204 protein-coding genes, 2 tRNA genes and 3 other RNA genes (2 of these 209 only partly in view) are annotated in these 226,511 nt (G+C 69.3%); 105 read left to right on the top strand and 104 right to left on the bottom strand.

The features are described from left to right. Positions 1-383 carry the 5' portion of an acetoacetyl-CoA reductase gene (gene phbB / locus AB7M35_RS07640; protein ID WP_453958571.1) on the bottom strand. The gene continues 346 nt to the left of window position 1, outside the view, so the window shows 383 of its 729 coding nt (coding positions 1-383); its start codon is at positions 381-383; its stop codon lies off the left edge, out of view. A gap of 695 nt (positions 384-1,078) precedes the next feature. After that, complete coding sequence (locus AB7M35_RS07635; RefSeq protein ID WP_453958569.1) at positions 1,079-1,531, bottom strand: Lrp/AsnC family transcriptional regulator; 453 nt, start codon at positions 1,529-1,531, stop codon at positions 1,079-1,081. Positions 1,532-1,674: 143 nt separating this feature from the next. On the opposite strand from AB7M35_RS07635, the gene AB7M35_RS07630 reads away from it, so the two are divergent. Beyond that, positions 1,675-2,664 (top strand): nucleoside recognition domain-containing protein, encoded by a 990-nt coding sequence (locus tag AB7M35_RS07630; protein WP_453958568.1) that lies wholly within the window; start codon positions 1,675-1,677, stop codon positions 2,662-2,664. Between the two features lie 77 nt (positions 2,665-2,741). On the opposite strand, the gene AB7M35_RS07625 is transcribed toward AB7M35_RS07630, so the two are convergent. Next, the gene (locus AB7M35_RS07625) at positions 2,742-3,923 is read right to left on the bottom strand and encodes an acetyl-CoA C-acetyltransferase (RefSeq protein WP_453958567.1); all 1,182 of its coding nucleotides are present in this window, start codon (positions 3,921-3,923) and stop codon (positions 2,742-2,744) included. Between the two features lie 313 nt (positions 3,924-4,236). Between AB7M35_RS07625 and phaR the strand changes: the two genes are divergently transcribed. Together phaR and AB7M35_RS07615 are read left to right on the top strand one after the other, a co-directional pair. Continuing rightward, positions 4,237-4,911, top strand: coding sequence for a polyhydroxyalkanoate synthesis repressor PhaR (gene phaR, locus AB7M35_RS07620; RefSeq protein WP_453958566.1), 675 nt, complete (start codon positions 4,237-4,239; stop codon positions 4,909-4,911). A gap of 59 nt (positions 4,912-4,970) precedes the next feature. Continuing rightward, entirely contained in the window at positions 4,971-5,402 is a 432-nt protein-coding gene (locus AB7M35_RS07615) for a GlcG/HbpS family heme-binding protein (protein ID WP_453958565.1), read from the top strand. A 201-nt stretch (positions 5,403-5,603) separates the two neighbouring features. Here the strand turns inward: AB7M35_RS07615 and AB7M35_RS07610 are convergent, their stop codons facing one another. The 4 genes from AB7M35_RS07610 to AB7M35_RS07595 form a co-directional block, all read right to left on the bottom strand. After that, on the bottom strand, positions 5,604-5,843 hold the full coding sequence (locus tag AB7M35_RS07610) for a YdcH family protein (protein WP_453958562.1): 240 nt from the start codon (positions 5,841-5,843) through the stop codon (positions 5,604-5,606). A gap of 50 nt (positions 5,844-5,893) precedes the next feature. Further along, entirely contained in the window at positions 5,894-6,313 is a 420-nt protein-coding gene (locus AB7M35_RS07605) for a hypothetical protein (RefSeq protein ID WP_453958560.1), read from the bottom strand. A gap of 147 nt (positions 6,314-6,460) precedes the next feature. Continuing rightward, positions 6,461-6,646 (bottom strand): 50S ribosomal protein L32, encoded by a 186-nt coding sequence (gene rpmF / locus AB7M35_RS07600; RefSeq protein ID WP_453960665.1) that lies wholly within the window; start codon positions 6,644-6,646, stop codon positions 6,461-6,463. Between the two features lie 216 nt (positions 6,647-6,862). Continuing rightward, positions 6,863-7,534 (bottom strand): transglycosylase domain-containing protein, encoded by a 672-nt coding sequence (locus tag AB7M35_RS07595; RefSeq protein ID WP_453958559.1) that lies wholly within the window; start codon positions 7,532-7,534, stop codon positions 6,863-6,865. Between the two features lie 250 nt (positions 7,535-7,784). On the opposite strand from AB7M35_RS07595, the gene AB7M35_RS07590 reads away from it, so the two are divergent. After that, complete coding sequence (locus AB7M35_RS07590) at positions 7,785-8,678, top strand: polyprenyl synthetase family protein (protein ID WP_453958557.1); 894 nt, start codon at positions 7,785-7,787, stop codon at positions 8,676-8,678. Between the two features lie 54 nt (positions 8,679-8,732). Here AB7M35_RS07590 and AB7M35_RS07585 read toward each other — a convergent pair whose 3' ends face one another. Next, the gene (locus tag AB7M35_RS07585; protein WP_453958556.1) at positions 8,733-9,185 is read right to left on the bottom strand and encodes a GNAT family N-acetyltransferase; all 453 of its coding nucleotides are present in this window, start codon (positions 9,183-9,185) and stop codon (positions 8,733-8,735) included. Positions 9,186-9,541: 356 nt separating this feature from the next. Between AB7M35_RS07585 and AB7M35_RS07580 the strand changes: the two genes are divergently transcribed. After that, complete coding sequence (locus AB7M35_RS07580) at positions 9,542-9,877, top strand: hypothetical protein (protein WP_453958554.1); 336 nt, start codon at positions 9,542-9,544, stop codon at positions 9,875-9,877. Between the two features lie 159 nt (positions 9,878-10,036). Here AB7M35_RS07580 and AB7M35_RS07575 read toward each other — a convergent pair whose 3' ends face one another. Continuing rightward, positions 10,037-10,552, bottom strand: a complete 516-nt coding sequence (locus AB7M35_RS07575; RefSeq protein ID WP_453958552.1) for a DUF1697 domain-containing protein — start codon at positions 10,550-10,552, stop codon at positions 10,037-10,039. 176 nt (positions 10,553-10,728) lie between these two features. Here AB7M35_RS07575 and AB7M35_RS07570 point away from each other — a divergent pair, with 176 nt between their 5' ends. Then, on the top strand, positions 10,729-11,094 hold the full coding sequence (locus AB7M35_RS07570; RefSeq protein ID WP_453958550.1) for a hypothetical protein: 366 nt from the start codon (positions 10,729-10,731) through the stop codon (positions 11,092-11,094). A gap of 109 nt (positions 11,095-11,203) precedes the next feature. Here AB7M35_RS07570 and leuC read toward each other — a convergent pair whose 3' ends face one another. From leuC to lptB, 5 genes are all read right to left on the bottom strand, one after another. Then, positions 11,204-12,616, bottom strand: coding sequence for a 3-isopropylmalate dehydratase large subunit (gene leuC, locus AB7M35_RS07565; protein ID WP_453958549.1), 1,413 nt, complete (start codon positions 12,614-12,616; stop codon positions 11,204-11,206). A 91-nt stretch (positions 12,617-12,707) separates the two neighbouring features. After that, positions 12,708-13,169, bottom strand: coding sequence for a PTS IIA-like nitrogen regulatory protein PtsN (gene ptsN / locus AB7M35_RS07560; RefSeq protein WP_453958547.1), 462 nt, complete (start codon positions 13,167-13,169; stop codon positions 12,708-12,710). A gap of 88 nt (positions 13,170-13,257) precedes the next feature. After that, positions 13,258-13,839 carry a ribosome hibernation-promoting factor, HPF/YfiA family gene (hpf, locus tag AB7M35_RS07555; RefSeq protein WP_453958545.1) on the bottom strand — a complete coding sequence of 194 codons (582 nt, stop codon included), beginning with the start codon at positions 13,837-13,839 and terminating at the stop codon, positions 13,258-13,260. A gap of 215 nt (positions 13,840-14,054) precedes the next feature. After that, complete coding sequence (rpoN, locus tag AB7M35_RS07550; protein WP_453958544.1) at positions 14,055-15,599, bottom strand: RNA polymerase factor sigma-54; 1,545 nt, start codon at positions 15,597-15,599, stop codon at positions 14,055-14,057. Between the two features lie 78 nt (positions 15,600-15,677). Next, the gene (lptB, locus tag AB7M35_RS07545; protein ID WP_453960663.1) at positions 15,678-16,523 is read right to left on the bottom strand and encodes an LPS export ABC transporter ATP-binding protein; all 846 of its coding nucleotides are present in this window, start codon (positions 16,521-16,523) and stop codon (positions 15,678-15,680) included. Between the two features lie 339 nt (positions 16,524-16,862). Between lptB and AB7M35_RS07540 the strand changes: the two genes are divergently transcribed. Continuing rightward, positions 16,863-17,486, top strand: a complete 624-nt coding sequence (locus tag AB7M35_RS07540) for a septation protein A (protein WP_453958543.1) — start codon at positions 16,863-16,865, stop codon at positions 17,484-17,486. Positions 17,487-17,490: 4 nt separating this feature from the next. On the opposite strand, the gene AB7M35_RS07535 is transcribed toward AB7M35_RS07540, so the two are convergent. After that, complete coding sequence (locus AB7M35_RS07535; RefSeq protein WP_453958541.1) at positions 17,491-18,210, bottom strand: M15 family metallopeptidase; 720 nt, start codon at positions 18,208-18,210, stop codon at positions 17,491-17,493. Between the two features lie 113 nt (positions 18,211-18,323). Continuing rightward, a complete protein-coding gene (acs, locus tag AB7M35_RS07530; RefSeq protein WP_453958539.1) occupies positions 18,324-20,270 on the bottom strand; it encodes an acetate--CoA ligase in 1,947 nt (648 codons plus the stop codon). Between the two features lie 859 nt (positions 20,271-21,129). Here acs and gltB point away from each other — a divergent pair. Continuing rightward, positions 21,130-25,845, top strand: a complete 4,716-nt coding sequence (gltB, locus tag AB7M35_RS07525; RefSeq protein WP_453958538.1) for a glutamate synthase large subunit — start codon at positions 21,130-21,132, stop codon at positions 25,843-25,845. A gap of 212 nt (positions 25,846-26,057) precedes the next feature. After that, positions 26,058-27,482 carry a glutamate synthase subunit beta gene (locus AB7M35_RS07520; protein ID WP_453958536.1) on the top strand — a complete coding sequence of 475 codons (1,425 nt, stop codon included), beginning with the start codon at positions 26,058-26,060 and terminating at the stop codon, positions 27,480-27,482. A gap of 137 nt (positions 27,483-27,619) precedes the next feature. Here AB7M35_RS07520 and AB7M35_RS07515 read toward each other — a convergent pair whose 3' ends face one another. Next, positions 27,620-28,429: an SDR family NAD(P)-dependent oxidoreductase gene (locus AB7M35_RS07515; RefSeq protein WP_453958534.1), complete on the bottom strand. Its 810-nt coding sequence runs from the start codon at positions 28,427-28,429 to the stop codon at positions 27,620-27,622. A gap of 44 nt (positions 28,430-28,473) precedes the next feature. On the opposite strand from AB7M35_RS07515, the gene AB7M35_RS07510 reads away from it, so the two are divergent. Then, positions 28,474-28,869, top strand: coding sequence for a winged helix-turn-helix transcriptional regulator (locus AB7M35_RS07510; protein WP_453958532.1), 396 nt, complete (start codon positions 28,474-28,476; stop codon positions 28,867-28,869). Between the two features lie 9 nt (positions 28,870-28,878). Here the strand turns inward: AB7M35_RS07510 and AB7M35_RS07505 are convergent, their stop codons facing one another. After that, positions 28,879-30,561, bottom strand: coding sequence for an acyl-CoA dehydrogenase family protein (locus tag AB7M35_RS07505; RefSeq protein WP_453958531.1), 1,683 nt, complete (start codon positions 30,559-30,561; stop codon positions 28,879-28,881). A gap of 117 nt (positions 30,562-30,678) precedes the next feature. Between AB7M35_RS07505 and AB7M35_RS07500 the strand changes: the two genes are divergently transcribed. Beyond that, on the top strand, positions 30,679-31,596 hold the full coding sequence (locus tag AB7M35_RS07500; protein ID WP_453958530.1) for a YihY/virulence factor BrkB family protein: 918 nt from the start codon (positions 30,679-30,681) through the stop codon (positions 31,594-31,596). A 9-nt stretch (positions 31,597-31,605) separates the two neighbouring features. Here the strand turns inward: AB7M35_RS07500 and AB7M35_RS07495 are convergent, their stop codons facing one another. After that, positions 31,606-32,514, bottom strand: a complete 909-nt coding sequence (locus AB7M35_RS07495) for a DMT family transporter (protein ID WP_453958529.1) — start codon at positions 32,512-32,514, stop codon at positions 31,606-31,608. A 272-nt stretch (positions 32,515-32,786) separates the two neighbouring features. Between AB7M35_RS07495 and AB7M35_RS07490 the strand changes: the two genes are divergently transcribed. Further along, positions 32,787-33,518 carry a L,D-transpeptidase gene (locus AB7M35_RS07490; RefSeq protein ID WP_453958528.1) on the top strand — a complete coding sequence of 244 codons (732 nt, stop codon included), beginning with the start codon at positions 32,787-32,789 and terminating at the stop codon, positions 33,516-33,518. A gap of 3 nt (positions 33,519-33,521) precedes the next feature. Here the strand turns inward: AB7M35_RS07490 and AB7M35_RS07485 are convergent, their stop codons facing one another. From AB7M35_RS07485 to tsaD, 8 genes are all read right to left on the bottom strand, one after another. Next, positions 33,522-34,259 carry a DUF429 domain-containing protein gene (locus AB7M35_RS07485; protein WP_453958526.1) on the bottom strand — a complete coding sequence of 246 codons (738 nt, stop codon included), beginning with the start codon at positions 34,257-34,259 and terminating at the stop codon, positions 33,522-33,524. Next, entirely contained in the window at positions 34,256-35,119 is an 864-nt protein-coding gene (pdxY, locus tag AB7M35_RS07480) for a pyridoxal kinase PdxY (protein ID WP_453958525.1), read from the bottom strand. Before pdxY ends, AB7M35_RS07485 begins: the two co-directional genes overlap by 4 nt. Positions 35,120-35,341: 222 nt before the next feature. After that, entirely contained in the window at positions 35,342-36,328 is a 987-nt protein-coding gene (locus AB7M35_RS07475; RefSeq protein ID WP_453958524.1) for a L,D-transpeptidase, read from the bottom strand. Positions 36,329-36,439: 111 nt separating this feature from the next. Beyond that, positions 36,440-37,129, bottom strand: a complete 690-nt coding sequence (locus AB7M35_RS07470) for a class I SAM-dependent methyltransferase (protein WP_453960660.1) — start codon at positions 37,127-37,129, stop codon at positions 36,440-36,442. Further along, complete coding sequence (locus tag AB7M35_RS07465) at positions 37,126-37,545, bottom strand: EVE domain-containing protein (protein WP_453958522.1); 420 nt, start codon at positions 37,543-37,545, stop codon at positions 37,126-37,128. Before AB7M35_RS07465 ends, AB7M35_RS07470 begins: the two co-directional genes overlap by 4 nt. 4 nt (positions 37,546-37,549) lie before the next feature. Further along, complete coding sequence (locus AB7M35_RS07460; protein ID WP_453958520.1) at positions 37,550-37,843, bottom strand: YciI family protein; 294 nt, start codon at positions 37,841-37,843, stop codon at positions 37,550-37,552. 110 nt (positions 37,844-37,953) lie between these two features. Next, positions 37,954-38,952, bottom strand: coding sequence for an NAD(P)H-dependent glycerol-3-phosphate dehydrogenase (locus AB7M35_RS07455; RefSeq protein ID WP_453958518.1), 999 nt, complete (start codon positions 38,950-38,952; stop codon positions 37,954-37,956). A 2-nt stretch (positions 38,953-38,954) separates the two neighbouring features. Further along, positions 38,955-40,031 (bottom strand): tRNA (adenosine(37)-N6)-threonylcarbamoyltransferase complex transferase subunit TsaD, encoded by a 1,077-nt coding sequence (gene tsaD, locus AB7M35_RS07450; protein ID WP_453958516.1) that lies wholly within the window; start codon positions 40,029-40,031, stop codon positions 38,955-38,957. A 111-nt stretch (positions 40,032-40,142) separates the two neighbouring features. Between tsaD and hemC the strand changes: the two genes are divergently transcribed. The 6 genes from hemC to bfr all read left to right on the top strand — a co-directional run bounded on the left by hemC (position 40,143) and on the right by bfr (position 47,171). Further along, positions 40,143-41,066 (top strand): hydroxymethylbilane synthase, encoded by a 924-nt coding sequence (hemC, locus tag AB7M35_RS07445; protein ID WP_453958514.1) that lies wholly within the window; start codon positions 40,143-40,145, stop codon positions 41,064-41,066. Between the two features lie 2 nt (positions 41,067-41,068). Then, positions 41,069-41,782: a uroporphyrinogen-III synthase gene (locus AB7M35_RS07440; protein WP_453958512.1), complete on the top strand. Its 714-nt coding sequence runs from the start codon at positions 41,069-41,071 to the stop codon at positions 41,780-41,782. Positions 41,783-41,913: 131 nt separating this feature from the next. Continuing rightward, entirely contained in the window at positions 41,914-43,767 is a 1,854-nt protein-coding gene (locus tag AB7M35_RS07435) for a hypothetical protein (protein ID WP_453958511.1), read from the top strand. A gap of 18 nt (positions 43,768-43,785) precedes the next feature. Continuing rightward, entirely contained in the window at positions 43,786-45,570 is a 1,785-nt protein-coding gene (locus AB7M35_RS07430) for a heme biosynthesis HemY N-terminal domain-containing protein (protein WP_453958509.1), read from the top strand. A gap of 324 nt (positions 45,571-45,894) precedes the next feature. Beyond that, positions 45,895-46,524 (top strand): class I SAM-dependent DNA methyltransferase, encoded by a 630-nt coding sequence (locus tag AB7M35_RS07425; RefSeq protein ID WP_453958508.1) that lies wholly within the window; start codon positions 45,895-45,897, stop codon positions 46,522-46,524. Between the two features lie 161 nt (positions 46,525-46,685). Beyond that, positions 46,686-47,171: a bacterioferritin gene (gene bfr, locus AB7M35_RS07420; RefSeq protein ID WP_453958506.1), complete on the top strand. Its 486-nt coding sequence runs from the start codon at positions 46,686-46,688 to the stop codon at positions 47,169-47,171. Between the two features lie 61 nt (positions 47,172-47,232). Here the strand turns inward: bfr and AB7M35_RS07415 are convergent, their stop codons facing one another. Genes AB7M35_RS07415 through AB7M35_RS07405 form a run of 3 tightly spaced genes read right to left on the bottom strand, consistent with a single transcriptional unit; the run spans position 47,233 to position 50,797 of the window. Next, positions 47,233-47,874 (bottom strand): ATP-binding cassette domain-containing protein, encoded by a 642-nt coding sequence (locus AB7M35_RS07415; protein ID WP_453958504.1) that lies wholly within the window; start codon positions 47,872-47,874, stop codon positions 47,233-47,235. Beyond that, positions 47,871-49,556: an ABC transporter permease gene (locus AB7M35_RS07410; RefSeq protein WP_453958502.1), complete on the bottom strand. Its 1,686-nt coding sequence runs from the start codon at positions 49,554-49,556 to the stop codon at positions 47,871-47,873. The genes AB7M35_RS07415 and AB7M35_RS07410 overlap by 4 nt, the downstream gene beginning before the upstream one ends. A 23-nt stretch (positions 49,557-49,579) precedes the next feature. Next, positions 49,580-50,797, bottom strand: coding sequence for an ABC transporter substrate-binding protein (locus tag AB7M35_RS07405; RefSeq protein ID WP_453958501.1), 1,218 nt, complete (start codon positions 50,795-50,797; stop codon positions 49,580-49,582). A 95-nt stretch (positions 50,798-50,892) separates the two neighbouring features. Here AB7M35_RS07405 and hrpB point away from each other — a divergent pair, with 95 nt between their 5' ends. The 3 genes from hrpB (at position 50,893) to AB7M35_RS07390 (ending at position 55,451) form a co-directional block, all read left to right on the top strand. After that, entirely contained in the window at positions 50,893-53,364 is a 2,472-nt protein-coding gene (hrpB, locus tag AB7M35_RS07400; protein ID WP_453958500.1) for an ATP-dependent helicase HrpB, read from the top strand. Positions 53,365-53,465: 101 nt separating this feature from the next. Further along, positions 53,466-54,200, top strand: coding sequence for a metallophosphoesterase family protein (locus tag AB7M35_RS07395; protein ID WP_453958499.1), 735 nt, complete (start codon positions 53,466-53,468; stop codon positions 54,198-54,200). 6 nt (positions 54,201-54,206) lie between these two features. Next, positions 54,207-55,451 (top strand): adenylate/guanylate cyclase domain-containing protein, encoded by a 1,245-nt coding sequence (locus tag AB7M35_RS07390; RefSeq protein WP_453958497.1) that lies wholly within the window; start codon positions 54,207-54,209, stop codon positions 55,449-55,451. A 52-nt stretch (positions 55,452-55,503) separates the two neighbouring features. Here the strand turns inward: AB7M35_RS07390 and AB7M35_RS07385 are convergent, their stop codons facing one another. Then, the gene (locus AB7M35_RS07385; RefSeq protein ID WP_453958495.1) at positions 55,504-57,672 is read right to left on the bottom strand and encodes a protein-disulfide reductase DsbD family protein; all 2,169 of its coding nucleotides are present in this window, start codon (positions 57,670-57,672) and stop codon (positions 55,504-55,506) included. Positions 57,673-57,917: 245 nt separating this feature from the next. On the opposite strand from AB7M35_RS07385, the gene AB7M35_RS07380 reads away from it, so the two are divergent. From AB7M35_RS07380 to AB7M35_RS07370, 3 genes are all read left to right on the top strand, one after another. Continuing rightward, complete coding sequence (locus AB7M35_RS07380) at positions 57,918-58,436, top strand: Dps family protein (RefSeq protein ID WP_453958493.1); 519 nt, start codon at positions 57,918-57,920, stop codon at positions 58,434-58,436. A 315-nt stretch (positions 58,437-58,751) separates the two neighbouring features. Further along, a complete protein-coding gene (locus AB7M35_RS07375; protein ID WP_453958491.1) occupies positions 58,752-59,771 on the top strand; it encodes a diguanylate cyclase in 1,020 nt (339 codons plus the stop codon). Between the two features lie 45 nt (positions 59,772-59,816). Further along, positions 59,817-60,194 (top strand): MAPEG family protein, encoded by a 378-nt coding sequence (locus AB7M35_RS07370; protein ID WP_453958489.1) that lies wholly within the window; start codon positions 59,817-59,819, stop codon positions 60,192-60,194. 71 nt (positions 60,195-60,265) lie between these two features. Here AB7M35_RS07370 and AB7M35_RS07365 read toward each other — a convergent pair whose 3' ends face one another. From AB7M35_RS07365 to AB7M35_RS07340, 6 genes are all read right to left on the bottom strand, one after another. After that, positions 60,266-61,045 (bottom strand): succinate dehydrogenase iron-sulfur subunit, encoded by a 780-nt coding sequence (locus AB7M35_RS07365; protein ID WP_453958487.1) that lies wholly within the window; start codon positions 61,043-61,045, stop codon positions 60,266-60,268. A 12-nt stretch (positions 61,046-61,057) separates the two neighbouring features. Further along, a complete protein-coding gene (locus AB7M35_RS07360; RefSeq protein WP_453958485.1) occupies positions 61,058-61,939 on the bottom strand; it encodes an FkbM family methyltransferase in 882 nt (293 codons plus the stop codon). 13 nt (positions 61,940-61,952) lie between these two features. Continuing rightward, positions 61,953-63,815: a succinate dehydrogenase flavoprotein subunit gene (gene sdhA, locus AB7M35_RS07355; protein ID WP_453958484.1), complete on the bottom strand. Its 1,863-nt coding sequence runs from the start codon at positions 63,813-63,815 to the stop codon at positions 61,953-61,955. A gap of 4 nt (positions 63,816-63,819) precedes the next feature. Beyond that, a complete protein-coding gene (gene sdhD / locus AB7M35_RS07350) occupies positions 63,820-64,203 on the bottom strand; it encodes a succinate dehydrogenase, hydrophobic membrane anchor protein (protein ID WP_453958482.1) in 384 nt (127 codons plus the stop codon). 9 nt (positions 64,204-64,212) lie between these two features. After that, positions 64,213-64,611, bottom strand: a complete 399-nt coding sequence (gene sdhC, locus AB7M35_RS07345; RefSeq protein WP_453958480.1) for a succinate dehydrogenase, cytochrome b556 subunit — start codon at positions 64,609-64,611, stop codon at positions 64,213-64,215. A gap of 229 nt (positions 64,612-64,840) precedes the next feature. After that, entirely contained in the window at positions 64,841-65,518 is a 678-nt protein-coding gene (locus AB7M35_RS07340; protein ID WP_453958478.1) for a sulfate transporter family protein, read from the bottom strand. Positions 65,519-65,818: 300 nt separating this feature from the next. On the opposite strand from AB7M35_RS07340, the gene AB7M35_RS07335 reads away from it, so the two are divergent. Beyond that, entirely contained in the window at positions 65,819-66,820 is a 1,002-nt protein-coding gene (locus AB7M35_RS07335; protein ID WP_453958476.1) for an adenosine kinase, read from the top strand. Between the two features lie 327 nt (positions 66,821-67,147). Here the strand turns inward: AB7M35_RS07335 and recR are convergent, their stop codons facing one another. The 4 genes from recR to ffs all read right to left on the bottom strand — a co-directional run bounded on the left by recR (position 67,148) and on the right by ffs (position 70,126). Beyond that, the gene (recR, locus tag AB7M35_RS07330; RefSeq protein WP_453958474.1) at positions 67,148-67,750 is read right to left on the bottom strand and encodes a recombination mediator RecR; all 603 of its coding nucleotides are present in this window, start codon (positions 67,748-67,750) and stop codon (positions 67,148-67,150) included. Between the two features lie 160 nt (positions 67,751-67,910). Further along, the gene (locus AB7M35_RS07325) at positions 67,911-68,231 is read right to left on the bottom strand and encodes a YbaB/EbfC family nucleoid-associated protein (RefSeq protein WP_453958472.1); all 321 of its coding nucleotides are present in this window, start codon (positions 68,229-68,231) and stop codon (positions 67,911-67,913) included. A gap of 3 nt (positions 68,232-68,234) precedes the next feature. Beyond that, a complete protein-coding gene (locus AB7M35_RS07320; RefSeq protein ID WP_453958470.1) occupies positions 68,235-69,995 on the bottom strand; it encodes a DNA polymerase III subunit gamma/tau in 1,761 nt (586 codons plus the stop codon). A 34-nt stretch (positions 69,996-70,029) separates the two neighbouring features. Next, positions 70,030-70,126, bottom strand: an RNA gene (gene ffs / locus AB7M35_RS07315) — signal recognition particle sRNA small type. A 129-nt stretch (positions 70,127-70,255) separates the two neighbouring features. Here ffs and AB7M35_RS07310 point away from each other — a divergent pair. Both AB7M35_RS07310 and nudC read left to right on the top strand, forming a co-directional pair. Beyond that, positions 70,256-70,672, top strand: coding sequence for an HIT domain-containing protein (locus AB7M35_RS07310; protein WP_453958468.1), 417 nt, complete (start codon positions 70,256-70,258; stop codon positions 70,670-70,672). A gap of 99 nt (positions 70,673-70,771) precedes the next feature. Next, entirely contained in the window at positions 70,772-71,722 is a 951-nt protein-coding gene (nudC, locus tag AB7M35_RS07305; RefSeq protein WP_453958466.1) for an NAD(+) diphosphatase, read from the top strand. A gap of 42 nt (positions 71,723-71,764) precedes the next feature. Here the strand turns inward: nudC and AB7M35_RS07300 are convergent, their stop codons facing one another. Beyond that, positions 71,765-72,655, bottom strand: a complete 891-nt coding sequence (locus tag AB7M35_RS07300; RefSeq protein ID WP_453958465.1) for a prephenate dehydratase — start codon at positions 72,653-72,655, stop codon at positions 71,765-71,767. A gap of 32 nt (positions 72,656-72,687) precedes the next feature. Then, positions 72,688-73,419 carry a 3-deoxy-manno-octulosonate cytidylyltransferase gene (locus tag AB7M35_RS07295; protein WP_453958463.1) on the bottom strand — a complete coding sequence of 244 codons (732 nt, stop codon included), beginning with the start codon at positions 73,417-73,419 and terminating at the stop codon, positions 72,688-72,690. Between the two features lie 248 nt (positions 73,420-73,667). Between AB7M35_RS07295 and AB7M35_RS07290 the strand changes: the two genes are divergently transcribed. The 9 genes from AB7M35_RS07290 to AB7M35_RS07250 all read left to right on the top strand — a co-directional run bounded on the left by AB7M35_RS07290 (position 73,668) and on the right by AB7M35_RS07250 (position 85,247). After that, positions 73,668-74,678 carry a c-type cytochrome gene (locus AB7M35_RS07290; protein ID WP_453958461.1) on the top strand — a complete coding sequence of 337 codons (1,011 nt, stop codon included), beginning with the start codon at positions 73,668-73,670 and terminating at the stop codon, positions 74,676-74,678. 209 nt (positions 74,679-74,887) lie between these two features. Next, complete coding sequence (locus AB7M35_RS07285) at positions 74,888-76,735, top strand: extracellular solute-binding protein (RefSeq protein WP_453958460.1); 1,848 nt, start codon at positions 74,888-74,890, stop codon at positions 76,733-76,735. Continuing rightward, positions 76,732-78,639, top strand: coding sequence for an extracellular solute-binding protein (locus AB7M35_RS07280; protein ID WP_453958458.1), 1,908 nt, complete (start codon positions 76,732-76,734; stop codon positions 78,637-78,639). Before AB7M35_RS07285 ends, AB7M35_RS07280 begins: the two co-directional genes overlap by 4 nt. Positions 78,640-78,651: 12 nt before the next feature. Next, complete coding sequence (locus tag AB7M35_RS07275; protein ID WP_453958456.1) at positions 78,652-79,806, top strand: microcin C ABC transporter permease YejB; 1,155 nt, start codon at positions 78,652-78,654, stop codon at positions 79,804-79,806. A 73-nt stretch (positions 79,807-79,879) separates the two neighbouring features. Beyond that, entirely contained in the window at positions 79,880-80,977 is a 1,098-nt protein-coding gene (locus AB7M35_RS07270; RefSeq protein ID WP_453960658.1) for an ABC transporter permease, read from the top strand. Between the two features lie 8 nt (positions 80,978-80,985). Continuing rightward, positions 80,986-82,626, top strand: a complete 1,641-nt coding sequence (locus tag AB7M35_RS07265) for an ABC transporter ATP-binding protein (protein ID WP_453958455.1) — start codon at positions 80,986-80,988, stop codon at positions 82,624-82,626. 208 nt (positions 82,627-82,834) lie between these two features. Next, entirely contained in the window at positions 82,835-83,284 is a 450-nt protein-coding gene (locus AB7M35_RS07260) for a DUF2852 domain-containing protein (RefSeq protein WP_453958453.1), read from the top strand. Positions 83,285-83,472: 188 nt separating this feature from the next. Further along, a complete protein-coding gene (locus AB7M35_RS07255) occupies positions 83,473-84,195 on the top strand; it encodes a M48 family metallopeptidase (protein ID WP_453958452.1) in 723 nt (240 codons plus the stop codon). 92 nt (positions 84,196-84,287) lie between these two features. After that, positions 84,288-85,247: an AEC family transporter gene (locus AB7M35_RS07250; RefSeq protein WP_453958450.1), complete on the top strand. Its 960-nt coding sequence runs from the start codon at positions 84,288-84,290 to the stop codon at positions 85,245-85,247. Positions 85,248-85,275: 28 nt separating this feature from the next. Here the strand turns inward: AB7M35_RS07250 and AB7M35_RS07245 are convergent, their stop codons facing one another. Then, positions 85,276-85,932, bottom strand: a complete 657-nt coding sequence (locus AB7M35_RS07245) for a DUF2927 domain-containing protein (protein WP_453958448.1) — start codon at positions 85,930-85,932, stop codon at positions 85,276-85,278. Between the two features lie 336 nt (positions 85,933-86,268). On the opposite strand from AB7M35_RS07245, the gene AB7M35_RS07240 reads away from it, so the two are divergent. Continuing rightward, positions 86,269-86,913 carry a DNA-3-methyladenine glycosylase I gene (locus AB7M35_RS07240; protein WP_453958446.1) on the top strand — a complete coding sequence of 215 codons (645 nt, stop codon included), beginning with the start codon at positions 86,269-86,271 and terminating at the stop codon, positions 86,911-86,913. A 252-nt stretch (positions 86,914-87,165) separates the two neighbouring features. On the opposite strand, the gene hisG is transcribed toward AB7M35_RS07240, so the two are convergent. Genes hisG through hisS form a run of 3 tightly spaced genes read right to left on the bottom strand, consistent with a single transcriptional unit; the run spans position 87,166 to position 90,823 of the window. After that, positions 87,166-88,152, bottom strand: coding sequence for an ATP phosphoribosyltransferase (gene hisG / locus AB7M35_RS07235; RefSeq protein WP_453958445.1), 987 nt, complete (start codon positions 88,150-88,152; stop codon positions 87,166-87,168). Next, positions 88,149-89,285, bottom strand: a complete 1,137-nt coding sequence (locus AB7M35_RS07230; protein ID WP_453958443.1) for an ATP phosphoribosyltransferase regulatory subunit — start codon at positions 89,283-89,285, stop codon at positions 88,149-88,151. The genes hisG and AB7M35_RS07230 overlap by 4 nt, the downstream gene beginning before the upstream one ends. 8 nt (positions 89,286-89,293) lie before the next feature. After that, positions 89,294-90,823, bottom strand: a complete 1,530-nt coding sequence (hisS, locus tag AB7M35_RS07225; RefSeq protein ID WP_453958441.1) for a histidine--tRNA ligase — start codon at positions 90,821-90,823, stop codon at positions 89,294-89,296. A 219-nt stretch (positions 90,824-91,042) separates the two neighbouring features. On the opposite strand from hisS, the gene AB7M35_RS07220 reads away from it, so the two are divergent. Beyond that, a complete protein-coding gene (locus tag AB7M35_RS07220) occupies positions 91,043-92,122 on the top strand; it encodes an NAD(P)-dependent alcohol dehydrogenase (RefSeq protein ID WP_453958440.1) in 1,080 nt (359 codons plus the stop codon). 121 nt (positions 92,123-92,243) lie between these two features. Here AB7M35_RS07220 and AB7M35_RS07215 read toward each other — a convergent pair whose 3' ends face one another. The 6 genes from AB7M35_RS07215 to AB7M35_RS07190 all read right to left on the bottom strand — a co-directional run bounded on the left by AB7M35_RS07215 (position 92,244) and on the right by AB7M35_RS07190 (position 97,751). Then, positions 92,244-92,765, bottom strand: coding sequence for a DUF934 domain-containing protein (locus AB7M35_RS07215; RefSeq protein WP_453958438.1), 522 nt, complete (start codon positions 92,763-92,765; stop codon positions 92,244-92,246). Between the two features lie 27 nt (positions 92,766-92,792). Continuing rightward, positions 92,793-93,533 carry a phosphoadenylyl-sulfate reductase gene (locus AB7M35_RS07210; RefSeq protein ID WP_453958436.1) on the bottom strand — a complete coding sequence of 247 codons (741 nt, stop codon included), beginning with the start codon at positions 93,531-93,533 and terminating at the stop codon, positions 92,793-92,795. Further along, positions 93,508-95,169, bottom strand: a complete 1,662-nt coding sequence (locus AB7M35_RS07205; protein WP_453958434.1) for a nitrite/sulfite reductase — start codon at positions 95,167-95,169, stop codon at positions 93,508-93,510. Before AB7M35_RS07205 ends, AB7M35_RS07210 begins: the two co-directional genes overlap by 26 nt. A 35-nt stretch (positions 95,170-95,204) precedes the next feature. Continuing rightward, positions 95,205-95,519, bottom strand: coding sequence for a DUF2849 domain-containing protein (locus AB7M35_RS07200; RefSeq protein WP_453958433.1), 315 nt, complete (start codon positions 95,517-95,519; stop codon positions 95,205-95,207). 11 nt (positions 95,520-95,530) lie between these two features. Then, positions 95,531-96,970 carry a siroheme synthase CysG gene (gene cysG / locus AB7M35_RS07195; RefSeq protein WP_453958431.1) on the bottom strand — a complete coding sequence of 480 codons (1,440 nt, stop codon included), beginning with the start codon at positions 96,968-96,970 and terminating at the stop codon, positions 95,531-95,533. 259 nt (positions 96,971-97,229) lie between these two features. Further along, complete coding sequence (locus tag AB7M35_RS07190) at positions 97,230-97,751, bottom strand: NUDIX domain-containing protein (protein ID WP_453958430.1); 522 nt, start codon at positions 97,749-97,751, stop codon at positions 97,230-97,232. A gap of 241 nt (positions 97,752-97,992) precedes the next feature. On the opposite strand from AB7M35_RS07190, the gene AB7M35_RS07185 reads away from it, so the two are divergent. Next, on the top strand, positions 97,993-100,347 hold the full coding sequence (locus tag AB7M35_RS07185; RefSeq protein WP_453958428.1) for a DUF3141 domain-containing protein: 2,355 nt from the start codon (positions 97,993-97,995) through the stop codon (positions 100,345-100,347). A gap of 114 nt (positions 100,348-100,461) precedes the next feature. Further along, positions 100,462-101,823: a malonyl-CoA decarboxylase gene (locus tag AB7M35_RS07180; RefSeq protein WP_453958426.1), complete on the top strand. Its 1,362-nt coding sequence runs from the start codon at positions 100,462-100,464 to the stop codon at positions 101,821-101,823. Between the two features lie 27 nt (positions 101,824-101,850). Here AB7M35_RS07180 and AB7M35_RS07175 read toward each other — a convergent pair whose 3' ends face one another. From AB7M35_RS07175 to AB7M35_RS07160, 4 genes are read right to left on the bottom strand one after another with little or no spacing between them, the layout of a single operon-like run. Next, positions 101,851-103,299, bottom strand: a complete 1,449-nt coding sequence (locus tag AB7M35_RS07175; protein ID WP_453958425.1) for a peptide MFS transporter — start codon at positions 103,297-103,299, stop codon at positions 101,851-101,853. Positions 103,300-103,333: 34 nt separating this feature from the next. After that, positions 103,334-104,653, bottom strand: a complete 1,320-nt coding sequence (locus AB7M35_RS07170; RefSeq protein WP_453958423.1) for an NAD(P)/FAD-dependent oxidoreductase — start codon at positions 104,651-104,653, stop codon at positions 103,334-103,336. Continuing rightward, positions 104,650-106,053 (bottom strand): aspartate aminotransferase family protein, encoded by a 1,404-nt coding sequence (locus AB7M35_RS07165; protein ID WP_453958421.1) that lies wholly within the window; start codon positions 106,051-106,053, stop codon positions 104,650-104,652. Before AB7M35_RS07165 ends, AB7M35_RS07170 begins: the two co-directional genes overlap by 4 nt. Beyond that, positions 106,046-107,443 (bottom strand): glutamine synthetase family protein, encoded by a 1,398-nt coding sequence (locus tag AB7M35_RS07160; RefSeq protein ID WP_453958420.1) that lies wholly within the window; start codon positions 107,441-107,443, stop codon positions 106,046-106,048. Before AB7M35_RS07160 ends, AB7M35_RS07165 begins: the two co-directional genes overlap by 8 nt. A gap of 397 nt (positions 107,444-107,840) precedes the next feature. On the opposite strand from AB7M35_RS07160, the gene AB7M35_RS07155 reads away from it, so the two are divergent. From AB7M35_RS07155 to AB7M35_RS07135, 5 genes are all read left to right on the top strand, one after another. Beyond that, positions 107,841-109,220, top strand: coding sequence for a glutamine synthetase family protein (locus tag AB7M35_RS07155; RefSeq protein WP_453958418.1), 1,380 nt, complete (start codon positions 107,841-107,843; stop codon positions 109,218-109,220). 234 nt (positions 109,221-109,454) lie between these two features. Next, entirely contained in the window at positions 109,455-110,510 is a 1,056-nt protein-coding gene (locus AB7M35_RS07150; protein WP_453960655.1) for a polyamine ABC transporter substrate-binding protein, read from the top strand. Between the two features lie 156 nt (positions 110,511-110,666). Further along, a complete protein-coding gene (locus AB7M35_RS07145) occupies positions 110,667-111,815 on the top strand; it encodes an ABC transporter ATP-binding protein (protein ID WP_453958417.1) in 1,149 nt (382 codons plus the stop codon). 97 nt (positions 111,816-111,912) lie between these two features. After that, positions 111,913-112,911 carry an ABC transporter permease subunit gene (locus tag AB7M35_RS07140; RefSeq protein WP_453958415.1) on the top strand — a complete coding sequence of 333 codons (999 nt, stop codon included), beginning with the start codon at positions 111,913-111,915 and terminating at the stop codon, positions 112,909-112,911. Next, entirely contained in the window at positions 112,908-113,738 is an 831-nt protein-coding gene (locus tag AB7M35_RS07135) for an ABC transporter permease (RefSeq protein WP_453958413.1), read from the top strand. The genes AB7M35_RS07140 and AB7M35_RS07135 overlap by 4 nt, the downstream gene beginning before the upstream one ends. Positions 113,739-113,787: 49 nt before the next feature. Here the strand turns inward: AB7M35_RS07135 and AB7M35_RS07130 are convergent, their stop codons facing one another. The 4 genes from AB7M35_RS07130 to groES form a co-directional block, all read right to left on the bottom strand. Next, on the bottom strand, positions 113,788-115,335 hold the full coding sequence (locus AB7M35_RS07130; protein ID WP_453958411.1) for a phytoene desaturase family protein: 1,548 nt from the start codon (positions 115,333-115,335) through the stop codon (positions 113,788-113,790). Next, entirely contained in the window at positions 115,332-116,231 is a 900-nt protein-coding gene (locus AB7M35_RS07125) for a mechanosensitive ion channel family protein (protein WP_453958409.1), read from the bottom strand. Before AB7M35_RS07125 ends, AB7M35_RS07130 begins: the two co-directional genes overlap by 4 nt. A 259-nt stretch (positions 116,232-116,490) precedes the next feature. Then, positions 116,491-118,134, bottom strand: a complete 1,644-nt coding sequence (groL, locus tag AB7M35_RS07120) for a chaperonin GroEL (protein ID WP_453958407.1) — start codon at positions 118,132-118,134, stop codon at positions 116,491-116,493. Positions 118,135-118,193: 59 nt separating this feature from the next. After that, entirely contained in the window at positions 118,194-118,481 is a 288-nt protein-coding gene (gene groES, locus AB7M35_RS07115; RefSeq protein WP_453958406.1) for a co-chaperone GroES, read from the bottom strand. A 337-nt stretch (positions 118,482-118,818) separates the two neighbouring features. Between groES and wrbA the strand changes: the two genes are divergently transcribed. Then, entirely contained in the window at positions 118,819-119,418 is a 600-nt protein-coding gene (gene wrbA, locus AB7M35_RS07110; RefSeq protein ID WP_453958404.1) for an NAD(P)H:quinone oxidoreductase, read from the top strand. Positions 119,419-119,425: 7 nt separating this feature from the next. Here wrbA and AB7M35_RS07105 read toward each other — a convergent pair whose 3' ends face one another. Together AB7M35_RS07105 and AB7M35_RS07100 are read right to left on the bottom strand one after the other, a co-directional pair. Continuing rightward, positions 119,426-120,346, bottom strand: a complete 921-nt coding sequence (locus AB7M35_RS07105; protein WP_453958403.1) for a DMT family transporter — start codon at positions 120,344-120,346, stop codon at positions 119,426-119,428. Next, on the bottom strand, positions 120,346-120,852 hold the full coding sequence (locus AB7M35_RS07100; protein WP_453958402.1) for a GNAT family N-acetyltransferase: 507 nt from the start codon (positions 120,850-120,852) through the stop codon (positions 120,346-120,348). Before AB7M35_RS07100 ends, AB7M35_RS07105 begins: the two co-directional genes overlap by 1 nt. 161 nt (positions 120,853-121,013) lie before the next feature. Here AB7M35_RS07100 and AB7M35_RS07095 point away from each other — a divergent pair, with 161 nt between their 5' ends. Next, positions 121,014-121,808: a hydroxypyruvate isomerase family protein gene (locus tag AB7M35_RS07095; RefSeq protein ID WP_453958401.1), complete on the top strand. Its 795-nt coding sequence runs from the start codon at positions 121,014-121,016 to the stop codon at positions 121,806-121,808. Between the two features lie 157 nt (positions 121,809-121,965). Here AB7M35_RS07095 and AB7M35_RS07090 read toward each other — a convergent pair whose 3' ends face one another. Continuing rightward, positions 121,966-122,409, bottom strand: coding sequence for a helix-turn-helix domain-containing protein (locus tag AB7M35_RS07090; RefSeq protein WP_453958400.1), 444 nt, complete (start codon positions 122,407-122,409; stop codon positions 121,966-121,968). Between the two features lie 742 nt (positions 122,410-123,151). Here AB7M35_RS07090 and AB7M35_RS07085 point away from each other — a divergent pair. Next, positions 123,152-124,147, top strand: coding sequence for a flavin reductase (locus AB7M35_RS07085; protein ID WP_453958398.1), 996 nt, complete (start codon positions 123,152-123,154; stop codon positions 124,145-124,147). Between the two features lie 60 nt (positions 124,148-124,207). On the opposite strand, the gene AB7M35_RS07080 is transcribed toward AB7M35_RS07085, so the two are convergent. After that, positions 124,208-126,037, bottom strand: coding sequence for a putative bifunctional diguanylate cyclase/phosphodiesterase (locus AB7M35_RS07080; protein WP_453958397.1), 1,830 nt, complete (start codon positions 126,035-126,037; stop codon positions 124,208-124,210). 83 nt (positions 126,038-126,120) lie between these two features. On the opposite strand from AB7M35_RS07080, the gene AB7M35_RS07075 reads away from it, so the two are divergent. Further along, positions 126,121-127,032, top strand: coding sequence for a GGDEF domain-containing protein (locus AB7M35_RS07075; protein WP_453958395.1), 912 nt, complete (start codon positions 126,121-126,123; stop codon positions 127,030-127,032). 100 nt (positions 127,033-127,132) lie between these two features. Here AB7M35_RS07075 and AB7M35_RS07070 read toward each other — a convergent pair. Then, positions 127,133-127,207 (bottom strand) — tRNA-Thr (locus AB7M35_RS07070). Positions 127,208-127,473: 266 nt separating this feature from the next. On the opposite strand from AB7M35_RS07070, the gene AB7M35_RS07065 reads away from it, so the two are divergent. Next, on the top strand, positions 127,474-127,662 hold the full coding sequence (locus AB7M35_RS07065) for a hypothetical protein (RefSeq protein WP_453958393.1): 189 nt from the start codon (positions 127,474-127,476) through the stop codon (positions 127,660-127,662). Continuing rightward, positions 127,655-128,551 (top strand): 50S ribosomal protein L11 methyltransferase, encoded by an 897-nt coding sequence (locus AB7M35_RS07060; protein WP_453958392.1) that lies wholly within the window; start codon positions 127,655-127,657, stop codon positions 128,549-128,551. The genes AB7M35_RS07065 and AB7M35_RS07060 overlap by 8 nt, the downstream gene beginning before the upstream one ends. Before the next feature lie 206 nt (positions 128,552-128,757). Here AB7M35_RS07060 and AB7M35_RS07055 read toward each other — a convergent pair whose 3' ends face one another. Next, positions 128,758-128,982, bottom strand: a complete 225-nt coding sequence (locus AB7M35_RS07055) for a hypothetical protein (protein ID WP_453958391.1) — start codon at positions 128,980-128,982, stop codon at positions 128,758-128,760. A 296-nt stretch (positions 128,983-129,278) separates the two neighbouring features. On the opposite strand from AB7M35_RS07055, the gene AB7M35_RS07050 reads away from it, so the two are divergent. Then, on the top strand, positions 129,279-131,099 hold the full coding sequence (locus AB7M35_RS07050) for an aminopeptidase P family protein (RefSeq protein WP_453958390.1): 1,821 nt from the start codon (positions 129,279-129,281) through the stop codon (positions 131,097-131,099). Between the two features lie 99 nt (positions 131,100-131,198). Here the strand turns inward: AB7M35_RS07050 and AB7M35_RS07045 are convergent, their stop codons facing one another. Genes AB7M35_RS07045 through AB7M35_RS07035 form a run of 3 tightly spaced genes read right to left on the bottom strand, consistent with a single transcriptional unit; the run spans position 131,199 to position 133,113 of the window. Beyond that, positions 131,199-131,501, bottom strand: a complete 303-nt coding sequence (locus tag AB7M35_RS07045; RefSeq protein WP_453958388.1) for an AzlD family protein — start codon at positions 131,499-131,501, stop codon at positions 131,199-131,201. Further along, positions 131,498-132,211, bottom strand: a complete 714-nt coding sequence (locus AB7M35_RS07040; RefSeq protein ID WP_453958386.1) for an AzlC family ABC transporter permease — start codon at positions 132,209-132,211, stop codon at positions 131,498-131,500. The genes AB7M35_RS07045 and AB7M35_RS07040 overlap by 4 nt, the downstream gene beginning before the upstream one ends. Positions 132,212-132,258: 47 nt before the next feature. Further along, positions 132,259-133,113 carry an AraC family ligand binding domain-containing protein gene (locus AB7M35_RS07035; RefSeq protein ID WP_453958385.1) on the bottom strand — a complete coding sequence of 285 codons (855 nt, stop codon included), beginning with the start codon at positions 133,111-133,113 and terminating at the stop codon, positions 132,259-132,261. Between the two features lie 182 nt (positions 133,114-133,295). Here AB7M35_RS07035 and AB7M35_RS07030 point away from each other — a divergent pair, with 182 nt between their 5' ends. Then, entirely contained in the window at positions 133,296-135,104 is a 1,809-nt protein-coding gene (locus tag AB7M35_RS07030; protein ID WP_453958383.1) for a chloride channel protein, read from the top strand. Between the two features lie 40 nt (positions 135,105-135,144). Here the strand turns inward: AB7M35_RS07030 and AB7M35_RS07025 are convergent, their stop codons facing one another. Continuing rightward, positions 135,145-136,551 carry a chloride channel protein gene (locus AB7M35_RS07025; RefSeq protein WP_453958382.1) on the bottom strand — a complete coding sequence of 469 codons (1,407 nt, stop codon included), beginning with the start codon at positions 136,549-136,551 and terminating at the stop codon, positions 135,145-135,147. 185 nt (positions 136,552-136,736) lie between these two features. Next, positions 136,737-137,231, bottom strand: coding sequence for a thioesterase family protein (locus AB7M35_RS07020; protein ID WP_453958380.1), 495 nt, complete (start codon positions 137,229-137,231; stop codon positions 136,737-136,739). 138 nt (positions 137,232-137,369) lie between these two features. Between AB7M35_RS07020 and AB7M35_RS07015 the strand changes: the two genes are divergently transcribed. Continuing rightward, a complete protein-coding gene (locus AB7M35_RS07015; protein WP_453958378.1) occupies positions 137,370-138,791 on the top strand; it encodes an FAD-binding oxidoreductase in 1,422 nt (473 codons plus the stop codon). A gap of 40 nt (positions 138,792-138,831) precedes the next feature. Next, positions 138,832-142,695 carry an AsmA family protein gene (locus AB7M35_RS07010; RefSeq protein ID WP_453960652.1) on the top strand — a complete coding sequence of 1,288 codons (3,864 nt, stop codon included), beginning with the start codon at positions 138,832-138,834 and terminating at the stop codon, positions 142,693-142,695. A gap of 13 nt (positions 142,696-142,708) precedes the next feature. Here the strand turns inward: AB7M35_RS07010 and AB7M35_RS07005 are convergent, their stop codons facing one another. The 3 genes from AB7M35_RS07005 to fumC form a co-directional block, all read right to left on the bottom strand. Continuing rightward, the gene (locus AB7M35_RS07005; protein WP_453958376.1) at positions 142,709-142,921 is read right to left on the bottom strand and encodes a ribbon-helix-helix domain-containing protein; all 213 of its coding nucleotides are present in this window, start codon (positions 142,919-142,921) and stop codon (positions 142,709-142,711) included. A gap of 139 nt (positions 142,922-143,060) precedes the next feature. Further along, positions 143,061-143,243 (bottom strand): DUF4169 family protein, encoded by a 183-nt coding sequence (locus AB7M35_RS07000; protein WP_453958375.1) that lies wholly within the window; start codon positions 143,241-143,243, stop codon positions 143,061-143,063. Positions 143,244-143,254: 11 nt separating this feature from the next. Further along, positions 143,255-144,646 (bottom strand): class II fumarate hydratase, encoded by a 1,392-nt coding sequence (gene fumC, locus AB7M35_RS06995; protein ID WP_453958374.1) that lies wholly within the window; start codon positions 144,644-144,646, stop codon positions 143,255-143,257. Between the two features lie 166 nt (positions 144,647-144,812). Here fumC and AB7M35_RS06990 point away from each other — a divergent pair, with 166 nt between their 5' ends. Beyond that, positions 144,813-145,652, top strand: coding sequence for a CBS domain-containing protein (locus tag AB7M35_RS06990; RefSeq protein ID WP_453958372.1), 840 nt, complete (start codon positions 144,813-144,815; stop codon positions 145,650-145,652). Positions 145,653-145,706: 54 nt separating this feature from the next. Here AB7M35_RS06990 and AB7M35_RS06985 read toward each other — a convergent pair whose 3' ends face one another. The 4 genes from AB7M35_RS06985 to ssrA form a co-directional block, all read right to left on the bottom strand. Continuing rightward, complete coding sequence (locus AB7M35_RS06985; protein WP_453958370.1) at positions 145,707-146,624, bottom strand: MBL fold metallo-hydrolase; 918 nt, start codon at positions 146,622-146,624, stop codon at positions 145,707-145,709. A gap of 65 nt (positions 146,625-146,689) precedes the next feature. Beyond that, positions 146,690-147,286 (bottom strand): glutathione S-transferase family protein, encoded by a 597-nt coding sequence (locus tag AB7M35_RS06980; RefSeq protein WP_453958369.1) that lies wholly within the window; start codon positions 147,284-147,286, stop codon positions 146,690-146,692. A gap of 37 nt (positions 147,287-147,323) precedes the next feature. Beyond that, positions 147,324-147,854, bottom strand: coding sequence for an SspB family protein (locus tag AB7M35_RS06975; RefSeq protein ID WP_453958368.1), 531 nt, complete (start codon positions 147,852-147,854; stop codon positions 147,324-147,326). A 79-nt stretch (positions 147,855-147,933) separates the two neighbouring features. Further along, positions 147,934-148,294: a transfer-messenger RNA gene (gene ssrA / locus AB7M35_RS06970) on the bottom strand. Positions 148,295-148,431: 137 nt separating this feature from the next. Between ssrA and AB7M35_RS06965 the strand changes: the two genes are divergently transcribed. The 9 genes from AB7M35_RS06965 (at position 148,432) to AB7M35_RS06925 (ending at position 156,536) form a co-directional block, all read left to right on the top strand. After that, on the top strand, positions 148,432-149,229 hold the full coding sequence (locus AB7M35_RS06965) for a thymidylate synthase (RefSeq protein WP_453958366.1): 798 nt from the start codon (positions 148,432-148,434) through the stop codon (positions 149,227-149,229). A gap of 58 nt (positions 149,230-149,287) precedes the next feature. After that, positions 149,288-149,617, top strand: a complete 330-nt coding sequence (locus AB7M35_RS06960) for a DMT family transporter (protein ID WP_453958364.1) — start codon at positions 149,288-149,290, stop codon at positions 149,615-149,617. 66 nt (positions 149,618-149,683) lie between these two features. Then, entirely contained in the window at positions 149,684-150,169 is a 486-nt protein-coding gene (locus AB7M35_RS06955; RefSeq protein ID WP_453960649.1) for an N-acetyltransferase family protein, read from the top strand. Continuing rightward, positions 150,166-150,711, top strand: a complete 546-nt coding sequence (locus AB7M35_RS06950; protein WP_453958362.1) for a dihydrofolate reductase — start codon at positions 150,166-150,168, stop codon at positions 150,709-150,711. The genes AB7M35_RS06955 and AB7M35_RS06950 overlap by 4 nt, the downstream gene beginning before the upstream one ends. After that, the gene (locus AB7M35_RS06945; RefSeq protein WP_453958360.1) at positions 150,708-151,970 is read left to right on the top strand and encodes a flavin monoamine oxidase family protein; all 1,263 of its coding nucleotides are present in this window, start codon (positions 150,708-150,710) and stop codon (positions 151,968-151,970) included. The genes AB7M35_RS06950 and AB7M35_RS06945 overlap by 4 nt, the downstream gene beginning before the upstream one ends. Positions 151,971-152,208: 238 nt before the next feature. Continuing rightward, on the top strand, positions 152,209-153,423 hold the full coding sequence (gene hflK, locus AB7M35_RS06940) for an FtsH protease activity modulator HflK (protein WP_453958358.1): 1,215 nt from the start codon (positions 152,209-152,211) through the stop codon (positions 153,421-153,423). Beyond that, positions 153,423-154,613: a protease modulator HflC gene (gene hflC / locus AB7M35_RS06935; RefSeq protein WP_453958356.1), complete on the top strand. Its 1,191-nt coding sequence runs from the start codon at positions 153,423-153,425 to the stop codon at positions 154,611-154,613. Before hflK ends, hflC begins: the two co-directional genes overlap by 1 nt. Then, positions 154,610-154,795, top strand: coding sequence for a DUF2065 domain-containing protein (locus AB7M35_RS06930; RefSeq protein WP_453958354.1), 186 nt, complete (start codon positions 154,610-154,612; stop codon positions 154,793-154,795). The genes hflC and AB7M35_RS06930 overlap by 4 nt, the downstream gene beginning before the upstream one ends. Before the next feature lie 244 nt (positions 154,796-155,039). Next, positions 155,040-156,536: a DegQ family serine endoprotease gene (locus AB7M35_RS06925; RefSeq protein WP_453958353.1), complete on the top strand. Its 1,497-nt coding sequence runs from the start codon at positions 155,040-155,042 to the stop codon at positions 156,534-156,536. Between the two features lie 68 nt (positions 156,537-156,604). Here the strand turns inward: AB7M35_RS06925 and AB7M35_RS06920 are convergent, their stop codons facing one another. Next, a complete protein-coding gene (locus AB7M35_RS06920; protein WP_453958352.1) occupies positions 156,605-158,005 on the bottom strand; it encodes an extensin family protein in 1,401 nt (466 codons plus the stop codon). A gap of 3 nt (positions 158,006-158,008) precedes the next feature. Here AB7M35_RS06920 and AB7M35_RS06915 point away from each other — a divergent pair, with 3 nt between their 5' ends. Continuing rightward, positions 158,009-158,629: a LysE family translocator gene (locus AB7M35_RS06915; protein WP_453958351.1), complete on the top strand. Its 621-nt coding sequence runs from the start codon at positions 158,009-158,011 to the stop codon at positions 158,627-158,629. 9 nt (positions 158,630-158,638) lie between these two features. On the opposite strand, the gene AB7M35_RS06910 is transcribed toward AB7M35_RS06915, so the two are convergent. After that, on the bottom strand, positions 158,639-159,622 hold the full coding sequence (locus AB7M35_RS06910; protein ID WP_453958349.1) for a zinc-dependent alcohol dehydrogenase family protein: 984 nt from the start codon (positions 159,620-159,622) through the stop codon (positions 158,639-158,641). 100 nt (positions 159,623-159,722) lie between these two features. Here AB7M35_RS06910 and AB7M35_RS06905 point away from each other — a divergent pair, with 100 nt between their 5' ends. Next, on the top strand, positions 159,723-160,229 hold the full coding sequence (locus AB7M35_RS06905; RefSeq protein ID WP_453958348.1) for a hypothetical protein: 507 nt from the start codon (positions 159,723-159,725) through the stop codon (positions 160,227-160,229). Between the two features lie 83 nt (positions 160,230-160,312). Here the strand turns inward: AB7M35_RS06905 and AB7M35_RS06900 are convergent, their stop codons facing one another. Next, the gene (locus AB7M35_RS06900) at positions 160,313-161,191 is read right to left on the bottom strand and encodes a D-alanyl-D-alanine carboxypeptidase family protein (protein ID WP_453958346.1); all 879 of its coding nucleotides are present in this window, start codon (positions 161,189-161,191) and stop codon (positions 160,313-160,315) included. Between the two features lie 14 nt (positions 161,192-161,205). Further along, entirely contained in the window at positions 161,206-162,072 is an 867-nt protein-coding gene (locus AB7M35_RS06895; protein ID WP_453958345.1) for an acyl-CoA thioesterase, read from the bottom strand. Between the two features lie 72 nt (positions 162,073-162,144). Here AB7M35_RS06895 and AB7M35_RS06890 point away from each other — a divergent pair, with 72 nt between their 5' ends. From AB7M35_RS06890 to AB7M35_RS06875, 4 genes are all read left to right on the top strand, one after another. Further along, positions 162,145-162,585: a secondary thiamine-phosphate synthase enzyme YjbQ gene (locus AB7M35_RS06890; protein ID WP_453958342.1), complete on the top strand. Its 441-nt coding sequence runs from the start codon at positions 162,145-162,147 to the stop codon at positions 162,583-162,585. A gap of 118 nt (positions 162,586-162,703) precedes the next feature. Further along, on the top strand, positions 162,704-163,024 hold the full coding sequence (locus AB7M35_RS06885) for a hypothetical protein (protein ID WP_453958341.1): 321 nt from the start codon (positions 162,704-162,706) through the stop codon (positions 163,022-163,024). Positions 163,025-163,194: 170 nt separating this feature from the next. Continuing rightward, the gene (locus tag AB7M35_RS06880; RefSeq protein WP_453958338.1) at positions 163,195-164,331 is read left to right on the top strand and encodes a two-component system sensor histidine kinase NtrB; all 1,137 of its coding nucleotides are present in this window, start codon (positions 163,195-163,197) and stop codon (positions 164,329-164,331) included. Continuing rightward, the gene (locus AB7M35_RS06875) at positions 164,328-164,957 is read left to right on the top strand and encodes a response regulator transcription factor (protein WP_453958336.1); all 630 of its coding nucleotides are present in this window, start codon (positions 164,328-164,330) and stop codon (positions 164,955-164,957) included. The genes AB7M35_RS06880 and AB7M35_RS06875 overlap by 4 nt, the downstream gene beginning before the upstream one ends. A gap of 72 nt (positions 164,958-165,029) precedes the next feature. Here AB7M35_RS06875 and AB7M35_RS06870 read toward each other — a convergent pair whose 3' ends face one another. Continuing rightward, positions 165,030-165,653, bottom strand: a complete 624-nt coding sequence (locus tag AB7M35_RS06870) for a class I SAM-dependent DNA methyltransferase (RefSeq protein WP_453958335.1) — start codon at positions 165,651-165,653, stop codon at positions 165,030-165,032. 257 nt (positions 165,654-165,910) lie between these two features. On the opposite strand from AB7M35_RS06870, the gene AB7M35_RS06865 reads away from it, so the two are divergent. From AB7M35_RS06865 to ftsZ, 18 genes are all read left to right on the top strand, one after another. After that, entirely contained in the window at positions 165,911-166,285 is a 375-nt protein-coding gene (locus AB7M35_RS06865; protein ID WP_453958333.1) for a response regulator, read from the top strand. 202 nt (positions 166,286-166,487) lie between these two features. Next, positions 166,488-167,201, top strand: coding sequence for a Crp/Fnr family transcriptional regulator (locus tag AB7M35_RS06860; protein WP_453958331.1), 714 nt, complete (start codon positions 166,488-166,490; stop codon positions 167,199-167,201). A gap of 107 nt (positions 167,202-167,308) precedes the next feature. Next, positions 167,309-167,710: RNase P RNA component class A (gene rnpB, locus AB7M35_RS06855), an RNA gene on the top strand. A gap of 529 nt (positions 167,711-168,239) precedes the next feature. Then, positions 168,240-168,701 (top strand): division/cell wall cluster transcriptional repressor MraZ, encoded by a 462-nt coding sequence (locus tag AB7M35_RS06850; RefSeq protein ID WP_453958328.1) that lies wholly within the window; start codon positions 168,240-168,242, stop codon positions 168,699-168,701. After that, on the top strand, positions 168,698-169,714 hold the full coding sequence (gene rsmH / locus AB7M35_RS06845; protein WP_453958326.1) for a 16S rRNA (cytosine(1402)-N(4))-methyltransferase RsmH: 1,017 nt from the start codon (positions 168,698-168,700) through the stop codon (positions 169,712-169,714). The genes AB7M35_RS06850 and rsmH overlap by 4 nt, the downstream gene beginning before the upstream one ends. Continuing rightward, positions 169,711-170,064: a cell division protein FtsL gene (ftsL, locus tag AB7M35_RS06840; RefSeq protein ID WP_453958323.1), complete on the top strand. Its 354-nt coding sequence runs from the start codon at positions 169,711-169,713 to the stop codon at positions 170,062-170,064. The genes rsmH and ftsL overlap by 4 nt, the downstream gene beginning before the upstream one ends. Before the next feature lie 9 nt (positions 170,065-170,073). Beyond that, positions 170,074-171,789: a peptidoglycan D,D-transpeptidase FtsI family protein gene (locus tag AB7M35_RS06835; RefSeq protein WP_453958320.1), complete on the top strand. Its 1,716-nt coding sequence runs from the start codon at positions 170,074-170,076 to the stop codon at positions 171,787-171,789. A gap of 192 nt (positions 171,790-171,981) precedes the next feature. Further along, positions 171,982-174,858, top strand: a complete 2,877-nt coding sequence (locus AB7M35_RS06830) for a UDP-N-acetylmuramoyl-L-alanyl-D-glutamate--2,6-diaminopimelate ligase (protein WP_453958317.1) — start codon at positions 171,982-171,984, stop codon at positions 174,856-174,858. Between the two features lie 8 nt (positions 174,859-174,866). Beyond that, complete coding sequence (mraY, locus tag AB7M35_RS06825) at positions 174,867-175,952, top strand: phospho-N-acetylmuramoyl-pentapeptide-transferase (RefSeq protein WP_453958314.1); 1,086 nt, start codon at positions 174,867-174,869, stop codon at positions 175,950-175,952. Positions 175,953-176,015: 63 nt separating this feature from the next. Further along, positions 176,016-177,407, top strand: a complete 1,392-nt coding sequence (gene murD, locus AB7M35_RS06820; protein ID WP_453958312.1) for a UDP-N-acetylmuramoyl-L-alanine--D-glutamate ligase — start codon at positions 176,016-176,018, stop codon at positions 177,405-177,407. Then, on the top strand, positions 177,407-178,567 hold the full coding sequence (gene ftsW, locus AB7M35_RS06815) for a putative lipid II flippase FtsW (RefSeq protein ID WP_453958309.1): 1,161 nt from the start codon (positions 177,407-177,409) through the stop codon (positions 178,565-178,567). The genes murD and ftsW overlap by 1 nt, the downstream gene beginning before the upstream one ends. A 23-nt stretch (positions 178,568-178,590) precedes the next feature. Then, positions 178,591-179,721, top strand: a complete 1,131-nt coding sequence (gene murG / locus AB7M35_RS06810; RefSeq protein ID WP_453958306.1) for an undecaprenyldiphospho-muramoylpentapeptide beta-N-acetylglucosaminyltransferase — start codon at positions 178,591-178,593, stop codon at positions 179,719-179,721. After that, the gene (murC, locus tag AB7M35_RS06805; RefSeq protein WP_453958305.1) at positions 179,718-181,136 is read left to right on the top strand and encodes a UDP-N-acetylmuramate--L-alanine ligase; all 1,419 of its coding nucleotides are present in this window, start codon (positions 179,718-179,720) and stop codon (positions 181,134-181,136) included. Before murG ends, murC begins: the two co-directional genes overlap by 4 nt. After that, positions 181,133-182,095 carry a UDP-N-acetylmuramate dehydrogenase gene (gene murB, locus AB7M35_RS06800; RefSeq protein WP_453958304.1) on the top strand — a complete coding sequence of 321 codons (963 nt, stop codon included), beginning with the start codon at positions 181,133-181,135 and terminating at the stop codon, positions 182,093-182,095. The genes murC and murB overlap by 4 nt, the downstream gene beginning before the upstream one ends. 2 nt (positions 182,096-182,097) lie before the next feature. Beyond that, complete coding sequence (locus AB7M35_RS06795; protein ID WP_453958302.1) at positions 182,098-183,018, top strand: D-alanine--D-alanine ligase; 921 nt, start codon at positions 182,098-182,100, stop codon at positions 183,016-183,018. Further along, entirely contained in the window at positions 183,015-183,854 is an 840-nt protein-coding gene (locus AB7M35_RS06790; RefSeq protein ID WP_453958300.1) for a cell division protein FtsQ/DivIB, read from the top strand. The genes AB7M35_RS06795 and AB7M35_RS06790 overlap by 4 nt, the downstream gene beginning before the upstream one ends. After that, a complete protein-coding gene (gene ftsA, locus AB7M35_RS06785) occupies positions 183,851-185,176 on the top strand; it encodes a cell division protein FtsA (protein ID WP_453958299.1) in 1,326 nt (441 codons plus the stop codon). The genes AB7M35_RS06790 and ftsA overlap by 4 nt, the downstream gene beginning before the upstream one ends. A gap of 98 nt (positions 185,177-185,274) precedes the next feature. Beyond that, positions 185,275-187,092, top strand: coding sequence for a cell division protein FtsZ (ftsZ, locus tag AB7M35_RS06780; RefSeq protein ID WP_453960647.1), 1,818 nt, complete (start codon positions 185,275-185,277; stop codon positions 187,090-187,092). A gap of 217 nt (positions 187,093-187,309) precedes the next feature. On the opposite strand, the gene arsH is transcribed toward ftsZ, so the two are convergent. From arsH to AB7M35_RS06765, 3 genes are read right to left on the bottom strand one after another with little or no spacing between them, the layout of a single operon-like run. Beyond that, a complete protein-coding gene (gene arsH / locus AB7M35_RS06775) occupies positions 187,310-188,020 on the bottom strand; it encodes an arsenical resistance protein ArsH (protein ID WP_453958298.1) in 711 nt (236 codons plus the stop codon). Then, a complete protein-coding gene (locus tag AB7M35_RS06770; RefSeq protein ID WP_453958296.1) occupies positions 188,017-189,066 on the bottom strand; it encodes a permease in 1,050 nt (349 codons plus the stop codon). Before AB7M35_RS06770 ends, arsH begins: the two co-directional genes overlap by 4 nt. A 54-nt stretch (positions 189,067-189,120) precedes the next feature. Beyond that, positions 189,121-189,435: an ArsR/SmtB family transcription factor gene (locus tag AB7M35_RS06765; RefSeq protein WP_453958294.1), complete on the bottom strand. Its 315-nt coding sequence runs from the start codon at positions 189,433-189,435 to the stop codon at positions 189,121-189,123. A gap of 247 nt (positions 189,436-189,682) precedes the next feature. Between AB7M35_RS06765 and lpxC the strand changes: the two genes are divergently transcribed. The 3 genes from lpxC to recN all read left to right on the top strand — a co-directional run bounded on the left by lpxC (position 189,683) and on the right by recN (position 193,551). Next, complete coding sequence (gene lpxC, locus AB7M35_RS06760; protein ID WP_453958293.1) at positions 189,683-190,606, top strand: UDP-3-O-acyl-N-acetylglucosamine deacetylase; 924 nt, start codon at positions 189,683-189,685, stop codon at positions 190,604-190,606. A gap of 279 nt (positions 190,607-190,885) precedes the next feature. After that, a complete protein-coding gene (locus AB7M35_RS06755) occupies positions 190,886-191,698 on the top strand; it encodes an outer membrane protein assembly factor BamD (RefSeq protein ID WP_453958291.1) in 813 nt (270 codons plus the stop codon). A 185-nt stretch (positions 191,699-191,883) separates the two neighbouring features. Next, positions 191,884-193,551: a DNA repair protein RecN gene (recN, locus tag AB7M35_RS06750; RefSeq protein ID WP_453958289.1), complete on the top strand. Its 1,668-nt coding sequence runs from the start codon at positions 191,884-191,886 to the stop codon at positions 193,549-193,551. A gap of 52 nt (positions 193,552-193,603) precedes the next feature. Here the strand turns inward: recN and AB7M35_RS06745 are convergent, their stop codons facing one another. Together AB7M35_RS06745 and AB7M35_RS06740 are read right to left on the bottom strand one after the other, a co-directional pair. Next, complete coding sequence (locus AB7M35_RS06745; protein ID WP_453958286.1) at positions 193,604-194,176, bottom strand: cytochrome b; 573 nt, start codon at positions 194,174-194,176, stop codon at positions 193,604-193,606. Between the two features lie 130 nt (positions 194,177-194,306). Continuing rightward, positions 194,307-194,882, bottom strand: a complete 576-nt coding sequence (locus AB7M35_RS06740; protein WP_453958284.1) for a YceI family protein — start codon at positions 194,880-194,882, stop codon at positions 194,307-194,309. A gap of 149 nt (positions 194,883-195,031) precedes the next feature. Here AB7M35_RS06740 and ligA point away from each other — a divergent pair, with 149 nt between their 5' ends. Together ligA and cysQ are read left to right on the top strand one after the other, a co-directional pair. Continuing rightward, positions 195,032-197,188: an NAD-dependent DNA ligase LigA gene (gene ligA / locus AB7M35_RS06735; RefSeq protein WP_453958282.1), complete on the top strand. Its 2,157-nt coding sequence runs from the start codon at positions 195,032-195,034 to the stop codon at positions 197,186-197,188. A gap of 43 nt (positions 197,189-197,231) precedes the next feature. Beyond that, positions 197,232-198,044, top strand: coding sequence for a 3'(2'),5'-bisphosphate nucleotidase CysQ (cysQ, locus tag AB7M35_RS06730; RefSeq protein ID WP_453958280.1), 813 nt, complete (start codon positions 197,232-197,234; stop codon positions 198,042-198,044). 440 nt (positions 198,045-198,484) lie between these two features. Here cysQ and AB7M35_RS06725 read toward each other — a convergent pair whose 3' ends face one another. After that, a complete protein-coding gene (locus tag AB7M35_RS06725; RefSeq protein WP_453958278.1) occupies positions 198,485-200,017 on the bottom strand; it encodes an acyl-CoA carboxylase subunit beta in 1,533 nt (510 codons plus the stop codon). Between the two features lie 194 nt (positions 200,018-200,211). Here AB7M35_RS06725 and AB7M35_RS06720 point away from each other — a divergent pair, with 194 nt between their 5' ends. Then, positions 200,212-201,411 (top strand): MFS transporter, encoded by a 1,200-nt coding sequence (locus tag AB7M35_RS06720; RefSeq protein WP_453958275.1) that lies wholly within the window; start codon positions 200,212-200,214, stop codon positions 201,409-201,411. Between the two features lie 25 nt (positions 201,412-201,436). On the opposite strand, the gene AB7M35_RS06715 is transcribed toward AB7M35_RS06720, so the two are convergent. Beyond that, positions 201,437-202,987, bottom strand: a complete 1,551-nt coding sequence (locus AB7M35_RS06715) for a bifunctional aminoglycoside phosphotransferase/ATP-binding protein (protein WP_453958273.1) — start codon at positions 202,985-202,987, stop codon at positions 201,437-201,439. Positions 202,988-203,315: 328 nt separating this feature from the next. Between AB7M35_RS06715 and AB7M35_RS06710 the strand changes: the two genes are divergently transcribed. Beyond that, positions 203,316-203,693 carry a hypothetical protein gene (locus AB7M35_RS06710; RefSeq protein WP_453958272.1) on the top strand — a complete coding sequence of 126 codons (378 nt, stop codon included), beginning with the start codon at positions 203,316-203,318 and terminating at the stop codon, positions 203,691-203,693. A gap of 99 nt (positions 203,694-203,792) precedes the next feature. Here the strand turns inward: AB7M35_RS06710 and AB7M35_RS06705 are convergent, their stop codons facing one another. The 4 genes from AB7M35_RS06705 to AB7M35_RS06690 form a co-directional block, all read right to left on the bottom strand. Then, entirely contained in the window at positions 203,793-204,593 is an 801-nt protein-coding gene (locus AB7M35_RS06705) for an FAD binding domain-containing protein (protein WP_453958270.1), read from the bottom strand. Positions 204,594-204,613: 20 nt separating this feature from the next. After that, positions 204,614-206,983, bottom strand: coding sequence for a xanthine dehydrogenase family protein molybdopterin-binding subunit (locus AB7M35_RS06700; protein ID WP_453958267.1), 2,370 nt, complete (start codon positions 206,981-206,983; stop codon positions 204,614-204,616). 53 nt (positions 206,984-207,036) lie between these two features. Next, positions 207,037-207,522, bottom strand: a complete 486-nt coding sequence (locus AB7M35_RS06695; RefSeq protein WP_453958265.1) for a (2Fe-2S)-binding protein — start codon at positions 207,520-207,522, stop codon at positions 207,037-207,039. Positions 207,523-207,608: 86 nt separating this feature from the next. Then, positions 207,609-208,367: an SRPBCC family protein gene (locus AB7M35_RS06690; protein ID WP_453958263.1), complete on the bottom strand. Its 759-nt coding sequence runs from the start codon at positions 208,365-208,367 to the stop codon at positions 207,609-207,611. A gap of 199 nt (positions 208,368-208,566) precedes the next feature. Here AB7M35_RS06690 and AB7M35_RS06685 point away from each other — a divergent pair, with 199 nt between their 5' ends. Both AB7M35_RS06685 and AB7M35_RS06680 read left to right on the top strand, forming a co-directional pair. Next, positions 208,567-209,517 (top strand): class I SAM-dependent methyltransferase, encoded by a 951-nt coding sequence (locus AB7M35_RS06685; protein ID WP_453958261.1) that lies wholly within the window; start codon positions 208,567-208,569, stop codon positions 209,515-209,517. Further along, the gene (locus tag AB7M35_RS06680; RefSeq protein WP_453958258.1) at positions 209,517-210,347 is read left to right on the top strand and encodes a TrmH family RNA methyltransferase; all 831 of its coding nucleotides are present in this window, start codon (positions 209,517-209,519) and stop codon (positions 210,345-210,347) included. The genes AB7M35_RS06685 and AB7M35_RS06680 overlap by 1 nt, the downstream gene beginning before the upstream one ends. 77 nt (positions 210,348-210,424) lie before the next feature. Here the strand turns inward: AB7M35_RS06680 and AB7M35_RS06675 are convergent, their stop codons facing one another. The 3 genes from AB7M35_RS06675 to AB7M35_RS06665 form a co-directional block, all read right to left on the bottom strand. Further along, the gene (locus AB7M35_RS06675) at positions 210,425-211,279 is read right to left on the bottom strand and encodes a GNAT family N-acetyltransferase (RefSeq protein ID WP_453958256.1); all 855 of its coding nucleotides are present in this window, start codon (positions 211,277-211,279) and stop codon (positions 210,425-210,427) included. A 300-nt stretch (positions 211,280-211,579) separates the two neighbouring features. Next, on the bottom strand, positions 211,580-212,077 hold the full coding sequence (locus AB7M35_RS06670) for a CinA family protein (RefSeq protein ID WP_453958253.1): 498 nt from the start codon (positions 212,075-212,077) through the stop codon (positions 211,580-211,582). Then, positions 212,074-213,315, bottom strand: a complete 1,242-nt coding sequence (locus tag AB7M35_RS06665) for a bifunctional 2-C-methyl-D-erythritol 4-phosphate cytidylyltransferase/2-C-methyl-D-erythritol 2,4-cyclodiphosphate synthase (protein WP_453958251.1) — start codon at positions 213,313-213,315, stop codon at positions 212,074-212,076. Before AB7M35_RS06665 ends, AB7M35_RS06670 begins: the two co-directional genes overlap by 4 nt. Positions 213,316-213,460: 145 nt before the next feature. Between AB7M35_RS06665 and dusB the strand changes: the two genes are divergently transcribed. From dusB to ntrC, 3 genes are read left to right on the top strand one after another with little or no spacing between them, the layout of a single operon-like run. After that, positions 213,461-214,486, top strand: a complete 1,026-nt coding sequence (gene dusB, locus AB7M35_RS06660) for a tRNA dihydrouridine synthase DusB (RefSeq protein WP_453958250.1) — start codon at positions 213,461-213,463, stop codon at positions 214,484-214,486. Continuing rightward, entirely contained in the window at positions 214,483-215,601 is a 1,119-nt protein-coding gene (locus AB7M35_RS06655; RefSeq protein ID WP_453958247.1) for a two-component system sensor histidine kinase NtrB, read from the top strand. The genes dusB and AB7M35_RS06655 overlap by 4 nt, the downstream gene beginning before the upstream one ends. Then, positions 215,601-217,055, top strand: coding sequence for a nitrogen regulation protein NR(I) (ntrC, locus tag AB7M35_RS06650; protein WP_453958244.1), 1,455 nt, complete (start codon positions 215,601-215,603; stop codon positions 217,053-217,055). Before AB7M35_RS06655 ends, ntrC begins: the two co-directional genes overlap by 1 nt. A 16-nt stretch (positions 217,056-217,071) precedes the next feature. On the opposite strand, the gene AB7M35_RS06645 is transcribed toward ntrC, so the two are convergent. Both AB7M35_RS06645 and AB7M35_RS06640 read right to left on the bottom strand, forming a co-directional pair. After that, on the bottom strand, positions 217,072-217,266 hold the full coding sequence (locus tag AB7M35_RS06645) for a sugar transporter (RefSeq protein ID WP_453958242.1): 195 nt from the start codon (positions 217,264-217,266) through the stop codon (positions 217,072-217,074). Between the two features lie 247 nt (positions 217,267-217,513). Next, entirely contained in the window at positions 217,514-217,714 is a 201-nt protein-coding gene (locus tag AB7M35_RS06640; RefSeq protein ID WP_453958241.1) for a hypothetical protein, read from the bottom strand. A gap of 337 nt (positions 217,715-218,051) precedes the next feature. On the opposite strand from AB7M35_RS06640, the gene cysS reads away from it, so the two are divergent. Together cysS and cimA are read left to right on the top strand one after the other, a co-directional pair. Then, positions 218,052-219,512 carry a cysteine--tRNA ligase gene (cysS, locus tag AB7M35_RS06635; RefSeq protein ID WP_453958238.1) on the top strand — a complete coding sequence of 487 codons (1,461 nt, stop codon included), beginning with the start codon at positions 218,052-218,054 and terminating at the stop codon, positions 219,510-219,512. Then, a complete protein-coding gene (cimA, locus tag AB7M35_RS06630) occupies positions 219,509-221,128 on the top strand; it encodes a citramalate synthase (protein WP_453958236.1) in 1,620 nt (539 codons plus the stop codon). Before cysS ends, cimA begins: the two co-directional genes overlap by 4 nt. A gap of 21 nt (positions 221,129-221,149) precedes the next feature. On the opposite strand, the gene AB7M35_RS06625 is transcribed toward cimA, so the two are convergent. Next, complete coding sequence (locus AB7M35_RS06625; protein WP_453960644.1) at positions 221,150-221,749, bottom strand: LOG family protein; 600 nt, start codon at positions 221,747-221,749, stop codon at positions 221,150-221,152. 253 nt (positions 221,750-222,002) lie between these two features. Between AB7M35_RS06625 and AB7M35_RS06620 the strand changes: the two genes are divergently transcribed. Then, positions 222,003-223,652 (top strand): LysM peptidoglycan-binding domain-containing protein, encoded by a 1,650-nt coding sequence (locus AB7M35_RS06620; RefSeq protein WP_453958233.1) that lies wholly within the window; start codon positions 222,003-222,005, stop codon positions 223,650-223,652. Between the two features lie 106 nt (positions 223,653-223,758). On the opposite strand, the gene AB7M35_RS06615 is transcribed toward AB7M35_RS06620, so the two are convergent. The 3 genes from AB7M35_RS06615 to AB7M35_RS06605 form a co-directional block, all read right to left on the bottom strand. Then, positions 223,759-223,832 (bottom strand) — tRNA-Cys (locus tag AB7M35_RS06615). A 141-nt stretch (positions 223,833-223,973) separates the two neighbouring features. After that, the gene (locus AB7M35_RS06610) at positions 223,974-224,798 is read right to left on the bottom strand and encodes a hypothetical protein (protein WP_453958231.1); all 825 of its coding nucleotides are present in this window, start codon (positions 224,796-224,798) and stop codon (positions 223,974-223,976) included. Positions 224,799-225,102: 304 nt separating this feature from the next. Beyond that, on the bottom strand, positions 225,103-225,819 hold the full coding sequence (locus tag AB7M35_RS06605) for a FadR/GntR family transcriptional regulator (protein WP_453958228.1): 717 nt from the start codon (positions 225,817-225,819) through the stop codon (positions 225,103-225,105). 290 nt (positions 225,820-226,109) lie between these two features. On the opposite strand from AB7M35_RS06605, the gene AB7M35_RS06600 reads away from it, so the two are divergent. Next, positions 226,110-226,511: the 5' end (the start) of an NAD(P)-dependent oxidoreductase gene (locus tag AB7M35_RS06600; protein WP_453958226.1), read on the top strand. It continues 558 nt past the right edge of the window; 402 of the gene's 960 nt are visible here — the first part of the coding sequence; the start codon lies at positions 226,110-226,112; its stop codon lies off the right edge, out of view.

The raw sequence follows: 226,511 nt of genomic DNA, 5'->3' as shown, positions 1-226,511 counted from the left end.
CGCCCGTAGCCGCGGTCGCGCATGCCGTTGATGACCGGACGGGTCATGCAGAACATGGAGTTGAGGTTGGTGTGGATCACCTCCGACCACTGCTCCCAGCTCATCTTGTGCAGCGTCGCGTCGCGGGTGATGCCGGCGTTGTTGACCAGCACCTCGATCGGCCCCAGCGCGGCCTCGACCTTTGCGGCGCCCGCCGCGGCGGCTTCGTGGTCGCCCACGTCGAACTTGAACACCTCGATGCCCGTCTCGGCCTTGAAGGCTTCGGCCTTCTCGACGTTGCCGGCGAAATTGGCTGCGACGGTGTAGCCCGCGTCTTTCAGCCCCTTGGAGATGGCGGCTCCGATGCCTCGGGTTCCCCCGGTGACCAGTGCGACCTTGCTCATGTTTCCTCCCTTTTCTCGGTAAATGGCCGGCGGCGGCAGGTGCCGCCGATGGCGTCGGTCATGTCCGGCCCGTGTGCCGGGCCGGCGCGGGCCGGTCCGGAGCCGCCGTCACCTGTCTGGCGTTTCCAGGCCGGTCGACGGGCAGCTCGTCGGACGCGTGAGGTGGCGTCCGGCCGCTTGCGACCGGACCGATCAAACGCGGAATGCTCTAACCCGAGTCCGTGACAATCCAATGCCGAATTTGCGGGCGATCGTGCCTTAACTTCATGATCGGAAGACAGTTTTTAGACCGTCTCCGAGCAGTCGCCGCGATCCGTCGAGCGGAAACGCCTCCGGAGCGGCTGCTCGGGCCACGTTCCCCTCGGTCGGATCGGCTCGATCTGGACGGCCCCGCGCGTCGCGGTCGGACCATTGGCCGCATCGCGCACGCCGCCACGGCGCGGCCGCGCGGGCCCCGCCGTCTCCTCTGCTTATCCTCCCTCTGGCCGCGGCGGTTTGACCGCCGTCAACTCTGGTGCCCCGGGGCGCTGTGCCATGCCGGCACGCGCCCGTCTCGTTGGCGGGTAGCGGATGCGTCCGATCCCGCCTTTCACTGGACCGTAGCCGATATTGGTGGCGCGTAAAGCCGACGACGCCCGAAAACCTGTCCGGATCGGATGCCCTGGCCGACAAGCGCAGGTTTAGTAGGGCCGGCCTCACACCGGAATGGCGGTTTCGTCCTTGGCGGTGCGGATGACCACCAGCGTGTAGAAGCGGGCGACGTTGGTGCGGTCGCGGAACAGCCGCTCGCAGAGCGCGTCGAACTCCTCCATGTCGACGAGCCGCATCACCAGCACCACGTCCACCGAGCCGGTCACCGCATAGGCCTGGCTCACCGCCGGTTCCGCCGAGGCGAGCTCGAGGAACCGGCGCATCTGCTGCTCGCCGTGTTCCTTCAGCTCCACCGTCACGATCGCCCGCAGCCCGCGCCCCGCCTTCGCCGGGCTTAGGATCGCCACGATGCGGTCGATCACGCCGGAGGCGCGCAGGCGGCGGACGCGCCGGAGACAGCTCGACGGCGACAGGCCGACCGCGTCGGCGAGGCTGGCGTTGGTGCGCCCGGCGTCGCGCTGCATCAGCGTCAAAAGCTTCCTGTCGATCCGGTCCATCGCCCGTCTCCGTCGTGTCCGTCCACCGGTCGCTACCGCCCTGGTTCGCTCGCGCAATATTATTGCACGAAGACGCTCATTTTGACCAAAACTGCGATCCGCCTCGGGGTAATCACGATGGGTCGCAAGAGGAAACGGGCCCCATGTCGCCGCTCGACTATCTCGTCCGCTGCACCGCCGAGATGCTGCGCATCTACTGGATGCTGGTCCGCATCATCGTGCCGGTGACGGTCGTCACCCATCTCCTGGCGGAGCTGGGCGCCATCGACGCGCTCGCGCCCGGACTGGCGCCTCTGATGGGCCTCTACGGCCTGCAGCCGGAATATGCCCTGGGCGTGCTGACGGGGGCGCTGGTCGGGATCTGGGGCGGGCTCGCGGTCCTGTTCACGCTGGTGCCGGCCTCGGCCATCAGCGGCGCCGACATCACCATCTTCAGCGCCATGCTGCTGTTCATGCACGGCCTGCCCATCGAACAGCGCATCGTGCAGAAGGCCGGCCCCTCCTTCACCGTCACCACCGGACTGCGGATCGTGGGCGGCCTTGCCTACGCGGCGATCCTGCACGCCGTCTTCGCCGCCACCGGCTGGCTGTCGGAGCCGATCGATCCGGCCTGGATCCCGATGAACGAGGCGGCCGGCTGGGGCGCGTTCCTCATCGATCTCGGCTGGGCCATGGTGCTGATGCTGGTCATCCTGCTGGCCCTGTCGTGGGCCGTGGAGATCCTGCGCCTCGTCGGCGCGATGGATGTCGTCAACCGGGCGCTCGGGCCGCTGTTCCGGCTGGCCGGCCTCTCCGCCGAGGCCACGCACATCACCGCCGTCGGGCTGGTGCTGGGGCTGGCGTTCGGCGGCGGGCTGCTGATCGCCGAGGCGCGGTCCGGCCGCGTGCCGCCGCGCCAGGTGTTCCTCGCCTGCGTGTTCATGGGGTTCGCCCACGGCCTCATCGAGGACACGCTGGTGGTCCTGGCGGTGGGCGCCGATCTGACCAGCGTACTGGTCGGCCGTCTCGCCTTCGCGGTCGCCGCCACCGCGCTGATCGCGCTGGTGGTCGCCGCCGTCTCCGACCGGACGTTCAGCCGCTGGCTGTACCGTCCGCATGCGCCGGCCCCGCGCGCCGCGACGGCCGAGGCCTGAGCGGGGAGGGCGGCAACGAAAAAGGGCTGCGACCGGTCCCGGTCGCAGCCCTTCTCGTGTCAGTCAGGCGGGCTGGCTCAGACGAGCTCGACGCACATGGCAACGCCCATGCCGCCGCCGATGCACAGCGTGGTCAGGCCCTTCTTGGCGCCGCGGCGCTTCATCTCGTGGATGAGCGTGACGAGGACGCGGTTTCCGGACGCGCCGATCGGGTGGCCGATGGCGATGGCGCCGCCGTTCACGTTCACGATCGAGGTGTCCCAGCCCATGTCCTTGTTGACGGCGCAGGCCTGGGCGGCGAAGGCCTCGTTGGCCTCGACCAGTTCGAGGTCCTCCGGCTTCCAGCCGGCCTTCTCCAGCGCCTTGCGCGAGGCCGGGATCGGGCCGGTGCCCATGATCGACGGATCGACGCCGGCGGTGGCCCAGGAGACGATGCGCACCAGCGGCTCGATGCCGCGCTTCTCGGCGTCGGAGGCGCGCATGAGCACGACCGCCGAGGCGCCGTCGTTGATGCCCGAGGCGTTGCCGGCGGTGACCGTGCCTTCCTTGTCGAAGGCCGGGCGCAGCTTGGCGACGGAGTCGAGCGTCGCGCCGTGGCGGATGTACTCGTCCTCCTCGACGACCGTGTCGCCCTTGCGGCCCTTGATGGTGACCGGGACGATCTCGTCCTTGAACTTGCCGGCCTTCTGGGCGGCCTCGGCCTTGTTCTGGGACGCGACGGCGAACTCGTCCTGCATCTCGCGGGTGATCTGCCACTGGCGGGCGACGTTCTCGGCCGTGCCGCCCATGTGGTAGCCGTTGAAGACGTCCCAGAGGCCGTCCTTGATCATGGTGTCGACCATCTTCAGGTCGCCCATCTTGTGGCCGGCCCGAAGGTGCGCGGCGTGCGGGGAGAGCGTCATGTTCTCCTGGCCGCCGGCGACGATGATGCTGGCGTCGCCGGTGGCGATCTGCTGCATGCCGATGCAGACGGCGCGCAGGCCGGAGCCGCAGACCTGGTTCAGTGACCAGGCGGTCTTTTCCTTCGGAATGCCGGCGCCCATGGCGGCCTGGCGGGCGGGGTTCATGCCCTGGGCCGCGGTCAGCACCTGGCCGAGGATGACCTCGTCGACCTCGTCGGCGCTGATGCCGGCGCGTTCGATGGCGCCGGTGATCGCGACGGTGCCGAGGTCGGAGGCCGGGGTGTTGGCGAACGCGCCGTTGAAGGAGCCGACCGGCGTGCGTGCGCCGCTGGCGATGACGATGGAGTCCTGGCTCATCGGAGTCCTCCGAATGTTGGATGGGACGGATTTGCCGGCCGCGGACCCGCGACCGCTCTCGTCCTCATATATGGGGAAGAAGACGGACTTCTAACCGCGAATGGTCGTTGCCGGCCGATAGAGACCCGCCAAAGCGGCGCTGTCAACGTTGGAACGCGCCTGCGTCGCCCGTCGCGGCCCGCGCAAAAATGCGGTGCGGAAAAAGGAGTGTGGCATCGCGGCAAACGAACCCCTATCGTACCCGGAAACCGGGCCAACCGGATCCGAGATCCGTCAGTCCCGGGCGGGCGCTAAGGGAGGTCGACGCACCATCATGGCGAAGACAGACAATCCGACCGTCATCAAGAAGTACGCCAACAGGCGCCTCTACAACACCGGCACGAGCACCTACGTGACGCTCGAGGACCTCGCCGAGATGGTCAAGGCGGAGGAGGACTTCGTGGTCTTCGACGCCAAGAGCGGCGACGAGATCACCCGCTCGGTGCTGACCCAGATCATCTTCGAGCAGGAGAACAAGGGGCAGAACCTGCTGCCCATCGCGTTCCTGCGGCAGCTGATCGGCTTCTACGGCGATTCCATGCAGAACATCGTGCCGTCCTACCTGGAGTACTCGCTCCAGTCGTTCGCGCGCGACCAGGAGAAGCTGCGCAAGCAGATGGCCTCGAGCTTCGGCGTCAGCCCGTTCGACACCCTCGACGAGCAGGTGCGGCGCAACACCGAGATGTTCGAGAAGGCCATGCGGATGTTCATTCCGTTCGGCGCCGCGGGCGAGGCGGCCTCCGACGCCCAGGCCGGCGACGACGAGGCGGCCGAGCAGCCGTCCGCCGGCGGCGGCGCCAGCGAGCTCGAAGAGATGAAGCGCCAGATGGCCGACATGCAGAAGACGCTGAACGCGCTGGCCGGCTTCGCCGCGCCCGGCCGTCCCGGCAAGGGGGGCAAGGGCGGCAAGGGTGGCGGCGGCGAGGGCGGCTCGACCCCGTCAGACTGACCGCCGGCCCCGGCACCTTCTCACCCGACCTGATCCAAGACGCGCCCCGGAGGCAGCAGATGACCGACCTCACCCTCGACCATGCCCGCACCATCATCGACACCGCGCTCGCCAAGGGCGCCGAACTGGGCATGAACCCGCTCGGCGTGGTGGTGCTGGATGCCGGCGGCCACCCGGTCGCGCTCGTCCGCCAGGACGGCTCCTCGATGCTCCGCACCGACGTGGCACAGGGCAAGGCCTACGGGGCGCTGGCGATGGGGCGCGGCAGCCGCTTCCTGCACAACGCCGCGCTGGAGCGGCCGCACTTCGTCCAGTCGCTGTCGGGCATCGCCGGCGGCAAGCTGGTGCCGGTGCCGGGCGGCGTGGTGATCAAGGACGGGGAGGGCAGGACGGTCGGCGCCGTCGGCATCTCCGGCGACACCTCCGACAACGACGAGATCTGCGCCGTGGCGGGCATCGAGGCGGCGGGATTCAAGGCGCTGGTCGACTGATCCTGGACGGGGTCTGCGCGCGCGCAGAAAAGCGCGGAAACGCGCATAATCGCGCACGTTGCGGCGTGCGCGTTCGCGCGCATCCCGCGCGCGGCGGATAGGCTCAAAAAAGGCTGGCGGATGGGGTCGGCCGGGATGGTCCGGACGGCGGGTGACGTGCGAAATCGTCCCGCCGGCCGGGCTTGTCGGGCGGTGCGGCCGCTACTTGGCCGTCAGGATCCCGTAGATCTCGTCCTTCAGCGCCAGGCGGCGCTTGCGCATGTCTTCCATATGCGCGTCGTCGGTCGGCTCGAGATCGGTTTCGGCACGATGGATCGCCCGGTTGATCTCGTGATACTCGTCGGCAAGCTTCGCGAAATGGGCGTCTTCGCCCTTCAGCCGATGCATCGCATCGGCGTGCTCCGGAAACTCCTCGGCCAGTTCGTGCGGTGTGTTCGACATCGACGGGCTCCGTGCCGCTGAGAGGGGGGCTGATCTAGTGAGGGGCTGATCTAGTGATCGGCGGAGTGCGTGGACGCGACACGCTTCGTCGCGCCCAGCGAAATGGCCACGCCGGACATTACGTCCACCACCGCGATCACCGTCAGCAGGAAGAAGATCGAGGTCGCCGCGGCGCCCACCGCCAGAAACTCGACGATGTAGACGATCATCACCACGGTGGAGACGATGTGATCGAGCACCAGGCGCCGGTGGAAGCGGGCGGCCTTGATGATCTCCGCGCCGAGCAGGCAGACGGCGACGGCCTGGATCAGGTCGGCGAGCGTCGGCGTCCACGGCTGTCCGGAGACCAGCGTCAGCGTGAACAGGCTGCTCTGCCAGATCGGCGAGGTGGCCTCGCCGGCGGCAAACACGAACGCGATCACGTTGTAGAGGATCAGCGGGACGATGGTCAGCGGTATCGCGGAAATCATCCGAGCCTCCGAATCGGCGCCGTCGGATGAGGCTGCCGATATGTACAGACTGCCCGGACATCGTCGATGCCGGGCAGGTCCGGTTTGTGCGGGCGGGTCTGCGCGAGTCGGGGCTCAGCGCGAACGCGCGCCCGAATCGGGAGACGCTTACGCGTCGCCCTTCACCTCGAGAACCTGACGCCCGCGATACTTGCCGGTCTTCAGGTCGATGTGGTGCGGCCGGCGCAGCTCGCCGGACTCCTTGTCTTCCATGTAGCTCGGCTGCGCGAGCGCATCAGCCGAACGGCGATTGCCCCGCTTCATGCGCGAAGTCTTGCGCTTCGGAACTGCCATCGTCGTCTCCTTCGCGGACAGTGCGGACCAATTAGCTCCGATGCCCCAGACCGAGCCTGGGGTTTGGCAACCGTCCATGCACTTGGATGTTGAGCCGGTGTATATACAAACTGTGCCGCCCGTTGCAAAGCCGGTCGCAAGAAAAATCGCGCGGAACGCTGCGGAATCCGTCGAATGGCCCGCCGCGGTGCGTTTCATGCCCGCAAACCGCGCCAATCAGGGGCGCACGCGGGGCTCCAGGCAGTAGAAAACCCAGTCCGAGCGGCCGACTTCCCGGCTCACCCGGCTGGCGAGCTGCCGGTGCCCGGACGACGGCTTGCCCGGGTTGCGTCCGTCGGGGTCGGGCAGGGTGGTGGCCATCAGCGCCGCCTCGGCCGGGCTGATGCGGGCCGCCGGCTTGCCGAAGGCGCGCTGCGCGCCCGCCTCGACACCGAACACGCCCGGCCCGAACTCGGCGATGTTCAGGTAGATCTCCAGCAGGCGGTCCTTGGAGAGGATGAGGTCCAGCCACAGGGCGATCGGAATTTCCAGCGCCTTGCGCAGGTAGGACCGGCCCGGCCAGAGAAAGAGGTTCTTCGCGGTCTGCATGGAGATCGTGCTGGCGCCGCGCGTCTCCTCGCCCGCCATGAAGTCCTCGACCACCGACGAAAACTGCGCGGTGTCGACGCCCCAGTGCATGCAGAAGCGCGCGTCCTCCGACACCACAACCGCCCGGATGAGCGGCGGCGAGACGTCTTCCAGTGGCACCCAGGCGCGGGTGACCGTCTGCCCGGTCAGCCAGCGGCCGATCATCAGGGTGGAGACGGGGTTGATGACGGAATAGAGGACCGAGAGCACGAACGGCAGCGCCGCCACCACCAGCAGGGCCAGGCCGATGCGCCGCAGCACGCGGAGGGATCGCCGTCTCGATCGTGTCGTCCGCGCTGCCACGGTGTCCGTCTCTGTCAAGGTGCCCATCCGTTCGGGAAGTTCGCCGTCGATGTGACCGCAACCATACGCGGGGTCAACTCAACAACGCCCCGGAAGGTCCCGCGCACCCTTGACGGAGCCGCCCGGCGGTCGCAAACGGAACGGGTGCCGAGAGTTCAGGCTGCCCCGGCCCGCCGCTGCCGGATCCGCCAGGCCAGAAGGAATTTCAATGACCCCGTTCGAGGCACGCCTCGCGGACGCCGCTGCCGCCACCGAACGCACGCTCGACGAGTTGCTTCCCACCCGCGACCAGGTGCCCGCGCGGATCGCCGAGGCGGTCCGCTATGCCGCGCTTGGCGGCGGCAAGCGGTTCCGCCCGTTCCTGGTCATCGAATCGGCGCGGCTCCTGGGCGGCGACATCCGCACGGCCCACGCGGTCGCGGCGGCGATCGAGTGCGTCCACTGCTACAGCCTCGTCCACGACGACCTGCCGGCCATGGACGACGACGACCTGCGGCGCGGCCGGCCGACGGTCCACAAGGCCTACGACGAGGCGACGGCAATACTCGCCGGCGATGCGCTGCTGACGGTCGCCTTCGAGATCCTGGGATCGGAGCGGACGCATCCGGACCCGGCGATCCGGGCCGACCTCGTCGTCTGCCTGGCCCGCGCCGCCGGCAGCGCCGGCATGGTCGGGGGGCAGATGCTGGATCTGGAGGCGGAAGCCGCCACGGAGACGCAGAGCGAGGCCGCCATCGGCCGCCTGCAGGCCATGAAGACCGGCGCGCTGATCGCCGCCTCCTGCCAGGCGGGGGCGATCCTCGCCCATGCCGAAGAGATGCACCGCGCACGCCTCCAGCGATTCGGTGAGGTGCTCGGCGCGGCGTTCCAGTTGGCCGACGATCTTCTCGACGTCGACGGCAGCGAGGCCGACGTCGGCAAGCGAACCGGCAAGGACGCCGCCCGGGGCAAGGCGACGCTGGTCTCGCTCAAGGGCGCCGACTGGGCCCGCCACCGGCTGCGGCAGCTGGTCGACGAGGCGAGCGACACGCTCGACATGTACGGCGGAGCCAAGGACGTGCTCGTCCAGGCCGCCCGCTTCGTCGCCGACAGGAAGGCCTGACGGGCTGGTAGCCGGATTGCCTTCCGCGCCCCGCAGGCAGGGCGCGGAGCTGGCTCAGCGTCGGTCCTGGATCTTGATGACGTAGCTCTTCCACGGGGCGGGCTCGGCGACGCGCTCGTAGAGGCCGATGGCGACCGTGTTGGTCGTCGGCACCAGCCAGCGCAGGTGCGCCCATTCGCGCGTCTTGCCGATCTGCTCCAGCGCCTCGATCATCTTGCGGGCCACGCCGTGGTCGCGCGCCTCGGGTGTGACGTAGAGATCGTCGAGCTGGCCGGCCCGGTGGCCGGTGATCGTCTCCGGAAGGTCGAAGAAGATCGCGAAGCCGACGAGCTGGCCATCCAGCCGGGCACCCAGGAGCTCGGCCGTCGGGTCGGCCAGAAGCAGCTCCGCGTAGTACTCGTCCGGGCGGCGCGGGGCGCCCCGGCGCATTTCCTGGGCGTAGGCAGCGATCAACGGCGCGAGCTGGTGGGCCGATTCCTGACCGATGATGCCGATCTGAAGGTCCATGAGTGTCCTTTCGAGTGGCGGCCGCAGAAGCCTGCGACACGCAATCGTCGTTCTTTTCGAACTGGCGCCGGTCTGCGGGACAAGGCGTCGCAGAACGGCTTCAAGCCCCTGTCGTGGTGCGCTTCCCTGAGGCGAACCGGTCTCCCGATTGCCGGAAAGCGTTTAGTCGGATTGCACACATCCACCGGTGATGGCCAGCCCCAAATGGGAACGGAACCCCGTGTGCGGCGTCAGCTGGCGCTGTGTCCAACCTGAACCGGACCTAAAGGACCGGCTCAGTTCGCGTTCAGCGGCCGGTCGCTAGCTTCCCCCTTGTGAGCGGCGGGATGACAGCCGCGAACGACAGGAGAAGAGACATGTTTCGCAAGTCCATCATCGCACTGGCCACCGTCGCGACGCTCGGTGCGGCTTCCCTCGTTCCCGCCGCCGCCGGCCCCATGCACGGCAACGACGCCCGGCAGTCGCAGACGACCGTCAGGGTCTACGACACCCGCAACGACCGCCATGACGTCCGCAAAGACACGCGCCACGATCGGGCGCAGCAGCACCGGTCCTACCAGAAGCACGCGAGGGCGGCGCAGCAGGTCTGCAGCGCTCACAAGGTGCGGACGGTGCAGTGGACCAACCACGGCAAGGTGGTTCGTTACGTGCCGAAGATGGAGTGCCATTACGTCAGCTATCGTCCGCGCTGACCGTCGGCGACGACCGATCCCCAGACAAGCCGCTCCGAGATGCCTCGGGGCGGCTTTTCGCGTTGCTGAGCACGACGAGCCGCGCTGACGGCCGACCCCTTGATAAGGAGGCTGCTGTTGCGCCGGAAAGGCCCCGCAGAGCCGACGGGGATGGATCGGTCAGCTTCCGGTCGTGGCCATCTCGGCCAGCCGGGCCACCGTGTTCAGGTTGCGGGCGGTGCCGAACTCCATGACGGGAACGCGAAGCCGCGATCGTCCCATGCCGGACGGGTAGTGGATGTAGACCTCCCGGTCCCCCACCGCGATCTCCTCGTCGGCCTGTCCCTTTGCCGTCTGCCGCAGGTCCGGCGGCGGCGCCTCGTTGAGAAACAGCACCGCGACCCGGTTCGGTGCCGCGCTGCGAAACGGATTGCGGGCGAGCACGTCGCGCATGGCCTCGGCATCCCGCAGCATGACGCCGACCGATTTGCCCAGCCATTCGGAGACCCGCCGTTCGAGGGCCTCCCTCGCGGCATCGGCGGTCGCCTCGGTCCGGAACACGACATTGCCGGACTGGATGTAGGTGCGGACGTCGTCGAACCCGATCGCCGCGCACAGGGCGCACAGGTCGGCCATGGCCAGCTTGCCGGTGCCCCCGACGTTCACGGCTCGGAGGAGGGCGATGAAGACGGTCATGCGGGGCTCCGTGGCCGTGAGGTCTGTCCACTCGGGCGGGCGGATCCGGCCGGCGGGCGTGCTTCTGGAACATGAACCTCTCCTAAACGTCTGGCTCAGATTGGGTTCAGCCCGGCTCCTCTACCTTCATGAACGTCGGCGGCAAGCAAGGCCGTCGCGCTCAGAGGAGAAGAGAGATGTTTCGCAAGACCGTCATCGCCGTTGTCACCGTGGCCGCCATGAGCGCCGGATCGCTCGTTCCCGCCGTCGCGGCGGGTGCGAACCTCGCCGGCGGAGCCGCCGCGGCCCAGGCCGATACGTCGCCGGTCGTCCAGGTGCGCGACCGCTACGATCGCGGCGACCGCTACGATCACGACCGCGGCCGGGACTATCGCAATCGCGGCAACCACCACCGCGGTCATGGCTATCAGCGCGGCCACCGTCGCGGCCAGATCTGCCAGATCCGCCCGACCCGGGTCGTCCAGTGGACGCCGCGCGGCAAGATCGTCCGCGTCATCCCGCAGCAGGTCTGCTTCTTCCCCGGCGGCCGTCACTGGCGCTAGCGGTTTCGTCCGATGACGGAGCCGAAACGGAAAGAGCCGCATCGCGGTGCTCGCGATGCGGCTCTCTTGTTGTCAGGCGCAGACCGGGGACCCGGTCGGTCGCATTCGATCAGCCGCGGCGGAACTCGCGGATGTCCACGAAGCGGCCGGCGATCGCGGCGGCCGCGGCCATGGCCGGCGACACCAGGTGGGTGCGCCCACGGAAGCCCTGGCGGCCTTCGAAGTTGCGGTTCGAGGTGGACGCGCAGCGCTCGCCCGGCTGCAGCCGGTCGGCGTTCATGGCCAGGCACATGGAGCAGCCCGGCTCGCGCCATTCGAAGCCGGCGGCCAGGAAGATCTTGTCCAGACCCTCGGCTTCCGCCTGCTCCTTCACCAGACCCGACCCCGGCACGATCAGCGCGCCGACGCTCTCGTGGACCTTGTGGCCCTCGACGACCTTGGCGACTTCCCGCAGGTCCTCGATGCGGCCGTTGGTGCAGGAGCCGATGAACGCCTTGTCGATGGTGATGTCGGTGATCTTGGTCCCCGGCACCAGGCCCATGTAGTCGAGCGCGCGCTCCATGGCGCGGCGCTTGCCCTCGTTGGGCGCATCGGCCGGATCCGGCACCACGCCCTCGATGGTCGCCACCGCGTCCGGGGAGGTGCCCCAGGTGACGATGGGCGGAAGGTTGGCGACGTCGAGACGGATCTCGCTGTCGAAGTGGGCGCCCTCGTCGCTCGGGAGCGATTCCCAGTAGGCGCGGGCGCTGTCGAAGGTCGCATCCTTCGGCGCGCGGCGACGGTCGCGGATGTAGGCGTAGGTCGTCTCGTCCGGCGCGATCATGCCGGCGCGGGCGCCGCCCTCGATCGACATGTTGCAGACCGTCATCCGGCCTTCCATGGACAGCGCGCGGATCGCCTCGCCGGCATACTCGATCACGTGGCCGGTGCCGCCGGCGGTGCCGATGGTGCCGATGATCGTCAGGATGATGTCCTTGGCGGTCACGTCGGCCGGCAGCTTGCCGTCGACGGTGACGCGCATGTTCTTCGCCTTGCGCTGCAGCAGCGTCTGCGTGGCGAGCACGTGCTCGACCTCGCTGGTGCCGATGCCGTGCGCCAGCGCGCCGAAGGCCCCGTGGGTCGAGGTGTGGCTGTCGCCGCAGACGATGGTCATGCCCGGCAGGGTGAAGCCCTGCTCGGGGCCGACGATGTGCACGATGCCCTGGCGCGGATCGAGCTCGTTGTAATACTCGATGCCGAATTCCGAGGCGTTCTCGCCGAGCGTCGCGACCTGCAGCGCCGACTCCGGATCCTCGATGCCGTGGGACCGGTCGGTCGTCGGCACGTTGTGATCGACGACGGCGAGCGTGCGCGACGGCGCGCGCACCTTGCGGCCGGTGAGGCGGAGGCCCTCGAAGGCCTGCGGGCTGGTGACTTCGTGGACCAGGTGCCGGTCGATGTAGAGGAGGGTGGTGCCATCCTCCTGCCGATCGACCACATGGTCGTCCCAGATCTTGTCGTAGAGTGTGCGGGGCTTCGTCATGGCACTTACTTCGGTCGGTTGACGCGGAAAGGCAAGTTCAGGATCCGGCTGGAGCGCGAAAAAAGATGCACATGCATGGGTCGCATGGGCGTCATTCGACGCTCGCCGACGGATGGGTGAGAAGCGCGTAGAGGGCGGCCGGATCGCGCGAGGCGCGGAGTTTCGCGGCGGTTTCGCCGTCGCGCAAGACCCTTGCGATGCGCGCCAGCGCCTTCAGATGGTCCGCGCCCGCGCCTTCCGGCGCCAGCAGCAGGAACACCAGGTCGACGGGTTCGTCGTCCAGCGCGTCGAAGTCGACGGGACGGTCGAGGCGGGCGAACACGCCGACGATCTTGTTGAGCGGCACGAGCTTGCCGTGCGGGATCGCGATGCCGTCGCCGATTCCCGTCGAGCCGAGGCGCTCCCGGTGCAGGAGCGTGTCGAAGATCTCGCGTTCGGGATGCCCGGTGAGCGAAGCGGCCTTGGCGGCGAGCTCCTGCAGAACCTGCTTCTTGCTCTGGGCCCTCAAGGCGGGGACGACTCCCTCAAGGCTCAGGAGGTCGTTGAGTTCCATGACGAATTCCCGTTCGGGTCCGTAGCGGAGGCGCTCAGGCTTGGTGGCTTGGCTGCGGCTGCTACGAGGCCGGGCTCGTTCCGAGGGTCTAGTTTCCCTTGGCTCCGGCCTGGAAGGCCGGGTCGATCCAGCCGATGTTCCCGTCGGCACGCCGGTAGACGACGTTGATGGCGCCATTGGCGGCGCTCTTGAACACCACGACGGGGGCTTCGGTCAGGTCGAGATCGAGGACGGCCATGCCGACCGTCATCGTGCGGATGTGGGTGGCGGTTTCGGCGACGACGACCGGCGCGTAGTCGACCGGCACTTCCTCTTCGTCGTCCGGGGTCTCGAGAACGAAGGCGGACGCCTGGAACGCTTCTTCCGCGCCCGGCTGGGGCTGGTGCGACTTCAGGCGGCGCTTGTAGCGGCGCAGGCGCTTCTCGACCCGCTCGGCGGCCTGGTCGAAGCTGGCGGTGGCGTCGGAGGCCTGCGCGGAGGTCTTCAGCACGACGCCGGTGTCGAGGTGGACCGAGCAGTCGGTCTTGAAGCCGTGGCCCTCGGGCTCGACGACGATCTGACCGCTGTAACCGCCATCGAAGTATTTCCGCACCGCTTCGTCGACACGCTCTTGGATGCGTTCGCGCAGCGCGGTGCCGATATCCATGTTCTTGCCGGAAATTTTCAACATGTTGGGTATCGGTCGCAGGATTGAGGACGGGCTCGGTGGACCCCTATTTGGTCGCAGTCTGACCGGTGCGGCAAGGGGTAAGGCGCGCCCGGCCCGGCGAGGCCACCCGGAAGGCGACGCTCGGAAAGCCGCGCGGTTCTACGAGTGCGCCGGAACGCTGTCAACGCCGCAGCCGCCGCGGCGGCACGCCTAGGGCGCCCCGCACCCCTCGCCGATCAACCGGAACGCGCCGTCCTGAGCGCGTGCTGCTTCTCCCGCCGGCGCTGGACGGACGAGGGAATGTGCATGGCCTCGCGGTACTTGGCGACCGTGCGGCGGGCGATCTCGACGCCGTCCTCGTTGAGCTGCTTCACGATCGCGTCGTCGGACAGCACCGTCTCCGCGCACTCCGCATCGATCATCCGCCGGATGCGGTGGCGCACCGAGGCGGCCGAGTGGGCCTCCGCCCCGTAGGTCGCCGCGATGGCCGCGGAGAAGAACGTCTTCAGCTCGAACAGGCCGCGCGGACAGGCGAGATACTTGTTGGAAGTAACCCGGCTGACCGTCGATTCGTGGATGCCGATCTCGTCGGCGACCATCTTCAGCGTCATCGGCTTCAGGTGCGAGACGCCGTGCTCCATGAAGCCGCGCTGCTGTTCGACGATGACGGCCGCGACCTTGAGGATCGTGCTGGCGCGCTGGTCGAGGCTCTTCACCAGCCAGTTGGCGGCCTGCAGGCGCTCGTTGAGGTAGGTCTTGTCGCCGGGGTTGCGCGACGCCTTCACGGCGGTGGTGTAGATGCCGCGATTGACGAGGACGCGGGGCAGGGTGTCGCTGTTGAGCTCGACGCGGAACCCGCCCTCGACATCAGGCGTGACCAGCACGTCGGGCACCACGGCGCGCACCGGCTCCACGTCGAAGCGCAGCCCGGGCCTCGGGTCGAGGGCCTTCAGGCCGGTCAGCATGTCGGCGAGCCGGTCGGAGGAGACCCCGCAGGCCCGCTCCAGCGCCGGAAAGTCGCGCCGCGCCACCAGTTCCAGGTTGGCGAGCAGCCGGCTCATCGCCGGGTCGAGGTCGCCGGCCTCGGCAAGCTGCAACGACAGGCACTCGGTGAGATCGCGGGCGAACACGCCGGCCGGGTCCAGGGCCTGGCAGCGCGAGATCACGTCGTCGAGCAGGGCGGCGGTGATGCCGAGCCGGCGGCAGAGGTCGGCGCGGTCGTCGCGCAGGTAGCCGGCGGGGTCGAGGCAGTCGACGAGGTAGAGCGCCACGACGCGGGCCGGTCCCGGATCGAAGCACAGCGAGATCTGCTCGATCAGGTGGTCGCGCAGCGTGGCGGTGTGGCCGTCGGAGGCCTCGAAGGGTTCGTCCGGCCGGTTGCCGCCGGCGCCGACCGAGCGCCAGGGGTCGGTGGCGTAGGCATCGGGGGAGGCGTCGGCGACCGACGGCGCATCGGGATCCAGCGCGCTCGGCGGCGCGTCGAGGTCGCCGTGGTCGGCCAGGTCGCGGTCGGAGGGGATGAGGTCGTCGGGACCGCCGTCGTCCGGCTGCGGGTCGGAATGGCGATCGGCGTGGACCGCGTCGGCGCGCGCGAGATCGGGGCCGTCGTCGTCGGTCTCAGCGCGTTCGAGAAGCGGATTTTCCTCGATTTCCTTGTCGATGACCGCCGACAGCTCGAGATTGGTCAACTGCAGCAGCTTGATGGCCTGCATCAGCTGCGGGGTCATGATCAGGGTCTGCGTTGGCCGCAGATCAAGGCGTGGCGCGAGACTGATCGGCACGGGTGGCCGCCATTGTTGGGTGTTGGTCCAATTCTTGCGTAGGCTCACCCGATAGGGGTAACGCCTCGCCGCGCCGAATCAAAGGGTAAATTGCTCGCCGAGATAGAGTCGGCGCACGTCGGGGTGCGCGACGACTTCGGCGGGGCTGCCCTGGGTGAGCATTTCGCCGGAAGCGATGATGTAGGCCCGGTCGATCAGGCCGAGGGTCTCGCGGACGTTGTGATCGGTGATCAGCACGCCGATGCCGCGCTTGGTCAGGTGGCGGACGAGATCCTGGATGTCGCCGACCGCGATCGGGTCGATGCCGGCGAACGGTTCGTCGAGGAGCATGAACGACGGCCGGCTGGCCAGCGCCCGGGCGATCTCGCAGCGCCGCCGCTCGCCGCCCGACAGGGCGGTGGCGGGCGCGTCGCGCAGATGGGTGATGCCGAACTCCGACAGCAGGCTTTCCAGCTCCGCCCGCCGCTTCTTGCGGTCGCTCTCCACCACCTCCAGCACCGACATGATGTTGTGGGCCACCGTCAGCCCGCGAAAGATCGAGGCTTCCTGGGGCAGGTAGCCGATGCCCAGGCGGGCGCGGCGGTACATCGGCAGTTCGGTGATGTCGAAGCCGTCCAGGCTGATCTTGCCCGCATCGGGACGGATCAGGCCGGTGATCATGTAGAACACGGTGGTCTTGCCCGCGCCGTTGGGGCCGAGCAGGCCGACGGCCTCGCCGCGATTGACCGAAATCGAGATCCCGTGTGCGACGGTGCGCCGCCGGTAGGCCTTGGCGATGCCGTGCACGGCCAGGACGCCGTCCTGGGGCCGGGTGTCCGGATGATGGTCGGCGGGCGAGGGAGCGCCGGCCGGCCGGGCCCGGCGCGGCCGGACGGGGCGCCGCTCGGGCGCCGCATCGTCCTGCGCCCGCGGATCCGTGGTGATCGGCCGCGCGGGTCGGGGACGACGGGGCGGCTCCTGACGATTCACGTGGCGGGCTCCAAGTCTGATCTCATTCCAATCCTGTTAGTTCATCCCGCGCCGCAATGAAAACACCCAATAGTGTTTCCTCTCTCGACCCGAACGTTTTGGTGCGCCGATCCCTGACGCCGCGCGATGCCGAAAAGGCTCGGGCTCGGCCCAATATGGGTTTCGGGCGACCGGTCGCCCACCCCCTTTTGACGCCGCAGGGCAGGGGTGGGTGTCGTCCCGTTCTACGGCGAAAGCGCGACGGCGGTTCGATTTTCGACTTGATCGGCAGCGCGCCGGTTGGCAGATGAGGGCATGGTGGACCCCAAACCGATCAATCCGATGCTGAAGCTCGCGCTCGAGCTCGGCCCTCTCGTCATCTTTTTCGCGGTCAACGCGCGCGTCGATCTCCTGTCGGCGACGGCGGCGTTCATGGTCGCGACGCTGACGGCGCTGGCGGTGTCTTACGTCCTGCAGAAGCGCCTGCCGCTGATGCCGCTGGTGACCGGCGTCGTGGTGCTCGTGTTCGGCGGGCTGACGCTGTTCCTCCACGACGACACCTTCATCAAGCTGAAGCCGACCATCGTGAACACCCTGTTCGCGGTGGTGCTGTTTTCCGGGCTCATCTTCTGGAAGCGCCCGCTGTTGGGGCTGGTGCTCGATTCGGTCATCTCGATGGACGACGAGGGGTGGCGCAAGCTGACGCTCCGCTGGGCGTTCTTCTTCGTCTTCCTGGCGGTCCTCAACGAGATCGTCTGGCGCAACTTCTCCAGCGACTTCTGGGTGTCGTTCAAGGTGTTCGGGATCATGCCGATCACGCTGGTGTTTGCGCTGGCGCAGATCCGCCTGATCGAGGCGCACAAGCTTCCGGAGCACGACGCACCGGAGCCCGACGTCGTGGAACCGGCCAAGGGCGCCACCCAGGCGAACGACCGCTGACGGCCTATTCGACGTCGAATTCGAAGTAGGTGTCGGGAAACGGCTCGTCCCGCAGCGTGTAGTGCCACCATTCCTCGGCGAGGTTGCGGAACCCCGCCGCCGTCATCGCCTCCAGGAGGATCCTGCGGTTCGCCTGCGCCTCGGCGGACACCTCGGTCGACGCCGTCGCCGAGAGCGGCGAGAAGCAGTCGTAGTCCGTCCCGAGTTCGATCACCGTGGAGCTGGCCGAGCTTGCGTCGCAGCGCTCCGGACGGGCAGGCGGCGCCTTATCCGGCATGGTCAGGGGCACGATGGCGAGGTCGACGGTGCTGCCTCGCGAGTGGCCGGAGCGGTCGGCGATGTAGCCGTCCGGGATGAGCCGCGCCTTGTCGATCTCCGGGTAGAAATAGCGATCGCCGGGTGCGTCGGACTGCGTCCAGTCGACGAAGGCCGCCACCGCCCGCGCGGGGCGGTAACAGTCGTACACGATCAGCGAGTAGCCCTTCGGCTTGAGGCCCGCCTGGACGCGGGAAAGGCCTTCGGCGGCCGGCCGGGTCAGGATGCAGGCCGGCGCCTCGTAGCCCGGCACCGGCGCTCCGATGAAGTTGTCCGGCCCGGCGTACCGCATCTCCTGCCGCACCGTGGGTGCCACGTCGGCCAGATGGACGAAGCCGTCCGGCAGGTCGGAGGCCATGGCCGGGGCGGCAAGAGCAAGGAAGAGAAGGGCGCAGGTCCATCCACGCATGGCGGGGGTCCCCGAACGGCTGCCTTGGAGCGGTGGGCTTGGTGCGGTTCCGGATCGTGGCCCGCGGCGACCCGGTCGGGCCGCCGCAGGCTTTCGTCTCGCGTCGGCGCCGGTCAGCCGGCGCTGCGGTTCATGCGATTTTCCACCAGGCTGTCGACCACCGACGGATCGGCCAGCGTCGACGTGTCGCCGAGATTCTCGAAGGAATCCTCGGCGATCTTGCGAAGGATGCGGCGCATGATCTTGCCCGAGCGGGTCTTCGGCAGGCCGGGCGCGAACTGGATCAGGTCCGGCGAGGCGATCGGCCCGATCTCCTTGCGCACCCACTGGACGAGCTCCTTGCGCAGCTCCTCCGTCGGCTCCTCGCCGCCCATCAGCGTCACGTAGGCGTAGATGCCCTGTCCCTTCAGGTCGTGGGGGAACCCGACGACGGCGGCCTCGGCCACCTTGTCGTGGGCGACCAGCGCCGATTCGATTTCCGCCGTCCCCATCCGGTGGCCCGAGACGTTGATGACGTCGTCGACCCGGCCGGTGATCCAGTAGTAGCCGTCGGCGTCGCGCCGGCAGCCGTCACCGGAGAAGTAGTTGCCCGGGTAGGCGGAGAAGTAGGTCTGCATGAAGCGGTCGTGATCGCCGTAGATCGTCCGCATCTGGCCGGGCCACGAGTCGACGATGATCAGGTTCCCCTCGGTGGCGCCTTCGAGCACCGTTCCGGAGGCGTCGACGACGGCCGGCTGGATGCCGAAGAACGGCTTCGTCGCCGAGCCGGGCTTGAGGTCGGTGGCGCCCGGCAGCGGCGTGATCAGGATGCCGCCGGTCTCCGTCTGCCACCAGGTGTCGACGATCGGGCAGCGGCCGTCGCCGACGACGTTGTAGTACCAGAGCCAGGCGGCCGCGTTGATCGGCTCGCCGACCGATCCGAGGATCCTGAGCGAGGCGCGCGAGGTCTTCTTCACGTGCTCGTCGCCGGCGCCCATCAGGGCGCGGATGGCGGTCGGCGCGGTGTAGTAGATGGCGACCTTGTGCTTGTCGATGACCTCCCAGTGCCGCGAGGCGCTCGGGTAGGTCGGGACGCCCTCGAACATGACGGTGGTCGCGCCGTTCGCGAGCGGGCCGTAGACGATGTAGGAGTGGCCGGTCACCCAGCCGACGTCGGCGGTGCACCAGTAGACCTCGTCCGGCTTGTAGTCGAACACGTACTGGTGGGTGAGCGAGGCGTAGACCAAGTAGCCGCCGGAGGTGTGCAGCACGCCCTTCGGGCTGCCGGTCGAGCCGGAGGTGTAGAGGATGAACAGCGGGTCCTCGGCGCCCATCTCCACCGGCGGGCAGCTCGACGAGACGTTGTCGGCGACGTCGTGGTACCAGACGTCACGGCCCTCCTTCATGCTGACGGAACCGCCGGTGCGCTTGACAACCAGCACCGTCTCGACGCTCGGCGACTTGTCGCAGGCGGCGTCGGTGTTGGCCTTCAGCGGGATGGTGCGGCCGCCGCGAAGGCCCTCGTCGGCGGTGATCACCAGGCGCGAATCGCAGTCCTGGATGCGGCCGGCCAGCGAATCGGGCGAGAAGCCGGCGAACACGACCGAATGGATCGCGCCGATGCGCGCGCAGGCGAGCATCGCGTAGGCGGCTTCCGGGATCATCGGCAGATAGATCGTCACCCGGTCGCCGCGGCCGACGCCGTGCGCCTTCAGCACGTTGGCGAACCGGCTCACGTGCTCCTTGAGCTCGCGGTAGGTGATGATCTTCTGCTCGTTCGGGTCGTCGCCCTCCCAGATGATCGCCGTCTTGTCCGGCGTCTTCTCGGCGTGCCGGTCGACGCAGTTGTAGGAGACGTTGAGGGTGCCGTCCTCGAACCACTTGATCGACACCTTGTGGGGGTCGAAGCTGGTGTTTTTGACCTTGGTGAACGGCTTGATCCAGTCGATGCGCTTCGCCTGCTCGGCCCAGAAGGAGGCCGGATCCTCGATCGAGCGCCGGTACATGTCCTCGTAGCCAGCAGCATCGACAAGGGCGTCCCTCGCGACGGCCTGCGAAACGGGGATGATGGTCTCCGACATGCATGTCCTCCCTTGGAACCGGTGGACCGGATTCGGTCCGGCGCGGTGCACGGCCCGCACTTTGCGTTTGGCGCGCATTATGCGAAGGGCTCCCGCCCGCGTCTACACGACCTGACTGGATGCACGCGCAAGTCGCGTCAACCAGCAAAATGCCGCGGAGACGGTCGGTTTCGGCGCGCGGAAGACGAGGGATGGGGACGGGGTCGAGCACACATCTTGCGGGAGAGGCGTTCTTCTGGCAATTTCTGACAAGTGATTAGGACAGGATTGCTGTCGTAAAATACACCGGGCCAGGCGACGGGGCTGGAAATCCGGGCCGTCCGGTAAGATGATGGCGACCACTGGCCGACGGGCGGGTGTCGGGGCGATCGGGAGGATCGAGCCCCATGACCGGAACCGTCAGGAAGACGCGCGCGCAGGCGACTTCCGGACCTGGGCCAGACCGACATTGCGCGGTGCACCGGTGACGATCGCCTGCCCGATCGAGCTGCAGCCTCCCGCGCGGAGGCGCGACCCGATCCGGCGAGGTCCGCCGGTCGCCAGCCATCGGAGCGATCGGGGTTGCGGGAGTTGCCCCAACCGCCCGCTCCGGCTCTATGCGAGTTTCAGCGCCGTACGCGCGGGGAGGAAACCCTCCCGTGAGCACGGCGGCTGCGCCATCCGGCGTTCGCAGGAACGCAGCCTGGGTGGGGCAGGGTATCGAGATCGGTCGACGTCCCCGCGGACTGCTTGCGGGAATGCTCGGCCGGGGAGCGCACCGGCCCGGCGACGGGTCGACGCTTCACACGAGTGGACGCGATCGCGCTGCGGGCGGGTGGTATCATCCGGCGGCAGGCGATCCAGACGAGGCATGCGGACGATGAACCAGATCACGGGTGGACCGATGAGCGTCGTGGCCCCGGCGAAGGCCGGCAAGGGCTCGCAGGATCGCGGCACCGCCGCGCGCGCCGCACGGACCCGCGCCGCGACCTCCGGCCTCTATCGTCCGGGCGCCGAGCACGACGCCTGCGGCGTCGGCTTCGTCTGCGACCTGCACGGCCGCAAGTCGCACCGGATCGTCCAGCAGGGGCTGGAGATCCTCGTCAACCTGACCCACCGCGGCGCGGTGGGTGCCGATCCGCTGGTCGGCGACGGCGCCGGCCTGCTCTGCCAGATCCCGCACGGCCTCTACGTGGAGGAGTGCAACCGGCTGGGCTTCGAGCTGCCGGAGCCCGGCGCCTATGCCGTGGGCATGGTGTTCATGCCCCGCGAGGACGCGCTGCGCGCCCACTGCGAGGACATCATCGCCGCGGCGATCGAGGCGGAGGGCCACGTGCTGCTCGGCTGGCGCGAAGTGCCGGTCGACAACTCCGGCCTGTCGTCGCTGGTCACCGACGTCGAGCCGGTGCACATGCAGGTGTTCATCGGCCGCGGCGCCGACGAGGTCGACGAGGACAGCTTCGAGCGGCGCCTCTACGTGCTGCGCAAGGTCATCTCCAACACGATCTACCGGGAGACCGAGGGCGAGAAGTCGGAGTTCTACGTCGTCTCGATGAGCTGCCGGACCATGGTCTACAAGGGCATGTTCCTGGCCAACCAGCTCGGGCCCTATTATCGCGACCTGACCGACGAGCGCTTCGAATCGGCGCTGGCGCTGGTGCATCAGCGCTTCTCCACCAACACCTTCCCGTCGTGGCGGCTGGCGCATCCCTACCGGATGGTCGCCCACAACGGCGAGATCAACACGCTGCGCGGCAACGTCAACTGGATGGCGGCCCGCCAGGCGAGCGCCGAGTCCGAACACTTCGGCGCCGACATCCAGAAGCTCTGGCCGATCTCCTACGAGGGCCAGTCGGACACGGCGTGCTTCGACAACGCGCTCGAGTTCCTGGTGCAGGGCGGCTACTCGCTGTCCCACGCGGTGATGATGCTGATCCCGGAAGCCTGGGCCGGCAACCCGCTGATGGACGACGACCGGAAGGCCTTCTACGAGTACCACGCCGCCCTGATGGAGCCTTGGGACGGGCCGGCGGCGGTCGCCTTCACCGACGGCCGCCAGATCGGCGCGACGCTCGACCGCAACGGCCTGCGCCCGGCGCGCTACGTCGTTACCGAGGACGGCCTCGTGGTGATGGCGTCGGAGGCCGGCGTGCTGCCGATCCCGGACGAGAAGATCGTCTCCAAGTGGCGGCTGCAGCCGGGCCGCATGCTGCTGATCGACACCGAGGAGGGCCGCATCATCTCCGACGAGGAGGTGAAGCGTCAGCTCTCCACGGCCAACCCGTATCGCGAGTGGCTCGCCCGCACCCAGATGGTGCTGGAGGACCTGGTGCCGGTACGCGGCCGCACGCCGACCACCAACGAGAGCCTTCTCGATCGCCAGCAGGCGTTCGGCTACACCCAGGAGGACCTGAAGTTCCTGCTGGCGCCGATGGCGACCATCGGCCAGGAGGCGATCGGCTCGATGGGCACGGACACGCCGCTGTCGGTGCTCTCCGACCGGCCGAAGCTGCTCTACACCTACTTCAAGCAGAACTTCGCCCAGGTGACGAACCCGCCGATCGATCCGATCCGCGAGGAACTCGTGATGAGCCTGGTGTCGTTCATCGGCCCGCGGCCGAACCTGTTCGACCTGAAGGGCCAGTCGACGCGCAAGCGGCTCGAGGTGCGCCAGCCGATCCTGACCAACCACGATCTGGAGAAGATCCGGGAAATCGGCGACATCGCCGACAACCAGTTCCAGACGATCACGCTCGACTGCACCTATTCCGCCGAGAACGGCGCCGCCGGCATGTCGGCGGCGATCGAGCGGCTGTGCAACCGGGCGGAAAAGGCGGTCGCCGACGGCTTCAACATCATCATCCTTTCGGACCGGCTGGTCAGCCGCCAGCGCATCGCGATTCCCGCGCTGCTGGCGACCGCCGGCGTCCACCATCACCTGATCCGCAAGGGCCTCCGGACGGCGGTGGGCCTGGTGGTGGAATCCGGCGAGCCGCGCGAGATCCATCATTTCTGCGTGCTGGCCGGCTACGGCGCCGAGGCGATCAACCCCTATCTCGCGTTCGAGACGCTGGCGGAGATGAAGTCCGGCTTCCCGGAGGAGGTCGACGACCAGGAGGTCGTGCACCGCTACATCAAGTCCATCGACAAGGGCATCCTGAAGGTGATGTCCAAGATGGGCATCTCCACCTACCAGTCGTACTGCGGCGCGCAGATCTTCGATTCGGTCGGCCTGTCGGACGACCTCGTCGAGCAGTTCTTCTTCGGCACGGCGACGACCATCAGCGGCATCGGCCTGCAGGAAATCGCCGAGGAGACGGTGCGCCGTCACGTGTCGGCGTTCGGCAACGACCCGGTGCTGGTGCGCAGCCTGGAGGTCGGCGGCGAGTACGCGTACCGGACCCGCGGCGAGAGCCACATGTGGGGCCCGGACGTCATCGCCCACCTGCAGCACGCGGTCCGCACCAACCAGCCGGAAGAGTATCTCGCCTACAGCCGCCTGGTGAACGAGGAGGCGGGGCGCTACACGATCCGCGGCATGTTCCGGCTCAAGTCGGCCGAGGAGCTCGGCCGCGCGCCGGTGCCGCTCGACGAGGTCGAGCCGGCGGTGGACATCGTCAAGCGGTTCGCCACCGGCGCCATGTCGTTCGGCGCGATCTCCAAGGAGAGCCACGAGGCGCTCGCCATCGCCATGAACCGGATCGGCGGCAAGTCGAACACCGGCGAGGGCGGCGAGGAGGCGGAACGCTTCCTGCCGATGCCGAACGGCGATTCCAAGCGCTCGGCCATCAAGCAGGTCGCCTCGGGCCGCTTCGGCGTGACCACCGACTATCTGGTCAACGCCGACCAGATCCAGATCAAGATGGCCCAGGGTGCCAAGCCCGGCGAGGGCGGCCAGCTGCCCGGCCACAAGGTCGACGCGATCATCGCAAAGGTGCGCCACTCCACCCCGGGCGTCGGGCTGATCTCGCCGCCGCCGCACCATGACATCTACTCGATCGAGGATCTGGCCCAGCTGATCTTCGACCTGAAGAACGTCAACCCGGCCGCCGACATCTCGGTGAAGCTGGTGTCGGAGGTGGGCGTCGGCACGGTCGCGGCGGGCGTCGCCAAGGCGCGCGCCGACCACATCACCATCGCCGGTTTCGAGGGCGGCACCGGCGCCTCGCCGCTGACCTCCATCAAGCACGCGGGTTCGCCGTGGGAGATGGGGCTGGCCGAGGCGCACCAGACGCTGGTGCTGAACGGCCTGCGCTCGCGCGTCGCGCTGCAGGTCGACGGCGGCATGCGGACGGGCCGCGACGTGGTCATCGGGGCGATCCTCGGCGCCGACGAGTTCGGCTTCGCCACCGCGCCGCTGATCGCCACCGGCTGCCTGATGATGCGCAAGTGCCACCTGAACACCTGCCCGGTCGGCATCGCCACCCAGGATCCGGTGCTGCGTAAGCGCTTCAAGGGCACGCCCGAGGACGTGATCAACTTCTTCTTCTTCGTGGCGGAAGAGGTGCGCGGCATCATGGCCGAGCTGGGCGTGCGGACGATCAACGAGCTGGTCGGCCAGTCGCACATCCTCGACCAGAGCAAGCTCGTCGACCACTTCAAGGCGAAGAGCCTGAACTTCGACAAGGTGTTCTTCCAGGCGGAAGGCGCGCCGGAGGACATCTATCACACGGCCCGCCAGAACCACCCGATCGACGACGTGCTCGACCGGACGCTCATCGCCAAGGCGATGTCGGCCATCGAGACCCGCACGCCCGTGGAGATCGAGACGCGGATCAGCAACGTCGACCGTTCGGCCGGCGCCATGCTGTCGGGCGAGGTCGCCCGCCATCATGGCAACGACGGACTGCCCGACGACACCATCCGCATCAAGCTGAAGGGCACCGCCGGCCAGTCGTTCGGTGCGTGGCTGATGAAGGGCGTGACGCTCGACCTCGTCGGCGACGCCAACGACTACGTCGGCAAGGGCCTGTCGGGCGGCAAGATCATCGTCCGGCCGCCGGAGAACGTGCAGTTCGAGCCCGAGCACTCGATGATCGTCGGCAACACCGTGCTCTACGGCGCGGTCGAGGGCGAGTGCTACTTCCGCGGCGTCGCGGGCGAGCGCTTCGCGGTGCGCAACTCTGGCGCCATCGCGGTGGTCGAGGGTGCGGGCGACCACGGCTGCGAGTACATGACCGGTGGCGTGGTGGTGGTGCTCGGCCAGACCGGGCGCAACTTCGCGGCCGGCATGTCCGGCGGCGTCGCCTACGTGCTCGACGAGGCGGGCGACTTCCCGTCGCGCTGCAACCTGGCGATGGTCGACTTGGAGCCGGTGGCCGAGGAGGACGACCTCCTGGAGAAGCTGCATCACCACGGCGGCGACGTGGAGACCAAGGGCCGGGTGGACGTGTCCTCGGACATGACCCACCACGACGACGAACGGCTGCGCACGCTGATCATGGCGCACGTGAGCCACACGGGCTCCACCCGCGGCCAGACGATCCTCGACAACTGGGAGACCTACCGTCCCAAGTTCGTCAAGGTGATGCCGGTCGAGTACCGACGCGCGCTCCGCGAAATGGAGCGGGCGCGGGTCGGCATGGCGGCGGAATGAGCGGAACGGGGGGCTGGCCGGCGCCGCTGCGCCGGACCCGCCAGCGGCGAAAACCGGGCCGGAAGGATACCTCCGGCTCGACCCTTCACTGAAACGCCTCTAAGAGGCTCGGGTAAGGGACCGACCGGCCGCCGCTTCGATGCGGCGCGCAGGCCGGCGCACGCGACTGAGCCGAAAAGAGACAACCGACGACGCAAGGCAGGATTGGCCGAATGGGCAAGGTGACAGGGTTTCTGGAGATCGATCGGCAGGAGCAGAAGTATCAGCCTGCTTCCGATCGCGTGCGCCATTTTCGTGAGTTCACCCTGCCGCTGACCGAACCGGAGGTGCAGCGCCAGGCTGCCCGTTGCATGGACTGCGGCGTGCCCTACTGCCAGGGCCCGACCGGCTGTCCGGTCGACAACCAGATCCCCGACTGGAACGATCTGGTCTACAGCGACGACTGGCAGGCCGCCGCCCACGACCTGCACTCCACCAACAACTTCCCCGAATTCACCGGCCGGGTCTGCCCCGCGCCGTGCGAGGAGGCGTGCACCCTCAACCTCGAGGACGTGCCGGTCTCCATCAAGACCATCGAGCAGGCGATCGCCGACAAGGCGTGGGCGAACGGCTGGATCCGGCCGCAGCCGGCCAACTTCCAGACCGGCAAGACGGTGGCGATCATCGGCGCCGGCTCGGCCGGCATGGCCGCCGCACAGCAGCTCGCCCGGGTCGGCCACGCCGTCCACGTCTACGAGCGCGAGCCGAAGGCCGGCGGCCTGCTGCGCTACGGCATCCCCGACTTCAAGATGGAGAAGCATCACATCGACCGGCGCGTCCGGCAGCTGGAAGCCGAGGGCGTCACCTTCCACTACGGCGTCGAGATCGGCGTCAACGCGACGTTCCAGGAGCTGATCGACGGCCACGACGCGGTGCTGCTCGCCTGCGGTGCCGAGAAGCCGCGCGATCCCGGCCTGCCGGGCATGGATCTGGAAGGCGTCCACTACGCGATGCCGTTCCTGGTGCAGCAGAACCGCCGCGTCGGTGGCGAGCCGATCGACGAGGCGCCGATCCTGGCCGGCGGCAAGCACATCGTCGTCATCGGCGGTGGCGACACGGCGTCGGACTGCATCGGCACGTCGTTCCGCCAGGGCGCGCTGACCGTCACCCAGCTCGACATCCGCCCGATGCCGCCGCTGCACGAGGACAAGCTCGCCGTGTGGCCGTACTGGCCGACCAAGTTCCGCACCTCGTCCAGCCAGGCCGAGGGCGCCGAGCGCGAGTTCTCCGCCGCGACGCTCGGCATCGTCGGCAAGAACGGCCGCGTGACCCACGTCCAGTGCTCGCGCGTCGACGAGAAGCGCCAGCCGATCGCCGGCACCGAGTTCCTGGTGCGCGCCGACCTGGTGCTGATCGCCATCGGCTTCTCCGGTCCGAAGGAAGGCACCTACCTTGAGGAGATGTCGACCATGGAGCGGGACCGGCGCGGCAACGTGCTCGCCGACACCGAGGCCTACCAGACCAACCTCAAGAAGGTCTTCGCCGCCGGCGACGTGCGGCGCGGCCAGTCGCTGATCGTCTGGGCGATCCGCGAAGGCCGCCAGGCGGCCCGTTCCATCGACCAGTTCCTCACCGGCTCGACGACCCTGCCGCGGTAGCAGCGGGTCGCGGGAAAGGCGCGGCGCTCAGCATCCTCGCGGTCGGACGAGGCCGGTCTCGTCCGTTCCGCATGCGAAGCGGATGCCGTGGATCCTCTTCCCGTGCTACGGGTCAATCCAGCCGCCCCAGGGTGGCTCTAGAGTCCTGGCCACATGCCGCCGTCGAGCCGCAGATTCGCTCCGGTTATGTAGCTCGCGCGGGGACTGGCCAGGAATGCGATCGCATCGGCAATCTCGTCGAGCGTACCGACGCGACCCATCGGAACCTGGGCAAAGACCGGTAGCACGGCTTGCTCGATCTCCGGCCAGGGTGCGTCTCGCTGGAGGCCTTTCTCTACCGCCACCTTTCTGAAAGCCTGGTCCAGGCTCACGCTGTGGATCGTGCCGGGCGATACCGTGTTCGCCGTGATGCCATCTGCCGCGACGGCTTTCGCTAGGGAGGCCGTCATGGCGATCATGGCAGCCTTTGCAGCCCCGTAGTCCGGCCGGTGCGGGGGCGGCATCAGTGCGGCAAGGCTGGAAATGTTGATGATCCTTCCCCATCCCGCGGCCTGCATGTCCGGTAGGAGCAAGGTCGTTATCCTGACGGCAGCGAGGACATTCCGGTCGTAGCTGGCCACCCATGTCCGGGCGCGCGTCGTCGTCCAGTCCTCCGTCTCCCCGGACCCGCCCGCGTTGTTGACCAGGATCCCGACAGGCCCGGCGAACGACTTGGCTTCGGTAACGAGCCTGGCGACCTCATTTTCGTCGGTGAGGTCGCCAGTGACGGCATGGGCCCGGCCGCCCTGGGCGACGATGTCGCGAGCGACATCATCCGCTTTCGATCTGTTGCGACCGTGGACGAGGACGACCGCGCCCTCCCGGGCAAGACCTCTGGCGACGCCTTCGCCGATCCCCTTGCTGCTGCCCGTTACCAGCGCAACTCTGTCTTCGAGTTGTAGATTCACCGCACGCCTCCTGTTTGCGTAGGCGGCGATACGAGGAGACTTCGATGGAAGAGGCAATTAGGCACTTAAAAGTGCCTGTCGAGGAGGACGACAGGGCTGACTGCCTCGGAGCGGACGGCTCGGTGTTCCATGTGACGAGAGTGCTGCGCATGATCAGCGGTCGATGGAAGCTTCCTATCCTGTTCCGTTTGTTCGCCGAACCGTCAATGCGGACTTTCCAGTTGCTGCGCGACATTCCCGGTGTCTCCCAGAAGATGTTGACGCAGCATCTGAGGGAGCTGGAGGCGGACGGGCTGGTGGCGAAGCGGGACTTCGACGAGCAGCCGCCACATGTGGAATATCGGCTTACCGGCGCAGGCCGCGACCTGATGCCGATCCTGATGGCGGCGCGGGAGTTTTCCCGACGACATCAGGGTGATGTGTGCGAAGGAGCGAAGTGAAGCTCTCGCTCAGTTGCTTCCATCCAGCAGCCGTCGCGCAATCACCTGGGCCTGGATCTCGCCGGCGCCCTCGAAGATGTTGAGGATGCGGGCGTCGCAGAGCACCCGGGAGATCGGGTATTCCAGCGCGAAGCCGTTGCCGCCGTGGATCTGCAGCGCGTTGTCGGCGGCCGCCCACGCGACGCGGGCGGCCAGCAGCTTGGCCATTCCCGCTTCCAGGTCGCAGCGCCGGCCGGAGTCCTTCTGGCGCGCCGAGAAGTAGGTCAGCTGGCGGGCGATCGTGACCTCCACCGCCATCATCACCAGCTTGTCGGCGACCCGCGGGAACGCGAAGATCGGCTTGCCGAACTGCACCCGCTCGCGGGCATAGCGCAGGCCGAGTTCGAGGGCCGCTTGGGCGACGCCGATGGCGCGCGCGGCGGTCTGGATGCGAGCGGACTCGAAGGTCTGCATGAGCTGCTTGAAGCCCTGGCCCTCGACGCCGCCGAGCAGCGCGTCCGCGGCCACTTCGAAGCCGTCGAAGGCGATCTCGTATTCCTTCATGCCCCGGTAGCCGAGCACCTCGATCTCGCCGCCCGACATGCCTTCGGCCGGGAACGGGTCCGCGTCCGAGCCGCGCGGCTTTTCCGCCAGCAGCATCGACAGGCCGCGATAGCCGCTCTCGGCCGGGTTGGTGCGCACCATGAGGGTCATCAGGTCGGCGCGGACCGGATGGGTGATCCAGGTCTTGTTGCCGCTCACCCGGTAGACGTCGCCCTCCTTCGTCGCCCGCGTCTTCAGCGAGGCGAGGTCGGAGCCGGTGTTGGGCTCGGTGAAGACGGCGGTGGGCAGCACCTCGCCGGAGGCGATCTTCGGCAGCCAGTGCTCCTTCTGGGCCTCGGTGCCGCCGCCGAGGATCAGCTCGGCGGCGATCTCGGAGCGGGTGCCGAGCGAGCCGACGCCGATATAGGCGCGCGACAGCTCCTCGGAGACCACGCACATGGCCTCCTTGCCGAGCTCCAGCCCGCCGTAGGCCTCCGGGATCGTCAGCCCGAAGACGCCGAGCTCGGACATCTTCGCCACCACGTCCATGGGGATGTAGTCGTTCTTCAGGTGCCATTCGTGGGCGAACGGCGAGACCTCGGCCTCGGCGAAGCGGTGGATCTCGACGCGCATCGCCTCGATCGTCTCGTCGAGGCCGAGCGCGCCCACCGGCGAGCCGATGTCGTGGATCTCCAAGAGGGCGGCGAGTTCGGCGCGGGTGGCGCGGGTGTTGCCCTCGTCGATGAACCACAGCACCGCGTCGGTGCGGGCCGGCGCCACGTCGGCGTCGGCGAGGCCGAGGTCGCGCAGCCGCACAGTCTCGCCCTGGTTCATCGGCACGCCGGCGAAGATCTGGGTCAGGTACTCGCCGAAGCCGATGCGGAGGATCAGCGCTTCCGCCGCGCCGAGGGCGTTTTCGCCGGCCAGACGCTCGGCGTAGTCGGCGAGCTGGCGCAGCGCCTCCACGTAGGTGGAGAGCCAGGCGAGGCCGTGGACGCCGTGCTGGTCGGCCTCCAGCCGCGCCGCATCGATCCGCCCGTCGACCATCAGCGCATCGCGGACGCTGGCGCGCGCGCGCGCCGCCAGTCCGTCCACCGCCGCGACCGCTTCCTGGGCGCGCGCGATCAGTGCTTCCTGCGACACCTCGGATGAGACAACATCGGCGAGCATGGCAACCTCCCTGGCAAGACCCGGGGAAGACGATATAGACAGGTCGGGTAGCTCGGCAAATGAAGTTGTGCGTTGCGGCATGTCGCCGGCTGCGTGTTGAGGGTGTTGTCGCCTGTCATGGCCTTTTCCGTCGACCACCGCTACTACACCGACCGGCTGCGCCGGGTGGCGCGGAAGCTGCCGTGGATCGGTCCGACGTGGCGGGTGGTGTCCAGCGCGCTGGTCCGCTTCGACGGTGACGACGGGTGGGCGATCGCCAGCCACGTAGCGCTGTCGATGCTGCTGTCGCTGTTCCCGTTCCTGATCATCCTCGGCACGCTGGCCAGCCTGTTCGGCTCGCAGGAACTCGCCACCGAGGCGACGCAGCTGATCTTCTCCACCTGGCCGAGCGGGGTGGCCGACCCGATCGCCAACGAGGTGAGCGCGGTGCTGAAGCGCCCCCACGGCGGCCTCCTGACGGTCAGCTTCGTGGCGTCGATCTGGGTCGCCTCCAACGGCATCGAGGCGCTGCGGCTGGCGCTCAACCGCGCCTACCGGTCGAGCGAGGACCGCGGCCTGGTGTTCCGCCGGCTGCAGAGTCTGGGCTTCGTGGTGTTCGGCTCGGTGACCATGCTGGCGGTCGGCGTGCTCCTGGTGCTCGGGCCGATCGGCTGGGGCAGCGCCGTCGTCTTCGCGCCGTGGCTCGGCGCCTTCACCGGCATCTTCCACCTGGCGCGCTTCTTCCTGGCGGCGATGATCATCGTGGTCGCGCTGGTGGCGGCCCACGTCTGGCTGCCGGCGGGCAGGCGGCGCTTCGCCGACCTGATGCCGGGCATCGTCGCCACGCTGGTCCTGTGGATGATCGGGGCCGCCGGCTTCGGCTACTATCTCAAGGATTTCGCCAACTACGCGGCCACCTATGCCGGGCTCGCCGGCATCATGACCGCCATCGTGTTCCTGTACATCTCCGCCGGGCTCCTGATCCTCGGCGCCGAGATCAACTCCGCGCTGCTGCGCTACCGCTCCCAGCGCGCGCTGACGCCCGAGCCCGACTGAGCGTCCGCCTCACGCCGGCTTGCTCCGGCCGGCCAGCGCCACGGCGGCGGAGGCCAGAACCATGCCGAAGATCTGCAGCGGCAAAAGGTTCTCGCCGAAGAACAGGAAGCCCATCAGCGCGGTCGTCGCCGGCACCAGATAGAACAGCGTGGCGAGCTTCGAGACGGCGCCGGCGCGGATCAGGATCATGAACAGCGTCACCGCGCCCACCGACAGCACCAGCACCAGCCAGGCGAGGGTGGCGATGAAGGTGGGCGTCCACTGCACCACCATCGTCTCGGTGAGGAGCGCCATCGGCAGCGCCACGATCAGGCCGCCGGTGTACTGCAGCAGCCCGCCGATCCACAGGTTCGTGTCGGTGGCGAAGCGCTTCTGGTAGACGGTCGCGCCGGAGATCGCGATCACCGCCACGACGACGGCGGCGATGGTGGCGGGCGTGATGCCGCCGGAGACCAGCGTGAAGCGGGGCCCGAGCACCAGCCCGACGCCGATCAGCCCCACCGCCAGCGCGCCGAGGGTGCGCGGCGACAGCTTCTCGCCGAGGGCAAGCGCCGCGGCGATCGCCGTCATCAGCGGCTGCAGGCCGACGATCAGCGCCGCCACGCCGGCCGGCATCCCGTGGGCGATCGCGAAGAACACGCCGCCCAGGTAGATCCCGTGCATCAGCATGCCAATGACGACGGAGTGGCGGATGCGGCCGCGCCCGGTGGGGAAGCGCGCCCCGGTGATCAGGATGGCGGCGCCCATCACCGCCATCACCAGCACGAAGCGCAGGGCGAGAAAGGTGAACGGCTCGGCGTAGGGCGCGCCGAACTTGGAGCCGATGTAGCCGGTCGACCACAGCACGACGAAGAGCGACGGGACCGCCCATTCGACGAGGAGGCGGGGCGGTCCGGCCGGCCGGGGTTGGTCGGTCATCGAGCCGACCGGGGCGCCGAGGCGGCGGGCGTGGGCACGCGGGTCTCTCCTGGAAACGGTCCCGGGGGGCGGTCGTGCCGCCCGCGCCCGGGTGGGGCAGAAGTGATTCTGGTCGCCCCGACCAAAGCACCGTCTTGGCCGGGCGGCAATCCAGGCGTGTCCCGGTTGCGGGCCGTTAACCGGATGCTAACCATGTTGGCGCGATCGTTGGCGCCAAGGAACGGCCAGGGGGGCGTTCCGCCGGATCGCCCAACAGCCTGACGGAACCTGCCATGAAGCGTCTGCGAACCCTTGCCGTCTCCGCCGCCATCCTGGCGTTCGCCGCCGGGGCGGCCACGGCCGGCCAGACCGTGCGCGTCTGGGATCCCCAGAACCAGCGGTGGATCGACTACCGGCCGATCGGCTCCAAGCCCAAGGCCGAGCCGCGGCCCACCTACCGCTTCTACGATCCGACCTCGGGCAAGTGGAAGACCTACCAGGCGTCGCGCGAGGAAATGGCGGCGATCCACGAGGCGCAGTACCGGCGCCGGGTCGTGCCGTTCCGGACCAACGAGCCGGTGGGCACGGTGATCATCGACACCGCCACCCGCTACCTCTACCTCGTCGAGCCCAACGGCCAGGCGATCCGCTACGGCATCGGCGTCGGCCGCGATGGTTTCACCTGGAACGGCGTCGAGCACATCAGCCGCAAGGCGGAGTGGCCGGACTGGCGGCCGCCGGCCGACATGCTCGCGCGCCAGCCGAACCTGCCGGACTTCATGCCCGGCGGGCCGGAGAACCCGCTCGGTGCCCGCGCGCTCTATCTCGGGTCCACGCTCTACCGCATCCACGGCACCAACCAGGCCTGGACCATCGGCTACGCCGTCTCGTCGGGCTGCATCCGCCTGAAGAACGAGGACGTCGCCGACCTCTACGACCGGGTGCCCGTTGGCGCCAAGGTGATCGTGCTCGGTCCCGACAGCGACCGCCGCGTGGTCACCGCCGCGCTCGAAACGGCGGGCTGACCCTCACACCCAGATGGCGATCGGCAGGCCGTGGGCGTCGTGCTCCAGCGGCGCCGGAAACGGTTCCGCCTCGCCATCGGCGATGCGGCAGGCGATCAGCACGTTGGCCGCCGCGTCGAGCAGGTCGTCCGCGCCGACGCCGGGCAGGCGCGGCGCGTCGAACAGCGCCGCCGGCAGGCCGCACGCCTCCAGCAGCGCGCGGCGCTCCACGAGCCCCTCCTGCGCCAGCGTGCTTTTCACCTTCTTCGGCTTCTCCATCGCCCGCCCGCCGTTGAGGCGCCAGAAGGCGACCTCCGGATGCGTCTCGTAGAGGCGCGGGATCAGCTCCGGGCGCGCGATGAGCAGCGCGTCGATCTCGCGGATCTTGTCGAACAAGAAGAAGCATTGCTTGGACACCGCGCGCGGTGGGTCGGAGGTCTCGCGGGCGATGCGGCAGGCCTCCGGATAATCCGCGGCATGGACGGCGGCGCGCGACGGCACCGAGAACACCGACGACTGGCGCATGCCGAGCAGGGGGCGCACCGCGCGCTCCGGCCCGCGTCCGCCGGGACCGGTGCGCTCGCGCAGGCCGATCGGCATGTCGACGGCCAGGACGGCGCTCTCCGGCAGGTCCTCGACCAGGTCGGCGATCCGGGCGTAGGTGCGCGCCTTCGGGGCTTCGGGCCGGTCGCGGTCGAGGATGACGGCGACCCAGCCGCCGCGGCAGCCGTCGACGCCGGCGACGATGCGGGTTCCGGTCATGCCCGGGCTTCGGCGATCCGGCGCATCTGCACCATGGCCATAGGCCGCGCCAGCCGGCCCTGCTCGGCGACCACCATCAGCTCGTCCGAGCCGGCCTTCGCCGAGCGCGCGACGATCTCGTAGGCGCCGGCCGCGGTGCGCTCCAGCGCGGCCGGTCCCGGATGGCCGGCGAGCACCTGGTCGATGAGGAGGGCGCTCGAGAGATCGCCGGGGCCGTGCGGCGGGTGCGCCACCAGCGGGTGTTCGGCGACCCATGCGCCGCGCGGCGTGGTGTAGAGCATGGCGACGGAGTTGCGCATCAGGGCCGGGGCGGAGGTGACCAGCACGCGCTGCGGCCCCAGCGCCCGGGCGGCGTCCAGGGTCTCGTTGATGGTCTCGATGGAGCGGCCGGTCATCCAGGCAAGCTCGAACCGGTTGGGGGTGGCTATGTCGGCGAGCGGCAGCAGCTCCGAGCGGATCGCCTCGGCGGTGGCGTCGGGGACGTAGAGCCCGCCGTCGTCGGCCGAGACCGGATCGCAGAGGTAGCGAATGTCGGGCTTGCGCTCCTTCACGCGCCGCACGAACCGGGCGACCGCGGGCGCCTGCTCGGCGCTGCCGAGATAGCCGGAGATCACCGCGCCGACCTCGTCCAGCCAGGCGGTCTCGGCAAGGTCCGCCAGCGCGGCCTCGAAGTCGGCGACGGGCGGCACGATGCGGGTGGAGGGCCCATGCCCCGGGTGCCAGGGCAGGAACACCGTGGGTACCGACCACACCTGGTGGCCGAGGCGTTCCAGCGCGAAGCCGGCGGCGCGCAGGCCGATCCCGCCGCGCGCGACGAGCGAGGAAATGACGACGACTGCGGCGGGCGAAGCGGTGGTCATGGGGTCCTGTCCGATGCCTGCATCGCGCGAGCGGCGCGGGTACCATGCGCCGTCCTTGAGCGAGCGATCAACGTTTCAGCGGCCGTGTGCCGGTCTGGTTGCCGTTGATCTACCCGATCCGCGGCCGGCAGGAAATCACGCGATCGCGAGAGCGGGCCTGCGGCGCTTGATGCGGTCTGGTCTCATAGACCCTATACCGACACGCCGCCCCTCTGCCGTCGGTCAGACCATGTCGTGGGTGGCGACGACGAAGCCGGGATCCGAGCGGGTGCCCGGATGCGCCGGATCTTCGGTGACGAGCAGGGTGGAGCCCGCAACGAACAGCGAGGCCAGACGCTGGCGCACGTTCGCATCGGCGGAGATCCGGTGGAGCGGATCGCTGCTCGGGGCCTCGGGCGTTTGTGAACCGGCCGCCGTCTCGTAGCGGACGGCGACCCAGGCCGGCGGTCCGTCGGTGCCTTGGGCCTTCATCACATAGAGCGTGTTGCCGATGGGAGGGCCGTCGGCGACCGTGATCGGCCCGTCGAAGGTGAGGGTGCCGTTCTCCATGACATAGATCCGGCCATCGGCGGCGGAGGCGATGACCGCCGCGGGTGTGGCGGTCGATGCGCCGGCGGGCACGGCGGCGGTGTCGCCGTCGGTCATGATCGTCTCGGCCACCGCCTCGCTTTCGGCGTCTGCCGGCAACAGCAGGCCGGGATGCAGCACGTCGGCCGGACCCGAGTGGCTGTCGGCGATGATGACCGGCGTGCCGAGAGGGGTGATGCCGAACAGGTCCTTGGCAAATGCCAGCGGCAGGTGAACGCACCCGTGCGAGGTCGGATAGCCGGGCAGGTTCCCGGCATGCAGCGCGACACCGGACCAGGTGAGCCGCTCGGTGAAGGGCATCGATGCGTTGTTGTAGATGCTCGAGTGGTGGTCCTTGTCCTTCTGCAGGATCGTGAACACCCCGGTGGGCGTCTCGTGGCCCGGCTTGCCGGTCGAGGTCGTGGAGACAGCGACCAGCTCGCCGGCTCGGTACACGTACAGCCGCTGCGCCGGCAGCGAGACGATGATGACCATCGGGCCGGCCGGGGCGCGGTCGAGGTCCCAGAAGAACTCGCCGGGCTTCATCGCCGCGATGTCGAGGGCATGGCCGCGCGAAACGAGTCCGAGGCCCGCCGCACCGAAGATGACAAGACCATTGAGAAAGAGACGGCGATCGATCACGGCGAATCCTCGCAGGGCGCGGGCCGCACCGATCGGCGGCCTCAGCGGGGCAGGCGCGCGGACGAATTCCGCCGCCGGCGCATGATCTCACCGGTTATGGTTAACGGCGGGTTAGCGCTTCTTCTGAAGCCGCCAGACGGTGGTATGCTTGACCTCGCTGTCCTCCAGCGCGCGGGTGACCTCGACGTGGTACTCGGCGACGCGCGCGAGACGGTCGCGGGGCAGGTAGGAGCGGCCGGGATCGCCGATCAGTACCTCGGTGCCGGCCGACCGCGCGCGGTCGAGCCAGGCGAGCGCCGCTTCCGCCATGGGTCGTTCGTAGAAGATGTCGCCGGCGAGCAGCAGGTCGACGTCGGGCGGCGGCGCCGCAAGGACGTTGCCCAGATGCGCGACGACCGACACCCCGTTCAGATCGGCGTTCATGGCGATCGCCTCGATGGCGAAGGCATCGATCTCGCTGGCGACGACGCTGCGCGCGCCGCTGCGCGCGGCGGCGATGGCGACCAGCCCGGAGCCGCTGGCGAAGTCGTGGACGCTCTGGCCGGCCACCAGGCCGGGGTGGTCGAGAAGGTAGCGCGACAGGGCCTGCCCGCCGGCCCAGGCGAAGGCCCAGAAGGGCGGCGGCACGCCCAGCGCGCCGAGCTCCTCTTCGGTCTTTTCCCAAAGGTCCGTTGCCTCGTCGGCGAGGTGCAGGACGATCTCGGGCACATGGGGTGGCGCCCACACCCGCGTATGGTCGCGGATGAACGCGCGGCGGCGCGCGGACGCAGGATCCTCGCCGGTGGGCGGGGTCGCGGTCAGGCTGTCACGCCGCCCATCTTGCACACGAGCTTCCACTCGTCGTCGGTGACCGGCTGCACCGAGAGACGCGAGTTCTTCACCAGCATCATGTCGGCGAGCTCCGGCGTCTTCTTGACGGTCTCCAGCGTGACGGGCTCTTTCAGCGGCTTCACCGCCGCGATGTCGACGCAGTGCCAGGTGCCCGTTCCGTCGGTGGAATCCGGGTGGGCTTCGGCCACCACCTTCACGATGCCGACGATCTGCTTCTCGTTGACCGAGTGGTAGAAGAAGCCGAGATCGCCGATCTTCATCGCCTGCATCTGGTTCTTGGCGAGGTGGTTGCGCACCCCGTTCCACTCTTCGCCCTCCTTGCCCTTCTTCACCTGGTCGTCCCACGACCAGGTGTTCGGCTCGGACTTGAACAGCCAGTACGCCACGATCTCAGAGCTCCGTTCCGAGCACGTAGCGCCAGGGCATGATCTCGGTGCTCTCGAACAGGCCGGCATGGGCGTACGGGTCGTCGGCCAGGTAGGCGCGGACCTCGTCCAGGCTCTCACCCTCGACGATCAGCATGGAGCCCTTCGGCGTCACGCCGTCGTCGGCGAGAAACGGTCCGCCGAGCTTGATGTTCTTGCCGGTGCGCTGGAGCCAGGCGACGTGGTCGGGGCGGGTGTCGGCGCGCAGCTGGGTGGCACCGGGCTTGTCGCGGCAGATGGCGAGGAACAGCATGGGCATCCTTTCCTTCTCGTTGAAACCGTCGGTCTGCAAACGGCGTGTCTTCGGGTAGCGCAGTCCGCCGCCCGACACCAGAAGAAGCGGCGGCGGATCCTCCATATGGCGAGGGATCAGCCGTCCTCGCGCTTCAGCGGTCGGCTCAGCAGCGCGTCGATCGCCTCGTCGATGGTCAGGCGGTCGTCGAGGACGGCGGCGACGGCCTCCATGATCGGCGTGTCCACCTCCAGCCGCCGCGCCCGCGTCAGCGCGATCGGCGCGGTGGCGACGCCTTCCACCAGCGGGCCGGACCGCAGGGCGCCGGCGACGGTGGCCGTGCCGCGCCCCAGCGCCTCGCCGAACGCGAAGTTGCGCGACTGGGGGTTGGTGGCCGTCAGCAGGAGGTCGCCCAGCCCCGACAGGCCGGTGAGCGTCTCGCGGCGGCCGCCGTCGGCGGTGCCGACCCGGATCAGCTCCGCCAGCGCGCGGGTGGTGAGGGCGGCATGGGCGCTCGCCCCCAGCTCGCGGCCCTTGACGATGCCGGCGGCGATCGCGAGCACGTTCTTGAGCGCGCCGCCGATCTGCACGCCGCGCACGTCATCGGAGGCGTAGGGGCGGAAGCCCGGCGCCGCGAACACCTCGGCGAGAAGCGGCGCCAGCGCGTGCTCGACAGTGGCGATGGTGACGGCGGTCGGCAGGCCGCGCGCCACCTCTCCGGCGAAGCCCGGACCGGACAGCACCGCGAGCCGGGCCTGGGGAACCGTCTCCGAGACCACCTCCGACAAGAGCCGGCCGGTGGCGCGTTCGATGCCCTTGGCGGTGATGACGATGGGCGTGCCGTCGGCGATCGACACGGTCGCGGCGGAGGTGACCTCGCGGGTCGTCTGGGCCGGCGTGGCCAGCACGACGATGTCGGCGCCGGCCGCCTCGGCGAGATCACCGGTGGCCTCGATGGCGGGGTCGAGCTCGACGGCGGCCAGATGCGGCGACCGGCGATCGGCGTTGATGGCGTGGACGGTGTCGGCGGAGCGGCCCCAAAGGATGACGCGGTTGCCGGCTCGCGCGGACACCTGGGCAAGCGCCGTGCCCCAGGCGCCGGCGCCGAGAATGCCGATGGTGCGGGGGCCCGCCATCCTCAGACCTTCACCCCGAGCCGGCCGTAGCCGACCAGCGGGGCGGCATCGGCGTCGAGCGGCCAGCGCGGCCGGGCGGTCAGGGCCGGATCGTCGTCGAGGCCGGCGGCGGCGCGCTCGGCGGCCGCCCAGGCGATCATCACGCCGTTGTCGGTGCACAAGCGCGGCGGCGGCACGACGAGCCGCCCGCCGGCCGCCCGCGCGGCGCCGTCGAGGGCGGTGCGCACCGCGGAATTCGAGGCGACGCCGCCCGCCGCCACGAGGGCGGGGCTGTCGGAGCCGGTCTCGGCGCGGAAGCGCGCCAGCGCGCGGGCGGACTTGATCGCCAGCACGTCGGCGACGGCCGCCTGGAAGCCGGCGCAGATGTCGGCGATCGCCTGGTCGTCCAGCGGATCGGTGCGCTCCGCGGCGAGCCGCACGGCGGTCTTCAGGCCGGCGAACGACAGCGCCAGGTCGGGCCGGTCGGCGAGCGGGCGCGGGAACGTGAAGCGCTTCGGATCGCCGGCAAGCGCACGCTTCTCCACCTCCGGGCCGCCCGGATAGGGCAGCGCCAGCAGCTTGGCGGTCTTGTCGAACGCCTCGCCAAGCGCGTCGTCGATGGTGGTGCCCCAGCGGCTGTAGCGGCCGACGCCCTCGACCAGGATGAACTGGCTGTGGCCGCCGGACACCAGCAGCAGCAGGTAGGGGAAGTCGAGGCCGTCGGTGAGGCGCGCGGTGAGCGCATGCGCCTCCAGGTGGTTGATGCCCCGGAACGGCAGGCCGGCGGCGCTCGCCACCGCCTTGCCGGTGGTGAGCCCGACCAGCAGCCCGCCGATCAGGCCCGGCCCGGCGGTGGCGGCGACGAGATCGAGGTCGGAAAAGCCGAGGCCGGCGTCGGCCATCGCCTTTTCCACCACGGCGTCGACCACCTCGACGTGGGCGCGCGCGGCGATTTCCGGCACCACGCCGCCATAGGCCCGGTGGGCCTCCACCTGGCCGCGGATGACGTCGGACAGAATCCGGCCTCTGCCCGGGCCATCCGAATGGATGATGCCCGCGGCCGTTTCGTCGCAGCTTGTCTCGATGCCGAGTACGATCATGGGATCCGCTGGCGCCAAGCGGCTTGGCCACCGGGGGGCGCGTCGTTATGGTCCGTGCTTCGTCCCATGCGGTAGCATCGGAAGCGCACTTCTTGCAATTGGACTTGAGCATTGGAACGGATACGCATCGGCACCCGGGGCAGCCCGCTCGCGCTCGCCCAGGCCCATGAGGTCCGCGGCGGTCTCGTCGCGTCGACCGGGCTTTCGCCCGAGGACATCGAGGTGGTCGTCATCAAGACGACCGGCGACAAGGTCCTCGACCGGCCGCTGTCCGAGCTCGGCGGCAAGGGGCTGTTCACCAAGGAGATCGAGGAGGGGCTGCTCGACGGCTCGCTCGACCTGGCCGTGCATTCGGCCAAGGACGTGCCCACCCAGCTGCCCGACGGGCTGGCGCTCGCCGGCTACCTGCCGCGCGAGGACGTGCGCGACGCCTTCATCTCGCTCACCTCGAAAAGCTTCGACGACCTGCCCCGGGGCGCGGTTGTCGGCACCGCGAGCCTGAGGCGCGGGGCGCTCGCCAGGCGGCTCAGGCCGGACCTGCAGGTGGTCAACTTCCGCGGCAACGTGCAGACGCGGCTGAAGAAGCTGGCGGCCGGCGACGTCGACGCGACCCTCCTGGCGATGGCCGGGCTGAAGCGGCTCGGCCGGCCGGAGATCGCCACCTCGATCCTCGAGATGGACCGGTTTCCGCCGGCGCTGGGGCAGGGGGCGATCGCCATCGAGACCCGGGCCGACGACATCCGCGTGCTGGAGGCGCTGGCGCCGCTGCTCGACGTGACCACCGGCACGGCGCTGGCCGCCGAGCGCGCCTTCCTGGAGGTGCTCGACGGCTCGTGCCGGACGCCGATCGCGGGGCTCGCGACCGTCACCGGCGATGCCGTCAGCCTGCACGGCCTGATCGCCACCCCCGACGGCGTCCGTGTCGAGGAGATGGTGCTCGACGGGGCGGCCGCCGATGCGGTGGAGATCGGCCGCGAGGTCGGTCGCCGCCTCAGGGAGCGCGCCGGCCCGGACTTCTTCGCGGACTGGGTCTGATCATGCGACTGCTCGTCACGCGGCCGCACCCCCAGGCCGAAGAGACGGCGGCAGAGCTGCGCGCCCTCGGCCACGAGGTCCTGATGGCGCCGCTCTTGGAGATCGTCACCGACCCGGACGTTTCCCTCGAGCCGGACGGCGCCGACCTGGTTGTGCTGACCAGCCGGGGCGCCGTTCGGGCGCTCAAGGGACATCCGGGGCTGCCGGGCATCGCGGCGATGCCGGTGCTGGCGGTGGGCGAGGCGACGGCCGAGGCGGCGCGCGCGGCGGGCTTTTCCGACGTGCGGGCGGCCGGCGGCGACCTTTTGTCGGTGGCGAGGGCCATCGAGACGGATCCAAATCTCCCCCGGACCGTTCTCCATATTGCGGGCCGCGATCGCAGTGGCGATCTCGGGGCGCTGCTGGGCGCGGCCGCGGTCTCGGTCGTCACCCGCGTATGCTACCGGGCGGAGCCGGCGACCGCGCTGCCGGCCGACGCTGCGGCGGCGCTGCGGGAGGGGGCGATCGACGGGGTGTTGTCCTTTTCGCCGCGCTCGGCGGCAACGCTGGTCGCGCTTGCCGAGGCGGCAGGGCTCGGACCGGCGCTGGCCGAGGTGCGTCACTTCTGCCTGTCGCATGCAGTGGCCGAGGTGCTCTCCGGCGCCGGCGCTGGCCGAGTCGAGGTGGCGGCAACGCCCGACCAGGCGGCGCTGCTGGAGCTGATCGGAAGCGCGTAGGGCGCGCGCGAACGAGGGGTGGGGATGGTGCGTCCGGGTGGATCCGGGGCGCGGGTTCCGACATTTGGTGTATAACCGGACCCGAGGCGACGATAGTGTCTCTCGGGGTCGAAGCGAGGACGGGGACGACGATGGCGGGGACGAATGATCCGGGCGATCCGACGGGCGGAAAGGGACGGCGACATCCGCAGGTCCTCGATCTGTCGGCCTCGGAAGTCGAGCCGCGCAAGACCGGCGCAGCCAATGAAGCCACCGGCGCGAAGCCTTCCGACGGCGTGAAGGCGGCGGACAAGGCACCGCAGGGCGGCGCCAAGGCGGCTGAGGGGTCCGCGTCGTCCGACGCGAAGACGACCGATGCGCCGGATGGCCCCGTGAAGGCCGGCAAGGCAGCGGACACGAAGACCTCCGAAGCCAAGCCGTCCGACCCGAAGGACCCCGCCAAGGAAACCAAGCCTACGGCAGAGGCCAAGGGCCCCGCTGCCACGGCCGCCAAGCCGGCCGGTGACGACAAGACCACCGCCGCGAAGGCCGGTGAGGCCTCCAAGAGCGCCGAGACGCCGAAGCCGGGCGACGCCGCCAAGGCGGGCGCAGCAGCGTCCGCTGCCCGCGCGACCGCGGTTCCGAGCGTCGGCGCCAAGGACGAGCCGGCGAAACCGTCCACGGACAAGGATGCCAGGTCCGGCGCGACGGCCGCCCCTGCGGCGGCGTCATCCGCCAAGCCGGGCGAGACGCCGGCCAAGTCGGACGCTGCCAAGCCGGACGCTGCAACGCCGAAAGAGACCCCGACTTCCCCATCCGGCACCCCGCCGCCGGCGTCATCGTCGCGCAGCGGGGTCGGCTTCGGCGGCCTGCTGCTCGCCGCCGTGGTGGGCGGCGCCGTTGTCCTGGGCGGCGGCTATCTCGCGCTCAATTCCGGCGCGATCCAGCTGCCGGCGGGACCGCCCCAGCAGGGTGCTCCCGCAACGGGCGGCGACGTGCAGGCTCGGCTTGCGGCGCTGGAGAACAGGGTCGACACGGCCGCCTCGGCCGCAGGCACCGCCGCCTCCGACGAGGTCGACGGCCTGAAGTCCGACGTCGCGGCACTGAAATCCCAGATCGGCTCGGTCGACGGCGGGCTGCCCGACAAGGTCGCCGCGCTCGAAACCCGGGTCGAGGATCTCGCCAACGCCGAACCGGCGGTGACGCCGGACCAGATCGAGACCCTGCGTGGCGACATCTCGCGGGCGTCGGACGCGGCGGCGCAGGCGGCGACTGCCGCCGGCAACGCCGCCACAACGGCGGGCAATGCCACTGCCGCCATCGGCCCGCTCCAGCAGTCGGTCCAGGCGCTGCAGTCCGGCGAGGCCGAGCTGAAGGCCACCGTCACCGACATGACGGGCCGGGTGGCCGAACTTGAGAAGATCGTTGGCGGCACCGGTCCGCGCGAAGTGGCAGCCCTCGCCCTGTCCACGGCGGTGCTCGACAGCGCGCTGCGCAACGGCCAGCCCTATGGCCCGGCGCTGGCTGCGGTGAAGACCCGGCTCGAGGATCCCGCCATGGTGGCGCCGCTCGAGCCCTATGCCGAGACGGGCCTTCCGACCCGGCGCGAGCTGATCGCCGCCTATCCGGAGGTCGAGGCCTCCGTGCGCCGCACGCTCCGCGGCAACGCCCAGAACGAGGGCTTCGTCGCCGGGCTGCTGGCCAACGCGGAATCGCTGGTGAAGGTGCGCCGCACCGACGCACCGGACGACGGCGGCGTCTACGCCACCCTCGACACGATCCGCGCCGACCTTGCGAAGGGCGACCTGGCCGCCGCATCGACCGCGTGGACCAATCTCCCGGGACCCGCCCAGGAGGCGTCGCAGGCGTGGCACGACCAGCTCGCGGCCCGCGTCGCCGCCGAGCAGCTGGTCGACAAGGTCACCAAGGACGTGCTCGCCAGCCTCGCCGACACCCCGACCGGGCAGCAGGTTGCGCCGGCCGGCTCCACCACGCCCGGGAACTGATCGAGCGGAAGCAAAGCCATGATTCGCCTTCTTGTGTTCCTGGTCCTGGTCTTCGTGCTGGCGCTTGCCGGTGCGTGGATGGCCGATCGCCCCGGTGCGGTGGAGATCGACTGGCTCGGCTATCAGATCCAGACCTCCACCACCGTCGCGGTGGTCGCCCTGGTCGCCGTGGTGGCCGCGGCGATCATCCTGTGGTCGCTGTTCCGCGCCATCGTGCGCTCGCCCGGCAAGATGTCGCGCTTCCTCAGCCGCCGGAAGAAGGACAAGGGCTACCAGGCGCTCTCCAACGGCCTGATCGCCGTCGGCTCGGGCGACTACCGTCTGGCCCGCCGCTATTCCGTCGAGGCGCGGCGCACGCTTCCCAACGAGCCCGCCGTAGCGCTGCTGGAGGCCCAGACGGCCCAGCTCGGCGGCGACCGTGGGCAGGCGCGCACTGTCTTCCAGGGCATGCTGGATGACCGCGACACCCGCCTGCTCGGACTGCGCGGCCTCTACATCGAGGCGAGCCGCGAGGGCGAGGCCGAGGCCGCGCGCCATTATGCCAACGAAGCCGCGGAAGTGGCGCCGAGCCTGCCGTGGGCCGCGACCGCACAGTTTGAGCACGCCGCCGCGGACCGCGATTGGGAGGAGGCGACCCGCATCCTCGACCGCAACGCCCACAACAGGCTGGTGGACAAGGCCGAGGCGCGCCGGCTCAAGGCGGTGCTGCTGACGGCGCGGGCCAACGAGATCGAGATGGGCGAGCCGGAGAAGTGCCGCGCGCTCGCGCTGGAGGCCCACAGCCTGGCCCAGGACCTGGTGCCCGCCGCCGCCGTCGCCGGCCGGGTGCTGGCGCGCCTCGGCGACGTTCGCCGGGCCAGCAAGATCATCGAGCAGACCTGGAAGCGGACCCCGCATCCCGATCTCGCCGAGGCCTACAGCCACATCCGCCAGGGCGACGCCGCCCGCGACCGGCTGAAGCGGGTGAAGGCCCTGGCCGCCCTGCGGCCGGCGAGCGACGAGGGCGCCTTCGCGGTGGCCGCCGCCGCCATCGACGCGCGCGAGTTCGACGAGGCGCGCGCCGCCATGCGTCCGGTGCTGAACAACCATCCGACCCAGCGGGCCTGCCTGCTGATGGCGGAGCTGGAAGAGGCCGAGACCAACGACCAGGGCCGCGTCCGCGAGTGGCTGTCGCGCGCCGTCCGGGCGCCGAAGGATCCGGCGTGGACCGCCGACGGGATCGTGTCGGAGACCTGGGCGCCGGTGTCGCCGGTGACGGGCCGTCTCGACGCGTTCGAGTGGCGCGTTCCCTACGAGGCGCTGGGCGCCGCCATCGAGCCGCCGATCGACGAGGCGATGTTCGAAGCCGCTCCGCCGCTTCTGAAGACGGTGCCGTCGACGGCGCCGGCCTCGGCGGAGGCCGCGGTGGTGGCGATTTCCACCGAACCCGTCGCCGCACCGCCGCCGGCTCCGACACCCGCGCCCGAACCGGAAAAGAAGGCCGAGCCGGTGGTGGAAAAGGCCGCCGAGCCAGTGGCGGCCAAGCCGGTCGCGGTCGAACCCGAGATCGTCCCGCCGCCGGGTCTCAGGACCGGCTCGCCGATCCCTGAGGAGAACGTCACCGACGTGAAGCCGGTACCGGTCGCCGCGGAGGGCGAGACCCCTCCGGCGAAGGACACCGCGCCCGCCGGCGTCAACGGCAGCAGCCGCCCGGAAACCGTGCGCTTTCCGCTGGAAACGGCGCCGGACGACCCCGGCACGGGAGAGGACGAGCCCGACGAGGGCCTGCCCGACCCCAAGCGCCGGATGCGTTTCTTCAACTGAGCGCGCAGGCCTGTCAACCGCCCGCTTCGGGTCCTCCCGGGCGGGCGGATTTGGCCATTTCCCTCCCGCCGCCTATAGTGCGGCCCGCAAGCACATGCGGGACCGCGTGCCCTCGGGGCCCTTTTCGATCGTCGGTGCTCTCACCGGATCGGAAACCGATGTCGCGCGGCGCGTCCCTGGTCGGAGAAGGCTCCGGCCGGACCCCGTGCCGATTGCGCGGTCTGACCGCGACGGATCGTGCCTGCCAGCGAAAACCCGACCCGTTGTCTCCTCCATCAGGTGCGCCTGCCAGACCGGAGGCAGCGCCGGCCAAAGGAGACATGCATGACCGATTCCGCCACCGACAGGCTCGCCCAGGTATATGGGGCGAAGTCCGATCAGGAACGGCGGTCCGCCTACGCGGCCTGGGCAAACGAATACGAGCGCGACCTCGCGCAATGCGGCTACCTGCTGCCGGGCGTGGCGGCGGCGATGGCGGCCCGCCATGTCGGCACCGGTGACGGCACCGTTCTCGATGCCGGCTGCGGCACCGGCCTCGTCGGCCAGCTTCTGTCGCTCGTCGGCTACGCGCCGCTGGTCGGCATCGACCTGACCGACGAGATGCTGGCGGAGGCCGGCAAGAAGGGCGTCTACGACGAGCTGCGGGCCATGCGGCTCGGCGACCGGCTCGATTTTCCCGACGACGGCTTCGCCGCCATCCTGTGCATCGGCACCCTGACGCCCGGTCACGCCGGTCCGGAGGCGTTCGAGGAGCTGCTGCGGATCCTCCGCCCCGGCGGACGCATCATCTTCTCGCTGCGCGCCGACGAGGGAATCGACCCGGCCTATGGCGAGACGATCGAGCACTACCAGTTCGACGGGCGCTGGCGGCATGTGGAATCGAGCCCGCCGTTCCCTGGCATGCCGGGGGAATCGGTGGAAATTCTCCACCGCATCCACGTCTATTCCAAGTAGAGGGGAAGGGGCCCCGCTGATGGCGCTTGCGCGCCGCCGCAAATCCTGACTGGAATTCACCGATTTTTTGCGTGCGCGTGGCGAAAGGGTCTGGACGGATCGTCGGCACCGCGATATTTGAATAATTCCAATCTGTAACGCAAAGAACGGAGCCAGCCGGCATGAAGGGCGATCCCGAGGTCATCGACTATCTCAACCGTGGCCTGAAGAGCGAGCTGACGGCGGTCAACCAGTACTGGATGCACTACCGCCTGCTGGACGACTGGGGCTTCACGCTCCTGGCGAAGAAGGAGCGCGAGGAGTCCATCGAGGAGATGCACCACGCGGATTCGTTCGTCACGCGCATCATCTTCCTCGAAGGCTTCCCGAACATGCAGACGCTGGAGCCGCTCCGCATCGGCCAGAACGTCAAGGAAGTCCTGGAGTGCGACCTGGCCGCGGAGCAGTCCGCGCGCGAGCTCTACAAGGAAGGGCGCAAGCTCTGCCACCAGAAGGAAGACTTCGTGTCGATGGCGCTCTTCGAGAAGCTGCTGTCCGACGAGGAAAGCCACATCGACTTCATCGAGACGCAGCTCCAGCTTCTGGAGTCGATCGGCCTCGAGCGCTACTGCCTGCTGCAGGCGGCGCCGGCCAACGAAGCCGAATAAGTCCTTTCGGACCTTCGATCCGACGGAAGGCGGGTGCTGCGGCGCCCGCCTTTTTTCGTGGTCAGGACAGCCGCGTGACCGGCCCGCCCGCCGCCTCGGCGTCGGCGGGGTCGTGGGTGACCAGCAGCACCGGCAGCCGCCGGTCCGCCGCTGTCTGGAACACCAGCGCCCGGATCTGGTCCTTCAGCGCCGCGTCGAGCTTGGAGAAGGGCTCGTCGAGGAGCAGCGCCCCCGGCCGCGCCGCCATCACCCGCGCCAGCGCGACGCGCGCCTGCTCGCCACCCGACAGCGTCACCGGATCGCGCGCGCCGAAGCCGGCCAGGCCGACCTCGGCGAGCGCCCGCTCGACCGTCTCCGCCCGCGCCCGGCCGCGCACCTCGGCCGGTACGGCGAAGCGGACGTTGCCGCCCACCGAGAGATGCGGGAACAGCAGCGGATCCTGGAACAGCAGCCCGAGCCGCCGACCCGCCGGCGGCAGCGCGCCGAGGTCGACGCCGTCGAGCGCCAGCCGCCCCGCGCCGGAAAACGGCGGGCGCAGGAACCCGGCGATGTAGGCGAGCAGGGTCGACTTGCCGCTGCCTGAGGGGCCCATCACCGAGTGGACGGTGCCCGGGGGAATGCGCGCCGACAGCGCCAGCAGCGGCGTACCGGCCCTGGCGATCGCGACGCCGTCGAGGACGAGGCCGTCTGTGGGCGCCGTCATGTCCGCATCCCCCTCAGGCCGCGGCGGTTGCGGAACAGGAGCGCCGGCACCGCCAGCGCCACCGAGAAGGCGAGGAACGGCAGCAGCATCTGCAGCACCGAGGCGACGCCGATCAGCCGCCGCGAGCCCCCCGCCGACAGGGCGATGGCCTCCGTCGTCACCGTCATGACGCGGCCGGCGCCGATCAGCGCCGTCGGCAGGTAGAGCCCGACGGACACGGCGAAGCCGACGGCCGCGGCGGTGAGCACGGCCGGCAGCAGCATCGGCAGCCGCACCGCCACGAAGATCCGCGCGTCGGAGGCGCCGAGGGCGGCCGCGACCTCGCCGTAGCGCGGGTCGAGGGCGCGCCACGCATCGCCGAGCGACAGCAGCACGTAGGGCAGCACGAAGATCAGGTGCGCGAACGCGACCGCCCCCAGCGACGGCCCGAAGCCAACGCTGAGCATCAGCACCTGCAGGCCGAACAGGAACGACACCTGCGGCACGACGATCGGCAGATAGAGCAGCGACAGCACCCGCGCGCCCGGCGCGTGGTCCATGCGGCTCTCGTTCTCCAGGCAGGCGAGCGTGATCGCCGTGGCGACCAGCGTCGCCGCCAGTGCCACCAGCACGGTGACGACAAGCAGCGCGCGGGTGCCCGCCCAGTTGGCGGTCCAGGCGTCGAGGGAGACGCGCGTGGGCAGCGCGTCGGGAAAGCGCCAGACATCGGCGACCGACCAGATGGCGAGGCCGAGGAGGCCGAGCCCGACCACGGCGGCGCAGGTCAGCGCCAGGCCCGCGCCCAGCGCCCGCGCGATCCCGTCCCGCGTTCGCCGCCGGCCCGAGGCAACGAGCCCGCGTCCGAGGAGGCCGACGCATGTCTCCAGGCCGAGCCAGGCGAGCATGGCCGCGCCCGTGACGCCCACCTGCAAGAGCGCGCCGGCGGAGGCGGAGAAGCGGCGGCCGAGGTCGGGGTCGCCCATCCAGCCGACAAGCCGCACCGCCAGCGGCGCCGGCGTGGTGGGGCCGAGCACCAGCGCCACCTCGACGGTGGCCGTGGCAAACGCGATCACCGCGAAGATCGGCAGCCGCAGCTGCGGATAGAGGCGCGGCAGCACCGCGAAGGCGAAGCCGGCGACGCGGCCGTAGCCGAGGCCGGTGGCCACCCGCGTCAGCCGCTCGGCATCGGTCTGCGGCAGCGCCGCCAGCGCCATCAGAAGCAGGAACGGCACCTCCTTGGCGACGAGCGCGGCGATCATCGCGAGGCCCGCCGGATCGTGGACGATCAGGAGGTCCGGCGGACGGTCGAGGCCGGTCGCCCACGGCGAGGCGAGGCGCACGAGCCAGCCCGACGGGCTGATCAGGAAGGCGAGGCCGAGGGCGGCGGCTGCGTGCGGCACCGAGAGCAGTGGCGACAGGGTGCGCCGCATCCATGCGAAGGCGCGCGTGTGCGACCAGCCCGCCACGAACAGCAGCGTGATCGCGGTGGCAATCAGCGCCGAGGCGCACCCCGTCCACAGGCTGAGGCCCACCGAGGTGGCAAGCCCCGGTTCGGCCAGGAGCCGCCGCCACGGGTCGAGGGACAGGGCGGTCCCGCCCAGCGCCGGAAAATAGCCGAAGGCGGGCAGCGCCACGCCGGCGAGACCGGCCACGACCGGGCCGATCAGGAGCGCGAGGGCCGCCGCCGGGGCGAGGCGCAGCATGGCGCGGGTCCGGCTCCGGCCGCTCAGCGGGCTCCGTAGCGGGCGGTCCATGCCTGTTCCAGGCGCTCCGTCCAACTCGGGTCCGGCTCGCGCAGGGTCGGCCGCATCTCCGCCGGCGGTAGGATCGCCGGGTCTTCCGCCAGCGTGTCGAAGCGCGCGCGATCGGCCTCGGGCAGCCGTTCCACGTTCAGCACCGTCGGGTCGCCCCAGATCGCCGGGTCCGCCTTGCGCGCCTGCGCCTCGGGCGACATCAGGAAGTTGGCGGTCACCAGCGCGCCCGCCTTGGCGCTGGCGTTGTAGGGGATCGCCACGAAATGGCTGTTGCCGATGGTGCCGCCAGCCAGCACGTAGGGCCGCACCGTGTCGGGCAGCTCGCCGTCGGCGATCGCCGCGCTCGCGTCGGCCGGATTGAAGGTGAAGGCGAGGTCGGTCTCGCGGTCGGCGAACAGCTGGCGGAGCTGCGAGACGTTGGCCGGGTAGGCCGCGCCCTTGCGCCAGAGATGCGGGGTGATCGCGTCGAGGTAGGCGAACACCGGCGCCACCTGACGGTCGAAGTTTTCGTCGGTGGCCGGCCGGTCGAGGGCCAGCCGGTCAGGGGCGAGCGTCACCAGCAGCTGCTTCAGGAAGGTCGTGCCCAGGAAATCCGGCGGCTGCGGATAGGTGAACCGGCCGGGATGGTCGATCACGTAGGCCTTCAGCGCGTCGAGGTCGCGCGGCGGGTCGGGCAGCGTCGCCATGTCGTGCAGGAACACCAGCTGCGCCATGCCCCACGGCGCCTCCAGCCCGTCGACGCGCACCGTGGCGTCGGTGAGCACGGTGGGCTTGCCGTCCACGTCGACGTGCGTCCAGTTGGGCAGGAGCGTCGCCCAGCCGGGCGCCATCAGCAGGTCGTGCTTGCGCATGGCGGCGAAGTTCTCGCCGTTGATCCAGACGAGGTCGACGCTGCCGCCGGTGTCGCGCCCAGCCGTCTTCTCCGCCAGCACCTGGGAGACGACGTTGGCGGTGTCGCTCACCTTGACGTGGATCAGGTCGATGCCGTAGCGCGCCTTCAGCTCGCCGCCCGCCCAGGCGATATAGGCGTTGATGCGCGGTTCGCCGCCCCAGGCGTTGAAATAGACCGTCTGGCCGGTTGCCTCCGCCGTCACGGCGGTCCAGTCCTGCGGGTTGGGATCGTCGGCGATGGCAGGCCCGGCGGCGAAGGCAGCGATGGCGAGGACGATGAGAGCCTTGAGATGGGTCACGGACGGCAAACCTGCGATGGGTCGGGGACGATGATCACAGACCCTAGTCGGGTGGCTGGCGGGTGCCAACAGGCGCGCCCCGGGAACACGCGACCGTGACGCTTCTCCCCGTCGAGGCCGCCCTGCCGGAGCTCAGCGCCGCGCTCGCGGCGCACGCCGCGGCTGTGCTGGTGGCGCCGCCCGGCGCCGGCAAGTCGACGCGCGTGCCGCTGGCGCTGCTCGACGAAGCCTGGCGCGGCGATGGTCGGATCCTCGTTCTCGAACCGCGCCGGCTGGCGGCCCGCGCCGCGGCCCGGCGGATGGCCGACACGCTCGGCGAGCCGGTCGGCCGCACCGTCGGCTACCGGGTGCGCATGGACGCGAAGGTGTCGGCGGCGACCCGCGTCGAGGTGGTGACGTCCGGCGTGTTCGTGCGGATGATCGCCGACGATCCGGAGCTCGCCGGCGTGGCGGCGGTGTTGTTCGACGAGGTGCACGAGCGGGCGCTCGACACCGATCTCGGCCTGGCGCTCGCCCTCGACAGCCAGGGCGCGCTGCGGCCGGACCTGAAGATCCTGGCGATGTCGGCGACCGCCGATGCGGCCCGCATCTCGGCGCTCTTGGGCGGCGCGCCGGTGGTGACCAGCACCGGCCGCAGCTTTCCCGTGGAAACTCGCCACGCCCCGCCTGCGCCGCGCACCCGCACCGAGGATGCCGTCGCCGAGACGGTGCGCCGCGCGCTTCGCGACGAGACCGGGTCGGTGCTCGCCTTCCTGCCCAGCCGCGCCGAGATCGAGCGCACGGCCGAACGCCTCGCCGACGGGCTCCCGCCGAACGTCGATGTGGTGCCGCTGCACGGCGGCCTCGATGGACGCGCCCAGGACGCGGCGATCCGGCCGGCGGCGGCCGGCCGCCGCAAGGTGGTGCTGGCGACGCCGATTGCCGAGACCTCCATCACCATCGAGGGCGTGCGGGTGGTCGTCGACGCGGGCTACGTCCGCCGGCCGCGCTTCGAGCCGGCGATGGGACTGACGCGGCTGGTGACGGAAAAGGTCTCGCGCGCGGCCGCCGACCAGCGGCGGGGGCGGGCCGGCCGCACCGAGCCGGGCGTCTGCGTGCGGCTGTGGGCCGAGGCGCAGACCGCCGCCCTGCTGCCGTTCGATCCGCCGGAAATCCTCGACGCCGATCTGGCGAGCCTCGCCCTCGATCTCGCCGAGTGGGGCGTCGACGACCCGCGCAAGCTCGCCTGGCTCGATCCGCCGCCCGAGGCGGCGTTCCGGGAGGCGCGCGCGCTGCTGGAAGGCCTCGGCGCCATCGACGCGGCGGGGCGCATCACGGCGGACGGCCGCGCGCTCAGGGCGCTGCCGCTTCCGCCGCGCCTCGCGCACATGGTCCACAAGGCGGCCGAAACCGGGGAGGCAGGCCTCGCCGCCGAGATTGCCCTCGTGCTCACCGAGCAGGGGCTCGGCGGACGCGACGTGAACGTGGCGCACCGGCGGGACGCGTTGGCGCGCGACCGCTCGGAGCGTGCCCGGGCCGGACGCGACGCCGCGCGGCGCTGGGCGAAGCTCGCCGGTGGCGATGGCGGCGGCGGCCGGGCGGACCCGCTTCGCGTCGGGCGGCTGGTGGCGCTCGCCTTTCCCGACCGGATCGCCCAGGCGCGCGGGCAGGCGGGCGCCTACCGCACCGCCGCCGGCCGGGGCGGCCTGCTCGATCCCGCCGTCGCGCTGGCGCGCGAGCCCTGGCTGGCGGTCGCCGAACTGCAGGGCGCGGCACAGAACGCGCGAATCCTGCTCGCCGCGCCGCTCGACCTTGCGACGATCGAGGAGAATTTCGCCGGCCGCATCGTCGAGGAGGAGGTCTCCGCCTTCGATCCGGAGGTCGAGGGTGTGCGCACGACGCGGGTCCGGCGCCTCGGCGCCCTGGTGCTGGCGGAGCGCCGCAGCATTCCGAAGCCCGGCGCGGAGACCCTGGCGGCGCTTCTGGAGGGTGTCGCAGGTCTCGGGCTCGACCGGCTGCCGTGGACGGCGGAGACCCGCCATCTGCGCGCGCGCGCCGGCTTCCTCCACCGCACCGTCGGGTCCCCGTGGCCGGACGTCTCCGACGCGGCACTCCTGCCGACGCTTGCCGACTGGCTCGGGCCCTACGTGCCGGGGGCGGTGGCGCTGGCCGACATCTCGCGGGCGTCGCTCGCCGCCGCCCTCGACGGGCTGCTTTCCGGCGCCGGCCGGCCCGGCGACCTCGAGCGGCTGGCGCCCTCGCGGCTGGCGACCCCATCGGGGCGGAGCGCCGAGATCGACTATGCCGGCGATCGGCCGACGGTCTCTGTCCGCGTGCAGGACCTCTACGGCCTTGCGACCCACCCGACGGTGGCCGGCGGCGCGCTGCCGCTGGTGGTGCATCTCCTGTCGCCGGCCGACCGGCCGATCCAGGTGACCACCGACCTCCCGGGCTTCTGGCGCGGGAGCTGGTCCGACGTCCGCAGCGACCTGCGCGGGCGCTATCCGAAGCACGCCTGGCCCGAGGATCCCGCCACCGCCCCGCCGGTCCGCCTCAACAAGCATGTGAGGTCCGGCAACAGCGGATAGGGTGGCGCCGAGGCTGCCTCATTTTCAACGTCCCGATTCCCTACCGGCCTCGCTTCCGCTACCTCATCTGCAATCGGCCCGAACAACTGGACGGCGCACCCATGTCCTATCCCGACACCGCCCCCCGCATCCCCGAGGGCACCCGCATCTACGCGATCGGCGACGTGCACGGCCGTGCCGACCTGCTGGAGCTGCTGCTGTCGGAGATCGACCGCGACCTCTACCGCCATCCGTGCGACGACATCGTCGAGGTCTTCGTCGGCGACTATGTCGATCGCGGCCCGCAGACGAAGAAGGTGCTGGAGGTCCTGCGGGACGATCCCCATCACGACGGCGAGCGGGTCTGCCTGAAGGGCAACCACGAGGACATGCTGCTCGACTTCCTGGAGGATCCCGAACTGCTGATTCTCTGGCTGCAGAACGGCGGCCAGCCGACGCTCGCCTCCTACGGCATCACCCCGCCGGCCGAGGTCGGCCGGGCCTCGATGACCCAGATCCGCGACGAGCTGGCCGAGGCGATGGGCGACGATGTCGGCTTCCTCTCCGGCCTGCCGCTGACCCATGTGGAGGGCGATTACCTGTTCGTGCACGCGGGCATCCGGCCGGGCGTGCCGCTGGAGGCCCAGGATCCGGAAGACCTGCTCTGGATCCGCGAGCCGTTCCTCTCCCACATGGCGCCGTTTCCCCACTGCGTGGTCCACGGTCACACCCCGGTCGAGCAGCCGGACGTGCGGCCGTTCCGCATCGACATCGACACCGGCGCGGTGGCGTCCGGCGTGCTCACCTGCCTCGTGCTGGAGACCGAAACCCGCCGTTTCCTGAGAACGAAGGCCTGACCTCCCATGACGACGGCGGACGGATTTGCGGCGCGCGCGCTGAAGGCGGCGGAAGACGCCGGCCTCAGGATCGCGCTGGCGGTGCAGATGGCGGTGGCCCTGCTCGCGGGCGCCTGGCTGGCGTTCGCCTATCCGCCCGCGTCGGTGCCCGTACCGCTCGGCGGCGCGCTGGCGGTGCTGGCGATCGGCGCCGCCCTCTACTGGACCGCCGGCACGCGCTTCGACCGGGCGTGGTTCCGCCATGCGGCCTTCGCTGTCGATGCGGTCGCCCTGGTCGTGCTGGTGGTGTTCGGGCCGCTCTCCTACGGGGACGGGACGAGCGTGAGCCTGGTGCTCGGCACCTACGGCGCGCTGATCGTGCTGCTGCTGATGCCGGTGGCGGCCCTGACGCTGCAGCCGGGGCTGGTGATCTGGACCGGTGTCGCCTCGGTGCTGGCCTGGTGGGGGGCGTTCATGGTCGTCATCGCCGACGTGCCGTGGACGCCGTCGTGGGCCACGCTGCCGCTGATGCCGGCCGCCGTGATGCTGGCGACCGCCGGCCTCCTGGCGCTGGCGCTCGTTCGGGCCCGCCGGGTCGTCGTGGCGCGCGCCCAGGCCGAGGAGGCGAAGGCGCTTGCCGATGATGCGCGGGCCCGCCTGCGCGTCGCGTTCGGCCGCTACGTGCCCGACGGCGTGATCGACGATCTGGTCGGCCGGCCCGGCGCTCTGGCGCCGGCGGTGCGGGACGCGTCGGTCCTCTACGTCGACATCGCCGGCTTCACGGCCGCCGCGGAGGATCGGTCTCCCGCCGAGGCGCTGGCCATTCTCGACGCCTTCTTCCTGCGGGCGCGCGACGTCGTCGCCGACGGCGGCGGCATGATCGTCGAGGTGCGCGGCGACGCCTTCCTGGCGATCTTCAACCTGCCGCTGGAGGTGAACGACTATCCGGACCGCGCGCTCTGGACGGCCCGCGCGCTGCTCCACGTGGTGCGCAAGGAAAGCTTCGAGGGCGTCCGGCTGGCGCTCGGGATCGGCATCGCCACCGGCCCCGTGACGGCCGGGATGATCGACGGCGAGCGGCAGGCGTTCGCGGTCTACGGCGACCCGGTCTCCCGCGCCGAGCGGCTGCAGAGCCAGAACAAGCAGCTGCAGTCGCGCATCCTGCTCGATTCCGACACGGCCAGCGGGCTGTCGGCGGAGACCGACCTTCAGAAGATCGGCGCGGTGGAGCTGCGCGGCCGCGAGGCCTCGGTGGCGATCTTCGGGGTCTGACGCCTGTTGCGGTCCGGCCGGGTGCAGACTCGATCGCAGGTGCGGCTAGCCGCTAGCCGCTGCGGCCGGCAGCCGCGTCGAGGGCGCGCACGACGATGTCCTCGGTGAGGATCTGCGGTAGCACCGCCGCCGGCCCGTCGCCCTCCGGGAACACCAGGTAGAGCGGCACGCCGGCGCGCCCGTAGCGCTCCAGGTAGGCGGTGATCGCCGGATCGCGGCGGGTCCAGTCGGCGGTCATGTAGGTGACGCCGTCGCGGACCAGCGCCTCGCGGAAGCCGCTGCGGAAAGCCACCTTCTCGTTGACCTTGCAGGTGATGCACCAGGCGGCCGTGATGTTCAGGAACACCGGCTTGCCGTCGGCCCGCAAGGCGTCCAGGCGCGCCGGGGTGAACGGTTCCGCGCCGTAGTCGTCGGCGGACGCCGAGATGATCGCTCCTTGGGAGGGGCCGTCCGCCAGGGACGGAGAGAGCAGCGCCACCGCGCCCACCAGTCCGACCACCGCCGCCAGCGCCGCGGCCCAGCGGCCGCGCTGCATCCCGCCCTGGCGCAGCCCCGTCATCCACGCCGCGAAGGCGAGCAGCACGCAGCCGACGAGCACCGCGAACATGGCGTCGACGCCCGCCTGCTGGGTCAGCACCCAGATCAGCCAGGCGGCGGTCGCGTAGAGCGGGAAGGCGAGCACCTGCCTGAGCCGGACCATCCACATGCCCGGCTTCGGCAACAGCCGCCCGATCGCCGGCACCAGCGAGATGAGCAGGAACGGCAGGGCCAGTCCGAGCCCGAGGGCGGTGAAGACGGCCAGCGTGACGCCGGTGCCCTGGGTGAGCGCGTAGCCGATCGCCACCGCCATGAACGGCGCCGTGCAGGGCGTCGCCACCACGGCGGCCAGCACGCCGGTCAGGAACGATCCGCCGACGCCGCTGCTGCCGTGGACGAGCCCGCCGGCGCGCGTCAGGCCGAGGCCGATCTCGTACAGCCCGGACAGGTTCAGCCCGATCAGCACCAGCACGTAGACGAGCACCGCGACCACCAGCGGCTGCTGCAGCTGGAAGCCCCAGCCGACCGCCATGCCGCCGGCCTTGAGCGCGATGAGGGTGCCGGCGAGCAGCAGGAAACTCACCAGGATGCCGGCGGTGTAGGCGGCGCCCTGGCCGATCCGATCCCGGGCGGAGGCATGGCCGTGGCCGGCGAAGGCGACGGCCTTGAGCGCCAGCACCGGGAACACGCACGGCATCAGGTTCAGGATCAGCCCGCCGATCAGCGCGAACACCACCGCCCGTAGGAAGCCGGTGCCGGTCGGGGCGGGGATCGCCGTGGCGGTCGTGGAGGCCGTCTCGGAGGCGGCGGGCGTGCCGCCGCCGGGGCCGCTTTGTGCCGCGCCGGCGGAGGCCGCGACCGGCGCCGGGATCTCTCTCTCCGGCCCGTCGGCGGTGAGGGCGTAGCCCTTGCGCTGCCCGGACGTGTCGGTCAGCACCAGGAGGCCGTCGACCGGTGCGGGCGGCGTCGGTCCGTGCGGCCGCAGCGCCAGCGCCAGCGTCTGCCCCTGGACGTCGAAGGTCTGCTCGGCGGCGTTGTCGATCAGGTCGGGGTCGAGGGGAAAGTAGAAGGCTTGGGAGAGCTTCGCGAGATCGACGCCGGTCGGCTCGACCTCCAGCGTCAGGTGCCCGTCGGGCATGCCGCTCAGCTTCGCCGGCCACGTCACCGGGGCGGGCATCTCCCGCCGCGCCTGAACGAAGGTGAAGCCCACCGCGGAGTCCAGCTCGCTGGTGGTGCCGGTCGGGATCTCGAACGTGGCCGAACCGCTCTCGGGAATGCAGATGTCGGCGCACACCAGCCAGTCGATGGTCAGGTCCACGGGCAGCGGATCGCCGGCGGGCCAGTCGGCCGGCACGGTCAGGGTGGCGAGGTAGGTGGTCTTGCCGGAGTAGCCGAAGTTGACCAGCGGCGGGTAGGGGAGGCGCTCCGGCGTCGGCCACTGGATCGTCGCGTCCGCCGGGCCGGAGGGCAGAGCCCAGCCGAACAGCGTCGGCGCGCCGGAATCCCCCGGGTTCTCCCAGTAGGTGTGCCAGCCGTCCTCGACGGTTTGCGTGATCGCGATCTCCACCGTGTCGCCAGGCGCGACGCTGGAGCTGCCCACGACGATCCGGGTGGCGATGTGATCGGTGTCGATGCTGGCCCCCGCCGCGGCCGCCGGCTGGGCCAGGATCGCCAGCGCGAGCACGGCTGCGACGCTCCGCCACAGTGAACCAAGGGTCGCTGTGCAACGTTTAGTCAGAGTGGCGCACGTCATGGCTGAGGGGGCTTTCCGCATGGATATGAGCGTCTAGCGCTTTGTGAGCCGCTACGCCAAATCGCCAAGTGTCACATCTTCGAGATGACCGGCGGCGAGGGGCGTGTGCAAGGCCTCCGCGCGCCAATCCGCGCCGACGGCCCTCCGACCGAAACACGACTGAACAGGAGAACGAGATGCGAAACGACAAGGCGATGTCCGAAGCGGAATGCAAGACCATTGCGAAGGGGCTGGCCCGCGTCCTGGCTGACACCCACGGCCTCTACGTGAAGACCCACGGCTTCCACTGGAACGTCGAGGGCTCGAAGTTCCGCACCTACCACCTTCTGTTCGAGGAGCAGTACACCGATCTGTGGAACGCCCTCGACGAGCTCGCCGAGCGCATCCGCGCGCTGGGCCACTACGCCCCGACCAGCTACTCCGATTTCGCCGAGCTCACCTCGGTGAAGGAAGAGCGCGGCGTCCCCGGCCCGACGGAGATGCTGAAGAAGCTGGTGCACGACAACGAACTGGTGGTCCGCACCATGCGCGAGATCCGTCCGGCCGTCGACGACGCCGACGACAACGCCACGGCCAATCTCCTCGACGACCGCCTCGTCCAGCACGAGAAGCAGATCTGGATGATGAAGAGCATGCTGAAGGACGTCGACGGCAAGGCCGAGGTCACCGCATCGGTGCTCGACGCGCTCGGCTGACCGTCGGCGCGCCGACACTCCTCCACCGACCGTTCGCTGCAACCGCGGTGGCGCCTTCCGGCGCCGCCGCGGTTTCGTTTTGGGGCGGAGCCGGCATCAGGTGTTGCCTCTCCGCGCTGCCGCGAGGTGGACTCGCGGTCTGATCCGACCCATCTTCGGTGCCGTAACGACTGCAAGGGCGCACATCGCGCATGAGCCCCCGGATGGCAGACGGCCCGCGCGCAGGAGAAGCAGTCACCGCAGCAGGATGCACGCCGGACAGACCGTGACCGGCCAGCCTCCGCCGCACCGTGCCACGAACCCAGAAAGCAGATGATGTCCGCAGATCACGCCGAACGCCCGATCCCGCTTAGCGCGGCCGAACGTGCACAGAAGCGGCGAAAGGAGATCGAGGACTTCGGGGCTCTGGACGACGACCTCGTCGAAGTCCTCGACCGGATCAGCCGGATCGCCTCGGCGGCGCTGCGGATGCCCATCACCCACGTCAGCTTTCTCGACGACGACCGGCAGTGGGTGCGCGCCGCCGTCGGTCTCGACCGGATGGACCTGCCGCTCGAGGACAGTCTCTGCATCCACGTCATCGACGCCGGCGAGTTGCTGGTGGTCGAGGATCCCGAGAACGACGACCGCTTCCGAAACAACCGCTACGTGGTCGGCGCCCCGGGCGTCCGCTTCTACGCCGGCGCGCCGCTGATCACCGACAACGACGTCCCGATCGGGACCCTGTGCGCCATCGACAGCAACCGGCGGAACTTCAGCCCCGAGGAGCGGGCGATCCTCTCCGACCTCGCCGAACTCACCATGCACATGCTCGAACTCGGCCGGGCGGTGCTGGTCGACGGGCTCACCGGCAGCTGGAACCGGCGCATGCTGGCGCGCGTCGTCGCGGCGGAGTTTCACCGCTCCTCCCGCACCGGCCGGACGTTCTCGATCGCGATGCTCGACCTCGATCACTTCAAGCAGCTGAACGACACCTACGGCCACGGGGCCGGCGACGACGTGCTGGTGCGCTTCACCGACCTGATCCGCGAGCGCCTGCGGCCGGAGGACTGGCTGTTCCGGCTGGGCGGCGAGGAGTTCGGGGTGCTGATCGTTCACGCGGGGGTGCAGGAGGCGAGCACGGTCATCGACCGGGTGCGCGCGGCGCTCGCCGCCGAGGGGCCGGTCGCGCAGACCAAGGCGCTGACCTTCAGTGCAGGGATTGCGGAACACCGGCCGGGGACGTCTTCATCCGATACGCTGAAGTCGATGCTCGATCGCGCCGACAAGGCGCTCTACCGGGCAAAGGAATCCGGGCGCGACCGGACCATTTGCGAGCCGTCCTACCGGCACTGACGGGATGTCCGGGCCGCATCGGCCCGCCACGGAGAAAGGGGACCCATGTCGATTGCATTCTGGTGCGTGCTCGTCGCGAGCATCCTGCCCATTCTGGCCGCCTATCCCGCCAAGGCCGACCCGGAGCTCGACAACCGGGACCCGCGGGCCCGCCACGCGACGCAGACCGGCCTGCGGCGCCGCGCCTATGCCGCCCACCAGAATTCCTGGGAAGCGCTGATCGTCTTCGCCATCGCGGTGATCGCCGCGGAGATGAACGGCGCGCCGCAGGACGCCGTCAACGCGCTGGCGATCGTCTTCATCGTCGTGCGGATCGCCTACATCGCCGCCTATCTGAAGGGCGTCGGCTTCATCCGCTCCGGGCTGTGGACCGCCGGCTGGATCCTGTCGATGGCGATCTTCACCAGCCCGGTCTGGGGCTGACCGCCACAAGAAAAGGCCCGCCCCCGGGGAAGGGGCGGGCCTTTCGATAAAGACCGGACGTGTGGTCCGAATCAGACCTGTCGTTCGACCATCAGCTTCTTGATCTCCGCGATCGCCTTGGCCGGGTTCAGGCCCTTCGGGCAGGCGTTGGCGCAGTTCATGATGGTGTGGCAGCGATACAGGCGGAACGGATCCTCCAGGTCGTCGAGCCGCTCGCCCGTCGCCTCGTCGCGGGAATCGTGGATCCAGCGATAGGCCTGCAGCAGCACGGCCGGGCCCAGATAGCGGTCGGAGTTCCACCAGTAGCTCGGGCACGAGGTCTGGCAGCAGGCGCAGAGGATGCACTCGTAGAGGCCGTCGAGCTTCACCCGGTCCTCGTGGCTCTGGCGCCACTCGCGCTGCGGGGTCGGCGTCACCGTCTTCAGCCACGGCTCCACCGAGCGCAGCTGCGCGTAGAAGTTGGTGAGGTCGGGGACCAGGTCCTTCACCACCGGCATGTGCGGCAGCGGATAGAGCGTTACCGGCCCGGTCACCTCGTCCATGCCGCTGGTGCAGGCCAGGTGGTTGATGCCGTTGATGTTCATCGCGCACGAGCCGCAGATGCCCTCGCGGCAGGACCGGCGGAAGGTCAGCGTCGGGTCGACCTTGTTCTTGATCCAGATCAGCCCGTCGAGGATCATCGGCCCGCAGTCGTCGGTGTCGACGTAGTAGGTGTCGATCCGCGGCGTGCGCCCGTCATCCGGGTTCCAACGGTAGATCTTGAATTCCCGAAGGTTGTCGACGCCCTTGGGCTTGTCCCAGGTCTTGCCCTTGGAGACCTTCGAGTTCTTCGGAAGCGTGAGCTCGACCATCGTCGTCTTTCCTCAACGTGGCTCAAACGAAGGGGCGGCAGCCGCCCCGGACAAGATGAGCATGGCGTTCTCGGCATTCTCGTCGGCCACGGCATAGCCGTAGGCCTTGAGCGCCTTCAACAGATCCTCCTGCCAGAGCGAGGCGTGCGTCGTCTCCACGACGATCGCGCGCGGCCAGCGCGAGGCAGGGGCGGAAGCGAAATAGGGCAGGAGGGCGCGGTCTTCGTAGCCCTCGATGTCGATCTTCAGGACACCCACGGGGGCGTCGTAGGCGGCAAGCCGGTCGGCGAGGCGAACGATCTCCACGTCGTAGCCGAGCGACCGGTCGCCCTCGAAGGCGTGCAGCGAGGCGCGGCCCTGGTTGCCCGAGGCGTTCGCCCACAGGGTCGCCGTGGAAGGTTCGGCGCCGACCGCGAACGGCTCGATGGTCACCCGGTCGGAGACGCCGTTGGCGGCGACGTTGTAGGCGAGACGGCCGCGGGAGACCGGATGCGGCTCGAACGCCACCACATGGGTGCCGGTCGGCGCGCGCGCCGCCGTGGAGATGGCGTAGACGCCAAGATTGGCGCCGATGTCGACGAACAGGTCGCCCGGCCGAAGCTGGGCGAGCACGAAGGCCCGCTCGTCGGCCTCGGGAAGCCGGCCCTTCGCCGCCAGGTCGAAGCCGTCCTTGTTGTCGCGGGGCGAGACCCGGAACGCCAGGCCCTCGACCTCGATGTCCAGCTCGTCGTCGGGCAGCAGGTGACGCACCCGCCGCCGGACCCAGCTGCGCGGTCCCGGGGCGAGCCCCTGGGCCCGGGCGAGCGCGAGCATCGCCCGCATCGCCGCGCCGGGCCTGAGGCTGCCGAACGGGGCCGCCGTCACCGGGGCCGACATCTGGGTTATCGTCGCCACGCGCCGCCGGTCCTCAGTAGACCCGCTTGGCCGGCTCGATGTAGGCGATGTCGTTCGACAGCGTGTACGAATGCACCGGCCGCGTATCGAGCACGACTTCCCGCGTCTCGGTGTTGCAGAACGACAGCGTGTGCTTCATCCACTCGGCGTCGTCGCGATCCGGGAAGTCCTCGCGGGCATGGGCGCCGCGCGATTCCTTGCGGTTGCGGGCGGAGTCCATCGTCACGACCGCCTGGCAGATCAGGTTGTCGAACTCCAGCGTCTCGATCAGGTCGCTGTTCCAGACCAGCGAGCGGTCGGTCACCTTCACGTCGTCGGCACTCGACCACACGTCGTGGATCAGCTTGTGGCCTTCCTCCAGCACCTCGCCGGTGCGGAACACGGCGCAGTTGGACTGCATCGTGCGCTGCATCTCGTCGCGCAGCTCCGCGGTGGAAGTGCCGCCCGAGGCGTAGCGGAAGCGATCGAGGCGGGCGATGGCCGGCTCGCCGGCGTTCTTCGGCAGCTCGGCGTGGCTCTCGTTCGGGCCGATCGTCTCGGCGCAGCGGTGCGCCGCGGCGCGGCCGAACACCACCAGGTCGATGAGCGAGTTCGAGCCCAGCCGGTTGGCGCCGTGCACCGACACGCAGGCCGCCTCGCCGATGGCCATCAGGCCCGGCACGACCGCGTCCGGGTCGCCGTCGACCTTGGTCAGGACCTCGCCGTGGAAGTTCGTCGGGATGCCGCCCATGTTGTAGTGGACGGTCGGCAGCACCGGGATCGGCTCCTTGGTCACGTCGACACCGGCGAAGATGCGCGCCGATTCGGAGATGCCCGGCAGCCGCTCGTGCAGGATCGCCGGGTCCAGGTGGTCGAGGTGCAGGAAGATGTGGTCCTTCAGCTTGCCCACGCCGCGGCCCTCGCGGATCTCCATGGTCATCGACCGGGAGACCACGTCGCGGGACGCCAGGTCCTTCGCCGACGGGGCATAGCGCTCCATGAAGCGCTCACCCTCGGAGTTGGTCAGGTAGCCGCCTTCGCCGCGCGAACCCTCGGTGATCAGGCAGCCGGCGCCGTAGATGCCGGTCGGATGGAACTGCACGAACTCCATGTCCTGGAGCGGCAGGCCGGCGCGCAGCACCATGGCGTTGCCGTCGCCGGTGCAGGTGTGCGCCGAGGTGCAGGAGAAGTAGGCGCGGCCATAGCCGCCGGTCGCCAGGATCACCTTGTGGGCGCGGAACCGGTGGATCGAGCCGTCGTCCATGCACATGGCCATGACGCCGCGGCAGACGCCGTCGTCCATGATCAGGTCGAGCGCGAAATACTCGATGTAGAACTCGGCCGAATGGCGCAGCGACTGGCCGTACAGCGTGTGCAGGATCGCGTGGCCGGTGCGGTCGGCGGCGGCGCAGGTGCGCTGGGCGGTGCCCTTGCCGAAGTGGGTGGTCATGCCGCCGAACGGGCGCTGGTAGATGCGGCCGTCCTCGGTGCGCGAGAAGGGCACGCCCCAGTGCTCGAGCTCGTAGACGGCGGCCGGCGCGTTGCGCACCAGATACTCGATGGAATCCTGGTCGCCCAGCCAGTCCGACCCCTTGACGGTGTCGTACATGTGCCAGCGCCAGTCGTCCTCGCCCATGTTGCCGAGCGAGGCGGCGACGCCGCCCTGGGCGGCGACGGTGTGGGAGCGGGTCGGGAAGACCTTGGTGATGCAGGCGGTCTTCAGGCCGGCCTCGGCCGCGCCGACCACCGCCCGCAGACCGGCGCCGCCGGCGCCGACCACCACCACGTCGAAGATGTGATCGACGACCGGATACGCCTCGCCCATCAGGGCCGGGCCGCTTCCGTTGCGACCGTTGGAGCCCGCACCGTTCGAGCCGGTGCCGTTGCTGCCAGCCATGGCGTTAGCCTCCGAAGCTGATTTTCAAGATCGCGAAGATCGAGGCCGAGGCCACGATCAGCGAAAAGAACGTGTTGGCGATCAGCAGCAGCACGCGCTGCGGCTCGCCGTGAACATAGTCCTCGATGACGACCTGCATGCCGAGACGCATGTGATAGGCCACCGAGATCATCGTCAGGATGAACAGGATGGCGACCCACGGCGACGCCAGCCGGTCCAGCACGACTGGATACGTTTCTCCGGCCATCGAGATCACCATGATCACGAAAAAGATCATCAGCGGGACGTTGGCGAGCGCCGTGACGCGCTGGTGCCAGAAGTGCTGCGTCCCGGAGCGGGCGGACCCGAGTCCGCGCACGCGCTTCAGCGGTGTGGTCATGTCAGCCATGGTCGCTTCCTAGATCACGATCAGCGCGACGATCCACAGCAGGATCGTCAGCGAAACGGAGCCGATGATGGTGGCCCAGGCGAGCATCTCGCGGGTCTTCTCGTCGAAGCCCGCGCCGGTGTCCCAGATGAAGTGGCGCATGCCGCCGATCATGTGGTGCAGGAGCGCCCAGGTGAAGCCGAACAGGATGATCATCCCGAAGATCGAGCCGAAGAAACCGTTCGCGACCGCGAAGGCGTCCGGGCCGCTCGCGGCGGCGACGAGCCACCACACGATGAGAATCGTGCCGAAGAACAGCGCGCAGCCGGTGATGCGATGCATGATCGACATCACCATGGTGATGATCGGCCGGTAGATGGAAAGATGGGGCGAAAGTGGTCGGTTTGCCTTGGCGTCGACCTGCGACATTACGCGTTCTCCGGGATGGGCCGCCTGGCGGTTTCTGGCATCGTTCTAGCCTGCGGTCCGCCCCCCGTCAAAGTCGGGCGGCATGTTTCCACTCTGCGGCTTTTTGCAGCGCCGTGATAGCAGCAAGCGGGGCGGCCGCCCAACCCGTCTTGAGCGGGACGGTGGGTTGCTCTCCCGGCATGCCGGTCGGCGCGGGCGGTGGGCCGAAGAGCACCGGTGCGGCGCGGGATCAGCGCGGCGCCAGCCGTTCGCGCGCCGCGATTCGCTTGTGCAGGTGGACCATGAAGGCGGTGGCGAACATCGGCGTCACCAGGTTCAGGAGCGGCACCGCCAGCACCGCCGCGATCACCAGCCCGGCCAGGAAGATGGTCAGCCCGTTGCGGCTGCGCATCGCCTTGGTCTCCGCCTCGGAGTGGAAGCGCATGGCCGCCGCCTCGAAATATTCCCGCCCCAGCAGGTAGCCGTTGACCACGAAGAAGGCGGCGATGTTGACCACCGGCACCAAGAGCAGGAGCAGCGCCAGGATGTTGCCGAGGATCACCACGCCGGTGAACTTCACCGTGTGCCAGAGGCCGCGCATGAGCGGCACGTCGCGGCCGGGCGTCTCGCCGGGATAGTCGAGGCGCTCCACGGTGCCGGCGATCTCGTCCTGGAAGATGCCGGCGACGGCGGCCGACACCGGGGCGGCGATGAAGGCGAGCGCGAAGATCATGCCGATGCCGGTGACGATGGAGACCACCGTCTCCAGCCATCCGTAGGGCAGCTCGACCCAGTGCGTCAGCGCCGCCTCGACGGCGATCCACGCGACGACGAGGAGCGCGACGGTGATTCCGAGCGTCTTCAGGAACACCGGCCGCAGCTGCGGCGAGAAGATTTCAGAGAAGGCGCGGGAGGCGCTCGCGAGCATGAAGCGGGGCCGTTGTCCGGAGGGATGACGCAAGCGAGATAGGGGTTTCCGGCGGGCCGCTCAAGATGCCCCCCGCGGGGCCGGAAACCGGGGCGGGGTGGAAATCCGGCGCGATCTCTGTAAGGTTCGCCGCACTTCACGGTCCCAATTCGCTCGCTGCGGCCCCGCTGGCCGTTCGAGCCGATGCGATGCCGGACCAGCCAACGCACCAGATCGAGATCCGGTCGGTCGAGCGCGTCGCCGCGCCGCCGGCTGGCGATCTCCGACCCACCGGATGCCCCCAAGGAGGACCGACCAGATATGGCCGCGCCGCGCTACGACGTACTCGGAATCGGGAATGCGATCTTCGACATTCTCGCCCATGTCGACGATGACTTCATCGTCCGCGAGAAGCTTGCCAAGGGATCGATGCGCCTCGTCGACGGCGACGAGATCGCGCGCCTCTACAGCGACCTCGGCCAGGTGGTCCGCATCTCCGGCGGCTCGGGCGGCAACACCATCGCCGGCGTCGCCTCCCTCACCGGCAAGGCGGCCTATATCGGCAAGGTGGCCGACGACGAGTTCGGCGCCGCCTACCGCCACGACATGCGCGGCGTCGGCGTCGCCTTCGACACCGAGCCGCTCGCCGGTGGCGCGCCGACGGCAAGCTGCCTCGTGCTGGTGACGCCGGACGGCGAGCGCACCATGAGCACCTTCCTCGGCGCCTGCCAGAACCTGACGCCCGACGACGTCGATCCGGCGCTCGTCGCCGATGCCGAGATCACCTTCCTGGAGGGCTATCTCTGGGATCCGCCGCAGGCCAAGGAAGCCTTCCGCAAGGCCGCCGAGATCGCCCACCAGAACGGGCGCAAGGTCGCGCTGACGCTGTCCGACACCTTCTGCGTCGACCGCTTCCGCGCCGAGTTCCTGGACCTCATCAAGTCCGGCACCGTCGACATCGTGTTCGCCAACGAGCACGAGCTGCGCTCGCTCTACGAGACGTCCGACTTCGACACCGCCGTCAAGGCGCTGCGCGAGGACGCCACGCTCGCGGCCGTGACCATGGGCGCCGAGGGCTCGCTGACGATCACCCGCGGCGAGACCCACCACGTCAAGGCCGCGTCGGTCGACAGGATCGTCGACCTCACGGGCGCTGGCGATCTCTACGCGGGCGGCTTCCTGTTCGGCCTGGCCCGCGGCATGTCGCTGCCCGACTGCGCCACCATCGGCGGCCTCGCCGCCGGCGAGGTGATCCAGCATCTGGGTGCCCGTCCGGAAGTGAAGCTCGTCGACCTGGTCCGCCAGGAAGGCTTCGAGATCTGAGGGGAGGGTCTTTTTGTCTCGCGGCAGCTCGCTTCGCTCGCGCCTCCGACGGGGCGCGCTGACCGCGCGGCGCCCGGTCGGGCTTGCGAACCCTTTGGGTTCGAAGGTGCTTCGTTCGGGGGCGGAATCTGCCTGACGACAGCGGCCCGCCTAACCGGCGGGCCGTTTTGTTTGGTTTCCACCTGCGGAGGGTGGGGCTGGCACCAGAGGCTAATATCCTCCGTCTCGCCGGATCGCACCCACCAGCGCGCGACCGCGCGCCGCCCGGTCAGGGCGCCCACCCGGAGCCGGTGAGCGAAGCGAACTCGGCGTGAGGGGTCAAAAACCCTAGAAAGGCCGCCTCTGCCGCATCGCGGCGGACAGCGTGCCTTCGTCGAGATAATCGAGCTCGCCGCCGATGGGCACGCCCGAGGCCAGCCGGCTGACGGTGACACCCAGCCCGTCGAGCTGTTCCATCAGATAGTGGGCGGTGGTCTGGCCCTCGACGGTGGCGTTCACCGCCAGGATCACCTCGCGCACCTCGCCGGAGTGGGCGCGCTCGATCAGCTTGGGGATCTGCAGCGCGTCCGGCCCGACGCCGTCGAGCGCCGACAGGGTGCCGCCCAGCACGTGGTACTGGGCCGACACGGCGGCGGCGCGCTCCAGCGCCCACAGGTCGGCCACGTCCTCCACCACCACGATCAGCGAGCGGTCGCGGCGCGGGTCGGTGCAGATCGAGCACGGATCGGCGGTGTCGATGTTGCCGCAGGTCGAGCAGACCCGCACCGCGTCGGCGACCTCGGTGAGGGCGGCCGCCAGCGGCACCAGCAGCATCTCGCGCTTCTTGACGAGCGCCAGCGCTGCCCGGCGCGCCGAGCGCGGTCCGAGGCCGGGCAGCTTCGCCAGAAGCTGGATCAGTCGCTCGATTTCGGGTCCGGTTGTGGCGGCCATGTCGGTTCGGGCTGGAGCGGGTCGTGGCCGTGTCTCCCGGTCCGGCGGTTGGCCGGGGGACCTGGCGGGAACGGAACGCGGCCGCGAATCGGTGTCGCGGCCGCGGCAAGACTAGAAGATTTCGGCGGCGGGGAGGACGGTGCCGCCGCTGCCGGCCGGCCTACATCGGCGGCATCATGCCCGGCGGCAGGCCGAGGCCCGACATCAGTTCCTGGGTCTTCGCCTGCACGGCGGCATCGACCTTGGTCTTGGCGTCGGCGTGGGCGGCGACCACCAGGTCCTCGACGATCTCGCCCTCTTCCGGCTTCAGGAGCGACGGGTCGATGCGCACGCTCAGGAGCTGCTGGGCGCCGTTGACGCGCACGGTGACGAGGCCGCCGCCGGAGGTACCCTCGGCTTCCACCAGGGTCATCTGCTCCTGAAGGTCCCCCATCTTCGACTGGAGTTCCTTCGCCTGCTTCATCATCTTCAGAAAGTCCATGACCTACTCCTCCTCAGGCTCGTCGTCGGGCGGCGGGGCCTCGAGCGTCGGCTCCTCGGTTTCCATGATGCGGACGTCGACGATCTCGGCGCCCGGGAACTTGTTCAGCACGGCCGCCACGATCGGGTCGGCGGCGGCGTCGGCCAGCCGCTCCTCGGCGGTGCGCAGCCGCGCCTCGTGGATCGTCTCGTCGCCGTGTTCCGACGACACCACGACGATCCAGCGCCGGCCGGTCCATTCGGTGAGCCGCTGCCCGAGTTCGCCGGCGACCGTGATCGGCGCGTTCGGCATCATCGCGACTTCGATGCGGCCGGGCTCGAAGCGGACGTGGCGCATCTCCCGCTCGACCGCGAACTTCAGCTTCGGCGCGCGCATCTGGGCGGCCAGCGCCGCCACGTCCTCCAGCGAGGAGAGGGCGATCTCTGGCGTCGCGTCGGGCGCGGCGGAGGCGACCGGCTGGCGCGCGGGCTGGGTGGCGAAGGGCGGGCCGGCGCTCTCGCCCACGGCGCGCGCCCGGGCCTCGGGCTGCGGCGCGGGCGATCCTCCGCCAGTCGGCGCGGCGGGGGAGGGGCGTCCGCCGCCCTGGTCGGCGCCGCCGAAGGCCTTCAGCAGCGCGTCCGGCGTCGGCAGGTCGGCGGAATGGGCCAGGCGCACCAGCACCATTTCGGCGGCCGCCAGTGGCTTGGCGGCGGTCTGCACCTCCGGCAGGCCCTTCAGCAGGATCTGCCAGGCGCGCGACAGCACCGGGATCGACAGCTTCTCGGCGAACTCCGAGCCGCGCTGCTTCTCGTCCTCGGTGACGGTGCCGTCGGCGGCGACGTCCGGGACCACGCGGAAGCGGGTGACGAGATGCACGAAGGCGGCGAGGTCCGACAGCACGGTCGCCGGGTCGGCGCCGGCCGCGTACTGGTCGTCCAGCTCGCCGATCGCGCCGGCGACGTCGCCGCGCATGACCATGTCGAAGAGGTCGACCACGCGCGCCCGGTCGACGAGGCCGAGCATGTCCTTCACCGAGCCGGCGGTGATGGCGCCGGCGCCGTGGGCGATCGCCTGGTCCATCAGGGACAGCGCGTCGCGCACCGAGCCCTCGGCGGCGCGCGCGATCAGCCGGAACGCCTCGTCCTCGGCGTTGACCTCCTCGGCCTCGGCGATGCGGGCGAGGTGGGCGACCAGCGGTCCGGCCTCGACGCGGCGCAGGTCGAAGCGCTGGCAGCGCGACAGCACGGTGACGGGGACCTTGCGGATCTCGGTCGTGGCGAACACGAACTTCACGTGCTCCGGCGGCTCCTCCAGCGTCTTCAGCAGGCCGTTGAATGCCGCCGTCGACAGCATGTGGACCTCGTCGATCACGTAGACCTTGTAGCGCGCGCTCACCGGCTTGTAGCGCGCCGCGTCGGTGATCTCGCGGATGTCGTTGATGGAGGTGTGGGAGGCGGCGTCCATCTCGATCACGTCGACATGGCGGCCTTCCATGATGGCGGCGCAATGCTCGCCGAGTTCCGGCATGTCGATGGTGGGCTGGTCGACGCTGGCGGTTTCGTAGTTGAGGGCGCGCGCCAGGATGCGGGCGGTCGTCGTCTTGCCGACGCCGCGCACGCCGGTCAGCATCCAGGCCTGCGGAATCCGCCCGGTCTCGAACGCGTTCTTCAGCGTTCGCACCATCGGATCCTGGCCGATCAGGTCCTTGAAGGTTCGCGGACGGTATTTGCGAGCCAGGACGCGATACGGCGCAGCCGAGGCATCGCGGGGGGATGTGTCGTCCATGACCCGGCGCCGGTGCCTCTCGATAAGAACGGAGGTGGGAGGCTGGCACGGCGACCCGTGCCTGGCTCGTTAGGGCTGCTTCCTTCCGGACCTGACCCGGTTGGCGAGTGACCCGTCCACCGCCAACCTCCCGACTTCTCTATATCAAAGGTGGCCCCCCCTTTGGCAAGGAGGGGCAGACATGCAATTTTCGCCTTCCCACCGGATAACGGTCCGACCGGCCGTCTCCCGTCCCTTTCCCGACTGCGCGGAGCCTCCTCATGTCCACCGGGTTCGCCCTCGATCCGCAGCTTGCGGCCGACACGACGCAGGTCATCGAGCTGCCGCTCTGCTCCGTCCGGCTCAGCGGCGACCGCACCTATCCGTGGCTGATCCTGGTGCCGCGACGCGCCGGCTGCGTCGAAATCATCGATCTCGGCCCCGACGACCGCGCCGTGCTGATGGAGGAGATCGCCACCGCCTCGAAGGTGCTGAAGGCGCTGACCGATGCCCACAAGCTCAACGTCGCCGCGCTGGGGAATTCCGTGGCGCAGCTTCACGTCCACGTGATCGCCCGCTTCCCCGACGATCCGGCCTGGCCCGGTCCCATCTGGGGGAAAGTGCCGCCGCTGCCGTGGGACCGGCTGGAGCTCGCCGATTTCACCGCCCGGCTGGAACGCGCGTTCCACGAGAGCTGAGGCGCGCCATGCAAGGGTATCGCGCGGCGAATCATGGTTTTATGGCTCCGCGGGCGCGCCGGTGGCGCGGGCTGCGGGTTTCAGGCCGGTGTGGGTGAGATGGGTCGTACGTCGTTTCCGAACTTTCCCCCGATCGACGCCTCCGACCGCACCGGCTTCGCCGGCAACCGCCTCGACCGCATCGCCGAGGCGCGGACGGGCCTGTCGGCGGGCGATATCGGCCAACGCGCCGATGCCGGCTTCTATCTCTTCAGCGGCGACCAGGCCGTGCTCTCCGGCGCGGCGGAGGCGCCCGTGGCGCTGCATGGCCGCGACACGGCGCTCAAGCTCGACGCCGATCTCGACAGCGCGGTGCTGCTCGGCTTCGACAAGGGGGCGCCGCGCCTGGCGGCGCGCGTCCGCCTCGCCATGGACGACGAGGCGTCGTCCTTCTGGGCGAGCGACCTGCGCTCGCTGGCGGTGGAGGGCCGGCTCGCCCAGCACGACCTCGGCGCCATCGCCCAGGCGCGCAGCCTCGTCTCCTGGCACGAGCGTCACGGCTTTTGCGCCAACTGCGGCCAGCCGACGCGGCCCAGCCAGGCCGGCTACCGGCGCGACTGCCCGTCCTGCGGCACCCAGCATTTCCCGCGCACCGATCCGGTCGTCATCATGCTGGCGATCGATGGCGACCGCTGCGTGCTCGGCCGCCAGTACCGGTTCGCGCCGGGGGTGTTCTCCTGCCTCGCCGGCTTCGTGGAGCCGGGCGAGACGCTGGAGGACGCGGTGCGCCGCGAGCTCTACGAGGAGGCCGGCATCCGCACCGGCGCCGTCGCCTACCACGCCTCCCAGCCGTGGCCGTTCCCGTCCAGCCTGATGATCGGCTGCTTCGCCCAGGCGACCAGCTTCGAGCTGGTGCGCGAGGTCGAAGAGCTGGAGGACGTGCGCTGGTTCGAGCGCAAGGAGCTTGGCGCCATGCTCGATCGCACCCATCCCGACGGGCTGATGGTGCCGCCGGCGATGGCGATCGCCCACCACCTCATCAAGGCCTACGCCGACGGCGGCGTCGTCTAGGCCCGTTCCGCCCGGCGTGGACGCCGGGCGGTCGACGGCGCCTCAGCGGTGTGGGCGGAGCGCCCGGTTTTCCTCCGGCTCGCGGATGTTCGCGCGGAACTCCGCCGCCGGATAGACGCCCATGATGTGCAGCTCGGTGGAGAAGAAGGCCAGCTCCTCGAACGCCAGCGCGACGTTCGGATCCTCCGGATGGCCTTCCACCTCGGCATAGAACTGGCTGGCGAAGAACTCGCCCTCGAGCTGGTAGGATTCCAGCTTGGTCAGGTTGACGCCGTTGGTCGCGAACCCGCCGAGTGCCTTGTAGAGCGAGGCCGGCACGTTGCGCACCCGGTAGATGACCGAGGTGACGACCGGGCCGGCGTCGCGCGGCGCCCACTTCTCCTCCGGCGACAGGATCACGAAGCGCGTGGTGTTGTGGGCGGCGTCCTCGACGTCCTCCAGCAGGATCTCCAGGCCGTAGATCTCGGCGGCCAGCCGCGAGGCGAGGGCGGCGACCGACGGGTCGCCCGCCTCGGCGATCTGGCGGGCCGACCCGGCGGTGTCGGCGCCGACGACGGCGCGATAGCCGTGCTCCTGCAGCACCTTGCGGCACTGGCCGAGCGCCTGGACGTGGCTCTGCACCGTCTTGATGTCGGTGAGCTTGGTGCCGGGCAGCGCCATCAGCTGGTGGTGGATCGGCTGGAAGTACTCGCCGATGATGTGCAGCCCCGAGCCCGGCAGCAGATGGTGGATGTCCGCCACGCGCCCGTTCTGGGAGTTCTCGATCGGGATCATCCCCAGGTCCGCCACGCCCGCCTTCAGCGCCACGAAGCAGTCCTCGAAGGTGTGGCACGGAATGGCCTCGCCCTCGGGAAACACCGTGTGGGTGGCGATGTGGGAGTTCGCGCCGGGCTCCCCCTGGAACACGATGCGCTGGCTGTCGGACTTGGTCATGCTCTCATTCGATCGGCGCGCCGGAATCGGAGTCAGGAAAGGAGCGCGCGGGCCCTTTCGAGATCGGCGGGGGTATCGACCCCCAGCGGAACGGCGTCAACCACGGCGACGTCGATGCGCATGCCGGCCTCCAGCGCGCGGAGTTGTTCCAGCCGCTCGCGCCGCTCCAGCGTGGAGGGGGGCAGGGCGACGAAGCGCGTCAGCGCGTCGCGGCGGAAGGCGTAGAGGCCGATGTGGTGATAGAGCGGCCCGTCGCCGTGCGGCGCGGTGGCGCGGGTGAAATAGAGCGCCCGCAGCCGCCGCTCGGAAACCGGGCTGCCGACCACCTTCACCACGTTCGGATTGGTGCGCTCCTCCTCCACGGTGATGACGGCGGCGAGCGTCGCGATGTCGACGGCCGGATCGGCCAGCGGATCGAGCGCCGCGCGGATCGTGGCGGGCTCCACCGTCGGCAGGTCGCCCTGCACGTTGACCACCACCGACACCGCGCCGTCCGGGTCGAGCCGGCACAGCGCCTCGTGGATGCGGTCGGATCCGGAGGGGTGGTCGGCGGCCGTCATCACCGCCTCGCCGCCGGCGTCGCGCACCGCCGCCGCGATCTCCGGATCGTCGCAGGCGACGACGACGCGGCCGATGTCCGCCTCCCGCGCCCGCCGCCAGACCTGCACGATCATCGGCACGTCGCCGATCATCGCGAGCGGCTTGTCCGGCAGCCGCGTGGCGCTGCGCCGGGCGGGGATCAGAACGAGTGCGTGGTCCGGCATGGAACCTCTCTCATGGCCCGCCCGTTGGCCGGGGCGCGTCAATAGCGCGCGGCAACGAACGGATTGTGTCTTGTGCGCGGCGCTTTATACGGATGGACATAGAATTATTATAGCGGGTAGTGTCCACGCGATTTCCGCTCCGCGAGACGGCCGGAACCTGGGCCTCCGCGACGAGGATGAGGACAAGGATGGATTCGTTCGAGACTAACAAGGTCGTAGGCGCCGTACTCGGGACGTGCCTTTTTGCGATGGCCGTCGGGGTTCTGTCCGATGCGATCTTTGCGAACCATCCCCCCGAGACGCCCGGCTACGCGATCGCGATTCCCGACGCCGAGCATCCGGAGGACGGCGGCACCGCTGCGCCTGCGGCCGTGCCGCTTCCGGTGCTGCTGGCCAGCGCCAACGTCTCCGACGGCGAGGGCGCGACCCGGGCGTGCCAGGCCTGCCACTCCTTCGACAAGGGCGGCGCCAACAAGGTCGGCCCGAACCTGTGGAACGTGGTCGGCGGCCCGGTGCTGAGCCACCCGGACTTCAACTACTCCTCCGGCATGAAGGAGTGGGGCGCGGACAAGACCTGGACCTTTGAGAACCTCGATGAGTTCCTGGCCAACCCGCGCGGCACGGTGAAGGGCACGGCGATGAGCTTCGCCGGCATCAAGAACGACCAGCAGCGCGCCGACGTGATCGTCTACCTGCGCTCGCTCGCCGACACGCCGGTGCCGCTGCCGGAGGTCGAGAAGACCGCCGCGGCCGACACCGGCACCGCCACCGACGCCGCTCCGGCGGGGGCCGCGGCTCCGGCCGGCGACGCCCAGAAGGACGCGGCTGCGGCCGGCACCACCCAGACGGCGGCCGCCGATGCCACCGCTCCGGCCGCCAGCGGCGACGGTGACGCCTTCGTGCAGATGGTCGCCGCGGCGAACCCGGACGACGGCAAGCGCGGCGTGCGGGCCTGCCAGGCCTGCCATTCCTTCGAGCAGGGCGGCCCCACCAAGGTCGGTCCGAACCTGTGGAACGTCGTCGACAAGCCGATCATCCACGGCGACTACGCCTACTCCAAGGCGATGCAGGAGTTCGGCGCCGACAAGACGTGGACCTACGACCTTCTCAACACCTACCTGACCGCGCCGACGAAGCTGGTCCCGGGGACGAAGATGGCCTTCGCGGGCGTCAAGAAGGAAGAGGATCGCGCGGCGATCGTGGCCTACCTGCGCACGCTGTCGGACAGCCCGGCGCCGCTGCCGGGCGCCGCCCAGTAGCCAGCCCACACGACGGCGGGCGCCTTCGCCCGTCCGTCCGACCGACCTGATCCAGCGGGGCGGAATCGCGAAAGCGGTCCGCCCCGTTCGGCTGTCCGGCCGCCCGCTCGGCATTAAATTTTGGTCATAGTGGCCGTCGGCGGTGTCGCCGGGCGCCGAGGCTCCCTAGAATGGAGCCGAGATCAACTGACCGGATGCCGTGATCGATGATGCGCACCCTCTCCCTCGGTTTCGCCGCCGTCCTCGCCTCGCTCGTCGCGGCGCCGGCGGTCGCGCAGGAGCCCGTCTGGCACACGTCGGCGGCGCTCACCGGCGAACCGAAATACAAGGAGGGCTTCGCGCACTTCGATTACGTGAACCCGGAGGCGCCGAAGGGCGGTACCGTCCGGCTGCACAGCGTCGGCTCCTTCGACAACCTGAACTTCGTGCCGCGCCGCGGCGAGCCGGCGCTCGGCCTCGGCTTCGTCTACGACACGCTGATGACGCCGGCCTACGACGAGCTCGACATCTCCGCCGACTACGGCCTGCTGGCCGAGGCGGTGCAGTGGCCCGACGATCACTCCTGGGTGAAGTACCGGCTGCGCGACGGCGCCCGATGGCACGACGGCCAGCCGGTGACGCCGGATGACGTGGTCTGGTCGTTCCAGGTGCTCACCGAGAACAACCCCGGCCAGGCCTTCTACTACCGCCACGTGAAGTCCGCCGAGGTGACCGGCGAGCGCGAGGTGACGTTCACCTTCGACCAGGCCGGCAACCGCGAGCTGCCGAAGATCGTCGGCCAGCTGATCGTGCTGCCGAAGCACTACTGGACCAGCGAGGGCCGCGACATCACCGGCTCCACGGTGGTCCCGCCGCTCGGCTCCGGGCCCTACCGCATCAAGTCGGTGGTGCCGGGCCGCTCCATCACCTACGAGCGGGTTCCCGACTACTGGGGCAAGGACCTGCCGGTGAACGTCGGCACCAACAATTTCGACGAGATCCGCTACGAATATTACCGCGACGAGGACATCGCGCGCGAGGCGTTCAAGGCCGACGAGTACGACTGGTACCAGGAGCTGTCGGCCAACCGCTGGGCCACCCAGTACAATTTCCCCGCCATCGAGAAGGGCTGGGTGAAGAAGCTCGAGGTGCCCGACGTCGGCTCCGGGCGGATGCAGGGCTACGCCTTCAACCTGCGCCGCGAGAAGTTCCAGGACCCGCGGGTGCGGCGCGCCTTCAATCTCGCCTACGACTTCGAGACCTCCAACGAGCTGCTCTCCTACGGGCTCAACGAGCGAATCGGCTCCTATTTCGCCGGCACCGATCTCGCCGCCACCGGCCTGCCGGAAGGCAAGGAGCTGGAGATCCTGAAGAGCGTCGAGGAGGAAGTCGACGGCGAGGGGATGCCGCAGACGGTGTTCACCGAGCCCTACGACCTGCCGGTCGGCGGCTCGCCGCAGGCGCTGCGCACGAACCTGCGCGAGGCCTCGCGGCTGCTCAAGGAGGCCGGCTACGAGATCAAGAGCGGCAAGCTGATCAACACGAAGACGGGCCAGCCGCTGGAGGTCGAGATCCTGCTGTCGTCGCCGGGCGCCGAGCGCGGCGCGCTCGCCTACAAGAAGGATCTGGAGCGCCTCGGCATCCAGGTGGCGCTGCGCACGGTGGATTCCTCCCAGTACGTGCGGCGGGTCCGGGCGCGCGACTTCGACATCGCGATCTTCGTCTGGGGCCAGAGCCTGTCGCCGGGCAACGAGCAGAACGAGTACTGGGGCTCCGACGCGGCCGACCGTGAGGGCTCGCAGAACTACGTGGGCATCAAGAACCCGGCCGTGGACGCGATCATCCAGCGCATCGTCTACGCCAAGGACCGCGAGACGCTGGTCGCCGCCACCAAGGCACTGGACCGGGTGCTGCTCCACAACGAGTACGTGGTGCCGCAGTTCCGCGCCCCGAACGACCGCATCGTCTACTGGGACCGGATCGACCACACCGATCTGCCGAAGTTCACCACCGGCTTCCCGATGACTTGGTGGTACGACGAGCAGAAGGCCGAAGACATCGCGAGGGCGAAGAAGTGAGCCCTCGGCGCTCGCTCCCCGTCACCCGGCGCGCGGCGCTGCGGTTCGGCGCGCTCGGCTTCGCCGGGGCCGCCTTCGGCTCCCTCGGCGTCCGCGGCGCCTTCGCGCAGCAGGCGGGCGCCGCATCCGGTGCCGCGGCCGGCGCGCCGCGGCATGGCCTGTCGGTGTTCGGCGACCTCATGCTGCCGGCCGACTTCACCCATTTCCCCTACGTGAACCCGGACGCCCCGAAGGGCGGGGCCTTCCGGTTCGTGCCGTCCCAGTGGGGCTTCAACCAGAACCCCCAGACCTTCAACACCTTCAACACCTTCATCCTCGCCGGCGACGCGCCGCCGCTGATGGAAACCTGCTTCGACACCCTGATGGTGCGGCAGCTCGAGGAGCCCGACGCCGTCTACGGCCTCGTCGCCGGATCGGTCTCGGTCTCCGACGACGAGAAGACCTTCGCCTTCCATCTGCGGCCCGAGGCACGGTTCCACGACGGCTCGCCGCTCACCGCCGACGACGTGGCGTTCTCGCTCGAAACCCTCCGGACCAAGGGCCATCCCCAGCTCCGGCAGATCCTGAGCTGGGTCGAGAGCGTCACCGTGGAAGACCCGCAGACCCTCGTCGTCGTCATGAAGGCGGGGGCCAGCAACCGCCTGCCGCCGACGGTCGCCACCATGCCGATCCTGTCGAAGGCCTATTACGAGGCCCACGACTTCCAGCGGTCCTCCATGGACATCCCGCTGTCCTCTGGCGCCTACAAGGTGGGGCGCTTCGAGACCGGCCGGTTCGTGGAATACGACCGGGTGAAGGACTGGTGGGGCAGGGACCTCCCGGTCTCGCGCGGGCAGGGCAATTTCGACGTCGTCCGGGTGGAGTTCTTCCGCGACCGCCAGATCGCCTTCCAGGCGCTGACCAAGGGCACGCTGAACTACCGCGAGGAGTTCACCTCCAAGACCTGGGCGACCGAGTACAACTTCCCGGCCGTCCAGGACGGACGCGTCATCAAGGCGGAGTTCCCGGACAACCTGCCGGCGGGCGCCCAGGGCTGGTTCCTCAACTTGCGCCGGGAAAAGTTCGCCGATCCGCGCACCCGCCAGGCGCTCGACCTCGCCTTCGACTTCCAGTGGACCAACACGAACCTGTTCTACGGCGCCTACCAGCGCACCTCGTCCTACTTCGAGAACTCCGAGATGAAGGCCGAGGGGATGCCGAGCGCCGGTGAGCTGGCGTTGCTGGAGCCGCTGCGCGACAAGCTGCCGGAAGGCGTGTTCGGCGAAGCGTGGACGCCGCCGGTGTCCGATGGCTCCGGCGCCGACCGCAAGCTCCTGCGCCAGGCGAACGACCTGCTGCTCGCCGCTGGCTGGAAACGGCAGGGCAGCAGCCTCGTCGACGCGAACGGCGTGCCGTTCACCATCGAGTTCCTCGACAACAGCCCGGCGTTCGAGCGCGTCGTGCAGCCGTACGCCCGCAATCTCGAACGCCTCGGCATCGAGCTGACGTTTCGGCTGGTCGACCCGGCCCAGTACCAGGCCCGGCGCAGCGGCTTCGACTTCGACATGACCGGCCAGCGCTATTCGCTGTCGCCGACGCCGGGCGAGGCGGTGCGCGATTTCTGGACCTCCCAGGCGGCGAAGACGGACGGCTCGTACAATCTCGCCGGCATCTCCGATCCGGCCGTCGATACCCTCGTGGAGGCGCTGATCAACGCGCCGACGCGCGAGGAGATGGTCACCGCCGCGCGCGCCTTGGACCGCGTCCTCAGGCTTGGCTACTACTGGGTGCCGAACTGGTTCAAGCCGATCCACACGGTCGCCTACTGGGACGAGTTCGGGTTCCCGGACAAGCCTCCCCACTACGGGTTCCCGGTGGCCGAGACGTGGTGGCACGCCGACGCCGCCGCGAACAAGAACGGATAGGGCCGCGCGCCGATGGCATCCTACCTCCTGCGTCGCCTGCTGCTGATCATCCCGACGCTGTTCGGGATCATGCTGATCTCGTTTCTCGTCGTTCAGTTCGCCCCCGGAGGGCCCGTCGAGCGGGTGATCGCCCAGCTCTCGGGCATGGACGTTTCCGCGACGGCCCGCATTTCCGGCGGCGGTGGCGATTTCGCCTCGGGCGCGGAGCCCGGCACGTCCAGCGCCGGCTCCAGCGACGTGGCCTCGAAATACCGGGGCGCCCAGGGCCTTGATCCGGAATTCATCAAGGAGCTGGAGGCCCAGTTCGGCTTCGACAAGCCGCCCGTCGAGCGCTTCGGGCTGATGCTGTGGAACTACCTGCGCTTCGATTTCGGCCAGAGCTATTTCCGCGACATCGGCGTCCTCAAGCTGATCGGCGAGAAGCTGCCGGTGTCGATCTCGCTCGGCCTGTGGATGACGCTGATCTCCTACGGCATCTCCATCCCGCTCGGCATCTCCAAGGCGGTGCGCGACGGATCGCGCTTCGACATCTGGACGTCGGCGGTCGTCATCATCGGCTACGCCATCCCGGGCTTCCTGTTCGCCGTGCTGCTGATCGTGCTGTTCGCCGGCGGATCGTTCTGGGACTGGTTCCCGCTGCGAGGATTGCTGTCGGAGGGCATACGCGGCGCCACGTGCGCGCCCTGGAGCAGCGCCTTCGAACTGAAGCGCTGCGTCACGGTGGTGGTGCCCGACTACTTCTGGCACCTGACGCTGCCGATCATCGCCATGTCGCTGTCGGCGTTCGCCACCACCACGCTGCTCACCAAGAATTCCTTCCTGGAGGAGATCCGCAAGCAGTACGTGATGACGGCCCGCATGAAGGGGCTGACCGACCGGCAGGTGCTCTATGGCCACGTCTTCCGCAACGCCATGCTGATCATCATCGCTGGTTTTCCGGGCGCCTTCATCTCGGCCTTCTTCACCGGCGCGCTGCTGATCGAGACCATCTTCTCGCTCGACGGGCTGGGCCTGCTCGGCTTCGAATCCATCATCAACCGCGACTACGCGGTGGTGTTCGCGACCCTCTACATCTTCTCGCTCGTCGGCCTCGTGGTGAACCTGATCACCGACGTCACCTACATGTGGGTCGATCCGCGCATCGATTTCGAGAGCCGGGAGGTCTGAGGTGGAAGCCCGTCTCGAACCGTCCCACGAGGAGCTCTCACCGGTCGCCTCCGAGCCCTCCGTCGGCAAGGGGCTGATCACCCTGTCTCCGATCAACCGGCGGCGCTGGCGCAACTTCAGGGGCCACAAGCGGGGCTTCTGGTCGCTGTGGATCTTCCTGATCCTGTTCGTGCTGACGCTGTTCGCCGAATTCCTGGCCAACGACCGTCCGCTGCTCGTCTCCTACAACGGCGAGCTGCTGTCGCCGGTGTTCGTCGACTATCCGGAGGAGAAGTTCGGCGGCTTCCTGGCGGTCACCGACTACCGAGATCCGTTCATCCAGGACGAGATCCAGGCCAACGGCTGGATGATCTGGCCGCCCATCCGCTACTCCTATTCGACGGTGAACAACGAGCTGCCGGTGCCGGCGCCGTCGCCGCCGACCTGGATGCTCGACAAGGACCAGCGCTGCCAGTCCTACGCCGAGGGCGCCGCCGATCCGAACTGCTCGAGGTGGAACTGGAACTGGCTCGGCACCGACGACCAGGGCCGCGACGTGGCGGCGCGCCTGATCTACGGCTTCCGCATCTCCGTCCTGTTCGGTCTGGTCCTGACGATCCTGTCCTCCATCGTCGGCGTCACCGCCGGCGCGGTGCAGGGCTACTTCGGCGGCTGGACGGACCTCATCTTCCAGCGCGTCATCGAGGTCTGGACCTCGATCCCCGCCCTCTACCTGCTGCTGATCATCTCCGCCGTGCTGGCGCCGAGCTTCTGGGTGCTGCTCGGCATCCTGCTCCTGTTCTCCTGGGTGGCGCTGGTCGGCGTCGTGCGGGCGGAGTTCCTGCGGGCGCGCAACTTCGAGTACGTGACCGCCGCCAAGGCGTTGGGCGTCGGCAACCGCACGATCATGTGGCGCCACCTCCTGCCCAACGCCATGGTGGCGACGCTCACCTTCATGCCGTTCATCCTGAACGGCTCGATCACCACGCTGACGTCGCTCGACTTCCTGGGCTTCGGCCTGCCGCCCGGCTCGCCGTCGCTGGGCGAACTCTTGGCGCAGGGCAAGAACAACCTGCAGGCGCCGTGGCTCGGCATCACCGGCTTCCTGGTGATCTCGATCATGCTGTCGCTGCTGATCTTCATCGGCGAGGCGGTGCGCGACGCCTTCGATCCGCGCAAGACGTTCGTGTGAGGGGATCGATGACCGACACCAGCCAAGAGCTTCTGAGGATCGACAACCTCTCCGTCTCCTTCCGCCAGGAGGAGGGGCCGCCGGTCGAGGCGCTGAAGGGCGTCTCGCTGTCGGTGAAGAAGGGCGAGACGCTGGCCATCGTCGGCGAATCCGGCTCCGGCAAGTCGATCACCGCGCTGTCGGTGGTGCGGCTGCTTCCCTATCCCGCCGCCTTCCACCCCTCCGGCGAGATCCTGTTCCGCGGACAGGACCTCCTGAAGGCGTCCGAGCGCGAGATGCGGGGGCTGCGCGGCAACGACATCGCCATGGTGTTCCAGGAGCCGATGACCTCGCTCAACCCGCTGCACGAGGTCGGGCGGCAGGTGGGCGAGGTGCTGAGGGTCCACCGGGGCATGTCGGAATCCGCCGGTCGCGCGCGCACGCTGGAGCTGCTGCACGCCGTCGGCATTCCCGATCCTGAAACCCGCCTGAAGAGCTATCCGCACCAGCTCTCCGGCGGCCAGCGACAGCGCGTGATGCTGGCGATGGCGCTCGCCAACGAGCCCGAGCTGCTGATCGCCGACGAGCCGACGACGGCCCTCGACGTGACGGTCGCGGCGCAGATCCTGGAGCTCCTGAAGGAGCTCCAGCAGCGGCTCGGCATGGCCATGCTGTTCATCACCCACGACCTCAACACGGTGCGGCGCATCGCCGACCGCGTCGCCGTCATGACCAAGGGCGAGCTGGTCGAGGAGGGGCCCGTCATGGAGGTGCTCGACCGGCCGCAGCACCCCTACACCCGGCACCTGATGGAGGCGGAGCCAAAGGGCGATCCGACGAAGACGGACCGCTCGGCGGCGCGCATCGTCGAGGCGACCGACCTCAAGGTCTGGTTCCCCATCAAACGTGGCCTGCTGCGGCGGACCGTCGGCTACGTGAAGGCCGTCGACGGGGTCGACATCGAGGTGCGCTCCGGCCAGACGCTGGGCGTCGTCGGCGAATCCGGGTCCGGCAAGACGACCCTCGGCTTCGCGCTGCTGCGCCTGATCTCGTCGAAGGGCCGGATCGTCTTTCTGGGCTCCGAAATCGACGCCTTCTCCTGGAAGGAGATGCGGCCGCTCAGGCGCGACATGCAGATCGTCTTCCAGGACCCGTACGGCTCGCTGAGCCCGCGCATGTCCATCGGCGCGATCATCGAGGAAGGCCTCAAGATCCACTTCCCCGACCTCTCCGCCCGCGAGCGCGAGCAGAAGGTCGCCGACGTGCTGGTGGAGGTGGGTCTCGACCCGTCCACTCAGCACCGCTATCCGCACGAGTTCTCCGGCGGCCAGCGTCAGCGCATCGCCATCGCCCGGGCCCTCGTGCTCGAGCCGAAGTTCCTGATGCTCGACGAGCCGACCTCGGCCCTCGACATGAGCGTCCAGGCGCAGGTGGTCGACCTGCTACGGACGCTGCAGCAGCGCTACGACCTGGCCTACCTGTTCATCTCCCACGACCTGAAGGTCGTCCGGGCCCTCGCCAACGACGTGATCGTGATGCGGGACGGCAAGGTGGTCGAGGCCGGGCCGGCCGAACGCATCTTCGACGATCCCCAGACCGACTACACCAAGGCCCTGATGGCGGCGGCGTTCCGGCTGGAGGCGATCGGAGCGGATTCCGTCTCGCAGTAAAGGGGCCGCGCGCACCGTCCGCGCGCAGAAACGCGCAATATCGCGCACGAACGCGCACGAACGCGCAAGCATCCGCGCGCGTTCGACTTGCCGCGTTCAGGTCTCCGGCCGCCCTCCAAGCTTTCGGGCGGGCCATGTCCGATTTCTCTTGAAGCGGCCGATGGGCGTCCCCACCTCCCTTGCATCGGTGGATTGGATGGAACGGACGATGACCAACACTCTCACTCTTCGCCCGGCGTGGACGCCGCTCACGACCTTCCTGATGATTCTCGGCTTCATCGTTTTCTGGCCGCTCGGCCTGGCGATGCTCGCCTACATCCTGTGGGGTCACAATTTTCACCGCGTTGCGGAAGACGCGCGCGGCCATTTTCGGGGATGCTCGATGCGCAGTATGCGGAAGATGAAAGACGCCGCGTTCGCGGGTGGATCTCGCACCGGCAACGTCGCCTTCGACGAGTACCGTGACCGCGAACTCGCGCGCCTCGAGGAGGAGCGCCGCCGGATCGACGCCATGCGCGCCGAGTTCGACGACTTCCTGCACAACCTTCGCCGCGCGAAGGACCAGGAGGAGTTCGACCGCTTCATGTCGGCCCGCCACAACGGCGCCGACGCGGCTCCCCGCGACGAGCCGCAGGGCGGTCAGCCCTACCCGGCCTGACGACTTCGGAAGGGGACGCGTTCCCCTTCCTCCCTGGCTTCCAAGCCCCTGACCTCCCCTTATGGGCCGCCTCGCGCGGCCCCTTTTTTTGCCGCCGGGGCCGGCGTTGTGGCATGGATTGGCCGTGGGCGGCGGTTTGAGAATCGGACATGCTGAAGCGTCTTTTCAAGGCAAGGGACCAACGATCCTTGGCGGCTGAGCCCCTCACCGGAATCGCGCTCGATCTGCAGGGCCGCGCGGTCACCGTCGCGGTGAAGCGGTCGGCGCGCGCCCGCCGCGCGACGCTGCGCATTCCCTCCGGCGGGGCGCCGGTGGTCACCGCGCCGATGACCATGTCGGACGTGGTCATCGACCGCTTCGTGCGCGGCCACACCGGATGGCTCGCAGACCGTCTGGCGCGCCAGGCCCCGGCGCTGGCCTTCGCCGACGGCGTGGTGTTTCCGCTCCGCGGCGTCGACCATCGCATCCGCCACACCCCGGGCCGCCGCGGCACGGTGTGGATCGAGGAGGAGGGCGGCGAAAAGTTCTTCTGCGTCACCGGCCACGAGAAGTACCTGGTCCGCCGGGTGACCGACGGGCTCAAGCGGATGGCGCGCAGCGACCTGGAGGAAGCCTCGCTCCGCCATGCGGCAACGGTCGGCCGCAAGGTCACGTCGGTGCGCGTGCGCGACACCCGCAGCCAGTGGGGCTCCTGCACGCGCAAGGGGGCGCTCTCCTACTCCTGGCGGCTGATCCTCGCGCCGCCGTTCGTGCTCGACTACGTCGCCGCCCATGAGGTCGCGCACCTGGTGGAACACAACCATTCCGACCGCTTTTGGCGGCTCGCGGAGCGCCTGGCGCCGCGCACCCAGGAAGCGCGCCGCTGGCTGCGGCGGGAAGGACCGGGGCTGTTCGCGATCGGCGCCGACTGAGCCGTCGGCGCGGACGCATGCCATTCGGGCGGGGGAGGGTCCCGCCCCGGGGCCTTCGCAGCGGCGCGATTGTGCGCTAGCAGAAAAGCAGCATGTCCACCCAAGCGCTGCTCGGCGTCATCCTCCCTGTCTTTGGCCTCATCGGGATCGGCTACTTCGTCGTCGGCGTCGGGCTTATCGGCGATCGCATCGGCGATGCGCTGGCCGAGTTCGTATTCACCATCAGCCTGCCGCTGCTCCTGTTCCGCACGCTGGCGACCGCCGGCTGGCCCGACGTCTCGCCGTGGCCCTTCTGGCTCACCTATTTCACCGGTGTCGCGATCGTCTGGTTCCTGGCGACGCTGATCACCCGCAGGGTGTTCGGCCGCGACGCGCGGGCCGGCATGGTGGCGGGCATATCCGCCGGTTACTCCAATCTCGTCCTTCTCGGCATCCCTGTCATCAACCAGGCCTTCGGCCAGGAGGGGCTGGTCATCATCCTGATGCTGGTCTCCATCCACCTCGCGGTGATGATGACCGCGAGCGCGATCCATATCGAGATCGCCGCCCAGCGGGACGGGCTGAACGACGAAGCCCTCAATCTCGTCACCGTCGCCAAGCGCGTCATCGTCTCGCTGCTGAAGAACCCGATCATCATCGGCACGCTGTCGGGCGTCGCCTACAACGCCACCGGCCTGCCGCTGGACGGGATCCCGCGCATCCTCATCGACAAGGTGGCCGACATCGCCATTCCCTGCGCGCTGCTGGCGCTCGGCATGGCGCTGAAGCGCTACGGCGTGCGCGGGTCGATCCTGCCGGCGGCGGCGATCACGGTGCTGAAGGTCGTCGTCCTGCCGGTGATCGTCTACTTCATCGCCCGTTATGTAGCGCACATGCCGCCGCTCTACGTGGCGGTGGCCACCATCGGCGCCACGTGCCCGACAGGCGTGAACGCCTATCTGATCGCCACCCGCATCGGCACCGGCCACGCCCTGTCGGCGACGGTCATCACGCTGAGCACCGCCGCCTCGCTGCTGATGATGGGATTCTGGCTGACCGTGCTCGGCCACTGAGGCGCGGAGCCGCCCCGCCGGCGGCGCGTCAGCGGTAGTAGCCGAGATCCGCAAACACCTGGGGCAGCAGCTGATGCACCTCGCTGCCCGTCATGCCCGGGCGGATCGCCGGGTGGTAGAGCATGCGCATGAGCCCCAGATCGAAGCTGGTGAAGTCGGTGTGGCGCGAGGAATCGTTGAAGACGCTGTCCGTCAGCGTCGCGTTGTCGTTCATCGGCCCGAGCCCCTGCAGGATCTCCTCCACCATGCACCGGTGGAACAGGTAGGGGTCGTCGGCGACGATCACTGCGGTCGACGACAGGATCCGCCCGTTGCGGGTGCGCACGCCGACCAGGCAGCGGGCGTTCATGGCGACCGCGTCGGCGCGCAGCTCTCGCGAGACGGTTTCGGCGAAATCCTGCCGGTCGACCAGGAAGATGGTGAAGTTGGCCGACTGGCGGTCGTTCACCAGCGTCGCGCGCATGCCCCCGACCTTGCCGGGCAGCGTCGACACGAAGGTCTTCACGGTGGCCGTGCGGTCGACTTTCCCCAGATTGATCACGTGGAAGCGGATCGGGTCGGCATACTTCTTCACGCGCTGGGAGTCGCCGTGGCCGCGGCCGTATTCGAGGCCGAAGACGACCTTGAAGAAACCGTCGCGCAGGCGCTCGGGCGTGGGAGACCCGGCGGCCGAGCCCGTCGTCATCGCGATCAGGCACAGCCCCGCGGCCAGGATGGTCGAACGAACAGGGTGCGCAGTCGCAGGCCGTCTTCCCAACACTGGCCGATCCCCCGAGCGACGTCTGGTCGAGAAATCATCGCAGATGTTCCGCGACGGACGCAAGCGGCGCCGGTTTCCAAACGGGTGGGCATGCGCGGCCCGGTCGCGTAGAGCACGACGGGTCCGGGCGGGACGATCCGAAGCCAGCGCACGGGGGTGCCCTCCGAACGCAGGCGCCGGTCGGGGGTGCAGATCCGGTATCGCTCGCTCCTCATCGCGCTCTAGGATGGCCCGCAAACACGCACGAATCGGGAGAATGACATGGCCGATCACGGCAGAGACGGTCTGATCGAGGGAACGGATGGCTGCCTGCGCTGCTTCTGGCAGGGCAATCTTCCCGACTATCAGGCCTATCACGACCAGGAATGGGGTCGGCCGGTCGGCGACGACCGCCGGCTGTTCGAGAAAATCGTGCTGGAAGGCTTTCAATCCGGCCTGTCGTGGCTGACGATCCTGCGCAAGCGCGAGAATTTCCGGTCGGCGTTCGCCGACTTCGACTTCGAGAAGATTGCCAAGTTTACCGAGACGGACGTGGAGCGGCTGCTGCTGGACACCGGGATCGTGCGGCATCGCCGCAAGATTGAATCCGCGATCAACAATGCACGGCGCGCCTGCGAGCTGGTCGAGGGAACCGGCTCGCTGGCCGGGTTCCTCTGGAGCTTCGAGCCGGACCCGTCGGAGCGGCCCGAGGGCTTCGACTGGGAAACCCTTCGCCAAGTCACCAAGACGCGCCATTCCGAGGCTCTCGCGAAAGAGCTCCGTCGCCGGGGCTGGAGCTTTGTGGGACCGACCACGCTCTACGCGTTCATGCAGGCCGTCGGCATGGTCAACGACCACATTGAAGGCTGCTGCTTGCGCGACGCTGTCACCGCCGAGCGGGCGGTCTTCGTCCGGCCTGCCGCCTGAGCACGGTCGATCGACATCGCTCCGGGACCATGGGCGAGGACGGTTCTATCCGGGGGTGCCGCTTCGAACGAAGCGCGACGATTCCGGTGATCCGGAGAACGCGTCGCGACGTAGATAGGATCAGCCGTGGTTCGTGGCCGGCTCTTGTTCGAGTGCCCACCCGGCCGGCCGCCCACCGTGGTTGAGGCCGCCTGCTTACCCCCCCGGCAGGCGGCCTCTTTAATGTTCCGGCCTTAAGGTTGGCACCATCCGCTAGTCGACGAAACGGTCTGCCATGGCCTCGTCGAATGCCTCGAGCAGAGGGTTCGAGGGTTCGAACACGTCGTCGAGCCGGGAGATCGTGACCGTCTCGGCGCTCTGCGACTTCAGCCACTGGGCGCAGCGGTAGGCCTCCTTCGCCGGGCAATGCAGCGTCAGCGGCACGGCCTGGGCGCCGAAAGGCGCGACGGTTCCGAACAGGTTGGCGGCTTCCGAGGAAAGCCGTTCGGCGTTTCCGACGACCGCCCGGATCTCGCGGATCTCGCGGGCCCGCAACTCCGCGGCAATGCGGTCGAGCACCGTCACTGCCGCCGCGCGCGCGGCCGGCGTCCAGTCGGCCCCACGGGCCGCCACCAGGTGCGCCTCAGACGCCAGGATCAGCCCGCCATCGAGCACCTTCAACGCATTGGCGGCAAGCGTCGAGCCGGTCGTCGTGATGTCGACGATGATCTCCGCCGACCCGGCCGCGGGCGCGCCCTCGGTGGCGCCGAGGCTTTCAACGATCCGGTAGTCGACGATGCCGGCATCGGCGAAGTGGCGACGGGTCAGGTTCACGAACTTGGTCGCGACCCGCAGTCGACGGCCCCGGCGCGCGCGGAAGTCCTCGACCACCTCGGCGAGGTCGTCGATCGTCTCCACGTCGATCCACACGGAAGGCACGGCCACGACGACATCGGCGTGGCCGAAGCCCAGCGGCGTCACCAGGTGCAGCGCCTCGGCCCGCTCGGCGGGATCGGAGAGGGTCTCCTGGACGAGGTCGAGGCCGGTGACCCCGAAGTGCACGCTGCCGGCGACGATCTCCCGGGCGATCTCCGAGGCCGACAGGAACGCGATCTCCACGCCCTCCACGCCGGAGACGCCAGCCCGGTAGCGGCGCGAGCCGCTGGCGCGGCGGATCGGCAGGCCGGCGCGGTCGAAGAACTGGCTGACGTTTTCTTCCAGCCGGCCCTTGGAGGGGATGCCGATGATGAGGTCGCTCATGACCAGTCGCCTCCGATGCCGCTCTCGATGCCGAAGCGGTCCAGCCAGACCGAGAACCCGACGGCCGGAACCGGCTTCGGCGCGCCGAGCAGCGACAGCAGCCGGTCGTAGCGGCCGCCGCCGATGGTCTGGGCGCCCTCCGGCTGGGCCGGGTCGTAGAGCTCGAACACCAGGCCGGTGTAGTAGTCGAGCCGGCGCCCGAAGTCGGCGGCGAACGTGGTGTCGGCAAGCGGCACCCCGGCCTCCTCGAACAGCCGCACCCGGCGCTCGAAGCGGGAGAGGGCGTCGGACAGGTCGATGCCCTCGGCCTTCGCGAACGCGGCGACCGCGGCGGCGGCCTCCGACAGCGGGGCACTGATCTTCAGATAGCGTTCCAGCACGCGGGCAGCGCCCTGGGCCTGTCCGTCGCCGGCCTGCAGAGTGGCCGTATCGCGCAGCCGGTCGGCGATCTCGCCGGACGTGCGGCCGCCGACGAGCGTCAGGCCGGCGACGCCGAGCATGTCGGAGACGATGTTGTGGGCCTCCTCGGGATCGACGCCGGCCAGCGCGCGCGACAGCCCGGCCGGACCCTTGCCGATGCTTAGCGGCTGTCCGCCGGCGAGCTTGGCGATCGCCCCGCCGAGCCGTTCCGGTTCGCCGAACCACGCGACCAGGCGCCGCCGCCAGGCAGGCGACAGCGGCAGGGCCTCGACGAGGCAGGCGAACAGGGTGGCGTCGCCGACCCGGATGCGCGGATTGGCGAGGCCGAGGGTCGACGCGGCGCGGAGTGCCAGCGCCAGCGCGTTGGCGTCGGTCGCCTCCACGTCGGTGTGGCCGATCCATTCGACGCCGGCCTGCAGGAACTCCGCCGCGCCGGTGCGCCGCTGACGGAAGACCGGGCCCACGTAGCCGTAGGTGACGGGGTCGGAGCCGGCGGCCTTCGCCCGGTGCGCCAGGCAGACGGGGATGGTGAAGTCCGGCCGCAGGCACAGCTCGCCGCCGGTGGTGGCGGCGGTGACGAACAGGCGGCGGCGGATGTCCTCGCCGGCGAGGTCGAGGAACACGTCCGCCGGCTGCAGGATCGGCGGATCGATCATCTCGTCCGCCGCATCGGCGATGAGGGCGCGCAGAGTGCGCAGACGGTCGGGAGCCATGGCGGGCCTCAGTTCTCCGGCGTTTCCAGATAGCGCGAGACCACCTCGACGACGGTCGCGACCATCTCGCTCTCGGCGACGCTGGTCTGGGCGAACCGCTCCTCGCGCCACGTCTTGTTGTCGGTCACGCCCTCGGAGATGCGCTTGCCCTCGATCAGGTCCTTGATCTGGACCGTGCCGGTCTCACGTTCCGATGACCCCTGGATGACGACGCAGGGCGCATTGCGGCGGTCGGCGTACTTCATCTGGGCTTTCATGCCCGAGCCGCCGAGATAGACCTCGGCGCCGAGCCTGATGCCGGCCGCCTTCAGGCCGTCGCGCAACTCCTTGGCGAAGCGCTGGTAGGCGGCCATCGCCGACGGGTCGCGGTCCATGGCGAGCACCACCACGGGGCCGAGCGGCTTGGCCGTCGCGCCTTCGCGCGCCGCGAGCGCGGAGACCAGCCGGGAGACGCCGACGGAGAAGCCGGTGGCCGGCATGTCCTCGCCGCGGAAGCGGCCGACGAGGCCGTCGTAGCGGCCGCCGCCGCCGACCGAGCCGAAGCGCATCGGGCGGCCGTCATCGTCGGTGATCTCGAAGGTCAGCTCGGCCTCGAAGACGGGCCCGGTGTAGTATTCCAGGCCGCGCACGACGGACGGGTCGATCTTGATGCGGTCGGCGTCATAGCCGGAAGCGGACACGAGCGCCTGGATCTCCGCGAGCTCCCTGAGGCCCGCCTTGCCGGTTTCGCTCTCGCCGAGCGTCGTCTTTTCCAGGTCGTCGAAGAACGTGTCTCCGAGCTCGCCGGTCGCGGCCTCGATGAAGGCCATGAACTTGTCGATGGTCGGTTCGTCGAGGCCGGCGCCCTTGGTGAAGTCGCCGCTTTCGTCCATCCGGCCCTTGCCGAGCAGCAGGCGGACGTCGGCGACCGGGAACTTGTCCAGCTTGTCAATGGCGCGCAGCACGGAGAGGCGCGTGCCCGCCTTCTCCGGTCCGCCGATGCCGGCGGCTTCCATCACGCCGTCGAGGACCTTGCGGTTGTTGACGCGGATCACGTAGTCGCCGCGCGGAATGCCGATGGCCTCCATGGTGTCGGCGGCCATCATGCAGATTTCCGCGTCGGCGGCGACCGACGGCGCGCCGACGGTGTCGGCGTCGAACTGCATGAACTGGCGGAACCGGCCGGGGCCGGGCTTCTCGTTGCGAAACACCCAGCCGGCGCGATAGCTGCGGTAGGGCTTCACGATCCGCTCGTAGTTCTCCGCCACGTGGCGGGCGAGCGGCGCGGTCAGGTCGTAGCGGAGCGACAGCCACTCCTCGTCGTCGTCCTGGAAGGCGAAGACGCCCTCGTTCGGCCGGTCCTGGTCGGGCAGGAACTTGCCCAGCGCGTCGGCATACTCGATGAACGGCGTTTCGACGGGCTCGAAGCCGTAGCGCTCGTAGACATCGCGGATGACGCCCATGATCCGCTCGGCGGCCTTGATCTCGGCCGGCGTGCGATCGGCGAATCCGCGCGGCAGCCGCGCTTTCGGCAAGTTCTCTTTGGTCTCTCGGCTCATCGACCTGGGGCTTTGACGTTGGCTGACGGGAGTGGCAGGCGCCGCACGGACGCGGCGCCGATCACCGCCCGGTGAGTAGACGAAAGGCCCGTGCGGAACAAGGCGCAGGCGCGTCCTCGGCCGCGCCGGCCTCGCCCACTTTATCCTGGATCAATGAACGGGCGTCGCCGTGGGGTACAGGCTGGGGTCAACGACTTTGACCAATCCAAGGGGATAGCCATGGCGACGATGATGAAAGCTGCCGTGTTCGTGGAGCCGGGCCGTATCGAGCTCGACGACAAGCCGATTCCGGACATCGGACCGAACGACGCCCTGATCCGCATCACCACGACGACGATCTGCGGCACTGACGTGCACATCCTCAAGGGCGAGTACCCCGTCGCGAAGGGCCTCACCATCGGCCACGAGCCGGTGGGTATCATCGAGAAGCTCGGCTCCAGCGTGCTCGGCTACACCGAGGGCCAGCGGGTGATCGCCGGCGCGATCTGCCCGTCGGGCTATTCCAACGCCTGCCTCGACGGCCTCTGCTCGCAGGACGGGCAGCACCACAAGCACGGGCTGAAGCCGCTCGGCGGCTGGCGCTTCGGCAACACCATCGACGGCACCCAGGCCGAGTACGTGCTGGTCCCCGACGCGATGGCGAACCTCTCGCCGGTGCCGGACGGGCTGACCGACGAGCAGGTGCTGATGTGCCCGGACATCATGTCGACGGGGTTCGCGGGGGCAGAGTCCGGCAAGATCAAGATCGGCGACACGGTGGTGGTGTTCGCCCAGGGGCCGATCGGCCTGTGCGCCACCGCGGGCGCCAAGCTGTGCGGCGCGACGACGATCATCGCCGTCGACAGCGTGCCGGAGCGGCTCGACATCGCCCGCCTGATGGGCGCCGACCACACGGTCGACTTCCGGGCCACGGATCCCGTGGCGGAGATCATGCGGATCACCGACGGGCGCGGCGTCGACGTGGCGATCGAGGCGCTCGGGACCCAGGCGACGTTCGAGAACTGCCTGCGCGTGCTCAAACCGGGCGGAACGCTCTCCAGCCTCGGCGTCTATTCGGGCGACCTCACCATCCCGCTCGACGCCTTCCATGCCGGCCTCGGCGACAACAGGATCGTCACCTCGCTCTGCCCGGGCGGCAAGGAGCGGATGCGGCGGCTGATGGCCGTGGTGGGCTCGGGCCGCGTCGACCTGAAGCCGCTGGTGACCCATCGCTACAAGCTCGATGACATCGTCGCCGCCTACGACCTGTTTTCCCACCAGCGCGATGGCGTGCTGAAGGTCGCGATCACGCCGAACTAGGATTTGCGCTCACACCGGCGAGCTTCCGCTCGCGGCTGCGCGTGCGCGCCCTGACCGGCCGGCGCGCGGTCGCGCGCTGATTGGTGCAAGCCGTCCGGGCGGAGACTAATCGCTTCGGCGCTCAGGCCACGCCCGGAGGCGAGCGGCGCAGCCAGGGGCGGTTGTGGGGGACGGGCGCCTCGGCGCGGGTCGCCGGCTGGTAGTAGACCGGCACGTCCGGCACGCCGCCGTCGGCCACCACCTGGCGCGCCGCCGGCTTGGTGACGGCGAAGGTGTCAAAGCCGCAACGGGCCATCAGCGAGATCTGGTCGGCGAGCACGTTGCCGACGGCGCGGAGCTCGCCCTTGTAGCCGTAGCGGTCGCGCGCAAGCCGGGCGGCCGAGTAGCCGCGTCCGTCGGTGTAGGCGGGGAAGTCGACCGCCACGACCTCGAAGCGGTCGAGGTCGGCCGCGACGTCCTCGATCCGGTCGCCGGCGCCGATGACGATCCCGAGCGGGTGGTTGCGGGCGGCGAGGCTGTCGCGCTCGGCCAGCCAGCGCGCGGCGGGCAGCAGCACGTGGCCGTCGTCCGGCACCGGCGCATCGCCCTCCAGGCGGGTCCAGGCGTCGTCCACGAAGGCGCCGTTGCGAAAGATGTCGGCCATGGGATCGTTCTTCCTTCAGGTCCGGCGTCACGCCGCGCGGCTCGGCCGCAGGTGAATGCCGCATTCGGTCTTGCCCTGGCCGCGCCAGCGGCCCGAGCGGGCGTCCTCACCCTCCGCCACCCGTGCCGTGCACGGCATGCAGCCGATGGAGGGGAACCCCTGGGCCACCAGCGAGTGGGCCGGCAGGTCGCGGGCCGCGACAAACGCGGCGATGTCGTCGCGGTCCCACTCGGCGAGCGGATTGATCTTCACGTGCACTCCGTCCCACTCGACGGGCGCAAGCTCTTGGCGGGTCGCCGCCTGGAAGCGCTTGCGGCCGGTAAGCCAGGCATCGAATTCCGAAAGCGCGCGTTCGAGCGGCCGCACCTTGCGGATGTCGCAGCACCGGTCGGGGTCGCTCGCCCACAGGATCCCGTCTGGATCGTCGGCCGACAGCTCCTCCGCGGCCGGCTCGATCGAGCGGACGTCGGTCAGTCCCAGCACCTCGATCAGCCGGTCGCGGTAGCGCAACGTCTCCGGAAAGTGCTTTCCGGTTTCAAGGAAGACCACCGGAACGGAGCGGTCGACTTCGGCCGCGAGCGCCAGCAGCACCGCCGATTCCGCGCCGAAGGATGAGACGACCGCGGCCTTGCCGGCGACCTTGTCGACCAGCACCGACGAGACGGTGGCGAGCGACCGCTGCAGCCGCACGGCGCGCTCGATGGTCGGCAGCCGAAGCACCGACGCGGAGGCTGCCGCCTGCTCAGGCAGCGTTTCGGGCGGGGCCATAGAGCGCCTCCTTGAAGGGCTGGTCGCCCAGCCGGCGGTAGGCCGACAGGAACGGTTCTGCCGGGCCGGTCCGGAGGGCCAGGTAGGTGTCGACGATGGTCTCCACCGCATCGATGACGGCGTCCTCGGAGAAGCCGCGGCCGACGATCGCGCCGATCGCCGCGTCCTCGCCGGGGGCGCCACCCAGGGTGATCTGGTAGAGTTCCTCACCCTTCCGATCGACGCCGAGGATGCCGATGTGGCCCACGTGGTGGTGACCACAGGCGTTGATGCAGCCCGAGATCTTGATGGAGAGCGGGCCGATGTCGCGCTGGCGGGCGGCATCGCCGAAGCGCTCCGAGAGGCGCTGGGACACCGGGATCGACCGGGCGTTGGCGAGCGCGCAGTAATCCAGTCCCGGGCAGGCGATGATGTCGGTAACGAGGCCCGCGTTGGCCTCGGCGAGCCCGATCTCGATCAGCGCGGCATGCACGGCCGGAAGGTCGCGCTTCGCCACGTGGGGCAGCACGAGGTTCTGCTCGTGGCTGACGCGGATCTCGTCGAACGAGTAGCGCGCGGCGAGGTCGGCCACGGCTTCCATCTGCTCCGCCGTCGCATCGCCCGGGATGCCGCCGATGGGCTTCAGGGAGATGGTGACCGACGCGTAGCCGGCCTGCTTGTGCGGATGGACGTTGGTCTCCCGCCAGGCCGCGAACAGCGGATCGTCGGTCGCGGGCTCCTCCTCGCCGGCAACCGTCACGTCGAAGGCGGGCGGCGCGAAATAGGCCTCGATCGCGTCAACGGCATCCTGGGGCAGCGTCAGCGCGCCGCCACGGATGGCCGAGAACTCTTCCTCGATGTCGCGGCTCAGCTCCTCGATCCCGGTCTCGTGGACGAGGATCTTGATGCGGGCCTTGTACTTGTTGTCGCGGCGTCCGTAGCGGTTGTAGGTGCGCAGCACCGCCTCGAGATAGGCGAGCAGGTCCTCCTCGGCGACGAAATCGCGGACCTTCTTGGCGATCATCGGAGTGCGGCCCTGGCCGCCGCCGACCCACACCTCGAAGCCGAGACGGCCGGCGTCGTCGCGCTTGATCTGCAGGCCGATGTCGTGGACCCGGATCGCGGCGCGGTCGCGCTCGGCGCCGGAGACGGCGACCTTGAACTTGCGCGGCAGGAACGTGAACTCCGGATGCAGCGACGACCACTGCCGGATGATCTCGGCATAGGGCCGCGGATCGGCATGCTCGTCCGCGGCGGCGCCGGCGAAATGATCCGCCGTCACGTTGCGAATGCAGTTCCCGGACGTCTGGATGGCATGCATCTCCACCTCGGCCAGCCGGTCGAGGATCGCCGGGATGTCGCCGAGCTTCGGCCAGTTGAACTGGATGTTCTGGCGCGTGGTGAAGTGGCCGTAGCCGCGATCGTAGTCGCGGGCGATCTCGGCCAGCATCCGCATCTGGCCGCCCGACAGCGTCCCGTAGGGGATCGCCACCCGCAGCATGTAGGCGTGCAGCTGCAGGTAGACGCCGTTCATCAGGCGGAGCGGCTTGAACTCGTCCTCGGTCAGTTCGCCGGAAAGGCGGCGCCGGACCTGGTCGCGGAACTGCTCGGTGCGCGAGCGCACGAAGGCATGGTCGAATTCGTCGTAGCGGTACATGGCACTGGGTCCTCGACTGTGCGCCCGGAAAAATCTCAGGCGGCGGTGTCGATCTGAGTGGGGCGTTCGGCCTGCTTGCCGAGATCGAGACGGACGGTGGGTCCCCTGGCGCGGATCACTTCGCGCAGCCGGACCGGAACGAGGCGGCCGTCCTCGCAGCGGACGTCGATGGCATAGGGCTCGACGATCTCGCGGTTCTCCACGGCCTTCGCCGCAAGGGCGAGGGCATGGTCGATGGCGGCATCGTCGTCGAAGACGGTCACCTCGTCGATCTGGTCGGCCCAGCGCAGGCTGCGGCCGAGGAAGACGACGATGCCGTCATCGAGGCGGTTGGCGGTGACGATCTTCATCGCGGATGTCCTCAGGCGGCGGTGAGTTCGGGAACGGCGTCGAGATGGTCGGCGCGGATCGTGCCGGCGTGGGCGACGGCCTCGCCGATGACGATCAAGACCGGGCCGTCGATGTCGGAGCGGCGGGCGAGCCGCGGCAGGCTGTCGAGCGAGCCGACGAGCACCGTTTCGTCGGACCGCGCGGCGTTCTCGACCACGGCGACCGGGGTCGCTCCGGAGAGGCCGGCGGCCATCAGCCGGGTGGCGATCTTGCCGGCGACGGTGCGGCCCATGTAGACGGCGACGGTCGCGCCGGAGAGGGCGAGGTTCGCCCAGTCCGGGAGAACGGCACCGGTCTGGTCGTGGCCGGTGGCGAACACCACGCTCGACGAGACGCCGCGCAGGGTGAGCGGGATCTTGGCGGAGGCGGCGGCGGCAAGCGCCGCCGTGATGCCCGGCACGATCTCGTAGGCGACGCCGGCCGCCTCCAGCGCCGCGATTTCCTCGCCGGCGCGGCCGAAGATCATCGGGTCGCCGCTCTTCAGCCGGACGACGCGCTCGCCGCGCGCCGCGCGTTCCACGAGGATCTCGTTGATCCGCTCCTGGGTGACCGAATGGGCGCCCTTCGCCTTGCCGACCGGCACCCGCTCGGCGTCGCGGCGGCCCATGGCGACCACGGCGTCGGGCACGAGCTGGTCGTGCACGATGACGTCGGCCTCCTGGAGGACGCGCTGGGCGCGCAGGGTCAGCAGGTCCTCGGCCCCGGGGCCGGCGCCAACCAGCGTCACGAAGCCCTTGCCGGTGCGGCCGGCTCCGATGAGGGCATCGGCGACCCGCCGGGCGGCCTGTTCGCCGTCGGTGCGCAGGGCGTCGGCGACGCGGCCGGAGAAGAAGCGCTCCCAATAGCGGCGCCGGTCGACGCCCTCTGAGAAGACCGACGCGATCTTGCCGCGCAGTCCCTCGGCGATGCGGGCGAGCGCGCCCGTCTCCTGGGGCAGCAGCGCCTCGATCTTCGCGCGGATGTGGCGGGCGAGCACCGGACCGGTGCCCGTGGACGTGATGGCGACGGCAACGGGCGCGCGGTTGACCAGCGCGCCGACGTAGAAATCGCAGATCTCGGGGCGGTCGACCGCATTGACCGGTACACCGGCCGCGCGCGCCGCCGCAACGACGGCGCGGTCATGGGCTTCCTCGCCCGACGCGGCGAACGCCAAAGCGGCACCTTCGACATCGCCGGGGGCGAAGTCGCGGGCGACCCACTCGGCGCCCGAGCGGGCGATCGCGGCCCTGGCTGCGGGCGACAGCGACGGCGCGACGACGACGAGGGCGGCGCTCGTCTCCGACAGCAGGCGCACCTTCGCCGCGGCTTCGTCGCCACCGCCGGCGATCACGACGCGGCGGCCGGCAACCTGGTGGAAGGCCGGAAAGACCGCGAGCTTGCGGTCGTCGGTGGATGCGGATGCGGCGAGCATGGTTCGCGCGGCTCCCGGACGGTTCAGCCCATCGACGGATGGACCGAGGTGACACTGCCGTCAGAGATACGCTTCCCGCGCCGACATTGCGGGACATGGAATTCCAAATGAAATCGCCGGCGAAGAAAAGTAATCCGGTTGCCGGCCCGACCGCGCGCAACCAATCCGGTCACGCCCGATCCGCCCCAGCAGTCAGGATTTTCGCCCTCCCGACTGGCGGGCGGCGGGCCGCGGGCTGCGGCAGGTAAGCGTTACCGGATCAGTCGGCGAAGAGCTCCGGCTTCGACAGCTTGAGGGCCTGAACGAGCATCATCAGCTTGGCGTCGCGGAGGCCGCCGTCAGCCAGCGCGCGGTCGAGCTCGGCCAGCGGCATCTCGATCACGTCGATGTCCTCGTCCTCGTCGATGCCGCCGCCGTCCGACACCCGGTCGGCCTCGGTATAGCTGCCGAGATAGAGCGTGATCGCCTCGGTCACGGTGCCCGGGCAGAGATAGACGCGGCCGATGCTCTGCATGTCGCGCACGCGGATGCCGAGCTCCTCCTCGCCCTCGCGGCGGCAGGCCGTTTCCGGGTCGCGGTCCTCGGGGTCGATGATGCCGGCGCACGCTTCGATCAGGAACGGATCCGGATCGTCGGTCATCAGGACCGGCACGCGCAACTGGCGCACGACCACCGCCGTCCGTCGCGCCGCATCCACCGGCAGGACCCCGACGGCATGCCCGTGATCGTGCACCGCACGCTCGAACTCGACCGGGGCATGCCCGTCATGCTCGACGCGCACGCGCACCATGTCCAACCTGACGAAACCGTCATGAATCCGCGTGGATCCTGTGACGGTGACACGGCGTTCATTGGGGGGAGCGATCATGCCGGCCTTCTTTCAAGCGGAGCGAACGCCGGACACAGGATCGTCACGGGCTCGGTTTACTGCAGTGCAATGCGATGATGGAAACCGGCGCTGCCGCCCGGTCTCACAGTGCGCACTCGGTTGCCGTCCTATCGCGCATCCACGAGGCAGTGCAATGTCACCGACAACGCTCGATCAGATTTTCAATCCCGTGTCGCTGTTCGACAGCGAAGCGGATTCGTTCGGGGTCAATGCGCGGCTGGACGCGGTCCAGCGCTCCACCGCCGGCTACGTCGCCTGGCAGGGCCAGATGGCCCGGCTGCTGACGCTGCACGGGACGGCGCTGGCGACGCGTCTGGCCGACACCGCGAAGGCGAACCAGGAGGCGCTGGCCGGCGTCGGCGCGCGCCTTCTGCCGCAGACGGCGGCGAGCGATGCGGGCGCCTACGGGATCGACGCGGTCCAGCGCTGGTTCCTCTACCTCGACACGCTGCGCGAGCGCGGCAACATCTTCCTGGCGCACGAAGCGGCCGGCCAGCCGCCGGTGCTCTACTTCGAGCACGAGACGGTGGTCGACGGCCGCATGCTGCCGCGACCGGTCAACTACTCGCTCCTGAAGATCCTGCCGCCGGAAGGCGGCGAGATCGATGCCGCGAAGCGGCCGTTCGTCATCATCGATCCGCGCGCCGGGCATGGCGCCGGCATCGGCGGGTTCAAGCCGGACAGCCAGGTCGGCGTGGCCATCGCCAACGGCCACCCGGTCTACTTCGTGGTGTTCCATCCGGATCCGGAGCCGGGGCAGACGCTGGGCGACGTGACCCAGGCCGAGGCGGAATTCCTGCGCCAGATCGCGATCCTGCATCCCGACGCACCGAAGCCAGTGGTCATCGGCAACTGCCAGGGCGGCTGGGCCGGCATGCTCCTGGCCGCCTCCAACCCGGACCTCACCGGGCCGCTCGTGATGAACGGCGCGCCGCTATCCTACTGGTCGGGCCGCAACGGCGTGAACCCGATGCGCTACATGGGCGGCCTGCAGGGCGGAGCGCTGCCGGCGCTGATCCTCTCGGATCTCGGCAACGGCAAGTTCGACGGCGCCAACCTCGTCCTCAACTTCGAATCGCTCAATCCGGCGAAGACCTGGTGGCGGAAATATTACGACCTCTACGATCAGGTCGACACCGAGCGCGCCCGCTTCCTGGAGTTCGAGCGCTGGTGGTCGGGCTTCTTCTTCATGAACGAGGCGGAGATCCTCTGGATCCTCGACAACCTCTTCATCGGTAACAAGCTGGAGCGCGGCGAGGCGTCGTTCGTGACGGGTGAGACGGTCGATCTGAGAAGGATCCGCCAGCCGATCGTGGTGTTCGCCTCGCGCGGCGACAACATCACCCCGCCGGAACAGGCGCTCAACTGGATTTCCGATCTCTACCACGACGAGCAGGAGATCCGCGTGCGCGGCCAGCGGATCATCTACATGATCCACGAGGACGTCGGCCATCTCGGCATCTTCGTCTCCGGCAAGGTGGCGCGCCGCGAGCACGCGCAGATCGCCTCGACGATCGAGATGATCGAGGCGCTGGCGCCGGGCCTCTACGAGATGCAGATCGTCGACAAGGAGGGCGACGGGCCGACGGCCAGGTTCACCGTCGCATTCCAGTCGCGCACCATCGCCGACGTCGCCGCCCACGACGACGGTCGCGAGGACGAGGCGGAGTTCGCCACCGTCGCCCGCCTGTCGACGCTCGCCGAGGAAGCCTACGACATCACGGCGCGGCCGCTCGTGAAGGCGATGGTGACGCCGGCCAGCGCCGAGGCGATGTTCCGGGCCCATCCGCTGCGCCGCCGCCGGCGGCTGCTGTCGGACCGCAACCCGGCGATGGCGGCGGCCGAACCGCTCGCCGAGCTCTCGCGCGCCTACCGGCTCCCGGTCGGCGCCGACAATCCGTTCAAGGTGCTGGAACACGCCGTCGCCGACATGGTGGAGCGAAACTGGGATCTTTACCGCGACCTGCGCGACGCGAGCTACGAGCTGACCTTCAACGCCATCTTCGGCGCGCCGTGGATGCACCGGCTTGGCGAGCGGGCGCAGAAGGCGGCGGGGCGGACGCCCGTGGCCTCGTTCCGCGACCTTCCCCAGGTGCAGACGGCGCTCGGCGCGATCGATCGGGGCGGGTTCGCGGAAGCGGTGATCCGCATGATGATCCTGCTTGCCCATGCCCGAGGGTCGGTCCGCCGTTCGCGGCTGGAGCGGTCGAACGCGCTCCTGTTGCAGACCGAGCCGTTCGCCTCCATGTCGGCGGAAGAGCGGGCCCGGGTGATCCACGATCAGACGGTGATCATCGACTTCGAGCCCGATCGGGCGGTGTCCACGCTGCCGCTGCTGCTGTCGGATGCGGACGAGCGCCGCCGGGCGTTCGACATCGTCGCCGCCGTCGCGGGGCCGCGCAGCGAGATGAACCCGGCGACGGAGGCGATGATCGATCGGCTGGCCGGTGCGCTGTCGATTGCCACGTCCGAGGTCTCGGCCGCCTGACCGAACCGGACGCGCGTGGCACAGGCCGTGCGTCCGCGAGGATCGATCGACCCGCGTTGCTGGAGCGCGGCGGGGCGTTGAGAACCCGTCGCGCTTGCCGCATCATCCGAACCCATGACACAGGCTTCCGTCTTGAACGATCTGCTGCAAATCATCAGCGACCGCGGCCGCGCGCTCGTCGACTGGCGCCGTCAGCCCCGGCGCACCAGCGGCCGCGCGCTCGGCGAGCTGGCCGACCTGCTGCTGTCGGTCCCGGGCGAAGCCTCCGGCGTCGTGCGCGCCCGCGACCTTCTCGACGGCTACCGGGCGCTCGACTATGCGGGGAAGACCTCGTTCTTCCGGCTGCTGGTGGAGAAGTACGGGGCCGACCGCGCGGCGCTCGAAGAGGCCGCCACGCAGTTCCTGGCCGACCCGAGCGAGCGGAATGCCAAGGCCGTCCAGCGCGGCGCCGAGCCGCGGCGGCTGGAGCTGTTCCGGCGGCTGAACTTCGCGCCGGGCGGAACCGCCGATCTCGTCTCCATGCGGGTGGACCTTCTCGCCCGCCTGAAGGACCACCCGGACTTCTGGACCCTCGACGATGACTTCAAGACGCTGTTCCAGTCGTGGTTCAACCGCGGCTTCCTGATCCTGCGGCGCATCGACTGGCAGACGTCCGCGGCGGTTCTGGAAAAGATTATCAAGTACGAGGCCGTCCACGCCATCCACGACTGGGACGAGCTGCGCAGCCGGATCGATCTGCCGGACCGCCGGCTCTACGCCTTCTTCCATCCGCGGCTGGGCGACGATCCGCTGATCTTCGTGGAGGTTGCGCTCACCACGGAGATCCCGGCGGCCATCCACCCAATCCTGGAGACGGACCGGCCGATGATCCCGCCCCAGAGCGCAAACACGGCCGTGTTCTATTCGATCTCCAACTGCCAGAAGGGCCTGCAGGGGATCTCGTTCGGCAACTTCCTCATCAAGCAGGTCGTCGAGGACCTGCAGCGCGAACTGCGCGAGCTGAAGACATTCGTCACCCTGTCGCCGGTTCCCGATTTCGCGCAGTGGCTCGATCGCGAGCGCAGCCTCGATGAATCGCCGCTGATCACCCGGGAGATGCGCCCGGCGCTGGACCGGCTCGACGGCGAGGCGTGGTGGCGCGACGAGACGGCCCGCGAGGAACTCGGCAAGGTGCTGCCGCAGCTGGCCGCCTGGTACCTCACTCGTGCCCGCGACGCGCGCAACCGCGTGCTCGATCCGGTCGCCCGCTTCCACCTCGGCAACGGAGCCCGTCTCGAGCGGGTGAACTTCGCCGGCGACCTGTCGCCCAAGGGGCTGGAGTCGGCCCACGGCATCATGGTCAACTATCTCTACAGGCTCGCCGACATCGAGAAGAACCACGAGAACTTCGTGAACGATCGCACCATCGCGGCCGCCTCGGGGGTGACCAAGCTCGCCCGCGCCCTGCCGGAGCCGAAGGCGCTGGCAACCACCTGATCGCGGGGATCCCGGTCGGCCGGGGCGTCAGCCGGGATCGCGTTCCGGCCCGGTGAAGCCGATCGCCCGCCGCATCAGCGGCAGCAGGAGCAGCAGCAGGGCCGCCGCGGCGACGCAGATCGCCCCGTAGAGGAAGAAGGCGTGGGAATAGATCGCCGCTTCGCCGGCGGGCGTGGTGCCGTCTGGGACCGACGCGAGGCCGCCGAGCAGGCCGGCGATGTAGTTTGCCCCCGATGTCGCCATCAGCCAGATGCCCATCGCGAAGCCGGCGAGGTGGCGCGGCGCCAGCTCGGTCGTCAGCGCCAGCCCGACGGGCGACAGCAGCAGTTCGCCGATCGACAGAAGCAGGAAGAACAGGACCACCCAGAACGCCGTCGTCTTGGCGCCGTCCGGCGTCTCGAAGATGCCGGCCGTGAGGACCCAGTAGGCGGCGCCCAGGAAGGCGAGGCCGAAGGCGAACTTCACGACGTCGTCGAAGCGGACGCCGCGCCGCTCGATCGCCGGCCACAGGAAGGCGAGGAACGGCGACAGCGCCAGGATGAAGAAGGGATTGAGGGAGGCGAACTCCTCCGGCGGCGACTGCCAGCCGAAGACGTTGAGGTCGAGGTCGCGCTGGGTGAAGACCATCACCGAGGTCACGTCCTGCTGGTAGACGGCCCAGAACGCGACGGCGAAGAGGACGAGCACGAGATGGGCGATCAGCTTGTTGCGCAGCTCGGCCGGTTCGCGAAACACCATGACGACATAGATCGCGATCGCCGCGCTCTCCACCACGGCCAGGAAGATGCCGGCCTCGGAGGGCCGGGAGATTAGGTAGATCGAGATCAGCACGAGGCCGAGGAGCGCCACCGCCACGAGACCGCTTTCGCGCACCGTTCCTGCCGCATGGGCGGGCGGGTGGTGGTGATCTTCGAGATAGCGCCGCCCGTAGAGAAACGTCAGCAGCGACAGGAGCTTGCCGCACCCGGCGGCGGCAAAGGCGACCCAGTAGCCGAACTGGATCGCCAGGATGCCGGCCACCAGCGTGGCGGCGAGCGAGCCGATGTTGATGCCCATGTAGAAGATCGTGAACGCGGACGCGCGCCGCGTGTCCTGATCCTCGAAGAAATGTCCGAGGAGGGCGGACACGTTCGCCTTGAACAGACCGTTGCCGACGACGAGGATTCCGAGGGCGAGATACATCGTCGCCGTCGAACTCAGCGCCAGGATCAGGTAGCCGGCCGACATCATGGCGGCGCCGAGAATGATGGCGCGGCCGTGGCCGAGAATGCGGTCGGCGATCACGCCGCCGATGACGGGCATGAGGTAGGCAAAGGCCGTGAACGCGCCGAACAGGAGATAGGCCTGGGCGTCCTGCATCTTCAGGACGTCGATGAGGTAGAGCGTGAAGACGGTCGTCAGCGTGTAGTAGCCGAACCGCTCCCACAGCTCGGTGAGCGCCAGGACGTAAAGCGCCTTTGGCTGGTCCTTGAACATGCCGTTCCCCCTCCCGGCCGGCCGTTGCGCGAACCTACATGCGGTCGCGCATGGCGAACCATGTCATTGCCAGCACGAGCAGCGGTGTCCTCAAAAGCGTGCCGCCCGGAAAGGTCGGGACGGGCAGGCGGGCGAAGACGTCGAGCGTGCCGGTGTCGCCGTTGATGGCGTCGGCGAGTATCTTGCCCGCAAACGTCGCGGTTGCCACGCCCTGTCCGGAATATCCGCATCCGGCGTAGAGCCCCGGGGCCACCCGTCGGACGAACGGCATGCGGTGGCGGGTGACCGCGAGCGTCCCGCCCCAGGCATAGTCGATCGGCACGTCGGCAAGGTCCGGATAGACCTCGGCAAGGTAGGGGCGGACGAGGCCGGCGACGTCGTCGCGGAGGTGGCGGGTGTAGCTTTCGCCCCCGCCGAACACGAGCCGCCCGTCCTGCGTGGGGCGCCAGTAGCGGACCACGAAGCGCGTGTCGGCGACGCACTCGCGGCCGGGGATCAGGCGCGCGAGGCGCTCCTCGCTGAGCGGCGCCGTCGCGACGACGTAGTTGTTGATCGGCAACACGCGCGCCTCGACGGCGAGGGCGATGTCTTTCAGGTAGCCGTTGCCGGCTAGCACCACCTCATCGGCGTCGACGGTTCCGCCGCAGGTCTTGACGAGACGGCGGCCGTTGCTGCAGGCCTCGATGCCGACGACCTCCGACCCTTCGTGAATCCGCGCGCCGGCGTTGGCCGCCGCGGCTGCGAGGCCCGCGGCCAGGGCAAGCGGGTTGAGATGCCCGGCGCAGGCGTCGCGATAGCCGCCCACGAACCGGCGCGTGCCCACTGCCGCCTCGATCTCCTGACGGTCGAGCATCGACAGGGCGGTGACGCCGTAGGTGGAGGCCATGTGGTCGACGATCCGGCGCTCGTCGTCCAGCGCCTCGTCGGTGTGGGCGGCGCTGATCAGGCCGTCGGTCCATTCGCAGGGGATCTGGTGCCGATCGATCCGCGCCCGCACGAGGTCCTTGGCCGCTTCGGCCAGGTCCCAGAGTTTCGCGGCGTCGTCCCTGCCGACGGTCTTCTCCAGCCAGATCTGGTCGCGGCGCTGGCCGGAATGCACCTGGCCGCCGTTGCGGCCCGACGCGCCCCAGCCGATCCGCTGGGACTCCAGCAGGATGACCGAGCGGCCGGCCTCCGCCAGATGCAGGGCCGTGGACAGGCCGGTGAAGCCGCCCCCGACGACGCACACGTCGGCGCGCGACGTGCCGCCGATCGGCGCGTGGAAGCGTTGCGGAACGGTGGACGCGTAGAGCGTGCGCGGAATGGACGGGATGTCGCCGGTGTGCGGCGCTGATCCGTCGTCCGCGACGCTCATGACGCCATGCGGCCGTCGCGCGTCAGGATATCGGCCGTGTCATCGAGCGTCTGGCGGGCCCTGGCGACCAGCTGGTCGATCTCGTCGCGGGTGATCACGAGCGGCGGCGAGATGATCATGGAGTCGCGAACGGCGCGCATCACCAGCCCGTTCTTCAGCGAGGTGTCGCGGCACAGCGTGCCGACGGTGCCTTCGTTGTCGAAGCGCGCGGTGCGGCTCGGCTTGGCGGGCACCAGCTCGATGGCGCCCATCAGCCCGACCATGCGCGCCTCGCCGACCAGCGGGTGATCGCCGAGCGCGGTCCACTGCTCCTGGAGATAGGGCGCGACCTCGGCGGCGTGCTCGATGACGCCCTCTTCCTCGATGATCCGGAGGTTCTCGAGCGCCGCGGCGCAGCAGGCCGGATGCCCGGAGTAGGTGAAGCCGTGATAGAACTCGCCGCCTTCGGCGATGAACGTGTCGGCCACCCGGTCGGAGACCAGGACGCCGCCGATCGGCAGGTAGCCCGACGACAGGCCCTTGGCGATCGGCATCAGGTCCGGCTGGAGGTCGTAGTACTCCGAGCCGAACCAGCGCCCGAGCCGCCCGAAGCCGGTGATCACCTCGTCGGCGACGAACAGGATGTCGTTGGCGGCGAGCACCTTCTTGATCTCGGGCCAGTAGCTGTCGGGCGGGATGATCACGCCACCGGCGCCCTGGATCGGCTCGGCGATGAATGCCCCGATGGTGTCGGCGCCCTGGGCCTCGATCTCGCGGGCGAGTTCCTGCGCCGCCCAGCGGCCGAAGGCGTCCGGATCCTGGTCGCCGCCTTCGCCGAACCAGTAGGGCTGGGCGATGTGGACGATCCCGGGGATCGGCATGCCGCCCTGGCCGTGCATCGCGCTCATGCCGCCGAGGCTGGCGCCGCCGATGGTGGAGCCGTGATAGGCGTTCCTGCGCGAGATGATCGTCTTCTTGCCGGGCTTGCCCTTCAGGTCCCAGTAGGTGTGGACCATGCGGATGACGGTGTCGTTGGATTCCGAGCCCGAGCCAGTGAAGAAGACGTGGTTGAGATGCGCCGGCGCCAGCCGCGCCAGCCGCTCGGCGAGCTCGATCGCCGGCTTGTGGGTCGTCTTGAAGAAGGTGTTGTAGTAGCTCAGCTCCGACATCTGCCGGTGCACGGCGTCGGCGATCTCGTGCCGGCCATGGCCGATCTGCATGCACCAGAGCCCCGACATTCCGTCGAGGAGCCGGTTGCCGTCGGAATCGGTGATCCAGATCCCTTCGCCGCCGACGATCACGCGCGATCCCTCGGCGTTCAGCGCCCCGGTGTCGGTGAACGGGTGGATGTGATGGGCGGCATCGCGGCGCCGGAGTTCGGGCGTCGACTGCGGATCGTTGGACAGGGTCGCGTCAGACATTGAGGAGGAGATACTCCCGTTCCCAGGGTGAAATCACGCGCATGAAGGTCTCGTATTCGGCCTGCTTGATGGCGCGATAGGTGTGGACGAAGCTCTTGCCGAAGATCTCCACCAGCTCTTCGGATTCCTCGAACAGCGCCACCGCCTCCAGCAGGCCGCGGGGCAGGCCGTAGGGCAGTTCGCGGGCCGATCCGTCGATCGGCTCGTCCGGCGACAGCTCCTCGTCGATGCCGAGATAGCCGCACGCCAGCGATGCCGCGATGGCGAGGTAGGGGTTGGCGTCCGACGACGGCACCCGGTTTTCCACCCGCCGCGCCTCGGGCGAGGAGTGCGGCACGCGCAGCCCCACCGTGCGGTTGTCGTAGCCCCAGTAGACGTTGATCGGCGCCGTGGTCCAGCGCTCCAGGCGCCGGTAGGAGTTCACGTAGGGCGCCAGGATCGCCATCACGTTGGGCAGGTATTTCTGCTGGCCGGCGATGAAGGAGAAGAACTCGCGGCTCGGCGTGCCGTCCTTGGTGGAGAAGATGTTCTTGCCGGTTTCGATGTCGACGACCGAATGGTGGATGTGCATGGCCGAGCCGGGCTCGTTGGTCATCGGCTTGGCCATGAACGTCGCGTACATGTTGTGGCGCAGCGCCGCCTCGCGGATGGTGCGCTTGAACAGGAACACCTGGTCGGCGAGGTCGATCGGGTCGCCGTGGAGAAGATTGATCTCCATCTGCGCGGCGCCTTCCTCGTGGATCAGCGTGTCGATCTCCAGCCCCTGCGCCTCGGCGTAGGCGTAGATGTCGTCGAACACGTCCTCGAACTCGTTCACCGCGGCGATCGAGAACGACTGGCGCCCGATCTCCGGCCGGCCGGAGCGCCCGATCGGCGGCTCGAGCGGGTAGTCCGGGTCCGTGTTCGGCTTGACGAGATAGAACTCGATTTCCGGCGCCACCACCGGCTTGAGGCCGCGCAGGCGGTAGAGGTCGACGATGCGGCGGAGCACCTGGCGCGGCGCATGCTCGACGGGGCGTCCGTCGCGGTAGCGCGCGTCATGGATCAGCTGGGCGGCCGGGTCGCTCGCCCACGGCACGACGCACAGCGTCGAGTAGTCGGGGTCGAAGATCAGGTCCGAATCGCTGGGGTCGTGCTTGAACTGATCGTCGTCCTCCGGATAGTCGCCGGTGATCGTCTGGGTGAAGATCGAGGTCGGCATGGTCAGCGAGGGACCGGCGGCGAACTTCTCCATCGGCATCAGTTTGCCGCGGGCGACGCCGGCCTGGTCCGGCACGATGCACTCGACGTCCTGGATCCGGCGTTCCTTCAGCCAGCGGACGGCCTCTTCATGGGAGGACACGCCTCTGGCGGTTTCCTGCTCGGTCTCGGGGCGGTCTTCGGCGCTCATATTCACACGTGTGCCTGCGGCGCTTTCGCACCGATCGGCATCCTCATTGATGGCGGCGTGGACTCCCCGCGCGTGTGTCGCGCGGGGTCACGAACCCGGCCGGGGCGGCCGGTTGCAGGCCCCAGAGCCAGTGTTTGACATCATAGAGACCAGACCGGACACTGCCTAGGTCAACCTGTGGGAGGGCCGATCTTCGTTGTCCGACGCAGGAGCGAGAGCGCCGCGCCGGCGGCCGGAGACCCGGTCGACGGTGCCGAGGCCGGCCCGCCCGCGACGAGACCGCGTGCCGTTCCTGCGAAACCTCTTGCAGTGATCGGCGCGGGCTGCTGAAACACCGATCGCTGCCGGTCCGACATCCGGTCCACCGGGGCGACGACCTCAAGACCGCGCTCGGGCAATGACCTCTCAGAATCCGGTGGACTCCATCGCCTCCCCCCTCGACGAGGTGGAGCGCTATCTTGCCGTGCATCCGGAGACGGAAGCCGTCGAGTTCCTGATCACCGACACCAACGCCGTGATGCGCGGCAAGTGGGCGCCGGCGGGCAGCATCGAGAAGGCGTTCACGTCGGGCGTGGCGTTCCCGCTGTCGATGTACGGGCTCGACGTCTGGGGCCGCGAGGTCATGGAGACGGGGCTGCATGTCGACACCGGCGACCGGGACGGCTTCTGCATGGCCGTCCCCGGATCGTTGCGGCCGGTGCCGTGGGCCGACGTGCCGACGGCCCAGGCGATCCTCACCATGACGACGGAATCCGGCCAGCCGTTCCACGGCGACCCGCGCCACGCGCTGCAGGCCACCATGGCGCGCGCCCACGCGGTGGGGCTGCGGCCGTGCGTGGCGTTCGAGCTGGAATTCTATCTGATGACGGCCGCGGCCGGCGAGACCGCCGCCGACGCCTTCCGGCCGGTGCTCTCCTATGGAACCGGGCCCGACCGGCAGAACATGTATGCCCTGTCGGACCTGTCGGCCTATGCGGGTCTCTTCGCCGAGATCCGGGCGGGGGCGAAGGCCCAGGGCCTGCCCATCGACACGATCATCTCCGAGGCCGCGCCCGGCCAGTTCGAGATCAACCTGAAGCATCGGGTCGACGGCCTCGCCGCCGCCGACGACGCGCTGCTGCTCAAGCGGCTCGTCCAGGAAACGGCGCGGCGCCATTCGCTGCGCGCGACCTTCATGGCGAAGCCGTTCATGCCGTGGGCCGGCAACGGCATGCACCTGCACGTCAGCATGCTGGACAACGACGGCAACAACGTCTTCGCAGACCCGGTGAAGGGGCAGAAGACCCTGGAATCCGCGGTGGCGGGCCTGCTCGACACCATGTCGGCGGCGATGCTGGTCTTCGTGCCGACCTGGAACGGCTACCGGCGGCTATTGCCGGGCTCCTACGCGCCGACCCGGGTCGCCTGGGGCCACAACAACCGTTCGGTCGCGGTGCGCATTCCGGCGGGCGAGGGCTCGGCGATGCGCATCGAGCACCGGATCGCCGGGGCGGACGCCAATCCCTATCTCGTGCTGGCGGCGATCCTGGCCGGCATGCTCGACGGGATCGAGGGCGCGCGCACGCCGCCGCCGCCCACCGACCGCAACGCCTACGAGGCGCCCGCGCCCAGCCTGCCGGACCAGATGGACGAGGCGCTGCGCCTGTTCCGCAATTCCGACTTCATCCGCCGGACCTTCGGGGTGGAATACCGGGCGATGTTCGCGGCCATCAAGGAGGCCGAGATCGCGGCGTTCCGATCCGAGATCTCGCCGCTCGAGCGCTCGACTTATCTCTGACCGCGACGTTCCGTGGGGCTGCCCGCGCGAAAAGCACTCTGCCCTTTCCGCGGGTCGCGGCCGCCCTCACTATGGGCAGACGATCGCGGAAAAACGGTTGAGAGGTGCCGATACCTTGCTTACCGTTGCGGGAAGGGTAGGGGCCGGGGAAACATCTTCGGTGGATACGACGTCAACAGCGGAGGGGCGACTTCAATGCGCGCACAACTCGCAGGCGGTCTGATCGCGGCGACGATGATCCTCGTCGGTCCGGCGGTGGCTCAGGACAAGGTCGTCAACGTCTACAACTGGTCGGACTACATCGACGAGTCGATCCTGGCGGACTTCCAGAAAGAGACCGGGATCACCGTCAATTACGACGTGTTCGATTCCAACGAGATCCTGGAGACGAAGCTGCTGTCCGGCTCGACCGGCTACGACGTGGTGGTGCCCACCGCATCGTTCCTGGCCCGCCAGATCCAGGCCGGGGTGTTCAAGGAACTGGACAAGTCGAAGCTGCCGAACATCAAGAACATGTGGCCGGTGATCGAAAAGCGGACCGCCATCTACGACCCGGACAACACGTACTCCATCAACTACATGTGGGGCACGACCGGCATCGGCTACAACGTCGACAAGGTGAAGGAGCGGCTCGGCGAGGATGCTCCGGTCAATTCCTGGGACCTGGTGTTCGATCCCGCCAATGCCGAGAAGCTGAAGGACTGCGGCATCACCATGCTGGACGCGCCGGAGGAGATCATCCCGGCGGCGCTGAACTATCTCGGCCTCGACCCGAACGCGCGCAGCGCCGACGATTTCGCCAAGGCGTCCGACCTTCTCAAGAAGATCCGGCCCTTCGTGCAGAAATTCCACTCCTCGGAATACATCAACGGACTGGCGAACGGCGACATCTGCGTGGCCGTCGGCTGGTCGGGTGACGTCTTCCAGGCCCGCGACCGCGCCGCGGAGGCCAACAACGGCGTGACCATCGCCTATTCGATCCCCAAGGAAGGCGCCTTGATGTGGTTCGACCAGATGGCCGTTCCTAAGGACGCCCCGCATCCGGAAGCGGCCATGGCCTTCATCAACTTCATGATGAAGCCCGAGGAAATCGCCAAGGCCACCAACTACATCTACTACGCCAACGGCAACGAGGCGTCGCAGCAGTTCGTCGACAAGGAAATCCTCGACGATCCGCAGATCTATCCGCCCAAGGATGTGCTGGAGCGCCTCTACACGGTGAAGGTCTTCAATCCGCGCGATCAGCGGCTGCTGACCCGGACCTGGACCACCGTGAAGTCCGGCATCTGATCGATCGAGCGGCGGCCTCCGGGCCGCCGCTTCGCTTTCGCGGGGCGAGGGTACCGCTATCGGCGGATCCCGTTCCTTCCGACCTTGAGAGCGATCGGCGACGGCATCCCGGCAGGGGCCGCGCGACGCGGGCTCATCAGGCAGGTGCGCGTCAACATGGCCAAGCAGGCTCTCGGTCCGATCCGGCGATCCTTCGCTCCGTGGGATGATCCGGATACCAAGCCTCTCATCCATTTCGACCGCGTGTCGAAGCGCTTCGGAAACTTCACTGCCATCGACCGGGTCGACCTGCCGATCTACGAGCGCGAATTCCACGCGCTGCTCGGCCCGTCGGGATGCGGCAAGACCACGCTGATGCGGATGCTCGCCGGGTTCGAGGAGCCCTCCGAGGGCGACGTGATCCTCGACGGCAAGAGCCTGAAGGGCGTCCCGCCCTACCGCCGGCCCGTCAACATGATGTTCCAGAGCTACGCGCTTTTCCCGCACATGAGCGTGGAGAAGAACGTCGGGTTCGGGCTCAAGCAGGAGGGGATGGCGAAGAGCGAGATCGCCGACCGGGTGGCGGAGATGCTGAAGCTGGTCCGCCTCGACCAGTTCGCCAAGCGCAAGCCCCACCAGTTGTCCGGCGGCCAGCGCCAGCGCGTCGCGCTGGCCCGTTCCATCGCCAAGAAGCCGCGTGTGCTGCTGCTCGACGAGCCGCTCGGCGCGCTCGACAAGAAGCTGCGGGAAGCGACCCAGTTCGAGCTCACCGACCTGCAGGTCGATCTGGGGATGACGTTCCTGATCGTCACCCACGACCAGGAAGAGGCGATGACGGTTGCCGACCGGATCGCGGTGATGGACCAGGGGGTGATCCGCCAGGTCGCGACGCCGGCCGAGATCTACGAGCAGCCGGCATCCCGCTACGTCGCGGACTTCATCGGCGACATCAACATTCTTGAGGGGCGTATCGAGCGGGGTGCCGGCGGCGTGACACGGCTGGTGTCGCCGAAGACCGGTCTCGTCATCGAGACCGACCAGCCCGTCGAAGGCGATCCGGAAACGGCGTGGTACGCGATCCGCCCGGAGAAGCTTCGGGTGTCGCTCGATCCGCCCGCGCAAACCGCGGTCAACGCCGTCAACGGCGAGATCTGGGACATCGCCTACCTCGGCGATGTCTCGATCTATCACGTGAAGCTGGACGACGGCACGGTGATGCGCGCGACGACCGCCAACACGACGCGCCTGGTGGAGCGGCCGATCTCCTGGGACGACCGCGTGTGGCTTACCTGGGAGAACAGCGCGGGGGTGGTGCTGACGCAGTAGCTCCGGTCGCGATCCCGCGGCGGAAAGGGCCGGGGCGGGATGATCGGCGGTGAGACTTGATGCCGGCGTGTCACACGCCGGGGAGGGGCGGCAGGCGATGGCGAACGAGGAAGCGCTTCGGATCAGCGAACTGACCGGCGAGCCGATGCCGGGCGGGCGGGAAGTCGCGCCATCGAAACGCCGTGGCTTTCGCCCCGGTTTCGGGCGGCTGACGCTGATCGGCGTGCCTTATCTGTGGCTGCTGCTGCTGTTCCTGCTGCCGTTCGCCATCGTCTTCAAGATCTCCTTCTCCGACATCACGATCGCCATCCCGCCCTACACGCCGGTGTTCGACGTCGCCGACGGGATCGCCGGAAATCTCGCCAAGCTCAGGGAGTTCACGCTCCAGAACTACGGCTTCCTGGCCACCGATTCCCTCTACTACCTGTCCTATCTCTCCAGCCTGAAGATCGCCTTCGTGGCGACGGTGATCACGCTGCTCATCGGCTTTCCCCTGGCCTACGGCATGGCGCGCGCACCGCGGGAGTGGCGGCCGCTGCTGGTCATGCTGGTGATCCTGCCGTTCTGGACGAGCTTCCTGATCCGGGTCTACGCGTGGATCGGGATCCTCAGCCGGGAGGGGCTTCTCAACCAGTTCCTGATCTGGCTCGGCATCCTCGACCCGGCCAACCCGCTGGTCATCCTGTCGACCAACACGGCCGTCTACATCGGCATCGTCTACTCGTACCTGCCGTTCATGGTGCTGCCGCTCTACGCGACGCTGGAGAAGCTCGACGAGACGCTTCTGGAAGCCGCCAGTGACCTCGGCTGTCCGCCCTGGAAGGCGTTCTGGCAGATCACCGTTCCGCTCGCGATCCCGGGCGTGATTGCCGGCTGCTTCCTGGTGTTCATCCCGGCGGTTGGCGAGTTCGTCATCCCCGATCTTCTCGGCGGGTCCGAAACGCTGATGATCGGGCGCACGCTGTGGACGGAGTTCTTCAACAACCGCGACTGGCCCCTGTCGTCGGCGATTGCGGTGGTCCTGCTCCTCATCCTGGTGGTGCCCATCATGTACTTCCAGCACCATCAGGCGCGCCTGCAGGAGAGCGATCGATGAGACGCGGCCCGAGCTGGTTCAACATCACGTCGATCGTGCTGGGCTTCGCCTTCCTGTACCTGCCGATCGTGCTCCTGGTGATCTACTCCTTCAATGCGGGCCGTAACGTCGCGATCTGGGAGGGCTGGTCGACCAAGTGGTATTTCGCGCTGCTGCAAAACGAGCAGCTTCTGTCGGCCGCCTGGGTGACGCTGCGGGTCGGCCTGCTGTCGGCCACCGTCGCCACGGTGCTCGGCACGATGGCCGCGCTCGCGCTCATCCGGTGCGGCATGTTTCGCGGTCGCACGCTGTTTTCCGGAATGGTCTACGCGCCGCTGGTGATGCCGGACGTGATCACCGGCCTGTCGCTGCTGCTGCTGTTCGTCGCCGTCGGCTTCTCGCGCGGCTTCTGGACGATCACCATGGCGCACATCACGTTCTCCATGTGCTACGTGGCCGTCGTCGTGCAGTCGCGGCTGATCTCGTTCGACCGATCGCTGGAGGAGGCGGCCCTCGACCTCGGTGCCACGCCGGCGAAGGCGTTCTTCGCCGTCACCCTGCCGATCATCGCCCCCGCCGTCGCCGCCGGCTGGATGCTCGCCTTCACGCTGTCGCTCGACGATCTGGTCATCGCGTCGTTCACCACCGGCCCCGGCGCCACCACGCTGCCCATCAAGATCTACAGCGCGGTCCGGCTGGGCGTGTCGCCGGAGATCAACGCCGTATGCACGCTCCTCATCGGGATCGTCACCATCGGCGTGATCGGGGCGTCGCTGTCGATGAAGCGCAAGGAAGTCCGCCGGCGCCGCGACGAGCAGATGGCCTACGCCGGCAGCGGCGCGACATAGAACCTGTTCGCGAGGGCTGAGAGTCGCACTGCCGCGGACGGGACGGGCTTCAGTCCTGCGGCCGCGCGCGCGTCACCCGCTCCGCCGCCTGACCGCCGGCCGCGAGCGCGCCGACGATCCCGCCGGCCCCGGCATAGGCGGATGCCAGCAGCAGGCCCGGCACCGGCGTGTCGCAGGAGCGCGGATAGCCCTTCCAGATCGGCGTCTGCGGCGGCGACGGCGCGAACCCGTAGACGGCGCCGCCCGGCGCGTTCAGCGCGCGGGCGTGGGTGGATGCCGTCGCCAGCATGCGGGACGTGATGGCCGCCGCAAAGCCGGGGAACTGCCGTTCCAGCTCCGCCTCGATCGCCGACATCCAGGCGTCGCGCCGATCGTCGGCCGCGGCGGGATCGAGGCCGTCCCAGTTCGCCACCCGGTCGACGCCGACGATGGTCACCAGGTACGGCGGCTCGCTCGGGCCGCTCTCGATCGACGCATGATCGACCACGTCGAGCAGGGGGAGGGCGGTCCCCGGCATGTCGGCCATGAGGGCCGCGCACTCGGCGACCTGCCCCAGCCGCTCCATCCACTCCGGCACCAGGATGGTCGAATGCGACCCGACGCCGACCTCGGATGGCTTGCGCGCCAGACCGAAATGGGCGGCGAACAGCGAGATGGACAGGGCCTTGCCCCGGAAGGCGTCGACGAAACCGGTGCGTGCGTCCGGGGGCAGCATGCCGGTCACCACCGTCGGCGCGGCGTTGGCGAGCACCACATCCGCCCGGATCTCCTCGACACCGCCGCCATCGGCGCCCTGGTGCCTGACGCCGCGCACGGATCCGTCGGCGCCGAGGAGGATCTCCGTGACCTGTCGCCCGGAGTAAGCTGTGCCGCCGTTCTGGCGGATCACCTCGACGAGGCGGTCGGCGAGGCTCTGCGCGCCGCCGCGCAGGCTCGCCTCGCCATGGGCGATCCGGTCGGACTGGGCGACGGCGAAGGCGGGCCACCAGAGATCGGCGGCATTGTCGTCGTAGGACAGAAGGTTCGCGGCGAGTGCGACCTTCGCGCCCTCGTGGCCGTCCAGCGCACGGTCGAGCACATCCCCGAGCGAGCGGTTCCAGCCGGAGACGATCGGCCAGACGTCGCGGGCCATGCGCGGGGCATGGGCGATCATGCCGGCGGTGCCCCCGGGCGTGGCGGCGGTGCGCATGGCGCGTGCCACCCGGCCGATGTCGTCGAGAACGCGGGTCGCGCCGCGGGCGGCGTCCGGGAAGCGCTCCGCCATGGCCGCCTTGGCGGCCTCGAAGCCGAACGGCAGCCGGAACGGATCGCCGACCGGACCGCCGCGCACCTCGTAAAGGTGCGGCACATGGACCAGCGGCAGATCGTCGAGGATCCCGAGTTCGGCCAGATGGCGCTGGGTCGGGTCGCCGCCGGGCGCGCCGTCCCCGGTTGGCTGGGTGAGGGTCAGGTCGGCGCGGCGGTGGGTCGCGGCGGCGCCGCCGAAGTGGTCCGAGCGCTCCAGCAGGGCGACCGAGTAGCCGCGCCTGGCCAGCAACGCGCCGGCCATCAGCCCGCCGACCCCGGATCCGACAACGACGACGTCGACGGTGCTCATGGGCTGCCGGGGCGGCCGGCGTCCGACGGGACGATCAGGGGCGGCGTGGCGGCGCCGCCGCCTGCCGCCGGAACGAAGGTCGTGTGCGGGTAGGGGATGGAGAGGCCCGCGGCCTCGACGTCGACCTTCAGGCGGCGGGTGAAGTCGGTCTTCAGCGCCCAGAGATCGCCGGCCGCGCACCAGACGCGCAGCGACAGCGTGACGGCGCTGTCGCCGAGCTCGGACACGTAGACGAACGGCGCCGGCTCGGAGAGAACGCGCGGATCGCTGCTCGCGATCTGCATCAGCGTGGCGAGGCCTTCGTCGACCGAATCCTCGTAGGAGATGCCCACCGACACCTCCAGCCGCCGGGTCTGGTAGACGGAGTAGTTGGTGACGGTGGTGCCCCAGGCGCTGCCGTTGGGCACGATGATCTGCACGTTCTCGGGGGTGGCGAGCTCGGTGGTGAAGAGGGTGATCTCCTTCACCGTTCCGGACTGTCCGGCCACCGTCACGTAATCGCCCTGCTTGAACGGGCGGAACATCAGGATCATCACGCCGGCCGCCAGGTTCGACAGCGTTCCCTGCAGGGCAAGGCCGATCGCCAGCGACGTGGCGCCGAGCACGGCGATGAGGCTGGTCGTCTGGAAGCCGAACAGCTGCAGGACGGCGATGCCCACGAACGCCAGCACGAAATAGTAGGCGAGGCTCGACAGGAAGGCGTGCACCGTCGGGTCGACGCGCCGCGTCCGCTCCAGCATCTGCCTGACGAGGCGGCGGACGACTTTCGCCACGCGCCAGCCGACGACCAGGATCACCAGCGCGTAGATGACGGAAAGGCCCTGGAGCGTCAGCCAGGCAAGGATCGGCTCGATGACCGAATTGGCGTCGGTGCTGACCTTGTCGATGATGTCCAACGTTGGCTCCCTCGCTTGCCATCGATGTCGCTGGCGCGACGTGTGCGTCCCTTCATGCCGCGCGGGCGGCGATTCTTTCGGCGCGCACCCTAACCCGGGGCGCGCGTCGGCTCACGGTGAAAGTGGCTCGCGCGCCGGAGGGCGGATCGGGCAAGCGCGGACAAAGAAAAGGGGCCGGCGTTGCCGCCGGCCCCGAAGTGGGCGTCGTCGGATCGGCGAACCCCGAAGGGTCCGCCGATCTCGGCCGTCGCTTGGGAGATCAGAAGCCCATGCCGCCCATGCCGCCCATGTCACCGCCGGGCATCGCCGGGGCGGCTTCCTTCTTCGGAAGCTCCGCGACCATCGCCTCGGTGGTGATGAGCAGCGAGGCGATCGAGGCGGCGTCCTGAAGGGCGGTGCGCACGACCTTGGTCGGGTCGATGATGCCCTTCTCGATCATGTTGACGAACTCTTCCGTCTGGGCGTCGAAGCCGAGATCCGGGTTGGAGTCCTCAAGGATCTTGCCGACCACGATGGAGCCTTCGGCACCGGCGTTCTGGGCGATCTGACGGATCGGCGCCTCGAGGGCCCGGACCACGATCGAGATACCCGCCTGAACGTCGGCGTTGTCGGACTTCAGCTTGGAGATCGCGGCCTTGCAGCGCAGGAGAGCGACGCCGCCACCGGGGACGATGCCTTCTTCGACGGCAGCGCGGGTCGCGTTGAGCGCGTCGTCGACGCGGTCCTTGCGCTCCTTCACCTCGACCTCGGTCGCACCGCCGACGCGGATGACGGCAACGCCACCGGCGAGCTTGGCCAGACGCTCCTGCAGCTTCTCACGGTCGTAGTCCGAGGTGGTCTCCTCGATCTGCGCCTTGATCTGCGACACGCGGGCTTCGATGTCGGACTTCTCGCCCGCACCGTCGACGACCGTGGTCTCGTCCTTGGTGATGGAGATCTTCTTGGCGCGGCCGAGCATCTCCGGGGTGACGCTCTCGAGCTTGATGCCCACGTCCTCGGAAATCACCGTGCCGCCCGTCAGGACCGCGATGTCCTGCAGCATCGCCTTGCGACGATCGCCGAAGCCCGGCGCCTTCACGGCCGCGACCTTCAGGCCGCCGCGCAGCTTGTTGACCACCAGGGTGGCCAGCGCCTCGCCCTCGACGTCCTCGGCGATGATCACCAGCGGCTTGCCCGACTGAACGACCGCCTCGAGAACCGGCAGCATCGCCTGCAGGTTGGAGAGCTTCTTCTCGTGGATGAGGATGTAGGGATCCTCGAGGTCCGCGATCATCTTCTCGGAGTTGGTCACGAAGTACGGCGAGATGTAGCCGCGGTCGAACTGCATGCCTTCGACGACTTCGAGCTCGGTCTCGAGCGACTTGGCTTCCTCGACGGTGATGACACCCTCGTTGCCGACCTTCTGCATGGCCGACGCGATCATCTCGCCGATTTCCTTCTCGCCGTTGGCGGAGATGGTACCGACCTGGGCAACCTCGTTGGAGGTGTCGATGGAGCGCGAGCGGCTCTCGAGGTCCTTGATGGCCTCGGCAACGGCGAGATCGACGCCGCGCTTCAGGTCCATCGGGTTCATGCCCGCGGCTACCGACTTGGCGCCTTCCTTGACGATCGCCTGGGCGAGCACGGTCGCCGTGGTCGTGCCGTCACCGGCCAGGTCGTTGGTCTTCGAGGCCACTTCGCGCACCATCTGGGCGCCCATGTTCTCGAAGCGGTCCTCCAGCTCGATCTCCTTGGCGACGGTGACGCCGTCCTTGGTGATGCGCGGGGCGCCGAACGACTTTTCGATGACGACGTTGCGACCCTTCGGGCCGAGCGTCACCTTGACGGCGTTGGCGAGGATGTCGACACCGCGGAGCATCTTGTCGCGGGCTTCGAGCGAAAACTTAACTTCTTTCGCAGCCATGGAATTGTTCCTTCATGTCAGTGCGATGGGGGACGTCGCGGGAGCCTCGGCGGCCTGCCTTACGCGAGAACGCCCATGATGTCGGATTCCTTCATGATGAGGAGATCCTCACCATCGATCTTCACTTCGGTGCCGGACCACTTGCCGAACAGCACCTTGTCGCCGGACTTCACGTCCGGGGCGACGATCTCGCCCTTGGAGTCGCGGGCGCCAGCGCCGACGGCGACGACTTCGCCCTGCTGCGGCTTTTCCTGAGCGGTGTCCGGAATGATGATGCCGCCGGCCGTCTTGGTGTCGGACTCGATGCGGCGCACGACGACGCGGTCGTGAAGAGGACGGAAATTCATCTCTTGCTTCCCTCTTGAACTCGGTAGCGGACGGGCGTCCGCCTGGTGGGATCGGAGCAGGCCGTCGGCCGTCCGAGGAGCGACCGCCAGCTTCGCTAGCACTCATCAGAGGTGAGTGCTAGCGACGGGCCTGACGTAGGCGGGGCCGCCAGACCTGTCAAGGGATCAGGCGGACAGCTTTTTTCGTCGCCCGATCACACGCCGCATGTGGGCATGGTTCGCTAATCCGCAACGGTCTGTTCAACGTCCGCCCCTCGTGTCCGTGAACCCGCACGGTTATCTGGGTGGATGAAACGCAGAGCCCATTTCCGGGCTCGGTCTGCGAGGAGTACGATCAATGGCGAAGGTTCTGGTTCTTTATTATTCGAGCTACGGCCACATCGAGACGATGGCGAAGGCTGTCGCGGAAGGGGCGCGTGCCGAGGGCGCCGAGGTCGACATCAAGCGCGTTCCCGAACTCGTTTCGGAAGAGGTCGCGCGGGCGTCCGGCTACAAGATGGATCAGGAGGCTCCGATCGCCCAGGTCGACGACCTGAAGAACTACGATGCGATCATCCTCGGCGTGCCGACCCGGTTCGGCGTGATGTCCGCCCAGATGAAGAACTTCTGGGACCAGACCGGCGGCCACTGGATGTCCGGCGCGCTCGTGGGCAAGGTCGGTTCGGTGTTCGCCTCGACCGCCACCCAGCACGGCGGGCAGGAGACGACCATCATCTCCACCCAGACCATGCTTCTCCACCATGGCATGGTCATCGTTGGCCTGCCCTATGCCTTCGGCGGTCTCCTGAAGATGGACGAGATCAGTGGCGGCAGCCCGTATGGCGCCACCACGCTTTCGGATGGCGACGGATCGCGGCAGCCGAGCGAGAACGAGCTGGCGGGTGCCCGCTACCAGGGCGGACACGTCGCGAAGATCGCGGCCAAGCTCGCCGCCTAGCACGCGCTCAGCGGTCGCGCGGGGGATCCACATAGGGCGCCCGCGCGGTCGCACGTCCCGCCGGCTCGGCACGGTTCGGCCGCAGCGCGATCAGACAGGCGGCGACGATGACCGCCGCCCCCGCCAGTGTCTCGGCGCGTGGAATTTCCGAGAAGAAGACGAAGCCGAACGCCGCCGCCCACAGGAAGCCGGTGTATTCCAGCACGCCGAGGCGGGCGGCCGGCGCCCGGGCAAAGCCGGCCGCGACCGCGAGCTGGCCGGATGCGCCGAGACAACCGATCAGCACCCCCAGCATGAGACTGGTCTGGTCGAGGGGCTCCCACACCGCCACCGCGAGCGGCGTCAGGATAAGCCCGGCCGTCGCGGTCTGCAGAAGTACCATCGTCGGTGGCCGGTCGGTCGCCGCCTGCCGGCGGATGAGCACCGCCACCAGCGCGTAGCCGAAGGCGCCCGCGAGGGCTGCGGCAAAGCCGCTCATCTGGTCGCGCGACACGCCGACCCGCAATTCCCCGCCGAAAATCACCAGCACGCCGATGAAGCCGACGGCGATCCCGAACCAGATCCGGGGATGGATCGGTTCGCCGAGGAGCAGCCATCCGAGGATGGCGATGAAGAACGGGGCGACGAAGGCGATGGCGATCACCAGAGCCAGCGGCAGCACGGCGATCGCATAGAAGAAGGACAAGGCCGTCGCGGCCACGATGGCGCCGCGGAGGGCGTTGGCGCCCAGCGTGCGGCGGGTCAGTCGCTGCGGACGGGCGAGGAACACCGGGACGAGGACGACGGTCGCCGTCACGTAGCGCAGCCAGACCGCCTGCAGCAGAGGGATCAGCATCGCCTGCATCTTCATGCCGGCATCCATGGCCGACAGCAGCCCGATGGCCAGCAGAACGAGCGCGACCGGTGCGAAGCCCGTTTCGTTTCTCATCACGGCGCCGGCGCGCGATCGTCGATGTCGCGCGTGTAGGCGAACTCCCACGTGTCGGAGGCGTCCGGTACGGCGCGGCTCCCGGGCAGCCGCACGAACCCGTTGCGCTCGTAGAAGCGGTGCCCCTCGGCAAAGCGGGTGTCGGTCCACAGGCGAAGCCGCGTGCCCCCTCCGGCCCGCGCAAATGCCACCGCTTCGGAGAGCATCGTTCCCGCGCGGCCACCGCCTCGGGCTTCCGGCAGCAGGTAGACCTTGAAGAGCTCGAACACCTTCGGATCCGGTGTCCGGGCGACCGCCAGCGACCCGACGATGCGGTCGCCGCTCGCGGCGATCCACAGGCGTCCGTCGCGCGCCGCATAGTGGGACGCGGGGGCGTCGAGCTCCGGAAACTCGTCCGGCACGAAATGGCAGTTGGGGTAGTCGGAAAAGATCGTCGCGATGACGTGCGCCATGGCTGGCCCGTCGGAGTCCGTCGCGGGACGGAAGCAGATCTCGGTTGTGGACATCGGAAGATCCTGGCCCGTTGTGGCGCGACCCTCCGCTCATGCCTCCGCCATGCGGGGCGGTCAAGCAGCGTCGCCGATCTTCATCCCGGGAAGCGGCCGCGCCGTCTTGCAACCGATACCTTCGGATCGCATGGTACCTGCGATCGTGACGTGGGGGCCGCATGCAGCTGATCGCCAACATCTCGCTCCTGTTCACGGAGCGGCCGCTTCTCGAGCGGATCCCGTCCGCGGCTGCGGCCGGGTTCGACGGGGTCGAGATCCAGTTTCCCTATGACAGCGATCCCGAGCTGATCGCCCAGGCGGCGGCCGGATGCCCGATCCACCTGATCAACGCGCCCGCCGGTGACCCGGCTGCCGGAGACGTCGGCCTGTCGACCGATGCCGGGCGGGTCGAGGGATTTCGCCAGGGCATCGATGTTGCGCGGCGCTACGCCGACGTGCTCGGCTGCCGGATGGTCAACGTGCTCACCGGCCGTCCGCCCGCGGGCCAGGCCGCCGATGTAACCCGTCGGGTTCTGGTGGAAAATGTCCGGGCACTGGCCGATGCGCTCGCGCCGGACGGCCGCCAGGTGATGGTCGAAATGGTGAACCCCTTCGACGTCCCGGGATACTTTATCGATAATCTGGAGGATGCGCTGGATCTGCTGGCCGAGATCGACCACCCGGCGGTCAGGCTGCAGTTCGACCTCTATCACGTCGCCCGAACGGAGCCGGACCTGATCGCGGCCATCTACCGGGCCGCCGACGTGATCGGGCACGTGCAGTTCGCCGACCATCCGGGGAGGCATGAGCCCGGTACCGGCGAAGTCGACCTGACGACGGCGTTGCGCCTGCTGCGATCGGTCGGTTATGCGGGCGCCGTTTCCGCGGAATACCGGCCCGCCGGCCGAACGGAAGCGGGGCTCGGCTGGATGCATTCGCTGCGCCAGGCGATGGTCGCGCGGCCGAGTGCGTGATCCCGCGACCGGACGGCGGGGCAGGCGAGCGTCAGGGGAAGTGAACCGGCGCGCACCTCAATGCGCGCCGATCCGGTCGGATCCAGGTCCGATTTTCGATGGAGACGCGGGCAGAGCTCCTGCGTCCGGGATCGGGTCGATCCGAACGCGAGGGGCCTTACGCCGTCTTCTCGGCCAGCAGGGTCTCGGAGCCGGCCGCCGACGCGATCGCCTCGATCACGGTGACCGCCTTCTGGCGGACGCTGGCATCCTCGATCTGGGAGAAGGCCCGCAGAAGCCGCACGGTCGCCGAATCGTTCAGCGCTTCGGAGAGCGGCGAATCCACGCCGCTGATCGGGCCGGGCTTTACGCCTTCGGCGCCTTCGAAGAAGTAGCTGATCGGCACCTGCAGCGCGATCGAGATGTCGTGCAGCCGGCTGGCACCGATGCGGTTGGTGCCGCGCTCGTATTTCTGGATCTGCTGGAAGGTGATCCCGAGCTTTTCCGCAAGCCGCTCCTGGCTCATGCCCAGTTCGAGGCGCCGAAGCCGCAAACGGGTGCCCACATGATAGTCGATGGAGTTGGCGGAACGCTGGTTCTGCATCTTAATCTTTCCTGTCATCCAAACTGGCTTCCTAATCCAAAGGTAGATCGGAAGGCTTTCGTGAGGCCCGCATGTTGTGGGCGGTTGTGGGCACCGTCGGCTGGAAGCAGGTCCAACGGTCGGTTGTGGTCGGGGCGTCCGATCCGCCGGCCGCATGCGGCTGCTATCGGTCGGCCGGAACACAGCCTGGCATGATGTGTCTTGCGTCCTTGGGGCGTAACGGCCGCAAACCCTGAGACCTACGTGTGAACTCCGCTCAAGTGCGTTCTGGGTCGGCGGATGAGAGGCGCCCGGGGGCGGTCACATCGCAACGGTTGCACCGAGCCCGGCCGAAGCCGTGAACGGTGATGGGCAGGATGACGCGTCTTCACCTGGAATTATCGATTGATGCATGCCATTCGTTTTTGCGCAACCGGGGGGCGCAAGCAAGGCAGGTATGCAAAAAAACCTTGTCTATACTCGCCTAGACCTCAATTTCTCCATCCTAATGCAGTCGGCCGCGCGAATCCTGGCGGCCGGCGGCGTTCATACCCTCAGTCGTCCCTCTATCGGGAACATGCCCTTCGATTGTGGCGACAGACGTGGATTATCGATTATTTTGTGTCGAGGGTGCGGCAATCGCGACCGAGCCGATTTAAAGTGGTGCGACCGAAAGACGCTTCCTTGAATGGACGGCGGTCTCGCGCCACGCTGTCTTTCCCATGCGGAGGGGAATCGGTTTCCCGTCGACCGCCTTATCTGCCAGCGTTGCGGGGAACCTGTGACATCGAAACCAGTGACGGCCCATCACGACGATCCGATCGAATCCGGCTCGGCCGGTGGGGCTTCCGCCATCGACGGCAAGGCGCTGCGCCGGACGCTCGGCCAGTTCGCGACGGGGGTGACCGTGGTCACCGCCGCGCACCCGGTGACGGGCGAGATCGTCGGCATGACGGCCAACTCGTTTTCCTCCGTCTCCCTCGATCCGCCGCTGGTGCTCTGGTCCATCGTGCGTGAGGCGAAGAGCCTCGCCGTCTTCCTGGAGGCGACGCATTTCGCCATCAACATCCTCTCCGAGCAGCAGCTGGATCATTCCAACCGCTTCGCCCGGCCGGGGTCGGAGAAGTTCGCCGGCGTCGCCTGGCAGCCGGGACTGGGCGGCGCGCCGGTGCTGGAGGGGACGGCGGCGGTGTTCGAGTGCGCGCGCCACGCCGAACATGACGGCGGCGATCACATCATCATGGTGGGGAAGGTGCAGCGCTTCGCGCGGTTCGAGCGGGCCGGCCTGGTGTTCGCCCAGGGCCGCTACGGCATCACGGCCGAGCATCCCTGGGTGGAAAATCCGGCGACCGCGGCCCGGCCCGAGGCAAGCCCGCACCCCTACGACGATTTCCTGATCCCGCTTCTCTACAGGGCCTATTCGAACCTGTTTTCCGCCTTTTCGGAGCTTCTCGAGGAGGAGGGCACGAGCGGGCCGGAGATGCGCGTGCTCGCCTACCTCTCGTTCCGTCCGAGGGCGACCGCCGACCTCGTCAGCCGCGGCACCTATCTCGGCAACCAGACGACCGACGCGGCGATCACGACCCTCAGGGGGCAGGGGCTGGTGGCCGGATCCGGCGAGAGCGGGCTCAGCCTCACCGACGCCGGCACGACGCGGTTGAGCACGCTGTTCGCCCACGCGCGGCAGTTCGAGCTGGAACGTCTCGGATCGGTGGACGCCATCGAGATCGCCACCCTGAAGCGCCTGCTTCGGCGCCTGACGTCGCCGGAAGGCTAGAGCCCGCGATGGAGAGGGTTTCCGCGGACAGGGATCCCGCGGCCTCGCTGCCGCGTGACGTCAGCTGAGGTCGCGCTTCAGGAACGCTTCGATCTCTTCGGGCGGCAACGGGCGGGAAAACAGAAAGCCCTGGGCAAGGTCGCAATCGATCTCGGTGAGGTATTTCGCCTGCGACTTCGTCTCGACGCCTTCCGCGACGGTGACGTAGCCGAGCGCGTGGCTCAGCTTGATGATGGATTCGATGATCTTCCGGCTGCCAGGATCGGTGTCCATGCGCTGCACGAAGGACCGGTCGATCTTGATCTTGTCGAACGGCAGTTCGCGCAGATACCGCAGGCTCGAGTAGCCGGTTCCGAAATCGTCGAGGGATATGCGGACGCCCTTCTCCTTCAGGTCCGAAATCACCTGACGGGTGGTGTCCACGTCGATGATCAGGGCGCTTTCGGTGAGTTCGACATCCAGGCGCTCGGGCGGGAAGGGGGTCTTGGCCAGGCTCGTGAGGATCCGCTTGCTCAGCTTTTCGTCACGGAACTGGTAGGGAGAGATGTTGACCGCGATCCGCAGCGCCGGGTCCCAGCGCATGGCGTCCTTTGCCAGATGCCCGAGCATCAGGTCGAACAGGTCGTCGATGAGGCCGGAATCCTCGGCGGCGGAAACGAATGTGCCGGGGCCGAGCACGCCCTTCGTGGGGTGATCCCAGCGCGCCAGGGCCTCGAGCCCGACGACCTTCCGCGACTTCAGGTCGATGACGGGCTGGTAATAGGGACGGAAGTGGCCCTTGGTGAGGGAGTCCCGCAGTTGGCCGCCGATCTCCTCCATCGACTTGTCGAAGGTGGCGAAGGTGTTCCGGCCCGATGCCTTGGCCCGGTACATCGCCGTGTCGGCACTGCGGATCAGCAGCTCCGCGTTCTCGGCGTCATCGGGAAAGTACGCGATCCCGATGCTGGCGGTCATGTCCACCCGTTCGCCCTCGATGGTGAACGGGCGCGCCAGCGAAAACAGGATCCGTTGCGCCACGTGGCGTTCGATGTTCTTCTCGGGCGATGAGTTGATGATCACGGCATATTCGTCGCCGCCCAGTCGCGCGACGAAATCCTGGGGCCGGAGCGTCAGCACCAGCCGCTCGCCGATCGTGCGCAGCAATTCGTCGCCGAAGCCGTGCCCGTAGGTGTCGTTGACCGACTTGAAGCGGTCGACATCCAGGAAGAACAGCGCGAAGCGCGACCCGTGCATCCGGGAACCGACGATGCGCCGGTGAAGTTCCTCGAACAGCAGTCGGCGGTTGGGAAGCCCGGTGATCTCGTCGTAGCGCTCGAGCCGTTCGGCCGTGTGTTCGGCCAGTTCGCGGTGGTGGATCTCGTTTCTGACATCCCGTTCGCGAAGCGCCAGGATGACCATGGCGACGAGGCCTGCGACGAGGAGAACCGGAATGACAGCGTCCAGATGAAGGGATGCATGCGCCTGGCTGAAGCGGAAGAGACGCCCCATCGCGTCGATCGCCACGAGCCAGATGGCAAGCGCGATGCCCGCGAAGACCACGGCGAGATAGGCAGGCCGAAAGAGATATCCGCCCGAATGTCTGGGTTTCTTCCTCACGGTGTCAGCTTCCATCGTCCCCCCGGACATCGGCCGGCCGCCCCCACGGACACGCGAGCCTGGGGCTGTCGACGTCGGGAGCGCCTTGCTCCTGACGTTGCCTGGCTGCATTGCTGCCAGGCTTTGTTCGTTCTTAGTGCCATCCCGCATGAAACTCGATTGTCGGATGCCGAACTGATTAACGTCCGGTGCTCGGAAGCGTGACCTATCTATACAGATTGCGCGCGTTCGCGGGAAAGCAGGAGGACACCGTTGGTCGTGCGATGGTTCATCACGGTTGATTGCTCGGCCCAAACGATAGACACCGGCGGTGCGCGGCCATGGCCCCAGCGGCCGAGGCGCGCCTTGCGGGATCGGGTTACGAGGATCGACTGCAGATGAGGACCAACGCGGCTCGGCTGGGCTTCTATCTCTGGATGTCGCGCCTGCGCTGGCCGAAGAGCTACTTCGTCAAGGTGCTGGCGGTGTGCTTCCTGGGCACCCACGTCCCGCTCATCCTCACCGCGGTTGCCCTGTTTCTCGGCATGCGCGTGTCGGAAGCGTCGCTGCTGCCGTTGCTGGCCGTCCTGCTCGTGGCGACGCTGGCGGCAACGGGCCTGACGCTGGTTCTGGTCCGGCAACTGCTGGCGCCGATCCGCGCCGTCAGCGACACGCTCGATTCGTATCGGCGTCTCGGCATCATCCAGGAACTTCCCGAATCCGGGAGAGACGAGGCGGGCGCGATGATGCGCAACCTCAACAAGACGCTGCACGCCGTCGACGATCTGCGCGCAAATCTCGAAAACCTGTCGTTCGAGGATCCGCTGACCGGCCTCGGGAATCGGCGCTGGCTCCAGGCGCGTGCGAGCGACATGTTCAACCGCTGGACGGCTGATGTGCCGGTGACGCTGGCGGTGATCGACGTCGACCGGCTGAAGCTTCTGAACGACGGCTTTGGTCACAGTTTCGGCGATGCCGCCTTGCAGACCGTGTCGGAGAACCTACGCGGACGGCGCCGGGCCGACGATCTGGTCGCTCGCATCGGGGGTGACGAGTTCTGCGTCCTGCTGATGGGGCTGACCCCCGAGAGCGCGGCCGAGTGGCTCGAGGACGTCCGTGCGCAGCTGACCGATGTGATGGGTGCCGATGGCGTGCCGCTGTCGTTCTCGGCCGGTGTGACCAACCGCCGAAGCAACGACGAAGACTACGAGGAGATGTTCTCCCGGGCCGATCGCGCCCTTTATCTGGCGAAATCGGCCGGACGGAGCATCACCCGCATCCTCCATGCCGAGGACGTCCCGGCCGAGTGAAGGGAAGCGTTGGCCGCCTCATGCGGCTGGACCGGATGCGCACGGGGTCGTGCCGACGCCAGGCCGGATCCGCAAAGTCCTGTGATTTCAAGAATTGGGATGGTGCCGCAGGGGAGGATTGAACTCCCGACCTCACCCTTACCAAGGGTGCGCTCTACCACTGAGCTACTGCGGCCGACCGGTCGACATCGGGGCCGATCCTCCGCCGAAGCGGGTATCGTCCGTCAGGTGTCGGAGCGGTGCACTGCCCCGGGAAACGGCGCTGGACTTGACGGCGGAGCGATCCGACGCCATGCCGGGCGAAGCAGGCGAGGCGCGTTGTGCCACAGCAGCGGGCGGTGCGCAAGGCACACGGCCGCTACTTTGGCGGTGCCCACAGCCTGACGCAATCCTGCGGCCGCGATGCGGCCGGATGCGATCTCGATCTGGAGAAACAACGGCGTGAGCGACGAGACAGGCGGAGCGGCCGGGAAGCGGCGGCCCGGCGAGGATGAGCGGGCAAAACGGCTCGCCGAAGAACTGCGGGCAAATCTGAAGCGGCGCAAGGCGCAGGCCCGCTCCCGCAAGTCCGATGGGGGGACGAACACGCCCGCCGAATTGCCCTCCGATGAAAGCGGCAACGATGAGTGACGTGACCGAAGACGCACGCGTGCTGAAGGTCTTCTGCCCGGTGGCCCAGGTCGATGTCGACCAGGCGGCCGAGGCGCTGGAGGCGGCGCTCGAGGACGAGAGCGCGGTCATCACCCGCTACGAACTGGAGGATGACGGGCCCTGGTGCGTCGAGGCGCTCGTGTTCGGCATCGAGGATCCGGATGCCGCCTTGGCCCGCTTTCGCCAGCGCCTCGGTGATTCGCCCCTTTCGCGGGGCCTGAGGGCGGAGTGGCTGGGCGAGGAGGATTGGGTGGCCAAAAGCCTCGCGGGGCTCGCGCCCGTGCGTGCGGGCCGGTTCACCGTCCACGGCAGCCATGACGGCGCGCGGCTCCCGGCGTCCCGCTGGCGGCTGGAGATCGACGCCGGCCAGGCATTCGGCACGGGCCACCACGAGACCACCGTGGGCTGCCTGCGCGCCATCGAGGATCTCGCGCGGGCCGGACGCCTGCCGCCGACGGCGCTTGATCTCGGTACCGGGACCGGCGTTCTCGCCGCCGCGCTCGTGCGCCTCGGGGTCGGCTACGTGGTCGCGACCGACATCGATCCGGTCGCGGTCGCGGTGGCCGACGAGAATCTGAAGGGATTTGGCGTGGCCGGACGCGTGAAGACCGTCGCGGCGCCGGGCTTTGACCATCCGCTGCTGCGCCGCTTCCGGCCGGGGCTCATCGCCGCCAACATCCTGGCGAAGCCGCTGCTGGCGCTGGCGCCCACCATGCGCCGGCAGATCCAGCCTGGCGGCACGCTTGTCCTCTCGGGGCTGAGGCTGGTGGACGAACGTCCGATTCGTGCCATTTACGGCGCGCACGGCTTCCACTTCCGCCGCCACTACCGGATGGGGGCGTGGGTCACGCTGGTGTTCGCGGCCTAAAAAAAAGGGCGGCCTGCACATGGCGGCCGCCCAATGATCGGGTCCTCGGGAGGAAGAAAGGACCCGAAACTGTAGCGTCTCGTCCGCGAGGACGGTTGGGAGAGGGAGGAGGAACAGGGGCCCGGGCCCGCTCTGTTCCCGATCTCCCTGGCTCGTCGATCGCGGCAGACGACGTCAGGCCGGTTCGGCCTGACGCGGTGGTGATCCTAGAGGAACGGGTAGCCGCCGCCGCCCTGAGCTTCGAGCTCGGCGCGGTCGTAGCCGAGGCGCTCGAGCGACGCATCGTCGAGGCTCATCAGGTACGAATTGATGGCGCGCTCCGCCTGGCGCTGACGCGCTTCGACGATGCGGGTCATCAGCCGGTGGAAGACGTTGTGCTCGCGCGCGGAACCCGTCAGTCGGAAATCGCCGGTCGTGCTGGTCATGGCCATCTTGAAAGTCCTTTCCGTAGTGACGCTCGGTCCGGGGCGTCACGCTCAAATTCTGCAATGCAACATGAGAGCCTGCGGGCCTATGCGCAAGGCGTTGGGCTGCATGACTGCCCTGACAATATTGCAATGCACAATAACTCGTCTGGTTAGCGAGTGGCATTATCGGGGCCCAGCCGAAGGGGCTCACTGGCTGAAAAGCCTATGAAAATGCATGGAAATTTCCGGGTGGACGCCGGCCCGTCCAGGCGCGACACAGGCTTGAGCAAGCGGTCTGGCTGCGCAGCAGGGAAATCGGCATGTTTCAGAGTTTCGAAGACGGAGCGGATCCGAGCGTCGGGCCGGAACGCCTGGCGCTCCTGCGAGCGGCGCTGAATGAGCTCGGAGTCGGCGGGTTCATCGTTCCCCGGACCGACGAGTATCAGGGCGAATACGTTCCGGCCTGCGCGGAGCGGCTCGCCTGGCTGACGGGCTTCACCGGGTCCGCCGGCACTGCGGTGGTGCTGGCCGAGGAGGCGGCGATCTTCGTCGACGGCCGCTACACCACCCAGGTGCGCCGGCAGGTGGACGCGGACGCCTTCGCGCCCGTCGCCATCGCCGAGACGCGGCCGTCGGGATGGATCGAGACGCATCTGCCGGCCGGAGCGACGCTGGGGTTCGATCCGAAGCTGCACACGCGGGCCGAGGTCCGGCGGCTTGAAAAGGCGTGTGCCGCTGCCGGCGGGACGCTGGTGCCGCTTGGCGCCAACCCGATCGACAGCGTCTGGTCCGACCGTCCTGCGCCGCCGCTTGCGCCGGTGGAACTGCGTCCTGAAAGTCTCACGGGACGTGCGGCGGCGGACAAGATCGCGGCCCTGCAGGGCGATATCGTCAAGGCGGGCGCCGATGTCGGGCTGCTGACCGCGACGGATTCGATCGCCTGGCTCTTCAATGTGCGCGGCGGCGACATCCCCCACATCCCGGTGGTGCTCTCGTCCGCCCTGGTGCCGGCCGAGGGCCGGGCGACGCTGTTCGTCGATGCGCGCAAGCTTTCCAATGCGGTGCGCGCGGGCATCGAGGAGGTGGCCGATGTGGCCGAACCGGCAGCGCTGGCCGCGCGCCTCGCTGAGCTTGGGAAGACAGGCCGCGCGGTCCTGGTGGATCCGGACCTGACCCCGGAGGCGCATCTGCGTGCCATCGAGGAAGCCGGCGGCAGGCTCGTCGAGGCGGAGGATCCGGTGCTGGCCGCCAAGGCGGTGAAGACCGCCGCCGAGATCTCCGGGACCCGCGCCGCCCACCATCGCGACGGCGTGGCGCTGGTGCGCTTCCTGAAATGGCTGGACGAGAAGTCGGACGCCGACGGCTTCGGCGAGATCGAGGCGGTGACGGCGCTCGAGCGGTTCCGCGCCGAGACCGGTGCCCTGAAGGAAATCGCCTTCGACACCATTTCCGGAGCCGGCGAACACGGCGCCATCGTCCACTACCGGGTGACCAACCGCACCGACCGGCGGGCGGTACCGGGCGAGCTGTTCCTCATCGATTCCGGGGGGCAGTACGCCGACGGTACCACCGACGTGACCCGCACGGTGCCTGTCGGTGTGCCCACCGACGAGATGAAGGTGCGCTTCACCCAGGTCCTGAAGGGCCATATCGCCATCGCGACGGCGCGCTTTCCGGCCGGAACCTCGGGGGCGCAGATCGACGCGCTGGCGCGGATGGCGCTGTGGCGGGCGGGCTGCGATTTCGACCACGGGACCGGCCACGGCGTCGGCGCCTACCTGTCGGTCCACGAAGGACCGCAGCGGATTTCCAAGCTCGGCCACGCGAAACTGGAGCCGGGCATGATCGTTTCCAACGAGCCCGGCTACTACAAGCCGGACCATTTCGGCATTCGCATCGAGAACCTGGTGCTGGTGACGCCGCCGGCGCCGATCCCGGGCGGGGAGCGGGAGATGCTGTCGTTCGAGACGATCACGCTCGCCCCCATCGACCGCCGGCTGATCCTGCCTAACCTGTTGAGCGCGAACGAGATCGCCTGGCTCGACTGCTATCATCTGCGGGTGCAGGGGGCGCTGGCGGGCGACCTGGACGCGCGGGAACGCGCCTGGCTGATCGCCGCCACCCGGCCGATCGCGGGCTAGCCGCGGCCTTCGCTCCGCGCCCGAATTAGGTGCGCACGCGCGCGTTTTGCGCGCGCACAGGCCTGCGCGAATCTGCGCGTTCGTGCGCGATTTTGCGCGCTACAGGCCGGCGGCGCGCAGGAGCGCGGCGGTTCCGGCTCCGAGCACCACGACGGCCAGCAACGGCAGCCTGAGGGCCGCCAGTGCCGCGACCCCTCCGGCGACGAGTTCGGCGATCCCGCCGGTCAGCACCGCCGGAGCGACGAGGGCCGTCAGCACCGCGGCGGGGACCGCGTCGAGGGCGGCGCGGAGGCGGCCGCCCGTCGGGACGCGGTGCACCAGGGCGAGGCCGGCCAGCCGGGTGGCATAGGTGGCGATGGCCATCAGGGCGATGGTGACGGCCGTCAGCGGATCGAAGCTCATGCGACGGCCTCCGCGGCCCGGGGGGCCATCGCGGCCGCGACGATGCCGGCGAGCGCGCCGGCGGCGATGGCGTTCGGGCCGGTGGAGACCAGCGCCACCAGCGCCGAGACCACCGCCGAGACGGCGACCGTCAGCGCGAAGCGCGGGGCGTGCCGGAAGCCCATCAGCAGGCCGATGAAGAGGGCGGTGAAGGCGAAGTCGAGGCCGAGCCGGGCGGGATCGCCCAGCGCGCCGCCGACGAAGGTGCCGACGAGCGTGAAGCTCAGCCAGCAGCCGTAGAGCGTCACCGCCATGCCGAAATAGTAGCCGGGCGTCAGCTCCCGGATGGCGGCGCGGCGTTCGGCCAGCGCCCAGATCTCGTCGGCGAGGAAGAACAGGGCGAGCGGCTTCGCCCGGGGCGTGAAGGCGCCCATCTTCGGCAGCAGGGACACGCCCATCAGGATGTGGCGGGTGTTCACCAGGAACGTCGCGAAGACGATGGTGGCGACGGCGAGCGGCAGGTTCCACAGGTCCACGGCGACGAACTGCGAGCTGCCGGCGAAGACCGAGGCCGACATGAACGACGTCTCCAGCGGCGAGAGGCCCTTCTGGGCGGCCATGGCGCCGAGCAGCAGCCCGAACGGGCTGGCGGCCGCGGCGACGGGCAGGATGGCCAGGGCGCCGTCGCTCCACTGGGACGCGCGTTCGCTCGCGCGCTTGTCTGCGCTCATGGTCGACCCTTCGTGATCGGACAGGTGAGGGGGGAGGCGCCCCGGCGTCAGATGTGACGGTAGGCTCCGGGGGTGACGCCGACCCGCGCCTTGAAGGCGCGGTTGAGGTGGCTCTGGTCGTAGAAACCGCAGGCAAGGGCGACGTCGGACGGCGAGGCGCCCGCCGCCAGCCGGCTACGGGCGGCGCGGACGCGCCGGTCGGTCAGCCAGGCGTGCGGCGTCAGGCCCGTCGCCGTCCGGAACGCCCGGATGAGGCCGGTGCGCGACAGGCCGGCGACGCCGGCGAGGTCGGCGAGCGTGACGTCGCTGTCGAAGTGGGCGTCCAGATAGTCGATGGCGCGGGCGATGGCGGCCGATTCCGGCCCTACCGGCCGCGGCGCGATCCGTCCGTACCGATGCAGCGCCTCGCAGTAGACCGCCGTCAGCCCCTCGTCCTGGGCGAGGCTGCCATAGGGAGCGCCGAGCCTGCGGTGGGCGACGGCGAACCGCCGTGCCAGGTCGGGATCGTGGACGCGGGGATGGACGAAGCCGGTGATGCCGCGCGCCGGCGCGTCCGTCAGCTCCTCCACCAGCCCGTTGATCAGGTCCACCGACGGATAGGTCATCCGGTAGCTGTAGCCGTCGTCGGCCGGCTCGCCGTCGTGTACCTCGTCCGGATTGACGAAGCAGACGTCGCCGGCGACCGCATAGTGGCGCTCGCCGCGCACGCAGTAGGTCTCGCACCCCGCCTCGATCACGCCGATGACGTAGGTCTCGTGGGTGTGCGGAGCATAGGCATGGGTCCGGAAGGTCGCCGACAGGCATTCGAGCGCGTCGAAGCGCGGCGCCCGCCAGAATTCCACGCTTTCGCGGGCGCCGGCGGGGCTCTCTCCCAGTGCATCGAACTGCGTCATCTGATCCATGCGGGGAATATGGACGCTTCCCGACCCCGTCGTCTTGGAAAAAAGTCGCACCGGCGATGGTCCGACGCCGGCCGCACAATCTGCGGCGTTGTTGACCGGGGCGTTGCCTTGACTCGCCGCGTCAAGGGGTTCACCACACGATCGCTCCCCAACCTCCTTCCAGGCCCCGCGCCCACGGAACAATGACCAGTAAAAGCCCGATATCGGAATCCGTTGCGATTCCTGCCGACGACGCGGAGCTGCGCGAGCGCAACCTCGCGATGCCCGCCCTCTGCCTCACCGCCTTCCTGATCGGCCTCGTCGCCGCCGCCGGCGCGGTGGTCTTCCGGGTGATGATCTCGGTGACCCACAACGTGCTGTTCCTGGGCACGTTCGGGTGGAGTTACGACGCCAACCAGTACGATCCGCCGAGCCTTTGGGGCCCGTTCGTGATCCTCTCGCCGGTGGTCGGCGGCCTCGTCGTGGTCTGGCTGGTCAAGACCTTCGCGCCGGAGGCCAAGGGCCACGGCGTGCCGGAGGTCATGTACGCCGTCTACCACAACTCCGGAAACGTCCGCGGCGTGGTGGCGGTGGTGAAGTCGATCGCCTCGGCGATCTCCATCGGCTCGGGCGCCTCGGTGGGCCGGGAAGGCCCGATCATCCAGATCGGCGCGTCGTTCGGCTCGACCATGGCGCGCTGGATGAACCTGGCCCGCTGGCAGAAGATCACCCTGTTGTCCGCCGGGGCGGGCGCCGGTATCGCCGCCACCTTCAACACGCCGCTGGGCGGCGTGCTGTTCGCGGTGGAACTGCTGCTGCCGGAAGTCTCCAGCCGCACGTTCCTTCCGGTCGTCGTCGCGACGGCCACCGCGACCTACGTGGGCCGCATCGTGTTCGGCCTCGACCCGGCCTTCCTGGTGCCCGTCGCGGCCGATCCGGCGAGCTCGGCGATCTCCCCCGCCGCCCTGGTCGGCTTCGCGGTCCTCGGCGTCCTCGGCGGCGTCGCCTCCTGGGCCTTCATCAAGTTCCTCGCGAGCTGCGAGGACTGGTTCCCGAAGATGCCGGGCAACGACTACACCCGCTCCATCGTCGGGATGCTGATCGTCGGCCTCCTGAGCTACGGCCTGTTCTCCTTCACCGGCGAGTACCACACCGCCGGCGTCGGCTACGCCACGATCCAGGCGATCCTGAACGGCGGGCTGAACAGCGCGATCTTCCTGCTGGTGCTGCTGGTGGCCAAGATCATCGCCACCAGCGTCAGCCTCGGGGCCGGCGCCTCGGGCGGCGTGTTCTCGCCGTCGCTGTTCATCGGCGCGACGCTCGGTGGTGCGGTCGGCGCGGTCGGGGCGATGATCGCGCCGGGCGCGTTTTCCGTGCCGGAGTTCGCGGTGGTCGGCATGGGCGCGCTCGTCGGCGGCTCGACCGGCGCGTCGATGACCGCCATCGTCATGATTTTCGAGATGACGCGCGACTACAACGTCATCGTGCCGCTGGTGCTGGCGGTCGGACTGGCGGTGGGCGTGCGCCGCTACCTGATCCCGGTGAACATCTACACGGTGAAGCTCCGCCACCGCGGCAAGCAGATCCCGACGGTCCGCCACACCAACATGTACCTGGTGCAGCCGGCAAGCGAGGTGATGAGCGCGCGGTTCGCCATCCTGCCGGCGGAAACGACGGTCGCCGACGCCATCACCCTTTTGTCCGACAACAAGGAGACCCACGTCATCGTGTCGGAAGGCAGCCGGATCTCGGGCTACGTCCGCTTCGGCTCGGTCCCCTATCGTCCGGCCCACGACGGCCAGACGCTGAAGTCGGTGATGGCAACGGACTTCGTGGTGGCGCCGGAGACCAACAACCTCAATTCCATCATCACCCGCATGAACAAGCGGGCGCGCTCCTTCGCCATTATCCTGAAGCGCGACGGCGGCGGCGTGCCGCGGCCGGAGGACGTGGTGGGCGTGGTGGATTCCGCCGAGATCGCGGGTGCCGTGGTGAAGAACCACTACGCCTGAGCCGGCCGGGACGTTCCCGTTCCGGACGGCGCAGCCTCGCTCAGCCCGATCCCGAGCCGTCGCGCGGACGGTCGGGCGGGGCGGCGCCGCGCATGAGGATCTGCGCCTGGAAGAACGACCGGCCGAGGATGGCGAGCGACACGCCGTTGGAGATGGCGACGGTCAAAAGCAGGGCGATCGACAGGCCGTAGCCGCCGGTCAGCTCGAACACGATCATCGTCGTGGAGATCGGCGCGCCGAGCATGGCCGCCGCCACGCCGCCCATGCCGAGCAGCGAATACAGCCCCTCGCTGGAGGCCATCTCCGGGAACACCTTGGCGGCGATCAGTCCGAAGGCGCCGCCGGCCATGGCGCCGAGATAGAGCGACGGCGAGAAGATGCCGCCGCCGAAGCGCGACGCCAGCGAGATCGACGTGGCGGCCGCCTTCACCACCAAGAGCACCAGCATCGTCTTGATCGTCAGGTGGTTCTTCAGCGCCGCGTCGGTGGTCTCGTAGCCGACGCCCAGGATCTCCGGATAGAAGATGGCGATGGCGCCGATCACCAGCCCGCCCAGCGCCGGCATCGACCAGATCGGCAGGCGGGAATGGCGGGCGATCCACTCCGACCACAGGAGCGCCAGGTGAAACAGGATCGCCACCGCCGCGCAGGTGAGCCCCAGCAGCGCGAACGCCGGCAGCTCCCAGTACGACGTGATCTGGTGGGAGGGGATGATGAAGGCGGCGAAGTCGCCGAACCACAGCCGCGACAGAAGCGCGCCGATCACCGAGGAAATGACGATGGGCACGAAGGCGGTCAGCGCGTAGTGGCGCAGCACCACCTCGTGGGCGAACAGCACGCCGGCGATGGGCGCGTTGAACGAGGCGGCGATGGCGCTGGCGACGCCGCAGCCGAGCAGAATGCGCTTGCTGGCGTCCGGCAGCCGGAACACCCGGGAGATGTCGGTGCCGAGCGTCGCGCCCAGATGGACGACGGGACCCTCGCGGCCGGCGCTGGCGCCGACGCCGAGCGAGAAGGCCGTCAGGAGCGCCGACGAGATCCCCGGCCAGAACGGAAAGCTGCGTCCGACCTTGGCGCTCGCCTCGATCACGTCGGCGACGGCGTAGGTGCGCTGGAGCGGCTGCACGTATTTGAGCAGGATCCCGACGACGAGGCCGCCCGCCGCCGGCACCAGCAGGATCACCAGCGGCGACACGTGGGCCGCCGCGGTGACGACGTTCTCGCCGGTGGTGCCCAGCCACGGGAGCTGCACCAGGCCGATCAGCAGGCGGAAGAGGATGGCGGCCACCGCCACCACCGCGCCGACCACGAGGGCGAGCAGCCAGATGAGCGGCTGCCTGCCGGCGACGAACTTGACCAGGTTGGGGCGGATTTCGCTCCAGATCAGCGTGACGGGCGGATCGGCAGGGCTCCGCGAAGGGTCGTCCGGGCGGGTGGGGTCGCTCATTCTCGAGCCGGGTCCGTGGGCCGCAATGCGAATCGCTCAATAGGCGTCCGGCGGTCAGAATAGCACCGTCGCCGCGCCGGAGGCTTTACGATCGGGCGACCCGCAAGCGACGGGGGACCGCCGCACGACCGGGCGGCGACCGATTCGCCGTCTCGGCCGGAGCGGTTCGGGCCGTCCGGAGGGCGTCAGCCCTTTCCGGACAGGGTGATGGAACGGCCGATGCGTTCGGAGCGCGGCAGATCTCGGTGCGCCGCGAACGCCTCGGTGATCCGCGCGTCGACATCCGCCCCCCACGGCAGCGCCTTGCGGGCCTCCATGTCGATGTGGAGCAGCAGCGTCTCCAGGGTGGCGGCAAGGAATCCCTCGGTGGCGTGCCGCATTTCCTGGAAGGTGTGGATGCGCTTGTCGTCGTGGGCAACCAGCGTGGTGGTGACGGTCGCCAGATCGCCGAGGGTCAGCTCGCGCAGATAGGACACGTGGCTTTCGACGGTGAAGAACGACTTGCCCTCGCGCGCCCGGTAGTCGCCGCCGATGTCGACGGCGTCGAAGGCATCGTCCAGACCGCGGTCGAACAGCACGATATAGTAGGCAACGTTCATGTGTCCGTTGTAGTCGATCCAGCCTTCTTCCACCGCGAGGTCCGGTGACACGAAGGGGGCTTGGATGGTCGAAAGCGACATGATCAAGTCCTGTGTTCGTTCGCAAGGCGCGGCCGGCCGTCGGCCTCCACTTTGGCGATCATTGCCTTTTTGCTAGGGTGACGAAAGAGCGGTGGGCGTCGCGCCCGCGCGCCCGCACCGTTTCTGGAGAGTAAGTGTATGGGTGTCGAACCGGTCCGCATGATGGAACGCAACGAGGCGGGAATCGGCAAGGCGATCGCGCAGCTGGCCGAGCGCTTCGGCGATCGCTGCCAGACCGGCGCGTCCATCCGCGAGCAGCACGGGAACACCACGACGTGGATCGGCAACTATCCGCCCGACGCGGTGGTGTTCGCCGAGACGACCGAGGAGGTCGCGGAAATCGTGCGCGTCTGCGCCGACACCGGCACGCCGGTCATTCCGTTCGGCACCGGCACCTCGCTCGAGGGCCAGGTGAACGCACTCTACGGCGGCGTCTCGGTCGATGTGTCGCGGATGAACGCGGTGCTGGCCGTCCATCCCGAGGACCTCGACTGCATCGTCCAGCCGGGCGTCACCCGCAAGCAGCTCAACGAGTATCTGCGCGACCAGGGCCTGTTCTTCCCCATCGATCCCGGCGCCGACGCCAGCCTGGGCGGCATGGCGTCGACCCGCGCCTCGGGCACCAATGCGGTGCGCTACGGCACCATGAAGGACGCGGTGCTGGCGCTGACGGCGGTGATGCCCGACGGGCGCGTCATCAAGACCGGCACGCGCGCCAAGAAGAGCTCGGCCGGCTACGATCTCACCCGGCTGATGATCGGCGCGGAGGGGACGCTCGGCATCATCACCGAGATCACCCTGCGCCTGCACGGCATCCCCGAGGCGATCACCGGCGGCATCTGCCCGTTCCAGACGCTGGAGGGGGCCTGCAACGCGGTGATCGCGACGATCCAGTCGGGCATCCCGGTCGCCCGCATCGAGCTCCTGGACACCCTCCAGGTGCAGGCGAGCAACGCCTATTCCAAGCTCGACCTGGAGGAGACGCCGACGCTGCTCCTGGAATTCCACGGCTCGGCGACGGGCGTGCGCGAGCAGGCGGAGATGTTCGCCGAGATCGCCACGGAGTTCGGCGGCGGCGAGTTCAAGTGGTCGAGCAGCGCGGAGGAGCGTACCCGGCTCTGGCAGGCGCGCCACGACGCCTACTGGGCCTGCGTGGCGCTGCGCCCCGGCACCAAGGCGGTGGCGACCGACGTCTGCGTGCCGATCTCGCGGCTGGCCGAGTGCATCACCGAGAGCCGGCAGGACCTCGACGCGCTGGGGCTGGTGGCGCCGATCGTCGGCCACGTCGGCGACGGCAACTTCCACGTCTCGCTGCTGGTCGACATGGAGGCGCCGGACGAGGTCGCCCGGGCGCAGAGCTTCATGGGCAAGCTGGTGGACCGGGCGATCGCCATGGACGGCACCTGCACCGGCGAGCACGGCATCGGCCACGGCAAGGCGAAATATCTGCGCGCCGAGCTTGGCGATGCGGTCGACTTCATGCGCATGATCAAGCGCGCGATCGATCCGCGCGATATCATGAACCCGGGGAAGATCCTGCCCGAGGGCTCGAACCACTGACGGCCGGGGCGATCACGGTCGGACAGGACGGAGGCCGACGCTGAACGCGTTCTTCATCAGCCTCGGTGTCGCGGTGATCCTGGCGCTCACCGCCGCGCTCGTCGGGCCGCTCTTCATCGACTGGACCGTCTATCGCGACGTGATAGAGAGCCAGGCCGGGCGGCTGGTGGGCGAGGACGTGCGCATCCTCGGCCGCACCGAGGTGCGGCTGCTGCCGTCGCCGCGGATCTCCGTCGAGACGGTGCGCGTCGGGCCGGAGGAGGCGCCGATCTTCACCGCCGACCGGGTGGAGATGGAGGTCGACCTGTCGCCGCTGCTGAAGCGCGAGATCGACGTGGTGGCGCTGACCTTCGTCGGGCCGCACGTGCGCGCCACCGTCGACCAGGCCGGCATCATCCACGGGCCGGAGATCAACCTCGCCGACAGCCCGCTCGACTGGATCGACCCGGCCAAGGTGCAGTTCGACCAGATCGACGTGGTCGACGGCCAGATCCTCGTCGACGACCTGCACACCGGCCGCGCCACGCTGATCGACAGGATCTCGCTCAACGGCTCGGGGCGCTCCATCCAGGGGCCGTTCGAGGCGACCGGCGACGCGCGCTTCGAGGGCACGCCGTACGATTTCCGCTTCGCCACCGGCACCTACGCCGACGGGGCGGCGTTTCCCATCAAGGCCCGCATCAGCCCGCGCGACCGGGCGGTGGACTTCGCCGTCGACGGGGCGCTGGACACCGCCCAGACGCCCGAGCACTTCATCGGCGAGCTGACCATCGCGCCGCGCCCGGACCCGGACGTGGCGCCGGAGGACGCGCCGATTCCGTGGCGGGCGACCGGCACCATGGACATGACCGCGGCGGGGCTGACGGTGCGCGAGGGCGAGATCCGCTACGGGCCGCTGGAGCGGCCGGTGGTGCTGGCCGCCGGCCTCGACCTGCCGTTCGCCGAGGCCAGGCCGTTCCGGCTCGAGGTCGCCTCGCGGCAGATGGATCTCGACGGCGTGCTGAAGGCGCTCGGCCGCAGCACCGACACCGGCCGGCCGGCGGAACGGATCGCGCCGCTCCTCGATGCGCTGAACGCGGTGCCGCTGGTCTCGTCCGAGGGCGTGGTGTCGGCGCGGCTCGCCTCGGTGGTGGCGGGCGGGGCGGTGATCGACAACATCGCGGCCGAGGCGCGCGCCACCGCCGACGGCTGGCGGGTGGTGAAGGCGAGCGCCGGGCTGCCTGGCCGGACCCGGGTGGAGACCTCGGGGCTGCTGCGCGTCGGCGACCAGATCTCCTACGACGGCGAGGTGAGCCTCGCCTCGTCCGAGCCCGGCAACTTCGCGCGCTGGTGGCGGGGCGGGACGGGCGGCGCGATCCCGGTGCGCAGCGACCTGGCGCTCGACGGGCCGATCACCGTGACGGCGTCGGAGATCGCCATGCCGGCGCTGCAACTGAAGGCCGCCGGCACGACGCTGCTCGGGTCGCTGCGCTACCGCAACCGCAAGTCCGACGTGCGCGGCGCGCTGGATCTCGACCTCCGCGCCGAGCGCCTCGACGCCGCGCCGATGGTGGCGCTCGCCCAGGCGCTGGCCGTCGACCGGCCGGACCCCGCGGCGCTCGCCGAGGTCGGATCGGATGTGACCCTCGACCTCACCGCCGGCACCGCCCGCTACGCCGAGGCGGAAGGGCAGGGGCTGACGGTCGAGGCCACCCTGATCGACGGCGCCTTCACGCTGGACCGCTTCGAGATCGCCAACCTCGCCGGCGCCCGTATTGCCGCGTCGGGCTCGTTCGCGCTCGCCGGCGACCGCCCGAGCGGCGCGCTGTCGGGCACGCTGGAGGCGACCGACATGGCCGGGCTCGGCCGGCTGGTGGACGAGGTGGCGCCGGCAACCCTGCTGGCGCGGTGGCTGGCGCAGACCGGCCCGGCGCTCGCCCCGGCAAACCTCGCCTTCGAGGTGTCCGGCCAGGGGATGCGCAGGAGCACGGACCTTTCCGTCGCGCTCTCCGGCACCGCCGGGGCCACCGAGGTGGCCATCAGCGCCGACATGACCGGCACGCGCGAGGCCTGGCGCAACGGCTCGATCAGCGGCCGGGCGAGCCTCACGAACCCCTCCGGCGACGTGCTTCTGTCGCAGCTCGGCTTCGATGCGATCCCGGTCGGCGATGGCGCCGCGAGCACGCTCGAGGCGACCGTCGACGGCACGCCGCGCACCGGCCTTTCCACGTCGCTCACGGCGCGCCTCGTCGGCGTCGACGTGTCGGCGGACGGCACGCTGACGTTCGAGGCGGACGCGGCTCCGGCCGTCGAGGCGTCGGTCTCGCTCACCAGCGACGACGTCTCGGCGCTGGCGCTCGCCACCGGCCGGGCGCTTCCGGTGCTGGTCGGCGGCACCCCCATCGAGCTGCGCGGCCGGGTCGCCGGCAGCACCGACGCGCTGACGGTGTCGCGGGTGACCGGCTCGGTGGCCGGCGTGCGCGTCTCCGGCGAGGCGACCGTCGACCGCAGCGAGACGCCGGCGAAGGTCCGCGGCAAGCTCAGGGCCGGCGAGGTGGACGGCCGGCTGCTCACCGAACTCGTGCTCGGGCCGGATGCCTGGAGCTCGGCCGGCGACACCGTCTGGCCGGACCTCGGGTTCGGCGCGCCGATCCTCGGCGGCGCGGATGTCGGGCTCGACGTTACGACGGACACGCTGTGGGCCGGATCCAGGCGCATCGACGACGCCCACTTCGGCCTCGTGCTCGGCCCCGAGCGGGTGCGCCTCGACGACGTGACCGGCCGCTACGCGGGCGGGGACGTCGCCGGCAGCTTCGCGCTGACGCGGTCGGACGGACAGGCGACGCTCGCCACCCGCGTCGCGCTGACGGGGGCCGACTTCGAGACGCTTTCCTGGCAGCAGGACGGCGAGCCGGTCGCTACGGGTACGCTGGACCTCTCCGTCCAGGCGGACGCCATCGGCCGGTCGGTGTCGGGCATGGTCGCCGCGCTGTCGGGCAGCGGAACGTTTGCGCTGAAGGACGGCGTGCTGCGCCATCTGGATCCCGCCGCCTTCCGCGCGGCGATCGCGGCGGCGGATGCCGGCGCCGATCTCCAGGAGCAGGCGGTGGCCGAGGCGTTCGAGCGGGCGCGGGCGGGCGGTCCGCTGCGCTTCGACCAGATCTCCGGCACGCTCGCGATCGCCAACGGCGCGGTGCGCGTCGGCGAGGTCGAGGTGGCGACCGACGCGGCCACCGTCGACGGGTCGGGCTTGCTCGACCTTGCCAAATGGACGGCGTCGGGAATGCTGGGCCTGAGCGTCGCGCCGCCCGATCCCGACCTGGTGCCGGATGCGACGGCGGACGTGACGTATGCGTTCGACGGACCGCTTTCGAGCCCGTTGGCGACGCTCGATGCCGGGCCGCTGGTGAGCTACCTGACGCTGCGCGCGACGGAGATCGAACGGCGCCGGCTGGAGCTTCTGGAAAAGCAGCTGCAGGAGCGCCGGGCACGCGAGGAGGAACTGCTGCGCAAGCTTGAGGCCGAGCGGCGCGCCGAGGCCGAACGCCAGCGCAAGGCCGACGAAGAGGCCGCGCGGATCCGTGCGGCGGAAGAGGAAGCCGCCCGCCAGCGCGCGGAAGAGGAGGCGCGGGCCGCCGCCGAGGCGGCCGCGAAGGCCGCGCTGATCGCGCCGGCCGCGCCCACGCCGCGCCCCGAGGCGCCGCTGCCGCCCATCGACGGGGCGCTCGATCCGATCGGTTCGATCATCCAGCGCGGCCCGACGCTGCTGCGGCCCGAGCCGTTCGGTCCGCCGGTGGAGATCGGCCCGTCGCCCGGCACGCCGAGGAACGGACCGATCGACCTGCGCCCGCGCCCCGACCAGCGCTCGCAGGCCGAACCCGGCGTCGCCGGACCGTTCCCGATCGCGCCGCAGGACATCCAGTAACTGCGGTGTGGGGTCAGTCCGCGCGCAGGCGCAGCAGGGTGGCGACGCGGATGCTCGACGCCAGGCTGTCGCGCGGGTCGCGGTCCCGGTCGATGCCCTCGATCACCGCGGTGATGGTGGAGCCGTCCTGCTCTGCCCAGGCCTCCAGCTCGGCCCAGTATTCCGGCTCCAGCGCCACGCTCGTCTGGTGCTGCTCGAGGGTGAGGGACCGCTTTTCCAGAGGCATGACGTCTCGTCTGGCTTGATAGAGGGCGGGCGTTTCCGACCGGAGCCGCGCTGTGCCCGTCAGTCCGCGGAACGGCGGGGAACCCGAAGCCGTTCCGGATCGATCCGGCGGATCCTGAACCGCCCGATCGGAGACGGGCCTAGTCGTCGCTGTCCAGGCGATGGCGGTCGAGGTGGGTCTCGGACTGGGTCCGACGCGCCGCCTCGGCTTGCTTCTCCGCCTTGGTCAGGCCGTGGCGTGCGCGGTTTTCCGCCGCCCGGTCCTTCTCGTCGGCGCGCATGCGTGCCTTGCGCGCCGACCGCAGGTTGACGATCTCCGCCATGCGCCGCTCGTTCAGTTCGGGCCGATCATCTTTTCAGGACGGACGATGGTGTCGAATTCCGCCTCGGTGACGAAGCCGAGCTTCACGGCTTCCTCGCGCAGCGTCGTGCCGTTCTTGTGGGCGGTCTTGGCGACCTTGGTGGCGTTGTCGTAGCCGATCTTCGGGGCGAGCGCGGTGACCAGCATGAGCGAGCGCTCCATCAGGTCCTTGATGCGCGTCTCGTCGGCTTTGATGTCGACGACGCAGTGGTCGGTGAAGGAGACGGCGGAGTCGGCGATCAGGCGGATCGACTGCATCATCGCGTTGGCCATGACCGGCTTGTAGACGTTGAGCTCGAAGTGGCCCTGGCTGCCGGCGACGGTGATCGTGGTCTGGTTGCCGAACACCTGGCAGCAGGCCATCGTCATCGCCTCGCACTGGGTCGGGTTGACCTTGCCCGGCATGATCGACGAGCCCGGCTCGTTCTCCGGCAGGATCAGCTCGCCCAGGCCCGAACGCGGGCCGGAACCCAGGAAGCGGATGTCGTTGGCGATCTTGAACAGCGAGGTCGCGACGGTGTTCAGCGCGCCATGGGCGTAGACGTAGGCGTCGTGGGCGGCGAGCGCCTCGAACTTGTTCGGCGCGGTGCGGAAGGGCAGGCCGGTGATCGTGGCCACCTGGGCGGCGAACTTCTCCGCGAAGCCCTTCTTGGTGTTGAGGCCGGTGCCGACGGCGGTGCCGCCCTGGGCGAGATCGTAGAGCCCGTCGAGGCCTTCCTTCACCCGGCGGATGCCGTGCTCCACCTGGGCGGCGTAGCCGGAGAACTCCTGGCCCAGCGTCAGCGGCGTCGCGTCCTGGGTGTGGGTGCGGCCGATCTTGATGATGTCCTTGAACTCGTCCGACTTCGCCGCGAGCGCCTTGTGCAGGTGCTCCAGCGCCGGGACGAGCGTCCGGTTGAACTCTTCCGCCGCCGCGATGTGCATGGCGGTCGGGAAGGTGTCGTTGGAGGACTGGCCGCGATTGACGTGGTCGTTGGGGTGGACCGGGTCCTTGGAGGCGAGCTTGCCGCCGAGGATCTCGATGGCGCGGTTCGAGATCACCTCGTTGGCGTTCATGTTCGACTGGGTGCCGGAGCCGGTCTGCCAGACGACCAGCGGGAAGTTGTCGTCGAGCTTGCCGTCGATCACCTCGCCCGCCGCCTCGATGATGGCGTCGGCGAGCTTCGGATCGATGTTGTCCTGCTCCTTGTTGGCCAGCGCCGCCGCCTTCTTGATGATGCCGAGGGCGCGGATGACCGGGGGCGACATCCGCTCGCCGGAGATCTTGAAGTTGCCGAGGGAGCGCTGGGTCTGCGCGCCCCAGTACTTGTCGGCGGGAACTTCCAGCGGGCCGAAGGAATCGGTTTCCGTGCGGGTCGCGGTCATGACGGCGGGTCTCCCGGTAAAATCTGTCGAACTGGCGCCTGAATTACCGGGAAGGGGCGGGCTGCGCAATGCGGCTGCATCCGGATCGACAGCCGGTCGAGCTTGAGCGCACCTAATAAGTGTATTAATGTAATTATACACGCATTGGATGCTCGGGGGCTTGTCCATGGCAGGAGAGACGGGGCCGGCCGGCCCGGCCACAGGCGCCGCGGCCGCCGCCGCGAATGCGGCCAACCTGGACGTGAACGCAGAGTTCAGGGGAAGGCTGGCCCGCACGGTCGTGCTGGTGTCCGGCGGGATCCTCGTGCTGCTCGCGGTGGTCGTCGGATACGTGGCGAAGACGGCCTACTTCGATGCCAACAATCTCGGCGTTGCGACGGGGCTCGTCGAAAAGCTCCTGTTCGCGCTGCTTCCCATGATCGGCACCTGGGTCGGAACGGTGCTGGCGTTCTACTTCACCAACGACAGCTTCCAGACCGCCTCCAACCAGACAAGGCTGACCCTTTCCGACGCGCGCGAGGCCAGGCTGCGCCAGATTCCCGTTCGCGAGGCGATGGTGCCGGTCTCGAAGATCGAGGCCATCGAAGCCGACGAGCCGGACTGGCAGACGGTCTTCTTCGACACCGACGTCATCGACCTCGTCAACAAGAAGGTCGGCCGCATTCCGATTCTCGCCAAGGGGCGGAGCCGGGTCCACGGCGTGGTCCACGATTCCATCGTCAAGGCGTACGCCTGGCAGAACCGGATGGCACCGGAGGGCGGCACCAAGACAAAGACGCTCAAGGAGTTTCTGGAGGATCCGGCGGTCCGCGACTTCTTCACCCACTCCCTCGCCTTCGTGGGGCCGGACGCCAGCCTCGCCGACGTCAAGCGGGCGATGGATGCCGCCAGCACGCGGGGCTATCCCTGCCGCGACGTGTTCGTCACCGAGGACGGCACGCCGACCGGCAAGCCGCTGGGGCTGATCACCAACATCGATCTGGAGAAGTTCAGCAGCTACGGCTGAAGGCGACGTCCCGGCGGCGCGAGGCGCCTGCGGGGGCGGGGGCCACCCGCCGGGCTACAGGCCGGGCAGCACCACGACCGTCGGTTCGCGCGGCAGGGTGGCGAGCGACACGGAGAGCGTTGGCTCGCTGCGGATGTCGATCGGGAATTCGGCGCGGATCTCCGACAGGAACTGGTTCAGCCGCCACGTGGAGAAGGCGTGCATCGGCAGGATGATGCGGGCGCGCAGCCGCTCCACCACGTCGACCACCGCCTCCTGGCTCATGGTGTAGGTTCCGTCCACCGGCACCATCACCACGTCGAGCCGGCCGATGAGGGCGATGTGGTCGTCCTCCAGGATCTGATGCAGGTGGCCGAGGTGGCCGATGCACAGGTCGGCGACCTCGAAGATGAAGATCGAGTTGCCGTCGGCCTCGAAGGCGCCCTCCCAGCGCCGGATGTCGGTGGTCACGTTGCGGATCAGCACGTCGCCGACCAGGAGGTGATGGTCGGCCCGGCCGCCATCCGGGTTCCAGCCGCGCAGCACGTGCTCGATGCGCGGGTCCGGGCTGCTGGTGAAATGGGTGCCGTGGGCGTGGTTCATGGTGGCGACGGTGGGAACCGGGCCGAAGCCGGCCATGCCGGCATAGTCGGTGACGATCACGATGCCGGCCGGCGTCTCGATGCGGAAGGTCGCGTGGCCGACGAAGGTGATGCGGACGGTGCGGTCGCGGGCCTCGCCCGAGGCAACGGTCGTGGCGCGCGGGCCGGCGTCGCGGGGCCTGGGCATCACCGAGGCGAAGCGCGCGCCGGGCAGCGACAACGCCACCGCCTGGCACATGGAGGGCGCGTAGGGCGCGGGCGCGTCGCCGGTCTGGGCGAGCGCGGGGGCGGCGGTCGCCAGCGCCAGCGTGCCGATGGCGGCCGCGAGCCGGGAAAGCGCCGGCCGGACGCGGCCCGCGCGTGTCGCAACCCAGAATGCCGAGACCGTCATGGCGCGCTCCCCATCTGCCCACTGAAGGGAGATAGGGGCGGGCCGGCGCGCGGAAAGGCCTGAGGCTAGCCGGCGTCCTCGAAGGCGAGCGCGCGGCGGAAGGCGGGCCGCGCCTGGCAGCGGTCGGCGTAGGCGCCGAGCACCGGGCTGTCGGGCAGCATGCCGAACTGGCGCATGAAGGAGGCGGACGAGCCGAGCATCACGTCGGCGGCCGAGAAGCGGTTGCCGAGGATCCACGGGCCGTCGCCGATGCCGCGTTCGAAGGTGGCGATCATCCGGTTGAAATCGCCCCAGGCGTTGCGGGTGGGAAAGGTCTCCCAGCCGCCCGCCTTCTCCGACAGCGCCGGCTCCACCACGCTCGGCGCGAAGATCAGCCACTGCAGGTAGCGGGCGCGGTCGGGGTGGTCGGGCTTCGGGGCGAGGCCGGTCTGCGGGTAGCGGTCGGCGATGTAGGCGCAGATGGCGGCGGAGTCCCAGACGGTGGCGTCGCCGTCGCGGATGGCCGGGACCTTGCCCATCGGGCTGGCGGCGAGGAACGCCTCGGGCAGCGTTTCCGGGGCGCGCACGTCGACGCTGACGCGCTCGTAGGCGAGGCCGGTCTCCTCAAGCAGCCAGGCGATGCGCTGCGAGCGCGTGCGCGGGCACCAGTAGAGGGTGATCATGGGGTGGCTCCGGGGACAGGCCGTCGAACGCTGCGGATCAGGTCTTCTTGCGGAAGGCGTCCAGCGAGACGACCTGGGCGCCGTCGGGGCGGGCCTGCTCGGCGACCGTGCCGTGATCGGCCGCGCCCGGCACGTCGTCCTGGTCCATCGCCGGCTCCGGCGCGTGGCCGGGCTCGGCCGAGGCGGCGCCGTCCTCGTCGGCGTCGACGTCGCCGTGTGGCTCGAACTGCAGCCCGAACTGGACGGAGGGGTCGAAGAAGCCCTTGATGGCGGTGAAGGGAACCAGCACGCGCTCGGGCACGCCGCCGAACGACAGCCCGACCTCGAAGGCGTGCTCGGTGACGTTGAGGTCCCAGAACTGGTGCTGCATGACCACCGTCATTTCCTCCGGGTGCTGCTCCCGGAGACGGGAGGACATGCGCACGCCGGGAGCCCCGGTGTCGAAGGCGATGTAGAAGTGGTGGTCGCCCGGCAGGCCGTTGTCGACGACTTCCTTGAGCACTTTCCGAACGACGCCACGCAAGGACTCCTGAACCAGGACGTCGTAGCGGATCAAGTCGTCGGCCATGTCGGAAATCCTCGCTTTCGCGGTGTCTTCGCCCGCACGGCATGAGCCCACGGGCCAACCATGCGCAGGCATGAATCAAAGTGGGGGCTTCTGTTGCCAGGTGCCCCCGGGACCCCGCCTTACCGTGCTACCGGCAAGGACTTGGTAGAGGTGTCACGCTGCATTACGCGGCGAGACGGGCCTCAGCATAGTTGTCGTTGGCAACTATAATGTTTAGCCCGATAACGGTGGTACCATGCCGAGCGAAAGTCCAACCTTTACGCCTTGGTCGAGCCTGTTTCGCCCCCGCCACAACCCGCGCGTCCGCATCGCGGGCTCTGGTGGAGGCGCCGGGTACTGCCCCCGGGTCCCATAGGTTTATTACGTTGGCCGTTTATCGCCGTAGCCGACTGCCGCCGGCACCTCGGAATATAGGCGTCCCTGCTCCGCTCCGAAAGCCCCCGCGTGCATCCGATCTTGCGGCGCGGCATCGCTTGTCCACATGGTAGGCCGCGCCCGTGCTCTCGTCGCAATTGGCGGGCAGGCTCGCCTGTGGGATGACTGAACGACCAAAACCCTTGCGATTCGGAGGCGGCCGATGCGCCAGTATCACGACCTCATGGAACGGGTGCTCGCCGACGGCGTCCGCAAGGGCGACCGCACCGGTACCGGTACGCGCTCGGTGTTCGGCCATCAGATGCGGTTCGACCTCGCCGACGGCTTTCCGCTGCTGACCACCAAGAAGATCCACGTGAAGTCGGTGGTGCACGAGCTCCTGTGGTTCCTGACCGGCAGCACCAACGCCCGCGACCTCAACGCCCACGGCGTGACGATCTGGGACGAGTGGGCCGATCCCGCCACCGGTGATCTCGGCCCCGTCTACGGCAAGCAGTGGCGCTCGTGGGCGGCTCCCGACGGGCGCACCATCGACCAGATCTCGGAAGTGGTGGAGCAGATCCGCACCAACCCGAACTCGCGGCGGCTGGTGGTCTCGGCCTGGAACCCGGCCGACGTGCCGGACATGGCGCTGCCGCCGTGCCACTGCCTGTTCCAGTTCTACGTCGCCGACGGCCGGCTCTCCTGCCAGCTCTACCAGCGCTCGGCCGACATCTTCCTCGGCGTGCCGTTCAACATCGCCTCCTACGCGCTGCTGACCCACATGGTGGCGCAGGTCACCGGCCTTGAGGCGGGGGAGTTCATCCACACCTTCGGCGACGCCCACCTCTACGAGAACCACGTGGAGCAGGCCGAGCTCCAGCTTTCCCGGCCGCTCCGGCCGCTGCCGACCCTGCACCTCGATCCGACCGTCGACGATCTGTTCGCTTTCCGCTACGAGCACGTTCGCGTGGACAATTACGATCCGCATCCGCTGATCCGCGCAGAAGTGTCGGTCTGACCCTCCGGGGGTCCGGACCGGCCGGCAGCGCTTGGGTGCGCGAGTGGAGGCCGACGCCTTGCATTACGTAACCTTGGGCCTGGCGATCCTCTTCGAGGTGATCGCCACGAGCATGCTGAAGGCGACCGACGGCTTCAGCCGCATCGGCCTGACGCTGGCGATGTTCGCCTGCTACCTGTGCTCCTTCTATTTCCTCACCCTCACCATCCGGCTGATGCCCATCGGCATCGTCTATGCGATCTGGGCCGGCCTCGGCATCGTGCTGGTCGCGATCGCCGGCGCGGTGCTCTACAAGGAAATGCTCGACGTGCCGGCGATCATCGGCATCCTGTTCATCATCGCGGGCGTCGGCATCATCAACGTGTTCTCGAACACGGTTTCCCACTGATCCGTCTTCGGTGACGGCGGACCGGACCTCGCCGGAGGCCGGCCGACCTTTCCCGGGAGCTTCATGGTGACACTGGTCATCCGCCCAGCCGAACCGGCCGACGTTCCGGCCATCGTCGGCCTCATCCGCGCGCTCGCCGACTACGAGCGCCTGCTGCACGAGATGAAGGCGAGCGAGGATGACCTGGCCGCGGCGCTGTTCGGCGCTGCCCCGCGGGTGTTCTGCGACGTGGCCCATCTCGACGGGCGGCCGGTCGGCTTCGCGCTGTGGTTCTACACCTTCTCCACCTTCGTCGGCCGGCACGGGATCTGGCTGGAGGACCTGTTCGTGGAACCCGAGCAGCGCGGCCACGGCATCGGCAAGGCCCTGCTGTCGGGCCTCGCCGCGCGCTGCGTCTCCGAGAACCTCGGCCGCCTGGAGTGGACGGTGCTCGACTGGAACGCGCCCTCGATCGCCTTCTATGAAAGCCTCGGCGCGAAGCCGATGTCGGACTGGACGACCTACCGGCTGGCCGACGCGGCGCTTGCCGCCGTGGGAGGGCAGGCCTCGTGACCGCCGCGCACCGCCGCCCGGTGGTGATGGTCGCCGCCGTGTCCGAGAACGGCGTGATCGGGCGCGACAACAAGTTGCCGTGGCGGCTGTCGAGCGACCTGAAGCGCTTCAAGGCGCTCACCATCGGCAAGCCGATGATCATGGGCCGCAAGACCTGGGACTCGATCGGCCAGCCGCTGCCGGGACGACGCTCGATCGTGGTCAGCCGCGAGCTGAAGTTCGTCGCGCCGGGCGCCGCCGTGGCCGCGTCGCTGAGCGATGCCTTCGTCCTGGCGCGCGATGCCGCCATCGAGATGGACGCCAACGAGATCGTCGTCGTCGGCGGCGCGCAGATCTATGCGGCGGCGATGGACGACGCCGACCGGCTTGAGATCACCGAGGTCCACTGCCAGATGGACGGCGACGCGCGGTTCCCGGAGATCAAGCCGGCCAAATGGCGGGAGACCGCGCGCGTCGAGATGCCGGCCGGCGAGAAGGACGACCACGCGATGACCTTCGTTACCTATGAACGGCGTCCGCCGGGCGAGCGCGACCGCCCATGAGCCAGACCGACGTTCTCGTGGTGGGCGCCGGCGCGGCGGGTCTCGCCGCCGGCGAGCGGCTCAATGCCGAGCGGGCCGATTTCGTGGTGCTGGAGGCCGCCGGCCGGATCGGCGGCCGCGCGTGGTCCGACAGCTCCGTCTTCGGCGTGCCGTTCGACCGCGGCTGCCACTGGCTCCATTCGGCGTCGGTCAACCCGTACCGGCCGATCGCCGATGCGCTCGGCTACCGCTACCTGGTGCGCAAGAGCCGCCGGGCGGCCCATCTCTTCCTGAAGGACCAGCTCGCCGACGAGGCCACCCGCAAGGCGGCGTGGGACGCGGTGGAGGCCGGCTTCCGCGCGGCGCACGCGGCCGGCGAGCGCGGCCTCGACATCCCGGCCTCCGAGGCGATCGATCCGCCCGACGAGTGGCGGCGCATGGTCGTCCACTGGATGGGGCTCCTGTCGGCATTCGCGCCGGAGGACATCTCGACGCTCGACCTGGCGCGCTACGCCGACACCGGCGAGAACTGGCCCGTGCTCGACGGCTACGGGGCGCTGGTGGCGGCCGCCGGCCGCGACGTGCCGGTGCGCACCGGCGTGGCGGTGACGGCGATCGACTGGTCCGGCAAGGGCGTGCGCGCGGAGACGACGGCCGGCACGATCGAGGCGAAGTCGGCGATCGTCACCGTCTCCACCAACGTGCTGTCCGGCGGCGGCATCCGGTTCACCCCGGACCTGCCGGTGGACTTCGCCGAGGCGCTGGCCGCCTGTCCGGTCGGCTACGCGGAAAAGGTGGCGATCTCGTTCGCCAACAAGCTGTCCGGCCTCGATCCCTCCGCCTACGTCGACACGCTGGACCCCACCGATCCGGACCGGCCGGCGATCAACTTCACGGTGGAAGAGGACGCGGACGGGATGCCCATGGCCGTCGGCCAGCTTGGCGGCAACGTGGCCCGGGACCTGGAGAAAGCGGGCGGGGCGGCGATGGTCGACTTCGCGCTCGCGGCCCTCGCGGATGCCTTCGGCAGCGGTATCCGGTCGCAGGTAAACCGCATCTCGACGACCCACTGGTCGTCCGATCCGCTGGTACGCGGCGCCTATTCCTGCGCGATGCCGGGGCAGGCCGATCGACGACGCCGGCTGGCGGATCCCGTGGGCGCGCGGCTCTTCTTCGCTGGCGAGGCAACGTCGCCGGATGCCTATTCGACCGCGCATGGCGCGCGGCTGACGGGGCTCGCCGCCGCAGGCCGTGCGCTTGCGGCAATCGCGAGGGTGTGACACTCCGATCACCAACGATGGTCGCAAGGTGGCTTCGGGCTGCCTATATCATGGAGTGGTGTGCGGCAGGGGGCGCGTTCGTTGAAAGCGAACCGCGGGTTACCTATAACCTCACCACCACAAGCGATGGCTGAACGTCGCGACGACGCGACCGGCTGCAACAGGCGATCCGTTTCCCGCTCGGCCGGAGACGTCATCTGCGTGCCGGTCGTGAAGGCGGAGCGAAAAAGGAGAACGGATGCCCTGGAGCAATCAGAGCGGTGGCGGCGGCAAGAGCGGCGGCCCTTGGGGGGGCGGCGGTGGCCCATGGGGCGGCGGCGGCGGCGGCAGCAACAGCAATGGACCTTGGGGCGGCGGGCAGAAGCCCAGCGGCGGAGGTGGCCAGACACCTGATCTCGAGGAGCTCCTGCGGCGCAGCCAGGACCGCATCAAGAAGGTTTTCCCCGGCGGTGGATCGGGCGGCGGTGGCGGCCGGAGCGTCGGCCTGAAGGGCGCGCTTGTCGCGGTGGTCGCGGTTGGCGCGATCTGGCTGGCGACGGGCTTCTACCGGGTCAATCCGGGCGAGGTCGGCGTCGAGCTGGTGCTCGGCGGGTTCTCCGGCATGACCCAGCCGGGCCTGAACTACAACTGGCCCTATCCGATCGGCTCCGTCTATACGCCCGACGTGCTGCGCATCCGCGAGCTCAACGTCGGCATCCGTGACGTGGGCGCCGTGTCGAGCCCGGGCCGGGACGTTCCCGAAGAGAGCCTGATGCTGACCGGCGACGAGAACATCGTCGACGTGGATTTCCGCGTGCAGTGGCGGATTTCGAACGCCGAGGACTATCTCTTCAACATCCAGAACCCGGAAGGCACCGTGAAGGCGGTCGCCGAAAGCGCAATGCGTGAAGTCGTCGGCACCCGGAACATCCAGCCGATCCTCACCCAGGAGCGCCAGCAGATCGAAATCGAAGTGCAGCAGCTGATGCAGCAAACCCTGGACCAGTACCAGTCCGGCATCGAGATCGCGCAGGTCCAGCTGCAGAAGGTCGACCCGCCGCAGCAGGTCATCGACGCGTTCCGCGACGTCCAGGCGGCCCGCGCCGACCAGGAGCGGCTGCAGAACGAAGCGAACTCCTACTCCAACCGGGTGATCCCGGAAGCGCGTGGTGAGGCCGCCCAGGTGGTCCAGCAGGCCAATGCGTACAGGGACCGCGTCGTTGCCGAGGCGGAAGGCCAGGCGGATCGCTTCATCGCCGTCTACGACGAATACGCCCAGGCGCCGGACGTGACCCGCCAGCGCATGTACCTGGAAACGCTGGAGCGCGTGCTCGGCCGCACCGACAAGGTGATCATCGGCGACGGCGCCGGCGGCTCCTCGGGGGTCGTGCCCTATCTGCCGCTCGACCAGCTGCAGACCAGGCCGGCGGCAAGCTCGTCGCGAACCACCACCCAGACCGGTGGAGGCCAGTGATGCGCGCAGGACTCGTCGCTCTCATCGCCGTCATCGTCGGCGCCCTCATCCTGGTGAACACGTCGCTGTTCGTGCTCAACCCGACCCAGCAGGCACTCGTCGTGCAGTTCGGTCAGGTGCGCCAGGCCATCACCAAGCCGGGCCTCTACTTCAAGATCCCGTTCGTCCAGAACGTGCTGTTCCTGGACAGGCGCATCCTCGATCTCGACGTGCCGGCCCAGGAAATCATCGCCCGGGACCAGAAGCGGCTCGTCGTCGACGCGTTCGCGCGGTACCGGATCCAGAACCCGGTGCTCTTCTACCAGTCGGTGAACAACATCGCCGAGGGCGCCAGCCGCCTGTCGACGTTCATGCAGTCGGCCCTGCGTGCGGTGCTCGCCGACGCCACGTTCACCGAGATCGTGCGTGACGACCGACCGGGCCTGATGGAACGGATCCGCGCCGAGGTGCAGACCCGCGCCGACGCGCTCGGCATCACCGTGGTCGACGTGCGCATCCGCCGGGCGGATCTGCCGGAGGCCAACAGCCAGGCGATTTTCCGCCGGATGCAGACCGAGCGTCAGCAGGAGGCGACGGAGATCCGAGCCGAGGGTGAAGAGGCGGCCCAGCGCATTCGCGCCAACGCCGACCGCCAGGCAACGGTCATCGTCGCGGAGGCCAACAAGGAGGCCGAACAGGTCCGTGGTCAGGGCGACGCCCAGCGAAGCAAGATCTTCGCGACCGCGTACAACCGGGATCCGGGCTTCTTCGCCTTCTTCCGGTCGATGCGGGCCTACGAGACGAGCATGAACTCCGGCGACACCCGCCTGGTGATCTCGCCGAACTCGGAGTTCTTCCGCTACTTCAACAGCCCGACGGGCGGCGAGGACCCGCGCGTCCTTCCCGATCCGAAGAAGGCCCAGAGCCTGCCGAGCCTCGGCACGCCGGTTCCCGACAAGTCGTCGGGCGCGGCGCCGGCGGTCGGCAACGGGGCACCTCTGGAGAGCAGCTCCGCGGCTGGCAGCACGTCGCTCGACACCCAGGTGCGCGACGAGGTGCAGGCGGTCGAGGACCGGGCGGCGCAGGAAACCGGGGCGGCCGACAGCGGCACCCCGGCGGCCGGCACCACCAGCCCGGCCGCTCCTTCGGGCTCCGCCGCGCCTGCGCCTTCCGGCAACGCGGCAACGCCGGCTCCGCAGCCGGCGCAATGACCGACTTCATCGTGGCGGTCGGTCTCGTGCTGGCCATCGAGGGGACGCTCTACGCGGTCGTTCCCGGTCCGCTCAAGCGGATGATGCGCCAGGCGATCGACACGCCCGATCAGGTCCTGCGGATCGCGGGGGTGGGAGCCCTCGCGATCGGCGTTCTGATCGTCTGGATGGGCCGCGGCTAGGGCTTCCCGGGGCGACGCGACGCCGCCTCTCCGCCACGACACGCGACGATGGCTCCCGTCGATCCGGTGCCCACCATCGGATCGACACGAAGTCGCTCCAGGTTTGACGGCCCGTTCACTCCCCGGTCAAATCGCGGCGATCCGGACCGGGCGGGAACGGGGAGGCTTGAATGCAGGGCTTTTTCGGCCAGATGTCCCCCTCGGGACGACATGCCACGAGACGAACCTCGCTGAAGGAGTGACTATGACCGCCATCGCGCAGCACACCCCGTCGACCTGGACCAGGATCGCGCGGGGAATGGCCACCGCGCTCGTCGCGGGGGCGGCATTCTCCGCCGTGCCGGCACGGGCCCAGGGGCCGGAATCGGTTGCCGACATCGCCGAGCCGCTGTTTGAATCGGTGGTCAACATCTCCACCTCCCAGGAGGTCTCCGGCCGTCGCACCGTGCCGAAGCCGAACATTCCGGACGGCTCGCCGTTCGAGGAGTTCTTCAACGAGTTCTTCGACAAGCAGCAGAAGGAGGACGACCAGCCGCGGCGGGTGCAGTCGCTCGGCTCCGGCTTCGTCATCTCCTCAGACGGCCTGGTCGTCACCAACAACCACGTCATCGAGGACGCCGACGAGATCCTGGTGAACTTCAGCGACGACCGGAGCCTGAAGGCGACGGTCCTCGGCCACGATCCGAAGACCGACCTGGCGCTGCTGAAGGTCGAGCCGGAGACGCCGCTGAAGGCGCTGAAGTTCGGCTCCTCCGACGAGCTGCGCATCGGCGACTGGGTGATGGCGATCGGCAATCCGTTCGGCCTCGGCGGCACGCTCACCGTGGGCGTCGTCTCGGCCCGCGACCGCGACATCAACTCAGGTCCCTACGACGACTACCTGCAGACCGACGCGGCCATCAACCGCGGCAACTCGGGCGGTCCGCTGTTCAACATGAAGGGCGAGGTCGTCGGCGTGAACACCGCGATCATCTCGCCGTCGGGCGGCTCGATCGGCATCGGCTTCTCGATCCCGTCGGCGATCGCCGTGAACGTCATCAACCAGCTGAAGGACTTCGGCGAGACCCGGCGCGGCTGGCTGGGCGTGCGCATCCAGACCGTCACCGACGACATCGCCGACAGCCTCGGCATGGACGAGGCCTACGGCGCGCTGATCGCCGGCGTGACCGAGGGCGGGCCGGCCGAGGAGGCCGGCATCGAGGCCGGCGACGTGGTGCTGACCTTCAACGGCGAGCGGGTGCCCTCGATGCGCGACCTGCCGCGCATGGTGGCCGACACCCAGATCGGCACCAAGGTCGACGTGGAGGTGCTGCGCAAGGGCGAGACGGTGACGATCCCGGTGACGCTGGGCCGCCTCGAGGAGGCCGAGAAGGCAGCGCTTGCCGCCGAGCAGGGCGGCGAGGGCGCCGCCCCCGACGCCGAGCAGTCGGAGGTCGAGGAACAGGAGATCCTCGGCATGACGCTGACGGTGCTCACCGACGACCTGCGCGACCAGTTCGACCTCTCCGACGACATCGACGGCGTGCTGGTGAGCGCGGTCGATCCCAACGGTCCGGCGGCGGAGAAGCGCGTCCAGGCCGGCGACCTCATCATGGAAGTGGCGCAGGAACAGGTGTCGAGCCCGGCGGACGTGGTGGAGAAGGTCGAGGCGCTGAAGACAGAGGGCCGCAAGACCGCGCTGCTGCTGCTGTCGAACGGCAACGGCGAGCTGCGCTTCGTGGCGATCCGCCTGAACGACTAGCGCCGATCCACCGGCCGCGGCCGGCAAGATCCGACGACCAGGCGGCGGGGGCGACCCCGCCGCCTTTTTCATTCGCAGAGCGCGTAGCCGCGGTTCCGTTTGGCCATGTCCAGGTGGAAATGGTCCTCGTGCAGCTTGTTGGCGTTGGGGCCGAGCACGGTCTTGAAGCGTTCGCAGGCCGCGGCGTGGAGCGCGCGCCAGAACGCCTTCTCCGCGCCCACCCCGTTCCAGCCGCCGACCACCGTCAGGAACGTGCCGTCGCCGAGCCGCAGCGCCTGCAGGTCGAAGGCGTTGCCGAAGGCGTGCTCGGAGAGCTTGGCGTGCTCGTCGTTGTTGCGGCCGCGGCAGGCGTAGGACGTGCCCGGGCCGACCTCGACCACCGGCGCCTCCAGATGCCTGGCGGCGAGTTTCTCCACGTCGCCGACCAGGAAATCGGCCATCGCGTTGGCGAACGCGCACGAGACGATCGGCGGGTCGACGAAGCTGATCTTCGGATCGTCGCCGACGCTTTCCAGCCGCACCGGGTTCTCGATCCCGCAGCCTTCCTCCGTCTCGATCTCAGGCTTGAGCGAGAACACCGCGTGCGCCGCCGGGGAAAACACGCACTGGCGGTCGGCCATCAGCGGGTTGGCCTTGGGCGGCCCGAAGGCGTCGCGGGTGGCGACCGACTGGTCGTCGAGCGGCGGCTTCGGGGGCGCCTCGAACGGCGGGCGGACGAGCGGCACGTTGCCGGGTCCGGCGCGGGCCGGCGCCGGCGGGCCGATCGGTCCGGTGTCGGCCGCCGGGGCTTCCGACGGCGCGGGAGCCGCGACCGGGGCCGGCGCTTCGGGCGGTGCGGCGGGTTCCGGCTTCACCTCGGGGGACGGAGGCTCGGCGGGGGCAGGGCTGTCGCCGGCCTCGGGCGCCGGAGCGCTTTCGGCGGCGGCGGGGAGGTCGCCCAGCGGCGCGGCCTCGACGGGCGGGGCGACCGCTTCGGGCGGGGTCTCCGCCAGAGGCGGGGCGGCGTCCGTCGAGGCGTCCGGCTGCGCGGGAGACGGGGCCGGCTGCGGGGGAGACGTGTCCGGTTGGGTGGGAGCGGCCGCCTTGTCCGCGTCGCTCTCCGGGCGCCTGGCCGGCGTCGGCGCGCTGTCGGGCGGCAGCTGGGGACGGGGCACCACGGCGATGGAGCGGTGGACGGCACCGTCCACGGCGCGCGCCGCGCCGGGGCGCGGGGCAGGGGTGGGCGGCGCTTCGGCGGCCATGACCGATGCCGCGCCGACGATCAGCGCGCCCGCGATCGGCAGGGCGGCGAGCAGCCGGCGTGTGTGGGGACTGGCGATGGCGGTCGAGCCTCCTGAAACCCTGTCCGGCGAGCGGCTGCCGTCGATGCGCGCGCGGCCGTCGGCCGCCGGGGCGCGATGGGCCTTGCGGTGGGAAAACGCCTGAGGCTTGATTTCGGTTCGAACCCGCCGCATGCGAAGGACGGTCACGCCATGACTGCCGATGTCTTTGCCGCCTATGTGCTCGCCACCTTCGTGGTGCTCGCCATCCCCGGACCCACCATCCTGCTGGTGATCTCCTACGCGGTGTCGCGCGGCCGCCCGGCGATCCTGCCCTCGGTCGTGGGCGTCGCCCTGGGCGACACCACCGCCGCCACCGTCTCCCTTCTAGGGCTTGGGGCGATTCTCGCGGCCTCCGCAAGCCTGTTCATGCTGCTGAAATGGATCGGGGCGGCCTATCTGGTCTATCTCGGGATCCGGATGTGGCGGGCGGGCGCGACCGCGCTGCAGGTGAGCGAGCCGCCGGAGGACGGCGGGCGGCGCATTCTCCTGCACTGCTGGCTGGTGACCGCGCTCAACCCGAAGGGCATCGTCTTCTTCATCGCCTTCCTGCCGCAGTTCGTCTCGCCGCAGGCGGCGCTGGCGCCGCAGCTGGTGCTGCTCGGCTCCACCTTCGTGGTGCTCGCCATCGTCAACGCGCTCGCCTACGCGCTGCTCGCCGCCAAGGTGCGCGAGCGGTTCCGGCGGCCGTCGACGCTCGGCGTGGCCCAGCGGATCGGCGGATCGGTGCTGATCGCGGCGGGGCTCGCCACGGCGGCGGTGCAGCGCAGCTGACGGGGCGGCTCAGACGGTCAGGACGGCGGCGCCCTTGAGGCGGCCGGCGCGCAGGTCGTCGAGGGCGCGGTTCGCCTCGGCGAGCGGGTAGGCCACCGTCTGGGTCCGGATGCCCGCCTTCGGGGCGAGCGCCAGGAATTCGATGGCATCCTCGCGGGTGAGGTTCGCCACCGAGCGGATGACCCGTTCCTCCCACAGGTCGCGGTAGGGGAAGGCGGGGATGTCGGACATGTGGATGCCGCCGGAGACGACCGTGCCGCCCTTTTTCACGGCTTTCAGCGCGGCCGGGATCAGCGATCCGACGGGCGCGAAGATCAGCGCGGCGTCGAGCGGTTCCGGCGACGCCTCGTCCGAGCCGCCCGCCCAGACGCAGCCGAGGCTGCGGGCGAACGCCTGGGCCTCCTCGTCGCCCGGACGGGTGAAAGCGAGGACACGGCGCCCCTCGTGGCGGGCCTCCTGGGCGACGATGTGGGCGGCCGCGCCGAACCCGTAAATGCCGATCGTCTCGCCGGGGCCGGCGAGCTTCAGGGTCCGGTGGCCGATCAGGCCGGCGCACAGCAGCGGCGCCGCCTCGACGTCGGAATAGCTGTCGGGAATGCGGAACGCGAAGGAGGCGTCGGCGATGGTGTGGCTGGCGTAGCCGCCGTCGCGCGTGTAGCCGGTGAAGACGGGCGCATCGCACAGGTTCTCCCGGCCGCTGCCGCAATAGGCGCAGCTCCCGCAGGTGTGGCCGAGCCACGGAATGCCGACCCGCTCGCCGAGCGCGAAGGCGTCGACGCCGGGGCCGAGGGCGGCGACGCGCCCGACGATCTCGTGGCCGGGCACGATCGGCAGCTTCGGGTCCGGCAGGTCGCCGTCGACCACGTGCAGGTCGGTGCGGCAGACGCCGCAGGCGGCGACCTCCACCAGGATCTCGCCGGGCCCCGGCGTTGGCGTCGGCAGGTTGACGGGACGCAGCGGCGTGCCCGGACGTTCCAGAACCATTGCGTGCATGATCGACCTCCGTGGGGACCGCCGCGTCCGGCGTCTGCCATGCTTGCGTCACGCGGCTGCGTATGATCGGCCGGTGCCGGATGATGAAAGGGACTGTCTCATGATTGCGCGCACACCGCTCACCCTTGCCTTGATTTGCCTCACGGCCGGTCCGGCGCTCGCCCAGCAATCGACGCCCGGGACCGAAGGCGGCCGCTTCACGCTGCAGGAAGTGCGGGCCGGCTATCTGCGGCTCGACCACACGTCGGGCGAGGTGTCACTCTGCCGCGAGCGCGACCAGGGGTGGACCTGCGACCTCATCGCCGATGACCGCACGGCCTATTCCGACGAGATCCTGCGGCTGGAAAAGGAGAAGGCGGTGCTGGAACGCCGGGTCGCGGCGCTCGAGGAGCGCCTCGATGCGATCATCGGCCTGGCGGAGCGGCCGGTGGACGGCGAAGCCGCGCCGGCGGACGCGCCGAAGACGTCATCGGTCACCCCCGATGCCTCCATGGAGGCCGAGATCGACCAGGCGCTGGACGTGACCGAGCGCGCGATGCGGCGCTTCTTCGGCATCATCCAGGGACTGCAGCGCGACTACCAGACCGACAAGCCCGGCCAGCCGTAGGCCGCGGCGGCGGGATGAGGAAAAGCGGGCAACGGCTTCCCGGCCCGCATCCCGCGACGACGGCGGAGTCCGCTGATCGGGCGCTAGAGGTAGCGCTCGATCAGCTCGGTGACCTCCTGGTCGCGTTCGCGCCCGGTGCGGCCGCCCATCACCACGACGATCAGGCGCCGTCCCCGACGGTTGACCGACGCGACGAGGTTGAACCCCGACATGCGGACGTAGCCCGTCTTGATGCCGTCGACGCCGCGCACCTTCCCGAGCAGCTTGTTGGTCGCCTCGTAGCGGTGGCCGGCGTACGTGAACTCCTCCGTGCGGAAGAGGGGCGCGAACCGCGGATAGCGGGTCTTCAGGGCCCGACCGAGGATCGCCATGTCGAGCGCGGTGGTGACCTGCAGCGGGTCGGGAAGCCCCGACGCGTTGACGAAGCGGGTGCGCTGCATGCCGAGTTCCCGCGCCTTCGCCGTCATCTGCAACGCGAAGGCGGATTCCGTTCCGCCGAGGGCCTCGGCCACGACGACGGCCACGTCGTTCGCCGACTTGATCGCCATCGCCTGGGCGGCGTCGCTGACCCGGATCGTCGATCCCGTCTTCAGGCCGAGCCGGGACGGCGGCATCGAGGCCGCGACGCCCGAGACCGGCAGTTCGTCGTCGAGCGACAGCCGTCCCGTCTCCACTGCCTCGAACAGCAGGAACAGCGTCATCATCTTGGTGAGCGAGGCGGGGAAGCGCAGCGCCTCCGCGTTCTCCTCGTAGAGCGACTTTCCGGTGACCATGTCGGCGACGTAGACCGAATGGCCGCGCACCTCGGCGGTGCCGAGAAGCACCGACAGCGGGGAAAACTCGAGCGTCGGCGGTGGAGGGGCGACCGGTTCCGGCGCGGGCTCCGGGGTCGACTGACAGCCGGCGAGCGCGACGAGCGCTCCCAGGAACAGCGCACGCAGCAGGACGGGGAGCGGTGTCATGGCGGCCTTGTTCCTCATGCGCCGGCGGCCGACAGGCGCGGCGCCGCCGCGATCACGTCGTCGGAGAAGCGGACCGCCTTGCGCGTGGTCAGGTTCATCGCCAGCCCGATCGCCTCGACGATGGCGATCAGCCGGCCGGTCCGGGCCTCGAACTGGTAATGGCGGAAGTGGATGGTGCGGTCGGTCGCCTCGATGAGGCCGCTGATCTGCTCGACCAGGTCGCCGGGCACGTAGGCGTCGATGAGGGTCAGCCGCATCTCGACGGCGACGCGCCCCCAGCCTTCGTGGTCGAGCAGCGTCTTGGTGAGGCCGATCGTCTCCCAGACGTTCGAGGCGCCGTCGGAGACGTGGCCCACGTGCGCGCGCTCGGTGGCCAGTCCGTCGGCGCCGGTATCGGCGGGCCGGATGACGCTGCGGGCGGTGACGAACCCGCCCCGCTCGCGCAGCGTTTCCGCGCTGATGGCCTCCGGCAGGGCGTCCGTCAGGCCGCGCGGGCCATAGATCTTGGGGGGCAGGTCGACGGTCGCATCCGAGCGCGTGGCGGTCGCCGTGAGCTCGCGCGGATGGGCATCGTAGGTGTCGAGCGCGGTCGCGCAGACGCGCCCGTCAGACAGGTTCTTCAGCGCATGGACGACAGAGAAGCCGCCGTCTCCATCGTCGACGAAGCCGCTCTCGACCTCGACGAGGTCGCCCTTGCGCAGCTCGGCGTGGTAGCGGACATGACGGGCGGAGCGGACGAGCGCCGGATCCAGGTCCGTCATCGCGCGGAAGTGCAGGTCGGCCTCCTCGAAGCGCCCGAAATAGAACTGGACGTTGAGGTGATCGTTCTCGTCGCATTCCCAGGCGTTGACGAACGAGACTTGAGTTTGAAGTGCCGGCATAGGCTGCAGGTCCTTTCGTGCGGTCCGTCGGCGTCCGCATCCCAGCGTTAAAGCATGAGAGGGCATCGGAAAATGCCGACGACGAAGGAAACGGGGCTTGGCCAGTCGCTGACGCGCATCACGGTCGAGACGCGACCGCGCCATGCGCACGAGGTAACGCGCACGGTGGATGGCTGGCTGCGCGAGATCGGCGCGGGGGAGGGATTGCTGACGGTCTTCCTCCGCCACACCTCGGCATCCCTTACGATCCAGGAGAATGCCGACCCGGACGTCCTGGCCGATCTCCTGGACGCGCTCGACCGGATGGCGCCGGCCAATGCGGGCTACCGGCACGGCTCGGAAGGGCCCGACGACATGCCCGCTCACATCAAGACCATGCTCACGGGCCCCAGCCTCGCCATCCCCGTGGTTGACGGACGGATGGATCTCGGCACCTGGCAGGGGCTCTTCCTGATCGAGCATCGGGCGCGCGGACGGCCGCGCACCCTGACGCTGCATTATCTCGGCAGCTAGACATGTGCCATTCAGATCCGGGCCAACCGTGTCATTCGTGTCGGCGGCATTGCCGCGGGCACGCCCCCGGGGCCATCGGCCCCCGTCCAACTCAACAGAGTTCCGCTGGGAGAGTTTCATGAGAGCGCTGCTCGTCGTCTTCGCCGTTGCCCTCGGCATCCTGATCGGCTGGGCGACCTATGAATCGCCGTTCCTGGCGAGCTTCGCCACGATGCTGGCGAACCCCTGGGGAATCGTCGCGCTGGCCGACCTCTATCTCGGCTTCGTGGTGTTCGGACTGGTGATCGCGCTGACCGAGCGCAGCCGGCCGGTGGCGGTGGTGCTGATCGCCGCCCTGTTCGTGCTGGGCAACGTGGTCGCGGCGCTGTGGATCGTGGTGCGCTGGAAGCGCCTGCTCGAAAAGCTGCGCGACAACGTCTCGCCGGCGGCGCCGCTCTGAGGGCCCACCGGTGGTCGGCCGCGGCTCCGGCGGCGGCTGTCTTTACCCTGCCGGACGATTGCCCTTATGGTGCCATCGCAGGCTGGAATTCGTCCAGAATCACATGGCGAACGGAAGCGATCCTACAGATGCGCGATCACCATCGGCCTGACAGTCCGCAGCATGAGGGGGTGTCCGAAGCACGCCTCCTGAGCGTGCTGGACACGGCGGTCGACGCGATCATCGTCATCGACGAGAAGGCCCGCATCCTGGTCTACAACAAGGCCTGCGAGCGCCTGTTCGGCTACACGGCGGCCGAGATGATCGGGGCGAACGTCAAGGCGATCATGCCGCCGCGCTATTCCCGCGACCACGACACCTACATCGAGAACTACCGGCGCACCGGCGACGCCCAGATCATCGGCATCGGCCGCCAGGTCGAGGCGATGCACCGCGACGGCACCATCTTTCCCGTCGACCTGTCGGTGGGCGAGGCACAGACGCCGGACGGCCGCCAGTTCATCGGCATCCTGCGCGACGGCCGGCCGCGCGCCGCCTACGAGGAGCGCCTGGCCGAACTCCAGGCGGAGCTGGTCCACATGGCGCGCGTCAGCGCCATGGACGAGATGGGCTCGGCCATCGCCCACGAGCTGAACCAGCCGCTGACGGCGGCGATGCTCTATCTGCAGGCGGCGACCCGGCGGATGAAGCAGGCGGCGGAGCCGCCCGATCCGCTGGTGCTGGACGTCATCGCCAAGGCGGTGCGGGAGGCCGACCGGGCGGCGTCGATCATCCAGCGGATGCGGGACTTCATCGAGAAGCGGGAGCCGAAGCGCAAGCAGTGCGCGGTGGTCGACCTGGTCGAGGACGCCCTCGAACTCGCCATGGTCGGCTCCCGCCGCCGCGAGATCGAGATCGTGCGCGATTTCGCCGCGGATCTGCCGCCCGTCGACGTCGATGCGATCCAGATCGAGCAGATCCTGGTCAACCTCGTGCGCAACGCCGTGGAGGTGATCGCCGATGCCGAGGTGCGCCGCATCGTGATCGCCGGGGCGGTGATGGACGACGTGCTGCGGATCTCCGTCACCGACAGCGGGCCGGGCATTCCGGCCGATCAGCTGCCGGACCTCTTCAAGGCGTTCGCGTCGAGCAAGCGCAGCGGGCTGGGGCTCGGGCTTGCCATCTCCCGCTCGATTGCCCAGAACCACGGCGGCGAGCTGACGGTGGATCCGGGCGGTGGCGGCCATGGGGCCTGCTTCCGTCTCGATCTCCCGATCGCCCCGGCGCCGGCCAGGCCGGACGATCAGGCGGATGAGGAGGCGAGATGAGCGAGACCGGTGCCGACGGGGCGCTGATCTACGTCGTGGACGACGACACGTCGGTGCGCGACGCGCTGTCGGATCTGCTCCGCATCGAGGGCTTCCGCGTCGAGGCGTTCGGCAGCGGTGCGGACTACATCCGCCGCGCCCAGGCCGAGCCGGCCTGCACGATCCTCGACATCCACATGCCGGGCCGCTCGGGCCTCGACATCCTCAACCTGCTGAACGCGGCCACCTATCCCGAGCCGATCTTCATCATGTCCGGGCAGGGCGATATCCCGATGGCGGTGCGGGCGATCAAGGAGGGCGCGTTCGACTTCTTCGAGAAGCCGTTCGACGCGGACCACGTCATCGACCGGGTGCGCGAGGCGATCGCCTCGTGGCAGGGCCGCGACGCGGCGGCGGCCGACCTCACGCCCGACTTCCCGGGCGCCGAACTTCTGACGCCGCGCGAGCGGGAGGTGCTGTCGGAGATCACCGGCGGGGCCTCCAACAAGGAGGCCGGCCGCCGGCTCGGCATCAGCCCGCGCACCATCGAGGTGCACCGCGCGCGCATCATGGAAAAGCTGGGGGCGCGCAACGTCGCCGACCTCGTGCGCATCGTGCTCGGCCATTCGGGCAACGGCGCGCGATAGGGCACGCGCCGCGTCTCCCGGCGGGCGGGGTCTGTGCGTCTTATCCGGATCGGACGGATCCGGAGACGGGCGCTAGGCGGCCTGGAGCACGCACAGCCGGCAGCTGTAGTTTTCCTTGAGGTGGTAGGGGGCGACCGCGGTGGCGACGATGGTCGCCGCGCCCCTGTCGGCCAGCGCCTCGAGATGGCCGCCGTAGCCCTCTGAGTCCCAGACGTTCTCGTGGACGGTGGCGACGATGGTGCCGCCGGGGCGGACCACCCGGGCGAGCTCGTCGAAGGCCGAGGGCCCGACGTGGCCGTTGGTGAAGACGCCGACGCACACGGCGCCGTCGTAGCTGTCGTCAGCCAGATCGATCGGCGCGGTGAGGTCGGCCACGCTCAGCGACCGGTAGACGTTCTTGCCGCGCGCCACGCGCAGCATGTCCGGAGAGACGTCGATGCCGTCGACGCGCATGAAGCCCCGCGCGGCGAGCTGCTCGCCGGCGAGCCCGGTGCCGCAGCCGGCGTCGAGAATGCGCGCGGTGGGGGAAATCCGCTCCGAAAGCGCCTCGGCGACCAGCGCCGGGCCGACGTATCCCATGCCGTCGATGGTGTCGCTGTCGTAGTTGTCCGCCCAGTCCGCGTAAATGTCGCGGCAGATCTCGGGGCCACCTTCCATGGCATAGAGGCGATCGAGAATGGACGTATCGGCTTTCATGGTGGTGTTGCCTCGTCAATCTTCATTGCAGTGGATGAGGCATCATTATCCTCAATTCGTGCGCGAATTGCAAAAATCGCCGGCCGTGGCCGCGGCGTCCGCGCAATGCAGGGGGCTGGCGTCCGGAGTCTGGCGGGCGGTTCGCCAACACTCGCGCCGGCCATCCGCCCCGGCGGGTTCCGGGCTTGACCTTTGTCATGTCGCGCCGGCCTGCGTGCGGCCTATCGTCGGGTCCGTCGACGTCGAGGATAGCGCCCGTGGCCGTTCACATACTTGAAGACGACACCAGCGTTCTGGACGCCATGCGGCTGCTGCTGGAGATGACCGGCGAGCGGGTGGTCCTGCATCGCTCGGCCGAGAGCTTCTTCGAGGCGCCGCCGCCGGCGGCGGGGGATCTCGTCATCGTCGACGTGGCGCTGCCCGGCATCGGCGGGGTGGAGGTGATCCGCTGGCTCAGGCGGCTGGAGAGCGCGCCGCGCATCGTGGCGATCTCCGGACAGTCGGAGCCGTACCTGGCGCGGGCGTTCCGCAACGAGCCGGCACCGTACATCCTGCGCAAGCCGCTGAACGGCGCGGCGCTCGCCGAGCTGCTGGCCGGGCGCCCGCCGCGGGAGAGCGGGCCGCCCGCCTAGCGAGGCCTGCGACGTCCTGCCCCTCGGGATTTTCACGTACGCAGTTCATCGTACGTAACCGGCCGAATTACCTGGGCCGCGCCGAGAAGCTAGCCTCCCTCCATCGATCGCGGCACCGCGCCGCATGCGGCAACCGGCTCAATCGACGACCACAGCGGTCGTGATAGGCAGCGGCAAGCCGAGGGATCTGGAGGCAAGCAGCATGAGCATGGTTCACACCCTGGTCGACACACGACGGACGCCTGCGGCGGCCGTGGCCTCCTGCGCGGACGACTGGGACGCGCTGCTGACCTCGCCGCGCACCAAGTCGCTTCGCCTCGCCGAGCACACGGTCGTCTACTACGAGGGCGATCCGGCCGACCGCTTCTACGAGATCGTCGACGGCGCGGTGATGCTGGTGAAGCTCCTGCCGGACGGCCGGCGGCAGCTGGTCGGCATCCTCGGCCGGGGCGACATCTTCGGGCTGCCGGCGGGCGAGGACCAGGACAGCACGGCGGAGACGCTGGTGCCCTCGGTGCTGAAGGCGATCGAGCGGCGCGACGTGCGCGACTCCGCCACCCTGCTGAACCACGTGAACACGTGCCTGCTGCGCCAGATCGCCGGGCTGCGCGACCACTCCGTCCTGCTCGGCCGCAAGTCGGCCTTTGAGCGGGTGGCAAGCTTCCTGACCCAGATGGTGCCGGGGCGCGCCCTGGGCGAACACTGCCGCGGCCGGCCCGAAGGCGACCGCGACGAGGCCGTGGTGCGGATCACCATGACCCGCCAGGAGATCGCCGACTATCTGGGGCTCACCATCGAGACGGTCAGCCGGATCATCTCCGACATGAAGCGCAAGGGCCTGCTGGTGGCCGACCGCCAGGACCGGCTGCGGATCACCGACGTCTGCGCGCTCTGCCGCAAGAGCGGCTCGCGCTGAGCGGAAGCGCTCGCCGCTCACGAATTCGGGGGTCAACCAGGCCGCCGTGCGGGTTCCCGCGCGGCGGCTTCTTGATTTTGCGGGACGGCGCGCCCTATTGGAGTTCGCCAGCCGGCCGGACGGCCGCTCCGGCACCAGTCGAAAGGCTGCCGGGGAGGAAAGTCCGGGCTCCATGGAAACACGGTGCCGGGTAACGCCCGGCGGGGGTCAAACCCTAGGGAAAGTGCCACAGAAAGCAAACCGCCGGCCACCGCGCCGGTAAGGGTGAAAGGGTGGGGTAAGAGCCCACCGCGGGACTGGCAACAGGACCGGCATGGTAAACCCCACCGGGAGCAAGACCGAATAGGAGCGGCGCGGCCGGCCGAAAGGCCGTCCAGTCCGTTTCCAGACCAGCCGTTCGGGTAGGTCGCGTGAGGCGCCCCGCAACGGGCGTCCCAGATGAATGGCCGTCACGTGTCCGGATCCGTCCGGGCACCTTACAGAACCCGGCTTACAGGCCGGCTGGCGAACTTATCTCCCATGTGACGCGCGGCTCCGCCTCTGGGCGGGCCTGGATTCCGCTCCCACCGGCCCGGGAGGCGGCCGTTTCCGGCCGCCCGCCGATCCCGCGCGGCGTGGATTCTTCGTTAACGCATCCCGGGTCATTCTAGCGATCGCCGTGTCGGGCGATCGGGGACGGACTCTGTCTCCGGGCGTTCGGTCCGGCCGGGAAAAGCGTCGCTATTTCAAGCGCTTGATCCGACATTTCTGGCGGTGATCCGTCGCCCGGCCCCGCGCGAACGTGCGGGGTTGCGGGGGGCGAATCACCGGGGCGGAATCCATTCCGACCCAGGAGATTCCATTGACGCCCATACACCCCCATGATATCCCAAATGAACCCGGTCGGATGAGCGAGCGACGGCGCCACGAGCGGGGTCGGATGTTCGTTTCTGCGACGCCTGGGGTCGATTGGGTCGATGTCGTGCAGACGCACATGGAGATCGCTCCGGGCACAGTCGACCCGGTCATTGGCCCGTCAGATGGACTGCGAGAGGGCCGATGCACGGGTTCGTGTCTCACTACACGAACAGGCTGGACGCGAAGGGCAGGGTATCCATCCCCGCCCAGTTCCGTGCCGTGCTCACCCGCGACGGGTTCGAGGGGCTGTACTGCTTCCCCTCTCCGCACCAGCCGACGGTCGATGCCGGCGGCAACGGGCTCATTACTGAAATTCACAGCCGCCTCGGCGGCTTCCAGACCCTTTCCGCGGACCACGACCTCGTGTCGACGGCCCTGTTTGGCATCAGTGAGATCTTGAAGGTGGACGGGGAAGGCCGGGTGATGTTGTCCGAGACGATCAAGGCCCACGCCGGCATCACCGATCAGGTCGTCTTCGTCGGCCTTGGCTACAAGTTCCAGATCTGGGCGCCGGAGCGCTTCGCCGAGCACCGCGCCGCCGCCATGCGCCAGGCCTTCGGCATGCTGGGCGGACAGCCGGCAGGCGGGGGTGCCCCGTCATGACCGGTTTCGAAGCCACCCCGGACCGCTCCATCCATCTGCCCGTGATGTGCGACGAAGTCGTCGCGCGCCTCGCGCCGAAGCCCGGCGACGTCATCATCGACGGGACGTTCGGGGCGGGCGGCTACACGACCGCGCTCCTGGAAGCCGGCGCCACCGTGATCGCGGTCGACCGCGATCCGGAAGCGATCGCGCGTGCCGAGGCGCTCGCCGAGCAGTGGGGCGACAAGCTCATCATCGCCAAGGGCCGGTTCAGCGAGCTCGATGCCCATGCGATCGCCAAGGGGTTCCCGGCGGTCGACGGCGTCGTGCTGGACGTCGGTGTCTCCTCCGCCCAGCTCGACACGGCAGGGCGCGGCTTCTCGTTCCGCCAGTCCGGCCCGCTCGACATGCGCATGGGCCTGGACGGGCCGACGGCGGCCGACCTCGTGAACACCGCGCCCGAGCGCGCGATCGCCCAGATCCTACAGCGGCTCGGCGAGGAGCGGCGGGCCCGCGCGGTGGCCCGCGCCATCATCGCCGAACGCACCAAGGGGCCGATCGAGACCACCGACCAGCTCGCCGCGCTGGTGGCGCGCGTCGTGCCCTCGGCCCGTGACCAGATCAATCCGGCGACCCGGACCTTCCAGGCGCTGCGCATCTACGTGAACCGCGAACTGGAGGAGCTTGCCGCGGCGCTGGCCGCCGCCGAGCGGATCCTGAGCGAAGGCGGGCGCCTCGTCGTGGTCGCCTTCCACAGCCTCGAGGACCGCATCGTGAAGCGGTTCATGGCCGACCGCAGCCGCGTGCTGGCCGGCGGCTCCAGACACCTTCCGGAGAGCACCATTCCCGACGCGACCTTCGAGCTTCTGACGCGCAAGCCCGACACGCCGAGCGAGAACGAGACGCGCCGCAACCCGCGCGCCCGCTCGGCGCGGCTGCGGGCCGCGGTGCGGACGGCCGCGCCGTCTCGTCCGATCGATCTGAAGGCGCTCGGCGTGCCCATGGTGCCCGAGCTTGCGGGGTGGGAGGCATGACCGCGTACCGTTTCCTGATCCTGTTCCTCGCCATCGGGGTGCTGTTCTCGGCCTCGACCGTCTTCGCGATCAAGAAGGACGCCGAGCGGGCAGGCGAGCGCGCCGGCCGGCTGACGCGCCAGATCACCGAGGAGAAGGCCAAGATCAGCGAACTCCGCGCCGCCTGGAGCGTCGCCGACGATCCGGGCCGGCTGCAGCAGCTCGTCGACCAGCATCAGGACCTCCTGGCCCTGAAGCCGATCGAGGCCGCCCAGATCGGCACCTTCCAAGACATTCCGCGTCGCCCTCCCGAGCCTCCGGTGGATCCCCTCGCGGGATCGCCGGGCGCGGCGGCGGCAACCGGGCGATAGGGGCACGTCATGGCAAAAGACAAGCAGACCGCAGAAGCCGCCAGACGCGCATCGGGCAAGAAGGCCGCCGCGCGCGACGAGCGCGGACGCGGCCGCATCGTGCTCGCGATGGCCGCCTTCGTGACGGTCTACGTGGTGATCGCCGGGCGCCTGGTCGTGCTGGGCATGACCGACGAGCGCCCCAACGTCGCCTATCAGACCGCCCAGGAGGCCGTCTCCGCGGCCCGTCCCGACATCGTCGACCGCAACGGCGAGATCCTGGCCACCGATCTGTCGACCGCGTCGCTCTATGCCGAGCCGCGCCGGCTGCTCGACGTGGACGAGGCGATCGAGGCGCTGGCGACCGTCATGCCGGAGCTCGCCGACGGATCCACCCGCCGCAAGCTCGCCTCGGATGCCGGCTTCGTCTGGCTGAAGCGCGAGATCACCGCCGAACAGCGCGACCGCATCCACGCGCTCGGCATTCCGGGCATCGACTTCCTGACCGAGAACCGCCGCTTCTATCCGGGTGGCGGGCTGGCCGGCCATATCCTGGGCGCGGTCAACGTCGACAACGCCGGCATCTCCGGGCTTGAAAAGTACATCGACGACAACGGCCTCTCGGCGCTCCACCAGGCGGGCCTGGCCCGCACCGGCGAGGACCTCTCGCCCGTGCGGCTGTCCATCGACATCCGCGTGCAGCACGCGGTGCGCGACGAGCTGGCCCGCGCCATGGACCGCTACAAGGCGATCGCCGCCGTCGGCATCATCCTCGACGTCCACACCGGCGAAGTGATGGCGATGTCGTCGCTGCCGGACTACGACCCGAACGACCCGGCGCAGGCCCTCGACCAGGACCGCATGAACCGCGCCACCGGCGGCGTGTTCGAGCTCGGCTCGGTGTTCAAGACCTTCACGACGGCGATGGCGCTCGACAGCGGCAAGGTGAAGCTGACCGACAGCTTCGACGCGCGGCGGCCGATCCGCGTCGGCTCCTTCACCATCAACGACTTCCACGGCACCAACCGCATTCTGACGGTGCCGGAGATCTTCGTGCACTCGTCCAACATCGGCACCGCCCACATGGCGCTGAGCGTCGGCGTCGATGCGGAACGGGAGTTCCTGAAGCGGGTCGGCCTGCTCGACCGGGTCCAGACGGAGCTGCCGGAGGTGGCGTCGCCGATGCTGCCGCCCAAGTGGTCAAACCTCGCCGCCATGACGATCTCGTTCGGCCACGGCCTTTCCGTGAGCCCGATGAACGCCGCGGTTGCCGCGGTGGCGCTGATGAACGGCGGCAACCTGATCAACCCGACCTTCTTCACGCGCACCCGCTCGGAAGCCCTGTCGTCGGCCAAGCGCGTGGTCTCGGCCCGCACCAGCATGGAAATGCGCGACCTGTTCCTGCTCAACGGCCAGACGGGCTCGGGCCGCAACGCCCAGGTCGACGGCTACCGGGTCGGCGGCAAGACCGGCACCGCGGACAAGGTCGTCAACGGCCGCTACGCCCACAACAAGCGACGCAACAGCTTCCTCGCGGCGTTCCCGATGGACGATCCGCAGTACGTGATCCTGGTCGTTCTCGACGAGCCGAAGCCCGAGGAAGGCAAGAGCTACGCCACGGCCGGCTGGAACGCCGCGCCGACGGTCGCCAACATCGTGCGCCGCGCCGCGCCGATGCTCGGCGTGCCGCCGAAGTTCAACACCGACGACGCACAGGCCCTGCTGGTTTCGTTCGAGGACAACTGATCCGGGCCGGCCAGGCGACGCGGCCGGCGCGGAAGAACAATACGGGGACTGCAAGCCGCGCTCTGCGCGGCTGCCTTTTGCCCCGGCGAACATGGTAAACGGGCCGGCAACATTTCCGGCTCAATATGATTCTGTTTTGGCGACGCCCAGCGATGCTGCACGCGCGCGCAATTGGACGAAGAGGCGAGCGACATGCGTCTGCAGGAATTGGCCCCGGATCTCGATCTCGGCACCGCGGGCGGTGTCGCGATCTCGGGGCTGACTGCGGACAGCCGCAAGGTCCGGCCGGGCATGCTGTTCGCCGCGCTGCCGGGCAGCCGGGCGGACGGGTCGGCCTTCGTCGCCGACGCGGTGGCGGCCGGCGCGGCCGCGATCCTTGCCGGCACCGAGGCGCCGCTGCCGCCGGGCCTGGCCATTCCCGTCGTGCGCGATGACGATCCGCGCCGCAGGCTGGCGCTGATGGCGGCCCGCTTCGCGGGCGAGCAGCCGGAAACCATCGTCGCGGTCACCGGCACGGCCGGCAAGACCTCGGTGGCGGCCTTCGCGCGGCAGATCTTCCAGGCGGCGGGCCACGAGGCCGCCAGCGTCGGCACGCTCGGCGTCGTGACCCGGTCCGGCGCGAGCTACGGCGGGCTGACCACCCCCGACCCGGTGGCCCTTCAGCAGGAACTCGCCGACCTCGCGCGCTCCGGCATCACCCATCTCGCCTTCGAGGCCTCCAGCCACGGCATCGACCAGCGCCGCCTCGACGGCGTCCGCATCAAGGCCGCCGCGTTCACCAACCTCGGCCGCGACCACCTCGACTACCACGCCACCGTGGAGGCCTATCTGGCCGCCAAGCTGCGGCTGTTCGAGACGCTGCTCGGCCCCGACGGCATCGTCGTGTTCGATCCGCTCTCCCCCGGCGCCGAGGCCGTGGCCGAAGTGGCGAAGGCGCGCAGCCTGACGACGTTCACCGTCGGCACGGCGGGCGCCAACCTGCGCCTGATCGAGACGGTGGTGGAGGCCGACGGCCAGCGCCTGACCATCGAGGCGGGCGGCGGCTCCCACCACGTCAAGGTGCCGCTTCTGGGCGGCTTCCAGGTCGACAACGCACTGCTTGCGGCGGGGCTGGCGATTTCCGTCGGCGTGCCGCTCGAGAAGGCGCTCGGCGCGCTCGGCTCGCTGGAAGGCGCGCCGGGACGGCTCGAGCTCGTCGGCCGGACGGCGGAGGGGGCGCCGGTCTTCGTGGATTACGCCCACAAGCCGGATGCGCTGAAGACCGTGCTGGAGACGCTGCGCACCATCACCGACGGGCGGCTCTTCGTCGTGGTGGGCGCGGGCGGCGACCGCGACACCGGCAAGCGGCCGCTGATGGGCGAGATCGCTGCGGACCTGGCCGATGTGGCGATCATCACCGACGACAATCCGCGCTCCGAGGATCCGGCGGCGATCCGCGCGCAGATCCTGGCCGCGTCGCCGAAGCTGCGCGAAATTCCCGACCGGCGCGCCGCGATCCGCGCGGCCGTGTCGGAGCTGAAGGCGGGCGACGTCTGCGTCGTCGCCGGCAAGGGGCACGAGACCGGCCAGATCGTCGGCGGCGTGACCCATCCCTTTTCGGACCATGACGAGATCCGAGCGGCGCTTGCGGCCGGGCCGGCCGGCGCGGGGCCGCCGCTGTGGACCGCGCAGGCGATCGCCGCCGCCTCGAAGGGGCATCTCGCCGGGTCCGACGGCCCGGTGACCGGCGTCTCCATCGATACGAGGACGCTCAAGCCGGGCGATGTCTACTTCGCCATCCGGGGCGACCGGTTCGACGGCCACGCCTTCGTCGATGCCGCCTACAAGGCCGGTGCCGCAGCGGCCGTGGTCTCGCAGCCGACGGAGCCGCCGGCCGGGCGGGCCGCGGTGGTGGTGGGCGACGTGCTGGAGGCGCTCGGCGACCTCGGCGTCGCCGCGCGGGCGCGCTCCGACGCCCGGATCGTCGCGATCACCGGCAGCGTCGGCAAGACCGGCACCAAGGAGGCGCTGCGGCGCGCGCTGTCGGCCTCCGGGCCGACCCATGCGTCGCTTGCCTCCCACAACAACCACTGGGGCGTGCCGCTGACGCTCTCCCGGCTGTCGCCAGACTGCGCCTACGGGGTGTTCGAGATCGGCATGAACCATGCCGGCGAGATCACGCCGCTCGCCGCCATGGTGCGGCCGCACGTGGCGGTGGTGACGACGGTGGGGCCCGTCCACATCGAGTTCTTCGGCTCGGTCGAGGCGATCGCCCATGCGAAGGCGGAGATCTTCACCGGGCTCGAGCCCGGCGGCGTGGCGGTGGTCAACGGCGACGACGCGGTGACCGAGATCCTGCGCGCCGACGCGGCGGCGGCCGGGGTCGGCCGCATCGTGACCTTCGGCACCGGCGCCGACGCGGACGTCCGCCTCGTCGAGCTCGACGCCGGGCCGAACCGCTCGACGGTGACGGCCGACGTCTTCGGACGGACGGTCCGCTACGTGCTGGGCGCCCCGGGCCGCCATTCCGCGATGAACTCGCTGGCCGTGCTGGCCGCCGTCGACCTGGTCGGGGCGGACGTGGCGGCGGGCGCGGAGACGCTCGCCGGCCTGGAGGCCGGGACCGGGCGCGGCAAGCAGACCGACCTCGCGGTGACGGGCGGCAAGCTGCGGCTCATCGACGACGCCTTCAACGCCAACCCGTCCTCGATGCGGGCCGCCTTCGACATGCTGGCGCTGACGCTGGCGGGCGCCGGCGGCCGGCGGATCGCCGTGCTCGGCGACATGCTGGAGCTGGGCGCCAACGCGCCGGCGTTCCACCGCGACCTGGCCGGCCCGCTGGAGGCCGCCGGAATCGACCTGGTTTTCTGCTCGGGACCGCTGATGCGGATCCTGTTCGACGCGCTGCCGTCCGCCCGCAAGGGGGCGTGGGCGGAGACCGCCGCCGACCTCGCTCCGCTGGTGAGCCAGGCCGTGGCGGCCGGCGACGTCGTTCTGGTCAAGGGCTCGAAGGGGAGCCGCATGACGGATGTCGTCTCGGCGCTGGTCGAGCGATACGCGCCGCTTCCACCGATCCATCCGCAGGGCTGAGGGACCGAATGTTCTACCTCCTGGGCGAATTCGCCGGCGAGCTTCCTGGCCTCAACGTGTTCCGGTACATCACCTTCCGGACCGGTGGGGCGCTGCTGACCGCGCTGATCCTCGTGTTCTTCTTCGGTCCGCGCATCATCGCCGGCCTCAGGCTGCGGCAGGGCAAGGGACAGCCGATCCGCGCCGACGGACCGGCCAGCCACCTGATGACCAAGAAGGGCACGCCCACCATGGGCGGCCTGATGATCCTGCTCGGGCTGCTCGCCGCGACCCTTTTGTGGGCGGACCTCTCCAACCCGTACGTCTGGGTGGTGCTGCTGGTCACCCTCAGCTTCGGCCTGATCGGCTTCTACGACGACTACCTGAAGGTCACCAAGGCCACGCACGGCGGCTTTTCCGGACGGATCCGGCTGCTGCTGGAGGCGATCATCGCCGGCATCGCGGCGGCGGTGGTGTCGTCGCTGGGGCAGGGGTCGCTTTCCACGGCGCTGGCGCTGCCCTTCGTGAAGGACTTCGTCATCAACCTCGGCCTGTTCTTCATCCCGTTCGGGATGCTGGTCATCGTCGGCGCGGGCAACGCGGTCAACCTGACCGACGGCCTCGACGGCCTGGCGATCGTGCCGGTGATGATCGCGGCCGGCTCGTTCGGCGTGATCGCCTACCTCTGCGGCAACGTCGTCTTCGCCGACTACCTGCAGATCCACTTCGTCGCCGGGGCCGGCGAGCTGTCGGTGCTCTGCGGCGCGGTGATCGGGGCGGGGCTGGGCTTCCTCTGGTTCAACGCGCCACCGGCGGCGATCTTCATGGGCGACACCGGCTCGCTGGCGCTCGGCGGCATGCTGGGCTCGATCGCGGTGGCCACCAAGCACGAGGTCGTGCTCGCCATCATCGGCGGGCTGTTCGTGCTGGAGGCGGTGTCGGTGATCATCCAGGTCGCCTCCTACAAGCTCACCGGCAAGCGCGTCTTCAAGATGGCGCCGATCCACCACCACTTCGAACAGCTTGGCTGGACCGAGCCGCAGGTGGTGATCCGCTTCTGGATCATCTCCGTGGTGCTCGCGCTCCTCGGCCTCGCCACGCTCAAGCTGCGCTGAGGAGACAGTCGTGAGCCGCCCCGCCATTCCCGCAGCCCCGACCGCTACCCAGAGGGCAGGCCGATGATCCCGGTTGCCACCTTCTCCGGCCGCAAGGTCGCGCTGTTCGGGCTGGGCGGATCGGGCCTCGCCACGGCGCGCGCGCTGATGGCCGGCGGCGCGCTGGTGACGGCGTTCGACGACCAGCCGGCGAAGGTGGCCGAGGCGGCCGCCGCCGGCATTCCGACCGCCGACCTGCGGACCGTGCCCTTCGACGCGTTCGAGGCGCTGGTGCTGGCGCCGGGCGTGCCGCTGACCCATCCGAGGCCGCACTGGACCGTGGTGATGGCGCAGGCCGCCGGCGTGCCGGTGATCGGCGACATCGAGCTCTACGAGCGCGAACGCCGGGCACGGGCGCCCGAGGCGCCGCTGGTGGCGATCACCGGCACCAACGGCAAGTCGACGACGACGGCGCTGATCGGCCACCTGCTGAACGCCATGGGCATTCCCGCGCACATCGGCGGCAACATCGGCATCCCGGTGCTCGACCTGCCGGTGCCGGCGGAGGGAAGCGTCGCCGTGGTCGAGGTCTCGTCCTACCAGATCGACCTCGCCCCCAGCCTGGCGCCGACCGTCGGGCTGCACCTCAACATTTCCGAGGATCACCTCGACCGCCACGGCACGCTCGCCCACTACGCCTCCATCAAGGAGCGGGTGGTCGCCCGCGCCGGCGTCGCGGTCGTCGGCGTCGACGACGGCTGGTCGCTGGAGATGGCCGAGCGGCGCGAAGGCCGCGGCCTGCCGACGCTGCGGGTCTCGACCGCCGGACCGGTGCGCGACGGCGTGTTCGCCGAGGGGACCCGCATCGTGCTGGCGCGGGAGGGGTCGGAAGAGACCATCGCCGACATCTCCGGCGTGGGCAGCCTGCGCGGCCGCCACAACGCCGAGAACGCCGCCGCCGCGCTCGCCGCCGTCGTCGGCCTCGGCCACGATCCGCATGCGGCCGCCAAGGGGCTCGCGAGCTTCCCGGGGCTCGCCCACCGCCTCGAGCAGGTGGGCAGACGCGCCAACGTGCTGTTCGTCAACGATTCCAAGGCAACCAACGCCGATTCCGCCCGCCGGGCGCTGTCGAGCTTCGACCGCATCTACTGGATCGCCGGCGGACGCCCGAAGACCGGCGGCATCGACAGCCTGTCGGATCTCTTTCCGCGGGTGGCCCGGGCCTACCTGATCGGCGAGGCCACCGACGCCTTCGCCGCGACCCTGAAGGGACATGCCGAGGCCGTCGTTGCCGGCGACCTTGAGACCGCCGTCGCCCAGGCGGCCGCCGACGCCGCCAAGGCCGACGGCGAGGCGGTGGTGCTGCTGTCGCCGGCCTGCGCGTCGTTCGACCAGTTCGCGAATTTCGAAGTCCGCGGGGATGCCTTCAAGGCGCTCGTCCTCGCCCTCACCGGCATCGAACGGAGGGTTGCCTGATGGTTTCGCGCGCCGACCGCAGCATGATTGCCGAATGGTGGTGGACCGTCGACCGCCTGATGCTGATCGCCCTGGTCTCGCTGCTCGCGGGCGGCGTGGTGCTCTCCTTCGCGGCCAGTCCGCCGGTGGCCGAACGCCTGGGCCTGCCCAGCTACCATTTCGTCATCCGCCAGGCGTTCTTCGCCGTTCCGGCGCTGGCGGTGATGATCGGCGTCTCGTTCCTCCCCAACCGCAAGGTGCGGCGGCTCGCGCTGATCCTGTTCGCGGTGATGCTGGTGGCGACCATCGCGACGCTGTTCCTCGGCGACGAGGCCAAGGGCGCGCGCCGCTGGCTTTCCATTCTCGGCGTGTCGGTGCAGCCGGCGGAGTTCCTGAAACCGGCCTTCGTTATCCTGACGGCCTTCCTGTTCGCCGAGGGCGCCAAGCGCCCCGAGCTTCCCGGCAAGCTCTTCGCGGTGCTGCTGCTGGCGATGGTGGTCGCGCCGCTGGTGGCCCAGCCCGATTTCGGCCAGACGATGCTGATCTCGATCGTCTGGTGCGCGATGTTCTTCCTCGCCGGCATGCCCTGGAAATGGGTGGTGTCGCTGGGCTTCATGGGCATGGGCGGGCTCGGGCTCGCCTACCTGAACCTTCCCCACGTGGCCGCGCGCATCAACCGGTTCCTGGACCCGAGCTCCGGCGACACCTTCCAGGTCGACACGGCGATCGAGTCCTTCGTGCGCGGCGGCTGGTTCGGCCAGGGCCCGGGCGAGGGGACCGTGAAACGGATCCTGCCGGACTCCCACACCGACTTCGTCTTCGCGGTCACCGCCGAGGAGTTCGGCGTGATCATCTGCATCCTGCTGGTCTCGCTGTTCGCCTTCGTGGTGCTGCGGGGCCTGTTGCATGCGCTGCGGATGCACGACGCCTTCACCCGCCTGTCCGTCTCCGGGCTGATCGTGCTGTTCGGGGTGCAGAGCATGATCAACATGGCGGTGAACCTGCACCTGATGCCGGCCAAGGGCATGACGCTGCCGTTCATATCCTACGGCGGCTCGTCGCTGGTCGCGGTGGCCCTCGGCATGGGCTTCGTCCTCGCGCTGACGCGGCGGCGTCCGCAGACCGTCCACATCGGCCCGTTCGCTCCGGAAGCGAACTTCGCCACGCCGCAGCCGGCGTAGGGCGCATGCAGGGCGGAGAGACCATGGGCGCGACGATCCTCCTGGCGGCTGGCGGCACGGGCGGGCATCTGTTCCCGGCCGAGGCGCTGGCGCACGAGCTCGGCCGCCGGGGTTTCGCCGTCGAGCTGGTGACCGACGAACGCGCGGAGCCCTACCGGGCGACGTTTCCGGCCCGCGAGATGCACGTCGTCTCCTCATCGTCGGCGACCACGCGCATGTCGCCCGCCGCGATGGCCGGTGCGATGACGCGGCTGGGCGCGGGGTTCATGCAGTCGGCCGGGATCATCCGCCGGGCGAAGCCCGCCGCGGTGGTGGGCTTCGGCGGCTATCCGACGCTGCCGCCGATCCTGGCGGCCCGGATGCTCGGGCGCCCCGCCATCGTGCACGAGGCCAACGCGGTGCTCGGCCGGGCGAATCGCCTGCTGTCGCGCTTCGCCAAGGTGGCCGTCGCATTTCCCAACGCGCGCGGCCTGGCGAGCGGCGCCGACAAGCCTGTCCACACCGGAATGCCGGTGCGCCCCAACGTCATCGCCGCCGCCGCGACGCCCTACGCGATCCCCGACGCCGACGGCACGTTCCGCCTTCTGGTGTTCGGCGGCAGCCAGGGCGCGCGGGTTTTCTCCGAGATCCTGCCGCCGGCGATGGCGCAGCTTCCCGAGGATCTCCGGCGCCGGCTGTCGATCGTCCAGCAGTGCCGCCAGGAGGACCTGGAGGCGGTGCGCGCCGCCTACGCGGAAACCGGCGTCGCCGCCGAACTCGCGCCTTTTTTCTCCGATCTTCCGGGGCGCATCGCCGCTGCGCACCTGGTGATCGGGCGGTCGGGCGCTTCCACCGTCGCCGAGCTCGGGACCATCGGTCGTCCGGCCCTGCTGGTGCCGCTTCCGAACGCGCTGGACCAGGACCAGCGGGAAAACGCCATCGCATTCGCCGCCGCCGGCGGGGGATGGAAGATCGACCAGACGGAGTTCACGCCGGACCGGCTGGCGCAGGAAATCGCGGCGCTTGCGGCCGCGCCGCAGCGGCTTGCCAAGGCGGCGGACGCGGCGAAGGCCATGGCGCAGCCCGACGCGGCCGCGCGGCTCGCCGATTTCGTCGCCTCCGTGGCCGGCCTCGCGCCCGCCGTCGGCGACCAGGAAAAAGGGACGACACAATGAAGCTGCCAACCGACATCGGACCGGTTCACTTCGTCGGGATCGGCGGCATCGGCATGAGCGGCATCGCCGAGGTGCTGTCCAACCTCGGCTACACCGTGCAGGGCAGCGACATCGCCGAGAACGCCAACGTGAAGCGCCTGCGCGACCGCGGCGTGGAGATCCACATCGGCCATGACGCCGCCAATCTCGGCGCCGCCACCGTCGTGGTCGTCTCCTCCGCGGTGAAGCGCGACAATCCCGAGCTGATGGCGGCGCGCGCCCGGCTGCTGCCGGTGGTGCGGCGCGCGGAAATGCTGGCGGAGCTGATGCGGCTGAAGCAGTCGATCGCGGTCGGCGGCACCCACGGCAAGACCACAACCACCTCGCTGGTGGCGACGCTGCTGGAGGCCGGCGGGCTCGACCCGACGGTCATCAACGGCGGCATCATCAACACCTACGGCACCAACGCCCGGCTCGGCGGCGGCGAGTGGATGGTGGTGGAGGCGGACGAGTCCGACGGCACCTTCGTCAAGCTGCCGGCCGACATCGCCATCGTCACCAACATCGACCCCGAGCACCTCGACCACTACGGCACCTTCGAGAAGGAGCGCGAGGCGTTCCTGCAGTTCGTCGAGAACGTGCCGTTCTACGGGTTCGCGGTGATGTGTCTCGACCATCCGGAGGTGCAGTCGCTGGTCGGCCGCATCGAGGACCGGCGGATGATCACCTACGGCGCCAACCCGCAGGCCGACGTGCGCTTCACCGACGTGACGTCCGACCGCGGCACCAGCCGCTTCGACGTGCACCTCTACGACCGCGTCACCGGCCGGGAGGCGACGCTCGCCGACCTGGTGCTGCCGATGCCGGGGCTGCACAACGTTTCCAACGCCACCGCCGCGATTGCCGTCGCCGACCGTCTCGGCATCGGCGCGGATGCCATCCGCGCCGGCCTGAAGGCGTTCGGCGGCGTGAAGCGCCGCTTCACCCACACCGGCACCTGGAACGGCGTCGACGTGTTCGACGACTACGGCCACCACCCGGTGGAGATCGCCGCGGTGCTGAAGGCGGCGCGCGCCTCGACCAAGCACAAGGTGATCGCGGTGATGCAGCCGCACCGCTACACCCGGCTGCATTCGCTGTTCGACGAGTTCTGCGCCTGCTTCAACGACGCCGACGCGGTGATCGTGGCCGACGTCTACGCCGCCGGCGAGACCCCGATCCCCGGGTCCGACCGCGACGGCCTGATCGCCGGCCTGCGCACCCGCGGCCACCGCCAGGTGATGGCGCTGGACGATCCGAAGGACCTGGCCGGCCTGATCGCGGAGATCGCGCGGCCGGGCGACTTCGTCGTCTGTCTCGGCGCCGGATCCATCACCCAGTGGGCGCAGGCGCTGCCGGGCCAGCTCGAGGCGCTTTCGCCGAAGGGTGGCGCATGAGCGGAGCCGACATCCTCGACGCGCTCGGAGCGGCACGGTCGGAGATCCGCGGGGTCCTGGAACCGGACCGCGCGCTCGCCGACATCGCGTGGTTCCGGGTGGGCGGACCGGCGGAGCTCCTGTTCCAGCCGGCCGACGAGGACGATCTGGCGACGTTCCTGGCGGCGCTGCCGGCCGAGGTGCCGGTGCTGCCGATCGGGCTGGGCTCCAACCTTCTGATTCGTGACGGCGGCATCGCCGGCGTGGTGGTGCGGCTGTCGGCGCGCGGCTTCGGCCGGATTTCCGTCGAGGGCGACCGGGTGCGCGCCGGCACGGCGGCGCCGGACGTGAAGGTGGCCAAGGTCGCCGCCGACGCGAGCCTGAAGGGGCTGGCGTTCTATCGCGGCATTCCCGGCGCGATCGGCGGGGCGCTCCGGATGAACGCCGGCGCCTATGGCGGCGAGACGAAGGACCGGCTGATCGAGGCGCGCGCCGTCGACCGGGCGGGCCGGGTGCACGTGCTGTCGAACGCCGACTTCGGCTACGCCTACCGCCATTCCGAGGCGCCGGGCGACCTGATCTTCACCGAGGCGCTCTACCAGGCCGAGCCGGGCGACCAGGCGACGATCCTGGCGGAGATGCAGACAATCACCGAGAGCCGCGAGGCGACGCAGCCGGTGAAGAGCCGGACCGGCGGCTCGACGTTCAAGAACCCGCCGGGCGGCAAGTCCTGGCAGCTGATCGACGCGGCCGGGTGCCGCGGGCTCGCCATCGGCGGCGCGCAGGTCTCCGAGCTGCACTGCAACTTCCTGATCAACACGGGCGGCGCCACGGCGGCCGACCTGGAACGCCTGGGCGAGACCGTGCGGGCGCGGGTGCTGGAGACCTCGGGCGTGCGGCTCGACTGGGAGATCAAGCGCCTCGGCCGCTGGCCGAACGGACTGACCGTTCCCGAATTCACCCCGTTCACGGAGCACTGACGATGCCGGCTGGATCCCACGTTGCGGTGCTGATGGGCGGCTGGTCGGCGGAACGGCCGGTCAGCCTGTCCTCGGGCAAGGAGTGCGCCGACGCGCTGGAGCGTGCGGGCTACCGCGTGACGCGCGTCGACGTGCAGCGCGACATCGCTGCCCGGCTGGCGGAGCTGCGCCCTGACGTGGCCTTCAACGCCCTGCACGGGCCGTTCGGCGAGGACGGCTGCATCCAGGGCATCCTGGAGGTGATGGACATCCCCTACACCCACTCCGGGGTGATGGCCTCGGCGCTCGCCATGAACAAGGACAAGGCCAAGGCGGTGCTGGCGGCGGCGGGGGTGCCGGTGACGGTGCACCAGCTGGTGGAGCGCAGCGTGGCGGCCAAGACCCACGTCATGGAGCCGCCCTACGTGGTCAAGCCGGTGGCCGACGGATCGAGCTTCGGGGTGATCATCGTGCGCGAGGGCGCCACCCATCCGCCGCAGGAGCTCTACCGGGACGACTGGACCTTCGGCGAGGCGGTGATGGTCGAGCGCTACATCCCGGGGCGGGAGCTGACGTGCGCCGTGCTGGGCGACGAGGCGCTCGGGGTGATCGACATCGTGACGGCGGGGCAGGGATTTTACGATTACGACGCTAAATACCTGCCAGGCGGGTCAAAACACATCCTTCCGGCAGAACTTAAACCAAATATTTACCAACAAGTCCAAAGATTGGCCCTTGAAGCGCATCGGGCGCTCGGGTGCCGCGGAGTGTCGCGGGCCGACTTCAGGTTCGACGACGCGACAGAGACGTTGATCTGTCTCGAAGTGAACACCCAGCCCGGCATGACGCAAACGTCACTCGCGCCCGAAATGGCCGCCCACGCGGGCTACGATTTCGAGCGGCTGGTGAGCTGGTTGGTGGAGGACGCGAGTTGCCGTCGATGAATGCACGGACAGGCCGAAAGGGACGACGCACGGGGGGCCGCCTCGAGCGCAAGCCGACCCGCGCGTTCGGGCTCGGCACGCTCGGTGCCTTCGGCCTGCTGGCCGTCGCGGTCGGCGCCGGCGTGAGCTACGGCGGCCACACCAACACGGTGCTGGACGCCGCCGGCAGCGCCATCGGCTTCGGCGTCTCCCAGGTCCATCTCGACGGGCAGCGCGAAACGTCCGAGAGCGCGATCCTCGCCGCCCTCGGCATCGGCCCCGAATCATCGCTCCTTTCCGTCGACGCCAACGAGGCCCGCGAGCGGCTGGTGTCGCTGCCGTGGATCGAAGAGGCGACCGTCCGCAAGACCTACCCCGGCTCGGTCTACGTCGAGATCAAGGAGCGCTCCGCCGCCGCCCTGTGGCAGACCGGCAGCGTGCTGTCGGTCATCGACCGCGACGGCAAGGTGCTCGCCGACGGCTACGACGTCCGCTTCGCCGGACTGCCGCTGCTGGTCGGCGCCGATGCCAACGAGCAGGTCGATTCGATCCTGACGCTTTTGGCCGGCTTCCCCGAGCTGAAGGCGCGCACCCGCGCCGCGGTCTACGTGGGCGGACGGCGCTGGGACCTGGTGCTCGCCAACGGCGTGCAGATCCGGCTTCCCGAGAACGACGCCCGCGACACGCTCGCCAACCTGGTCGAGATCGACCGGCGCGAGCAGCTGTTCGATCGCGACATCGTTTCCATCGACGTTCGCCTCAAGGACCGGATCGCCATCCGGCCGACGGAGGAAGCCCTCGCGGTGGACGCGAAGGGGGGATCTCCGCGCAAGGTCCGCCGGGAGGCAGCCATATGAGCCTTTTCCTGCCTCACCGCGGCCAGGACGGCCCGCGCCTGTCCAACCGGCGCGCCTCGATCGTCACGGTCCTGGACATCGGCTCGACCAAGGTCGCCTGCCTGATCGCGCGGCTGAAGCCGCGGCCTCCGGAGGAGGTGATGCCCGGCCGTTCCCACTCCATCGAGGTGGTCGGCTACGGCTACCAGCGGGCCCGGGGGATCAAGTCCGGCGTTGTCGTCGACCTCGACGCCGCCGAGCACGCCGTCCGTCTCGCGGTGGACGCCGCAGAAAGAATGGCCGGAGTTACGGTCGAATCACTTATCCTGACCCAGACGTGCGGACGGTTGGGCAGCGAAACCTTTACTGCCAAAGTCGATCTCACCAGCGAGTCGGTGAGCGATCACGATATCAGGAAGGTTCTGGCGGCCGGAAGCACGCACTCGGTGAGACAAGGACGCTCCGTCGTGCACGCGCTGCCGATTGGATACACGTTGGACGGCCAGCGCGGCATTCGTGATCCGCGCGGCATGGTCGGCCGACGGCTCGGCGTCGACGTCCACGTCGTCACCTCCGACGAAGCTCCCCAGCGCAATCTCGGACTGACCGTCAACCGCTGCCACCTCGACGTCGAGGCGATGGTCGCGACCCCTTATGCCAGCGGCCTCTCCACCCTTGTCGACGACGAGGCGGAACTCGGCGCGGCGGTGGTCGACATCGGCGGCGGCACCTCGTCGATCGCCGTCTACGGCGACGGTCGCCTGCTCCACGTGGACGCAATCGCCATCGGCGGCCACCACGTGACCCTGGACATTGCCAACGGCCTGTCGATCCGCCTGGACGACGCCGAACGGCTGAAGACGTTGCACGGGACCTGCCTCTCGGTCTCCAGCGACGACCACGACATGCTCACGATCCATCCCGTGGGCGAAGAAGACGGCGGTGCTCCGCTGCAGATCCCCCGTGCCGCGCTCAACCGGATCATCCGGCCGCGGGCGGAGGAAATCCTCGAACTCGTGCGCGACCGACTGGTCGCGTCCGGATGTTCGAGCCGGGTCGGTCGGCGAATCGTTCTTACGGGCGGCGGCAGCCAACTGACCGGGCTCCTCGACGTCGCGAGGTCGGTCTTCGGCCGCAGCGTCCGGCTTGGCCGGCCGCTCGGTATCGCGGGCCTTCCGCAAGCCGCGAAGGGACCATCCTTCTCGGCCGTCGTCGGACTTCTGATCTTCCCACAAGTCGCCGTCCTCGACACCTCCGGCTCCGAGCGGCCGTCGGCCTTCGCCATGACTGGCACCGACGGATACTTCTCGCGGGTCGGACGCTGGCTGAGGGACAGCTTCTGATGATGGGCAACGACTACGACAACGATTTCGGCGCCGAGTGGGACTTGGCGAGCACGGACCGCGAGAGCGGCGGAGCGGAAAAGAACAGTGAGGGTGTGATGCCGTCGATTAACCTTAAGACCCCCGACCTGACCGAGTTGAAGCCGCGCATCCAGGTGTTCGGCGTCGGCGGCGCAGGCTGCAATGCCGTCAACAACATGATCCAGGCCGGCCTGCAGGGCTGCGATTTCCTGGTCGCCAACACCGACGCCCAGTCGCTCGCCCTGTCCAAGGCCGAACGCATCATCCAGATGGGCATCGCCGTCACCGAGGGTCTCGGCGCCGGCTCCCAGCCGGATGTCGGCCGGGCCGCCGCGGAAGAGGTGATCGACGAGATCGCCGACCATCTGTCCGGCGCGCACATGGCCTTCATCACCGCCGGCATGGGCGGCGGGACGGGCACGGGTGCCGCTCCGGTGATCGCCAGGGCCGCCCGCGACCAGGGCATCCTGACCGTCGGCGTGGTGACCAAGCCCTTCCAGTTCGAGGGCCACCGCCGCATGCGGCTCGCGGACTCCGGCATCGAGGAGCTGTCGCATCACGTCGACACGCTCATCGTGATCCCGAACCAGAACCTCTTCCGCATCGCCAACGAGCGGACCACCTTCGCCGACGCCTTCGCGATGGCCGACCAGGTGCTCTACTCCGGCGTCGCCTGCATCACCGACCTGATGGTGAAGGAAGGCCTCATCAACCTCGACTTCGCCGACGTCCGCTCGATCATGCGCGGCATGGGCAAGGCGATGATGGGCACCGGCGAGGCATCGGGCGAGGGCCGGGCCATGCAGGCCGCCGAGGCCGCGATCTCCAACCCGCTCCTCGACGAGACCTCGATGAAGGGCGCCCGCGGGCTGCTCGTCTCCGTGGTCGGCGGCTACGACCTGACCCTGTTCGAGGTCGACGAGGCCACCACCCGCATCCGCGAGGAGGTCGACCCCGACGCCAACATCATCTTCGGCGCGACCTTCGACGAGACCATGGAAGGCATGATGCGCGTGTCGGTCGTGGCGACCGGCATCGACAAGCCGTTCGAGCAGACCGGCGATCACGAAGACAACGGCGACCGCGTGGTGGCCCTGTCGGATCGCCTGCGTCCGCAGACCCAGGGCGCGCGTTCCGCCCAGGGCGCCCGCGCCAAGGCGACCGCGGTTCCGGAAACGGCGCTCTCCGCCGTCGCCGCCGACCTCGGCACCAACGCCGCGCCCGCCGGCTGGGCCGACGAGAGCGATCTCGACCACGACTTCCTCGCCGACGACGCCGATGCGTTCATCGAGGAAGAGGGCGTCGCGTTCGCCGAGGACGCCTACGTCGAAGAGGACATGGACGACGCGGATCTCCACGTCGCCGAGGTGCCGATGGAGCCGGTCGCTCCGCGGGCCGACAAGAACCCCGCCGCCCCGACCCGGATGCCCCGCATGCCCGAGGTCGAGGACTTCCCGCCGGTCGCGCCGCGCGAGACGCGCCGTCGCGACGAACATGCCGAGGCCGACGATCGCCGGCCGATGGGTCTGCTCCGCCGTCTCGCCAACGGCCTTGGCCGCCGCGAGGAGGAAGAGCACGAGGACACCGGTGTCGCCGACCAGCCGATGCCGCGGGCCCAGCGGCCCCGCGAGGAGCCGGTCGCGCAGCAGGCCGCTCCGCAGCAGCCGGCCGCCCGTCAGCCGGTCCGCGAGGAGGCCCGCGAGCCCCAGCAGCGTCGCGCCGACGGCACCGAGTTCTCCCGCCGCGCCCCCCAGGCACGGCCGCAGGGCGAGAGCTACCGCCGGCCCCGCCCGTCGGGCCAGGAGCCCGAGGCGCGCACCCGGCCCGCCACGCGCGGCTACACCGAGGACGACCAGCTGGAAATCCCGGCCTTCCTCCGCCGCCAGGCAACCTGATCCCGCCTCGGCGGGACTGATGCCAGACAAATGAAAAGGGCCGCCGATGATCGCATCGGCGGCCCTTTTCATTTCGGGTGGCGGCCGATCCCGGCCCGGTCGCTTTGAGCCTTTTCCGATCAGGTGGGTACACCTGATCGATAAGAAATGGCCCCAGATTCAAACCCTTGAGCAATTCCTCTTCGTTCAGATCGTTTCGATCTGAACGGGAAATGCTCTAGATCCCAGGCTGGTTGACGCGCCTGGACGCCGCCTCGGCGCTCTCGACGCGCTCGGAGTAGCGGTCGGTCAGGGCGGGCGACCGTCCGCGCACCATCAGCGTGAACTTGAACAGCTCCTCCATCACGTCGACGATGCGATTGTAGAACGGCGACGGACGCATGCGTCCGTGATCGTCGAACTCCTGCCAGGCCTTGGCGACCGAGGACTGGTTGGGGATCGTCACCATCCGCATCCATCGTCCGAGGACGCGCATCTGATTGACGGCGTTGAAGCTTTGCGATCCGCCGCAGACCTGCATGATGGCCAGCGCCTTGCCCTGGGTTGGGCGGACGCCCCCGAGCGACAGCGGGATCCAGTCGATCTGGGCCTTGAGCACGGCCGACATGGCGCCATGGCGCTCCGGGCTCGACCAGACCATCGCCTCCGACCAGCGGGCGAGCTCCCGCAGTTCGGCGACCTTGGGGTGACCGGCTTCTGCGCCATCGGGCAGCGGCAGGCCATGCGGGTCGAAGATGCGGGTCTCGGCGCCGAACCAGTTGAGCAGCCGCGCGCCTTCCTCGACGGCAAAGCGCGAATAGGAATGCTGGCGGAGCGAGCCGTACAGAAGCAGGATCCGGGGCGGATGACCGGGATCGTCGGCGCTCGCATAGCACGCCGGGTCGATCGCATGCAGGCTGTCGGGGGCGATGTTCGGGAGGTCGATCAAGAGGTGCTCCAGAGCTGAAACAGAATGCCCGAGGCGAACGAGCCGCACAGCGCCAGCGCCAGATAGAGCGCGAAGACCGGGGGCCTGACCAGAGCCCAGACGGCAAGGGCGGCCGGCAGCGAGGTGACGCCTCCAGCGACAAGGAAGGCCAATCCGGCGCCGGGGTCCATCCCCTGTCCCATCAGGCCGCCGACGAGGGGCAGCGCGGCATAGCCGTTCAGATAGGCCGGAACGCCCACGAGCGTCGCGGTCAAAGTCGGCAGCACGCCGTCTCCGCCGAGCGTACGGGCGATCAGATCGGCCGGCAGCCAGGCGAGCATGAGGCTCTCCAGCAGAAAGGCAAGCGTCAGCCAGCGGGCGAGAAACAGGCCGCTCCTGGCGCTCTCCCGCCAGAACGTCTCGCGACGCCGGCCGTCTGTCCAGAAGCGCCAGACCACCGGCTTCGGCGCGCGGACCCGTGCGCCTCCACAACCGCCGTTTCCGACCCCGTCGCGCAACGCATCATCGAGCCTGCCACCGCGCGCCAGGAGGTGGACCGCAAGCCCGCCGAACAGGCCGAGGCCGATCGCGGCCAGCGTCTTGGCGAGCGCAAATTCCATGCCGAGGACGCCACTCGTCAGAAGGAACATCGAAGGGTCCATGACGGGCGACGCCAGCCAGAAGGCCATCACGGCCGAGAGCGGAACGCCCATCACCAGGAGCGCGGCGATCAACGGGATGACGCCGCACGAACAGAACGGCGACACCGCGCCGGCGAGGGTCGCCATCAGGATCATCGCCAGCGGAGATCCGGCAAAGGCGCGTCCGATCAGGCCGTCTGCGCCAGTCGCCGCGGCGAGGGCGGCAAAGCCGACGGAGATCAGCAGATAGGGCGCGATCTCCACGAGGTTGCGCAGGGTGAACCCGGTGCTCTCGGCTGCCTGGGCGGGTTCGAACAGGACAAGCCCCGCCAGGATCGCGGCCGAGACGAGCCAGACCCGGTCGACGTGCTGCAGCCGATGGAGCCGTTCGGACACGAGCGGACGGAGGGTGAGGGGACTTTCCACCAGAACGATATCCCTAGAATAATCGTTTTATTATCCGAAAAAAGGGGGTTCTACTCAGGCGGCGGTTTCACCGATCCGCCTGACCCCGGTGCAGCATTCGGTAGACAGGAACGACAAGGTTTCGCGCATGGCCGCGTAGTCCACGCGGTTGACGATCTGCCGGCCGCGCCGCTCCTGAATGACCAGGCCCGCATCGACGAGCCCGCCCAGATGGTGGGCGAGGGTCGACGCCGGCATGGCGAGATGGCGTCCGATCTCGCCGACGTTGAGGCCGTCATTGCCCGCCCGGACGAGCAGACGGAAGATGTCCAGCCGGGTTTCGTGGCCGAGGGCGGCGAGGGAGCGGGCGACAGACGCGCTTGTGATCATGGGAGACAAAAGAAACGATTAAACTGGTTATGTCAATATATGCCACGATATGCCGCGCGGACCTGCCCGCCGGCGGCCCGCCGGTTACCCTTTTTCCACCACGTTACATTCCGTAACAGAGCTTGATTCCGTTCTCAGTAGAACCGTCGCTAGGTTCTGGCCGTTCAGTTCTGACGGCCGAACCGATTCCTCCCGATTGGAACGGCCTTCCCGAGAGCCCGCTTCGTTTGGGCAGCAAGGCGTTCTAATGGTGCATCACGATTCAGCCCTCCAGACCACCCTCGCTCGGTCGGTGGAGCTGACTGGCATCGGTGTGCACTCCGGCGCGCCCGTCACGATCACCATCCTTCCGTCCGAAGCCGACACCGGCATCCGTTTCCAGCGCACCGATGATGGCGTCGGACCGGCCGTTCCGGCCGTCTGGCAGTCGGTCGCCGCGACCGAGCTGTGCACCATGCTGGCCGGCGCCGACGGCCGCACCATCGGCACCATTGAGCACCTGATGGCCGCGTTCCGCGGCCTCGGCATCGACAACGCCCTCGTTCAGATCGACGGTCCCGAGCTGCCGATCATGGACGGCAGCGCGGCCGAGTTCGTCGAGGAGCTCGATCTTGCCGGCGTCTATCCGCTGAACCAGCGCCGCCGAATGATTCGCGTCCTGAAGCCGGTTCGCGTCGAGATCAACGGCTCTGTCGCCGAGCTGCTTCCCCACGACATGCCGCGCTTCGAGATCGACATCGATTTCGACGGCACGATCATTGGCGCGCAGTCGATGGCCTTCAACCTGACCCCGGGCGTGTTCCGCAAGGAACTGGCGCGGGCGCGGACCTTCGGCTTCCTCCACGAGGTCGAGGCGCTCTGGAAGATGGGCTACGCGCGCGGGTCGTCCCTCGACAACGCGGTCGCCATCGACGGCGACGGGGTCATGAACGCCGGCGGCACCCGCTGGCCGGACGAGTTCGTTCGCCACAAGGCGCTCGACGCCGTGGGCGATCTGGCGCTTGCCGGCCACGCGATCCTCGGCCTGTACCGGTCCTACAAGGGCGGACACCGCCTCAACTATCAGATGGTCCGGGCGCTGATGTCGGACAGCTCCGCCTACGAGCTGGTTCCCGCTCCGGTCGTGGCCGCGCCGGAATATCCGGCGATGGTTCGCGAGCTGGCGCTCTAACGGCGCCTCCCGGGCCCGTCCGCCACAGTTCTGCTCAAATCTGGGGCCAGCACCTGTCCGGTGATTTCCTGCCGGGTGCTGGCCTTTTTGTGTCCGCCGGATCGATCGCTTCATCCGATGCGCCGATCGTGCACGGGTGGGGATGATCCGGCGAGCCAGGTTGGGTATGGTCTCGCGCGGCCGGTCCGAATCCCCCGGGGAGCGGATCAGGCGCAGATGGCGGCCTTCCGGATCCGGGCGGGCAGCGAAGCGAATGGCGACGGAGCGAGTTTTCGGCTTATGAAGCGTAGCGTCTTTGCCGTGATGGCCGTGTTGATGCTGGTCGGGTGTTCGTCCAAGGACACCGACAAGCTGGCGTTCCAGGACGTTCCGGCCGACCAGCTCTACAACGAAGCGCTCGTTCTCCTGAACGACGGCGACTACAAGCAGGCGATGGTCAAGCTGCAGGAAGTCGACCGCCTGCATCCCTATTCCGAGTTCGCCCGCAAATCGCTGGTGATGCTGGCCTACGCCTACTACCAGCGCGGCAGCTACGAAGAGGCGATCAACTCCGCCCAGCGCTTCCTGGCGCTGTATCCGGGCCACGAGGACGCGCCGTACGCCCAGTACATCATCGCCAACTCCTACTTCCGTCAGATCCCCGAGATCAGCCGCGACCAGGCGATGACCCAGAAGGCGCTCGCCGCCATGGACGAGCTGGTGCGCAACTACCCCGATTCGGAATACGCCAACGACGCGCGCCACAAGATCCAGATCACCCGGGACCAGCTGGCCGGCAAGGACATGGACGTCGGCCGCTACTATCTGGAGCGGAAGGATTATCTCGCCGCCATCAACCGGTTCCGCGTGGTGGTCGAGCAGTACCAGCAGACGCGCCACATCGAAGAGGCGCTGTTCCGGCTGACCGAAGCCTATTATGCTATTGGAATCGTTCCCGAAGCGCAGACGGCCGCCGCGGTGCTGGGTCACAACTTCCCGGACTCCCGGTGGTACAAGGATGCCTATTCTCTCCTGAAGACGGGCGGGTATGAGCCGAGCGAGAACAAGCAGAGCTGGATCAGCCGCGCCTTCGAGGGCATCAAGCTCCTCTGACACGACGCATGCCGGCGCGCGGACGATCGCGCGCCGTATCGGCCGCCCGACGCAGCCTGGCGTGGCGATCGGGCGGGCCCGCCTGACCCTTCGGCAAGGACTCCGGATCCGCCGCCCTGGCCTTGCCGATCCGTTCGGACCGATGTCGGCCGGACGGGACATGCTCTAGTGGCCGGTGCATCGACATGCTGACGCGCCTCTCGATCCGCGACATCGTCCTCATCGACCGCCTGGACCTCGACTTTTCCGAGGGCCTGACCGTGCTGACCGGCGAGACCGGCGCCGGCAAGTCGATCCTCCTCGATTCCCTTTCCCTCACCCTCGGTGCGCGCGGCGACGCGGCGCTGGTCCGTCACGGCTGCGCCCAGGGCCAGGTGACGGCGGTGTTCGACGTCGGCCCGGTGCACCCGCTGCTGGCGCGGCTGGAGGAGAATGGCATCGACACCGACGGGGACCTGATCCTGCGCCGGGTCCAGTCGGCGGACGGACGCTCCAAGGCCTACGTCAACGACCAGCCCGTCAGCATCGGTCTCCTGAAGGAGATCGGCGGGGCGCTGGTGGAGATCCACGGCCAGCACGCCGACCGGGCGCTGATCGATCCGGCCGTGCATCGCGACCTGGTCGACGCCTTCGGCGGGCTCGCCGCCGACGTGCGCACCGTGCGGGCGGCGTGGCAGGCACGGCGCGACGCGGAACGGGCGCTCGCCGAGCACGAAAGCCGGATCGAGGCGGCGCGGCGCGAGGCGGACTTCCTGCGCGATGCGGTGGCCGAACTGGTGGCGCTGGAGCCGGAACCGGGCGAGGAGACGGCGCTGGCCGACCGGCGCCAGCAGATGATGCAGGTGGAGAAGGTCGCCGGCGACCTCAGCGAGGCGTTCGCCGAGCTCGACGGGCCGGCGTCGCCGATCCCGACGTTGTCGAGCCTGATGCGGCGGCTGTCGCGCAAGGCGGAGAGCGCGCCGGACATCCTGCAGGTGCCGGCCGACGCGCTCGGTCGGGCCCTCGACGACCTGGAGGAGGCGCGCGCCTCGCTGCAGGAGGCGATCGCCCGCACCGACTTCGATCCGCGGGTGCTGGAGCAGACCGAGGAACGGCTGTTCGCGCTGAGGGCGGCGGCGCGCAAGTATCAGGTTCAGGTGGACGAGCTGCCGGCGCTGCGCGACCGGATGGCGGCCGACCTCGCCGATCTCGACGCCGGCGAGGAGCGCCTGGCGGGGCTGGCGAAGGCCGTGGAGGCGGCGGTGGCGACCTATCGCGCCGCCGCGCAGCACCTCTCGGAGGCGCGGGCCGAGACCGCCCGCACGCTGGAGAAGGCGGTCGCCGACGAACTGCCGTCGCTGAAGCTGGAGCGGGCGGCGTTCGAGGTGCGCATCGAGACCGGGGACGAGGGTGGCGGCGCCGACGGCATCGACCAGATCGAGTTCTGGGTGCGGACCAATCCGGGCACGCGGCCGGGGCCAATGATGAAGGTCGCCTCCGGCGGCGAGCTGTCGCGCTTCCTGCTGGCGCTGAAGGTGTCGCTGGCCGGGCGCGGCTCGGCGCCGACGCTGGTATTCGACGAAATCGATTCCGGCGTCGGCGGCGCCGTGTCGGAGGCGATCGGCAAGCGCCTCGCGCGCCTCGCCGACACCGTGCAGGTGCTGACCGTCACCCACGCGCCGCAGGTGGCCGCGCGGGCGGCCGATCACATGCTGATCGCCAAGGAGCCGCTTGCGAGCGACCAGGTGGCGACGCGGGTGCGGCTGATCGAGGGGCCGCACCGGCTCGAGGAGATCGCCCGGATGCTCTCAGGCGCCACGATTTCCGACGAGGCGCGCGCCGCCGCGTCCAAGCTCATGGGCGCGGAGGCCTGAGCCTGCAGGTTTGTCCTGAAGGCGGGCCCGGCCGAGGCGGGGTCGGGAGCTTCTAGGCGCCCCAGCTCATCCGCTTGAGGACGGTGTCGCGGTCGATGACGTGATGCTTGAGCGCCGCCGCCAGGTGGAGCGCCAGGATGGCGATCATCGCCCAGGCGCTGAGCTCGTGGATCTCCTTGGCCGCGTCGGCGATCCAGCGCACGCCGGGCACCCACGGATCCGGCATGGCGAAGACGCCGAACACCATGTTCTGGATGCCGAGGTAGTCCTGGGTGGGCGAGGCGGCGGACATCACCCAGCCCGACAGCGGCATCACCAGGATGAGCAGGTAGAGCAGGCCGTGGCTCGCATGGGAGGCGATCGCCTGCCAGCGCGGCGTGCCGGCGGGCAGATGGGGCGTGCGGCGGTTGGCGAGCCGCCAGGCGACGCGGATGACGGCCAGGCAGAACACCACGAAGCCCCAGCTCTTGTGGAGCTGGAAGAGTTTGAACTGCTCGGACAGGTCGGGCACGAAATCGGTCATGTAGAGGCCGAGCCCGAGCTGGAAGAGGATCAGCGCGGCGATCGACCAGTGGAGGACGCGCGCCGGCCAGCCCCAGCTCTCGGTCGTGTTTCTCGTCTTCATGGGAGGTGTCCCGTGCCTGCGGTCCGCCCGGGGCCGGCGGCGCCGGAGCCAGGGGGAGAGGCGACTTCGATCGGTTGGAACGGGTCTTCCCGTCCGGACCGGTGCGGCCCGGACGGGAAGCGAGCCGGGATCAGCTCTTGTTGTTCAGCTCGACGTTGATGGTCACCGGCATGATGGCGCCGATGGCGGGCGCGTAGGTGTCCACACCGAAGGCGGTGCGGTCGATCTCGCCGGTCAGCGTGAAGCCGGCGACGTCGGTGCCGGGCATCACCGGGCTTTCGCCGATCTTGTTGACGGTCGCCTTGAAGGTGACCGGCTTGGTGACGTCCTTGATGGTCAGGTCGCCGCTGACGTCGGCGGTGCCGTCGCCGGTGGTCTTCACCGAGGTGGAGACGAACGTGATCTCGGGAAACTTGGCGACGTCGAGGAAGTCGGGGCCCTTGATGTGCTCGTCGCGCGGGCCCCAGAAGGTGGTCAGCGCCGTGGCGTCGAGGGTGACCTTGAACTGCGCGGTGTCGAGGTTTTCCGGATCGAAGCTGTCGATGGTGGCCTCGACCGTCGGGAACACGCCGGTCACGTCGGAGTAGCCGAAATGTTCGACCTCGAAGACGACTGCCGTGTGGGACGGATCGATCTGCCAGTCGGCGAAAGCGGCCACGGGGGAAAGGGCGAGGGTGGTCGCCAGGGCGACGGTGCGGATCAGCATGCGGCTGCACTCCTGTTGCAGTTGCGAACAAGACCGCAAGGTGGGCGTTTCGTCGCCGGTGTGAACCCGCCCGTGGGAAACAGGCTGTTCGCGTTCTGACGACAGTCGCGGGAATGGGCAAATTGTGCGAGACAGATCGCAAAAGGGTGATGAGTTCGGAGCTCAACGTGGCGAAGTCGGCAGACACATCCGAAGGCGACGACACCCCGACCGGGCGCGTCGACACTCTGACGGCCGTCGAGGCGGCCGAGGAGCACGCACGCCTGGCCGACGAGATCCGCGCGCACGACAAGCGCTACTACCAGAAGGACGCGCCGACGGTCTCCGACGCCGCGTACGACGCCCTGCGACGCCGCCTGCAGGCGCTCGAGGCGGCGTTCCCGGACCTGGTGACGCCGGACAGCCCGAGCCAGACGGTGGGGGCGGCGCCGAGCGAGGCGTTCGCCGAGGCGCGCCATGCCGTGCCGATGCTCTCCCTCGACAACGCCTTCTCCGACGAGGACGTCGCCGACTTCGCGGCCCGCATCCGCCGCTTCCTGCGACTGGGCGCCGACGACGAGCTGGCGATCACGGCGGAACCCAAGATCGACGGGCTGTCGCTCAACCTGCGCTACGAGAACGGCCGCCTGACGGTGGCCGCGACACGCGGCGACGGGGTGGTCGGCGAGGCGGTGACGCAGAACGCCCGGACCATCGACGACATTCCGGTCGAGCTGCCCGACGGCGCGCCGGACGTCGTCGAGGTGCGCGGCGAGGTCTACATGACCCACGCCGACTTCCGCGCCCTCAACGAGCGCATGCAGGCAGACAGCGGGCGGGTGTTTGCCAATCCGCGCAATGCGGCGGCGGGCTCGCTGCGCCAGCTCGATCCCAAGGTGACGGAGAGCCGTCCGCTGAAGTTCTTCGCCTATGCCTGGGGCGAGATCCCGTCGCTGCCGCGCGAGACGCAGCTGGAGATGGTCGCCCTGTTCAAGGAGTGGGGCTTCAAGACCAACGCGCTGATGCGGCGCTGCACCACGGTCGAGGAGCTGATCGCGGTCTATCACGAGATCGAGGAGGGCCGCTCCGGGCTCGGCTACGACATCGACGGCGTCGTCTACAAGGTGGACCGGCTCGACTACCAGCGTCGTCTGGGCTTCGTCTCGCGCTCGCCGCGCTGGGCCATCGCCCACAAGTTTCCCGCCGAGCAGGCGACGACGGTGCTCAACGCCATCGAGATCCAGGTCGGGCGCACGGGCGCGCTGACCCCGGTTGCGAAGCTGGAGCCGGTGACGGTCGGCGGGGTCGTGGTCTCCAACGCGACGCTGCACAACGAGGACGAGATCGCCCGCAAGGACGTGCGGGTCGGCGACACGGTGGTCGTCCAGCGCGCCGGCGACGTGATCCCGCAGGTGCTGCGCGCGCTCGCCGAGCACCGCCCCAAGGATTCGGTGCCTTACGAATTCCCGACCCGCTGCCCGGTCTGCAACAGCCACGCGGTGCGCGACATCAATCCGCGCACCGGCAAGGAGGACGTGGTCCGCCGCTGCACCGGAGGGCTCGTCTGCCCGGCCCAGGCGGTCGAGCGGCTGAGGCACTTCGTGTCCCGCGCCGCCTTCGACATCGAGGGGCTCGGCGCCAAGCAGATCGAGGCGTTCTACGAGGACGGCCTGGTGCGCACGCCGGCCGACATCTTCACGCTGGAGGCGCGCGACCGCGACAGCCTGAAGAAGCTGAAGGACCGCGAGGGCTGGGGCGCCACCTCCGTCAAGAAGCTGTTCGAGGCAATCGACAGTCGCCGCACCATCGCGCTCAGGCGCTTCATCTTCTCCCTCGGCATCCGTCACGTCGGCGACATCACCGGCCGCATGCTGGCGGAAGCCTACGGCAGCTGGTCGGCGTTCGAGGCGGCGATGGAGGGCCTGGCGAAGGGCGAGACGGCCGCCCACGACGAGCTGGTAGCCCATGACGGCATCGGGGAAACGGTGGCCCAGGCGCTGGCCGAGTTCTTCGCCGAGCCGCACAACGTCGACGTGGTGCAGGCGCTCCTCAAGGAGGTGACGCCCGAGGACGACGCCGGGCGGGAGGTCGACACGCCCGTCGCGGGCAAGACCATCGTGTTCACCGGCACGCTGGAGAAGATGACCCGCGACGAGGCCAAGGCGCGGGCCGAGCAGCTGGGCGCCAAGGTGTCCGGCTCGGTCTCCGCGAAGACCGACATCGTGGTGGCGGGTCCCGGTGCTGGCTCCAAGCTGAAGAAGGCGCAGGACCTGAAGCTGCAGATCCTCGACGAGGACGAATGGATCGCCCTCGTGGACGGGCTGTGAACGCGCCCGCGACGGCAACTCTCCGAGGAAAGGACGGCCTGCCATGACGCGGCTCCGCGCGACCGACCTGCTGCCAGCCGCCATCGAGGCGGGAGATGCGATCCTGCGGCTCTACGCCGCCGGAACGACCGTCGAGACGAAGGAGGGCGGCTCGCCGGTGACGGAGGCCGACCGGGCGGCGGAGGCGATCATCCTGCGCGACCTGCGGGCGATCGCGCCGGAGATCCCGGTGATCGCCGAGGAGGAGGCCGCCGCCGGCCGGGTGCCGGAGACCGGCGGCACCTTCTTCCTGGTCGATCCGCTGGACGGCACCAAGGAGTTCATCCGGCGCAACGGCGAGTTCACGGTGAACATCGCGCTGGTCGTCGACCACGCGCCGGTGTGGGGCATCGTCACCGTACCGGTGAAGGGCGAGGCCTATGTCGGAACCGTCGGGGAGGGGGCATTCGCCGCGCGCATCGCGGGCGGCGCCATCGCCGACCGGCGACCGATCGCCGTGCGCCCCGTGCCGGCCGCGGGGCCGACCGTGCTCGCCAGCCGCTCGCATCGCCTGGCCGAAACCGATGCCTTCATCGCGCGGGTGAACGCCGCGGACATCGTCTCGGCCGGCTCGTCGCTGAAATTCTGCCGGATCGCAGCGGGCGAGGCTGATCTCTATCCCCGCCACGGTCCGACGATGGAATGGGATACGGCGGCGGGCGATGCGGTGCTGCGGGCTGCCGGCGGCCTCTGCACGACCTTCGACGGCGTTCCGCTCACCTACGGCAAGCGGGGCCGGGCGGGCGTGGCCGACTTCCTCAACCCGTCGTTCCTGGCATCGGGCCAGCCCGTCGATCAGCGGCTGCTGGCGGGCTGAGGCGGGACGCGGTCGCGGGCTGACCGAGAGGGCAATCCGGAGAGGTCGGGCTGTCCGGCTCGGCGCACGCCGTTCGTTCCGTCTCCTGGGGATGAGTGCAGCCCCTGCCGGGTGCGTCCTCCTCCATTGCGGTCTGTGGCAGCCTCGGCAACTGGCTTCCAGCCTTCGCTGGAATGAGCGGAGTTTGGGGCTTGCGCGGTGAGGGAACCGATCGCCTCCGGAAGCCGCCGACAGGCCCCATGGATCCCCGCCTTCGCGGGGATGAGCGGAGCAAGGGACCTGGGCTGTCCGGCACTCGACAGCCAGCGCGCGCCGGCGCGCCGGCGGAGGCCGCCCTTGCGGAGCCGCGAGCGCAGCTCGTCCGGCGTGAGCGGATCAAAGCCGCCCAGCCGCAGCCGATGCGCAGCGCGCAGCCGGCGTGAGGCGCGATCGGCCCCGCCCTACAGCGGGATGTTGTCGTGCTTCTTCCAGGGGTTCTCCAGCGTCTTGTTGCGCAGGAGGCGGAGCGCCCGGCTGATCCGCCGACGGGTCGAGTGCGGCATGATCACCTCGTCGATGTAGCCGCGCTCGGCGGCGACGAACGGGTTGGCGAACTGCCGCTCGTAATCGGCGATGCGGCCGGCGATCTTCTCCTTGTCACCCAGTTCCGAGCGATAGAGGATCTCGGCGGCGCCCTTCGGACCCATCACCGCGATTTCCGCCGTCGGCCAGGCATAGTTCAGGTCGCCGCGCAGATGCTTCGACGCCATCACGTCGTAGGCGCCGCCATAGGCCTTGCGGGTGATGCAGGTGACCTTCGGCACGGTGGCCTCGGCATAGGCGAACAGCAGCTTGGCGCCGTGCTTGATGAGGCCGCCATACTCCTGGGCGGTGCCCGGCAGGAAGCCCGGCACGTCGACGAAGGTGACGATCGGGATCGAGAAGGCGTCGCAGAAGCGGACGAAGCGCGCCGCCTTGCGGCTGGCGTCGATGTCGAGCACGCCGGCGAGCAGCATCGGCTGGTTCGCCACGATGCCGACGGTGCGGCCCTCCATGCGGCCGAAGCCGGTGAGGATGTTCTTGGCGAAGCTCTCCTGGATCTCGAAGAAGTCGCGCTCGTCGACGACCTTCAGGATCAGCTCCCGCATGTCGTAGGGCTTGTTCGGATTGTCCGGGATCAGTCGGTCGAGCGAGGCGTCGATGCGCTCCGGGTCGTCGTAGGTCTCGATCTCGGGAATGTCGGCGACGTTGGAGGCCGGCAGGAAATCGATGAGGCGGCGGACCTGCAGCAGCGTGTCGACGTCGTTGTCGAACGCGCCGTCGGCGATCGACGACTTGGTGGTGTGGATCGACGCGCCGCCGAGCTCCTCCGCCGTCACCGTCTCGTTGGTGACGGTCTTCACCACGTCGGGTCCGGTGACGAACATGTAGCTGGTGTCGCGCACCATGAAGATGAAGTCGGTCATGGCCGGTGCGTAGACGTCGCCGCCGGCGCAGGGGCCCATGATGACCGAGATCTGCGGGATGACGCCGGAAGCCAGCACGTTGCGCTGGAACACCTCGCCATAGCCGCCGAGGGCCGCCACGCCTTCCTGGATGCGGGCGCCGCCGGCATCGAACAGGCCGATGATCGGCACGCGATTGCGCACCGCCATGTCCTGGATCTTGACGATCTTCTGGGCGTGGGTTTCCGACAGCGACCCGCCGAAGACGGTGAAATCCTTGGCGAAGACGTAGACGGTGCGGCCGTTGATGGTGCCCCAGCCGGTGACGACGCCGTCGCCCGGAAACTTGGTTTCCTCCATCCCGAAATCGGTGCAGCGGTGCTCGACGAACATGTCGAACTCCTCGAACGAGTTCTCGTCGAGGAGGATTTCCAGCCGCTCGCGGGCGGTCAGCTTGCCGCGCTTGTGCTGGGCCGCGATGCGGGCCTCTCCGCCGCCCAGCCGCGCCACCGCGCGCCGCGCTTCGAGTTCGCCGAGTATTTCCTTCACAGGTAAGGTCCTCCCAGACACCGCGGCGACACGCCACGTCTTCGCGCATAGCACGGGGGCAGCGCGGACAGAAGCGCCTCGACGCCATCGGCGTGCAACGAGCGCCATTGGTCGGGCCCGATGCATTCGATGTTCGCCGGGACGGGAAGGAGGCCATAGACTGGGTGGCTCCGTCCCCGTCGTGAGTCGCGTTCGTGTCCGCTTCCCCGGTCCTGTCTGCCTCCGAGCGCCATCCCGCGTGGCGCATGTGGTCTGCCGCATGGGCGGTCGCCGCCGTCTTCGCCCTGTCCAACGCCCCGCAGCCGCTCTACGTCGCCTGGCAGCGCGAGATCGGCTTCTCGGCGGGCGCCATCACGCTGATCTTCGCGGTCTATATCGGCGGCCTCCTGTCGGCGCTGCTGGTGGCGGGGCAGCTGTCGGACCGCTACGGCCGCAAACCTGTCCTTTTGCCGGGCATCGCCTGCGGCCTCGTCGCCACCGTGCTGTTCGCCTTCGCCGACAACATCGCGATGCTGCTCGCGGCGCGGGTGCTGGCGGGGATCGCCGGCGGGACGACCATCTCGGTCGGGGCGGCGGCCATCGTCGACCTCGGCGGGCCGGACCGGCGCCGGGCGGCGTCGCGCGCCGCGTCGGTGGCGACCGTGCTGGGCGCGGCCTTCGGGCCGCTGCTGGCGGGCGCGCTGTCGGAGATCCTCGACGCGCCCGTGGTGCCGGTCTTCGCGGTGCTGTTCGCCTCGATGCTCTCGGCCTTCGTCATCGTCGCGCTGCTGCGGTTTCCGCCGATCGGGGCGCGCGCGCCGCGCCGGTTCGGCGTGCCGCGCATCCCGGCCGGCAACGGGCTCAACCTGGCCGCCGGCATCGCGATCTTCGCGCCGGCGATGGCGGCGACCTCGTTCGTCCTGTCGCTGGGGCCGTCGGTGCTGTCGCGGCTCCTGGGGGTGGCGAGCCCGCTCATCGCCGGCGGGACGGCGTGCCTGATGTTCGTCGCCGCGACGGGCGTGCAGTTCGCGCTGCGCCGGCTGTCGATCCGCACCCTGCTGTTGATCGGCTCGGGGCTGACGCTCGCCGCGACGGTCTCCATGACGTTCGCGGTGGTGCTGTCGAGCGCGGTGCTGCTGATCGCGGCCGCGCCCCTCGCTGGGGCGGCGCAGGGCTTCGCGCAGCTCGGCGGGTTCACCCTGATCGGACTGCACGTGCCGTCCGGCAACCGCGCCGAGGCGACCGCCCTGTTCTCCTTCGGGGGATATCTCCCGGCCGCCCTGTCGGCGATGGCCACGGGCGTGCTCGTCGACAGCTTCGGACAGGCGGACGGCGTGATGATCTTCGCCGGCGCGCTGGGGATCGTCGCGATCGCCGGAGCGCTCTTCGTCCGCCTGCGCCTGGCGCGCGAGTAGGTTCGGGCAGGCAGGACGCCGCGGGCTAGTTCAGCTTTTTCCGGGCGGCCTCCAGGGTTTCGTCGCCGGGCCCGCCGGTCCAGACGCGGTCCCAGTCGATGTCGCCAATGTCGTAGGTCGCCTGGGTGCGGACCACGTCGGCGGTGGCGTCGGAGGCATCGCCGGTGCGGCCGTCGACCCGTTCGGCAAGGGTCTCGGGCGGGGCCTCCAGCCAGATGCCGGAGAAGCGCACGCCGGCCTCCTCGGCGACGCGCCGGGCCTGCAAGCGCTCGTCCGGGGCCGCGAAGACGCCGTCGACCACGACGGCCTGGCCGGCGGCGAGGACGGTCCGGGCCTCGGCGAACAGCTCGGCGTAGACGGTCTCGGAAGCGGCCTTCGTGTAGGCCTCGGCCGGCAGCCGTTGCGTCTGCGCCACGCCCGCCTGGCGTTTGCGCAGCACGTCGGTGCGCAGATGCACGGCGCCCGGCGCGCGGCCGAGGGCGGGGGCGAGCTTGCGGGCGACGGTGGTCTTGCCGGTGCCCGACAGGCCGCCGACGGCGACGAGCCGGGCCGGCACCGGCTCCAGGAAGGCGCAGGCGTGGCGGAATGCGTCGGTGGCGTCGCGGACGGTATCGGCGCGCTCGGTTTCGTCGAGAAAGCGCAGGCGGGCCGCCCCGGCCTTCGCCCGGATCGCGGCGCGCATCATCAGGAAGAAGGGAAAGGCCGCCAGCGCGGCCAGGTCGTCGGCGTCGCCCTGGACCGTCAGATAGCGGTTGAAGACGCGCGAGGCGCCGAGGTGCTCGCCGTGGCGCCAGAGGTCCATGACCAGGAAGGCCAGGTCATAGAGCACGTCGCCGGTCGCGATGCGGTCGTCGAACTCGATGGCGTCGAAGAAGCGCGGCGCGCCGTCGATCATGGCGACGTTGCCGAGGTGGCAGTCGCCGTGGATGTGGCGGATCCTGCCGGCGCGGCCGCGCGCCTCCAGGAGCGGGCGGATCGCGGCAAGGGTCTCGCGGGCGCGGCGGTCGAGCGTCTCTGCGTCGTCTTCCGGGAAGAGGTCGGGAGCCGCTGAGAACGCGTTCCGGTTGTCGTCGAGATAGCGGCCGAGGTCGTCGATCCACGGTGCGCCGTCGCGGCGCGGCGCCTCGCCATGGGCCTCGGCGAGGCGGTCGGCGAGCATGTCGAGCACGTCGGCGGGCAGCGGGCCCTCGAGGATCGCCCGGTCGAGGGTCGCGGTCTCGTCGAAGCGCTGCATGTGCACGGCCCACTCGACCGGCACGCCGTCGCCGTCGATGGCGAACCCGCCGGCGGCATCGCGGGTGATCGGCACGACGCCGCGGTAGATCTCGCCGGCGTAGGCGCGGTTGACCTCCATCTCGCGGTCGCAGGCGGCCTTGCGGCGATCCAGCGTCGAGAAGTCCAGATAGGCGTACCGGACCGGCCGCTTGATCTTGTAGGCGTCGTCGCCGGCCAGGAAGACCATCGCGGCATGGGTGTCGATCCGCCGCGTCCGCGCGCCGCCATGGGTCGCCGGATCCTCGAGGAAGGCGACGATCGCCGCCTGGTCGTCGGAGGGCGGGGTCGGGTCTTCGGTCATCTCATCCTCCGGGCATCCTCTCGGGGATAGGGGGGAAGTCTGGGCGGTGGATTGAGCCGGATCAAGGCGGCGGCGCTTCCGGTGGCGTCGTGTCGTGAACGGGACGGAAAGAACCGTTCGCCGTCGGGAAGCGTTCCCCAGGGGGCTGTGGGATCGGCTTCGGTCCGTCTAGACTTTTCACCCGGAAGTGGAACTCCAGGAAGCTGGGGTTGCGTACCGCGCCCGCGCGGGAGGAAACCGAACGAGACTGCCCTGTCCGGATCTGAGGATCCGGAGGCCCACGAACCTGACTGAAGCGGCGCCAGCGGCCATTTGCCAGGAGAAGACCATGAGCGACCCAGACCTGAAGAAGATCCGCCTCAATCTCGCGCGCACGAAGGAGTTTCCGAACGGCTCGGCCCGGCACGGCTACGAATTCTTCGCACCGCTCGACGAGGACGGACACATCGATGCCGAGGCATGGCGCACGGTGCGCGAGAAGTGCACGGTCCGGCGCTTCTGGGGCGACGAGGAGTGGGACATCGGCCACCTCGTCCACGGTCCCGGCGGGCGCTGGGCGTTCCGCTACGACATCGATGGCGACGAGGACGACGAGAGCGGCTACCGCTTCGGCGCCCACGCCTTCATCCCCGGCGAGTACGTGTCCGTCCGCGACGACGACGACGAGATGCACACGTTCACCGTGGTGACGGTCGAGGACGTTTAGCGCCTCGCGAGGCGTGCGCATCGGCTCACCGTGCACGCATGAAAAAGCCCGGCCTCGCGAGAGGCCGGGCTTTCCCGTTTCAGGCGTCCGTGGCGCCGGTCAGTGCGCGGCGGCGACGGCGCGCTTGCCCATCACGGTCACGAGGTGGGCCCGGTACTCCTGCGAGCCGTGCAGGTCACCCATCATGCCGTCGGCCGGGACGGTGATGTTGGCGACCGCGTCCGGCGACCAGTTGGAGGCGAGCGCCTGCTCCATCTCCGGCACGCGGAAGACGCCGCCGTCGCCGGCGCCGGTCACCGCGACCCGGATCGAGCCGTCCTTCAGCTTCACCGCCATCACGCCGCACATGGCGTAGCGCGAGGCCGGGTTGCGGAATTTCTCGTAGCCGGCCTTCTCCGGCACCGGGAACGAGATCTTCACGACGATCTCGTCGTCCTCAAGCGCCGTCTCGAACATCCCCGTGAAGAAGTCGTCCGCGGGGATTGCGCGCTTGTTTGTGTGGACGGTGGCGTTGAGGCCGACGAGGGCGGCCGGATAGTCGGCGGCCGGGTCGTTGTTGGCGATCGAGCCGCCCATGGTGCCCATGTTGCGGACCGCCGGGTCGCCGATCACGCTGGCCATGTCGGCGAGCGCCGGGATGGCGTTCTTCACCGTGTCCGACGACATCACCTCGTAGTGGGTGCTCGCGGCGCCCACCGTGAGGGTGTCGCCCTCGACGGAGATCCCCTTCAGCTCGGGGATCCGGGTGACGTCGATGAGGTCGGACGGCGCGGCGAGCCGCTGCTTCATGGTGGCCAGCAGCGTCTGGCCGCCGGAAAGGAACTTGCCGTCTTCCGCGCTGCCGAGCTTGGCGACGGCATCGTCCAGCGAAGTCGCTTTGGAGTAGTGGGTGGCGTACATGGTCCTGTCCTTACTCGGAGTTAAGCGGCGGCCGCGTTCGGAGCCGACGTCCTCAGCGCCTGCCAGACCCTGAGCGGGGTGGCCGGCATCGCGAGGTCGTTGGAGCCGATCGCATTGGTGAGAGCGTTGATGAGGGCCGGCGGAGAACCGATCGCGCCCGCCTCGCCGCAGCCCTTCACGCCGAGCGGGTTGCCCGGGCAGACGGTCTCCGTCGTCATCACCTTGAACGACGGAAGGTCTTCGGCGCGCGGCATGCAGTAGTCCATGAACGAGGCGGTGAGCAGCTGGCCCGACTCGTGGTCGTAGACGCAGCCCTCCATGAGGGCCTGTCCGATGCCCTGGGCGAGGCCGCCGTGGACCTGACCCTCGACGATCATCGGGTTGATGATGCGGCCGAAGTCGTCGGCGGCCACGAACTGGATGATCTTGGTCACGCCCGTGTCCGGATCGACCTCCACCTCGCAGACATAGCAGCCGGCGGGGAAGGTGAAGTTGGTCGGGTCGTAGAAGGAAGTCTCCTTCAGGCCCGGCTCCATTCCCTCCGGCATGTTGTGGGCGGTGTAGGCGGCCAGCGCCACCTCGTGGAAGGCCAGGCTGCGGTCGGTGCCGGCCACCTTGAAGCTGCCGTCCTCCAGCACGATGTCGCCTTCCGCCGCCTCCATCAGGTGGGCGGCGAGCTTCTTCGCCTTGGCTTCGACCTTGTCGAGGGCCTTGAAGACCGCCGAGAGGCCGACGGCGGCCGAGCGCGAGCCGTAGGTGCCCATGCCGAACTGCACCTTGTCGGTGTCGCCATGGACGATCGACACGGAATCGGTCGGCACGCCGAAGCGCTCGTTGACGATCTGCGCGAAGGTCGTCTCGTGGCTCTGGCCGTGGCTGTGGGTGCCGGTGAGCACCTCGATGGTGCCGACCGGATTGACCCGCACCTCCGCCGATTCCCACAGGCCGACGCCGGCGCCGAGGGAGCCGACAGCCTGGGACGGCGCGATGCCGCAGGCCTCGATGTAGCAGGAGAGGCCGATGCCGCGCTTCTTGCCGCGCGCTTCCGCTTCCGCCTTGCGGGCGGGGAAGCCGTCGTAGTCGGCGGCGGCGAGGGCGGCCGACATGCTCGCTTCGTAATCGCCGGCGTCATAGGCCATGATCACCGGCGTCTGGTGGGGGAAAGCGCGCACGAAGTTCTTGCGCCGAAGCTCGGCCGGATCGACGCCGAGTTCGCGCGCCGCGGTCTCCATCAGCCGCTCGACGACGAAGGTCGCCTCCGGCCGCCCGGCACCGCGATAGGCGTCGACGGGGGTGGTGTTGGTATAGACCGCCTGCACTTCCGCGAAGATCTGCGGGATCGCGTACTGGCCAGACAACAGCGTGGCGTAGAGGTAGGTGGGCACCGCCGACGAGAAGGTCGACATGTAGGCGCCGAGGTTGGCGATCGTCTTCACCCGCAGGCCGGTGACCTTGTGGTCGGCGTCGAGCGCCAGCTCGGCGTGGGTGACGTGGTCGCGGCCATGGGCGTCGGTCAGGAAGGCTTCGGTACGGTCGGAGACCCACTTCACCGGGCGGCCGCCGATCTGCTTGGAAGCCCACAGGCAGGCGGTCTCTTCCGGGTAGATGAAGATCTTCGAGCCGAAGCCGCCGCCCACGTCGGGCGCGATCACCCGCAGCTTGTGTTCGGGCGCCATGCCGACGAAGGCCGACAGCACCAGACGCGCCACGTGCGGGTTCTGGCTGGTGGTGTAGAGGGTGAAATGCTCGCCGCCGGGATCGTAGGACCCGATTGCCGCGCGCGGCTCCATGGCGTTGGGAACGAGCCGGTTGTTGACGAGATCCAGCCTGGTGACGTGGGCGGCGTTGGCGAACTGTTCGGCCGTCGCGGCTTCCTCGCCGATGGTCCAGTCGTAGATCAGGTTGTTCTCGGCTTCCGGATGGATCAGCGGAGCGCCGGCCTCGGTGGCCCGGGCCGGATCGGTGACGGCGGGCAGGACCTCGTAGTCGATCTCGACCGCTTCGGCCGCATCACGGGCCTGGTCGCGGGTCTCGGCGATGACGATGGCGACGGCATCGCCGACATAGCGCACCGTCTCCGCCGCGAGCGCCGGATGGGCGCCCATCTTCATCGGGGTGCCGTCCCGGGAATGGATCATCCACCCGCAGATCAGCGGGCCGAGGGTGTCGGCCGCGAGATCCTGGCCGGTCAGGACGCCAACCACCCCGGGCATGGCCCTGGCCGCGGCGGTGTCGATCGAGCGGATCTTCGCATGGGCGTGCGGCGAGCGCACGAAAGCCCCATGCGTCGTGTCCTTCATGGTGATGTCGTCGGTGTACTGACCCCGGCCGGTGATGAACCGCCGATCTTCCTTGCGCAGCACGCGTGCGCCGAAACCTTCCGCACCCATAATTTCGTCCTCCCGATCGAAAAAGCGCCGTTTCCCGGCTTTGCTGCGTGGTTTTATTCGGCGGCCTGTGCGACCTCCGACGACTGCGCGGCGGCCTGAATCGCCTTCACGATGTTGTGGTAGCCGGTGCAGCGGCAGATGTTGCCCTCGAGCTCGTGACGGATGGTCGCCTCGTCGAGGCTGGCGCCGTGGCGCCGGACGATGTCGACGCCCATCATGATCATGCCCGGGGTGCAGAAGCCGCACTGAAGGCCGTGATGCTCGCGGAAGGCGGCCTGCATCGGATGCAGCTCGCTGCCGGTGGCCAGGCCCTCGATGGTGGTGATCTCGGCGCCGTCGGCCTGGCCGACGAGGACGGTGCACGACTTCACGGCCTTGCCGTTCATGTGAATCACGCACGCGCCGCACTGGGTCGTGTCGCAGCCGACGTGGGTGCCGGTCATGCCCAGAGTCTCCCGCAGGAAGGAGACGAGCAGGGTGCGGTCCTCGACATCGCCCGACACGGAACGTCCGTTGACGGTCATGGAAACGGTGGTCATCCAGTCCTCCCTTACTGCGCGGGGCCCCGCGCCCGCGTCACCCGCCGGCACGGTCCGCGCCTACCTTGGCGGTATGTCGAACTCAATCAATTAAAAACTAGCAGGAGTACGATGACGATCGCAAAGGCAATCAGTCCCCACATCCAGGGGCCGCCGAGCGTTCCCTTGCCGGCTTCCACCTCAACCCGCTCTTCCACCTCGTGATACCGCTCCTCGACCTGGTGCTCGAATTCCTCCAGAGAGGATTCGTGCCTGGCCGGCTCGGCGGCCGGCTTCGGTGCCGGCGCGGCTGCGGCCGGGGCGGCGGCGGGAGCGGGGGCCGCGGCAGCAGGGGCGGCGGCGGGCGCGGCTGCTGCGGGGGCGTCTGCCGGTGCCTCGGAGGTCACCGTTCCGCCGGTCGCCGAAGCGTCGCCGACCTTCTGGGACAGGCAGGAGAAGAACTCGTCGGCGTATTTCTTGGCGGTCGAATCGACGAGCCGCGAGCCGAGCTGGGCGAGCTTGCCGCCGATCTGCGCGGTCGCCTTGTAGGTGAGAAGGGTCTCGCCGTCGTGTTCGGCGAGGTTCACGTCGGCTCCGCCCTTGGCGAAGCCCGCGACGCCGCCCTTGCCCTCGCCGGAGATGGTGTAGCTGGTCGGCGGATTGAGGTTCTGCAGGGTGACGTTGCCGGTGAAGGTGGCCTTCACCGGGCCGACCTTCGCCTGGACCACCGCCGACATCTCGGTGTCGGACGTCTTCTCGAGCGACTTGCAGCCCGGGATGCACGCCTTCAGGATCTCGGGGTCGTTGAGGGCCTGCCACACCGCATCACGGGTTGCCGGGATCCGATATTCCCCTGACATTTCCATGGAACGCGAACTCCTTTTTTGATGGGCCCGTCGCCGGGCAATTGAGCAGTCGATCCGGTCGTCGGCGCGGGGCCGACTTTCGCCGCTACCTTGCCGCGTCGCCCGTCGCGGAGCAACCGGCCGGAGCGGCTTCCGTTTTCCGTCGAGCGCGCACGCCTGCCACGGTGCGCGCGGCCGATTGGGATGATATGAGGTGCCGATGTCCGTTTCGCCCGCGTCCCCATCCCCAATTTCGTCCACCGGCGCCGCCGCGTCGAGCGGCGTGCCGTCCGGCCTTACCGCGCTCGTCAGCGACGGCTGGGCCGACTACGCGCTGCTCGATTCCGGCGAGGGCCTGAAGCTCGAGCGCTACGGCCGGTTCACCGTCGTGCGGCCGGAGCCCCAGGCCATGTGGCGGCGGCATCTGCCGGAGGCGGTCTGGGACAAGGCCGACGCCGTCTTCACCGGCAGCGAGGACGACGACGGCCCCGGCCGCTGGCGCACGTCGCGCACCGTGCCGGAGACATGGAAAATGTCCTACGACGCGGCGACGTTCCACGGACGCCTTACCAATTTCCGCCATCTCGGCGTGTTTCCCGAGCAGCGGGCCCACTGGGACTGGATGGCGGACCGCGTGAAGGCGAGCGGCAAGCGCGACTTCAAGGTCCTCAACCTGTTCGGCTACACCGGCGTGGCGTCGTTGCTGCTGGCCGCAGCCGGGGCGGCGGTCACCCATGTGGACGCCTCCAAGAAGGCGATCGGCTGGGCGCGGGACAACCAGGCGCTGTCGCGGCTCGATGACCGTCCGATCCGCTGGATCTGCGAGGACGCGGCGAAGTTCGTGGCGCGCGAGACCCGGCGCGGGTCGGTCTACGACGGCATCCTGCTCGATCCGCCGAAGTTCGGGCGCGGCCCCAAGGGCGAGACTTGGCAGGTGTTCGAAAGCCTGCCGCCGCTGCTGGCGGACCTGCGCAAGCTGGTCTCCGACGATGCCGGCTTCGTCGTGCTCACCGCCTATGCGATTCGCGCGTCGGCGCTGGCCGCCCACGGCCTGATGGCCGAGACCTTCGGCGATCTCGGCGGAACGATCGAGAGCGGCGATCTGGCGATTCGCGAGGACGGCGGACGGCTGCTCCTTCCCACCTCCCTGTTTTCCAGATGGTCCCGCTGATGAGCACCGAAGCCCCGCGCGCCGGCGCCATCAAGACGGTCACCAGCGCCGCCAATCCGGTGGTCAAGGAGATCCGCGCGCTCACCCAGCGCAAGCACCGCGCGGAGACCGGGCTGTTCCTCGCCGAGGGCCTGAAGCTGGTGGCCGATGCGCTGGAGGCCGATTGGCCGGTGCGGACTGTCGTGGTGACGGCCGATTTCGAAAACCAGCCGATGGCGGCGCAGGTGGCCGCAACCGCACGGGCGCGAGGGGCGCTCATCGTCGTGGCGAACGCGTCTGTGATGGCGCGCCTGACCCGGCGGGAGAACCCGCAGGCGGTGATGGGTGTGTTCCGGCAACGCCTCGAGGGCCTGGATGCCGTCGCCGCCCGGCCCGGGCCGGTCTGGGTCGGGCTGGAGGACGTCCGGGACCCGGGCAATCTCGGCACGATCATCCGCACCGTCGATTCCGTCGCCGGCGCGGGAATCATCCTGATCGGCGACACCACCGATCCGTTCGGCCTGGAGGCCGTGCGCGCGACGATGGGCTCGATCTTCCACGTGCCGATGGTGAAGACCACCCGCGAGGCGTTTCTCGCCTGGCGCGCGGACTATCCGGGGAAGGTGGTCGGGGCGCATCTCGCCGGCGCGGTCGACTACCGGACGGTGGCGACCGACGCGCCGGTGCTGCTCCTGATGGGCACCGAGCAGCGGGGCCTGACCGACGCGCTGACGGCGGCGTGCGACCAGCTCGCGAAGATCCCGATGGCGGGGCGCGCGGACTCGCTCAATCTCGCGGTGTCGACCGGCGTGATGCTCTACGAGCTCGGCCGCAACCGGCTGAAGCTGTAGGCCGCTACAGACCCCTCTCCACCGACCCTTTCCGCGTGGGCGGAGCGAGGCGGGACGGCTCCGGCCAGGGCGTGCCGTCAGCTCGCGTGGCGGCTGGCGTCGGCGCCGTAGTAGTTGATGTAGCGGCTGGAGATCCGGGACACCGGCAGCACGATCAGCACGTCGGTGGTGTTGAACTGGTGGTCGACCACCGCGCCGTCGCCGATGTACGCGCCGAGGCGCAGGTAGCCCTTGATGAGCGGCGGCAGCGCATGCAGCGCGGCGCGTGCGTCGACCGCCTCCTTGGGCATCCGGTTCATGCTGGTGTAGCGCTCCGGGAGCGCCTGCACGCGCCATTCCTCGGGCGCCAGGCAGTTGTGGTGCATGAACGAGAGGGGAGTGGCGAGCCGCTCCGGATCGGTGCCCTCGAGGCTGGCGCAGCCGATCATCACGTCGACGCCGTGCATCAGCACGTAGGACCACACGCCGTGCCACAGGAGTTCGACGGTGCGCTTGTTGCGGTAGGGCTTCAGCACACAGGAACGGCCGAGCTCCATGAAGCGCAGGTTCGGATGCGAATCGATGATGGGCTGAATGTCGTATTCGCCGGCGGTGTAGAAGCCGCCGTTGAGGTCGGCGGTCTCCTGGCGCAGCAGCCGGTAGGTGCCGACGACCTGGGGCTTGCGGCGGCGGAACGCCTTCTGCGGGGCCTCGTGGTCGAGAACCAGCATGTGATCGCACAGCGCGTCGTAGGAGTCCTGATCGCGGCGCGTTGCAAGGACGTTGATGTCGGGGATCGCCGCCATCTCCTCGTAGAACACGCGGTAGCGGATGTTCTGGGCCTTGCGTACCTCGGCCGCTGTGCGGGCTAGCCGGACCTCGAGCGGGCCGAGCTGGCCGAGGATCGGCGAGAAGCGGTCGCGCGGCGTGAGGCGGCCGTTGGCGAACCGCATGCCGGGAATCCAGCGGGCGGGACGCCCGTAGGGTCGGTCGGCAGGAACAGATCGTCGCATGGATGGCTTTGGTGTCATTCGCTCATTGGCCGGCCGTCTGGCCCCCTCAGTCCGCTCTCAATCCACCGCCTAATGTGGGAGCGGAACGAATTCCAGCCGATGCGGGCGTGAGCTCAACCTCTGAGCTGAGCGTCATCCCACCCGCTTGCTTGTTTGAAGCCGACCATACTTTTCCGGGCAGTCCCTGACAATCGGCACCCACTAAATTGTAGCGAAGGTGCGTCAGTGCAACAGGGCAGTTCAGTCCGCCAGCACCCGCTCGATGAGCGAGAAGGCCTCCGCCACGGTTTCCATCCGCACGTCGGACCGCCCGATGGCGCCGAATCGGCACTCCCGGTGCAGCGTCGGGCGGCCGGTCCGGGCGACCGCCAGATGCACCAGGCCCACGGGCTTCTCCGCCGTTCCGCCGCCGGGGCCGGCGACACCGGACACCGCGACGGTCACGTCGGCGTTGGAGCGCGCCAGCGCGCCCTTGGCCATCGCGCGGACGACCGCCTCGCTGACGGCGCCCTGTTCCTCGATCAGGTCGGTCGGCACGCCGAGAAGCTCGCGTTTGGCGGCGTTCGAATAGGTGACGAAGCCCCGGTCGACGACGTCGGACGAACCGGCCACCTCGGTCAGCGTCGCGGCGATCAGGCCGCCGGTGCACGATTCGGCGGTCGCCAGCATCACGCCGCGCTCCCGGCAGAGCTGGAGGAGGGACGTCGCCGAAGCGATCAGGGCGGCGGGTGTGGTCATGAGACCTCCTGGTCCCCGCCCTCGGGAGAGGAGGGCAGGGCAAGGGTTGCGGTGGCGCTCGCGGCGATGCCCTCGCGGCGGCCGGTGAAGCCGAGCGTCTCGCTGGTGGTGGCCTTGACGGCGACCCGGTCGAGGGAGAGGCCGGCGATCCCGGCGATGCGGGCGCGCATGGCGTCGCGGTGGGGCCCGATCTTCGGCCGCTCGCAGACGATGGTCAGGTCCAGGTGGGTGATCCGGCCGCCGCGGGCCGCGACCTTCTCGACGGCGAACGCCAGGAACGCGTCGGAGGCGGCGCCTTTCCACTGCAGGTCGGTGGGCGGAAAGTGCGCACCGATGTCGCCGTCGGCGAGCGCGCCGAGGATGGCGTCGGTCAGGGCATGAAGGCCGACGTCCGCATCGGAATGTCCGACGAGACCCTGGTCATGGGGGATCTCGATACCGCCGATGGTCACGAAGCTGCCGGGCCCGAAGCGATGCACGTCGTAGCCGGAGCCGACGCGGATGTCGGTCGGTCGCGCGGTCGGTGCGGACAGCAGGGTGGCTGCCTCGACGATGTCGGCGGCGGTGGTGAGCTTCCGGTTCATCGGGTCTCCCGGGACGATGGCCACGTGCAGGCCGTCCCATTCGGCGATGCTGGCATCGTCGGTGAAACGGTCGGGATCGTCCATCGCGGCGCGCCGGTGGGCCGCCAGCAGCGCGGGAAAGCGGAACGCCTGCGGCGTCTGGACCGTCCACAGGCCGTCGCGGGGCACCGTCTCGGTGACCCGCCCGCCGCCATCGGCGCGCTTGACGGTGTCGGTGACGGGAAGGGCCGGGATGGCGCCGTCCGAACCATCGAGGGCTCCGATCAGCCGCTCGATGAGGGCGGCGGAGACGAACGGCCGCACGCCGTCATGGATGAGCACGATATCCGGCGCTTCCGCGGCGAGCGCCTCCAGGCCGAGCCGCACCGAGACCTGCCGCGAGGCGCCGCCGGCGACGGGGGCCAGAATGCGTGGATCGTCGATCGTCGCGGCGTGGTACAGCTCCCCGTCGTCCGGGTGGATAACGCAGCGGAGGCGGTCGACCGACGGGTGCGCGAGCAGCGCGCGCAGCGTCCAGGTCAGGACGGCGCTTCCGCCGACGCGCCGGTACTGCTTGGGCAACGGCGTGGCCGGATCGGCCGCGCGCACCCCGCGTCCCGCCGCAACCACCAGCACGGCGACCCGAATTCCGCCCTTTTCTTCACCAGTTACCAAGGCCCAACCGTTCCTTCGTTCCTTGCACGTTCACGCCAATCGTTTAGTTCGTGTCTGCCGTGACCGACAAGGTACGGAGTTGCTTGCTGTTGCCTCAGAAATGGCTACATTATAGGCAATGCAATATATTGCGTAGAGAGTAGGCATGCCGGACCCGTCTTCCCCGCCGGCCTTTCGGATAGATCGCCTTTCCGTTCCGAACAGGGTGCTGCTGGCGCCTATGTCCGGCGTGAGCGACCTTCCGTTTCGCCGCATTGCCCATCGATTGGGCGCTGGTCTCGTCTTTTCGGAGATGGTGGCCGGCGACCGTCTGCTTGCCGGCGACATCGAGGCGACGGCAAAGGCCGACTGCGCCGACATGTCGCCGCGGGCGGTGCAGCTTGCCGGCTGCCGTGCGGACTATCTGGCCGAGGCGGCCCGCTTTGTCGAGGCAAATGGCGCCGATCTCGTGGACATCAACATGGGCTGCCCCGCCAAGAAGGTGACCGGCGGCCTGGCAGGATCCGCCCTGATGCGCGACCTCGACCATGCCATTTCGCTGATCCGTGCCGTGGTGGGGGCGGTCTCCATCCCGGTCACCGTGAAGATGCGCCTCGGCTGGGACGAGGCGTCGCTCAACGCGCCCGAGCTCGCCCGCCGCGCGGAAGACGAGGGGGTGAAGCTGGTCACCGTCCATGGCCGCACGCGCCAGCAGTTCTACAAGGGACAGGCGAACTGGGACGCGATCCGCAGCGTGGTCGATGCCGTCTCCATTCCGGTCGTCGCCAACGGCGACTGCGCCACCGTGGCCGATGCGCGGGAGATGCTCGAGCGGTCGGGCGCCACGGCGCTGATGGTCGGCCGCGCCGCCACCGGCCGGCCCTGGCTCCCGGGCGCGATCGCGCGGGCCCTGGATGCCTGCGCCGCCGAAGCCGTGGCGCCCGGCATGCCTGAGCTTGCCGCCCTCAGCGCCGAACATTTTTCGGCCTGCGTCGACCACTACGGCGTAGACGTTGGCGTGCGGACGGCGCGCAAGCACCTCGCCGCCGCCATCGAGCACACGGTTTCGACGGGATGCGCCAGCGACAGGCCGCATCTGCGTCGCGCCATTCTCACCGAATCCGAGCCGGCCGCCGTGCTGCGTCTGCTGTCGGTCTGGTTCGACGAAACCCCAAAGGAGCAAGCGGCATGACAGACGCGCGAGCCTTCCTGTCCGAAGCGATGCTCGACGCGCTGCCGCATCCGATCGTGCTCCTCGACGAGGAAGATCGGATCCGCGCGGCGAACAGTGCCGCCGAGGCATTCTTCCAGGCGAGCCTGCCGGTGCTGAAGCGGACGCGGCTGGCCGACCTGATTCCGTTCGGCAGCCCGCTGTTGGCACTTCTCATGCAAGTGAGGACGCGCGGGGGGGCCGTAGCGGAGTATCGCATTGATCTGTCCTCGCCGCGGCTTGGCGCCGACCGCATGGTCGACATCTACGCCGCCCCCACCTCCGAAGAGACGCGCGACATCGTGGTGATGCTGCAGGAACGCACGATGGCCGACAAGATGGACCGTCAGCTCACGTCGCGCGGCGCGGCGCGGACGGTCACCGGCCTGGCCGCGATGCTGGCGCACGAGATCAAGAATCCGCTCTCCGGCATCCGCGGGGCGGCGCAGCTTCTCGAACCGAGCCTGAGCGAGGACGACCGGCCGCTCGCCCGGCTGATCACTGACGAGACGGACCGGATCGTCAAGCTCGTGGACCGCATGGAGGTGTTCAGCGACGAACGCCCGATCGAGCGGGAACCCGTGAACATCCACGCGGTTCTGGAACATGTGAAGCGGCTGACGGCGTCGGGCTTCGCGCGCCAGATCCGGATCGTCGAGGAGTACGATCCCTCGTTGCCGCCGGTGCTGGCGAACCGGGATCAGCTCATCCAGGTGTTCATCAACCTCGTGAAGAACGCCAGCGAGGCGATCGGCGACCGGAGCGACGGCGAAATCGTCATGTCGACGGCGTTCCGTCCCGGCATCCGCCTGTCGATGCCGGGCAGCACGGACCGGGTGAGCCTGCCGATGGAATTCTGCGTCCGCGACAACGGGCCCGGCGTCCCCGAGGACATCCTGCCCCACCTGTTCGATCCGTTCATCACCACGAAGACCAACGGATCCGGGCTCGGCCTCGCGCTCGTCGCCAAGATCATCGGCGATCATGGCGGTGTCATCGAGTGCGACACCAGCAACGGCGGCACGACCTTCCGGATCCTCATGCCGGCCTTCTTCGAAATCAAAGGCCACCAGGGCGGCCAGGCTACGGAGCATTAATGTCCCAGGGAACAATCCTCGTCGCCGACGACGACGCGGCCATTCGCACGGTCCTCAACCAGGCGCTTTCGCGCGTGGGCTACGACGTCCGGCTGACGTCGAACGCCACCACGCTGTGGAACTGGGTCAGCCAGGGGCTGGGCGATCTGGTCATCACCGACGTGGTGATGCCCGACGAGAACGCGTTCGACCTCATCCCGCGGATCAAGCGGATCCGCCCGGACCTGCCGGTCGTGGTGATGAGCGCGCAGAACACGTTCATGACGGCGATCAAGGCTTCCGAGCGCGGCGCCTACGAGTACCTGCCCAAGCCCTTCGACCTGAAGGAGCTGACGTCGATCATCGGCCGGGCGCTGGCGGAGCCGAAGACGCCGCGCGAGACCGCGCAGGACGCGGACTCCGGCGAGAAGATCCCGCTCGTCGGCCGCTCGCCCGCCATGCAGGACATCTACCGGGTGCTCGCCCGGCTGATGCAGACCGACCTGTCGGTGATGATCGTCGGCGAATCCGGTACCGGCAAGGAGCTCGTCGCCCGCGCCCTCCACGACTACGGCAAGCGCCGCAAGGGGCCGTTCGTCGCCATCAACATGGCCGCGATCCCGAAGGACCTGATCGAGGCGGAGCTGTTCGGCCACGAGAAGGGGGCCTTCACCGGCGCCGCCACCCGCCACGCCGGCCGCTTCGAGCAGGCCGAGGGGGGGACCCTGTTCCTCGACGAGATCGGCGACATGCCGATGGAGGCGCAGACGCGGCTGCTGCGGGTGCTGCAGCAGGGCGAGTACACCACGGTGGGCGGCCGCACCCCGATCAAGTCGAACGTGCGCATCGTCGCCGCCACCCACCGGGACCTGCGCCAGCTGATCCGCCAGGGGCTGTTCCGCGAGGACCTGTTCTTCCGGCTGAACGTGGTGCCGATCCGGATTCCGCCGCTGCGCGAGCGGCGCGAGGACATTCCGGACCTGGTCCGCCACTTCTTCGTGGGCATCGAGAAGGAGGGTCTGGCGCCCAAGCGCATCGAGCAGGACGCGCTGGAGCGCCTGCAGGCCTACCGCTGGCCCGGCAACGTGCGCGAGCTGGAGAACCTGGTGCGCCGTCTGGCGGCGCTCTATCCGCAGGATGTCGTCAACGCCGCCCTGATCGATCACGAACTGGAGCAGGCGGAAGCGCCGGTCTCCTCCGACGAGGAGGGGTCGGAGCCGCGTGAGGACGAGACGCTGCCGCTGTCCGTCGAACGTCACCTCAACGCGTATTTCACGAGCTTCGGAAATCAGTTGCCGCCGCCGGGGCTCTATCACCGGATCATCCGGGATGTGGAGTATCCGTTGATTTCGGCGGCCCTTGCGGCCACCCGCGGCAACCAGATCAAGGCTGCCGAACTTCTGGGCGTGAACCGCAACACGCTGCGCAAGAAGATCCGCGACCTGGATATCCAGCTGATCCGCTGGAACAGGTAGGTTTCGCCACGAAGGCTCAGCGGATCCGCATGACGGCCGGCAGCAGCACCGGACCCTGGCCGCAGGAGATGCCGCGGGCGTAGCACAGCACCTTGTCCGACAGGAACGACGGCGTTCCGTGGAAGGCGATCGCCGAGGCGGCGATCGGGCCGACCATCAGGGTGGCCATCAGGGTGCCGGCGGAAATGGCCTGGATCAGGGTGCGGGTCATGGCGTGTACTCCGGGTTGCGATCAACGGTGCCTGGCGGCGGCGTGTTGATGGCGAACCTGACGGAGTCGGCCTGAACCGATCCTGAGCCGGTCTTTTAGGTGACGTTCAGAATGATGAACCGGACCTTGCAAGGCCCGGGGGCGGGCCGCTCGCAAGGGGCCTCGGAACGCAGAAAAGCGCGCCGGAACAGGCCATTGGGCCGCTCCGGCACGCGCTTGCGTGCAGCTTGAATGAAGGGCAGTCCGGCTACTGCTGCATGCTCTGGAGGCTGGCGAGCATCCGCGCTTCGGCGCACTCGGAACCGGTCATGCCGCAGGGCATGCGTTCGGTGATGACGCCGGGCTCGCGATTGAGACGGGCGGCGCTTGCGAAGAGGACGGTCGGGCCAACTGCGATGACGGCAAGAACGGCACCACCACAGATCGCCTGAACAGCGATGCGGAACATGGTCGACGACTCCTTGTGTTATCCGGATCTTGTCCAGCGGGTTGCCGACACGATGGCGCCGGCCTCCCGCCTGGGCGGGTCGTTGCCCACCTCCGTTCCCAGGAGCCTATTGCGCAGACGTTAAGAGAAGCTGAATCCTGAAAGGCCCGGCAAACCAAGACTTGACGAAGTCGCGCCGATGGAGGATCACCGAAGCCATGAAGACGCACATCGCTGCAGCCATCATCTGCGGGATCATTATTAACAGCTAGCGCTCGCTGGCTGTGGCCGTCTTCTTCTGCCCAAACGGACAATCGGAAGAGATCACGGACCCGGCCGGCGACGGAGGGATTTGGGCATGGCGCCTGAGAGCACGATCTCGCTCCACAACACGTTGACGCGACGCAAGGATCCGTTCGAGCCGATCGATCCCGCGAACGTGCGCCTGTATGTCTGCGGCCCCACCGTCTACGACCGCGCCCACATCGGAAACGCCCGCCCGGCGATCGTGTTCGACGTGCTGTTCCGGCTGCTGCGCCACGTCTACGGCGCCGACCACGTCACCTACGTGCGCAACATCACCGACGTCGACGACAAGATCAACGCGCGGGCGGCCGAGCGCGGCATCAGCATCCGCGAGCTGACCGAGACGACGCTGGCCGACTATTGCGACGACGTCGCCGCGCTTCAGTGCCTTCCGCCGACCCATCAGCCGCGCGCCACCGAGCACATCGGCGACATGACGGCGATGATCGAGCAGCTGGTCGCCTCCGGCCACGCCTACGTCGCCGAGGGCCACGTCCTCTTCAACGTTCCGTCGCTGGAGGAGTACGGCCGGCTGTCCGGCCGGTCGATGGACGAGATGCTCGCCGGCGCGCGCGTCGAGGTGGCGCCCTACAAGAAGGATCCGGCCGACTTCGTGCTCTGGAAGCCGTCGGCGGACGGCGAGCCCGGCTGGCCGAGCCCGTGCGGGATCGAGGGTAAGGGGCGGCCCGGCTGGCACATCGAGTGCTCGGCGATGGCCGACCGCTTCCTCTGGACGGCGCTGGAAGATCGCCTCAGCGACGCCGCGCGCGCCCGGCCGCACCAGTTCGACATCCACGGCGGCGGCATCGACCTCGTCTTCCCGCATCACGAGAACGAAGTCGCCCAGTCGCGCGCCTGCTTCCACACGGGCGGCATGGCGACGGTCTGGATGCACAACGGCTTCCTGCAGGTGGAAGGGGAGAAGATGTCGAAGTCGCTCGGCAACTTCATCACCATCAGCGACCTGCTGCACTCCGACCTGTTCGGCGGCCGGTCGTGGCCCGGCGAGGTGCTGCGGCTGGCGATGCTGACGACCGACTACCGCCAGCCCATCGACTGGACCGTGAAGGCGCTGCAGGAGGCGGAGACGACGCTGCGCCGCTGGAGCCGCCGCATCGGCGATGCCAACGCCGCCGACGCCGAGCCGGACGCCGACGTGGTGGCCGCGCTGGCCGACGACCTCAACACGCCGAAGGCGATCGCCCGCCTCCACGGGATCGCCAAATCCATCAATCAGGATGATGCGGATCCGACGGCGGCGGCGCGCCTGGCCGCCTCGCTGGCGCTGCTCGGCTTCGATCTCAGCTTTGCGTCGGCCGCGCAGGCGCCGCCGCCAATTCCGGAATCCGAGATCGCCGAGATGATCGAGGCCCGCGTGGCGGCGCGCATCAACCGCGATTTCGCCGAGGCCGACCGCATCCGCGACGTCCTCGTGCAGCACGGCATCGTCCTGAAAGACGGAAAAGACCCGGAAACGGGCCAGCTGATGACGACCTGGGAGGTTTCCAGATGACCGACAAAGAAACGCTCAGCCTGTTCGACACGACGCTTCGGGACGGGGCGCAGACCAGCGGCGTCGACTTCTCGCTGGAGGAGAAGATCGCGGTCGTCGATATCCTCGAGGCGCTCGGCGTCGATTACGTCGAGGGCGGGTATCCGGGCGCCAACCCGACCGACACCGCGTTCTTCTCGGTGCCGCGCACGACGCGGGCGCGCTTCACTGCGTTCGGCATGACGAAGCGGGCAGGCCGGTCGGCCGCCAACGACCCGGGGCTGCAGGGGCTGCTGCAGTCGGCCTCGGATTCGATCTGCTTCGTCGCCAAGGCGTGGGACTACCACGTGCGGGTCGCGCTCGGCATCTCGCTGGAGGAGAACCTCGACGGCATCGCGGAGTCCGTCGGCGCGACGCTTGCCGCCGGCAAGGAGGCGCTGGTCGACTGCGAGCACTTCTTCGACGGCTACGCCGCCGATCCGGATTTCGCGCTTGCCTGCGTGGAGACGGCCTACCGGGCCGGCGCGCGCTGGGTGATCCTCTGCGACACCAATGGCGGCACGATGCCGGACACCGTCGAGGAGGTGGTGAAGAAGGTCTGCGAGCGGGTGCCGGGCAGCCATCTCGGCATCCACGCCCATGACGACACCGGGCACGCCGTGGCCAACTCGCTCGCCGCCGTGCGCGCCGGCGTGCGGCAGATCCAGGGCACGCTCAACGGTCTCGGCGAGCGGTGCGGCAATGCCAACCTGATCACGCTGATCCCGACCCTGAAGCTGAAGGCGCCCTACAAGGACCTGTTCGAGATCGGCGTCAGCGACGACGCGCTGGCCGACATCACGCTCCTGTCGCGGCGGTTCGACGAACTCCTGAACCGCGCGCCGAGCCAGCATGCGCCCTACGTCGGCGTCTCGGCCTTCACCACCAAGGCCGGGATCCACGCCTCCGCGATCCTCAAGGAGCCGGAGACCTACGAGCACATTCGTCCGGAAATCGTCGGCAACCAGCGCCGGGTGCTGGTTTCCGACCAGGCGGGCAAGTCGAACCTGATCTCCAAGCTCGAGCGCTTCGGCATCAAGGTCGCCAGCGACGATCCGCGCCTCGACCGGCTGCTGTCGGAGGTGAAGCAGCGCGAGGCCGACGGCTATTCCTACGAGGCGGCCGATGCCTCGTTCGAACTGCTGGCGCGCCGCACGCTGGGGTCGGTGCCGGACTTCTTCGAGGTCGAGTCGTTCCGCGTCATGGTCGAACGGCGCCACAACGCGATCGGCGAACTGGTCTCGGTCTCCGAGGCGGTGGTGAAGATCCGGGTCGGCGGCGAGACGGTGATGTCGGTCGCCGAAGGCAACGGACCGGTGAACGCGCTGGACGTCGCGCTGCGCAAGGATCTCGGCCCCTACCAGGACGCGATCGCCGACCTGGTGCTGCTCGACTTCAAGGTGCGCATCCTCAACGGATCGACGGCGGCGATCACGCGCGTGCTGATCGAGAGCGGGGATTCCCACGGGGCGCGGTGGTTCACCATTGGCGTGTCGCCGAACATCGTCGACGCCTCGTTCCAGGCGCTGACCGACTCCATCACCTACCGGCTGATGAAGATGAAGGTCGGCGACGCGGTGCGGGTCGCGGCGGAGTAAGGGGGGGCGGCGCGACCGGGCCTAGAGCCCCTCGATCGGCGCCTTCAGACCGCTGCTCGCGGCGGTCCGGCCGACCGCCTGGCGTAGCTTCGGGATCACGTCGGCGATCCGGTCGGCCACGACGAAGGTGACGTCGAGCCCGGGCCGCAGGAACGCCTCCTGCCGCATATGCGACAGCAGCACCGTCAGCGGCTCCCAGAAGCCCTCGATGTTGGCCAGCAGGATCGGCTTCTGGTGCTGGCCGAGCTGCGCCCACGTCATCATCTCGACGACTTCCTCCAGCGTGCCAACGCCGCCCGGCAGCGCCACGAAGGCGTCGGCGCGCTCGAACATGATGCGCTTGCGCTCGTGCATGTCGGTGGTGGTGACGAGTTCGGTCACGTCGTTCAGCATCACCTCCCGGTCCTTCAGGAACTGGGGGATGACGCCGGTGACGATGCCGCCAGCGGAGAGCACGGAGTGGGCGAGGGTGCCCATCAGGCCGACGGATCCGCCGCCGTAGACGAGCTCGAGGCCCTCATCCGCGAGGGCGCGGCCAAGCTCCGCCGCTGCGGCCTCGTAGGCGGGGTTGATGCCGTGGCCGGAGCCGCAATAGACGCAAACGCGCTTCAGGTTTGTCATGGTCATCGATGTGGCAGGCGGGTGTGAAGCCGTCAAGAACACGGTCCCCGCCCGGTCGAATTGCCGGCCCGCAGTTGTGTGTCTCGGATTTCGGCGCTAATAGGCGGAAAATTCTTGGGTATTCGGGCTTGAAGTGGATGCTTCGCAAGCCTGATTATTCGACGACACCCGCGCCGAATCAGGCTCGACAGTTCGGGCGCGCAACCCGGGGCCGGCGGCGAACCGCAATTCGTGCGCCGCTGGATCGAAAATCATGAGCTCACGTTCCAGCGCCGGCGCCATCGTCTTTGTCGTTGCCCTGGTGGGAATCGGCCTCTTCGCCGCCTACCGGGCCGAACAGAAGGCGCCCGACGCGGAGAGCTCCGCCGCGGCGCCGGCCGGAGACGAGACGTCCTCCGCCGCCTCCACGCAGCCCGCCCCGGCAGATGCGCCGACCACCAACACGCCCGACCAGACGGACAAGTCCGCTACCGAGAGCGGAGGCGAACCCGCGCAGGCGGCCGATGCGGCATCCGGCACCTCCGGGCCCGCCCCCGCGGCGCAGGACACCGCTGCCGCCCCGGCCACGGATGCCGACAAGCCCGGCTCCGGCAAGGCGGCCTCCGAGACGGAGACCGACGCGCCCACCTACGATCTCGTCCGGGTCGAGCCGACGGGAGATGCGGTCATCGCCGGCCGGGCGACCCCCGGTGCCACCGTGGAGCTGGAAGTCAACGGCGAGGTCGTTGCCTCGACGGTCGCCAACGAGAACGGCGAGTGGGTGATCGTCCTCGACAAGCCCTTGGCCCCCGGCGACTACGACATCGCGCTCCGATCCAAGCAGGCTGGGGATGCGGCGTCGAAGACCTCGTCCGACCGGCTTGCCGTCTCCATCCCGGCAAATCGCAGCGAGACGCCGCTGGTGGCGCTGTCCCGCCCGAACGCCCCCGTCGAGGTGCTGCAGAAGCCTGCGGCGACCATCACGCCCCCAGAGACGCAGGTGGCGTCCGCCGACACGCCCAAGTCGGCAAGCGGGGTTGAAACCGCCGCCTCCGCCGCCGCGGGCAAATCGGACAGGGCCGCCATCGCCTCCGGTGCCGCGCCTGCCGCCCCGACAGACGGGGCGACTCCTGCGCCGGCTGGACCCGCCACGGCGGACGGTGCGGCGCCGGAAGCCCCGCAGCAGGCGACCGGCGGCGAACAGCCGGCCGAGACCGCAGAAGCCGGCTCCGCGGGCGGCGCTGGAGCGACGACGTCAGCCACGACCCCTTCGGCACCTTCGAGCACCAGCGCCGATGCCGCGCCGGTCGTTCCGTCCACTGCGCCGGCAGCACCGGCGGCGAGCGCGGCCGACGCGGCCAAGGCGGCCGCGCACGAAGATGTTCCGGTGACGATCGAGATCGCGGAAGCGGCGGGCGACACCTTCCGCCTGCAGGGACGCAGCAAGCCGGGCGCCGACAACTGGATCTACCTGGCCGGCGAGTATGTCGGCGAGGCCAAGGCGAGCGATGCCGGCCGCTGGTCGTTCGAGGCGAAGATGGCGTTCGAGGCGGGCGACTACAGCATCCGTGTCGACCAGGTCGCCAACCGCGCCGGAGCGGTGGCCACCCGCGCCGAGGTTCCGTTCGCCTTCAAGCGGGCCGGCAAGGCGCCCGTCGAGGTGGCCGGCGGCACGGACGGCGGTCCGAAGGTCGCCGTCCTCGACGAGACCGAAGAGGGCGTGCGGGTGCTCATCCGGCGGGGCGACAATCTCTGGACCATCGCCCACCACTTCTACGGCGACGGCTTCAGCTACTCGAACATCTACCGCGAGAACAACGGCCAGATCCGCAATCCGCACCTGATCTATCCCGGTCAGGTGTTCGTGCTGCCGGGCCTGACCAAGAAGGCCATCACCGACGCCCAGAAGGATCGGGCGCTCTAGCGCCGTATCCTCCCGGACCAACACGCCAGAGCGTCAGGACGCGGCGTCCGCGCCGCGCCAGTGGGCGCGCGGTGACTTCATGTCGAAAGGGATGTGGAGGGGGAGATGGAGGCGACGGCCGGAATCGAACCGGCGTGCACGGATTTGCAGTCCGCTGCGTAACCACTCCGCCACGTCGCCACTCGGCTGGGAGAGGTATTTCGGATCAGGGGACTGCGCAAGGCAAAAGCGGTCGCGTCCCCGATTTTTCGAGCACGCGCCGGCTCGTTCTGTCCTCGACCTTGCGCTTGCTGAAGCGGTGTCCAACCCGGCGGCGGCAACCTAGAACGTGATCGACGCGCCGATGATCGGTCCCTGGATGGTCACGTCGAAGTCGAAGGGGCCGTTCTGGTAGTCGACGCCGATCGCCCGGTATCCGGCGATCGCGGAAATGCGGTCGGTGATCTCGTAGCCCAGCCCGCCCAGCAGGTCCCAGGCGAAGTCGGAGGAGCCGCCGCCGCCGAGCGCCATCCCGGTCAGGTACACCTTGTCGGAGAGGTCGACACGGCCCTTGAGGCCACCCATGGCGTCGACCCAGGTCTCGGAGTCCTTGAACGTGCGGCCATTGAGGAGACCGCCGTTGAAGGAGAGCTTGTTTTCCACCGACCAGACCCGGGCGCCACCGACGACGTCGAGCCGGGCGTTGGGGAGGTCCAGAACCGAATAGCCGGCGAGAGCCGTGAACTCCGTCGTGCTCGACCCGAGGCTCACGTTGGATGCGAGGATGCCGCGCGGCGTCGTCTCCTTGGTGGAGAGCTTCAGGTACAGGAGGTCCGTCGTCAGGCTGAAGCGGCCATAGCGTGCTTCGCCGGCGAGCATGACGGAGAAGTCGAGGTCGCTCAGGATGTCGGAGAAGTTCATGTCGACGTCGACGCCCGGAGCGCCGAAGGATGCCACGGTGCCGGACATCCCGGCGGCCCAGAAATAGGGGGCGATGGACAGCTTCCACGCTGGAACGGGCTTGGCGGGCGCGGCCGCGACCTCCGCCACGGGCTCATAGAGATCGGCGGCGGAAACGGGCCCGCCGACGAAGCTCGCAAGACCGGCGCCGAGCGCCACGATCACCGGAGATTGCGCGCGCGCGCAGCGCAGTCGAGATACCCGCATTGTTCCGTCCCCGTCGCCCTGTTCCACCCGGTCCGCCCGGCCGGCTTGGGGCGCCTGCCTCGCCGGTGCTCGCGGATTCCGTCCGCCATGCTCACCGTGGGGAAGGGGGATGAATCCGAATCCGACAGGTAGAGGCATGCCCGCCCGACAGCTTAGCATTTTGTGTCGGTTGCGGCAGCGTGCGCGTGCAGTGGCGACGTAACCGCCGGTGTCTCTCTGCAACCTTTGCCCGTTCGGGACCCGTCTTGGTGGGCGAGCGGTCTCGCGATCGCTGCCGCGAGGCCTTCAGCGCGGGCCGGGCCCCCTAGTCATGGCTCGCCGACAGGTGCCGCGCCATCGCCTCGTGATGCCGCTGGACGGCGCGGCGGCCGGCCTCCTCGTCGCGGTCGCGGATGGCGTCGAGGATCGGCTGGTGGATCGCGGTCACCGCGTCCGCGTCATCGGCGGTCATCCACACCGGCACGGTGCCCCTGTCGATCCAGTCGCGATGCTCGTAGCGGATCAGGGCGGCGTGCACGCTCTCATAGATCGAGGCGAGGTAGGGGTTGTGCGACGCGCGCACGAGGGTGGCGTGAAAGTGCGTGTCGGCGCTCATCCAGGCGGACGTGTCGCCGGTGCTCTCCTGCAGCCGCTGCAGCGCGGCTTCGCCTTCGCGGACTTCGTCGTCCGTCGCCCGCTGGATCGCCTCGGTGACGCCGGCCGTCTCCAGCCACAGGCGCAACTCGTTGAGGTGCGGGGCGGAGACCCGGTCGAGCCCCAGCATGAGATTGACGGAGGCGGCCAGTCCCTCGCCGGAGCGGCGGGCGACGAAGGCGCCGGAGCCGCGCCGCGTGTGGACCACGCCCTTGACCACGAGGATCCGGATGGCCTGGCTCACCGTCGGGCGGCTGGTCGACAGGATCCGCGCGAGGTCACGTTCGGAGGGCAGGCGGGCGCCTTCCTCCAGGTTTCCGTTGATGATCGTCTGCTGGATCTGATCGGCGATTTCTTCGGCGGCGCCGGATGTGCTTGCCGGGCTCACGGACGACAGGATGTCGAGCGATTTCCAAAGATCTGCGTCAGTAGCGGTTTTGGGTCTCGCCAAGAATTCAACTCACATGCGCGGCCGGATCGACGTGCGATCTGGTTTAAGCCCATCCGGTCCCCTGTCAACGGTGGGCAATTGTCCTCGCGCCCGCACCCTGGGCGGCAGCGAGGCGTGCCGACGGGGCGCCATGCGAACGGCCTTGACGGCTGCCGGGTCTCGCCATAGCTTCCCGTTAATTGGCTTAGCCACTTTACCCGGACGGTGCTCGTCGCCGCTTAAGGTACATGTGGACCAAGCCTGTGAAAGCCGGCGCAAGACGAACGACACGGCATCAAGGGAGCTGCAGCCTCATGACAGACAAGACCCTCGGTTGGCTCGGGACGGGCCGCATGGGGGCGGCGATGTCGCGCCGCCTCGTCGACGCCGGCAAGGACGTGACCGTCTGGAATCGGACCCGCGCCAAGACCGATGCGCTGGCCGCCGCCGGCGCCAAGGTGGCCGACACGATCGCCGACCTGTCGGCGGCCGACATCGTCTTCATCATGGTCACCTCGCCGGACGACCTCCGCCAGGTGGTGACCGGCGAGACCGGTCTTCTCTCCGCCGCGACGCTTCCGCAGATCGTGGTCGACTGCTCCTCGGTGAGCGTCGAGGCGTCGGCGGAGATCCGCCACGCCCTCACCGAA

It is taken from the genome of Amorphus suaedae (genome assembly GCF_053629675.1).
Note: the sequence above shows the minus strand (reverse complement) of the source record. Positions and strands in the feature narration are given on the sequence as shown.

Excerpts from the sequence above, each read along its gene's own strand:
- AB7M35_RS07635 (WP_453958569.1), bottom strand. The coding sequence starts at position 1,531 with ATGGACCGGATCGACAGGAAGCTTTTGACGCTGATGCAGCGCGACGCC.
- AB7M35_RS07630 (WP_453958568.1), top strand. The coding sequence starts at position 1,675 with ATGTCGCCGCTCGACTATCTCGTCCGCTGCACCGCCGAGATGCTGCGC.
- AB7M35_RS07625 (WP_453958567.1), bottom strand. The coding sequence starts at position 3,923 with ATGAGCCAGGACTCCATCGTCATCGCCAGCGGCGCACGCACGCCGGTC.
- phaR (WP_453958566.1), top strand. The coding sequence starts at position 4,237 with ATGGCGAAGACAGACAATCCGACCGTCATCAAGAAGTACGCCAACAGG.
- AB7M35_RS07615 (WP_453958565.1), top strand. The coding sequence starts at position 4,971 with ATGACCGACCTCACCCTCGACCATGCCCGCACCATCATCGACACCGCG.
- AB7M35_RS07610 (WP_453958562.1), bottom strand. The coding sequence starts at position 5,843 with ATGTCGAACACACCGCACGAACTGGCCGAGGAGTTTCCGGAGCACGCC.
- AB7M35_RS07605 (WP_453958560.1), bottom strand. The coding sequence starts at position 6,313 with ATGATTTCCGCGATACCGCTGACCATCGTCCCGCTGATCCTCTACAAC.
- rpmF (WP_453960665.1), bottom strand. The coding sequence starts at position 6,646 with ATGGCAGTTCCGAAGCGCAAGACTTCGCGCATGAAGCGGGGCAATCGC.
- AB7M35_RS07590 (WP_453958557.1), top strand. The coding sequence starts at position 7,785 with ATGACCCCGTTCGAGGCACGCCTCGCGGACGCCGCTGCCGCCACCGAA.
- AB7M35_RS07585 (WP_453958556.1), bottom strand. The coding sequence starts at position 9,185 with ATGGACCTTCAGATCGGCATCATCGGTCAGGAATCGGCCCACCAGCTC.
- AB7M35_RS07580 (WP_453958554.1), top strand. The coding sequence starts at position 9,542 with ATGTTTCGCAAGTCCATCATCGCACTGGCCACCGTCGCGACGCTCGGT.
- AB7M35_RS07575 (WP_453958552.1), bottom strand. The coding sequence starts at position 10,552 with ATGACCGTCTTCATCGCCCTCCTCCGAGCCGTGAACGTCGGGGGCACC.
- AB7M35_RS07570 (WP_453958550.1), top strand. The coding sequence starts at position 10,729 with ATGTTTCGCAAGACCGTCATCGCCGTTGTCACCGTGGCCGCCATGAGC.
- leuC (WP_453958549.1), bottom strand. The coding sequence starts at position 12,616 with ATGACGAAGCCCCGCACACTCTACGACAAGATCTGGGACGACCATGTG.
- ptsN (WP_453958547.1), bottom strand. The coding sequence starts at position 13,169 with ATGGAACTCAACGACCTCCTGAGCCTTGAGGGAGTCGTCCCCGCCTTG.
- hpf (WP_453958545.1), bottom strand. The coding sequence starts at position 13,839 with ATGTTGAAAATTTCCGGCAAGAACATGGATATCGGCACCGCGCTGCGC.
- AB7M35_RS07540 (WP_453958543.1), top strand. The coding sequence starts at position 16,863 with ATGGTGGACCCCAAACCGATCAATCCGATGCTGAAGCTCGCGCTCGAG.
- AB7M35_RS07535 (WP_453958541.1), bottom strand. The coding sequence starts at position 18,210 with ATGCGTGGATGGACCTGCGCCCTTCTCTTCCTTGCTCTTGCCGCCCCG.
- acs (WP_453958539.1), bottom strand. The coding sequence starts at position 20,270 with ATGTCGGAGACCATCATCCCCGTTTCGCAGGCCGTCGCGAGGGACGCC.
- gltB (WP_453958538.1), top strand. The coding sequence starts at position 21,130 with ATGAACCAGATCACGGGTGGACCGATGAGCGTCGTGGCCCCGGCGAAG.
- AB7M35_RS07520 (WP_453958536.1), top strand. The coding sequence starts at position 26,058 with ATGGGCAAGGTGACAGGGTTTCTGGAGATCGATCGGCAGGAGCAGAAG.
- AB7M35_RS07510 (WP_453958532.1), top strand. The coding sequence starts at position 28,474 with ATGGAAGAGGCAATTAGGCACTTAAAAGTGCCTGTCGAGGAGGACGAC.
- AB7M35_RS07505 (WP_453958531.1), bottom strand. The coding sequence starts at position 30,561 with ATGCTCGCCGATGTTGTCTCATCCGAGGTGTCGCAGGAAGCACTGATC.
- AB7M35_RS07500 (WP_453958530.1), top strand. The coding sequence starts at position 30,679 with ATGGCCTTTTCCGTCGACCACCGCTACTACACCGACCGGCTGCGCCGG.
- AB7M35_RS07495 (WP_453958529.1), bottom strand. The coding sequence starts at position 32,514 with ATGACCGACCAACCCCGGCCGGCCGGACCGCCCCGCCTCCTCGTCGAA.
- AB7M35_RS07490 (WP_453958528.1), top strand. The coding sequence starts at position 32,787 with ATGAAGCGTCTGCGAACCCTTGCCGTCTCCGCCGCCATCCTGGCGTTC.
- AB7M35_RS07485 (WP_453958526.1), bottom strand. The coding sequence starts at position 34,259 with ATGACCGGAACCCGCATCGTCGCCGGCGTCGACGGCTGCCGCGGCGGC.
- pdxY (WP_453958525.1), bottom strand. The coding sequence starts at position 35,119 with ATGACCACCGCTTCGCCCGCCGCAGTCGTCGTCATTTCCTCGCTCGTC.
- AB7M35_RS07460 (WP_453958520.1), bottom strand. The coding sequence starts at position 37,843 with ATGCCCATGCTGTTCCTCGCCATCTGCCGCGACAAGCCCGGTGCCACC.
- AB7M35_RS07455 (WP_453958518.1), bottom strand. The coding sequence starts at position 38,952 with ATGGCGGGCCCCCGCACCATCGGCATTCTCGGCGCCGGCGCCTGGGGC.
- tsaD (WP_453958516.1), bottom strand. The coding sequence starts at position 40,031 with ATGATCGTACTCGGCATCGAGACAAGCTGCGACGAAACGGCCGCGGGC.
- AB7M35_RS07440 (WP_453958512.1), top strand. The coding sequence starts at position 41,069 with ATGCGACTGCTCGTCACGCGGCCGCACCCCCAGGCCGAAGAGACGGCG.
- AB7M35_RS07435 (WP_453958511.1), top strand. The coding sequence starts at position 41,914 with ATGGCGGGGACGAATGATCCGGGCGATCCGACGGGCGGAAAGGGACGG.
- AB7M35_RS07430 (WP_453958509.1), top strand. The coding sequence starts at position 43,786 with ATGATTCGCCTTCTTGTGTTCCTGGTCCTGGTCTTCGTGCTGGCGCTT.
- AB7M35_RS07425 (WP_453958508.1), top strand. The coding sequence starts at position 45,895 with ATGACCGATTCCGCCACCGACAGGCTCGCCCAGGTATATGGGGCGAAG.
- bfr (WP_453958506.1), top strand. The coding sequence starts at position 46,686 with ATGAAGGGCGATCCCGAGGTCATCGACTATCTCAACCGTGGCCTGAAG.
- AB7M35_RS07415 (WP_453958504.1), bottom strand. The coding sequence starts at position 47,874 with ATGACGGCGCCCACAGACGGCCTCGTCCTCGACGGCGTCGCGATCGCC.
- AB7M35_RS07410 (WP_453958502.1), bottom strand. The coding sequence starts at position 49,556 with ATGCTGCGCCTCGCCCCGGCGGCGGCCCTCGCGCTCCTGATCGGCCCG.
- AB7M35_RS07395 (WP_453958499.1), top strand. The coding sequence starts at position 53,466 with ATGTCCTATCCCGACACCGCCCCCCGCATCCCCGAGGGCACCCGCATC.
- AB7M35_RS07390 (WP_453958497.1), top strand. The coding sequence starts at position 54,207 with ATGACGACGGCGGACGGATTTGCGGCGCGCGCGCTGAAGGCGGCGGAA.
- AB7M35_RS07380 (WP_453958493.1), top strand. The coding sequence starts at position 57,918 with ATGCGAAACGACAAGGCGATGTCCGAAGCGGAATGCAAGACCATTGCG.
- AB7M35_RS07375 (WP_453958491.1), top strand. The coding sequence starts at position 58,752 with ATGTCCGCAGATCACGCCGAACGCCCGATCCCGCTTAGCGCGGCCGAA.
- AB7M35_RS07370 (WP_453958489.1), top strand. The coding sequence starts at position 59,817 with ATGTCGATTGCATTCTGGTGCGTGCTCGTCGCGAGCATCCTGCCCATT.
- AB7M35_RS07365 (WP_453958487.1), bottom strand. The coding sequence starts at position 61,045 with ATGGTCGAGCTCACGCTTCCGAAGAACTCGAAGGTCTCCAAGGGCAAG.
- sdhA (WP_453958484.1), bottom strand. The coding sequence starts at position 63,815 with ATGGCTGGCAGCAACGGCACCGGCTCGAACGGTGCGGGCTCCAACGGT.
- sdhD (WP_453958482.1), bottom strand. The coding sequence starts at position 64,203 with ATGGCTGACATGACCACACCGCTGAAGCGCGTGCGCGGACTCGGGTCC.
- sdhC (WP_453958480.1), bottom strand. The coding sequence starts at position 64,611 with ATGTCGCAGGTCGACGCCAAGGCAAACCGACCACTTTCGCCCCATCTT.
- AB7M35_RS07340 (WP_453958478.1), bottom strand. The coding sequence starts at position 65,518 with ATGCTCGCGAGCGCCTCCCGCGCCTTCTCTGAAATCTTCTCGCCGCAG.
- AB7M35_RS07335 (WP_453958476.1), top strand. The coding sequence starts at position 65,819 with ATGGCCGCGCCGCGCTACGACGTACTCGGAATCGGGAATGCGATCTTC.
- recR (WP_453958474.1), bottom strand. The coding sequence starts at position 67,750 with ATGGCCGCCACAACCGGACCCGAAATCGAGCGACTGATCCAGCTTCTG.
- AB7M35_RS07325 (WP_453958472.1), bottom strand. The coding sequence starts at position 68,231 with ATGGACTTTCTGAAGATGATGAAGCAGGCGAAGGAACTCCAGTCGAAG.
- AB7M35_RS07320 (WP_453958470.1), bottom strand. The coding sequence starts at position 69,995 with ATGGACGACACATCCCCCCGCGATGCCTCGGCTGCGCCGTATCGCGTC.
- AB7M35_RS07310 (WP_453958468.1), top strand. The coding sequence starts at position 70,256 with ATGTCCACCGGGTTCGCCCTCGATCCGCAGCTTGCGGCCGACACGACG.
- nudC (WP_453958466.1), top strand. The coding sequence starts at position 70,772 with ATGGGTCGTACGTCGTTTCCGAACTTTCCCCCGATCGACGCCTCCGAC.
- AB7M35_RS07300 (WP_453958465.1), bottom strand. The coding sequence starts at position 72,655 with ATGACCAAGTCCGACAGCCAGCGCATCGTGTTCCAGGGGGAGCCCGGC.
- AB7M35_RS07295 (WP_453958463.1), bottom strand. The coding sequence starts at position 73,419 with ATGCCGGACCACGCACTCGTTCTGATCCCCGCCCGGCGCAGCGCCACG.
- AB7M35_RS07290 (WP_453958461.1), top strand. The coding sequence starts at position 73,668 with ATGGCCGTCGGGGTTCTGTCCGATGCGATCTTTGCGAACCATCCCCCC.
- AB7M35_RS07285 (WP_453958460.1), top strand. The coding sequence starts at position 74,888 with ATGCGCACCCTCTCCCTCGGTTTCGCCGCCGTCCTCGCCTCGCTCGTC.
- AB7M35_RS07275 (WP_453958456.1), top strand. The coding sequence starts at position 78,652 with ATGGCATCCTACCTCCTGCGTCGCCTGCTGCTGATCATCCCGACGCTG.
- AB7M35_RS07265 (WP_453958455.1), top strand. The coding sequence starts at position 80,986 with ATGACCGACACCAGCCAAGAGCTTCTGAGGATCGACAACCTCTCCGTC.
- AB7M35_RS07260 (WP_453958453.1), top strand. The coding sequence starts at position 82,835 with ATGACCAACACTCTCACTCTTCGCCCGGCGTGGACGCCGCTCACGACC.
- AB7M35_RS07250 (WP_453958450.1), top strand. The coding sequence starts at position 84,288 with ATGTCCACCCAAGCGCTGCTCGGCGTCATCCTCCCTGTCTTTGGCCTC.
- AB7M35_RS07245 (WP_453958448.1), bottom strand. The coding sequence starts at position 85,932 with ATGACGACGGGCTCGGCCGCCGGGTCTCCCACGCCCGAGCGCCTGCGC.
- AB7M35_RS07240 (WP_453958446.1), top strand. The coding sequence starts at position 86,269 with ATGGCCGATCACGGCAGAGACGGTCTGATCGAGGGAACGGATGGCTGC.
- hisG (WP_453958445.1), bottom strand. The coding sequence starts at position 88,152 with ATGAGCGACCTCATCATCGGCATCCCCTCCAAGGGCCGGCTGGAAGAA.
- AB7M35_RS07230 (WP_453958443.1), bottom strand. The coding sequence starts at position 89,285 with ATGGCTCCCGACCGTCTGCGCACTCTGCGCGCCCTCATCGCCGATGCG.
- hisS (WP_453958441.1), bottom strand. The coding sequence starts at position 90,823 with ATGAGCCGAGAGACCAAAGAGAACTTGCCGAAAGCGCGGCTGCCGCGC.
- AB7M35_RS07220 (WP_453958440.1), top strand. The coding sequence starts at position 91,043 with ATGGCGACGATGATGAAAGCTGCCGTGTTCGTGGAGCCGGGCCGTATC.
- AB7M35_RS07215 (WP_453958438.1), bottom strand. The coding sequence starts at position 92,765 with ATGGCCGACATCTTTCGCAACGGCGCCTTCGTGGACGACGCCTGGACC.
- AB7M35_RS07210 (WP_453958436.1), bottom strand. The coding sequence starts at position 93,533 with ATGGCCCCGCCCGAAACGCTGCCTGAGCAGGCGGCAGCCTCCGCGTCG.
- AB7M35_RS07205 (WP_453958434.1), bottom strand. The coding sequence starts at position 95,169 with ATGTACCGCTACGACGAATTCGACCATGCCTTCGTGCGCTCGCGCACC.
- AB7M35_RS07200 (WP_453958433.1), bottom strand. The coding sequence starts at position 95,519 with ATGAAGATCGTCACCGCCAACCGCCTCGATGACGGCATCGTCGTCTTC.
- cysG (WP_453958431.1), bottom strand. The coding sequence starts at position 96,970 with ATGCTCGCCGCATCCGCATCCACCGACGACCGCAAGCTCGCGGTCTTT.
- AB7M35_RS07185 (WP_453958428.1), top strand. The coding sequence starts at position 97,993 with ATGTCACCGACAACGCTCGATCAGATTTTCAATCCCGTGTCGCTGTTC.
- AB7M35_RS07180 (WP_453958426.1), top strand. The coding sequence starts at position 100,462 with ATGACACAGGCTTCCGTCTTGAACGATCTGCTGCAAATCATCAGCGAC.
- AB7M35_RS07175 (WP_453958425.1), bottom strand. The coding sequence starts at position 103,299 with ATGTTCAAGGACCAGCCAAAGGCGCTTTACGTCCTGGCGCTCACCGAG.
- AB7M35_RS07170 (WP_453958423.1), bottom strand. The coding sequence starts at position 104,653 with ATGAGCGTCGCGGACGACGGATCAGCGCCGCACACCGGCGACATCCCG.
- AB7M35_RS07165 (WP_453958421.1), bottom strand. The coding sequence starts at position 106,053 with ATGTCTGACGCGACCCTGTCCAACGATCCGCAGTCGACGCCCGAACTC.
- AB7M35_RS07160 (WP_453958420.1), bottom strand. The coding sequence starts at position 107,443 with ATGAGCGCCGAAGACCGCCCCGAGACCGAGCAGGAAACCGCCAGAGGC.
- AB7M35_RS07155 (WP_453958418.1), top strand. The coding sequence starts at position 107,841 with ATGACCTCTCAGAATCCGGTGGACTCCATCGCCTCCCCCCTCGACGAG.
- AB7M35_RS07150 (WP_453960655.1), top strand. The coding sequence starts at position 109,455 with ATGATCCTCGTCGGTCCGGCGGTGGCTCAGGACAAGGTCGTCAACGTC.
- AB7M35_RS07145 (WP_453958417.1), top strand. The coding sequence starts at position 110,667 with ATGGCCAAGCAGGCTCTCGGTCCGATCCGGCGATCCTTCGCTCCGTGG.
- AB7M35_RS07140 (WP_453958415.1), top strand. The coding sequence starts at position 111,913 with ATGGCGAACGAGGAAGCGCTTCGGATCAGCGAACTGACCGGCGAGCCG.
- AB7M35_RS07135 (WP_453958413.1), top strand. The coding sequence starts at position 112,908 with ATGAGACGCGGCCCGAGCTGGTTCAACATCACGTCGATCGTGCTGGGC.
- AB7M35_RS07130 (WP_453958411.1), bottom strand. The coding sequence starts at position 115,335 with ATGAGCACCGTCGACGTCGTCGTTGTCGGATCCGGGGTCGGCGGGCTG.
- groL (WP_453958407.1), bottom strand. The coding sequence starts at position 118,134 with ATGGCTGCGAAAGAAGTTAAGTTTTCGCTCGAAGCCCGCGACAAGATG.
- groES (WP_453958406.1), bottom strand. The coding sequence starts at position 118,481 with ATGAATTTCCGTCCTCTTCACGACCGCGTCGTCGTGCGCCGCATCGAG.
- wrbA (WP_453958404.1), top strand. The coding sequence starts at position 118,819 with ATGGCGAAGGTTCTGGTTCTTTATTATTCGAGCTACGGCCACATCGAG.
- AB7M35_RS07105 (WP_453958403.1), bottom strand. The coding sequence starts at position 120,346 with ATGAGAAACGAAACGGGCTTCGCACCGGTCGCGCTCGTTCTGCTGGCC.
- AB7M35_RS07100 (WP_453958402.1), bottom strand. The coding sequence starts at position 120,852 with ATGTCCACAACCGAGATCTGCTTCCGTCCCGCGACGGACTCCGACGGG.
- AB7M35_RS07095 (WP_453958401.1), top strand. The coding sequence starts at position 121,014 with ATGCAGCTGATCGCCAACATCTCGCTCCTGTTCACGGAGCGGCCGCTT.
- AB7M35_RS07090 (WP_453958400.1), bottom strand. The coding sequence starts at position 122,409 with ATGACAGGAAAGATTAAGATGCAGAACCAGCGTTCCGCCAACTCCATC.
- AB7M35_RS07075 (WP_453958395.1), top strand. The coding sequence starts at position 126,121 with ATGAGGACCAACGCGGCTCGGCTGGGCTTCTATCTCTGGATGTCGCGC.
- AB7M35_RS07060 (WP_453958392.1), top strand. The coding sequence starts at position 127,655 with ATGAGTGACGTGACCGAAGACGCACGCGTGCTGAAGGTCTTCTGCCCG.
- AB7M35_RS07055 (WP_453958391.1), bottom strand. The coding sequence starts at position 128,982 with ATGGCCATGACCAGCACGACCGGCGATTTCCGACTGACGGGTTCCGCG.
- AB7M35_RS07050 (WP_453958390.1), top strand. The coding sequence starts at position 129,279 with ATGTTTCAGAGTTTCGAAGACGGAGCGGATCCGAGCGTCGGGCCGGAA.
- AB7M35_RS07045 (WP_453958388.1), bottom strand. The coding sequence starts at position 131,501 with ATGAGCTTCGATCCGCTGACGGCCGTCACCATCGCCCTGATGGCCATC.
- AB7M35_RS07040 (WP_453958386.1), bottom strand. The coding sequence starts at position 132,211 with ATGAGCGCAGACAAGCGCGCGAGCGAACGCGCGTCCCAGTGGAGCGAC.
- AB7M35_RS07035 (WP_453958385.1), bottom strand. The coding sequence starts at position 133,113 with ATGGATCAGATGACGCAGTTCGATGCACTGGGAGAGAGCCCCGCCGGC.
- AB7M35_RS07030 (WP_453958383.1), top strand. The coding sequence starts at position 133,296 with ATGACCAGTAAAAGCCCGATATCGGAATCCGTTGCGATTCCTGCCGAC.
- AB7M35_RS07025 (WP_453958382.1), bottom strand. The coding sequence starts at position 136,551 with ATGAGCGACCCCACCCGCCCGGACGACCCTTCGCGGAGCCCTGCCGAT.
- AB7M35_RS07020 (WP_453958380.1), bottom strand. The coding sequence starts at position 137,231 with ATGTCGCTTTCGACCATCCAAGCCCCCTTCGTGTCACCGGACCTCGCG.
- AB7M35_RS07015 (WP_453958378.1), top strand. The coding sequence starts at position 137,370 with ATGGGTGTCGAACCGGTCCGCATGATGGAACGCAACGAGGCGGGAATC.
- AB7M35_RS07005 (WP_453958376.1), bottom strand. The coding sequence starts at position 142,921 with ATGCCTCTGGAAAAGCGGTCCCTCACCCTCGAGCAGCACCAGACGAGC.
- AB7M35_RS07000 (WP_453958375.1), bottom strand. The coding sequence starts at position 143,243 with ATGGCGGAGATCGTCAACCTGCGGTCGGCGCGCAAGGCACGCATGCGC.
- fumC (WP_453958374.1), bottom strand. The coding sequence starts at position 144,646 with ATGACCGCGACCCGCACGGAAACCGATTCCTTCGGCCCGCTGGAAGTT.
- AB7M35_RS06990 (WP_453958372.1), top strand. The coding sequence starts at position 144,813 with ATGGCAGGAGAGACGGGGCCGGCCGGCCCGGCCACAGGCGCCGCGGCC.
- AB7M35_RS06985 (WP_453958370.1), bottom strand. The coding sequence starts at position 146,624 with ATGACGGTCTCGGCATTCTGGGTTGCGACACGCGCGGGCCGCGTCCGG.
- AB7M35_RS06980 (WP_453958369.1), bottom strand. The coding sequence starts at position 147,286 with ATGATCACCCTCTACTGGTGCCCGCGCACGCGCTCGCAGCGCATCGCC.
- AB7M35_RS06975 (WP_453958368.1), bottom strand. The coding sequence starts at position 147,854 with ATGGCCGACGACTTGATCCGCTACGACGTCCTGGTTCAGGAGTCCTTG.
- AB7M35_RS06965 (WP_453958366.1), top strand. The coding sequence starts at position 148,432 with ATGCGCCAGTATCACGACCTCATGGAACGGGTGCTCGCCGACGGCGTC.
- AB7M35_RS06945 (WP_453958360.1), top strand. The coding sequence starts at position 150,708 with ATGAGCCAGACCGACGTTCTCGTGGTGGGCGCCGGCGCGGCGGGTCTC.
- hflK (WP_453958358.1), top strand. The coding sequence starts at position 152,209 with ATGCCCTGGAGCAATCAGAGCGGTGGCGGCGGCAAGAGCGGCGGCCCT.
- hflC (WP_453958356.1), top strand. The coding sequence starts at position 153,423 with ATGCGCGCAGGACTCGTCGCTCTCATCGCCGTCATCGTCGGCGCCCTC.
- AB7M35_RS06930 (WP_453958354.1), top strand. The coding sequence starts at position 154,610 with ATGACCGACTTCATCGTGGCGGTCGGTCTCGTGCTGGCCATCGAGGGG.
- AB7M35_RS06925 (WP_453958353.1), top strand. The coding sequence starts at position 155,040 with ATGACCGCCATCGCGCAGCACACCCCGTCGACCTGGACCAGGATCGCG.
- AB7M35_RS06915 (WP_453958351.1), top strand. The coding sequence starts at position 158,009 with ATGACTGCCGATGTCTTTGCCGCCTATGTGCTCGCCACCTTCGTGGTG.
- AB7M35_RS06910 (WP_453958349.1), bottom strand. The coding sequence starts at position 159,622 with ATGCACGCAATGGTTCTGGAACGTCCGGGCACGCCGCTGCGTCCCGTC.
- AB7M35_RS06905 (WP_453958348.1), top strand. The coding sequence starts at position 159,723 with ATGATTGCGCGCACACCGCTCACCCTTGCCTTGATTTGCCTCACGGCC.
- AB7M35_RS06900 (WP_453958346.1), bottom strand. The coding sequence starts at position 161,191 with ATGACACCGCTCCCCGTCCTGCTGCGTGCGCTGTTCCTGGGAGCGCTC.
- AB7M35_RS06895 (WP_453958345.1), bottom strand. The coding sequence starts at position 162,072 with ATGCCGGCACTTCAAACTCAAGTCTCGTTCGTCAACGCCTGGGAATGC.
- AB7M35_RS06890 (WP_453958342.1), top strand. The coding sequence starts at position 162,145 with ATGCCGACGACGAAGGAAACGGGGCTTGGCCAGTCGCTGACGCGCATC.
- AB7M35_RS06885 (WP_453958341.1), top strand. The coding sequence starts at position 162,704 with ATGAGAGCGCTGCTCGTCGTCTTCGCCGTTGCCCTCGGCATCCTGATC.
- AB7M35_RS06875 (WP_453958336.1), top strand. The coding sequence starts at position 164,328 with ATGAGCGAGACCGGTGCCGACGGGGCGCTGATCTACGTCGTGGACGAC.
- AB7M35_RS06870 (WP_453958335.1), bottom strand. The coding sequence starts at position 165,653 with ATGAAAGCCGATACGTCCATTCTCGATCGCCTCTATGCCATGGAAGGT.
- AB7M35_RS06860 (WP_453958331.1), top strand. The coding sequence starts at position 166,488 with ATGAGCATGGTTCACACCCTGGTCGACACACGACGGACGCCTGCGGCG.
- AB7M35_RS06850 (WP_453958328.1), top strand. The coding sequence starts at position 168,240 with ATGCACGGGTTCGTGTCTCACTACACGAACAGGCTGGACGCGAAGGGC.
- rsmH (WP_453958326.1), top strand. The coding sequence starts at position 168,698 with ATGACCGGTTTCGAAGCCACCCCGGACCGCTCCATCCATCTGCCCGTG.
- ftsL (WP_453958323.1), top strand. The coding sequence starts at position 169,711 with ATGACCGCGTACCGTTTCCTGATCCTGTTCCTCGCCATCGGGGTGCTG.
- AB7M35_RS06835 (WP_453958320.1), top strand. The coding sequence starts at position 170,074 with ATGGCAAAAGACAAGCAGACCGCAGAAGCCGCCAGACGCGCATCGGGC.
- AB7M35_RS06830 (WP_453958317.1), top strand. The coding sequence starts at position 171,982 with ATGCGTCTGCAGGAATTGGCCCCGGATCTCGATCTCGGCACCGCGGGC.
- mraY (WP_453958314.1), top strand. The coding sequence starts at position 174,867 with ATGTTCTACCTCCTGGGCGAATTCGCCGGCGAGCTTCCTGGCCTCAAC.
- murD (WP_453958312.1), top strand. The coding sequence starts at position 176,016 with ATGATCCCGGTTGCCACCTTCTCCGGCCGCAAGGTCGCGCTGTTCGGG.
- ftsW (WP_453958309.1), top strand. The coding sequence starts at position 177,407 with ATGGTTTCGCGCGCCGACCGCAGCATGATTGCCGAATGGTGGTGGACC.
- murG (WP_453958306.1), top strand. The coding sequence starts at position 178,591 with ATGGGCGCGACGATCCTCCTGGCGGCTGGCGGCACGGGCGGGCATCTG.
- murC (WP_453958305.1), top strand. The coding sequence starts at position 179,718 with ATGAAGCTGCCAACCGACATCGGACCGGTTCACTTCGTCGGGATCGGC.
- murB (WP_453958304.1), top strand. The coding sequence starts at position 181,133 with ATGAGCGGAGCCGACATCCTCGACGCGCTCGGAGCGGCACGGTCGGAG.
- AB7M35_RS06795 (WP_453958302.1), top strand. The coding sequence starts at position 182,098 with ATGCCGGCTGGATCCCACGTTGCGGTGCTGATGGGCGGCTGGTCGGCG.
- AB7M35_RS06790 (WP_453958300.1), top strand. The coding sequence starts at position 183,015 with ATGAATGCACGGACAGGCCGAAAGGGACGACGCACGGGGGGCCGCCTC.
- ftsA (WP_453958299.1), top strand. The coding sequence starts at position 183,851 with ATGAGCCTTTTCCTGCCTCACCGCGGCCAGGACGGCCCGCGCCTGTCC.
- ftsZ (WP_453960647.1), top strand. The coding sequence starts at position 185,275 with ATGCCGTCGATTAACCTTAAGACCCCCGACCTGACCGAGTTGAAGCCG.
- AB7M35_RS06765 (WP_453958294.1), bottom strand. The coding sequence starts at position 189,435 with ATGATCACAAGCGCGTCTGTCGCCCGCTCCCTCGCCGCCCTCGGCCAC.
- lpxC (WP_453958293.1), top strand. The coding sequence starts at position 189,683 with ATGGTGCATCACGATTCAGCCCTCCAGACCACCCTCGCTCGGTCGGTG.
- AB7M35_RS06755 (WP_453958291.1), top strand. The coding sequence starts at position 190,886 with ATGAAGCGTAGCGTCTTTGCCGTGATGGCCGTGTTGATGCTGGTCGGG.
- recN (WP_453958289.1), top strand. The coding sequence starts at position 191,884 with ATGCTGACGCGCCTCTCGATCCGCGACATCGTCCTCATCGACCGCCTG.
- AB7M35_RS06745 (WP_453958286.1), bottom strand. The coding sequence starts at position 194,176 with ATGAAGACGAGAAACACGACCGAGAGCTGGGGCTGGCCGGCGCGCGTC.
- AB7M35_RS06740 (WP_453958284.1), bottom strand. The coding sequence starts at position 194,882 with ATGCTGATCCGCACCGTCGCCCTGGCGACCACCCTCGCCCTTTCCCCC.
- ligA (WP_453958282.1), top strand. The coding sequence starts at position 195,032 with ATGAGTTCGGAGCTCAACGTGGCGAAGTCGGCAGACACATCCGAAGGC.
- cysQ (WP_453958280.1), top strand. The coding sequence starts at position 197,232 with ATGACGCGGCTCCGCGCGACCGACCTGCTGCCAGCCGCCATCGAGGCG.
- AB7M35_RS06715 (WP_453958273.1), bottom strand. The coding sequence starts at position 202,987 with ATGACCGAAGACCCGACCCCGCCCTCCGACGACCAGGCGGCGATCGTC.
- AB7M35_RS06710 (WP_453958272.1), top strand. The coding sequence starts at position 203,316 with ATGAGCGACCCAGACCTGAAGAAGATCCGCCTCAATCTCGCGCGCACG.
- AB7M35_RS06705 (WP_453958270.1), bottom strand. The coding sequence starts at position 204,593 with ATGTACGCCACCCACTACTCCAAAGCGACTTCGCTGGACGATGCCGTC.
- AB7M35_RS06700 (WP_453958267.1), bottom strand. The coding sequence starts at position 206,983 with ATGGGTGCGGAAGGTTTCGGCGCACGCGTGCTGCGCAAGGAAGATCGG.
- AB7M35_RS06695 (WP_453958265.1), bottom strand. The coding sequence starts at position 207,522 with ATGACCACCGTTTCCATGACCGTCAACGGACGTTCCGTGTCGGGCGAT.
- AB7M35_RS06690 (WP_453958263.1), bottom strand. The coding sequence starts at position 208,367 with ATGGAAATGTCAGGGGAATATCGGATCCCGGCAACCCGTGATGCGGTG.
- AB7M35_RS06685 (WP_453958261.1), top strand. The coding sequence starts at position 208,567 with ATGTCCGTTTCGCCCGCGTCCCCATCCCCAATTTCGTCCACCGGCGCC.
- AB7M35_RS06680 (WP_453958258.1), top strand. The coding sequence starts at position 209,517 with ATGAGCACCGAAGCCCCGCGCGCCGGCGCCATCAAGACGGTCACCAGC.
- AB7M35_RS06675 (WP_453958256.1), bottom strand. The coding sequence starts at position 211,279 with ATGCGGTTCGCCAACGGCCGCCTCACGCCGCGCGACCGCTTCTCGCCG.
- AB7M35_RS06670 (WP_453958253.1), bottom strand. The coding sequence starts at position 212,077 with ATGACCACACCCGCCGCCCTGATCGCTTCGGCGACGTCCCTCCTCCAG.
- dusB (WP_453958250.1), top strand. The coding sequence starts at position 213,461 with ATGCCGGACCCGTCTTCCCCGCCGGCCTTTCGGATAGATCGCCTTTCC.
- AB7M35_RS06655 (WP_453958247.1), top strand. The coding sequence starts at position 214,483 with ATGACAGACGCGCGAGCCTTCCTGTCCGAAGCGATGCTCGACGCGCTG.
- ntrC (WP_453958244.1), top strand. The coding sequence starts at position 215,601 with ATGTCCCAGGGAACAATCCTCGTCGCCGACGACGACGCGGCCATTCGC.
- AB7M35_RS06645 (WP_453958242.1), bottom strand. The coding sequence starts at position 217,266 with ATGACCCGCACCCTGATCCAGGCCATTTCCGCCGGCACCCTGATGGCC.
- AB7M35_RS06640 (WP_453958241.1), bottom strand. The coding sequence starts at position 217,714 with ATGTTCCGCATCGCTGTTCAGGCGATCTGTGGTGGTGCCGTTCTTGCC.
- cysS (WP_453958238.1), top strand. The coding sequence starts at position 218,052 with ATGGCGCCTGAGAGCACGATCTCGCTCCACAACACGTTGACGCGACGC.
- cimA (WP_453958236.1), top strand. The coding sequence starts at position 219,509 with ATGACCGACAAAGAAACGCTCAGCCTGTTCGACACGACGCTTCGGGAC.
- AB7M35_RS06625 (WP_453960644.1), bottom strand. The coding sequence starts at position 221,749 with ATGACAAACCTGAAGCGCGTTTGCGTCTATTGCGGCTCCGGCCACGGC.
- AB7M35_RS06620 (WP_453958233.1), top strand. The coding sequence starts at position 222,003 with ATGAGCTCACGTTCCAGCGCCGGCGCCATCGTCTTTGTCGTTGCCCTG.
- AB7M35_RS06610 (WP_453958231.1), bottom strand. The coding sequence starts at position 224,798 with ATGCGGGTATCTCGACTGCGCTGCGCGCGCGCGCAATCTCCGGTGATC.